Here is a 227,417-nt window from a genome sequence, read left to right as displayed (position 1 = left end):
GCAGAGCTTTCTGCCTTCCGGGGCGGTGGAGCACTCCGACTTCCCGGGCCTGATGGTCGATCGCGGCGAATTCGATCGCGCGATCATCCGTGCCGCCGAGGCCAACGGGGCGCGCATGGTGACGTCCACCCCGCTGCTGGGTGTGGACGCCGAGCGTCATATCGCCCGGATGCGGCATCAGGGACAGGAGCAGGAGGTGGCCTATCGCGTATTGATCGCCGCGGATGGACCGCACTCGCCGACTGCCGAGGCGCTGGGACTGCCGGCCCTGCCGATCGTACAGACCCGTCAGTACACGGTACCGCTGAAAAAGCCGTACACGGCTACCGATGTGTGGCTCTCGGATGATTATCCCGGTGGTTATGCCTGGTTGTTCCCCAAGGGCGACTGGGCCAACCTGGGCCTGGGCGCGGACAAGCGCCTCGCCGGCGACCTGAAGACGCCACTGGAATCTCTGCATGCCCAGCTCGTGGAGCAGGGGCTGCTTGGCGAAGAAATCCGCTACCGCACCGGGGGGGCGATACCGGTGGGGGGGCTGCGTGAATCCCTGTTCCTGGGTGATGTCCTGTTTGTCGGGGATGCGGCAGGCCTGACCCATCCGATTACCGGCGCCGGGATTGCGGCGGCGGTCGTCTCCGGCGAGGCCGCGGCCGAGGCGGCGATCGGGCACCTTGACGGCGATCCCGAGGCCCTGGACGACTACGACGAAGAGATGCATGACCAGTACGGTCCGGCACTCGATCGTGCCTGCGAGCGGCGGGCCTTCCTGAACGAACACTGGCGGACACCCCGGGCGCAGGAAGACGCCACTCAGCGCCGCGGATGGATTGCATTTTCCGAGTATTTCAACGATGGTACCCGGGTCGCGTAAGAGGGCCCCGGTCTACGGATGCTGCGCATCCCCGAGACGACGCTGGAGGAATTCATGAGTGCAAGTGCAGAGGAGATGGTCGCGCCGATCAACTTTTACCGGCCCGACTATCACATCAAGACCCCGGACATGCGTTCGCCGGAGTACGTGCAGATGTCCACGGCGGCGGCGATTACGCTGGGCCTGGTACCGGGCACCATGCATCGCACGGCCTGCACGCATTGTCTGAATCTTCTGGTGACCTATCCCGAAGGCTGCCGTGCCAACTGCTCCTACTGCGGGCTGGCGCGTCACCGCGAGGAATCGCGTGACTACGCCGACCGCAACTTCATCCGCGTCGACTGGCCGACCGCGAAGTACGACGAGGTGATCGAGCGGGTGAAGAACCACGCCGACGCCGGCCAGTTCGAGCGCATGTGCATCTCCATGATCACGCATCCGAACTCCGATGCTGACACTGTCGAGCTGCTGGAGCGCTGGGTCGCCGAGGTCAATCACATCCCGGTTTCGATCCTGTCCAACCCGACCACCATGAGCTTTGATGACCTCCAGCTTCTGCGGGACAAGGGCGCGGATATCTTCACGGTCGCGCTGGATGCGGTGACCCCGGAGATCTTCGAGCGGACCCGTGGCAAGGCGGTGGAAAGCCCGCACAGCTGGGACAAGTACTGGCAGGCCATTGAGTGGGCCGCCGAGATCTTTGGTCCGGAGAAGTTCGGGGCCCACCTGATCTGCGGCATGGGCGAGACCGAGGAAGAGATCCTCCAGGTCTGTCAGCGCATCCGTGACCTGGGCGGCCACAATCACATGTTTGCCTTCTTCCCGGAAGAGGGCTCGCTGATGGAAGACTGGAACCCGGTCCCGCGTGACCAGTGGCGTCGTGTGCAGCTGGGTCGTTTCGTCATCGACTACGCCGGTGGCCGTATTGACGACATGAAGTTCAACGCCGACGGTCAGGTCGTGGACTTCGGTCTGCCGCAGTCCGAGGTGGACGAGTTGATCGCCTCCGGCAAGCCGTTCCAGACCTCCGGTTGTCCCGGCAAGTCGGACGAGGAAGTCTCGGCCTGTAACCGCCCCTACGGCGATTCCAGCCCGACCGATATCCTGTCGTTCCCGTTTGCCCTCAACTCGACCGATGTCGGTTTCGTCAAGCGTCAGATGGCGGGCGAAGAGGTGGGTACCTTCGACTTTGACGCTGACGAGTCGGAAGACGAAAAGACCGCCTGACAACGCACGACAGACAGACCCCTGGCACCTTGAAAGCCCCGGCAACCCCGGGGCTTTCTTGCATAAGGGGGTCAATAAGATTTCCTGAATATTCAGGAGTTGGCCGGATGCATTCAGGGGCAATGCGCAGGATGCCCCTGAATGCATCCGCCGAAATGCCTGCGACACGGTTAGTAGCCGGGCCGCGGGCTGTGGGGATGCCGCCATTACCGGGGCGGCGGCAAGGCAAGAGGGCCGCCCGCAACCGGGGTGTTCCTGCAACACAACAACAAGAAGACCACCAAAGGAGATGTCAAAATGGAAGCACGCAGCATTCGCCGCAGTCTGGTGACGATCGCGGTCGGCCTGGCCATGGGCTCCGCGGGCGTCGCCCACGCCACCAATGGTTATTTCGCCCACGGCTACGGCACCAAGGCCAAGGGGATGGGGGGGGTCGGTATGGCCATCTCCCAGGATGCCTACGCCCCGGCGATCAACCCGGCCGGTATCGCCGGCATGGAAACGCGAATTGATGGCTCGCTTGCCTACTTCCGTCCCGAACGGTCGCTGACCATCGACAGCGGGAAGGGAACGATGTCGGTCGATTCCGACAGCAATAACTTTTTTATCCCCTCGTTTGGCTACGTGCAGCAGATCGACGCGACGCGTTCCTGGGGTATTGCCCTGATGGGTAACGGTGGACTCAACACCGACTATCCGGCGATTGAGAATCCCGGCTGTCCGGCTCCGCCGCAGAGTGCGGGCAACGGCGTTTTCTGTGGCGGGGCTGCGGGCGTCAATCTGGAGCAGCTGGCCATCATCCCGACCTATGCGCAGCAGTTTGCCGATGGTCAGGTGAGCGTCGGTGTGAGCCCGATCATCAGCTATCAGCGTTTCAAGGCGAAGGGTATTGGTGCCTTCGCGTTTGACGAGCAGGGTAACCCGACCAGCGTCAGTCCTCAGCACGTCAGCGATAACGGCACGGATGCGACCTGGGGCTACGGCGCCCAGATTGGTTTCAAGGCCGAGGTTGCCGATGGCGTGACCGTGGGTGGCAGCTATCGCTCCAAGATTCGGAATAGTGATTTCGACGACTATCGCGGGCTGTTTGCGGGCGGGGGCAGCTTCGACATCCCGTCGACCGTTGGCCTCGGCGTCTCCGCTGAAGTAACGCCTTCCGTGACCGTCAGCGCCGATTATTTCCGGATCAACTACTCTGACGTGGATGCGATCTCCAATCCGAGCACCAATCAGGCACCGCTGGGTTCGGACAATGGGCCTGGTTTCGGTTGGCGCGACATCAATGTCTTCAAGCTGGGTGCGCAGTTTGAGACGGATACGGACTGGACCTGGCGCGTTGGCTACAACCGCGGCCAGAACCCGATCCGTTCCCGCGATGTTGCGTTCAATGTGCTGGCACCCGGTGTGATCGAGCACCATTTCACTGCCGGTTTCACCAAAAGCTTCGGCTCGCAGCATGAGCTCAACTTCGCGGCCATGTATGCACCCTCGAACAGCGTGACGGGCCCGTTCGACGATCAGGGGACTACTGCGAAGATCGAGATGAAGCAGTACGAGCTTGAAGTCGGGTACGCGTACCGGTTCTGACCGTAGGGGCCGGGGCGGTTGTGTGATCGCACCGGCTTCCGGCGTTGCGCGCCCGGGAGTGGCGCGCCGGCCTTCGGGGGAAGGCCGGTCCGGCCAGGGATGGGCAGGGCAGATGGGCTCGGTACACGTCGGGGGACGTGTCCCGGGCCTTTTTCCTGTCGAGTGTTTCGCTCGACGATTCCAACGATATAAAAAGGAGGATGCCATGCATATTTTGCGCGGCTATATACGTGTCGCCGGCACCATGGCGGCGGTGGCCCTGTTGGCGGCCAGCCAGGTCGTGGCGGCAGATCCATACCGTCCGTTCGTGCTGGCTTACACCGAATCGGGGGTCGATGTCTCCGCTGAGGTCGCCAACGTGCGGGAACGCCTGGAGGGCGCTGATTTTCGTTTTCTGGGGGAGTACCCGGTCAGTGACGAGCAGCATGTAATCGTGGTGACTCACGACGACCTGCTGGCGGTTGCGGGTTCCGAGGACCGGGGTGGTTATATCGCGCCGGTACGGGTGGCGGTGACCGCGGTCAACGGGCAGTTGCAGGTGAGCTACAACAACCTTGAGTACTTCCGGCATGCCTATCGTCTGGATGCGCCGGTGTCCGGTATCAGCGAAAGCCTGGCCGATGCCCTGGGTGCCGAGCGTGAATTCGGCTCCGAGGACGGCAAGAGCCAGCGCGCCCTGAACCGTTATCGCTACACCTTCGGCATGGAACGCTTCGATGCGCCCTACGAACTGGCCAGTCATGGGTCGAGCAGCGCGGCGCTGGAAGAGCTGGACAGGAATCTGGGTAATCAGGTTGCGGGTGTCAGCGAGGTCTACCGTGTAGAGATCCCCGGGCAGGATGTCACCGTGATTGGCGTGGCCGTGCGCGAGGCCGATGGTGCCGAACAGGATGCAGCGGATCTGCATCAGCTTGGTGCGGTGGATGTGGGCGAGTTCCGCCATACCGCAACGGTGCCCATCGAGCTCATGGTGCGTGGAGGGGATGTCGAGGCCTTGCACATGCGGTTCCGCAAGGCGTTGCATTTCCCGGATCTGAGCATGATGGGGGATCACAGCTTCATGACGCTGCGCAGTTCGCCGGGTGAGCTGGAAACGACCCTGCGTGCCGCGGCGGGCCATCAGGAAGATCAGGCCGACGGGTTCGAGTGGTAGCGTCCGTCGCTGGATCAGGGCGCCATGGATGGCGCCACGGACACACGGAATGACCGTGTGCCCTGCTCAAGAACCCCGGTGCGCCGGGGTTTTTTTACGTTCGCTCCCGGCAGTTGTTTTATGCTCCCGCAACACACGCGGCAGGATGCACCCCCATGAAATCGATGAAGATCGCCAATATTGGCGAAATCCGCAACGAACTGAACAAGTACAAAAAGGGCAAGAAGCTCGATATCCACCAGTTCAACCAGGTGGCGCGCCTGGCCTGGCTGGGCAAGATCGTGATGCAGCCCCTGGACCTGGAAGACGCCGAGTGTCAGTCCTTTCTGGTCTATATCCAGGAGCCGGAAGAGCTCGCGGCGCATTTTCTCGATACCGACCAGGAGCTGACGGGCGGCATCCATATCATCGATGGCGAACAGGCCATGGCCATGGTCGAGATCATGCGCGGGGGGGTCGAGGAGCGCGCCAAGCTGTATGAGGATCTCTCGCGCAGCGATTTCTACTTCCGCTACTTCTACAAGCCCGGAACGGACGATGACAAGTCTGGCGATGCCGGCGGTGGACAGGGTTCCGGCGAGGGCTGACCTTTGGTTGCAGCGACGGTTGCCCCGGAGTGGATTGATGTCGGGGGCTGCTCCGCCGAGGACCTGCACGCCCTCTATGCCGGGCTGGCGAGTACAACACCACCGGATGCGCCTCCGCGCGTATTGTGGGCCCACGCCGACGAGGCTCATATCTCCGTGGGTGCCAGCCAGGACGCCGCAGCCGATCTGGACCTCGCGGCCTGTGCCCGCGCCGGCGTCCCGGTGGTGCGGCGGCCACTGGGTGGCGGCTCGGTCTGGGTGGATGCCGAGCAGGCCTGTTTCTTCCTGATCCAGCCCCGGCATGTCCTGGCACGCGGGCATCGTCACCTGTTCGCGCTGGGGCTCGGCATCGCGATGGATGTGCTGCGCGAGCTGGAGCTTGCTGGCGTCGAGGCCCGTGGGCAGGATGTCTGGGTACAGGGGCGCAAGATCATGGGCACCGGGGCGGCGACCCTCGACGAGGGGTGTGTCTTCGGCGCAAGTTTTCTGCGCCGGTTTCCGGTCGAGCGCTTCCTGGCCTGCGTGCACGCCCCCAGCGAGGGTTACCGCGAGTGGTTGTTGCCGGCCCTGGAGTCGGGCATGACGGACTGCGCTCGCCAGTGTCCCGAGACTCCGGAGCCGGCGCGGATCGGCGCGACGCTGCGTGCGGTGCTGGAACGGCGCTTCGGCGCCCCGGTACGCCGCTGGCAGCCGAATGCCGAGACGCGGGCGCGCTGGCTGGCGGCCGGGCGCGAGGAGCTGGCGGACCTGGCCGATGGTCAGGGTGCGCCGGCAGTCCGTAATGGCATCCGGGTAAACCGCGACAATCACGTCTTTGAGACCCGCGGGGCCTGCGGGCGCCTGCGTCTGCATGTGGAGGGCGCGCGTATCGCCCGGATCTGGTGTGAGGACCCCGCAGTTGCGGCTGTCCTCGAGAGTGCGCTGATCGGGGAGTCGCCGGAACGCCTGCGGGTGCGCGCGCGCCTGAATGGCCGCCTGGACGCGGCGGTAGTCGACGAGATCAGTGCCCGGGTCGACGGGCTTTATCGCGGGATTGCGACCGCCTGACCTGCGGCTCCGGTGTCCTGCGCACCGATCGAATAACAGCGGAGAACCCATGTCCGAACCGACTATCGAACGCCGTCTGGAGAAGCGCCTGATCCTGATGACACAGGATGAGGCGCTGAGCGCGCGCCTGCAGGCCCTGCTACCGCCGGACTGGCAGCTGCACCGGGTCACTGACCTGGAGACGCTGGGCCCCTGGAACGAGGTGCTGCTGTACCGTTTCCTCCTGCTGGACCTGGACGAGATCGAGGTGTTCGATCCGCTGGACGTGATCCGTATGCTGCGGATGGAATATCAGATTAACCTTCCGGTATTCTGTTTCGGCGGCGATCCGGATATCCAGGATGAGATGCGCCTGGCCCGCGCCGACCGCTTTTTCGGGCGCGACGAGATGACCACCAAGCTGCCCGAATTCATCCGCATGTACGACTGGTAACCCGACCGGCCCGCGCCGGTCCGTACACCGCTTTGTTACAGGGAGAGCCGGGAATGGAACCCATCATTCGGGTGCGCGAGTTGTACAAGGTCTTTGGCCCGAATCCGCAGGAAGGCCTGCGGATGATTGGGGACGGGCTGGACAAGGACACCATCTTCGCCCGCACCGGCAATACAGTCGGCGTGAAGGACTGCAATCTCGATATCGTCGAGGGCGAGATCTTCGTGGTGATGGGATTGTCCGGATCGGGCAAGTCCACCCTGGTGCGGCTGCTGAACCGACTGATCGAGCCCACTGCGGGCACTGTCGAGGTCCGGGGCCGCGATGTCACGCGTATGAGTCAGCGCGAGCTGATCCGGCTGCGCAGCGAAGACCTGGCGATGGTCTTCCAGTCGTTCGCGCTCATGCCGCACCGCAGCGTCCTCGATAACGCCGGCCTTGGTCTGGAGATCGCCGGAATCGGGCGTGCACGCCGTCGCGAGCGGGCACTGGAGGCGCTGGACCAGGTCGGGCTCAAGGCACATGCGCGCAGTTACCCGGATGAGCTGTCCGGGGGCATGCAGCAACGCGTGGGGCTGGCGCGGGCCCTGGCCACTGACCCCGCCATCATGTTGATGGACGAGGCCTTCTCCGCACTGGATCCGCTGATCCGCACGGAGATGCAGGACCGTCTGCTGGAGCTGCAGCGCGAGCAGCGGCGTACCGTGGTCTTCATCTCCCATGATCTGGACGAGGCGATCCGCATCGGGGACCGCATTGCGATCATGCAGGGCGGCGAGGTGGTGCAGGTCGGGACACCCAAGGAGATCATCGTCTCGCCCGCCAACGAATACGTGCGTTCGTTCTTCCACGGGGTGGACATCACCCAGGTCTTCCAGGCCTGCGACATCATGGACAGCGAGAACATCCCGCTGCTCGCGGCGGATATCACCGTTGGCGAGGCGCGCGGCCGGATCGCGCGGGGGGCGGGCAACGAGGCCGTGGTGGTCGATGCCGATGGGCACTTCCTGTCGGTCGTGCAGGCCAAGCGCCTGGGCGAGCTGACCGTGGATCGTCCGGCGAGCGAGGTGGCCGTCGAGGTGGAGCCGGTGACCGAGGATACGGCCCTGGCGGAGTTGCCGGGGCGCGCTGCACGAATGCCGGTGTCCATCCCGGTGGTGGATGCGGAGGGGCGTTTCCGCGGCCTGGTCACGCTGCCGCGACTGGTCGAGGCACTGGATCGTAGCCGGGCAGCCGCTACCGGCCAGGGAGGGCTGTAGGATGGAAGACCGTATCAATATCCCCGTGGGGGACTGGATCGAGAATGCGGTCGACTGGATTCTGGATAACCTGGAACCGGCCCTGGACGGCATTGCCTGGTTTCTGGGGCTGCTGACCCATTCGTTCGAAGGTGCGCTGTTGGCGATCCCCGCATGGCTGCTGGTGCTGGCCCTGGTTGCGCTCAGTTGGTGGCGGGTGAGCTGGCGCTTTGGCCTGTTCGCGATCGTCGCGCTGGGGCTCATCCTGGGCATGAACCTCTGGGAGCCGACGATCAAGACCCTGTCGCTGGTGCTGGCGGCAACCGCCGTTGCGCTGGCCATTGGTATCCCGCTGGGGATCGCGATGGCCCGCAGCAACTGGGTCGAGGCGGCCCTCCGCCCGGTCCTGGACCTGATGCAGACCATGCCGCCATTCGTGTATCTGATCCCGGCCGCGATCTTCTTCGGGCTGGGGACGGTGCCGGGGGCGATCGCCACGGTGGTGTTCTGCATGCCGCCGGTGGTGCGTCTGACCAACCTCGGCATCCGCCAGGTGAACCGGGAGCAGATTGAGGCCGGGCTGGCGTTCGGTTGCAATCGGCGCCAGCTTCTGACCAAGATTCAGTTGCCTCTGGCGATGCCCTCCATCATGGCAGGCATTAACCAGACCATCATGCTGGCCCTCTCCATGGTCGTGATCGCGTCGATGATCGGCGCCGGCGGCCTGGGCAACACCGTGCTCACCGGCATCCAGCGGCTGGATGTCGGACTGGGCTTCGAGGGCGGCCTGGGCGTCGTCATCCTTGCGATCCTGCTCGACCGGATCACGCAGAGCGTGGGGCAGCGGCGTCGCGCAGCCGCGTGACGCGCCCCCGGCCATTCGTTTCACCTCAAGAAGGAGTAGCACGATGAACAAGACCGTCGCCTCAACCCTGCTGAGCGGTGTGCTGGCCGCCTCCGTGGGTCTGTCCACGGCCCAGGCCGACGACATCCAGATTGGCTGGACCGCCTGGTCCGATGCCGAGTTCGTGACCAAGCTGGCCGAGCGCGTGATCGAGGATGAGCTGGGCTATTCGGTGGACCTCATCCAGACCGACATCGCCCCGCAGTATCAGGGGCTGGCCTCCGGTGACATCGACCTCATGCTGATGGCCTGGTTGCCGGGCACGCACGAGGACTACATGGAGCGGGTCGGTCAGGACGTGGTGGACCTGGGGCCGCTTTATGGCAACGCCCGCCTTGGCTGGGCGGTTCCGGACTACATCCCCGAAGACGAGCTGAGCTCGATCGCGGATCTGAACAAGGATTCGGTGCGCGACCAGCTGGACGGGCGGATTACCGGCATTGACCCGGGCGCAGGCCTGACGCGGCTCTCGGAGCAGGCCCTGGAAACCTATGACCTCGACGGCTACAACCTGCAGATTTCCTCGGGTGCAGGCATGACCTCTGCACTGGATCGTGCGATCCGCCGGGACGAGTGGATCGTGGTGACCGGCTGGAGCCCGCACTGGAAGTTTGGCGCCTACGAATTGCGCTACCTGGAAGATCCGGAAGAGGCCCTGGGTGGCTTCGAGCGCATCCATGCCCTGGCGCGCGAGGGCTTCGCCGAGGACTACCACGACGTGGCCATGATGATCTCGCGCATGCATCTCAATCTGGAGGTGCTGGAAGAGGCGATGTTCTTTGCCCAGGAGAACTCCTACGAAGAAGCGGTGGAGCGTTTCATCGAGGACCATCCGCAGCACATCGCGTACTGGGTGACCGGCGAGATCGACTGAACGACGCCGGCATTCGCACTGCCTGAAAGCCCCGCCCCGGCGGGGCTTTCTGCATCCGGGGTCGTGTCTTCGTTGCACGCTCGAAGCGTACGCAGACACGAAGCGGGGCAGGGGGGATTCCACCACGGAGGAGACGCGAGGGCGTGAATCGTCCGGAAAAGACCGGCTCCCGGGGAGCCGGGCTCTTCACTGCGCTACAGCCGGGGTGACGGGCAGCGGCGTGCGGTCGGGGTGGCCAGGGAAGCGCGGTGGGGCCTGAACGTGAGAAGGCCCCGGGCGGCTCGCCGCGGGGCCTTCTTCGAATCGTGCGCCCCGGCACCGGGCCGGGGTGAGGCAGTCCGGGATCAGCCGATCCAGGCATGCTCCAGCACATCAATGCGCACCTTCTCGTGGAAGGTTTCGCCATTGCCTTCGATCACCAGGTCACCCACACGGGTGCCGGCGGTGTCGAAGCTGAATTTGCAGTCGAAGCTGCCGGGCAGGGAGACGCTGCTCTCGCACAGGGTTTCGCCTTCCACCGAGAACGTGCAGCTGGCCGTGCCGGAGCCGTTCAGCATGGCCTGCACCCGGAATTCCTCGTTGACCGGACGGCGGTACACCTCCGGGTCGCGGTTCGGGTTGTACTGCAGGTTGTTCAGCTTGACGAGTTTGACAAGTTTCATACCGGGTCCTCTGTTGAAGCGCTGAATCCGAGTGGCGGCGCCTGCCCGCGTCCAACCCCGCGGCTGTGGGGCGTTTGGTTCATGCAGGTGCGCAGGTTCGATAGAATATAAACGACGAATGATACAACAAAGCCTGCGCGAACACGATCGGCGGCCCGCCCAGCGCGCTGGAGGGTAACGCCGCGCACGCGCGTACACCAGACCCTGCCCGGAGATCCCATGAAGAACCTGATCAACCGCATCCGCGGTGTGGAACGCGACGTCATCGAAAAGCCGGGCGACGCCGGCGATGCCCCCTTCTACAAGCCTCAGGGTGACGAGATCGAGATCTTCAAGGCGGCTTACTCCAAGCGCCTGCCGGTGATGCTCAAGGGCCCCACGGGTTGCGGCAAGACGCGCTTCCTGGAACACGTGGCGCACACCATCGGCCAGCCGCTGGTGACCGTCTCCTGCCACGAGGACCTGACCAGTTCGGATCTGGTCGGGCGTTTCCTGTTGGAAGGCGAAGAGACTGTCTGGCAGGACGGCCCGCTGACCCGTTCGGTCAAGGAGGGCGCGATCTGCTACCTCGACGAGATCGTCGAGGCGCGTACCGACACGACCGTGGTGATCCACCCGCTGACCGACCATCGCCGCCAGCTCCCGCTGGACAAGAAGTCCCAGATCATCGATGCGCACGAGGACTTCATGCTGGTGATCTCCTATAACCCCGGCTACCAGACGGTGCTGAAGGACCTGAAGCCCTCGACCAAACAGCGCTTTGTCGGTATCCACTTCGACTACCCCGCCGAGGACGTCGAACGCGAGATCGTGGCCAAGGAATCCGGCGGCCTGGATGCCGACCGGGTCGAAAAACTCGTGGCGGCCGGGCGCAAGGCGCGCGCGCTGAAGGATCACGGGCTGGAAGAGGCGACCTCGACGCGCGCGCTGGCCTATGCCGGTGAGTTAATGCAGGCAGGTCTGAACCCGCGCATCGCCTGTCGCGCGGCGATGGTCGCACCGATCACCGATGATCCCGAACTGATCCAGGCGCTGGAGGAGATCTTCGACGCCCACTTCCCCGAGTCCGAAGCCGCGTGAGCGAGATCGATACCAACGGCGGCGCGAAGCCGGAGGCGGAAGAACTCGTCGAGATCGAGGAGATCCTCCAGCACCTGGAGGACATCAGCTTCGTCGCCCACCGCGACACGAAGGAAGCCCTGCCGGCCATCCGGCCGTTTGGCGCCACCCTCGCGCGGCGCTGGATTGAGACCGCGCGCGACCTGTTCTTCCATGACCGGGAGTCGGGCAAGAGCTTCATGCGCCACTCGGCGCGGCTCGCCGAGCACATGCAGACGGTGGAACTGTGGCTGGAGCAGGCGGCCCGCTTCAAGGAGTGGGTCAACTCGAACTACGCGCTGGAAGGCTTCATGGCCCAGGCCGATCGCGTGTATGCGACCTGGGGCGAGGCCGGCGAGCGCGAGTGGGCGGAGATCGGTCTGCGCTGGTGCGCGCGCAGCTTGCCGGATGCGCGGGCCTATTTCGAGACCGACTTCGAGAAGCTCGCCGGCGGGCGTGGAATCGACGGCCTGCGGGCGCTGATCGAGCCGGCCGAGACCCTGTTCGACGAGCGCGGCCTGACCCTGGACGCCTACCTCGAGGGCGCTCCGATTGCCCGCAACCTGGTCGGCGACCAGGGCCTGCTGTCCTGGGCGCGGCGCGGCGCGGACCTGCTGAAGGCCGGGCGCTCGCGCGGCGAGGCTTATTTCCGCCTGGAGAGCGACGAGAGCCTGAAGCTGCTGCTGGAGGCGTTGCCGGGCTTTCGCCCGCGCATGCACGGGCGCTTCCTGCGTCTGGTGCTGATGGCCTGGCTGGACGCCGATATCCCGCTGGCGGATTCCAGCTGGAAGCCGGGCGAGGGCCGCCCGATGCTCGAGACCGACGGTCGGCGCCTGTTCATGCCGGCGGTGATGGACTCGCGCGAGGAGGCCATCGTCGCCACCCAGCACGCGGCCGCGCATCTCGCATTCGATACCTATGCGCACAGCGACGTGGAGCGCCTGTTCGCCCGCGCCGGCGTCGAGCATCCGCCGCTGGATGACCGCTCGCGCATCACCTGGCGTCCGCTGTTCGCGCCCTTCGAGGCGCGCATGTTCCGCTTCCAGGTGCTGTTCGATCTGGCCGAGGACCTGCGCGTGAACGCGCGCCTGGCCCCGCGCATCCCGAACTTCCTGCCGCGTCTGGTGGCGCTGGCCGAGGCCCATGGGCGCCCGGAGGGCGCGGCCGGGGTGTACTTCGACTTCGCGCTGAAGGCCCACCAGGCCCTGCTGCACGACGAGCCGCAGGACCCGCGTCTGGCGCGCGTGCTGGAGCCGGACACGGATGTGGTCATCGCCTGGGCAGTCGGCGAGGAGCTGTTCGCCGACGAGGCCTTCCCCGAGATCACCATCGAGGAGCGCGCCGAGGCCTATCTGCCCGGGCTGTCGCTGAACCAGTCGCTGCCGGTGTATCCGCAGCGTAAACGCGACGGCAGTCTGGCCGACTTCCGTGACCACGAGGCGCACGACGAGCACAAGTTCGAGCAGCAGAAGCAGGAGGAACAGCCGCAGCAGGCCCCGGAGCAGGCGCAGAAGGACCCGGACGCCGACATCCAGACCCCGCAGCAGGAGACCTCCGGCACCGGCGGGCGCATCGGCACCGGAATCCCGCAGCCGGCGCAGGTGGCCAAGCGCGCGGCCCCCTACACCCCGAAGAAGGACGGCATCCCGTATCCGGAATGGGACTACCGCGAGCAGCGCTACATCTCCGATTGGGTGAACCTCTATGAGCGGGTGCTGGACGACGAGGACCCGGAGCGGGCGGCCACCATCCTGTCCGAGAATGCCGACACCCTGAAGCGCCTGACCCGCGGCCTGGAGATGCAGCGCCCGATGCGCCTGGCGCCGCTGAGAAAACAGCTCGACGGCGACGAACTCGACACCGAGGCGGTGATCGACTACATCGCCGACAAGAAGGCGGGGCTATCGCCGAAGGCCTTCATCTACCGGCGCCGTGCGGTGCAGCACCGCGATACCGCCGTGCTGATGCTGGCGGATATGTCCACCTCGATCATGGCGCGCCACCCGGGCGGGCAGGGCAAGATCGTCGACCGCGTGCGCGAGGGGATGATGCTGTTCGCCGAGGCGATCGAGAAGGTCGGCGACCCCTACGCGATCTCCGGCTTCGCCTCCAGGCAGCGCGACCAGGTCAACTACTACTGGCTGAAGGACTTCAACGAGGACCTGAACGACACCGTCCGCGCCCGCATCGCCGGGGTCTCCGGGCGCCTGGCCTCGCGCATGGGCGCGGGCATCCGCCACTCGCTGGAGGCGTTCCGGCGCAGCTCGGCCCAGCGCCGGCTGCTGCTGATCCTGTCCGACGGCCGCCCGGCCGACTACGACGACGGCGGCGACCAGCGCTACCTGCACGAGGACACGCGCATGGCGATGAAGGAAGCGGTGGACGCCGGCGTACACCCGTTCTGCATCACCCTGGACCCGTCCGGCTCCGAGTACCTGCCGGCGATCTTCGGCCCCGGCCACTACACCATCATCGACCACGTGGACGAGCTGCCGCGCCGTCTGCCCGAGATCTACCTGAGGCTGCGCCAGTGAGTGCCACCCCCGAAACGAGCGATACGCCCGCCGAGGCCTGTGGTTCGAAACGCAGCCCGGCCCGCCGTCATGCCACGCTGCTGCATGCCCCGCGCTATCGCGGGCACAGCTATGGCGACAACCACCCGCTCGGCATCCCGCGCGTCTCGCTGACCATCGATCTGATCGAGGCCTATGACGCGATCACGCCGCAGGAGATGGCGGTCACCCGCCGTGCCCAGCCGGCCGAGCTCGAGTGGTTCCACACCCGCGAATACGTGGCCGCGATGCAGCGCGCCGAGGCGCTGGGCAAGGTCTTCCAGCGCTACCGCGACCGTCACAACATCGGCAATTTCGAGAACCCGTTCTTCGCCGGTTTCTTCGCGACCCCGGCCACCGCCACCTGGGGCTCCATCCAGGGCGCCGAGGTGGTGCTGGACGGGCGCATGGCCTTCAACCCGGCCGGCGGCATGCACCACGCCGCACCCGACCAGGCGCGCGGCTTCTGCTACTTCAATGACCCGGCACTGGCGATCCTGCGCCTGCGTCAGGCCGGGCAGCGCGTGCTGTATCTGGATATCGACGCCCACCACGGCGACGGGGTCGAGGCCGCGTTCACCGACGACCCGGACGTGCTCACCGTCTCCCTGCACATGGACACCGAATACGGCTACCCGTTCGAGGGCGGCCGCATCGAGGACACCGGACCGCTGGGCAACGCCGTGAACCTGCCGCTGCCGAAGGAGACCAACGACACGGAGTTTCGCGCCGCCTTCACGGCCGTCTGGGAGGCCGTGCGCACCCGCTGGCAGCCGGATGCGGTCGTGGTCCAGGCCGGGACCGATGCGCTGTTGCCGGACCCGCTCGGCAAGTTCGGCATCTCCACCCAGTGCTTCCTCGCCTGCATCGACGACGTGATCGAGACCAGCCCGCGCCACGCCGACGGCACGCCAAAACTCCTGGTCCTGGGGGGCGGCGGCTATCACCCGCTGGCACTGGCGCGCTGCTGGACCGGGGTCTGGGCCCTGCTGACCGATCGCGAGCTCCCCGCCGCAATCCCGGCGGCCGGCCAGGCCCTGCTGCGCGAGGTCGACTGGGACATGGACGAGGAGGAAGACTGGTACGACAACCTGTTCGTTTCCCGCCTCGACGCCGACCGCTCGGGCCCGGTCCGTTCTGAACTCAACGCCCGCCTGGAGCACCTTTTAGCCACGCATCCTTTGTTCGCGCAAGGCTGACTGCGGCGGAGTGAGGCGGGGTGGGAGTAGCCCGGCCCGCCTGCGGGTTTTCGCAAATCCCGTCGGCTGACGTAGGATTCCACAGCTTGCAGGCTGGGGGGCACCCGGTCGGTACGACGTCTGATCGAGCGAGGAGACGCATGGAGTCCGAGCAGAAACTGATACCCGGATACGCCAACGCCAAGGCAACGCGCCGCTACGCGGAGCAGTTCGTGGCCGAGGGCAAGGCCGCCGAGGGGCATTACAGCGAGTTCTCGCGCGCGAAGATGCGCCTGTCGAGCCTCGGAATCGGCACCTTTGGTGGCGCGGCCACCGCCGAGGTGGACGCGCAGATCTCCGCGATTGTCGCGCGCGGGCTGACCGAGGGCGTCAACGTGGTGGATACCGGGGCGCACTACCGGTACGGGCGCTCGCTGGCGGCCGTCGGGGCGGGCGTGCGTACCGCACTGGAGGCCGGGGTCCCGCGCGAGGCGATGTTCCTGATCTCCAAGGGCGGCTTCCTGACCCTGCGCGGCGGGCCGCCGGAGGACATGGAGGCCTGGTTCCAGCGCGAGATCGAGTCCCAGGGCATGGGGACGAAAGACGATCTGGCCAAGGGCGCGCACCTGCTGACGCCGGAATACATCCACTACCAGATGGAGCTGTCGCGCTCGCTGATGGGGGTGGAGACGCTGGATGCCTTCATCATCGACCAGCCCGAGGTGCACATCCACGAGATCGGCAAGGAAGCGACCAACCGCAAGCTGGAGCCGGTGTTCGAGGTGCTGGAGCGCGCCGCGCGCGAGAAGAAGATCCGCGCCTACGGCATCTCCACCTTCGAGGGCTTTCGCGAGGAGACCGATGCTGCGGTGTTCCAGTCGCTGACCTCGATGCAGGGGCTGGCCGAGCGCGCCGCGCAGACGGTGACCGGCGACGACCATGCCCGGCATCACTTCAAGATTGCGATGCTGCCGTTCAACCAGGTGATGCTGGAGGGCTTTACCCGCTTCAACACCGCCACCGGGCAGGGCAACGTGGCGAGTCCTCTGCAGGCGGCGCACCAGCTTGAGGTGTACATGATTGCCTCGCATTCCATGCTCAAGGGGCACCTGGCGCAGCAGTCGGTAGAGGTGGTGGAGCAGCAACTGGCCAGCCTGCCCAATCCGGCCCAGCGCGCGCTGCAGTTCAACCGCTCCACGCCGGGGCTGGGCACCTCGCTGGTCGGTATGAGTACGCCGGCACACCTGGACGACATGCTGGCGGTGATGCGCGAGCCGATGATGGACAAAAAGGCCTACCTCGGCATGTTCCAGAAGGCCGAGGAAGGCTGACACCTTTGTGGGAGCCGGCTTGCCGGCGAAGCCCCTGCCTGTATCCGACTTTGTCAGGGGCTTCGAGTGCAAGCACGTTCCTGCGCAGGCCCCGAAGCCCAATCCAGGGTAAAGATTTCGTGAACAAGGGTATGTCATGCAGGTTGATCTGAAGGCCCTCGAATTCCCCGCGATCCAGCGCCTGCTGGAGCGCCTGACCGCCACCCCCTACGGTGCCGATGCCGCGCGCGGCCTGGAGCCGGCGCCGAACCTGGATGCCGCCCGGGCCCTGCAAAAGGCGGTCACCGTCGCGCGCCAGCGCCTGGACGCCGGTACCCTGCCGCGGCTGGGGCAGCTGCCGGACGTGCGTGCGGCGCTGCGTCAGGCGGCCAATCCCGGCGCGGCCCTCCCGGTGCAGGCGTTGCACAACCTGCAGACCATCATGCGCCATGCCCGCGAGCTGGCGGACCAGCTCGCCGATACCCCGGAGATCTACCCGGCAGATCTGAACAAGCTGTACCCGCCCGAGGCGCTGGAGCAGCGCCTGTCGGCCTGTCTGAACCCCGGTGGCTCGCTGCGCGAGGATGCCAGCCCGTCGCTGGTCGAGGGCTTCGAACAGCGCAACCGCCTGCGCGACGAGGTGGAGGCGGTGGTGAAAAAGCGTCTGGCGGCCTCTGATGTCGTGCAGAAGGGTGAGGATGCACTGAAGGTGCAGTGGCATCAGGAGCGCGCCGTGATGGTGCTGCGCGGCGACGCCGCGAATGCGGTCAAGGGCGTGCGCCGCGGCACCGCGATGGGCGGGCGTGACCAGATCATCGAGCCGATCGAGGCGGTGCCGCTGAACAACCAGCTGGATACGGTGAATGGCCAGATCAACACCGAGCAGCAGCGTCTGCTGCGCGAGCTGACCGGCTACGTGCGCGAACATGGCGAGGCGCTGGAGCTGATGCTGACCGCGCTGACCTGGATTGATCTGGCCTCCGCCGCGGCGCAGCTCTCCGCGCAGATGAATGCCCATGCCCCGGCACTGGAGGATGCGGCCACAGTGGAACTGGCCGAGGCCTACCACCCGCTGCTGTTATTGCAGTTCGCCGAGGGCAATGGCCCGCAGCCGGTGCCGCTGTCGATCCGGCTGGATGGCGAGCAGCCGCTGTTGTTGATCACCGGGCCGAACACCGGTGGCAAGACGGTCGCGCTGAAGACGCTGGGGCTGCTGGTCACCATGGCCTGGTGCGGGCTGCATATCCCGGCAGAACAGGACTGCCGCATCGGGCGTTTTGATCAGGTGATGGTGGATGTCGGCGACAACCAGAGCCTGTTCCACCACCTGTCCACCTTTGCCGGGCATGTCGAGGTGCTCAAGCGCATCCTGGAACACGCCAGTGCGGACAGCCTGATCCTGCTCGACGAGCTGGGCACGGGTACGGACCCCGACGAGGGCGCGGCCCTGGCGATGGCGATGCTGGACGAGCTGCGTGACCGCGGCACCCGCGGGATCGTGAATACCCACCTCGCGCCGCTGAAGGACTATGCCGCACAGCATCAGGGCATCATCAATGCGTCCATGCAGTTCGACGCCGAGACCCTGTCGCCGACCTATCGCCTGTTGCTCGGCGAGCCGGGGGTCTCCTTCGGCCTGACGATCGCGGAAAAGAACGGCCTGCCGCCGCAGCTGGTCGCCCGCGCCCGCGAGCACTTCGCCGAACTGCCCACTGCACAGGCCGGCGCCGACGCGGTCTGAGACCCGGCATTGCCCCGGTTTTGCGCGTCATGGCGTGAAACGGGAGCGATTTCATATTACGATGGTGGGCTATTTTGATTCTAAGTGCGGGATCGGCTGACGATCGCGTGCAAGCCCCCGGTAAGGAAGTTGACCACCATGTCCGAGACCGCCAGTTCCTCCACCGCCATCACCGGCGCCGAAATCTTCTGCCGCAGCCTGCAGGCCGAGGGCGTTGAGGTTGTATTCGGGTATCCGGGGGGGGCGGTACTGCATATCTACGATGCGCTGTACAGGCAGGACCAGGTCTCGCATGTGTTGACCCGCCACGAGCAGGGCGCGGTGCACGCGGCAGAGGGCTACGCCAAGTCCTGCGACAAGCCCGGTGTCGCACTGGTGACCTCCGGCCCCGGTGCCACCAATGCGATTACCGGCATTGCCGATGCGTACATGGATTCGGTGCCGCTGGTGGTGTTTTCCGGCCAGGTCCCGACCAGCCTGATTGGCAACGATGCCTTCCAGGAGGTGGACACGGTCGGTATCACCCGTCCCTGCGTGAAGCACAACTTCCTGGTCAAGGACGTGAAAGACCTGGCCAGCACCATCAAGAAGGCCTTCTACGTGGCGACCACCGGCCGCCCGGGCCCGGTGGTAGTGGATATCCCGAAAGACGTGACCGCCGCCAGCTGCGAGTTCGAATACCCGGAGAGCATCCGCATGCGCTCCTATAACCCGACCTCCAGGGGGCACACCGGGCAGATCCGCAAGGCAGTGGACCTGATCCTGTCGGCGAAGCAGCCGATGATCTACACCGGCGGCGGCGTGATCCTGGGCAAGGGCTCCGGGGCGCTGACGGAATTCACCCGCAAGCTGGGCTATCCGATCACCAATACCCTGATGGGGCTGGGCGGCTATCCGGCGTCCGACAAGCAGTATCTGGGCATGCTCGGCATGCACGGGACGTACGAGGCCAACATGGCCATGCACCACGCGGACGTGCTGATTGCGATCGGCGCGCGCTTCGATGACCGCGTGACCGGCAACATCGAGAAGTTCTGCCCACATGCGAAGATCGTGCACGTGGACGTCGATCCGTCTTCCATCTCCAAGAATGTGAAGGTGGACGTGCCGATCGTCGGCGAAGTGGAGCCGGTGCTGCGCGAGCTGATCAAGGCGCTGGGCGAGAACGGCGGCAAGCCGGATGCCGAGGCCCTCGCCACCTGGTGGAAGCAGATCGAGGAATGGCAGGCGCAGGACTGCCTGAAGTACGACCAGAATTCCGAACTGATCAAGCCGCAGTACGTGGTGCAGAAGTTCTGGGAACTGACTCAGGGCGATGCCTTCGTGACCTCGGACGTGGGTCAGCACCAGATGTGGGCCGCGCAGTTCTATCGCTTCGACAAGCCGAATCGCTGGATCAACTCCGGTGGCCTGGGCACGATGGGCGTGGGTCTGCCATTCGCGATGGGCGTGCAGTTCGCGCACCCGGACGCGACAGTGGGCTGCATCACCGGCGAGGCCAGCATCCAGATGTGCATCCAGGAGCTGTCCACCTGCTTCCAGTACCAGCTGCCGCTGAAGATCCTCAATCTGAACAACCGCTACCTGGGCATGGTCCGGCAGTGGCAGGAATTCTTCTATCAGGGTCGCTACGCGATGTCCTACATGGATGCCCTGCCGGACTTCGTGAAGCTGGCCGAGGCCTATGGTCATGTCGGCATCCAGGTCACCCAGCCCGGGGACGTCGAGGGTGCGATCAAGGAGGCCCTGGCGCAGAAGGAGCGCCTGGTGTTCCTGGACTTCATCACCGATCAGTCCGAGAACGTCTATCCAATGATCCCGGCCGGTGCCGGCCAGAACGAAATGATCCTGGTCTGAGCCGGGTACAGGGAAGAGCCATATGCGTCATATCATCAGTGTCCTGCTGGAAAACGAAGCTGGCGCCCTCTCAAGGGTCGCCGGGCTGTTCTCCGCGCGTGGCTACAACATCGAGTCGTTGACCGTCGCGCCCACCGACGACCCGTCGTTGTCGCGCATGACCATCGTCACCAGTGGCTCCGACGAGATCGTCGAGCAGATCACCAAGCAGCTGAACAAGCTGATTGACGTGATCAAGCTGCTGGACATGACCGCGTATCCGCACATCGAGCGCGAGATGGCGCTGGTCAAGGTGCGCGTGCCGGAGGCCGCCGACCGCGAAGAGGTCAAGCGGCTGGCGGATATCTTCCGCGCCCGCATCATCGACGTGACCCACGAGACCTACGTGATCGAGATCACCGGCGAAGGTTCCAAGCTGGATGCCTTCCTCGATGCCCTGCGGTCGTTCCCGGTGCTGGAGGTGGTGCGTTCCGGCGTCATGGGCATCGCTCGGGGCGAGGTCGCCCTGCAGATCTGAATCCCCGGGGCCGGCCCCCGCTGGTGGGGCCGGGCCCGTTTGTTTGCCCGATATCAAGGAAATTGTGATGAATCTCTACTACGACAAAGACGCCGATCTCTCCATTATCCAGGGCATGAAGGTCGCCATCATTGGCTACGGTTCGCAGGGCCACGCCCACGCGAACAACCTGAAGGACTCCGGCGTGGATGTGACCGTGGGTCTGCGCGACGGATCTGCCTCGCGTGCGAAGGCCGAAGAGGCCGGCCTGAAGGTCGCCGATGTCGACGCTGCGACCGCGGGCGCCGATCTGATCATGGTGCTGGCCCCGGACGAATACCAGGCCGCCCTGTATCGCGATGTGCTGGAGCCGAACCTGAAGCAGGGCGCGACCCTGGCCTTCGCTCACGGCTTCGCGATCCACTACAACCAGATCGTGCCGCGCAAGGACCTGGATGTGATCATGATTGCACCCAAGGCCCCGGGTCACACCGTGCGCTCCGAGTTCGTGCGTGGCGGCGGTATCCCCGATCTGATCGCGATCCAGCAGGATGCCTCCGGCAAGGCTCGTGACATCGCAATGTCCTACGCCTCCGCAATCGGCGGTGGTCGCACAGGTATCATCGAGACCACCTTCAAGGACGAGACCGAGACCGACCTGTTCGGCGAGCAGGCCGTGCTGTGCGGCGGTGCGGTGGAGCTGGTCAAGGCCGGTTTCGAGACCCTGACCGAGGCCGGCTACGCCCCGGAGATGGCCTACTTCGAGTGCCTGCACGAGCTGAAGTTGATTGTCGACCTGATGTACGAGGGCGGCATCGCCAACATGAACTACTCGATCTCCAACAATGCCGAGTACGGCGAGTACGTGACCGGCCCGCAGGTGATCAACGACGAGTCGCGCAAGGCCATGCGCGAGGCGCTGAAGAACATCCAGAACGGTGAATACGCCAAGCAGTTCATCCTGGAAGGCGCGATGAACTACCCGTCGATGACCGCCAACCGCCGTCTGAACGCCGCCCACGAGATCGAGCAGGTGGGCGAGCGCCTGCGTGCGATGATGCCGTGGATCAAGGCCAATCAGCTGGTCGACAAGTCCCGTAACTGATGGCTGGGGAGCGGTCCGGGACGCAAGCCCCGGACCGCTCCCGTCTTCCTTCCGAGGTCGCCATGCTCTTCCCGCTCGCTCCCGAAGGTCGCCTGTTCGTGATTATCTCTGCCTGGATGGCGGTGATCTCGCTGCTCTTTGGCGAGGCCGAGCTGGGGCTGTTCATGGTGATCCTCACCGTATTCCTGATGGCCGTGTTCCGTGACCTGCGGCGTAATGCACCGGTCCCGGCTCCGGCGCTGGGCGTGATTGCCCCGGCTGATGCGACGGTCGAAGCGGTTACCGAGGCGCGAGACCCGTTTACCGGAAAGCCGGCGGTTTGTATCCGCCTGCGCCAGCGGCGCCTTGGCGAGTACAACGTACACGCCCCGCAAGAGGCCGAGATCCGTGAACGGGTCTGGCCGGGCAAGGAGACGGATACGCCCCCGGACGCCCAGCTCGAAGGGCGTCTCGCCTATGCCCTCGAGAACGATGAGGGCGTGCGCATGACCCTCGCGCTCAGTGTGGACCACTGGCCGCGCATGATCCGCATGCAGGACAACATCCCCGGGAATCGTCTGGGACGTGGCAAACGCATGGGTTTCGCCGGCTTCGGCGGCCGCTTCGAGATCTGGTTGCCGGAGGGCGCGCACGTGATGGTTGAACCCGGGCAGCACGTGCTGGCCGGCTCCGTCCTGCTGGGCGGGCTGCCGGGGGCAGGCTCCGACGGGGACCGCGAGGGTACCGCAGAGGTGATGCAATGAGCGCCGGGGGCTCCGACCCGTCCGGCGAGCGAGACGGCCGTATTGCGGGCGAAGGCCCGCTGCATGACGACGCGGCTGACAGCGCCCCGCTGCAGGGTCGGCGGCGGCGTGGCGTGTATCTGCTCCCCAACCTGTTCACCACAGGGGTGCTGTTTTCGGGCTTCTTCGCCATTGTCTCCGCGATTGATGGCGAGTACATCACCGCCGCCATCGCGATATTCGTGGCCATGGTGCTGGATACCCTGGACGGGCGAGTGGCCCGTATGACCGATACCCAGAGCGAATTCGGTGCCCAGTACGATTCGTTGTCGGACCTGGTTTCCTTCGGTGTCGCCCCGGCGCTGATTGTTTACCTCTGGCAACTGCATGACCTGGGCAACTTTGGCTGGGTGGCCGCGTTTTTCTTTGCCACGGCGGCGGCGCTGCGACTGGCCCGGTTCAACAGTCGTCTGGCCGTCAGCGACAAGCGTTTCTTCCAGGGGCTGCCCAGTCCGGCCAGTGCGGCCTTGCTGGTGGGGATGGTCTGGGTGCTGGAGGACTGGGGAGTCCCGGCCGAGCTGGCGGACCCCTATGTGATCGGCATCCTGATCGTGACCGTGCTGGCGGGTGCCGCGATGGTCAGCAATCTGACCTACTTCAGCTTCAAGGATATGGATTTCAAGCACCGGGTACCCTTCTTCGCGATCGTCGGTGTCGTGGTGGCCCTGATGCTGCTGGCCCTGGATCCGCCCAAGGTGCTGCTGGCCGGGTTTGTGATTTACGCCTTGTCGGGTCCGTTGCTCACACTGGAGCGCTGGCGCCGCCATCGCCGCCGCGCGCCCGCGGAGGAATAGCCAGATGTCGCTTTCGGTGCGTCAGCGCCGGATTCTGGCGGATATGGGGATCCCGGTATGGCGTGCGCGCGGCCCGCTCCCGGGTCACCCGGCCGGCGCGGATGACGCACCGGTCCCGCCCGTTTCCGGCAGCGTCGTATCCGATGCAGTCGATGAGGCCCCGCAGGTCGCCGTGGACTCGGTGCAGGTGCTGGACTGGGAGGGTCTGGAGTCCCGTGTTGGCGCCTGTACGGCCTGCAGCGAACTCGCGCGCGAGCGCACCCGCACCGTCTTTGGGGTCGGTGACCGGCGCGCGCGCTGGCTGTTGATCGGCGAGGCGCCGGGTGCAGAGGAGGATCGGCGCGGGGAGCCCTTCGTGGGCCGCGCGGGGCAACTGCTCGACAACATGTTGCAGGCGCTCGGCCTGGACCGGACGCGCGATGTCTTCATCGCCAATGTCCTCAAGTGTCGCCCCCCGGGTAACCGCGACCCGAAACCCGAGGAGGTCCGTACCTGCCGGGGGTTTCTGGACCGGCAGATCGAGCTGATCCAGCCGGAGGTGATCGTCGCTCTTGGGCGCATTGCTGCCCACGAACTGCTCGAATCGGACGTGCCGCTGGGACGCTTGCGCGGGCGCGAGCATCGCTATCGCGGGCGGCCATTGATTGCCACCTATCACCCTGCTTATCTTCTGCGCAAACCGGGGGACAAGGCGCGTGCCTGGGAAGACCTGCTGCGCGCTCGTGCCTGTCTGTCTTCTCCCTGATGCTGCCCCGCGGGCGCGGGAACTCCCGGGCACGCACGGGGCTCCGAAGGTTTACGTAAACACGGATTCATGCATTAGTTCCCCGGTGGTACCCCGAGTTTCTCCGGACCGCGGCCAGGGCCCCCGCGGACCTGTCGGACCCGGGCAGACGGGGTGCCCACGCGGGCATGTACGTTCTTCCATGTTTTCTCGAAGCCCGAAGCCCGAAGCCCGAAGCCCGAAGCCCGAAGCCCGAAGCCCGAAGCCCGAAGCCCGAAGCCCGAAGCCTGCTACCCACGCCCTGCGCCGGAGGAAGCCGTTTCATGAGTGCCGAACCTCGTGTCCAGCCCGCACTGCGGCGTATGCGAATCGATGATATCGACGCCGTCATGCGGATCGAGCGCGAGGCCTACGCCTACCCCTGGACGGCGCGTATCTTCGAAGACTGTATCCGGGTGGGCTATGACTGTCGGGTGCTGGAGGTCGACGGGCGTCAGGTCGGTCACTGCGTGCTGACTCTGGCGGCCGGTGAGGCGCATTTGTTGAATCTGACAGTGGACCCGCGCTGGCAGAGCAACGGGCTGGGGCGCTTCATGGTGCAGCGCTTGTTTGAATATGTCTGCAGCCAGCCGGTCGAGGCCCTGTTCCTCGAGGTACGACCCTCGAATGTGGCCGCCGTGCACCTCTACCTTTCCGAGGGCTTCGAGCACATCGGTACGCGCCCGCGTTACTACCCGCTGCCCAGCGGCCGTGAAGACGCCTGGGTACTGTCTCGACGCTGCATGGCAGCGGCCGGGGCTGATCATTCTGGCCTGTAGACGATCTGATGGTCTTCACAGCGGAGGCTGCCAATGCCGCAGCGCAGCCGCGTTCTGTCGCCCTGGTTCTCGTCCTGGACTCTGCGCGTTGAGGGTGCGTACCCGCAAGTACTATGGTTAACTTTAGTAATAGCCCCGAACCCGTATGAGGTGCCCCGTGTCCCGATACCTGCGTGCATTGTGTGTTTCGCTCCCGCTGACCTTGCCGCTGCTGTTCGGCGGGGCCGCCCACGCCCAGTCGTCCGTTGGGCACGACGCCGAACGTCAGCAGGAGCTCCTGGGAATCTGGTACGAAATCCGCGAAGACAACGCCAGGCGCGGCAACGTGGGTGCAAAGTTCGATGTCGGCCTGGCCCATTATTCCGGTCGTGGCACTGCGGTCGACCATGCTCGGGCGCTGCACTGGTTTGCCCGTGCCGCCAAAGCGGATCACGCCGGTGCTCACTATTACCTGGGATATCTGTTCGCGACAGGCACTGGCACCAGCGCTGATCCGGAGCGCAGCCGCGAGCACTACATCCGCGCCGCGGAGCTGGGCCATGCCGATGCTCAGTACTGGCTGGGCAGCCAGCTGGCCGGTGACGGCGGGGATCCGACCGCCGGGCTGGAGTGGCTGCTGCGGGCGGCGGAACAGGGGGTGCCGGCAGCGCAGTACTACACGGGTCTGCTGCATGAGAGGGGTGAGGGGACGTCGCGTGATGCCGCCGCGGCTGCCCGTTGGTATGCCGCCGCCGCCGAGCAGGGCTATCGTCATGCCCAGATCGGGATGGGCCGCCTGCATCAGAACGGTCGTGGAGTGAAGCGCGATCTGGTGCAGGCCCATGTGTGGTACAGCCTGGCCGAGGATGCCGAACGGCTTGCCCGTCTCGAGGCGCGGATGAACAACCGCGATCTGGTGACTGCCCGTAGTCAGTTCAAGGAACGCAATGCCGAGATTCGGGCGGCCGCCGCCAGCCGGTAAATCGCAAGCGCTGCGTCGGGGCCGGCAGGGCCCCGCGTATCTTCAGGGCGAGTTTTTGCCCGCCGGGTATTCCGGGTCGTGCCCGCGCGGTGGATTGCGGAGCGGCCCGATGATCCCGGCCGCTTTGCCCTTTGCTCCGGGGGATTCGGGGGCACCCGATCTCTTTTCAAGTTAAACTGGCGGGCTTATCCAAGCGGCCAGTATGCATGTCCTTTCTTGAGGAAACCCGTCGCCGCCGGACCTTTGCGATCATCTCGCACCCGGACGCCGGCAAGACCACGATGACCGAAAAGCTCCTGCTGTACGGCGGTGCAATCCAGCTCGCCGGTACGGTCAAGGGGCGCAAGGCCTCGCGCCATGCCACCTCCGACTGGATGGAGATGGAAAAGCAGCGCGGTATCTCGGTGACCTCCTCGGTGATGCAGTACCCCTACAAGGGCCGTATCGTGAACCTGCTGGATACGCCGGGGCATGCGGACTTCTCCGAAGACACCTACCGCACGCTGACTGCGGTGGATTCCGCGCTGATGGTGATCGATGCCGCGAAGGGGGTGGAGGAACGCACCATCAAATTGATGGAGGTCTGCCGGCTGCGCGACACGCCGATCATGACCTTCGTCAACAAGATGGACCGCGAGGGCCGCGACCCGATCGAGCTGCTGGACGAGGTTGAACAGGTGTTGAAGATCGAGTGTGCCCCGATCACCTGGCCGATCGGTTCCGGCAAGCGTTTCCGTGGGGTCTACCATATCCGCCGCGACGCCGTGCATCTGTACGCCCCGGAAGAGGGCGGGAAGAAATCCACCGGCGAGGTTATCGAGGGTCTGGACAACCCGCGCCTGGACAAGGTGCTGGGTGCCCAGGCCGCAGAACTGCGGGACGAGATGGAACTGGTGCGGGGTGCCTCCCACGAGTTCGACCCCGAGGCTTACCTGCGTGGCGAACAAACCCCGGTATTCTTCGGTTCCGCGATCAACAACTTCGGTATCGAGGAGCTGCTGGACGACTTCGTCGAATTTGCCCCGGGACCACTGCCGCGGCCGACCCATTCACGTCAGGTCGAGCCCACCGAGGGGAAGTTCACCGGATTCGTGTTCAAGATCCAGGCGAACATGGACCCGAAGCATCGCGACCGCATCGCCTTCATGCGCATCTGCTCCGGCACCTTCGACAAGGGCGCGAAGCTGCGCCATGTGCGCATCGGGCGCGACGTGAAGATCCCCGACGCGCTGACCTTCATGGCCTCTGACCGCGAGCATGTGGAGACTGCCTACCCGGGCGACATCATCGGCATCCACAATCACGGCACCATCCGCATCGGTGACACCTTCACCCAGGGCGAGGACCTGACCTTCACCGGCGTTCCCAACTTTGCCCCGGAGCTGTTCCGGCGCGCGCAGCTGAAGGACCCGCTGAAGATGAAGCAGCTGGCCAAGGGCCTGCAGGAGCTGTGCGAGGAGGGGGCGACCCAGCTCTACCGCCCGCTGACCAACAACGACTTGATCCTGGGTGCGGTCGGCGTGCTGCAGTTCGACGTGGTCGCCGAGCGCCTGCGCACCGAGTACAAGGTGGAGGCGCAGTTCGAGAACGTGAACGTCCAGACCGCGCGCTGGGTCGAATCCGATGACCCGAAGAAGTTCGAGGAGTTCAAGGCGAAGGCCGCGGCCAACCTGGCGATCGATCACGGCGGCGACCTGGTCTATATCGCGCCGACCCGGGTGAACCTGCAGATGGCGATGGAAAAGTGGCCGGAGATCCGCTTCGAGGCCACCCGCGAACACGGCCAGCCGGCGGAGTAGGCCCTCGGGCGCGGACCGGGCACCGTCATGCCGGCCTGGCGGTGGTCGCGCCGCTGTGCTCCTCGTGATGACGCTGCATACGACCGACGCCGGAGGGTGGCATGTCTCAAGTGCTTCGATGGATCGCCGGACTGGTGGTAATACTGGTGCCGGGAATCAGCGGTTGCGCGCCGGATCAGACCCAGGCGCGGAGCGACGCGCCCGAGCCGCGCCCCGGGATGGTGACGCAGATGGAGCCGTTTCGGGCCTTTCTGGAAACCCGTCCCACCCCCGAGGCCTTCAGCCGCGTCTACCCGGACGTAACACTGGTGTTGCCGGGGGATGTGGCGACCCGCGAATACCGCACGGATAACAGCCGCTTCTTCGCCGAACTGGACGAGGACGGCCACATCCATGACGGCGATTTCCGCTGATTGCCCGGTGCTGCGCATCTCCAACAGCGTGAGCGTCCCCGAGCACGAGATCGAGCTGACCGCGATCCGTGCCCAGGGGGCCGGCGGGCAGAACGTGAACAAGGTGGCCTCGGCCATTCATCTGCGCTTCGATATCCACGCCTCCAGTCTGCCCGACGTCTACAAGGAACGGCTGATGCGCCGCCATGACCAGCGCATCAGCAAGGAAGGCGTCGTCGTGATCAAGGCGCAGCAGTACCGCACCCAGGAGGCCAACCGCGAGGATGCGCTGGAACGTCTGGCGGAGCTGCTGCGCGAGGCCGGCCGCCCGATCAAGACGCGCAAGCCGACGCGCCCCACCCGGGCCTCGAAGCTGCGCCGTCTGGAGGGCAAGACCCGCCGCGGCCGCAAGAAGGCCCTGCGCGGCCGTGTCGACCCCGGCTGAGCGCGAGGGCCCCGGACTCCCCGTACACAACGCAGGAGATCAAGGGTGGTTCACAGGAAGACGGGAAGGGTTCTGATGTTGCGAACCGCGCCTGCGGGAGAGCCCGGGTCGTCTGACCGGCCGGGCCCGCCGTCCATTCCGGAGCACCCTTCCTCTCTTCCCGTCTTCCTGTAGATGGCCTTGACCCTGAAGTGCCCCACGGTGAGTGAAGGCGTCAGGCCTCGGTGTTCGGGGCCGGGGTGGCGGGGTCGTGTTCCTGCTGGTGCTGCCACAGGCGGGCGTAGGCGCCGCCCGCCGCGAGCAGTTCGCGGTGGGTGCCGCGTTCGACCACGCGGCCCTGATCGAGGACCACGATCTGCTCGGCATCCTTCACCGTGGACAGGCGATGTGCGATGACCAGTGTGGTGCGTCGGGCCGAGACCTCGTTCAGCGCCTGCAGGATCGCCTTCTCCGAGCCCGAGTCCAGGGACGAGGTGGCCTCGTCGAAGACCAGGATCGGCGGGTCCTTCAGCAGCATGCGCGCGATGGCAATGCGTTGCTTCTCGCCGCCGGAGACCTTGAGCCCGCGTTCGCCGACGATCGTGTCCAGGCCGTCGGGCAGGCGCTCGATGAAACCGTCCAGGTGCGCCAGACGCACCGCGCGCCGGATGGCCTCCTCGGAGGCCTCCGGATCACCATAGGCGATGTTGTAGCGAATGCTCGCGTTGAACAGCACCGTATCCTGCGGGACCACGCCGATCGCACGGCGCAGGCTTTGCTGTGTTACCTCGCGGATATCCTGGCCGTCGATAGTGATGCGCCCGTCCGTCACGTCAAAGAACCGGAACAGCAGGCGTGCGAGCGTGGACTTGCCGGCCCCGCTGGGCCCGACGACCGCCAGCTTGTGCCCGGCCGGGATTTCGAGCGACACGTCCTCGAGGATCGGACGTTCCGGCCGGTAATGGAACGCGACCTGCTCGAAGCGCACATGCCCGTCCGCGACGTCGAGATCCGGCGCCCCGGGCCGGTCCTCGACCTGTACCGGTTTTTCCAGCAGGCCAAACAGGCGCTCGATGTTCGCGAGCGACTGGCGGATCTCGCGATAGACGAAGCCGAGGAAGTTCAGCGGCATGAACAGCTGGATCATGTAGGCATTGACCATCACCAGGTCGCCCAGCGACATCTGCCCCGAGGCGACCCGGCTGGCGGCCAGCAGCATCATCACGGTGATCGCGGCGGCGATGATCAGGGCCTGGCCGGAGTTCAGCAGCACCAGCGACAGCACGTTCTTGGTGCGCGCCTGTTCCCAGGTCGCCAGGCCCTCGTCGTAGCGCCGGGCCTCGAAGCCTTCGTTGCCGAAGTACTTCACCGTCTCGTAGTTCAGCAGCGAGTCGATCGCGCGGGTGTTGGACTCGTTGTCGCGCTGATTGGCCTCGCGCACGAAGCGGGTACGCCATTCGGTGATCCACACCGACCAGGCAATGTAGGCGGCCACCGCGAGGATCACGGTGACGGTGAAGACCGGACCGACCGCCACCAGCAGGATCACCGCGACCAGCGCGATCTCGATGATGGTCGGCAGGATGTTGAACACCATGAAACGCAGCAGGAAGCTGATGCCGCTGGTGCCGCGTTCGATGTCGCGTGCCAGGCCGCCGGTCTCGCGTGCCAGGTGGAAGCTCAGCTCGAGCCGGTGAAGGTGTTCGAATACCCGCAGGGCCGCGCGCCGCATGGCCCGCTCGGCTACCCGTACGAAGACCGCGTCGCGCAGCTCGCCGAACAGGGTACTGCCGAAGCGCAGCAGGCCGTAGGCGATCACCAGCGCCACCGGGATCGCGACCAGCGCCTCGGTGCCGGAGTCCTCGAAGTGGTCGACGATGTACTTCAGCGTCAGCGGGACCAGCACGGTGGCCAGCTTGGCCAGGGCCATCAGGCCCAGGGCCAGGAACAGGCGGCCGCGGAACTCTGCCAGATAGGGAAACAGGGAGCGGATGATGCGCCAGTTGATGGCATCGTCGGGGGCGTCGTGCACGCTGGAATGACCGCGCATGGTCGGGTCCGAGGCTTGGGGGTGTGCCTACTGTAACCCGGACGCGTACGCCGGCCGGATGGCACGGGCGGTGATTGTATGAAACCGTGTCTCCCTTGCAGCCGTGCCGGGCATTCGGCAGTCTTCGGCGTTCGGAAATGTGGTTGGGAGTACATCCATTGGAACCCTCGGGTCTTGCAGCTGGAGAGGCGCAGGGAAGCGCTCCGGCGGCGGCGCCACTGGAGATCCTGCGCGAGACCTTCGGCTATACGGAATTCCGCGGCCAGCAGCAGGCCATCGTCGAGCATGTGACGGCAGGCGGTGACGCTGTCGTGCTGATGCCCACCGGCGGCGGGAAGTCGTTGTGCTATCAGATCCCCGCGCTGGCACGCCGTGGTTGCGGCATCGTGGTTTCGCCTCTGATCGCCCTGATGCAGGATCAGGTGGCGGCGCTGCGCCAGAACGGCGTGGCGGCCGCCAGTCTGGATTCCGGTCAGACGGCGGACGCGGCGCGTTCCGTGCTGGCGGCACTGCATGCGGGCGAACTGGATCTGCTTTACCTGTCACCGGAGCGCCTGTTCGCCCCGGGCATGCTGGAGCGGCTGGAGGGCATCGAGCTCGCGTTGTTCGCAATCGACGAGGCACACTGCGTCTCGCAGTGGGGGCATGACTTTCGCCCCGAATACGGCCAGCTCGCGGTACTCGCCGAGCGCTTTCCGCAGGTGCCGCGCCTGGCGTTGACCGCAACGGCCGACGGGCCTACGCGGCAGGAGATTCGCGAACGTCTGCGGCTGCAGCAGGCGCGGGCGTTCGTCAGCTCCTTTGACCGCCCCAACATCCGCTATCGTATCGCCCAGGCCGATGGCGGCCGCGGCGGGTCGGCCCGTGACCGGCTGCTGCGGTTCATCCGCGAAGACCACGCCGGCGATGCCGGCATCGTCTATTGCCTGTCGCGCAAGAAGGTCGAGGTCGTGGCCGAATGGCTGGCGGAGCAGGGCATTACCGCGCTGCCCTATCACGCGGGGCTGCCGGCGGCGACCCGCGCCGAAAACCAGACCCGCTTCCTGCGCGAGGAGGGGGTGGTTATGGTGGCGACCATTGCCTTTGGCATGGGCATCGACAAGCCCAACGTGCGTTTCGTGGCCCACCTGAATCTGCCCAAGAGTCTGGAGGGCTATTATCAGGAGACCGGCCGCGCCGGGCGTGACGGCCTGCCGGCGAACGCCTGGATGGTCTACGGCCTGCAGGACGTTGTGACCCTGCGCCAGATGCTGGAGGGTTCCCGGGCCGGTGCCGAGCGTCAGCGCATCGAGCAGCAAAAGCTGGAGGCGATGCTCGGGTTCTGCGAGATCACCAGCTGCCGCCGCCAGGCCCTGCTCGCCTACTTCGACGAGCACATGCCCGAGCCCTGCGGGACCTGTGACAACTGCATGGAGCCGCCGGCCACCTGGGACGCCAGCGTACCGGTACAGAAGCTGCTGTCCTGCATCTACCGTACCGGCGAGCGTTTCGGGGCGGGGCACGTGATCGACGTCCTGCATGGTTCGTCCAGCGAGCGTTTGAGCCGCCTGGGGCATGACCGGCTCAGTACCTTCGGGATCGGCAAGGAACTGGACAAGGCCCAGTGGCGGGGTGTGGCCCGGCAACTGCTCGCGCGCGGCCTCCTGCGCCTGGACGAGGAGGGTTATGGCGGCCTCAGGCTGGACCCGGCCTGCAGGCCGGTGCTGCGGGGCGAGGAGTCGATCCATCTGCGCGAGGAGGCGGTCCGCCCGCAACGCGCGGCGCGGCCGGCCCGCCGTGATACTGCGCGCAGTGTGGCGGCGATGGACAACGAGGACCGCGCGCTGTGGGAGGCGCTTCGGGCGTTGCGCACGGAACTGGCGCGGGATCAGGGGGTGCCACCCTATGTGATCTTCAGCGACGCGACCTTGCTGGAGATGGTCGCTTCCGCCCCGCGCACCCGCGACGAGATGGCCGGTATCTCGGGGGTGGGGCAGCACAAGCTGGAGCGTTACGGGGATGCCTTTGTCCGGACCATTGCCGAACATTTCGGGCTATAGTGGCCTGCAAAAACACCTATCGAACCATAACGTCGGGGAGACCGCGTGACCGAAAAACGTTTCCTTGAAGACTTCTACCGCGTGCGCGATGGCCAGTGCGTCGTGACCCCGGAGCAGGGCAGTGACTTTGCCAAGTCACTCGCCGGTGACTTCAATCCCATCCACGATGCCGACAGCCGCCGCTTCTGTGTGCCCGGCGATCTCCTGTTCGCCCTGGTGCTGGAGACCTACGGGGCCAGCGCGAACATGCATTTCCGCTTCACCGGGATGGTGGGCGGGAATGTGCCCCTGGTGTTCCCGGAGGCCCCGGGTGCGGCATTTGCGATCACCGATGACAGCGGCAAGAGTGTGATCGAGGTCGAGCGCTCCGGGCCGGTGGTCCACGATCGGGCCGTGATCGAGGCCCTGATCCGCAGCTATGTCGGGTTCTCCGGCGAGAACTTTCCGCATGTGCTGGTGCCGTTGATGAAGCAATACGGGGTGATGGTGAACCCCAAACGGCCGCTGGTGATGTACGAGCGCATGGGGTTTCGTTTGCCGGAGCCGCTGGCAGCCACGGCAGGGTTGCCGGAGGCGCGTCTGAAGGACGCCGTGATGACGGTGAATGGCAAGCGTGGCGAGATCCGCCTGGATTACGAGCTGGTGGTCGACGATGCCGTGGTCGCCGAAGGTAGCAAACACCTGGTGCTGAGTGGCCTGCGGCCGTTTGATGCGGCCGACGTCGAGCAACTCGTCGCCGACTACGAGAGCTGGAAAGAGGCCTATTTTTCCAGCCAGAAATGACGTGCAACGGGCGTGCCCGTGTTGGCGCAGGGGCGTCCGAGACCCGGCGTGGTGCGCTGCCGGTTGTGGTTCTACCGGCCCGGTTTCGATTCAATGGCCCTGGTTCGGTGTCCGGAGCGGCTTTGTGGCGACCCCGCCGCCGTCGCGGTTCCGGTGCTCGTAGGGTGAAGGTTCAGTAGAACTGCCCCAGTGTAGAGCGGACCCGGAGTTCGGTCTCTGGTGCCAGGTGTTCCGCCAGTTCCAGGGGGTGATCCGGCAGCAACAGCACCACCGAGGAGCCGAGGTTGAAACGGCCCATCTCGGCCCCGCGTTCGAGGGTGATGTCGCGGTCCGGATACTCGCGCACGCTGAGTGCGCGCCCGCGTGGCGGGGTAACCTCGCCGGCCCATACGGTCTCGATCGAGCCCACGTTCTGCGCACCGATCAGAGCCATGGCCATCGGACCCACCGGGGTGTCGAAGCAGGCCACGACCCGCTCGTTGCGTGCGTACAGTCGGGGGACGTGGCGCACGATGCGCGGGGCAACCGAAAACAGTCGCCCCGGCACGTGAATCATGTGCGTGAGTGTCCCCATCAGCGGCATGTGCAGGCGATGGTAGTGGCGCGGGGCGAGATACAGTGTCACGAAATGGCCGTGAGCAAAGGCCTGCGCCAGGTCGGTGTCTCCGCCCAGCAATTCCTGCACGGTGTACTGATGGCCCTTGGCCTGGAAGATCTGGCCCGCCTCGATGCGGCCGGCGGCACTGACCCGGGAATCGGCCGGGCTGACCAGGGTGCTGGCATCGCCCTCCAGCGGCCGTGCGTCCGCACGCAGGGCGCGCGTGAACAGGGCATTGAAGCTGCGATAGGTGGTCAGGTCCGGTTCGGCGGCCTCGCTCATGTCCAGGCCGAAGCGGCGCACGAAGGCGCGCAGCAGGGGCTGCAGGCGGGGAGACTCCAGGCGCGCCAGACGGTGTACCAGGCGCGACAGGGCGTGCTGCGGCAGCAGATGGGACAGCCGTGCCAGCCAGGGGTCGAGTGAGCTCATCAAGGGGTCTCGTTCGGGCGTACATGGGACGATCGAGGCGGTATGATGACCGCCCTTGTACGTTACGGAAAGACCGGGCATGGATTCGACCACCGGATTGCGCACCCTGCGCGACTTTATTCGCTTTGGCGCCAGTCAGTTTCGCGCCGCCGGCCTGAACTTTGGTCATGGCACCGACAACGCCTTCGACGAGGCGGCGTGGCTGGTGCTGCATACCCTGCACCTGCCGCTGGATCTGCCGGAGTCGTGGTGGGACGCGCGCCTGAGCGAGGTGGAACGCACGCGCGTGGTCGCGGTGCTGCGGGAGCGGACTGCCACCCGCAAGCCGGCGGCCTATCTCACGCGGGAGGCCTGGTTTGCCGGGCTGTCCTTTTACGTGGACGAACGCGTGCTGGTGCCGCGGTCGCCGCTGGCCGAGCTGATCGCGGCCGGCTTCGAGCCCTGGCTGGACCCGGATGCGGTGACCCGGGCCCTGGATTTGTGCGCCGGTGGTGGCTGCATCGGGATAGCGACGGCGCTGGCCCTGCCGCAGGCGCAGGTGGATCTGGCGGATGTGTCGGCGGATGCGCTGGCAGTGGCGCGGGTGAACATCGAGCGCCATCGGGTCAGTGACCGGGTGCGCGCCGTGCAGTCGGATGTGTTGGACGGGCTGGAGCCCGGCGATCGCTATGAACTGATCGTATCCAATCCGCCGTACGTCGATGCCGAGGACATGGCGGCCCTGCCGGATGAATATCGTCACGAGCCGGCCCTGGGGCTGGCGGCCGGCGATGACGGGCTGGATGTTGTGCGTCGTATCCTGGCCGGGGCTCACCGGCACCTGACGGCAGACGGTGTGCTGATCGTCGAGGTCGGCAACAGCCAGGCCGCGGTGGAGGCGGCCTTTCCGGAGCTGCCGCTGATCTGGCTGGAGTTCGAGGCCGGCGGTCACGGGGTGTTCCTGGTGCATGCGCGGGAACTGCCTGCAGCCTGAGGTAAAAACGCCAGGAGCCGGTCGAATCCGGGCGATCCTCGCAAGCGTGGGGCCGCGCGCGCAGCCGATCCGTCCCAAACCCCACCGGCTCCTGGCGCATCTGCACCATCTGTGGTTCCCCGAGGGCGAAAACCTGCGCTTGCCCTGTAAACGGGACGGGCGGCCATGCATACTGCGGGGCTATGGAATCACGCCTGGTGGATATGCAGAGTCGGTCCGAAGAGGAGCGGGCGGAGGTCAGCCTGCGTCCGAAACGCCTCGCGGACTACACCGGTCAGCCGCGGGTGGTGGAGCAACTGGGGCTGTTCATCGAGGCTGCGCGCGGGCGTGACGAGGCCCTGGATCATACGCTGGTGGCGGGTCCGCCCGGACTTGGCAAGACCACGCTGGCACACATCGTCGCCAACGAGCTGGGCGTGGGGCTGCGCCAGACCTCCGGTCCGGTGCTGGAAAGGGCCGGTGATCTGGCGGCCATCCTGACGGCGCTGGAGCCGCGTGATGTTCTGTTCGTCGACGAGATCCACCGTCTGCCGACCGTGGTGGAGGAGGTGCTGTACCCGGCCCTGGAGGACGGTCAGCTGGATATCGTCATTGGCGAGGGGCCGGCGGCGCGCTCGATCAAGGTGGACTTGCCACCGTTCACGCTGGTGGGTGCGACCACCCGCGCGGGCCTGCTTTCGGCGCCGTTGCGTGACCGGTTTGGCATCGTGCAGCGGCTCGATCATTACACGGTTGAAGATCTGGCGCATATCGTGGATCGTGCCGCAGGCTTGCTGGGGGTGGGGATTGAGCCCGAGGGCGCGGCCGAGATTGCTCGCCGCGGCCGCGGTACCCCGCGTCTGGCCAACCGCCTGCTGCGACGAGTGCGAGACTTCGCCCAGGTGCGGGCGAACGGCGTGGTGACCCTCAAGGTTGCGGCACAGGCGCTGGATCTGTTGGCGATCGACGCCTCCGGGCTGGATGCCCAGGACCGTCGCCTGCTGGAGGTGCTGGTGGAGAAGTTCGATGGTGGCCCGGTCGGGGTCGAGAGCCTGGCCACGGCGATGAACGAGGATCGTGGCACGCTGGAGGATGTGGTGGAGCCTTTCCTGATTCAGCAGGGTTACCTGCAGCGCACGCCGCGTGGCCGCCAGGCGACCCGGCGCACGCTGGCGATGTTCGGCTTGACGCGTATGGACGAGGGCGATTTGCTGATGCCCGCAGCGGAGGGCCCGCGCCCGTCATGACTGCAGCATTCGAATGGCCGGTGCGGGTGTACTACGAGGATACCGACGCCGGTGGTGTGGTCTACCACGCCAATTATCTGAAGTTCATGGAACGCGCGCGCACCGAATGGCTGCGCGCCCTCGGCTTCGAGCAGGACCGGCTGCGGTCCGAGCACGGGCTTGTGTTCGCCGTGCGGCGTCTGGCGGTGGAGATGCAGCGCCCCGCGCATTTCAACGAGGCCCTGACAGTCACCTGTCAGGTTACGCGCATGCGCCGGGCCAGCGTCGAGTTCGAGCAGGTCGTGCAGCGCGCGGCGACGGCGCTGGCAGTTGGCGAGGTGGCCATTGCCTGTGTCGATGTGGCCCGGCAGGCGCCTGTGGCGATCCCCGACGAAGTGGCGCGCGCGATGCGGGCGGCGGACGGAACAACGGCATAACCGGAGATGGAACAAGTGACAGTCGACTTTTCGATGTACCAGCTGATCATGGACGCCAGTCTGATCGTGCAGCTGGTCATGGTGATCCTGGTGATCGCCTCGGTACTCTCCTGGCTGGTGATCATCATCAAGTCGCGTTCGCTGAATGCGGCCCGGCGCGCCAGTGACGAGTTCGAGGAGCGATTCTGGTCGGGCGCGGATCTCTCGCATCTGTACGAGGGGGTGCGGCGCAAATCCGAGATGTCCAGCATGGAGCACGTGTTCTCCTCGGGCTTCAAGGAGTTTCTGCGGGCGCGCCAGCATGGCATGGCGGCAGGCGAGCCCGCTTACCGTGCGATGCGCGTGGCCATTGCACGCGAAACGGACGAGATGGAACGCTATCTGCAGTTTCTCGCGACGGTCGGCTCCACCAGCCCGTACATCGGCCTGTTCGGGACTGTGTGGGGCATCATGCATGCCTTTCTGGGGCTGTCCGGGGTGCAGCAGGCCACGCTTGCGATGGTGGCGCCGGGGATTGCCGAGGCGCTGATTGCCACCGCGCTGGGCCTGTTCGCGGCGATCCCGGCGGTGATTGCTTATAACCGTTTTGCCGGCGATGTCGACAGGAATGCGTCGCGACTGGAGAACTTCAGCGACGAGTTCGTGGCCCTGCTGAACCGCCAGGGTGCGGCCAAGGCCGCTGCGGGCGCTTCCGGGGCTACGGTCTGAACCATGGCCGAATCGCGTCGTAACAGCCGCCGTCTGCGGCGGCCCATGTCGCAGATCAACGTCGTGCCGTTCATCGACGTGATGCTGGTTCTGCTGATCATCTTCATGATTACGGCCCCGATGCTGCAGCAGGGTGTGGAGGTCGATCTGCCGGAGGCCGATGCCGAGGCCCTTGATGAGGACCCGCAGGCCGCCGAGCCGCTCGTGGTCAGCGTGGATGCGGCGGGCGCCATGAGCCTGAACCAGGGTCCACACGTGAACGAGCCGCTGGCACCGCAGGAGATGACCGAGATCGTGCGTGATTTCCTGGCACAGAACCCGGGCACCCCGACCTACGTACGCGGCGATCGCAACGTGGATTACGGTCGCGTGATTGATGCCATGGTGGCCCTGCAGCGTGCTGGCGGCGGCCGGGTGGGCCTGATCACCGAACCGCCGCGCGATGATAACTAGGGAAACACTGTTTCATGTACACACTTGCGTTGGCACCCCAGGTTATCCGAGACAAGGCGCGTCGCGCAGCGGGTAGTGGTTCTACTCGCCCGTTTCTGATGGATTCGGGACGCAACGCAGGATCGGGGAACCAGGGGTGCCAACCCCGCCAGCCATTGAGAGCAGTGGCGCGGCCGCCCGTTTTTGATAACAACGGGCGCGCGCGCCGCGTTGCAACTCCCTTGTGCAGAATGATTGCACGGCAGTCACCGCGTATTAAACGCACGCAAAAGCGACTCGCGCGCGAGCGTGTACATGAATCAGTGTTTCCCTCGGACTGAGCCACACACCGTGTTCGAGCTCCTGCGCCGCCATCCTTTCAGCCTGCTTCTGGTCCTGCTCCTGCATGGCATCCTCTTCGCTGCGTTGCTGCTGAACGTGAGCCTGGTGTCGTCGAGTGCGACCGGCGCCGCGGTGGAGATCGGCACTCAGCAGGATGTCGAGGTGATCGATGCGGTCGTAGTGGATGCAGAGACCTTCGATCGCGTTGCGCATGAACGCGAGGTGGCCGAGCAGGAGCGGGTTGCCGAGGCCCTGAGGGCCGAGGAAGAACGGCGTCGTGCCGAAGAACAGGCGCGGCGTGAGGAGGAGCGGCGCCAGGCCGAAGAGCAACGCCGCCGCGAGGCCGAAGAACGCGCCCGCCAGGAGGCCCTTGAGGCCGCCGAACAGGCCCGGCGTGAGGCCGAGGAAGAACGTCGGCGGGCGCAGGAGGAGGCTGCGGCCGAGCGCGAACGCATTCGCCAGGAACGCGAGGCGGCGGAACAGGCGCGCCGCGAGGCCGAAGAGGCGCGCGAGCGCGAGGAGGCGGAACGGCGGGAGCGCGAGGCCGCGGAGCGCCAGGCCAGGGAAGAGGCAGAGCGGCGCGAGCGCGAGGAGGCCGAACGCCGCGAGCGGGAGGAGGCGGAGCGCCGGGCCCAGCAGGCGCGGGAGCTGGAAGAACAGCGTCGCCGCGAACAGATGGAGGCGGAACGTCAGCGCATGGCCGAGGCCGCGGAGCGGCGCGCGGCGGCTGCACGCCAGGCCCAGCAGGCGCAAGAACTTGACGAATGGCGCGCGCAGGTGCAGGCGGTGGTGCAGCGACGCTGGCGGCAACCATCGGGTCTGGATGCATCGGATCGTGCCATTGTTCTCGTGCGTGTGAACGAGACGGGGCGTATCATCGACTTCAACATTGAGAGCTGCTCCGGCGGAACTGCCTTCTGCGAGTCGGTGCGGCAGACCATGGATCGCCTGACCTCGCTGCCGCGTCCATCGGATGCAGAGGCCGTGCGGGACGGGGTGCGGATCCGTTTTGAACCGGATTGACCGGCCCGTTGAGTCGGGCGCGCAGGGAGTACCATGCAACGAATGATTCGCGCAATGCTGCTGGGGTTGATGCTGTTGGGCTCCACCCAGGCCCACGCAGTGCTGGAAGTGACGGTGACCGAAGGGGTTACCGGCGCCATTCCGGTGGCCGTGGCCCCGTTCGCCTGGGAGGGTGAAGGTCGCCCGGATGAGGATGTCGGTCGAATCCTGGCGGCGAATCTGACCCGCAGCGGGCTGTTCGAGGTCGAACGTGAAGGCCTGCCTCCCGTGCCTTCCGGTCCGGTCGATTTTCTGGCTCAGCCGTGGGCCGATGCCGGTATGGAGTACCTCGTAACCGGATCCAAGCGTCCGGACGGTGACGACGTGATCGTCGAGTTCCACGTATACGATATCCTCGCGGAGGAACGCCTGGGAGGCTGGCGTATTCCGGTGCCGGCCGATCTGCTCCGGCGTGGTGCCCACCGCGTGTCGGATATCGTCTATGAGCAGATCACCGGGGATCCGGGGGCCTTCAGTGCGCGCATCGCGTTTGTCAGCGTGGACCGCCAGGACGATGCGCGCACCTTCAGCCTGGAAGTGGCCGACTCCGACGGCGCCAACCCGCGCACCCTGTTCCGTTCGCGGAAGCCGATCATGTCCCCGGACTGGTCGCCGGACGGGCGTGAGCTGATGTACGTGTCCTTCGAGAACCGTCGCTCCGAGGTGTTTCGACAGAATGTGGAAACCGGCGAGCGCTCCCGAATCGCAAGCTTCTCCGGGATCAACAGTGCCCCGGCCTGGTCGCCGGACGGTCGCCAGCTGGCGCTGAGTCTGTCGCGCGATGGTTCGCCGAACATCTATGTGATGGACCTGGCCTCCGGCGATCTGCGCCAGCTGACCCGTTCCAGGGCCATCGAGACCGAGCCGGTCTGGTCGCCCGATGGCGAGACCATCTATTTCACCTCCGACCGCGCGGGTGGTCCGCAAATCTATGCCCAGCCGGTCAGTGGTGGCAGTGCCCGTCGCCTCACCTTCGAAAGCGGCTATGCGGCGGCGGCGACCGTGTCCCCGGATGGCCGCTCGTTGGTTTACGTCGAGGGCGGCGGGGGTGGATTTCGGCTGGCGCGGCTGGATCTGGATGACCGGCGTGTGACGCAGCTCACGGATGGGCGCGATGCGGAGTCGCCAAGCTTTGCCCCCAATGGCAGCATGATTCTGTATGCCATGACCGACGCGGGACGGGGTTTGCTCGGCTCGGTAAGCCGCGATGGTCAGGTGCACCAGCGCATCGCCGCTCGCGAGGGCGAGGTCCGCGAGCCTGCCTGGTCGCCCCCGAACTGATGGCCATGAATGGTGATGGCCGTCTATGGATTGTCTCCCGGGGAAACACATGCGCCCGTGTTTCCCCGACGCATCTGGTTCAGCTGATCTTCCAAACCTGCCTGCTCCCGAGGAAACCAAAGCCATGAATACCGTGTTCCGTCTGACCCTGGCCGCCATCGTGATGGCGGCACTGTCGGCTTGTGCGACCCCGACCCGAGATGCCGACGAGGCCGAGCGTGCGGCCGAACGCGAGGCGGCAGCCGAGCAGGAACGTGCCGAGCGCGAGGCTGCCGAGGCCGAGGCACGTGCACTGGGTCGCGATCGTCAGTTCGATGCTGCGGCCCTGGATGATCCCGACAGCCCGCTCGCCGAGCGTCTGGTGTATTTCGACTTTGACCGCGACGAGGTGAAGTCCGAGTTCATGCCGATGCTGGAGGCCCATGCGGCGTACCTGTCGGAGAACCCGGGCGCGCGCATGCGTCTGGAAGGTCATACCGACGAGCGCGGCACGCGCGAATACAATCTCGCACTGGGCGAACGCCGGGCGCAGTCGGTCCGGCGCGTATTGAACCTGAACGGGGTTTCGGATGACCAACTCGAGGTCATCAGTTATGGTGAAGAAATGCCGGTCGCCTTCCAGCAAAACGAGGAGGCCTGGTCCAAGAATCGCCGGGTCGAGCTGGTCTACGAGTCGCGGCGGTAAGCAACGGGAAACGCCATGTCCTTGATGTACAAGACGTCTTGTGGAGATGCCCCCTCGGGGGCATTTCTGTTTCGGTTCTCCGGGTATTCGCTGGCTCTGACCGCCGGTCTGCTCGGGGCGCTTGTCGCACTCCCCCTGCTGTCGGGTTCGGCCGGGGCTCAGGACAGTTCTGTCTTTGCGACCCAGGCGCAGATCCGCCAGGTCGAGCAGCGTCTGGACCGGATCGAGCGCGTGCTGGATTCCAGCGCGATGAACGAGTTGCTGCAGACCTCGGAGACGCTTGGCCGTGACCTGCGCGAGCTACGTGGCGAGGTGGATACGCTGCGTCACGAGGTGGACCGGCTCTCGACCCGGCAGCGGGATCAGTTCCGTCACCTCGATGAACGCGTGGCCGCGGTCGAGGGGGGCGCGCTGGCGCCGGAGGTGGGCACAGGCCAGGAGGTGGTCCAGCTGGATCTGCCGGAGGCCGATGAGCACGAAGCCTACCAGGACGCCTTCGATGACCTGATGTCCGGGGACTATGCAAGCGCCATGGGCAAACTGGAGCGCTTTATCGAGACCTTCCCGGACGGGCTGTTCGCGGCCAATGCCTGGTACTGGCTGGCCGAGGCGAAGTACGCCAGCGGCGACTTCGAGGCCGCACTGGAGGATTTTCAGCGCCTGCGCGAGGAGTTCCCGGACAGCGACAAGAGCGGCGATGCGCTGTTGAAGATCGGTTATTCGTATTACGAGCTGGAGGACTTCGACGCCGCGCGCGCGGCGCTGGAAGCCGTGCGCGCCGACTACGGTGGCACTACCCTGGATCGTCTGGCCCGCGAGCGCCTGCGGCGTATCGACGCGTCCCAATGACCCGCACCCTGCTGCGCGATGCCCGCAGCACCGAATCGGCCGACCCGGGCCGGCGCGGCCTGCGCATTAGCGAGATGTTCGTATCGCTGCAGGGCGAGGCGGCCCAGGTGGGCTGGCCCACCGCCTTTGTGCGCCTGACCGGCTGTCCGCTGCGCTGTCGCTGGTGCGACAGCGCGTACGCCTTCGAAGGAGGCACTGTGTACCGCCCGGACTCCATCCTGGACTGGGTCGCGCGCAGCGGGGTGCGCCATGTCTGCGTGACGGGGGGCGAGCCGCTGGCGCAGCCGGGTTGCCGGCCTCTGCTGGAGGCCCTGTGCGACGCGGACTACCACGTCTCGCTGGAGACCAGCGGGGCGCTCGATGTGGCCGGCGTGGACCCCCGCGTCGTGATCGTGATGGACTGGAAGGCCCCCGCCTCGGGCGAGCTCCAGCGCAACCGTCCCGGAAACATCGCGTGCCTCAAGGCGGGGGATCAGCTCAAGTTCGTGCTCGCCGACCGCGCTGACTTTGACTGGGCGCGGGACGAGTGCGCCCGACTGGACCTGGCACCGGAGGTGGAGGTGCTGTTCTCCCCGGTGTTCGGCGAACTCGAGCCACGCATGCTGGCCGACTGGATTGTTGCCGAACGTCTGCCCGTGCGCTTCCAGGTGCAGCTGCACAAGCTGCTCTGGGGCGACCAGCCGGGGCGCTGAGATGCATCGCGACACGGAGAGAGCAGTGGTGCTGCTGTCGGGCGGGCTCGACTCCGCAACCTGCCTGGCGATGGCCCGTGCCGAGGGGCTGGACTGCCATGCCCTGTCCATCGATTACGGGCAGCGCCACCGGACCGAGCTGGCGGCGGCCCGCCGTGTTGCGGCGGCGCAGCGCGTGACCGATCATCGCGTGGTCACTGTGGATCTCACCGCGATCGGTGGTTCCGCGCTGACCGATCCCGGGATCGCGGTGCCAACCGCCCCGACCGAGGGTATTCCGGTCACCTACGTGCCGGCCCGCAATACGGTGTTCCTTGCCCTCGCGCTCGGGCTTGCCGAGACCCTGGATGCGCGCCTGCTGTACGTGGGAGCCAACGCCGTGGACTATTCCGGATACCCGGATTGCCGTCCGGCCTTCGTTGAGGCCTTTCGTGACCTGGCGCAGGTCGCTACTCGCAGTGGCGTGGAAGGCGTGGCCTGGGAAGTGCGGGCCCCGCTGATGCATCGGTCCAAGGCGGAGATTATCCGCGCGGGGGTCGACCTCGGGGTCGATTACAGTCAGACCGTCAGTTGTTATCAGGCGGATCACGATGGCCGCGCCTGCGGCCAGTGCGACAGTTGCCGTATCCGGCGCGAGGGCTTCGCGGCCGCTGGCGTGCCCGATCCCACCCGCTATATCACCGCCTGAGCGGCCGCCGGCGGCCACTGCGCGACCCCGGAATGAAAAGCAGGTCGAACTCGTCTAGCGTCCGATGTATGCTGCGCACCCTTTGGGTGCAGGCGTGTCCTGAAACCTTTCATCGAGAGGAAACGCAATGGAATTCTCCAGTTTCTCAACCGCTGCGATGGCGTTCCTGGGAGGTACGTTCATCCTTGCCTTCATCATGGGGGCCGTGGCGAACAAGACCAATTTCTGCACCATGGGCGCCGTTTCCGACTGGGTGAACATGGGGGATACCGGGCGCATGCGCTCCTGGTTGCTGGCGATCGCGGTGGCTATGCTGGGGGTCAGTACCCTCGAATTCTTCGGCGTCCTGAGCGCCGAGGGTTCCTTCCCTCCCTATCGGATGGAAAACCTGAACTGGCTCGGTCACGTGCTGGGTGGCTTCCTGTTCGGTATCGGCATGACGTACGGCTCGGGCTGCGGTAACAAGACCCTGGTGCGTGTCGGTGGCGGTAACATCAAGTCGGTGATGGTGATGATCCTGATCGGCGTGGTGGCTTACCTCCTGCTCAGCACCCAGCCGGTGTTCGGTACCGGGCAGACCCTGAACCAGTTGCTATTCGGCTGGATGGGTAACACCTCCATCACCCTCTCCGGTGGCCAGGATCTCGGCTCCATTGTCGCCGGCGACAACGCCACTGGCGCCCGTCTGGTGCTGGGGCTGCTGATTGGTGTGCTGCTGCTGGCCCTGATCTTCAAGGCTGCAGACTTTCGCAAGAGCTTCGACAATATCCTGGGTGGTCTGGTCATCGGCCTCGTGGTGGTGGGTGCCTGGTGGCTGACCAGCAACGTGCAGATCGCGGACGACATGGGTGATACCTATACCCCGACCGCCTATCTGAGCGATTGGGAATTCCTCGGCGAGCCGGGAGAAGACCGTCCGGCCGACCAGGTGCGGTTCTGGGAAAACCAGTCGTTTACGTTCATCGCGCCGATGGGCCAGAGCGTGGGCTATGTGAAGGAAGGCTTTGATAGCCGCTTCCTGTACTTCGGTGTGGTCGCGCTGGCGGGGGTGATCCTGGGGTCGTTCTTCTGGGCCCTGATCTCGCGCAGCTTCCGCATCGAATGGTTCTCGTCCTTCCGTGACTTCGGGAACCACTTCGTTGGCGGCATCCTGATGGGGGTGGGCGGCATCCTCGCGATGGGCTGTACCGTGGGGCAGGCAATCACCGGGGTTTCGACGCTTGCGCTTGGTGGTTTCCTGACCTTCGCCTTCATCGTGTTCGGCTCTGCGCTGACAATGAAGATCCAGTACTACAAGATGGTCTACGAAGACGAGGCCACCTTCGGCAAGGCCCTGGTCACCTCGCTGGTGGACATGAAGCTGCTGCCGGGGGGTATGCGTAAGCTGGAAGCCATCTGACGGGGTCGCGGCGGGGGAAATGCCTTGCGTTTTCCCCGCCGGGCCGTAAACTACGCGACGCAGGTGGTTCGGCAATCCGGCCCCTGCCAGGCAGGATGGTCGGGCGGTGCCCCCGGGGCGGCGTCGGACCAGGACGAGACGGGTCGTTAGCTCAGTTGGTAGAGCAGTTGGCTTTTAACCAATTGGTCGTAGGTTCGAATCCTACACGACCCACCATCTTTCCGGTCCCCGGACCGGCACAAGGGCCCGTTCATACGGGCCTTTTGTGTTTGTGGGCGGGGAACACGCTAGAATGGACGGTTGTTGCGCGGTAATCGCGCGCGAGACGAGCGTTTTCTGCAAGATCGCGAAAGTGGCGGAACTGGTAGACGCGCTGGGTTTAGGTCCCAGTGGGGTAAAACCCGTGAGAGTTCGAGTCTCTCCTTTCGCACCACCGTTCGCATTCCTACAAGCCATGAAGGTTACCACTGCGATCGGCAGGGATGACCGATATTCGAACTATGACGAGGCCCTCCATGCAAGTTTCTGTTGAAGCCACCGGCAACCTGGAACGCAAGATGACCATCCAGGTCCCCTCCGAGCGGGTCGACACCGAGGTCGACAATCGCCTGAAGTCCCTCGCCAAGCGGGTCAAGCTGGACGGTTTCCGCCCGGGCAAGGTCCCGCTGAAGGTGGTGCGTCAGCGCTACGGTTCCGGGGTCTATCAGGAAGTCCTGAGCGAGGTCCTGCAGGAGAGCTATCGCGAGGCGGTGCAGCAGGAAGGGCTGGAGCCGGCGGGGAATCCGAGCATCGAGCCGACCTCTCTCGAGGGCGGTGATGCGATCGAGTTCACCGCCAGTTTCCAGGTGTTCCCGGAAGTGGAAGTCGCCGACTTGTCGGGCGCCGAGATCGAACGTCTGGACGCGGAGGTCGCGGAGGAGGACATCGAGCGCGTAATCGATTCCCTGCGCGAACAGCACAAGGACTGGGCCGAAGTCACGCGTGAGGCGCAGGAAGGCGATCGCATCACGCTGGACTTTGCCGGCAGCGTCGATGGCGAGGCGTTCGAGGGTGGCAAGGCCGAGGACTTCCAGATCGAGGTGGGTTCCGGTCGCCTGCTCGAAGACTTCGAAAAGCAGCTCAAGGGCGTGAAGGCCGGCGAAGAGCCGACCATTGATGTCACCTTCCCGGAGGACTACCCGGCCGAACACCTGAAGGGCAAGACCGCGCAGTTCGCCCTTGCCATCAAGAAGGTCGAAGAACCGAAGCTGCCGGAGGTCGACGCGGCGTTTGCGCAGAAATTTGGCATCGAGGATGGCTCGGTGGAGCAACTTCGCGCCGATGTGCGGTCGAATATGGAACGCGAGTTGAACCAGGCGCTGAAGGGCAAGGTCAAGAACCAGGTAATGGAAGTGATTGTTGAACGCCACGGTTTTGATCTGCCGGATGCACTGGTGAAGTCCGAGATCAACCGCCTGCGCGAGGAGGCGGAGAAGCGTTTCGGCGGTGCCCAGCAAAGCCAGCCGCTTCCCGACAGCCTGTTCGAAGACGAGGCCAAACGTCGCGTGCGCCTGGGCCTTGCCCTGCGCGCGATTATTGAGCAGAAGGGCTTCGAGGTGGACGCCGACCGCGTGGAGCGCGACCTTGAAGAGATGGCGGCCACCTACGAGGATCCGGAAGAGGTGAAGAACTATTACCGTTCCAACCCGCAGGCGAAGAGCAACCTGGAGTCGCTGGTGCTGGAAGATCAGGTGGTCGACTGGGTGGTCGAGCAGGCTGCGGTTACCGCGAAGAAGTCCAGCTTCCAGGACGTCATGAACCCGAACAAGGAGTCGACTGAATGAGCCAAGACATGGCCGATCAGGGTGCGCTGCACACCCAGGGGCTGAACCTGGTGCCGATGGTGGTCGAACAGACCGCCCGCGGTGAACGCGCCTACGACATCTATTCCCGCCTGCTGAAGGACCGGGTGATCTTCTGTGTGGGTCCGGTCGAGGACTACATGGCCAATGTGATCGTGGCCCAGATGCTGTTTCTCGAGTCGGAAAACCCGGACAAGGAGATCAGCCTGTACATCAACTCCCCGGGCGGCGCGGTGACGGCCGGCATGGCGATCTACGACACCATGCAGTTCATCAAGCCGGAGGTGAACACCCTGTGCGTAGGCCAGGCGGCCAGCATGGGGGCAGTGCTGCTGGCGGGCGGGGCCCCCGGCAAGCGCCACGCGCTGCCGCATTCGCGGGTGATGATCCACCAGCCGCTGGGTGGTTTCCAGGGCCAGGCATCCGATATCGATATCCATGCCCGCGAGATCCTGAAGATCCGTGCAGAGCTGAACCGCGTGCTCGCCCACCACACCGGCCAGCCGGTGGAGAAGATCGAACAGGATACCGATCGTGACCGTTTCCTGACCGCAGACGATGCGAAGGAATATGGCCTGATCGACCATGTGCTGACCCACCGCAGCTCCGCGGACGCCTGATCCCGGTCGTCCGCGCCCGCGCCCCGGTACCCGGGGCGAGGCCTCAATACCGGACTCCAGTTCGGCCCGTTTGCAACCGCCTGCCAAACGGGGCATGTTCTGAAGAACACTGAAATCGCAACCGAGGCAAACGGATGAGCGACGAAACAACCCCCTCCGCTGACGGCAAGCTCCTGTACTGTTCTTTCTGCGGAAAGAGCCAGCACGAGGTGCGCAAGCTGATTGCCGGGCCATCCGTATTCATCTGCGACGAGTGCGTTGAGCTGTGCAACGACATCATCCGCGAGGAGATGCAGGAGGCCGGCCACGCCGAGCGGGATTCCCTGCCTACGCCGCACGAGATCCGCGCCATTCTCGATGACTACGTGATTGGCCAGAACTCGGCCAAGAAGATCCTGTCCGTCGCCGTCTACAACCACTACAAGCGGTTGCAGGCCAAGGCCGGCAAGGACGACGTCGAGCTGTCCAAGTCGAACATCATGCTGATCGGCCCGACCGGCTCCGGCAAGACTCTGCTGGCGGAGACCCTGGCGCGGGTGCTGAATGTTCCGTTCACCATCGCCGATGCGACCACGCTGACCGAGGCCGGTTACGTGGGCGAAGATGTCGAGAACATCATCCAGAAGCTGCTGCAGAAGTGCGACTACGACGTGGAAAAGGCCGAGAACGGCATTGTCTACATCGACGAGATCGACAAGGTCTCGCGCAAGTCGGACAACCCCTCGATTACCCGTGACGTGTCGGGCGAGGGTGTGCAGCAGGCCCTGCTGAAACTGATCGAGGGCACCACGGCCTCGGTGCCGCCGCAGGGCGGGCGTAAACATCCGCAACAGGAATTCCTGCAGGTGGATACCAGCAATATCCTGTTCATCTGTGGCGGGGCCTTCTCGGGACTTGAGAAGGTCATCCAGCAGCGCGCGGAGAAGGGCGGCATTGGTTTTGGCGCCGAGCTGCGCACCACCGAGGCAGCCAAGTCGGGCGGCCAGTGGTTGAAGCAGCTGGAGGCCGACGACCTGGTGCGCTACGGCCTGATCCCCGAGTTCGTGGGCCGTCTGCCGGTACAGGCGACGCTGGAAGAGCTGGATGAAGACGCCCTGATCACCATTCTGACGCAGCCGAAGAATGCCCTGGTCAAGCAGTATGCCCGCCTGTCCGAGATGGAGGGCGTGGAACTCGAATTCCGCGACGATGCCCTGTCCGCAATCGCGCACAAGGCGATGGAGCGCAAGACCGGGGCCCGTGGTCTGCGTACCATCATGGAGAACATCCTGCTCGACACCATGTACGAGCTGCCTTCAATGGAAGGCGTCAGCAAGGTGGTGATCGACGAGGCGGTGATCCGCGGCGATGCCGAACCCTATCTGGTCTACGAGAACGACTCGTTTGCCCAGAAGAAGGCGTCCGCGGATTCCTGACGGGAAGTGTCGCAGCATCCTTGAAAAAGGGTGCTGCTGCCCCCACTTCCTTCCGTACATTCGTCCAGCCCTGAGGGGGCAACATGACCGATACCCATACCTCCCAGAACGAGGTGGACTCCCCCGTCAAGCGCGTCGCGGTGCTGCCGTTGCGCGATGTCGTGGTCTATCCCCACATGGTCATCCCGCTGTTCGTCGGTCGCGAGAAGTCGATCCGGGCACTGGATTCGGCCATGGCCGAGAACAAGCAGGTAATGCTCGTGGCGCAGAAAAGCGCCGAGGTCGACGAGCCCGAGGTGGCTGATCTGCACGAGATCGGCACGCTGGGCAACATCCTGCAGTTACTGCGTCTCCCCGACGGCACCATCAAGGTGCTGGTGGAGGGGGCCCAGCGTGCCCGCGTGATGGATGTGTCCACCACCGGGGATGCGGAGAAGGAGGAGGACTACTTTGTCTCCGATATCCGGCTGATCGACGAGGAGTATGACAGCGAGGACAAGGAACTCGAGGTCCTCGGTCGCTCTGCGCTGAACCAGTTCGAGCAGTACATCAAGCTGAACAAGAAGGTCCCGCCGGAGATCCTGACCTCGCTGGCCGGGATCGACGACACCTCGCGTCTGGCCGACACCATTGCCGCGCACATGTCCCTGAAGCTCGAGGAGAAGCAGCAGGTCCTCGAGATTGCCAACGTGCGCGAACGCCTGGAACACCTGGTTGCCAAGATCGAGGGTGAGATGGACGTGCTGCAGATCGAGAAGAAGATCCGCGGCCGCGTGAAGCAGCAGATGGAGAAGTCCCAGCGCGAGTACTACCTGAATGAGCAGATGAAGGCCATTCAGAAGGAGCTGGGCGATCTTGAGGACGCACCGAACGAACAGGAAGACCTGGCCGAGAAGATCGAGAAGGCCGGGATGCCGGAGGAGGCCAGGAAGAAGGCCACCGCCGAGCTGAACAAGCTGAAGATGATGTCGCCGATGTCGGCCGAGGCCACTGTCGTGCGCAGCTACATCGACTGGCTGGTCAATGTCCCGTGGAAGAAGAAGACCCGGGTCAGCAAGGATCTGGCGCGCGCGGAAAAGATCCTCAACGAGGATCACTATGGCCTGGAAGAGGTCAAGGAACGCATCCTCGAGTACCTTGCCGTGCAGTCGCGGGTACGCAAGCTGAAGGGGCCGATCCTGTGTCTGGTGGGTCCGCCGGGTGTCGGCAAGACCTCGCTGGGGCAGTCCATCGCCCGTGCGACCAACCGCAAGTTCATGCGCATGGCGCTGGGCGGGGTGCGCGACGAGGCCGAGATCCGCGGCCACCGCCGCACCTACATCGGCTCGCTGCCGGGCAAGATCATCCAGAACCTGTCCAAGGTCGGGGTGCGCAACCCGCTGTTCCTGCTCGACGAGATCGACAAGATGGCGATGGATTTCCGCGGAGACCCCGCCTCGGCCATGCTCGAGGTACTGGATCCGGAGCAGAACCACACCTTCAGCGACCACTATCTGGAGGTCGATTTCGACCTGTCCGACGTGATGTTCGTGGCCACGGCCAACAGCATGCACATCCCCGGCCCGCTGCTGGATCGCATGGAGGTCATCCGCCTGTCGGGCTACACCGAGGACGAGAAGGTCAACATCGCCCACAACTATCTGCTGAACAAGCAGATCAAGGCCAACGGACTCAAGCCCGACGAGATTCATATCTCGGATGCCGCCGTGCGTGACATGGTGCGCTATTACACCCGCGAGGCGGGTGTGCGTTCGCTGGAACGCGAAATCGCGAAGGTCTGCCGCAAGGTGGCCAAGCAGCGCTTGCTGGCCAGCGAAAAGGAACGCTCCCGGACCACCTCGGTGACCCCGAAGGCCCTGGAGAAATATCTCGGTGTGCGTCGCTTCCGCTTTGGCCTGGCCGAGGAGAACGACCAGATCGGTCAGGTGACGGGGCTGGCCTGGACCGAGGTTGGGGGCGAGCTGCTGACCATCGAAGCCAGCGTCGTGCCGGGCAAGGGCAAGACGCAGCAGACCGGGAAACTGGGCGATGTGATGCAGGAATCCATCCACGCGGCCCTCACCGTCGTGCGTTCGCGGGCCGAGGCGCTGGGCCTGGACGAAGGCTTTCACGAGAAGAAGGACCTGCATATCCATGTTCCCGAGGGCGCGACGCCGAAGGATGGCCCCTCGGCAGGTATCGGGATGTGTACGGCCATCGTCTCGGCATTGACCGGAATCCCGGTACGCGCCGACGTCGCGATGACCGGCGAGATTACCCTTCGGGGGCAGGTCTTGCCCATCGGTGGTCTCAAGGAAAAGCTGCTGGCTGCGCATCGGGGCGGCATCCGCACGGTCCTGATCCCAGAAGAAAACGAAAAGGACCTGGTGGATATCCCGAAAAACATCAAGCAGAAGCTCGATATTCGGCCGGTCCGCTGGATCGACGAGGTGCTGGAAGTGGCCCTTGTTCACATGCCGGAGGGAAAACCGAGCGGCCACCCGGAAAAGGTCGAGGAAGTGGTGAAGCCAGCCAAGGAATCCGGGCGTCGACGGGTGCGTCATCACTAAGCGTCTGTAATGGTGCAGGAACCGCGAGGCCGGTTTTTCTCTGGTGTCACGGTTCCTGCGCGCATTCGTTTGTACGGGTTCAGTGATGGCATCCGTTCCCCGTTTGACTCACTTTCGGGGGGCTTGCTATAACCCCATCCGAACCATCTGATTTCATGACGCAGGGCAGGGGCGGGGCCATGGAGCCAAGCGCCCTGGTTGTTGTAAGCTATTGCTCGTCCCGCAGACAGCCTGAGTCACCACTGAGATAAGGAAGTACTTCATGAATAAATCCGAACTGATCGACGCCATCGCGGCGGAAGCCGATGTACCCAAGGCCCAGGCCGGCCGGGTCGTGGATGCCATGGTGAGCGTCGTGGGTGATACCCTCGCCAAGGGTGACCAGGTGTCCCTGGTTGGTTTTGGGACCTTCCTGGTGCGCGAGCGTGAAGCGCGCACGGGCCGCAATCCGCGCACGGGTCAGACGATTCAGATCGCCGCTTCGAAAACTCCTTCGTTCAAGGCTGGTAAAGCGCTCAAGGATCGAGTAAACTGATACGCTTTATCGGGTGCTTAGCTCAGTTGGTAGAGCGTCGCCCTTACAAGGCGAATGTCGGCGGTTCGAACCCGTCAGCACCCACCAAGTGCAACTCCGCTTACGGTTGCACTGCAGGAAGAATTCGGAGCGGTAGTTCAGTTGGTTAGAATACCGGCCTGTCACGCCGGGGGTCGCGGGTTCGAGTCCCGTCCGCTCCGCCAACACCGAAAAAGGCGCCCATGTGGCGCCTTTTTCTTTTTCAGCGACCACGAGCCACACGCCGCCGCGACGAAGGTTGAGGACGAAAACCTTCTCAGGGAGGCAGGAAGGGGTTTGACGGGGGCGTTTGACTGCGGGCGGCGGGTCGGCAGGCGCTCTCCGCGCAATCCGTCCATAACGAAAGGACCTCCCTGCCTTCCTGTGAATGGCCCTTGCGCTTCATCGCGGCGGCGTGTGCTGTGTGGTAGACAACTGACCTCTGGTGCAAGCGAAGACGCGCGCGGGCGCGCCTGCTACCATCGGCGGCTGATTCCCGATTGCCTTCCCACGGCGGAGTGAGCAGAGACCATCATGTTGCAAGCGATTCGTGACCGCGCCAGCGGCTGGCTGGCCTATGTAATCATCGGCCTGATCACCATTCCCTTTGCCCTCTGGGGCCTGGGCGAGTATTTCGGGGGTGCCGGCCCGCTGGTGGCGGCCGAGGTGAACGGCACGGATATCGCGGTGCGGGATGTCCACCAGGAGGCTCGGGCGCAGCGCGACGAGATGGCGCGGATGTTCGGGGGCGAGATCCCCGACGACGTACTCGATGAAGATGGCATCCGGATGCAGGCTCTGGAAACCCTGATTCGCCGGGAGTTGCTGCGTCAGGCCGCGGATTCGGCTGGCTTCAAGGCGGCCGGGGACAGCGTGCTGCGCGAGATTCGTGGGATGCAGGTCTTCCAGGAAGACGGGCGCTTCAGTCGCGAGCGTTACGGGCAGCTGTTGAGTGCCCAGCGCATTAGCCCGGCGGACTTCGAGCGGGATATTGCCCACAGCATCGTGATGTCGCAGATTCAGCGCGGCATTCAGGCCACCGGGGTGGTGGACACGGCGGTGGTGGATGATTACAGCCGGCTGCGTAATCAGACCCGGGTGGCGAGCTGGCGTCTCTTCCGTGCTGCAGATTTCGATCGCCCGGATGTGGTCGATGAAGATGCAATTCGGGACTTTTACGAGCGCAACCCCGATGAGTTTTCGACCACGGAGCGGGTGCGGGTGCAATACCTGCGTCTGGACCCGGAAGGCCTGGAGGCCGCGGTCGAACTGAGCGAGGACGATATCCGAGAACACTATCAGTTGAACCGGAGTCGCTACGAGGAGCCGGAACTGCGGGATGTGCGTCAGATTCGCATTCAGGATACCGATGCCGACGGCGAGGCCCGTATCCGCGAGCTGCGCGAGCGCCTGGATGCGGGCGAGGACTTTGCCGAACTGGCCGAGGCGTACTCCGAGGACAGTCTGACCGCCGATCGTGGTGGGCGCATGGGCGAGGTCGCGCGTGGCGATCTCGACTCCACCCTTGAGACTATTATTTTTACCCTGCCCGAGGGTCTGATAAGCCAGCCGGTCCGTACGGATCGTGGCTGGTTCATCCTCGAGGTCACGGGGATCGAGGCGGCCCGCCCGCAGCCGTTCGAGGAAGTACGGGATGATGTGGAGCGGGACCTGCGCGACCGCACGGCCGAACAGATGCAGATCGACGCGCTGGATGACCTGATGGCGCTGACCGTGGAATATGCGGACAGCCTCGAGCCGGCAGCTGATGCCACCGGGCTCCGGATTCAGACCAGTGAATGGTTCACGCGGGCCTCCGGCGACGGTATTGCCGCGCACCGCTCGATTCGCAATGCCGCGTTTGCGCCGCGGGTGCTGGAGGATGGCGGCAACAGTGAGGTGGTCGATCTGCAGGATGGCTCGACGGTGGTCCTGCGTGTCGACGCTCACGAGCCGTCAGAGGTGCGTCCGCTGGAGGCGGTGGCGGATACGATCCGCGAGCGCCTGCAAAGCCAGGCGGCGGCCGAGGCCGCACAGGCCGAGGGCGAGGCGCTGATCGAGCGCCTGCGTGACGCTGAGGACTGGAGTGCGGTGGCCGAGGGCGCTGACTGGCAGCGGTCGGTCGAGGTCACACGTGCACAGGCCGCCGATCTGCCGCGAGGGCTGCAGGAACACTTGTTCCGCATGCCGGCACCGGCCGAGGGCGACGTCGAGATTGCCGGCAGCCGGGTGGGGGATGGCCACTTCGCGGTGACCGTGCTGGAGTCGGTGCGTATGGGGGATGATCAAGTGACGCCCGCCGCCCGGCAGCAAGCCCGGGATCAGCTCGAGAATGCCTATGCCAGTGCCGAATTCCGGGCCTATCTCGCCTGGCTGGAAGACCAGGCGGATATCGAGCGCTTCCCGCGCGCGCTGGAATAGATCGGGGCGTGCAGCGAGGAGCCGGATAGGGCGGCCGCACGGCACGCTCCGGTAGTTGTCCCGCGCTGATCCGGCTGCCTGTCCGGAATAAAAAAAGCCCGGCCCGCTTATGCGGTGCCGGGCTTTTTTGTGCCTGCGGCAGGTGTTGCGTGCGGCCTATTTGTCGAGACCGATCTCGGCCGCGCCCAGACCCACGGTGCTGTAGCCGGAGTCGACGTGCATGACCTCGCCGGTGATGCCGGACGCCAGATCGGAGCAGAGAAAGGCCCCGGCATTGCCGACCTGGTCGATCGTGACGTTGCGGCGCAGCGGGGCGTTGGCCTCGACATGGTCGAGGATGCGGCGGAATTCGCCGATGCCGGCGGCTGCCAGGGTCCGGATGGGGCCGGCGGAGATGGCGTTTACGCGGGTGCTTTCCGGCCCCAGGGTATAGGAGAGGTAACGCACATTGGCTTCAAGGCTGGCCTTGGCCAGGCCCATTACATTGTAGTTGGGCATCGCCTTTTCGGCACCGAGATAGCTCAGCGTCAGGATGGAGGCATCGCGATCTTTCATCATCCCGCGCCCGGCCTTGGCCAGCGCAGCGAGGCTGTAGGAGCTGACATCATGCGCGATGCGGAAGCCGTCGCGGGTCATGTTGTCGAGGAAATCCCCTTCCAGTTGTTCCTTCGGTGCGAAGGCCACCGAATGCACCAGGATGTCGAGCCCGTCCCAGTAATCGTCCAGGTGTTCGAACACCTGTTCGATCTCGCGATCGTCCTCCACGTTGCAGGGCACGAGGATGTCGGAGTCGAAGTCCGCAACGATCTTCTCGACGCGGTCGCGCAGGCGCTCGTTCTGGTAGGTGAACGCGAGTTCCGCACCCTCGCGGTGCATCGCCGCGGCAATGCCGTAAGCGATGGAACGGTTGCTGGCCACGCCGACGATCAGGGCGCGCTTGCCTTTCAGAAACCCCATTTGCAACTCCTTGTGTTGAGCATTCGGTGTCGATGCACCCGGGAGCCTGCCGGATTCGGGCCTGGTGTGCTACGCGTAAGCAGGGAGGGCTTTTGCGTGCTTTCGATCGTTACATAGTCTTCACTATGCGCCTTGAGAGACCGAAAAAGGGTCTTGCTCTCCTGTCCCGCGCTCGCGACGATCGCCCAGACCCGGCAGGCTCCTGAACGGGCGGTCTCGACAGCGCCCGATGGCGGGGGAACCGCCTTCGAACGCGACTGTCTCGGGATCATACCGATGTGCCCGGGGTCCGGCCAGCACCCGTCGAGGGCGGCGCCGTGGACTGCTATAGTGCCGAACAGCGTGTCGCCGCCGGGTATGTGCCGCCGTGAAACTGGAGGTCCTGTGAGTCGTCATTTTGGTTGGATCATCACCCTGATCGTCCTCGGCATCCTGCTGCTGCTGGTGATGGTGCAGGTGGATCGCCAGTGGCAGCGCATGGCGGCGATGCAGAGCACCATGACGGAACAGGCGCGGGACCTGCGCGCCCTGCGTCGCAGCCTGCAGAGCCTGGAGGGGGATCTGGCCTCCGGCCGCTTCGCCGGGGCCGAAGCCGGACAGGCGCCGCAGGACGATGCGGTACCCTCGGCCTTCCGGCGCGCAGCCGAGGCTGCGACCGCGGAGGACTACGCCGAGGGCGACTGGCTGGTGCGGGCCTTTGGAACCGGCCTGGCCACCATTACGCCGTATGTATCCTCCGACGCTTATGCCTCCGAGGTGCAGGGCTATGTGATGGAATCGCTGGTGCAGCGTGATCCCGAGTCGCTGGAATGGCAGGGCCTGCTGGCCGAATCCTGGGAATTCGACGACAGCGGTACCGAGCTGACTTTCCGCCTGCGTCCGGGGCTGCAGTTTTCCGACGGCGAGCCGCTGACCGCTGCGGACGTGGAGTTTACCTTCGACTTCGTGATGACCGATGCCATCGCGGTACCGCGGGCGCGGGCCTCCCTGGAGAAGGTCGAGTCGGTGGAGGCGCTGGACGAGCGCCGCGTGCGCTTCGTGTTTGAGGAGCCCTTCTTCGACGCGGTGCGGGTAGCCGGTGGCCTGGACGTGCTGCCAAAGCATTTCTACGAGCGCTACCTGAATGAGCCCGAGACCTTCAACGAATCGCGCGGCATCCTGCTCGGGTCCGGCCCCTACCGGATGGAAGACCCCAAAGGCTGGACGCCGGATGCCGGGCGGGTCGAGCTGGAACGCAATCCGCGCTACTGGGGGCCGGTGGAGCCGCCCTTCGATCGCCTGGTGTGGCGGGTGATCCAGAATGACTCGGCGCGGCTGACCACCTTCCGCAACCGCGATATCGATGTCTATGGCGCGCGCCCGCGCGAGTATGCGCGGCTGCGCGATGACGAGGCCCTGCGCGAACGCGCCGACGCCTTCGAGTACATGAGCCCGACCGCCGGCTATTCCTATATCGCCTGGAACCAGAAGCGCGATGGCGAGCCGACCCGCTTCGCGGATCCCCGGGTGCGCCGCGCGATGAGCTACCTGACGGACGTCGACCGGCTGATCGAGGAGGTGATGCTGGGATATGCGGAACGTGCGATCAGTCCGTTCAGCCCGCGCAGTGACCAGCACAACCCCGAGCTGGACCCGATTCCCTACAATGTCGAGCGCGCGCTGGAACTGCTGGCCGAGGCCGGCTACCGCGAGAAGAACCGGGACGGGGTGCTGGTCAACGCGGATGGCGAGTCGTTCTCCTTTGACCTGGTGTACTTCCAGGATAACGAGGACACCCGGCGCATCGCCCTGTTCCTGCGCGATCTCTATGCCCGCGCCGGGGTCGAGATGCGCCCGCAGCCGACCGAGTGGTCCGTGATGCTGGAGCGGCTCAGCCGCCAGGACTTCGATGCCATCACCCTGGGCTGGACCAGCGGGGTGGAGGTGGACATCTACCAGATGTTCCACTCCAGTCAGACCGTCTCCGGCGGGGACAACTTCATCCATTACCAGAACCCCGAGCTGGACGCGGTGATCGAGGCGGCCCGCGGCGAGGTGGACGAGGCCGCGCGCATGGGGCACTGGCGCGAGGCTGAACGCATCCTGGTCGAAGATCAGCCCTACACCTTCCTGATGCGGCGCCAGACCCTGGCCTTCATCGACCGGCGTATCCGCAACCTCGAGCAGACCGCACTGGGTCTGAACCTCGGGTTCGTTCCGGTGGAGATCTATGTCCCCTTCGACCAGCAGCGTTACGGGCAGTAGGGCGGTGTACCCCGGGCGCCTGTCGGGCCGGCACGCCGCGCGATGCTGACCTATATCCTGCGGCGGCTGTTGCTGATGGTGCCGACCCTGTTCGGCATCACCGTGGTGGTGTTCACGGTTATGGCGGCCGCGCCCGGCGGGATCAGCGCGCTGACCCTGGTCGAGGGCCAGGGCCTGGAGCCGCAGGCGCAGAAGGCGATGGAGGAGTACTACAACCGCCTCTACGGTCTGGATCAGCCGCCACCGGTGCAGTTCGGACGCTGGCTGAACAACATCTCCCCGATCGGCTTTGCGCAGGACGAGGACGGCTCGCTCACCGGCTGGCCGCACCTGAAGGCCCCGAACCTGGGTACCAGTTTCCGCTACGGTCGGCCGGTGGCCGACCTGATCGCGGAGCGATTGCCGATCACTTTGCTGCTGAACGTGCTGTCGATCCCGCTGATCTACCTGATCGCGGTCGCGGTCGGGGTGCGCGCGGCCACGCGCCATGGCGAGGCCTTCGATTCGCAGTCCGGGGTGGTGCTGCTGGCGTTGTGGTCGGTACCGACCATGCTGGCCGGGGTGCTGTTGATCGGCTTCTTCGCATCGGACCAGTTCTGGCAGTGGTTCCCCACCGGCGGGCTCAGTCAGCGCGCGGCCCTGGACATGACCTTCCTGCCCACGGTGGAGGTGGTCTGGGCGCTGCCGCTGCTGCTGGTGCTGCCGTTTCTGGGGGCGGCGCTTGGCCTCTATCTGGCGCGCCATCTGCCCGCCCTGATTCGGGGTGGGCTGGGCGCAGCAATCGGGGCGGTCTGCGGCTGGTTGATGTTCCGCGATCTGGCCGTGGCCGGGGCCATCAGTACCACGGTCGCGGTCGGGATCGGGCTCGTGGTGGGCGGGCTGATGGCGCACAGCGACTGGGGCGTGCTACGCGGCTTCTATCTGGCGACCGCCGGCCTCGGGGCCGGACTGGCACTCGCGCTTGGCCTCGCGCCCGGCGAGATGGTGCCGGGCTTCCTGCTGGATCGGGCCTGGCACCTGGTGCTGCCGGTGCTGTGCCTGTCCTACGGCGGGCTCGCCTTTCTCGCCAAGCTGTCGCGTTCGGCGGTGCTGGAGAACTTGACCTCGGACTACGCGCGCACCGCCCGGGCCAAGGGCGTGTCCGAGCACGACGTGCTGTGGCGTCATGTGTTTCGCAATTCGCTGCTGCCGCTGATTACCGTGTCCGCAACCCTGTTGCCGTCACTGCTGGCCGGCTCGGTGATCGTGGAGGCGATCTTCTCCATCGACGGCATGGGCAAGCTCGCGGTGGAGGCGGTGCAGACCCGGGACCGCGAACTGGTGCTGTCGATTACCCTGATCTCCGGCGTGCTGACCCTGGTGGGCTATCTGCTGGCGGATCTGGCCTACGCCATCGTCGACCCGCGGGTGAACTATGACTGAGGCCGTGCGCGACCCGGATGCCGACCGCCGCAGCCGATCCTGGGCCCGGCGCGTCGTGGGCGAGGTCCTGCTGCGCTGGGGCGCGCGCCTGGGCATCGCCTGGATCGCGCTGCTGACCCTGATCGCGGTGCTGGCCCCGCTGCTGGCCAATTCGCACCCGCTGCTGCTGCAGACCGCCGATGGCGACTGGGCCGCGCCGTTTCTGCGCTATCTGAGCGCCGCCGACGTGACCCTGTTCGGCATGCTGCTGCTGGCGGCTCTGTTCTGGGCCGTGCCCGGCCGACCCTGGCGGCGCCTGCTGCTGTGGGGCCTGCTCAGTGCGATCCTGGGCGCGGTGGCCTGGCAGACGGTATCGCCACCGTCGCTGGTGGTCTACGAGCAGTATCGCGAGGCCGAGGCAGCCGGCGCCTACCAGGCGGTGATCCGGGCACCGATCCCGTATTCCGCGCGCGACTACCTGCGCGACTACGCCGATACCGGCCTGGAGGCCCCGCGCGAGGTCCCCGATCGGGTGCACTGGTTCGGCACCGACGACAACGGCGCCGACGTGCTCTCGCGCATGATCCATGCCTCGCGTATCGCGCTGTCCATCGGCTTCATCGCCACCGGTATCGCGCTCGGGATCGGCGTGATCCTGGGCGGGCTGATGGGCTACTTCTCCGGCATCGTGGACATCATCGGCATGCGCCTGGTGGAAATCTTCGAGGCGATCCCGACCCTGTTCCTGCTGCTGACCTTCGTCGCCTTCTTCGGGCGCTCGCTGTACCTGATGATGCTGATCATCGGGCTGACCTCGTGGTCCGGCTATGCGCGCTACGTGCGTGCCGAGTTCCTGCGCCTGCGCCAGCAGGACTTTGTGCAGGGAGCGATCGCCTCCGGGCTGTCGCTGCCGTCGATCCTGTTCCGGCATATGCTGCCCAATGGCATCGCCCCGATCCTGGTGGCGGCGAGCTTTGGCGTGGCCTCCGCGATCCTGGCCGAGGCCACGCTCTCGTTCCTCGGTCTGGGCCTGGTGGACGAGCCCTCCTGGGGGCAGATGCTGAACCAGGCGGTGCAGAGCTCCACCTTCAACTGGTGGATGGCCGCGTTCCCCGGCGGGGCCATCTTCCTGACCGTGTTCGCCTATAACCTGATCGGCGAGGCCTTGCGGGATGCGGTGGACCCGCATGCCCGCTCCGCGGCGCGCAGCCGCAACCGCGCCACCCCGGCGGCCGGCGCCGGGGGCGCGACTCGCGGCGGGGTGCGCTGATCATGCTGGAGGTGAAGAACCTGCAGATCCGCCACCGCGACAGCGAGGCGCCCCTGGTGGAGGCCGCCAGCTTCTCCATCCGCGGGGGCGAGCTGTTCGCGCTGGTCGGCGAGTCCGGTTCCGGCAAGTCGATCACCGCGCTGGCGATCATGCGCCTGCTGGATGGCGGCTTCCAGCGGCCGTCGGGCGAGGTCTGGCTGGCCGGACGCGAGGGGCGCCAGGAGCTGCTGGGTCTGCCGGATGCGGTAATGCAGTCGGTGCGCGGCGACCGCATCGGCATGATCTTTCAGGAACCGATGACCTCGCTGAACCCGGTGTTGACCATCGGCGATCAGATCGAGGAGGTGCTGCGCCTGCACCGCCCGCAGATGGATGCTGCCGCGCGCGCGGCGCGCACCCTGGAGGTGCTGCGCGAGGTGCAGCTGCCGAACCCCGAGCAGCGTCGCGAGGAGTACCCGCACAAGCTCTCCGGCGGCCAGCGCCAGCGGGTGATGATCGCGATGGCGCTGGTGGCCGAGCCGGACCTCTTGATCGCGGACGAACCGACCACCGCACTGGATGTGACCATTCAGGCGGAGATCCTGAAGCTGATCGACCGTCTGCGCGAGCGTAACGGCATGGCGGTGCTGCTGATCACCCACGATTTCGGCGTGGTCGCCTCGGTGGCCGACCGCGTGGCGGTGATGCGCCAGGGCCGCATCGTGGAGCAGGGCGCCTGCCACCCGCTGCTGCGCGACCCGCAGGACGCCTACACCCGCAGGCTGATCGAGGCCCTGCCGGAGAACCTGCCGCCGCTGCCGCCGGTGCCCGGGGCCGGGCGCGAGGCGCTGCTGGAGGTCGCCGGGCTGCAGGTGCACTTCCCGGTGCTCAAGGGCCTGCTGCGGCGCCAGGTGGACGTGGTACGCGCGGTGGATGACGTCTCGTTCGCGCTGGACAACGGCGAGGTGCTGGCGGTGGTCGGCGAGTCCGGCTGCGGCAAGACCACGCTGGGCCGGGCGATCCTGCGCCTGGTCGAGCCGACCGGCGGCGAGATCCGCTACCGTGGCGAGTCGCTGAGCGCGATGCCGCGCAAGGCGCTGCGTCGGCTACGGCGCCACCTGCAGGTGGTGTTCCAGGATCCGGCCTCATCCTTGAACCCGCGCCTGAACGTGATGACCCTGCTGACCGAACCCATGGGCGTGCACGGGATCGGGGCGGATCAGGAAGAGCGCATCGCGATCGCCGGGCAGGTTCTGGAGCAGGTCGCGCTGCCGGAAGATACCCTGTGGCGATACCCGCACGAGTTCTCCGGCGGCCAGCGCCAGCGCATCGCGATTGCCCGTGCCCTGGTGCTGGACCCGGACGTGATCATCTGCGACGAGGTGACCAGTGCGCTGGATGTGTCGGTGCAGGCCGAGGTGTTGCAGATCCTCGGCCGGCTGCGGGTGGACCGGCAGCTGGCGATGATCTTCATCACCCACGACATGGGCGTGGTGGAATACTTCTCCGACCGCATGCTGGTGATGCACGACGGGCGGATGGAGGAGATCGGCGCGACCGCGGAGGTACTGGCCAGTCCAAAGGCCGAATACACGCGCCACTTGTTGAACGCCGTGCCCCGCGTGTCGCGCTACCTCTGATGCCGGGGGGGCGGCGTCCCTTGATGTCGCCACATGAGAACACGGAGACATTCACGATCGTGGTGCCGGGGCAGGGCCGGGCGCAAGGCATAGAAGGTCGCTTGCACTGATCGGGCCGGAGGGCGCTGCCGGGCCATGCACAAATATGGAAAGGGGGCGGTCTCCGTCTGTCCTGTTTACTCCCGTAATCGCGGCCGCCGCCTCCCAGTGTCAGCCCGACCGGAGCGTGGCGGTTATCCGGGAATTTTGTGGTGAAGGGGCCTTGCGACGCGGCCGTGCCGCAGAAGCGATGCTATTTCTGACAGTTGGGGCAGTAGCTGCTGGCGCGCTGTCCGATACGGCGGGTCTGCAGGGTGGTGCCGCAGGTCAGGCAGGGCTCGCCGGCGCGGCCATAGACATGCAGGGACTGGCGGAAATACCCATGCGTGCCGTCTTCGCGCAGGAAGTCCCGCAGGGTGGTGCCGCCCTGTTCAATTGCCTCCGTCAGCACGGCGCGGATATGGAGCACCAGGCGTTCGTATTCGGCCCGGGTCACCCGCCCGGCCGCGCGCCCCGGCCGGATGCCGGCGAGAAACAGTGCCTCGGTCGCGTAGATGTTGCCCACGCCAACCACGATGGCCTGATCCATGATGAAGACCTTCACCGGGCTGCGCCGGGAGCGGCTGCGGCGGAACAGGTAGTCGCCGTCAAATGCCGCATCCAGTGGCTCGGGACCGAGGTCGGCGAGGAGCGGGTGGTGTGTGGGGTCTGCGGGCAGGGGCAGGCAGCAGCCGAAACGGCGTGGGTCATGCAGTCGGACCTGACGGTTGTTGTCCAGGTGCCAGATCAGGTGGTCGTGGCGGCGCAACGGGGTATCAGGTGTGCAGTGACGCAGGCTGCCGGACATGCCCAGGTGTAGCAGCAGGCCGCCCCGGTCGGTATCCAGGAGCAGGTACTTGGCGCGTCGGGTCAGGCTCTGCACGCGAGCACCCGCCAGGTGCTCGGGCAGCGCCTCCGGTACCGGCCAGCGCAGGCGCGCCTCGCGTACCTCCAGGGCACGGATGCTGCGTCCATTCAGCAGCGGTGCAAGGCCGCGTCGGGTGGTTTCGACCTCGGGCAGTTCAGGCATGTACGCCTTCGATCTCCAGCAGCAGTTCGCGCCTGCAGATATCGCCGCGCGCCCATTGCACCACGGGGGGCGGCCACGCATTGCTGAAATGTTCGGCCAGGACCGCAGCGACACAGGCGCGGTCCCCGGGACGGCGCAGGTAGACTCGCAGCCAGCGCGGAGGTGGCAGGTGGCGCCCGGCGGTCTCGTGCAGGGCCCGCAGGTTGGCCAGCGTCTCGCGGGTCTGGGCGGCGACATCGTCGGGATGCCGGCTTTCGTGACCGACGATGCTGGCGGTGCCTGACAGCAGGATCAGTGGGCCACCCGTGGTGTCCAGCCGCGTGGCGCGTGCAAAGGTCGGGCTCTTCGGACTGTAGCGCTCCGGGTAGCGGTAGGCGCTGACCTGGCGCGGGTTTTCCAGTGCCGTAGCCGGGGTGCGGGTCGCGATCAGGTAGATCACCAGCCGCGGCTGGGTGCCGCCAATGGCCGTGGCAGCGGGCATGCCGGTCTGCGGGATTGCAAGGGCCTCCAGGGCGGCGGCGCGCCCGATGCAGAAGGCCTGGTAGCGTTCGAGGCCATCTTCTTCGCCATGGATGTCGCCAAAGAAGTTCCAGATACGCGCCAGGTGTTCGAAACCGCGCGCATGGCAGGCGCTCAGCAGGTCACGGTAGGCCTGTTCGGTCTGGTCGCGCAGGCCATGATCCGGCCCTTCCCAGCTTGCGAACAGGATCTCCGGATATTCGAGCAGCCGCAGAGGGCCCCGACGTTCGGGGCGGGGACTGCCGCGGGTAGTCCAGGACTCGACATAGGCGTCCGGTGCCACCGCCTCCAGGCCGGGATGGATCTCGAGAAGGCCGTCGCGGGTATTGTCGGCACTGGCGGGCGCGCCCAGGTGCACGTGCATGCCGGTATCGGGGTCGCTCGCGGCCTCCGGTAGCAGCCGGCTGCGCAGGTTCAGGGTCATGGCCGGCTATCCTTCCGGGTCCCGGGTCAGTGAGGCCAGCAGGTCTTCGGTCCAGCGCACGGATTCCAGGTACAGATGGCTGGATACTGTGACCGGGACCAGAGCATCTTCGGCCTCCGGCGCGGATGTCGGGTCTTCGAAGGCGGCGATGGTCGACAGCAACGGGGCCAGTGGCCCGCTGCTTTCCAGCAAGGCCTGTTCCATCTCGCTAGACAGCTGCAGTTCGCCGAGGATGCGCCGCAGGGGGACGCCCAGCACCCGGTCGAGTCCGGAGAGCATGCCGAGGGTGAAATAGCGCTCGCACTCCGCGTTCGGGAGATCGAGGGCGCGCCCCATCAGCATCCCCATGCGGGCACGGATCATCACCTGTTCGAGGCCGTGGGTCTGACCTGCGGAACCCCGCAGCACCATCAACATTGCCAGGCGCTTGATACGCCCCTGGCCGAGGCGCAGGATCGCGTCGTGCAGGGATTCGGTCGCGCGCGCGCCGCGATAGGCAGGGCTGTTGGCGATGCGCAGCAGCTCGATGGCCAGACCGGGTTCGGTGGCGATCAGGTCTTCCAGCTCGCTCGGCTCCGGGTCCGGCGCCTGCAGTGCGCGCAGCAGCCGCAGCAGTGCCAGTTCCAGGCTTTCCAGGCGTTGCCCTTCGATGACATGCGGATGGGACAGATGAAAGCCCTGGAACAGGTCGAAGCCGAGCCGACGGCAAAGGGCATAGTCCTCGGGGGTCTCGACCTTCTCGGCCAGCAGTTGCACGCCGAACTGGCGCAGGTTGGTGAACTCCTGTTCGATGCGTTCGTGCCCCAGATTCAGCACGTCCAGCTTGACCAGATCCGCCAGTTCGACCAGCTCGGTATGGTGTTCCTGGAACTGGTAGTCGTCCAGCGCGATGCGAAACCCCTGGTCTTTCAGGCGTCGGACCGCGGCTACGACCTCGGCGTTGATCTCGATGTCCTCGAGGATCTCCAGCACCACCTGGTGGGGCGGCAGGCTGGTGATGACGTCGTGCTCCAGGAAGCCGCGGGTAAGATTGACGAAGGCCAGGTGCTCGCCGACCAGGTGCTGGAGTCCGATATCGACGAAGGCGCTGCGCAGCAGATCCGAGGTGGCCAGGTCGCCGTCGGTCACCGAGGCGGTGTCGAGGTGCCCCGTGCGAAAGAGCAATTCGAAGCCAATCAGCTTCTCCTGATCATCGAAGATGGGTTGCCGGCCGACAAAAATTGGTTGCATGCTTGCGCTTGGTCAAAAGACAGATGGGCGGCCTTGACGGTTCGTAGCTGGCCGGCTCAGGAGGAACACACACCATGGATTCGATTGATGCGCCATTTGGCGAGGTCGTGGAACTGCGGCAGATCCTGCACGACTCGGGAGTCCCTTTGCTGCGCGTTATTATCCGCGATGGCGAGCGCTATACCAAGATCGAACTGGACCCGGCCACGGCTCATCGCTGGGGCCGGCAGATGACGCGCTGGGCGGAAACGGCCGCAAAGGGCGGTGTTGCGCCGGCAGAGGGCGGGCAGGCTGACCCCGTCTGAACGCACGTCGCACTCACGCACACGCAAAAAAGCCCGGCACCGCGCTTGCGGGCTGGGCCTTTTTTGAGCCAGGGAGTCAAACAGGTGGACCGACAGGCCCGATTATTTGATTTTGGCTTCCTTGTACATCACGTGCTTGCGGATGACGGGATCAAACTTCTTGATCTCCATCTTCTCGGGCATGTTCCGCTTGTTCTTGGACGTGGTGTAGAAGTGTCCGGTGCCGGCGGAGGACACCAGGCGGATCTTGTCGCGTGCGGTCTTGGCAGCCATTGTGAATCTTCCTTAAATCTTTTCGCCGCGGGCACGGCAGTCCGCCAGGACCGCATCGATGCCGCGCTTGTCGATGATGCGCATACCCTTGCTGCTCACGCGCAGGCGCACGAAGCGATTTTCGCTCTCCACCCAGAAGCGGTGGGAGTGCAGATTGGGCAGGAAGCGCCGCCGCGTCTTGCGGTGGGCGTGCGAAACGTTGTTACCGGTCGCCGGGCGCTTGCCGGTCACCTGACATACTCGGGACATCGGGGGGACTCCGGAATTTGGGTCTACCAGAAAGACGGCGGACTATAGCGCAGCCCCGGGGGCGGTGCAAGTGAGACGCACAGGTTCATTCGGGGTGGGGACTGCAGCGCGCCTGCACGCCAGCTTCGATGCCGCAGGCCTCGGCCCAGGCGATGGCAGCATCCAGCGGCATCGGCCGCGCAACCCCGTAGCCCTGAGCCGCGTTGCAGCCCAGGGCGCGCAGGGCATCCAGTGTGGCCTGGTCCTCCGCGCCCTCAGCCACGACTTTCAGACCGAGATCGTGCGCGAGGCTGATGCTGGCGCGCGTGATCTGCGCATCGACCGGCTGCTCCCGCATATGGCGCACAAAGGTCTGGTCGATCTTGAGGGTCGAGACCGGCATGCGTTTGAGGTAAGCAAGAGACGAGTAGCCGGTGCCAAAGTCGTCGATCGCCAGTCTCAGGCCGGCGGTGGTCAGGCGGTGCAGGGCGGCGATAACCGCGTCGGGCTCGGACATGACGGCGCTTTCGGTGAATTCCAGCTCCAGGGCGCAGGGTGGCAGTCCCGAGTGTCGGACCATGGCCAGCACGTCCTCGGCGAAATCGGGGTCGAGGAAATTGCGCGCGGAGATGTTCACGCTGACAGGCATGGCGAGTCCGTGTCTGCGGAAGATTGTCAGGTCGTTAATCGCTTGTTCCAGAAGCTTGCGGGTCAGGGGGTGGATCAATCCGGTGCGTTCGGTCTGGGGGATGAACGTGTCCGGACGGATGTGCCCCCGGACCGGGTGCTCCCAGCGCAGCAGCGCCTCCATGCCGCTCAGGTGACCCGTTTTCAGGTCCAGTTTGGGCTGGTAGTACAGTCGTAACTGGTCCTGGTTCAGGGCCCCCTGAAGTTCGCCCAGCAGTTCCACTGTTTGCAGGCTGTGGTCATCGCTGCGGCGGTCGTAGCTGCGGTAGTAGCGTCCGGCCTGGCTCGCCTGGTGCATGGCCAGCCAGGCCTTGGTCAGTAGTCGGGTGGGTTCGTCCTGTTCATGAAACGGGAAGGACGAAAGGCCGGCATGAGCCCCGAGATAGATCGGAATGTCGTGGACCTGAAACGGGGCCTGCAGGCGGTCGATAACGGCCTGCGTGAGTTGCAGGGCCTCGCGCCGGCTGCGATGCGGAAGGATCAGGACGAAATGGTCGTCGTGGACATGAAAGACCGTGGAGCCGCTGGCGGTGGCGGTGTCGCACAGGCGTTTCGAGATGGCCAGTAGCAGGGGGCGTTCCGCGGTCAAGCCCAGGGCGCTGATGGTGTCCTGATAGTTGTCCATCTGCAGACTGATGATGAAGACGCGGGTGGCGGGCGGGGTGGGGGCCTCGGCCTGTTTCATCAGGTGGCGGGTGTACCTCTCCAGGGCCTCGCGGTTGGGCAGGTCGGTCACCGGGTTGTGGTAGGCCTGGTCCAGCAGTCGTCGGGAGTGCCGGTTCAGGGTGTCGAAGAGCCAGCCGGCGAAGCCGCCGAGGACGACGTAGATCGTGGCGCGTGTGGCCCAGTTGAGGGTGGGCTGCGGGATCCCGGCAGCGCTGTCCAGAGGCATGAAGGGTCCCAGGATCAGTCCGGCCAGGAGACCGCAGGCAAGACCGCCCCAAAGGCCGAACAGTGCGGCACCCAGCAGCACCGGAATCAGGATGAAATTGAGGTAAGCGGTCGAGGTGCCGCCGGTCTTGTATACCAGCAGGGCCACCAGGGCCATGAGTGCGACGGTGGCGGCGGCGCCGGCGATGCGCCAGGGCTTGCGAATACGCTGCGGGTGTTCCGGCTGCCACGTGGCAGCCGGAGGTTGCGTCATTCCAGCTCCTTCGGGGTGCCGCTGATTCATGAACACGCTCGCGTTGCATCCGGGATTTTGCGGTTCTGTGTTGCAGCCTGCAGTTACCAGCACCGGGGCCACAACAGCGGGGCCATCAAGGGGAATACGAAATGAATATACACACTCGCGCTGGCATCCCGGGTTTTCCGGGGCCGGATGTGTCGTGCGGGGGCATGGTGTTGCCTGCCCGTTCCTGACGGGTTCGTTTGCAGGGTTCGGGGCGCTGCGCAGGATCGGGAAGGCCGGGGTGTCCACGCGAGCGTGTGCATGACGCGGCGGTTCCGTGGGGTCTGCCGTCGTGCATGGGGTTGCAGACGCGTGCTCAGGGGTCTTGTGGGCGCTTTAGACGGGTGCTGCGGTTTCCGGGCCGCGTAGGCGTCGGGGTTGCTGTTGCCGCCGATGGTGGATTGGTAGCATGCGCGCGTTTGGACGGAACGGATATTCAGGCGGGGCGGCATGGCCGATCGGCGTTTGCAGGTCTTTCTGACGGTGGCGCGGTTGCTGTCGTTCACGCGCGCGGCCGAGGTGCTGCACATGACGCAACCGGCCGTTACCTTTCAGGTGCGCCAGCTCGAGGAACAGCTCGACACGCGGTTGTTTGATCGCAATCACAATCGCGTCACTCTGACCGACGCCGGGCGCCTGGTCCAGCGCTATGCCGAGCGCATCTTCGATACCTACAGCGAACTCGAGGCCGCGCTGCGTGAATTGAAGGGCGCGGATGGCGGGGCGCTGGTGATCGGTGCCAGTACCACGGTGGCGGAATACATGCTGCCGGCCCTGCTGGGGACCTTCCGCCGCGCCCACCCCGATATTGGTATCCGCCTGCGTGTTGGCAACACCGAGAATGTGGTGGTGATGGTCGAGGAGGGCAGCGTGGACCTGGGTATTGTCGAGGCCCCTGTCAGCCATCGCAGTCTGCAGGTGCAGCCTTGCCTGGTGGACCAGTTGCGGCTCATTGTGCCGCCGGAACACGAACTCGCAGGGCGCGAGACCGTGCACGTGGCCGACTTTATCGAGCGCCCATTCATATGCCGGGAGGAGGGTTCCGGGACCCGCGAGGTAATCATGGAGTACCTTGGGCGTGCCGGGTACGACCGCAACAGCCTGCGTGGCTGCATGGAACTGGGCAGCCCGGAGGCGATCAAGGGGGCGGTGGTGGCCGGTATGGGGGTCTCGGTGTTGTCCGAGGCGGTGGTAGCCAAGGAACTGGCCCTGGGCGAACTGGTGGCGCTGCCGCTGTCGCCGCCGCTGGAACGGCCGATCTCTCTGGTGCACGCGCGTCAGAAGTTTCGTGTGCCCACGCTGGAGGTGCTGATGCAGTTCCTCAGCGGCTACTGCACCGGTCAGCGCGCACCGGCCCCGGCTCAAGAAACCAGACAGGATTGATGCGACATGAAGAACTACTGCGTGGTGCAGCATACGTATTCGGAATTCCTCGGGCTGATCGAATCGCAGCTGGAAAAGCGCGATATCGGTTTCTCCTACTACCGTCCGTTCGTGGGTCAGGACCTGCCGGGCTCTGCGGCCCAGTTTGACGGTCTGTGGCTGCTCGGCGGGGCGTGGCCGACTGCGGATCGCGAGGAAAACCCGCAGGTCCCGGATGAACTGTCCCTGATCGATATCTTCCGGCGCTCGAAGCGCCCGGTGGTGGGGCTGGGCATGGGGGGGCTGCTGGTCGCCGAGCAGGCCGGCGGTACGGCCCACGAAGAACCGATGTATCGGGCCCGCTTCGTGACGGCGCACAAGACCGCGGCTGGTGCTGGTGATGCTCTGGCCGAGACCCTGGACGGTCGGCGCGTGCTGCAGCTGGTCAATGGCAGCGTGTCTCTGCCGGAAGGGCTGGAGCCAATCCTGGTCGACGACGAGGGCGACTGGCTGGCCGTGCGCCCGGATGCCCTGACCTATGGCATGCTTTTCCGGCCGGAGATGAAGCCGGGCATGCTCGAAGACATCATCATGGAGGCCCGCCACAATCCACCGCCGAACATGGGCGAGCTCCTGGGCGAGGCGCGTATGGAGTGGGGCGAGATGCAGAAGGTGACCTCGGACGTAATCGTGGCTGTGGTCAAGGAACTGGAGCTGATGCAGGAGCGGCGCAAGATGCCGGTGTTCAGTCTGAAGATCGAGGACGACGGATGATCCCGCCACTGGGCCCCGATGGGGCAGGTAGTCTGCCCGGAGGGGGCTTCGGGTCGGTGCTCGGGGGTGCCCGCAAGAAGGGCGGGGACGATCCGGCCAGTGCGATCGCCGAGATCGCCGCGCGGCTGTCGGCCGAGGATCAGGCCAGCCTGCTGAAGTTTGCCCGCTTCCTGGAGCAGGAGTCGCCGCCACCGGCGCCGGAGCCACTGCCGGAACCGGAGCCCATCCCGCGTCCGGAGAGCGAGTCCGTGATCAAGGCGATGCGGCGGCTGTCCGCCACCTATCACATGCTGGACCGCTCCAGGCTGCTGAACGAGACCTCCGCCCTGATGGCCCAGCACGTGATGCAGGGGCGCGAGGCGGTCGAGGTGATCGACGAGCTCGAGGTGGTGTTCCGCAGTCACTACGAGAAGGCGGTCGCTGAGGATCCGGCGCGCACGGATCAACAGGATGCCCCGGACGAATCGGGGGCGGGAGGACCGACTCCATGATCGAAGTCCTGCGTCAGTGGTATCTGCGGCATTTCACCGACCCGCAGGTGGTGATTCTCGCGTTCCTGCTGTTGCTGGGTTTTCTTGTTGTCGTCTTTGCTGGCCGCATCCTTGCGCCGCTGCTGGCCTCGCTGATCATCGCCTACCTGCTGGAGGGTGGAGTCAAGAAGCTGACCCGGGTGCATGTGCCGCGCCTGTTGGCAGTCACCATCGTGTTGCTCGCGTTTCTCGCCCTGACTGTGGCGGCGCTGTTCAGCGTGGTGCCGCTGTTGTCGGCCCAGGTGACGCAGTTGGTGCGCGAGCTGCCCGGCATGATCCGCGAGGGGCAGTCCTTGCTGCTGCAGCTCCCCGAGCACTACCCGCAACTGATCACGGACGATCAGGTACGGGATCTGATGGGGGCGATCCAGGCCGAGGCGACCTTGCTGGGTCAGCGGGTGGTCTCGTTCTCGCTGGCCTCCGCGCGGCATTTGGTGGATGTCGTGATCTATCTGATCGTGGTGCCGCTGATGGTGTTCTTCATGCTGAAGGACCGTGATCTGATCCTGAGCTGGGTGCGCGGCTTTATGCCGCGTGATTCCCACCTGGCCGGTGAGGTGTGGCGCGAGGTCAATGTGAAGATTGCCAGCTACGTGCGTGGCAAGTTCATCGAGATCATGATCGTCTGGGTGGTGACCTTCCTGACCTTCAACTGGTTCGGGCTGGAATTCGCGGTCCTGCTGTCGTTCATGGTCGGTATTTCGGTGATTATCCCGTACATCGGGGCGGCGGTGGTGACCATCCCGGTGGCGGCGGTGGCCTATTTCCAGTTCGGCATCGGACCCGAGTTCGCATGGATCCTGATCGCCTATGGCGTGATCCAGTTTCTGGATGGCAATGTGCTGGTACCGCTGCTGTTCTCCGAGGTGGTCAACCTGCATCCGGTGGCGATTATTGCCGCGGTGTTCCTGTTCGGGGGCATTTGGGGGCTCTGGGGGGTGTTCTTCGCCATCCCGCTGGCGACCCTGGTGCATGCCGTGATCAAGTCCTGGCCACGGCTCGAACCGGCCAGCCCCGAGCCGATCGAAGCGGCGGACGCGACTGCGGCGGACATGGCCCCTCCCGAGGGCAAGACTTGATTCATGCACACACTGCGCTCGCCCCTCAGGGTTTCCGCGGCAAGGTGTGTCGCGCAGCGGGTAGTGGTCCTGCCCGCCCGATTCACTCATAACAAGAAGAACGCATGACCGGTACCGAAATCCTGATGAACGTGACGCCCCAGGAAAGCCGTGCGGCCCTGGTGGAAAACGGTGTGCTGACCGAACTCCATCTGGAACGGACCCGGCGCCGCGGGATTGTGGGCAATATCTACAAGGGTCGGGTCGTGCGGGTGCTCCCGGGCATGGACGCCGCGTTTGTGGATATCGGTCTGGAGCGCACGGCCTTTCTGCACGCCTCCGATGTAGCCCCGGTGGAACGTGAGGAGCTCAGCGGGAACGCCCTGGTGGGCGTGGAAGGGGCCGCCACGGTGAACGGCAATGGCAGTACCGTCGCCGCCCCGGCCGCGCGCGAGGGGATCCGCGAGCTGCTGCGTGAGGGCCAGGAGATCCTGGTGCAGGCGGTCAAGGACCCGCTGGGATCCAAGGGCGCGCGGCTGACGACCTATATCACGCTGCCCTCGCGGAATCTGGTGCTGATGCCCAAACAGGCGAACGTGGGCGTGAGCACGCGGATCGAGGACGAAGGGGTGCGGGCGCGCCTGCGCGAGGCCATGGAATCCCTGCGCGACGAGCTGGCCCCGGAGCACGGTTTCATTGTGCGTACGGCTGCCGAACTGGCGGACTACGAGGCCTTGTATAACGATACGGCCTTTCTGAAGAAGGTCTGGGATGGCCTGCAGGAACAGGTGGCCAGTGCCCCGGCGGGGACGGAGGTGTACACCGATCTGCCGCTGGTGGAGCGTATCCTGCGCGATATGGTGGGGGTGGATATCGAGCGCATCCGCATCGACTCGCGCGAGACCTATCAGAAAGTGTGCGGTTTTGTGGAGCGTTACCTGCCGGAACTGATCGGGCGCATCGAACACTACCCCGGTGAGCGCCCGATCTTCGATCTGTTCAATGTGGAAGAGGAGATCCAGCGCGCACTGGAACGCAAGGTGGGACTGAAGTCGGGTGGTTACCTGATCTTCGATCAGACCGAGGCGATGACGACCGTTGACATCAATACCGGGGGATTCGTCGGGCATCGCAAGCTCGAAGAGACCATCTTCAAGACCAATCTGGAGGCGGCCCAGGCCATCGGACGGCAACTGCGTCTGCGCAATCTCGGTGGGATTATCATCATTGATTTCATCGACATGCAGGACGACGAGCACAAGCGCCAGGTGATCCGTGCACTGGAGAAGGCCCTGGAGCGCGATCACGTGAAGACGCAGATCTGTGACGTCTCGCCGCTGGGTCTGGTCGAGATGACGCGCAAGCGTACCCGCGAGAGCCTCGAGCATCAGATGTGCGAGCCGTGCCCGGTCTGCGGTGGCCGCGGCTATCTGAAATCTGCCGAGACCGTCTGTTACGAGCTGTTCCGCGAGATCCTGCGCGAGGCGCGTCAGTATGACGCGCGCGAACTGCGTGTGCTGGCCTCGCAGAACGTGATTGATCTGCTGCTGGATGAGGAGTCCGCCGCCCTGGCGGAACTGCAGAGCTTTGTCGGCGTTCCGATTCGATTCCAGGTCGAGACGCTGTATACCCAGGAGCAGTTCGACGTGGTGTTCGTCTGACGCGGTTTCCGTCCGAGGTTCCACGGGCCCCGGGGTCCGTTCTTCGGGGGGAGAGGAGGCGCCAAGTGATTTGCACAGGTGGGCCCGGCGGATATGGGGCCCGCGGCCGGCCGGAATGGCCGGACAATGCCCCGTGGTCAAGCAAATGAGTAGGTCTTCACCGATCCTGCGTGGCCTGGCGTGGATCGGGCTGGGCCTGGTTCTGCTGCTGGTGATCCTGCTGCTGGCGCTGCGGCTTGCCCTGCCGCACTGGGACGGTATCCAGGCGTGGGTGGAAGACAGCGCCAGCGAACAGCTCGGTCACGTGGTCACGACTGCGCGCGTCGAGCTCGGGTGGAGCGGTTGGTCCCCCGCACTGGTGGCGCGCGATGTCGTCATGGACATGGATCCCGGAGAGGCGGTGGTGACGGACTCCCTGGGGGTCTCGCTGAACGTGGGCGCCAGTCTGCGCAGTCTCCACCCGGTGCTGGATGTGCGAGTGCGGGGTCTGGAGCTGCGCCTGGTGCGCGCTGCTGACGATCGGTTTTTCCTCAACGGCCGGGAGCTCGGGACGGACGAGGGGCGCTGGTTGAGCCGGGCGCACTGGCTGGATGTGCAGGCCGAGCACCTGCAGCTCTCCTGGGAGGACCGGGTCGCAGAGCGGGAGTCCGCCCTGCGCCTCGACCGTGCTGCGCTGCGCACCGCTCGTGACGGTTCCCTGCGTCTGCACCTGAGCGGGGTCCCGGATGGCGCGGGCCCCGGGGCGGCGGTTGCACTGGGGGTGGAAGCGCCGGCGGCGGATCTGCGTGCTGCGCGCTTCTTTCTTCAGGCGGCGGAGATCGATCTGGAGGCGGTCCAGCCCTGGCTGGCCTACCTGGGCTGGACTGCACCGGCCGGATCGACCTCGCTGCGGTTGTGGGGGGGGCTTGCTGACGGGCGAGTGGGCTGGCTGCGCGGGGAGCACGACACGACCCTGCGCCTGGATGGTGAACCGGTGGCAACCGCGATCGGTCATCGTTTTGCCTGGCAGGTCACCGATGCTCGCCACCGCTCGTCCTGGAGCGGGACCCACCCGGGCTCGGGCGATCTGCGCCTGGCCTATCGTCTGGAGGGGGACGCGGGGGCGCTCGTCGTGGATGCGGTGGAACTGGCTGCCCGCGATCTGGAGGTCGAGCCCTACGCGCCGCTTTTGACCCTGCTTGAACAGGCGGCCCCGGAGCTTGCCGGGAAGGTAGCCGCACTGCGCCCGCGCGGCCACCTGGAACAGGCCCGCCTGCACGCTCAGCGTGAGGACGCGCGCCTGCTGCCGGTATGGGCCGAGGCCGATGTGCGCGATCTGGAGTGGCAGGCGGTGGGCGCGGCTCCGGGTGTGCGCGGCGCGACGGGATACATGCAATGGCGGCGCGGGGGCGTGGAGCTGTTACTGGATGGTCGCGAGATGCGGCTGGACCTCCCGCAGGTGCTCGCGGGGCCGGTTGACCTGGATCGGGCGCGTGGGCGCCTGCGCGCGGAGCGCGATCCGCAGGGGCACTGGTATCTGGCCGGAGAAGGACTGTACGCGGCCAACGCGCATGCGGCTGCGCGCGGGCGCATGCGGATGTTGCTGGACGAGCATGCCGCGGGTCCCCGGGTCGATCTCGCGCTCGACATCCTGCGGGCAGATGCTGCGTATACGGCCCGTTACCTGCCGGCCTCTCATCTCCCTGAAGCCACTGACACCTGGCTGCGCAACAGCATTCAAAGTGGTCGCGTGACCGGGGGTGGGATGGTCTATCGCGGGCGCGGTCGGGACTTTCCGTTCGCGCAGGACGAAGGCGTGTTCGATCTGTGGGCCGAGGTCGAAGATGGCGTCCTGGATTACCAGGCTGACTGGCCGCGCGTGGAGGATCTGAGTGGCCGTTTGCAATTCCGCAATGCAGGCTTCCGGGCGCTGGGCGCGCGCGGGCGCATTCTGGATACAGAGGTCCGGGATGCCGACATCCGGATTGCCGACATGGAGCAGGCGGTGCTGGAGCTGACCGGGAGGTCCGAGGGGGATACGGCGGATTTGCTGACCTATCTGCAACGCGCGGAACTGCTGGAGGAGGCCGCCGAGATCCGCGATCGGGCGCAGGTGGCAGGCCCGGCACGGCTGGACCTTGCCCTGAAACTGCCGTTGCAGGCGGGGCGTATGGATGCGACTCGGGTGAGCGGCGAACTCGACCTGGACGGGGTGCGTTTCCAGGTACCGGGCTGGCCCGCCGAGCTGGAGGCGGTCACCGGCGTGGTCGCGTTCGATACCGCCGAGCGGATCCGGGCGGAGGCAGTCGCGGCCCGGGTGCATGATGAAGCTGTGACTCTGGATGCGGACTGGCCGCTGGACGGCGAGGAGGTACGCCTGCGTGCCCGTGGCGCGCAACCCCTGGAGCCCTGGCTGGAGGTCTTCCCCGAGGTTGCACCCTACCTGAGCGGACGTGCGCACTGGGATGCGCGGTTGCGCCTGGGGCCAAGGGTGGACGGGGTGCGCCTGGACCTGGCATCGGATCTGGAGGGCGTCGCGATCGACGGGCCGGAACCGCTTGGCAAGTCTGCGGACGCTGCCCGTGATCTTGAGCTGACCCTGCCGCTGGGACACTCCGGCCCCGGGGTCGGTCGTTTGCGGCTGGGTGAGGTGTTGCGTGCGCATATGCGCCTGTCGCCGGCTCAGGCCCCGGAGGATCCGGCCGTGCGCGGGGCCGAGCCCCGTGTCGCGGCGCGGGGCCTGGGGTTGCAAGCGCTGGCGCTGGAGATCGGGGCGCCGAAGGCTACGCCGCTGTCGCTGCCGGGTTCCGGAGTGTCGGTGCGTGTACGTCTGCCGCGGGTGGACGTGGAGCCCTGGCGGACGGTACTGGGCGAGCTACCCTGGGACGGCGCGGTGGCCCAGGGCGCGCCCGGTGAAGCGTCTGCATCGGCCACGCACGCGGTGCTGCTGGAACGTGTGGATCTGCACGTGAGCGAACAGATTCGCTGGGGCGGGCGCACCCTGCCGGGGCTGCGCGTTCTCGCTCGCCGCGGCGACCTCGGGTGGGACCTGGAGGTGGTATCCGACTGGCTCGCGGGCGAGGGCCGCTGGCGCCCGGCGGACGGCGACGGCCGCGGGCATCTGGAAGCGGATCTGCGTCACCTGACCCTGGAGGATATCGGCCGGGATAACACCATGGCGGTGGATACAGTGGCCGTGGAGCCAGTCGCAACCGGGACGCTGGAGGACCCGCGTGCCTGGCCGGCGATTGATCTGACCCTCGACAGTCTGGCGCTGGACGATTACCGTTTCGGTGATGTCGTGCTGGGATTGGCGCCACGGGCGAACGGGCTGGTGGTGAGGGACTTCGCGCTGCGGGCGCCGGAAGGCGATCTGCGGGCGGATGCGGTCGGGGCCTGGCAGGTGGACGCCGACGGGCGGCCCGAGGCGCGCCTGGACGTGGAGCTGGCGGGTACCGACTGGGGTTCCGGCATGCGTTCCTCCCGGCTGTCGCGGGCCCTGCTGGGCAGCTCCGGCGAGGGCATGCTGTCCCTGGCCTGGGAGGGGCCACTGTATGGCCCGCGCCTCGCACAGCTGACCGGTTCCATGGAGGTGGTGCTGTCCGACGGACGCCTGGCCGATGTGGAACCGGGAGCCGGGCGCGTGCTGGGCCTGGTCAGTCTGGATGTGTTGCCGCGGCGTCTGCGGCTGGACTTTCGTGATGTGTTCACCGAGGGTCTCAGCTTCAGTGAGCTCACCGCGGATGCGGCGCTGCGAGACGGGAATCTGTACGTGCCCGCGCTGCGCATGGACGGGCCTTCCGCGCGGGTACGTCTGAGCGGACGTACGGGGCTGGTGGTGCGAGATTACGATCACGAGTTCGTTGTGGTGCCCAGTATCCGGACGGCGTTGCCCCTCGTCGGGGCTCTGGTGGGTGGCCCGGTTACCGGTGTTGTAGTCCTGCTCGCGGAACGCATGCTGGGCATTGGAGATCAGATGGAGGAGGCGGCCCGTGTGGAGTATTCGGTGACCGGCTCATGGGATGACCCGCAGGTGCGCATGCTGGTGGAGCCGGCTGCCGAAACCGGGGGAAACGACAACGATTGACGTCGGCATGGGCTGACGTCTCCGGGCCCGGAGCGGGTCGCGAGCAAACCATGATCGGAGCAACATGAACCAGGTAGCCGCCATACAGATGGCATCCGGACCCCAGCCCCAGGCCAACCTGCTGGAGGCCAAGCGTTTGCTGCAGGAAGCGGCCGACAAGGGCGCATGCCTGGCAGTGTTACCGGAAAACTTCGCCTTTATGGGCATGCAGGAGACCGATGTGCTCGGGATTGCGGAGAAGCCCGATGGTGCCGGTCCGCTGCAGGCCTTCCTTGCCGAACAGGCTCGCCGTCTGGGTTTGTGGATCGTGGGCGGGACCGTCCCGTTGCAGACCGCAGACGGCCAGCGCGCGCGTTCGGCCTGTCTGGTGTTCGATGATCACGGCCAGCAGGTGGCGCGCTACGACAAGATCCACCTGTTTGATGTGCGCCTGCCGGACAGCACCGAGGCCTATACCGAGTCGAGGGTCTTCGAACGCGGCGACGCGGTCGTGGTTGTGGACACCCCGGTGGGGCGCATGGGGCTGGCGATCTGCTACGACCTCCGTTTCCCCGAGCTGTTCCGGGCCCTGCTTGACCGGGGCGCGGAGTGGATGGTCCTGCCCGCGGCCTTTACTGCCCAGACCGGACAGGCACACTGGGACGTGCTGCTGCGGGCGCGCGCGATCGAGAATCAGTGCTACATCCTCGCGGCGGCTCAGGGCGGATTCCATGTCAATGGCCGCGAGACCTATGGCCACAGTTCCCTGGTCGACCCCTGGGGCCGGGTGGTGAGTCAGCTCCAGCGCAACCCCGGGGTGCTGCTGGCGACACTGGACCATGCCCAGGTGGCGCGCATCCGCAGCAGTTTCCCGGCGGTGGATCACCGCCGTCTGCCCTGCCCCGGTACCGTTTGAGCGAGGCATGGGGGTAATCCCGCAACACCCGCACGCTTGAAAGCGGAACGGGTGCCCCAAGCTCCATACTGAAAGTCAATATCGTCGAGTGCCACAGGTGTTCTGTGGTGGCCGGCGATTCCGCGGAACCCGAGAGGACTTCATGATCGACAGCCTTGCACAACAGACCCTGCTGGATCCCGCCGGCCTGGGCGACAGCGAACTCAGCACGCTGATGGGTGCCACGTTCGGGCACGGGATCGACGGCGGCGACTGCTATTTTCAGTTCGCCAGTCAGGAAGGCTGGTCGCTGGAGGACGGCATCGTGAAGTCCGCCAGCTTCAATATCGAGCGTGGGGTCGGAATTCGTGTGGTTCGTGGCGAGCAGACCGGGTTTGCCTATTCCGATGACATTGCGATGCCGGCGATGCTCGAGGCCGCTCGCACTGCGCGCAGTATCGCCGCTGCCGGTCAGAGTGGCCGCATCGCAGTCGCTGCGCGGTCACCCTCGCGTCCGGCGTTGTACGCCCCGGACAACCCGCTGGATTCGCTGGATGAGCAGGCCAAGATCGATCTCCTGAAAGAGGTGGACGCCGTGGCCCGCGCGGCGGACACGCGCGTGACCCAGGTGATGTGTTCGCTGGCCGGGGTGCACGAGGTGGTTCTGGTGCTGAACGCCCGCGGCGAGCTGACGACCGATGTGCGACCTCTGGTGCGTCTGAATGTGCAGGTGATCGTCGAGCAGGGTGGCCGCCGGGAATCCGGCACCTCCGGTGGGGGTGGCCGCTTCGGGTACCGCTACTTCCTGGAGGATGAGCGTGCCGCCGGTTATGCCCGTGAGGCCGTGCGTCAGGCCCTGGTCAACCTGGAGGCGCGCGAGGCCCCGGCGGGCAGCATGAAGGTGGTGCTGGGTCCCGGCTGGCCTGGCGTGCTGCTGCACGAGGCGATCGGTCACGGGCTGGAGGGCGACTTCAACCGCAAGGGCACCTCCGCATTCTCCGGCCGTGTTGGCGAACAGGTAGCGGCGAAGGGCATCACCATCGTCGACGATGGCACCCTGGAGGGACGGCGTGGTTCGCTGAACGTGGATGACGAGGGCAACCCGACCCGGCAGACCGTGCTGATCGAGGACGGCGTCCTGCGCGGCTACATGCAGGACGAGATGAACGCGCGCCTGATGGGCACGCACTCGACCGGTAACGGCCGTCGTGAATCCTATGCCCGGTTGCCGATGCCGCGCATGACCAATACCTACATGCTGGCCGGCGAGGCCGATCCGGAAGAGATCCTGGCCTCGGTGGATGATGGCCTTTATGCGGTCAATTTCGGCGGCGGGCAGGTGGACATCACCTCCGGCAAGTTCGTGTTTTCCGCCTCCGAGGCCTATCGTGTAGAGAAGGGCAGGGTGACGTATCCGGTCAAGGGTGCGACCCTGATCGGCAATGGCCCGGATGTGCTGACCCGGGTTTCGATGATCGGAAACGACATGCGGCTTGATTCCGGGATCGGGACCTGTGGCAAGGAGGGCCAGGGCGTTCCGGTCGGTGTGGGCCAGCCTACGCTGCGGATCGACGGCATGACCGTGGGCGGCACCCAGGCGGCCTGAGGCTTACTGGGCCGGCGAACGGCGTCGACACGACGACAAGGAGGCACAGCAGATGAATCTCGATTTTCTCGAACAGGAACGTTCCCTGCCGGAAGGGCATGGCCACGACCAGATCGTGCAGTGGCATGTTTTCCGGGCGCGCGAAAAGGCCGAGCAGTTTGCCCATCACGTCGAGTTGGGCGCGGGCCAGGATCTGGTCGGTGGCTGGACGCGTGACAGCGTCGGCATGCTTTACTGGGTCGGGGTCCATGTCGATGACCTGGAGCGCTGGGGCAACGTTGGCGCGGTTCACAAGCACGGCGCCCGGGTCGACTAGGGGGCCATGAGGGAAGTTCGGTGACGATGGATCACAGCCAGAAGTGCCGGAGCAAGGCGGGCAAGTGCCGGAATAGCGACCCTGTTTCAAACGGGCCCAACGCAGCGCCGGCGCTTCTGGCCAAGCGATCGGTTACCGAACTTTCCGCGTGGCCCGCCAGGGGCCTGTCGGGTCCGGCTTCGTTCTGCGGCGCGTGTGCGGGAGCGGTCCTGCACCTGCTACGGGTTCCCCGACCGTTTGCCATCAAAATGCCGCCCCGGGTCGGACCGTCCGGGGCCTGGCCGTTTTTTGTTGTCCGAACCCATTTCTGACCCGATAGCGAGTAGTGAAACCTGCATGAGTACATCTCCCGAACGCGTGATTCCGCAAGACCCTTCCCGTGATGGCGAGGCCCGGGCCCTGTCGCATTCGCCGGAGTCGCTGCAGGCGCGGGTACAGCGCGCCCTGGAGGCCGCACAGTCCCGCGGTGCCTCGGACGTGCAGGCGGTGGTCAGCCACAGCGTCGGGCTGGAGCTTGGGGTGCGCAAGGGCGAGATCGAGACCCTGGAACACGAACGGGACCAGAGCCTGTCGCTGATCGTCTACTTCGGTCAGTCCAAGGGCGCGGCCTCGACTACGGATTTCAGCGACCAGGCCCTGATCGATACTGTCGAGGCGGCCTGCCGCATTGCCCGCTACACCGAGCCGGACCCCTACGCCGGCATGCCCGACCCGGCCTTCAAGGCGGAGACCTGGGAGGATCTCGATCTCGATCACCCCTGGGCCTGTGATGTTGCCGAGGCGACCGAGCTGGCCTGTGCCATCGAGGCCGCCGGGTTTGCCACGGACGCGCGCATCGAGAATTCCGAAGGGGCCAGTGTCAGCACCCGGCGGGCGATCGCCTTCCTGGGCGACAGTCAGGGGTTCATGGGCGGCTACCGCAGCACCCGGCATTCGCTGTCCTGTGCCCTGGTGGCGCGGGATGAGGCCGGCATGCAGCGTGATTATGCTTACTCCGTCGCGCGTCATGCCGATGACCTGGAGGCCGCCTCCAGTATCGGCCGCGAGGCCGCCGAGCGCACGGTGCGCCGCCTCGGTGGACGCAAGCTGTCCACCCGCAGCTGTCCGGTGCTGTTCGCCCCGGAGATGGCGCGTACTCTGATCGGCAGCTTTACCCGCGCGATCTCGGGACCGGCCCAGTATCGCGAGAGTTCGTTCTTGCTGAATGCTGTCGGCGAGTCGGTGTTCCCCGGCTGGATGCAGATCGAGGAACGCCCGCGGACCCCGCGTGCGCTGGGCAGCGCGCCCTTCGACGGCGAGGGGGTGCGCACGCGCAACCGCGCGCTGATCGCCGATGGTGTGCTGCAGAGTTACACCCTGGACAGCTACGCCGCGCGGCGGCTCGGGCTTAAGACCACGGGCAATGCCGGTGGTGCGCGCAACGTGACCGTGACACCGGGGGACAAGGATTTCGCCGCTCTGCTGGCCGAGATGGGCACCGGCTTCCTGGTGACCGAGCTGATCGGGCAGGGCGTCAATATGGTCACGGGCGATTACTCGCGTGGTGCGGCCGGGTTCTGGGTCGAGCACGGCGAGCTGCAGTATCCGGTGGAGGAAGTCACCATCGCCGGCAATTTGAAGGACATGTTCCAGCGCATGGCGGCGGTGGGTACCGATGTCGATTGCCGCGGCAACATCCACACGGGTTCGATTCTGATCGAGGCGATGACCGTCGCCGGTGACTGATCTGTGCGTGGCGTCGGGCATGAACCGGTTTGCCCGGCACTTCTTTCATGCTTAACTTGGGCTTTGAAACTGCCCGGGGAAACACCGACCCATGGAGACACTCGCATTGGCAGCCCGGCTTTTCCGAGGTAAGGCGTGTCGTATAGCGAGTCGTAGTGCGACCTGCCCCCGTCTCTTGCGAAGCCGTTTGCTTGAGTCGGGGCACGGCATGCAACGCACGCAAAGGCAACGCAGCCGTAAAGGGGTACATTAACCCCGTGTTTCTCTGGGGTCCCAAGTGAAGTTCATCCCGTCCCTCCATTGGCGCGGTCATGCCCGCGGCCGCTACGGCTTTGCGCTGCTGGTGCTGTGTTCTGGCGTCCTGCTCTCGTTGCTGGCGGCGCAGCATGTCAAGCAGGTGCTGGACTCCGAAGTCGCGGATCGCTTTGTCTTCGCGGCCGATCAGGTGACGATCCGGATCGAGGAACGTCTGGATGCCTACGCACTGATGCTGCGTGGGGCCGCCGGTCTGTTCGACGCATCCGAAGAGGTTACGCGTGCGGAGTGGCGAGACTATGTGAGCATGCTGCGAGTGGCCGATGCCCTTGAACGGGTGCAGGGGGTCGGTTTTGCTCCCCTGCTGAGATCCGATGAGCTGGAGACACATATCGCGACGGTTCGGGCCGAGGGCTTTCCGGACTATAACGTTTCTCCGTCGGGGTCACGTGAGGTCCATGCGCCGATCCTCTATATCGAGCCGTTTGATGCTCGCAATCGACGCGCTTTCGGCTACGACATGTTCTCGGACCCGGTACGCCGGGCGGCGATGATTCAGGCCCGGGACACCGGACGGGCAGCGCTCAGTGGGCGCGTCCAGCTGGTGCAGGAGACCGCAGTGGACGTGCAGGCCGGCACGCTGATGTATGTACCCGTTTATCAGGTGGGCCTGCCGACGGATACGCCGGAGCAGCGTGCGCAAGCCCTCAAGGGCTGGACCTACTCGCCCTACCGCATGACCGACCTGATGACCGGCATCCTGGGCGACCGGGATCTGCTGGAGGGCGGGACCCTTGGGCTGCAGATCTATGACGGCCCCGAGGTGGATGCGGACCGGTTGCTGTACGGCAACCGCGAGATCGATCCGGAGGCCCCCAGCCGCTTCGCTCAGGCGCGCGAGATCGACTTCAATGGCCGTGTCTGGTTACTGCATTTCGACCACCGGGACCCAAACGCGGCGGTGGCCTACGCCAGTGCCTGGGGTACGCTGGGGGCCGGGCTGGCGCTGAGCGTACTGCTGTTCGGGCTGATCCTGACGCTCTCCGGCACGCGGGCGCGGGCCGAGGCGATCGCCGAGAGCCTGACGGAAGAACTGCGCTGGCGGGAAGAACAATTGCGCGAGAGCGAGTTCCGCTGGCGCTTTGCGCTGGAGGGCTCCCGCAGCGGACTGTATGACTGGTTCATCCCGCGCGACGAGCTCTATTTCTCCCCTCGCTGTCGCGAGATCATGGGCGGAGAAACGGCCGAACTCGGCCTTTCCATGGGGGCATGGGAGCAGTTTATCCACCCGGATGACCGTGTCGCCGTGCAGGAGGCCCTGCGAGCTTATCTCGACGGCCAGCGCGGCTACTACGCTCGGGAATATCGGGTGCGGCATGCGGACGGTCACTGGATCTGGATCGAGGATCGTGGCCTGATCGTCAGCCGGGGCGCCGACGGGCGCCCGTTGCGCATGATCGGCACCGCCACGGATATTACCGACCGCAAGAATGACGAGCTGGCGTTGCGCGAGGCCCATGCCGAGTCGCAGCGCTTCCGTGACGCGCTGGATTATGTCTCGTCCTTTATCTACATGAAGGACCGGGAGGGGCGCTACACGTTTGCCAACAGCGCTTGCCTGGGGCTTTTTGGCGTGACGGCCGAGGACCTGCCCGGAAGCACGGATAGCCGCTTTTTCCCGACCGAGACGGTGCGGCGCTTGCAGAAGATTGACCAGCGCGTGCTGGCCGGCGAGCAGACCACCGAAGAGATCGAGGTGGTCGAACCGGGTGGCCGCCGCCGGGTCTACCTAGAGAACAAGACGCCGATTCGGGATGACCACGATCGCGAACGCATCATTGGCCTGCTGGGTATCTCGACCGACATTACGATGTTGAAGGAGCACGAGCGGCAGCTGGAGCGGATTGCGCACTATGATGCCTTGACCGGCCTCCCCAATCGCTCCTTGCTGGCGGACCGTCTGCAGCAGGCCATGGCGCGCGCGCGGCGCCATGACGCGCGCCTGGCGGTGGTTTACCTGGATCTGGACGGATTCAAGCAGATCAACGACCGCTACGGGCATGCGGCAGGGGACCGGATGCTGGTGGAGGTTGCGGCCCGTATGAAGGCGGTCATGCGCTCGGAAGACACCCTGTCGCGCATGGGTGGGGACGAATTCGTCGCCGTGCTGGTCGATGTCGACAATCTGTACGGTTGCGAGGCCATTTTGAAACGGATGCTGAAGGCCGCCGCCGAACCTGTATTCCAGGAGGGTGCGCGGCTCCAGGTGTCCGCCAGCCTGGGGGTGACCTTTTATCCCGAGGACAATGCCGACATGGACGCGGACCAGCTGCTGCGCCACGCCGACCAGGCGATGTACCAGGCCAAGCTGTCGGGCAAGGGGCGTTTCCATGTGTTTGATGCCGAGCATGACCGCACAGCGCGCACGCACCACGAGACGCTGGCCGATATTCGCCGTGCGTTGGCGGAGGAAGAATTCGTCCTGTTCTACCAGCCCAAGGTGAACATGCGCAGCGGGGAGGTGATCGGGGTCGAGGCCCTGATCCGCTGGCAGCATCCGGAGCACGGATTGCTGCCACCCAGCCGCTTCCTGCCTGCGATCGAAGATCACCTGCTTGCGGTCGAGCTGGGCGAATGGGTGATCGACCGGGCCTTGCAGCAGGTGCGTGCCTGGGCGGCATCGGGCCTGGATCTGGCTGTCAGTGTCAATGTCGCCGCGTTCCAGCTGCGTCAGGCGGACTTCGTCGATCGTCTGCGGTTGCTGCTGGGGCGGTACCCCGATATCGCCCCGGCCTCTCTGGAGCTGGAGGTCCTGGAGACCAGTGCCCTGGGTGACATGCTGGAGGTGACGCGGCATCTCGAGGGTTGTCGGGCGCTCGGCGTGCAGGTCTCGCTGGACGATTTCGGCACGGGCTATGCGTCGCTGACCTATCTCAAGCAGTTGCCGGCCGATACGGTGAAGGTCGATCAGACCTTTGTGCGCGATATTCTGGAAGACCCCGAGGACCTGGCGATCCTGGACGGGATCCTGAGCCTGGCCGAGGCGTTCGGGCGCCGCCTGATTGCCGAGGGCGTGGAAACAATCGAACTCGGTGACATGTTGTTGCTGATTGGCTGCGAGCTGGCTCAAGGCTACGGTATTGCGCGCCCAATGCCGGCGGAACAGGTGCCCGAATGGATCGCGACCTGGCGCCCGCCCCGGCACTGGGCAAGGATGTCGCGTATCGGGCGCGAGACGATACCGTTGATGCGCGCCGGGGTATCCCACCGAGCCTGGGTGGGATTGCTGGAGGATTATCTTCGCGGACAGGCCCGGAGGGTGCCATCGATTGAGGCGGACCGCCAAGGGTTCGAACGGGGGTTGGAGCGTGCCGGAGAGACGTTGCAGGGTGCGGGGTCCGCCCTGCTGCGGCGCCAGCGCGAGGTGCATGAGCTGGCCGAGGAGTTGCTCGAGCTGCATGCACAGGGGTGCCGCGAGCAGGCGCTGGCCCGAGTGTCAGAATTGCATGCGCTACGCGACCGCCTGCTGGCGGCTCTCTCGCGGAACCTGCACCGGGCGGGCGGTGGGTCGGAAGAGGCCTCCGCCAGTGCTGACGGATCCTGAGGGCAACGGCGCACGAGTTCATTGCCGGTGCTGGCCGTGCTGTGGATGCCTGGACGTGGCGATGCGGCGGTCGACGTCAAGGCTCCAATGGGGCTGTCGGGTCGCTTGCAGCCGGGCAGGCGGGTGCTCACTCGCGCCTCGCGTCAATTATATGCGTACGCAAGTGACGGATAAAAAAGCCATTGTTCCGGTACAGTGCGGAAAAAACGAAAAAACACTATCAATGCACAGCGGTTTGGGAGGACAATGACCGCGAGGTAACGGTAACAGGCTCCATGTTGCACCAGGCGACACCCCGGAAGGGGCGTTCAGATTCGCAGTTCCGGTCCCGTTTACGGGCCCGCAGGAATCACGATCAAGTTTCATCGTCGTTCGGTTGCCCTCCAGTCTCTCCCCCCTCGAAATCCCAATCCAAGTACGTACAAAACAGAGGTAACCGAAATGGCTACAGGTACAGTGAAGTGGTTCTCCGACGAAAAAGGCTTTGGTTTCATTACCCCGACCGATGGCTCCAAGGACGTGTTTGTCCATCACAGCGCCATCCAGGGTAGCGGCTTCAAGTCGCTGGCCGAAGGCCAGAGCGTCTCGTTCGACGTCGAGCAGGGCCAGAAGGGTCCGGCTGCCGCGAACGTCGAAGCGCAGTAAGCAAGACAACCTCGGCGCGCAAGCGCCGGGTTGTTGGAGAGCCCCGCCCTGTGCGGGGCTTTTTTGTGAGGGGTCCGGGCGGGGGCACGCTGCGAACCTGCCCCCGCGCAGCAGATCCGTCCCAAATCCGGCAGGTCCCTGGCCTGTGGTCTCGCGCTTCAGAAGATCATTTCGAGCCCGATGCCCAGGGCCCATGACTCACGCCGGTCGGGGTCGCGGTCGTCGCGGGGCCAGAAATGTCCGATGATGATCTCGCCGATCAGCCAGTCGCGGTAGATGGGCTGGCGATAGATCCCGCGCAGGCCGTATTCGCGTACCTTCACCGGTCGCGCGGTCTCGCCATTGGCCAGGGCCTCCAGCGAGATCTCCCGCTCCGGCCCGAAGCGGTGGAACACCCCCAGCGAGGTGGACCAGGCCGCTCCGCGTGTCCGGGTGCTGACGGTGGCGGAATTGCGCCAGCGCAGCATGCGCTGCGTGCTGAGGGCATGGGTCAGGTCGAGCGCGGTGGTCGCGCCAAGGCCGTCGCCGGAGGCCACGAACAGGGTTTCGCGAAACTCGAGTGCAGTCGTGTCGCCTGGCCAGAAGACCCGACGATAGCGCGCCTGAGCATAGGGCTTGTACCCGCCGCGGATGCCCAGGCGAAAGTCGATGTGTTCGCGCAGGTGGTAGCCAAGCCCGCCGAAGTAGGCCTGATCCTCGGCACGATCCTGCGGCAGCAGGAGCTGCGCCCGCGAAAAGGCCTCTGGCTGGTCCTGTACCAGCTCGTCTTCAGTGCCACGGCCAACGAACAGATAGGCCTGTTCGTTGACGTTGGGCATGGTCACGTCCAGGCGGAACCGTGTGGAGGCCTGGAACCCGGAGTCCTCGCGATGGAGCCCGCCGATCTGGATACGACCACCGGCCTGGCCGCCGCTGTCGTCAAATGGCTTGTCGCCAAACCAGCCATCCACGTTGCGAACCAGCCAGTAGGTCAGGCTGCGGGCGCCTTCGCGCGGCTGCTGCAGCCATTGCGCATCGGCTTCGGCTTCGGCGGTATCGCTCTGCTCGCTGGCGTTTGCCGCTGTCGCGGCCAGGACCAGCAGCCCGGCGAGGATGGGCCCACGACGCACCCGGCTAAGGCAAAACATGGTTCATGTCTACACTCGCGTTGGCAGCTCGGGAGGCGAGTCTGCGTTGCACCCCGAAGCAATCGGACCCATCCAGCGACCGCGGACGGTGATTACGCCCGACGGCGTAGCGCGTCCTGTCCCGGGAAGCCCGAGCTCGGCCCTGCAGCGATAAAAAATGCGTCGCCCCGCGATCGGCAGCATGCCACAGGATCACACGCGCCGGGTGGCCGAAGGTCTGCAATCGCGGGATCGGGGCCGTGCGTGGGCGCGCCCGCGCGGGGCACCGGGCGCCGCGATCAGGCAGGCGCCAGGGGCTATAACGGGGCAGGTCAGAGGCCGAAGATCTCCGATTTGAGGTTCCATTTGGAGGCGAGTGTCTCGGTGGCGTTGAGGAATTCCTCGGCACGGGCCGGATGGTTCCATTGGCCCCTGGCGATCCAGGCCAGCGCAGTCTCGCGATCGGGCGCGAGCGACAGCAAATGGATCAGCTCGCCGGCATCGCTGCCGATGACCTCGCCGCCCAGCAGGGCGCCGGTGTCCATGTCGCCAATCAGGCGCACGAAGCCCTCCGGCTCGTCCTGACCCAGGGCGCGCGGGGAGGTCTCGAAGGCGGCGAAGCCGACCGCCGGTTCCAGTTCCTCATCTTCGGCGTCGTCCTCGTCCATGCCGAGGCGGGCCATCTCGACGGCGGAGTAGATCGCGATCGGCACGAAGCGCTCGTCCTGCTCGCGGGTGTTGTCGTTCTGGATGTTCTCCACCGCGATGGTGGCGTCCGCCAGGGCGTGGTTGGCGGTCTGCCATTCGCTCGCGACATCGCCGATGGCGTAGATGTTGTCGACATCGGTCTGCAGCGTGGCCCGGCGTTTCACGAAGCCGCGGGCATCGGTTTTGACCCCGATGGCGTCGAGGTTCAGGTCCTCGGTATGCGGGGTGCGCCCGGTGCCGAGCAGGACCCAGTCGACCTCGAAGGTGTTGCCGTCGCTGTCGGTGATGGTGACGCCGTCGTCCGAGGTTTCGACGCTTTCGTAGCCCTTGACCCGCACCGGCTCGATGCCGTCTGCGGTCAGCTGTTCCTTCAGCGTGCCCAGCGCCTGCGGGCTGAATTTCTGGGTGGAAAGCGGCTTCGACCGCGACAGCCAGGTTACCTTCTTCCCGAGGTGGTGGAAGATCCAGGCGAACTCGGTGGCGACCACGCCGGAGCCGATGATCGCGACGCGAGCGCCCGCGGGGGGGCGTTCGTCGAACAGCATATCGGTGGTCAGTACGCGTCCGGGCGCGGCCGCGAACGGGGCCGGTACGGTGGCGGTGGCCCCGGTGGCGATGATGGTGTGGCGGGCCCGGACGGTCTCGTTGCCGTCCGCCGTCGCGATCTCCAGGGTCTCGGCGTCGACGAAACGGGCAGCGCCATGACGGTACTGGATCTTCAGGTGCTTCATGTAACCCAGGTAGGAGTCGCGTACCGTGGTTACAACCTCCTTCTGGTGGTCCCAGGCGCGGTCCATGTCGGCCGTGAGGCGGCCGCTAATGCCGCGGCCTTCGAAATGGCGCTGGGCGGCGACCGTGCGTGCCGTGTGGTACCAGTCCTTTTTCGGCACGCAGCCACGGTTGAGGCAGCAGCCACCCCAGTCGCCTTTTTCGATGATGACAACGTTGAGTCCGCGCAGGGCGCCCAGAACGGCGGCACGATAGCCCCCGGGGCCACTGCCGATGATGGCCAGGTCAAAGGTTTCGTTCATGGATGGTTACTCGTCGGTCAGATCAATGATCGGGTCGTGCCACTCCAGCTGCGTGAGATTCAGCTCGAACACTCGGCCGTCGGCCTCGTAGTCAAAGCGCACCGGGACATGGTGCAGCTCGGGTGCGAACCAGGCGGACAGGGCGACATCGCTGTCGTCGGTACGGCGGTCGATGCGAACGGTTTCCAGGCGTCCGATCGGGGAGTCCATGGTCTCGCGCTCGCCATATTCGAAGCGATATTCGCGCAGGCGGTCGCGCTCCAGGACCTGGACGGTCGAGCGATTGTCTGCGCGGGTCAGCTCGCTGCGCTCCAGCCGTTGCATGATCAGGTACAGCGAGCCGAGAAAGTCCAGGGTCTGGTCCGGCACTTCGAGCTGGAAGTGTTCGTTGTCGATGGTGCCGATGGCCAGGCCGCGGTCCCGGTCGAGGCGCGTCTCGACCTTGCGTTCGCGGCGTGGCGTGATCTGCTGGCTGCGCGAGCGTGCCAGCTGCAGCTCGCCGTTCTGGCGGTTCATCAACGCTTCGCGGCTCAGCTCGAACCGGCCCAGCAGGCGCAGGAAGCCGGACACGTGGGCATCCATGGCCATGCGGGTCTGTACGTCCTCGTGGTTCAGTGTAATGCGCGCCTTGAGCGTGTTGCCCAGGGCCGTGGCCTCGTAGCTGGCGGTATAGGGCGGGATAGAGTGCGTGTTGTTCTCCGCAGCGCTGGCCGGCAGGGCGACCAGCGCCAGCAGGAACCCGAGTACGGTGCCAAACCGCAGCAGGGGCATTGCCCTGGAAAGCGGAACCTCAGGAAGCTGGAAGATCATCAAAGTCCTCGTCGAGTTGCAGTGGCGCCGGCAGTGGCGTGCCGTCGGCCTGCAGGATTCGCCCGGCCCACTGAATTTCCCCTGAACACAGTCGGCGCACGACCTCCGGATACAGATGGTGCTCGGCGCGCTGGACGCGAGCGGCGAGGGTATCCGGCGTGTCATCCGGTGCGACTGGCACACGGGCCTGCATGATCACCGGGCCGCCGTCGAGTTCCGGGGTTACGAAATGCACGCTGGCCCCGTGCACGCGCTCGCCATTGGCCAGGGCGCGGGCGTGGGTGTGCAGGCCTCGATACTTCGGCAACAGGGAGGGGTGAATGTTCAACAGCCGCCCCGTAAAGCGGTCCACAAACGCAGGCGTCAGGATGCGCATGAACCCGGCCAGGATGACCAGATCGGGGGCGTAGTCTTCGATGACGCGAGCGAGATCGGTGTCGAAGGCCTCGCGAGAAGGGTATGTGCGGTGATCGAGTACCTGGCTGGGGATGCCGTGGCGTGTGGCGAATTCCAGTCCGCCGGCATCCGGCCGGTTGCTGATGACGCCGACGATCGTGGCCGGTAGCCGGCCCTGCTCGCAGGCCTCGATCAGCGCGCCCAGGTTGCTGCCGCGCCCGGAGATCAGGACCACCAGGCGCTGCGGAATGGCCGCAGCGGGTTGCCTGGCAGTTTCCGTCATGCCGCGCGGTAGGTGACGCCAGGCTGGTACGCGTCGCGTTCCTGGATCATGCCGATGGGCCAGCTGCGGATGCCGGCACGGGCCAGCTCCGTACGGGCGGCCTCGACCCGGTCCTCTGGGAGGATCACGGTCATGCCGATGCCACAGTTGAAGGTGCGCAGCATCTCGTCGTCGGCGATGTCACCGGTTTGCTGCAGCCAGTCGAATACGGGCGGCCTGGACCAGCTGTCCGGGTCGATGCGTGCGCCCAGGTGTTCGGGCAGCACGCGCGGAAGGTTCTCGGTCAGGCCGCCGCCGGTGATATGGGCCATTGCATGCACCGGGAAGTGCTGCAGCAGCTCCAGCAGCGGACGCACGTAGATGCGCGTGGGGGCCATCAGGGCATCCCCGAGGCTCATGCCATCGCCGCCGGGCAGGGGGCTGGCCAGGGAGGCGCCGGAGTGCTCCAGTACCCGCCGGATCAGGGAATAGCCGTTGGAGTGCGGGCCCGAAGCCTCCAGACCCAGCACCACGTCACCTGCGGCGACCAGGCGGCCGTCGATCAGGGCCTCCTTCTCGGCGATGCCGACCGCGAAACCGGCGACATCGTAGTCCTCGCCGTGGTACATGCCGGGCATCTCTGCGGTCTCGCCGCCGATCAGGGCGCAGCCGGCCTGCTCGCATCCTTCCGCGATGCCAGTGACCACATCCGCGGCGATGTCCACGTCCAGATGGCCGGTGGCGTAGTAGTCGAGAAAAAACAGCGGCTCGGCGCCCTGGACGACGATGTCGTTGACGCACATCGCGACCAGGTCGATGCCGATGCTGTCATGGCGATCGGTCTGCTGCGCCAGCCGCAGTTTGGTACCGACCCCGTCCGTGCCGGAAACCAGCACCGGCTGCTGGTAACGGTCCATTGGTAGCTCGAACAGGGCGCCGAAACCGCCCAGGCCGGCCATCACGCCGGGGCGTCGGGTGCGCGCCGCCTGCGGCCTGATGCGTTCAACCAGCTCGGCGCCGGCCTCGATGTCGACACCGGCCTCGCGGTAGGTCAGGCCTGAACGGGATTCGGACATGGGTTCCCCGGGATTCAACCAGCACGGGAGTGCCGCCACGGTGGCGGCCTCGAAGAACCCGGCATGGTAGCGAGCCGGCTGCGGGCGTGCAAAGAAAGGTGCGTTGTGTACGGCCAGCCTCTGCCATGGCTGTGGTATTTTGGGACGCTTGTCGAACAACCGATCATGACCATGTCCCTGCACCTGCGCACCCGTTATCCCGTGGCCGTCCTGCTCGGTCTTGCCCTTCTGCTGCTGGCGCCGCAGGCGGTGGCCCAGGATACGCTGGTGACGAAAGTCGCGGCCGAGGATGAGGCGGCGGCGCTCGAACAGGGCCTGGAACAGGCACTGGTGCGCCTTGCCGGGCTGCGCTCGGAGCCCGTTCTGGATCGTGTCGATGCGCTTATGGCCGAGCGTGACGATGACGGCTGGATTGCGGCGCTGCAGCGGCTGCGCGAGGTCGAGGAGGGCGTCTACCGCCTTGAGTTCGACTCCTTCCGTCTGCGTACGGTACTGCGTGACGCCGGCGTACCGGCCGTGCTGGGGGAACGCCCCGGACTCCTGGTCTGGGCGGTGCTCGACCGTGATGGTCAGCGCGAGCTGCTGGGTGATGCGGTGGAGGGGCGCGGTGTGCTGTCCGCGCTGGAGGCGCTGGCCGCGGAGCGCGACACGCCGCTGCTGTTTCCGCTGGGGGATCTCCAGGACCGCCGTGCGGTTCAGCCCTCGGATATCGTCGGCGGGGTCACCGAGCCGTTGCTGGAAGCGGCACGCCGGTATCAGGCCGATGGCGTGATCCTGCTGCATGTGCGCGAGACCGTGAGCGGGGCCGAGGCGCGGTCCGTCGCCGTGCACGATGGCCGCGATTTTCGGAGTTCGGCCTCGGCGGCCGATGCCGGCGCGGCCGCGCGCGCGGCAGTGGCACAGGGGCTGGACCAGGTGGCCGGGCGCCTGGCGCGAGTGGCGGCCGAGCCGGAGTGGGTACGCCTGGGTTTCGTCGGCGTGCCGGATTACGCCGCGTTCCAGCGTCTGCGGACGGAGCTGGTGCGCCTGCAGGCGGTAGAGGCGGCGCGCCTGGATTCGCTGATGGCCGATCGTGTGATACTGCAGGTGCGCACGGGGCTGGAGACCGATGACCTGGCGGACCTGTTGCGCGGGTCCGGTTTCGGCCGGACCGACCCCCCGGATGACCTTGACGCGGCCGCTGTCTGGCTGGGTCGCAGCTGACGCCCCCTGTGTCCGGATGATCCCGCGCCACCAGATCCCCAATGCCGTCACCATCGCGCGGATCGTGCTGATCCTGCCGATCGTATGGCTTCTGGTGCTGGAGCACTACCTGCTGGCGGTCGTGCTGCTGGCGCTGGCCGGATTGAGTGATGCCCTGGATGGCTGGCTGGTCCGCCGCTATGGCTGGCATACCCGGCTTGGGGCCTGGCTGGACCCGGCTGCGGACAAGCTGCTGATGCTGGGTATCTACGTGGCAGTGACGTGGTCGGGGCTGCTCCCGCTCTGGTTGTTGCTCCTGGTGGTAGGGCGCGATCTGTGGCTGACCGCGGGGTCGGCCCTGTACCGGGTGTTCGTTGGGCCGCTGGTGATCCGTCCGCTGTTCATCAGCAAGGTGAATACCTTCTTGCAGATCACATTGGTACTGGTGGTCATCGTGAAGGTCGGCCTGCTGGATCTGGACCCGATCTGGGTGCAGTTGATGGTGGTCGTGGTGGCATTCACGACCCTGGCGAGCGGGCTGGCGTATACCGTGCAGTGGGGTGTGTACGCCCGGCGTCAATTGCGGCATGGCACCACCGCCGCGGAACGGGAGACGCCGTGACAGCGGAAGCTCAGGGGCGGGCAGGGCCCTGGTCGACGGTTACGCTGGCGGCACTGGTCGGGCTCCTCGTCGTGGGCGGTGTGCTGTATCTGCTGGCCCCCATCCTGACGCCGTTCGTGGTCGCCGTCCTGATCGGCTATCTGTTCAACCCGCTGGTCTCGCGCCTCGCCCCGCGTATCCGCGGCTCGCGTACGCTGGCGACCGTGCTGGTCTTCCTGCTGGTGATGCTGGCGCTTGCCGCCGTTGTGCTGCTCCTGATCCCGCTGGCCATTGCCCAGTTCGAGCGTCTTGCGCTGGCGCTGCCGGAGTTGCTGGCATGGTTCGATCAGCAGGTGCGGCCGTTGCTGGAGGATCGGGCCGGGGAGCACCTCCCGGCACTGGATGCGGCCGCGTTGCAGGCCCTGGTGACGGAGCACTGGCGCGAGGCCGGAGGACTGGCAGGGGGGACACTGCAATGGATTGGCAGCTCCACCGGGGCCCTGCTGCTGGGGGTGTTGAACCTGGTGCTGGTCCCGGTGGTGAGCTTTTATCTGCTGCGTGACTGGCCGCGATTCCAGCAGGGGTTGCGGGACCTTCTGCCTCAGGCCTGGCGTCCCGCTGTGCTGGGTCTTGCACAGGAATCGGACGCAACCCTGGCCGCGTTTCTCCGCGGTCAGCTCCTGGTCATGCTGGCGCTGGGTTTCTTTTATGCGGTGGCTCTGACTCTGGTCGGGGTCGAGATGGGGCTGGCAATCGGCCTGATTGCAGGGGTGGTCAGTTTCATTCCCTATGTTGGTGTCATCGTGGGCGTGCTACTGGCCGGGGCGATGGCGTTGTTCCAGGGCGATGGCTGGAGCCTGCTGCTGGTGGTGCTGGCCGTTTTCGCCGTGGCCCAGGTGCTGGAGTCGATGGTGCTGACGCCGTGGCTGGTAGGCGACCGTACCGGTCTGCATCCGGTTGCGGTGATCTTTGCCGTGCTGGCCGGTGGGCAGCTCTTCGGGTTCTTCGGGGTTCTGCTCGCGTTGCCGGTGGCGGCCGTGCTGGCCGTGGGTGTGCGTCATGCACTGGAGCATTACCGGCGTCTGAATGCCGCTGAAACGCCGCTCGCCAGCGGCGGAGGCGAGCGACCATGAGTACCGAACAGCAGCGCCAGCTGCCGCTGGATCTGCGTCTGCGCGATACCTCGCGCTTCGCGGGCTTCTATCCGGGTGGTAACCGTCTGGCTCGGGATGCGGTCGAGGCGCTGGCCGTCGGCAGCGCGATGACTGCGCCACAGATCCTGCTGCATGGTCCGGCGGGCGTGGGGAAGACCCACCTGTTGCAGGCAGCCTGCCACCAGACGTACGAGCGTGGTGAGCCAGTGGCCTACCTGCCGCTGGCCGAGCTGGCCACGGCGCCGCCGCTGGCGGTGCTGGACGGGCTGGAACGCGCGCGCCTGCTGGCGCTGGATGATCTGGATGCCGTGATCGGGAGAGCCGGCTGGGATGAAGCCCTGTTCGGGCTTTTGAACCGGCTGCGCGACAGTGGTTGTCGCGTCCTTCTGGCGGCCCTTGCCGCGCCTGACGGCCTTGCCAGCCCGTTGCCCGACCTGACCTCGCGGCTTGCATGGGGTCCGGTGTTCCGCATGCAGGCACCGGAGGAAGATGATCTCAAGCGCATCCTTGCGCAGCGCGCGGCACTGCGCGGTCTGGAACTGCCGGAGACGGTGGCGGACTATCTGGTGCGCCACTACCGCCGTGACCTGGTCGCTTTGCTGCAGCTGCTGGATCGCCTCGACCTGGCTGCTCTGGCTGAACAGCGACGCCTGACCATCCCCTTTATTCGTGATCAGCTCGCGCGTTTCTGAATTGCACCACGGAGGCGCACGAAGAAGGTCAAAAGCCGTTCACGGGAAGCCTGGAAGGGTGGGCTTGTCGGGAGTTACGGGAGACCCCTCGCGTTTCGGAATGCGCCGCCGTTTCGGGCGCTCCGACCGGGCTGACAGGATGGGGCAAGGGCCCCGGGGTGGCGACATTCCCGGGAAGGTCTGGTCAACCCAATCCGGGGTGGGCCATGCACGTCCCCGAACGGGCCTCGCTCTCCTGCCCCGCGCTCGCGACGATCACCCGAACCCGACAGGTTCCCATGCCTTCAGGGTGAATATCAGGGCGTCGTCTGGCGGGCGCGGCGGGCGTCCAGTTTGACGTAGAGCAGGCAGCCCCCGAACCAGGCGAGGCTGGCGGCGGTCATCAGCAGCCCGTACAGGCGCGCATCGGCCGCCGCGGCCAGGGTGATCCCCAGGGTCACGTAGGCGAGTGCCAGCAGGCTGGACCAGGCGTGGGTATAGCGGCGCCCGTGCAGCATCCCGCGCAGTGGGAACAGCAGCGGCAGGACCAGGATCACCAGGGCTACGGAGACCGGTACGATCTCCGGCCGGTCGATCCAGGTGGTCCAGACCAGGATCAGCCCCAGTAATCCCAGATATCCGGCCAGGGCCAGGACTCGCGCCGCGAGGATCATGCCGGGTCCTCGCGGCGCAGGCGCAGCGCGAGACGCCCGACGCGTTCACCCAGGGCATCTGCGATGCGCTGCTCTGCGCGGGTCACTGCTTGTTCCCCCTGCGCCCCGGCAACATGGCTGGCGCCGTAGGGCGAGCCCCCGGAGGTCGTGGTGCTCAGTTCCGGCACGGTGTAGGGCACGCCGACCCAGAGCATCCCCTGGTGGATCAGGGGCAGGGCCATGGTCAGCAGGGTGGTTTCCTGCCCGCCGTGCTGGGTGGCGGTGCTGGTGAACAGCCCGAACGGGCGATCGACCAGGCCGCCGCTGGCCCAAAGGCCACTGGTGCCATCGAGAAAGTATTTCAGCGGGGCGGCCATATTGCCGAAGCGGGTGGGCGAGCCCATGACCAGCCCGGCACACTCCTCCAGGTCGCGGGTCTCCGCGTAGGGCGGGCCATCGGCGGGAACCGCCGGGGCGTCGCCAGAGATGCCGGTGCTCACCGGCGGCACGGTGCGCACGCGGGCGATCGCGCCGGCCCGCTCCACGCCGCTGGCGACGTGGCGGGCCAGCTCGGCGGTCGCGCCATAGCGGCTGTAGTACAGCACCAGGACCTCGGGCGCCGCGCTCACGCCAGGATCTCCAGCACCTGTTCCGGCGGACGCCCGATGCGGGCGCGGTCGCCGTGCACGAGGATTGGCCGCTCGATCAGTCTCGGGTGCTGCACCATGGTCTGGATCAGTGCCTCGTCGTCCAGCTCGGCGTCCTTCAGGCCCAGTTCGCGGTACTCCGCCTCGCCGGTGCGCAGCAGCTCGCGCGGAGCGATGCCCAGTCGGTCGACGATGGCGCGCAGGGTGGCGGCATCCGGCGGCGTCTTCAGATATTCGACAATCTGCGGTTCCACGCCCTGCTCGCGCAGCAGTGCCAGGGTCGCGCGCGACTTGCTGCAGCGCGGGTTGTGGTACAGCGTAGGGGCATCGGACATGAATCCACTCCGGAGGATGAAAAATGACGGAGGCCAATGATAACCATGCCCGCCGCTGGCGTGTCAGCGGTCAGGTGCAGGGGGTGTTCTTCCGCGCCTCTACCCGCGACGAGGCCCGGCGGCTCGGGTTGACCGGTTATGCCCGTAATGAGCCGGACGGCAGCGTCGAGGTGCTGGCCGTGGGCCCGCGCAGGGCGCTGGACACGCTGGAGGAGTGGCTGGCCGACGGGCCGCGCATGGCGCGGGTGGATGCGGTGGAGGCCGAGGAGCTGGAACCCCCGGAGCCGGCGCCGCGCGAGTTCTCCACGGGCTGACTCGGCGGTGCCTCAGTAGCGCCGCAGCGGGCGACCCGGTGGCGGAATGACCTGGACGAAGGCACGCACGTCGCGCAGCCGGTGCGGACCTTCCGACCGGATGCGGGTCTCGGCCCCCTGCATCCAGGCGCCGTCCCAGGCGAGGCGGGCCGCCCCGGTGCGCGAATGGCGCGGCAGGTCGATCAGCAAGAGGCCGTCTTCATAGGCGACCTCGAGCTCACTGCGGTAGCGCTCGGCGTGTACCTCGATGCTGCGGCTCTCGCCACTGGCGAGGGTAAAGGCCGTTGGCTCCAGCGCGCGTTCGCGACCGCCGATCTGCAGCGTGCCGCCGCTGAGACGGACGCGGATCAGGTCTCCGGGCAGGCCGGCCTGGCCACTGCGGATGGCCGCGACCCGCTCGGCGCGTTCGGCTGCCAGTGCCGCCTCCTGCTCGGCCTCGGCCTGCAGCCGGGCCTCGCGGGCCTTCTGCACCGATTCCCAGGCGCGGATGGCCTCGACCCGTTCTGCCTCGCCCATGGCGTCCCATTGTTCTTCGCTTACCCCGTAGATCCGCGGGCTGCAGGCGGCCAGCAGCAGTGCCAGGGCTGCCAGGACCGGGTACAGACGAAGCGTTGCGGGCATGCGCGATTTCCGTGTGGGTTTGTAGCCGAGTCTGTGCGAGTAGCCTGTACCGGCCCTGAACCGGGCTGAGGGAAACACTGTTTCCCTCAGAACAGCAGGTTGATGACGAGCAGCGAGACGACCATGAACAGCAGGGTCACACCGGCGCCGGCGCGCAGGTAGTCGGCCACGCGGTAGCCACCGGGGTCCATGATCAGTGCATTGACCTGGTGGGTGGGGAGGATGAAGGAATTGGAGGCCGCGATCGCGACGATCAGCGCGAACACGCGCGGGTCGGCGTCGATGCCCATGCCCTGGGCGACGCTCGCGAAGCTGACCGCCAGCGGGACCAGCAGAACCGTCGCCCCGACGTTGGACATTACCAGCGTGAAGAAGGTGGTCAGCAGGAACACTGCGACCTGCAGCACCCAGACCGGCATCCCTTCCAGTTGCTGCATGCCATTGGTCGCGATCCACTCGCCGGCACCGGAGTTCTCCACCGCGAGCCCCAGAGGGATCAACGAGGCCAGCAGAAACACCGTCTTCCAGCTGATGCCGCGATAGGCCTCGTCCATCGTGATCACGCCGGTGAAGATCATCCCCAGGGCCCCGCCCAGCAGGGCCAGTGCCAGCGGAAGGTCAGTGAACAGCACCAGCCCCAGCCCCAGCGTCAGGGAGCCGAGCGCGGCCAGCGGCCGGTGGGTCTTTGAGGCCTCCTGCTTGCGTCGTGGATAGCGGCTGGTGACCACGACGAAGTCGCGGTCGTCCTCCAGCGCCTGCAGGTTCTCCCACGGGGTATGCACGACCAGGGTGTCGCCGGCCTTCAGCGGGGTATCCGGGACCTCGTCGACGATCAGGTCATCACCGCGCTGGATGCGCAGCACCGAGATGCCGTAGCTGCGGCGCATGCCCTTGTCGCGCACGGTCTGGCCGATCAGGTCGGAGCCGGGCGGGATGATCACCTCCGCGATGCCGCCGTGGCGGGCGGACAGGGCGCGGGCGAACACGTCCAGTTCGTCCTTCAGCACGGTGCCGGTGTGGTCGCAGGTCGTCTCGATGGTGGTGACCGGGCCGAGGATGGCGAGGTGTGCCCCGCGCTCCAGCTCCACGTCCCGGTTGGGTTCGATGCGGGTCTCGTCGCCCGTGGTGACGCCCACGACGTGCACCCCGAAGGCCGCCTCGAAGTCGCCTACACTGAACCCGGCCACAGAACTGTCGTCGCCCAGGCGCGCCTCGCGCACGCCGAAATCCATGCCGTAGACATCACGGAACCAGGCCGAGGTCGTCTGCACCCGGCTCTCGTCCGGGTCCTCAGTCCGGGGGTCGCGGGCCGGCAGGACCCAGCGTCCGAACAGCGCGAAGTACAGGATGAGCATGCCCAGCAGGGCGAGTCCGATCGGGGTGACGTCGAATAGCCCGAAGCCCTCGACATCACCGGGCAACAGGTCGTTGAGCAGGATCAGCGGGCTGGAGGCCACCAGCGTCAGGGTGCCGCCGACGATCGCGGCAAAGCCCATCGGCATCAGCAGGCGCGAGCGCGGGATGCGCGCGGCCGCGCCGATGCGGTTGATCACCGGCATGAACAATGCGGCGGCCCCGATGTTCTGCATGAAGCTGGTGATGATGCCCACGGCCCCCGAGGTGGTGGCCATCACGCGGCGCTCGGTCTGCCCGCCGAAGCGCAGGATCAGGTCCGCCAGGCGGTTCATCACCCCGGAACGGTCCAGCCCCTTGCCGATGATCATCACCGCGATGATCGCGATCACTGCGTTCGAGGCAAAGCCGGAAAACAGCGCCTCGCCCTCGACGATCGGCGCCACCCCCGGCACCAGCGCGACCATGCCGAGCAGGAACAGCACGCTCAGCGCCGCCAGGTCGATCCGGATCACCTCCGTCACGAACAGCAGGATCGTTAGCCCCAGCAGGCCGAATACGATCCCCATCTCCAGGGTGAAGGCGACCTCTTCCATCGTGGTCGCCCCGGGTTCAGCCGTTCAGGCGTTGGCGCAGGGCGTCGAGCAGGCCGTCTATCGGGAGGTGTTCGGCCTCGCTGGAGGTGCGTGCCTGGTATTCGAGTTCGCCGGCGTCGAGGCCGCGCTCGCCGATGACCAGGCGGTGCGGGATGCCGATCAGCTCCATGTCGGCGAACATCACGCCGGGGCGCTGTTCGCGGTCGTCCAGCAGGACCTGGAAGCCGGCGGCCTCCAGCTCGTCGTGCAGCTGCTCTGCGGCCTCGCGCACGCGCTGGGACTTTTTGGCGCCGATCGGGCACAGGGCGATGTCGAAGGGGGCGATGGCGGTGGGCCAGCAGATGCCGCGCTCGTCGGAGTTCTGCTCGATCGCGGCGGCGACCACGCGCGAGACGCCGATGCCGTAGCAGCCCATGGTCACCACCTGTTCGCGACCGTCCTCGTCCAGTACGCGGGCACCCAGTGCCTGGCTGTACTTGTCGCCAAGCTGGAAGATGTGGCCGACCTCGATGCCGCGGCGGATCTCGATTGCCCCGGAGCCGTCCGGGGCCGGCTCGCCCTCGGTGATGTTGCGCAGGTCGGCGGTCTCCGGTTGTGGCAGGTCGCGGCCCCAGTTCACGCCGGTCAGGTGGTGGCCGTCCTCGTTGGCGCCGACCACGAAGTCCGCCATGCCGAGCACGGCGTGGTCGGCCAGCACCGGGATCGGGCAGCCCACCGGGCCCAGCGAGCCGGGATCGGCACCGAAGGCGGTACGGATCTCGGCCGCCTCGGCCATGCGCAGCGGCTCGGCGACCCAGGGATGCTTCTCGGCCTTCACCGCGTTCAGCTCGTGGTCGCCGCGCAGCACGATGGCGACCAGATCGGCGTCAATCGCGTCGGAGGCGGCAACCACCAGGGTCTTCACCGTGCGCTGCGTCGGGATTGCCAGGAATTTCGCGAGATCGTCGATGGTATGCACGTCGGGCGTGGCGATCTTCTCCAGCGCCGCGCCGGGGGCCGGGGCCGGCTCGGGCGCCGGGCAGGGGGCCAGTTCGACGTTGGCGGCGAACCCGGCCGGGGAGAACGCGATGGCGTCCTCACCGGAGCTGGCCAGCACGTGGAACTCGTGCGAGGCATTGCCGCCGATCGCGCCGGTGTCGGCCTCCACCGCGCGGAAGTCCAGACCGCAGCGCTCGAAGATGCGGGTGTAGGCTGCGTGCATCTGCTGGTAGGTCTCGCCCAGCGAGTCGGCGTCGATATGGAAGGAGTAGGCGTCTTTCATCAGGAATTCGCGGGCGCGCATCACGCCGAAACGCGGGCGGCGCTCGTCGCGGAACTTGGTCTGGATCTGGTAGTAGTTGACCGGCAGCTGGCGGTAGCTGCGGACCTCGCGGCGCACCAGGTCGGTGATGACCTCCTCGTGCGTCGGGCCGAAGCAGAAGTCACGCTCGTGGCGGTCCTTCAGGCGCAGCAGCTCGGCGCCGTAGAAGTCCCAGCGCCCGGATTCCTGCCACAGCTCGGCCGGTTGCACCGCCGGCATCAGCACCTCCAGGGCGCCGGCGCGGTTCATCTCCTCGCGCACGATGTTTTCCACCCGGCGCAGCACGCGCAGGCCCAGCGGCAGCCAGGTGTACAGCCCGGAGGCCAGCCGGCGGATGTAGCCGGCCCGCAGCATCAGCTGGTGGGAGACGATCTCGGCGTCGGCCGGGGTTTCCTTCAGGGTGTTCAGCGGGAATTGCGAGACGCGCATCGGGGCAGTGCCTTGTCGGGTTGAGTGGGTGGAACGGGCCCGGCGGTGCCGGCCAGGATCAGAACGTGGTGCCGTTAGTACCCCAGAAATGGCGCGGGGCGTCGGCGAATTCGATGTAGACGCGGGCCGGGTCCAGGCCCAGCTCGGCCTGGAGGGTATCGCACAGCCTGCGCGACAGTTCGCGGGTCAGGCCTTCGGGCAGGCCGATGCTCTTCAGCTCGCAGTAGGCGAGCGGGTCGTTACTGCCGGCAAAGCACATCGCAGGGTTGTGCGTGCAGGCGACCATCACGTAGGACTCGGGCTTGCCCAGCCAGTCGGCGACCTGTGCGGACAGGCGCTGGCACAGGCCGTCGGCGTCCTCGGGCAGGCGGGTGTTGGTCTCGACGCGCAGCAGTGGCATGGTTCTCTCCGGTTCGGCGGATCGGTGAAACGGCGAATTGGCGACTATGATACGGGGAGCGCCGAGCCGGTGCAGCGATGATCGCGTCAATACGGCGGGCTGCCCGCGGCCGCGTGAAAGATCGGAGAGCTTGACTATACTCCGCGCAGGGAAGATGGATGGATGCGATCCGAGGGGGGGCGCTGGCCTGCGGGCATTGCGCCAGATATCATCAAGCAGTATATTACCATTTACTAATATTAAGTTCGCGGAAGGGCCGGGCCAGTGTCAACGGCGGTCCGGGTCGCGACACCAGCGCAAGGAAATAACGCCACCATGTTAAAAAACCGGATGCGTCCGGCCCTCTGGGCCATGCTGCTGCTGCCGTTGTCGGCGCAGGCAGAACTCCCGTTCGAGACGGCCACCGCCGAACGTCATTCGATCATCCAGGAACGTATCCTGGATGGTCGGGTAGAGGCCGTGCAGCGTTCCACGATCTCCGCTCAGACTTCCGGTCGTATTCGCGAGATCTACGTGGATGTCGACGACTTTGTCGAGGCCGACGAACTGCTGGTCCGGCTCAGTGACACCGAGCAGCAGGCGCGTTTGAGCCAGGCGGAAGGTGACGTGGCCGATGCCCGGGCCCGCCTCAACGAGGCGCGCTCGGAATTCGAACGCATCGAGGATGTGTTCGAACGCGGGGCGGTGTCGCGCTCGGAGTTCGATCGTGCCGAAGCCGGTCTGGCGTCGGCCCGGGCGCGTCTGCGTTCCGCTGAGGGCCGGGTTGAAGAGGCCCGCGAGCAGCTGGGCTATACCGAGGTGTATGCACCGTACTCGGGCATCGTGACGGAACGCCATGTCGAGGTCGGCGAATCGGTTAGCCCCGGTTCACCGCTGGTGTCGGGTATCAGCCTCGATCAACTGCGGGTGACGGTGGACGTGCCGCAACGGCTGATCCATCGGGTGCGCGAGCAGCGTACGGCCGAGGTGTTGCTGAACGGTGATCGTGTGATGGCCGAGAGTCTGACCATCTTCCCCTATGCCGATCCGGCCAGCTCCACTTTTCGTGTCCGTGTGAATCTGCAGGAGCAGCAGGATCTGGGGCTGTTCCCCGGCATGTTCGCCAAGACCGCTTTTGTGGTCGACGACGTCGAGCGGTTGCTGGTGCCCACGGAGGCCGTGGTGTACCGCAGCGAGGTGGTGGCCGTGTATGTGGTGGATGACGACGATCGTGTGAGCTTTCGCCAGGTACGTGTGGGGCGTCAGCACGACGGGATGATCGAGATCCATGGCGGTCTGATGGAAGGCGAGCGTGTGGCACTGGACCCGATTCATGCCCAGATCTGGCTGAAGGAACACCAGCAGGTGAGCGCCGATGAGTGATGCCAGCACCGACGCGGCAGAGGGCCGCATGGGTATTTCCGGCCGTATTGCCAAGGCCTTCCTGACCACCCAGATCACGCCGCTGTTGGCCTTGATCGGCCTGCTTCTGGGCCTGTTCGCGATCATGGTGACCCCGCGCGAGGAAGAGCCGCAGATCAACGTGACCATGGCCGACGTGTTTATCCCGTTCCCCGGGGCGAGCGCAGAGGAGGTCTCGGAACTGGTCTCGACGCCGGCCGAACAGGTGCTCTCGGAAATCGAGGGGATCGACGACATCTACTCGGTTTCGCGCCCGAACATGGCGCAGGTCACCATCCAGTTCAAGGTGGGCGAAGATCGCACCGCAGCGCTGGTGCGTCTGTACACGCAGGTGTTCTCCAACCAGGACTGGCTGCCCGATGGGCTGGGTGTCGGTGAGCCGATCATCAAGCCCATGGGCATCGATGACGTGCCGATCGTCAACGTGACGCTGTGGACCGAAGACCCGGAGCGGGGCGGGCATGACCTGCAGCGCGTGGCACACGCGCTGGAATCCGAGCTCAAGCGCGTACCGGGCACCCGAGACATCTACACCGTGGGCGGGCCGGAGCACGTGGTTCACGTGCGCTTTAATCCGGAGACACTGTCGGCCTACGGCTTGTCGGTCGATGACCTCCGCGACAGCCTGCAGGTCTCCAATTTCTCGCGAGATGCCGGGCAGATTTACCAGGACGATCAGGAGATCCTGATCCAGGCCGGCGACTTCATTACCGAGCCGTCGGCCTTCGGTGGACTGGTCGTCGGCATCCAGGACGAGCGTCCGATTTATCTGGATGACGTGGCCGAGGTGGTGCAGGGACCGGCCTACCCGACCGAGCAGGTGCGCTTTGCCTATGGTGCCGCCGCCGACCGCGCCATCCATGGCGAAACCCACCCGGCGGTGACCGTCGCGATTGCCAAGCAGCCGGGCACGAATGCCCCGGATATCGCCGATGCCCTGATCGATCGACTGGACCAGCTGCGGGGCACCTACATCCCGGATGGTATCGAGACCACGATTACCCGCAACTACGGTGCGACCGCGGATGACAAGGCGAACACCCTGATCCAGAAGTTGATCCTGGCGACCGCTTCGGTGGTGATCCTGGTCTGGATCGCGCTGGGCTGGCGCGAGGCCTTCATTGTCGGTGTGGCAGTGGTGATCACACTGGCGATCACACTGTTCGCCTCCTGGGCCTACGGATTCACTCTCAACCGTGTGTCGCTGTTCGCCCTGATCTTCTCCATCGGGATACTGGTGGACGATGCGATCGTGGTGGTGGAGAACATCCACCGGCATATGGTTCAGGGCGGCAAGAAGTTCCTCGAGGCCATCCCGCTGGCGGTGGATGAGGTCGGTGGTCCGACAATCCTCGCGACCTTTGCGGTGATCGCGGCGCTGCTGCCGATGGCCTTCGTGACCGGCCTGATGGGCCCGTACATGAGCCCGATCCCGATCAACGCCTCGATGGGGATGATCATCTCGCTGGCGGTGGCGTACGTGGTTACCCCCTGGCTGACCTACAAGGTCCTGCGCCGTCAGGCCGAGCAGCATGAGCATGCCGCCCCGGCGACCGGCGGTCATGCTCCGGAAAGCGAGAGTGCCTCCGCCGGCTTGATGAAGATCTTCAACACCCTGCTGCTGCCGTTTCTCGGGACCGGCGGTCGCAAGACGGTCAACCGTCTGGCGCTGTGGGTGGGGACCCTGTTGCTGATCCTCGGTTCCGTCTCGCTGGCGTATTTCCAGCTGGTGGTCATGAAGATGCTGCCCTTCGATGACAAGTCGGAGTTCCAGGTTGTGCTGGACATGCCCGAGGGCACCAGTCTGGAGCGCACCTCCATGGTGCTGGCGGAGATGGGCGATTACCTGAAGAGCGTCCCCGAGGTGCACAACGTGCAGACCTACGCGGGCACCGCGGCGCCGATCAATTTCAATGGTCTGGTGCGGCAGTACTACCTGCGCGAGGGTTCGCATGTGGGCGACATCCAGGTGAATCTGGTAGATGCCTCCGAACGCAGCCGCAAGAGCCATGATGTGGCGCTGGGCGTGCGCGAGGCGATCAACGCGATTGCCGATCGTCACGATGCGGCGGTCAAGGTCGTCGAGGTCCCGCCGGGGCCGCCGGTGATGTCGCCGATCGTGGCGGAGATCTACGGTCCGGATTACGACGGCCAGATCGAGATCGCGCAGCGGGTGCGGGAGGTGTTCGAGAACACCGACGACATCACCGACATCGACGACTCGGTGGAATATCCGGGGCCGAAGAAGATCCTGCAGGTGGACCGCGAGCGGGCCGCACGACTGGGCGTGTCCCAGCAGGCGGTGGTGCAGGCGATCGAGACCTCGCTGTCCGGGGAAGACGTGACCTATCTCTACGGTTCCAACGTGAAGTACGCGGTGCCCGTACGGCTCGAATTCGATCAGACCGAGAAGGGCAGTCTGGCTCCGGTGCTGGGGCTCAAGGTGCGTTCGCGTGATGGCACCCTGGTCCCGCTGTCCGAGGTCGTCAATGTGGTGGACTCCACCCTCGAGCACTCGATCCATCACAAGAACCTGCTGCCCGTGGTGTACGTGATGGGCGACCTGGCGGGCGGGCTGGACAGCCCGCTGTACGGGATGTTCGAGATGTTCTTCGGCATGCGTGACAAGCCGATGGTCTATGGCGAGCCGCTGGAGCAGTTGTTCATCAGCCAGCCGGACAACCCGTACAACTTCTCGTTGAAGTGGGATGGCGAATGGCAGGTGACCTACGAGACCTTCCGTGACATGGGTATTGCCTACTCGGTGGGTCTGCTCCTGATCTACCTGCTGGTGGTCGCGCAGTTCCGCTCGTACATGGTGCCGCTGATCATCATGGCGCCGATCCCGCTGACGGTGATCGGGGTGCTGCCGGGACATGCGTTCATGGATGCCTTCATCATGGATGCCAAGTTCACTGCGACCTCCATGATCGGGATGATCGCGCTGGCCGGGATTATCGTGCGCAACTCGATCCTGCTGGTGGACTTCATCAACGACGAGATCCGCCGTGGTGTGGACGTGATCGAGGCAGTGATCCATGCGGGTGCGGTACGTGCCAAGCCCATCGTCCTGACCGGGCTGGCGGCAATGGTCGGCGCCGGGTTCATCCTCGATGACCCGATCTTCTCCGGCCTGGCGATCTCGCTGATCTTCGGCGTGTTCGTCTCCACGCTGCTGACGCTGGTGATCATCCCGGTGCTGTACTACCTGTACGTGCGTAACCGGGTTGATCTGATCCGGGCCCAGGCGGCGTAGGGGTAGCCGGCATTGCGCCTGCGGGCGCAATGCCGTTGTCAGTGGTCCGTGTCTTCGCGGCTGCTGCGCGAGCCGTTACAATGCGGCTGCCTTCAAACGAACGAACCGGAGATGCTCGATGGATGTCGAGATGGGAGAAGAGGGCCTGAATGTCCTCGGTATCAGCCGTGAACAGTGTGCAACGCTGGTGGAGACACTGAAGGCCAGCGAGGATCAGCGTTTCATGGATGACCCGGAATTGCGCAAGCTGTTCAAGCTGCTGGCTGTGCTGCAGAGCGATCTCTGGGATGACATGACGGCCGGACAGTTCGACTTCGCCCCTTACAAGAAACAGTAGCGGCCCACGCGCTGCTTGCTCAGGAGCCAGGAATGTCCGACAACGGATCCCGCCGTCCCTCGAATTTCGTGATCGGCAATATCTTTCTCGGCGCTGCCGCGTTGATGCTTTTTTTCTTCGTTGCCCTGTGGGAATACCTGGGGGTTGTTGCGCTGTTGCTGTGGATGGCGCTGGCCGCGATCGGTGTTTACTTCATCGTCAAGGACAAGGACATCAATCCCGGCGGACCGCCCAACTGAGGTTCCGAGCGCCTTGAGCAGGGACAAGCCGTGCTGCATGTACATGCAGCACGGCTTTTTTGCGTGTGCGTGATGCGAGGGGGCTGCCGCGTAGTCATCCTGATACTGACGCGCTGCGACGCGGTTCCTGCCCACGTATTGATATCCCGTGTGCGGCCAGGGCCTCTGGCCAGGCCCCTTCGCACACGCCCTCGATCAGCGCGCAGCCCGGGTGTTCTGATCCAGCGTCCCTCAACCGCACCCTGGCCTCGGCGGTGGAAGGGTACCGGTCCGGGAGCAAACCATCCCCGAGATCGGCTGAACGTCGTTTCGAAGCAAGAAGGCATTTTTTCTTTAAAGGAAAAGGAATCCCACGATTGCCACGGCTGCAATCACGGCGACTGCATCGGCGCTCAGTGCGGCGGCGAGGGTGTGGCGGACGCGTTTGACGCCGATCGCGCCGAAGTACACCGCGAGTACGTAAAAGGTGGTCTCGGTTGAACCCTGCAGGGTGGACACCAGGATGCCGACATGGGTGTCCGGACCGGTGGCCGGGTCCTGCATGATGCCGGCCATGATGCCGTAGGCGCCGGAGCCGGACAGGGGCCGCAGCAGTGCCATCGGCAGGGCCTCGGCCGGCAGGCCGAACGGCGTGGTCACCGGCCCGATCAGGCCGACGAACATCCCCAGCGCGCCGCTCTCGCGCAGCATCCCCACCGCGACCAGGATCGCGACCAGGTAGGGGATGATGCGCAGGGCGACGTTGAAGCCCTCTTTGGCCCCTTCCACGAATACCTCGTATACCGGAACCCCGCGGATCACCCCGTAGGACAGGAAGCCGACCACCAGTCCCGGAATGATCCAGGGTGCGATCGCCTGGCCGTACAGGATGGTCAGCGGGATGATCGCCAGCACCCCCAGCAGGACCAGGATCGAGACCCAGGCGGGGTACCCCTCGGCGGGCACCTCGATGTTCATGGGCTGCTGGTCGGTTGGCTGGTCATCCGGTTCGCGATGCGCGTGGGCGGCCGTCCCGGTTCCGGTCTTTTCGTCCTGCAGGGCTGTGTCTTCCGGCGCCCCCGAGTCCGTGGTGGCGGCGCCCGTGTCCGGGCTGCGTGTAGGGGGCGGGCTGCGGAAGTAGCGTTGCAGGATCAGGGCGCTGGTGATGCCGGCGATGGTCGCGAACAGGGTGGCGAACAGGGTGGTCGGCAGGATCGCGGCAGGCGCTTCGGAACCCAGCGAGGCGCGCAGCGCGATGACGCCGGTGGGCAGCAAGGTGATGCTGGAGGTGTTGATCGCCAGGAACAGGGCCATGGCGTTGGTCGCCGTGCCGGGGTGCGGGTTCAGTTTCTCCAGTTCCTGCATCGCGCGAATGCCGAAGGGTGTCGCGGCGTTGCCCAGGCCCAGGATGTTGGCAGAGAAGTTCAGGATCATCGCGCCCATGGCCGGGTGCTCGGGTGGCACTGAGGGGAACAGGCGGATCATCAATGGGCGCAGCAAGCGTGCCAGCACGGTCAGCAAGCCGCCGGCCTCGGCGATCTTCATCAGACCGAGAAACAGCGCCATTACCCCGACCAGCCCCAGTGCCAGTTCTACCGCCGAGCCGGCGGCATCGATCGCACCCTCTGACAGGGCCTGCATCGGGCGTTCATCGGGATCGGTCGAGCGGATCTCGCGGATCGCGGCCGTGGCCACGGCGATCACGATCAGGGCGAGAAAGATCAGGTTCATGCGAGGCCCGCCCCCGGACGTGCGCGCATCAGCGGTTCTCCCCGCGTGATACGCCGCGCAGTACGGCGTCCATTGCCCGTGCCGGCAGCAGCCACCTGAGGAAGGCGAACAGACGGGTCGGGAAGGTCACGTGGTAGCGCACGCGTGGGCGCCGGGCCTCCAGCGCATGGACCACACAGCGCGCGACCGCCTCGGGCCCCAGCGTGAAGGGGGCGTCGGCCTCCGCGTTCGCCATGCGAGCCTCCGCGGCGCGGTAGGTCTCGTGCCACGGGCTGTGGTCGCGCTGGATGTGGTAGCGAAAGGCCTTCAGTGCGTTGGCACGGAATTCGCTGCGGATCGGCCCGGGTTCGATCAGTGCAACGTGAATCCCGGTGCCGTGCAGTTCCTGGCGCAGGGTGTCGCTCATGCCCTCGATCGCGAACTTGGAGGTCACGTAGGCCCCGCGCAGGCGCAGCGCGACAAGGCCGAGCACCGAGGAATTCTGGATGATGCGGCCCTCGCCGGCGCGGCGCATCGCGGGCAGCACGGCGTTGGTCAGTTCCAGCCAGCCGAGCACGTTGGTCTCCAGTTGCGCGCGCAGGGTGGCGCGGTTCAGGTCCTCCACTGCGCCGGGCTGGCCATAGGCGCCGTTGTTGAACAGGGCGTAGAGGTGCCCATCGGTACGGTGGAGGACTTCGGCCACCGCGCCGTGGATGCTGGCGGAGTCGAGGAGGTCCAGTTGCAATGCCTCGAAGCCTTCCTGTTTCAGCCGTGCGACATCCTCGCTGCGGCGTGCAGTCGCGAAGACCCGGTAGCCGCGCTCCCGGAGTATGCGGGCGGTGCAGGCCCCGATGCCCGTGGAACAGCCGGTGATCAGGACTGCGCGTGAGGTGGACGGGCTCATCGTGGCGGCGTCAGTAGGTCAGCGTCGCAACGTCGTCCTCGACGACTTCGCCAATGAAGGCGCCGCCGCCGCGCATTCCGTCCAGTTCGGGTACCGCGTTCTCCAGGGTCAGGCCGTTCTCGTCCATCGCACCTGCACAGGCGTAGAAGCGGCAGCCGGCCTCGTGGGCATCCTGCATGAAGCTGTAGACCGACTTTTCCTGCGCCTCGCCGGGGTAGATCTTGTCGGCCACGCCCTGGCGCAGCAGGCGGGTGGTGCCGGCGGCGAAGTAGATCTCGACCTCGAGATCCATCGCGGAGGCGACGGTGGCCTGGAAAAACGGGGCGCCCAGGGTGCCGGGGCGGTCGAGGTCCAGGTTCAGCAGCATGATCACGATCTTTTCGGCCATGTCGGGTCCTTGTGCGGTCGTTGCGGTGCCCCGGAAAATCCGGGGTGCCCGTGCGGGTGTGTACGCGAATCGATGTGCTGCTCGTGCAGTGCCGTTGCGCGGCAATCCGCCGCGCACCAGCCGTACGCAAAGGCGACGCTGCAGTAAGCGTGGGCACACGGTCCGTGTTTCCCCTCGTTGTCGGGGGAATGATCCGCGCTGAGGCTTTGCGGCGCAAACACGGACGGCCAATAAGGAAGGCCTTTTATTCCCGAAAAACGGCCGCATAATACGCGTCAACCCGTGTTGTCGTGGATGTATTTCGAGGATTCCAGCCATGCCCATTTACGAATATCAGTGCAAGGAATGCGGTCAGATCTCCGAGATCCTGCAGAAGATTTCCGATCCGCCGGCCAGCGTTTGTCCCGCGTGCGGTGCCGAGTCCCTGACCAAGCAGGTGTCGGCGGCCGGTTTCCGCCTGGCGGGCGGTGGCTGGTACGAGACCGACTTCAAGAAGGATGGCAAGCGCAATCTGAAGGAGGGTGGCAGTACCAGTGGCAGCAGTGCGAAGAAGTCGGAATCGGCATCCTCCGGCAGTGCCAAGACCGGTAGCTGATCCGTGCTGGTTTCCCTGCGCCGCTACCTGATTGCAGGGCTACTGGTCTGGCTGCCGCTGATCGTCACCGGCTTCATAATCAAGCTGCTGGTCGACCTGCTGGACTTCACCATTCTTCTCCTGCCGCCGGGCTGGCGGCCGGAGGCGATCCTGGGCTTTTCTATTCCGGGGGCCGGCATCGTACTGGCCGTAGCGGTCGTGTTCGTGACCGGCGTGGTAGTGGCCAATATCGTCGGGCGCAAGCTGGTCGCGCTGGGCGAGGCCATCGTGCATCGCATCCCGCTGGTCAGCTCGATCTATGGTGCGGTCAAGCAGGTCACCGAGACGGTGTTTTCCGACGGAGGCCAGGCCTTTCGCAAGGTCGTGCTGATCGAATACCCGCGCCGCGGCCTGTGGTCGGTGGGTTTCATGACCGGCGTTGGAACCGGCGAGGTGCAGGAACGCACCGAACACAAGGTGATCACCGTGTTCGTCCCGACCACCCCCAACCCGACCTCCGGTTTCGTGCTGATGGTGCCGCACGAGGAGGCCGTCGAACTCGACATGACGGTGGAAGACGGCCTCAAGTTCGTGATGTCCATGGGGGTTGTGACCCCGCTCAGAAGCATGGACGATGCCCCGGCTCCGGTTGCGCAAGGGCAGGGCAAATCGTAAGATTTCCGGCCTTTTCGCGGGCGCGAACGCCATGTTCGCCCCGCCTTCCCGACTAACCGTGCAGCCCCGGACGGGGCGCCCTTCGGCTGGAACAGCGCAATGCGAACTCATCTGTGTGGACGTGTCACCGAGAACGAACTCGACTCGGAGGTGACCCTTTGCGGCTGGGTCAACCGCCGGCGTGACCACGGCGGCGTGATCTTCGTCGACCTGCGTGATCACACCGGTCGGGTGCAGGTGGTATTCGATCCCGACCGCGAGGAGGTCTTCGCCCGTGCCGAGCAGTTGCGCAGCGAGTTCGTGATCCGCATGACCGGCCGTGTACGGCGGCGCCCCGAGGGCACCGAGAACTACGACCTGTCCACCGGCGCGGTGGAGATCCTGGGGCTGGAGCTGGAGGTCCTGAACGCCGCGAAGACCCCGCCGTTCCCGCTGGACGACGAGGACGTCGGCGAGGATACCCGCCTGCGCTATCGCTACGTGGACCTGCGCCGCCCGGTGATGCAGGAGCGCCTGCGCCTGCGCGCAAAGGTCTCCGCGGCCATGCGCCGCTTCCTCGAGGAACGCGATTTCCTCGACCTCGAGACCCCGATGCTGACCAGGGCCACGCCGGAGGGCGCGCGCGACTACCTGGTGCCCAGCCGCACGCATCCGGGCAGCTTCTTTGCCCTGCCGCAGTCGCCGCAGCTGTTCAAGCAGCTGCTGATGATGTCCGGCATGGACCGCTACTACCAGATCACCCGCTGCTTCCGCGACGAGGACCTGCGCGCCGATCGCCAGCCGGAGTTCACCCAGCTGGATATGGAGATGGCCTTTGTCGACGAGGCCGACGTGATGGACGTGACCGAGGGCCTGATCCGGCACCTGTTCCGAGAGGTGCAGGGCGTGGAGCTGCCCGATCCGTTCCCGCGCATGGCCTACGCCGAGGCGATGGCCCGTTTCGGATCGGACAAGCCCGATCTGCGCATCCCGCTGGAGTTCACCGAGCTGACCGAGGTGATGCAGGCGGTGGAGTTCAAGGTCTTCAACGGCCCCGCGAACGACCCCGAGGGCCGCGTGGCCGCGCTGCGCGTGCCGGGCGGGGCGAAGCTCACGCGCAAGGAGATCGACGTCTACACCGAGTACGTTGGCCGCTACGGCGCGAAGGGCCTGGCTTACATCAAGGTCAACGACCCGACGGATCTCGCGGGCGGTCTGCAGTCGCCGATCCTGAAATTCCTCCCGGAGGACGTGACCCGGCAGATCCTCGAGAAGACCGCGGTCGCCGCCGGCGACCTGATCTTCTTCGGTGCGGACAAGGCCTCGGTGGTCAACGAGGCGATCGGTGCGCTGCGCGTGAAGCTCGGCCACGACCTGGACATGGTCGAGGCGGGCTGGAAGCCGCTATGGGTCGTCGACTTCCCGATGTTCGAGTACGACGACGAGGACAAGCGCCTGTACGCCCTGCATCACCCGTTCACCGCCCCGGCGGTGGACCGCCCGGACGATCTGCGCAACAACCCGCGCGAGGCCCTGTCCCGCGCCTACGACATGGTGCTCAACGGCACCGAGGTGGGCGGCGGCTCGATCCGTATCCACAGCCCCGAGATGCAGTGGGCCGCGTTCGAGGCCCTGGGCATCGGCGAGGATGAGGCGCGCGAGAAGTTCGGCTTCCTGCTGGATGCGCTGGAGTTCGGTGCCCCGCCGCACGGCGGCTTGGCCTTCGGCCTGGACCGCCTGGTGATGCTGATGAGCGGCGCCCACTCCATTCGCGACGTAATGGCCTTCCCCAAGACCCAGACCGCCGCCTGCCTGCTGACCGACGCCCCGGCGCCGGTGGGCGAGAAGCAGTTGCGCGAGCTGGGCATCCGCCTGCGCGCCAGTGCCACCCAGCAGGCCGGATAGGCGCCTCCCCCTGTGACCGGCATGCGCGCCAGCGTGGTCACGGTCCATGGCTGGCACATGCCGGGCATGGAACTGGCCTGGCTGGAACGCCGCCTGCGCGCAGGCGGGCTGGAGGTTCATCGCTTCCACTACGCCTCGCGTCGCCAGACGCCGGAACAGGCGGCGCGCGCCCTGGCTGCGTTCCTTGAGGATGTCCCCGGCGACCTGGTGCATTTGGTTGCCCACAGCCTCGGCGGCATTATCGTGCGACACCTGTTCACGGTGGCCCCGGTCCAGCGCCCGGGCCGCATCGTGATGCTGGGATCGCCGCTGGCGGGCAGCCGGGTGGCCGCGCGGCTGGCGCGCAACCGGCTCGGCTGCTGGTGGCTGGGTGCGGCGCTGGATCGAGGTCTGCTGGGCGGCAGCCCGATCCTGCGCGGGCGCGAGATCGGGATGCTCGCTGGCAGTCGGCCGTTCGGCCCGGGCCCGCTGTTCGCGCGTCTGCCGCACCCGCATGATGGCATCGTGGCCGTGGACGAGACGCGCAGCCCGGATGTCTCGCGGCATCTGACGCTGCCGGTCTCGCACATGGGCATGCTGTTCGACACCACCGTGGCGCGCGAGACCCTGCACTTCCTGGACGTCGGCGAATTCCTGCCCTGACGTCCGTGGGTGCCCCGGCTTTGCCGCGGCCCGGCGCGGTGCGCACGGACGGGTTGCACGGCAGGGTGCTGCGTGTGGTGGCCTCGTGATTACGGCGGCCCCAGCGATTAGACTGTGCACACTCTGCGGTTCGGCGTTGTGTCGGCACCGCTGCCACCGAACCCAACTCAAGGAGTCGTGACCCAATGGCAGGCCACAGCAAATGGGCAAACATCCAGCACCGCAAGAATGCCCAGGACGCCAAGCGCGGCAAACTCTTTACCAAGCTGATTCGCGAGATCACCGTGGCCGCGCGCCAGGGCGGCTCGGACCCGGAGACCAACCCGCGTCTGCGCCTGGCGGTCGACAAGGCGCTGGGTGCAAACATGACCCGAGATACCATCGAACGCGCGGCCAAACGTGGCGCGGGCGAGAGCGGTGGTGACGACGTCGAGGAGATCCGCTACGAGGGCTACGGACCCGGTGGCGCGGCCATCCTGGTCGACTGCATGACCGATAACCGCAATCGCACCGTGGCCGAGGTGCGCCACGCCTTCTCCAAGATGGGCGGCAACCTCGGCACCGATGGCTCGGTCGCCTACCTGTTCCAGAACAAGGGTGTGATCCGCTTTGGCCCGGGGCTGGATGACGAGGTGGTGATGGAGGCCGCACTGGAAGGCGGTGCCGAGGATGTGCAGGTGGAGGAAGATGGCGCCATCGAGGTCATCACCGAACCCGACACCTATCAGGACGTGCGCCAGGCGCTGCTCGATCGCGGGCTGGAGCCGGAGCAGTCGGAGGTGACCTGGCGTCCGGATACCCTGGCGCCGCTGGATGCGGATACCGCCGAATCCATCCTCAAGCTGCTGGACATGCTGGACGACCTCGACGACGTGCAGAACGTCTACACCAATGCCGACTTCCCCGCGGAAACCGGTGCCGGTTGATCCGGCGGCGATGTGAGCAGCATTCGTATCCTCGGGATCGACCCCGGCTCCCGGGTCACCGGCTTCGGGGTGGTCGAATACAGCCGCAGTCAGGGCCGCTCCTGTGGACACGGCGTGATCCGACCCAGGGCCAGCGCCTTCCCCGAGCGCTTGGGCGAGATCTTTGCCGGTGTGGCCGAGGTGATCGCGGAGCTGAAGCCCGACGTGCTGGCGATCGAAACGGTCTTCGTGGCCCGCAATGCCCAGTCCGCGATCAAGCTTGGACACGCCCGTGGGGCCGCGATCTGCGCCGCTACCCAGGCCGGGCTGGCGGTCCACGAATACGCCCCGCGCGCGATCAAGCTGGCCGTGGTCGGTGTTGGCGGGGCCGACAAGGAACAGGTCCAGCACATGATGCAGCAACTGTTACGTCTGTCCGAACCGGCCACCAGTGATGCCGCCGACGCCCTGGCCGTTGCACTTTGCCATGCCCACACCCGGCAGCACGCGGCGCGCCTGCTGGATTCCACCGCCGCCACGATCGGGGGGGCTTCATGATTGCCCGTCTGGAAGGGGCCCTGATCAGTCGTGAGGTTCACGGCGTGGTCATCGATGCCGGCGGCGTCGGCTACGAGGTCGATGTCCCGCTGTCCACGCTGGCGGCGCTGCCGGAGCCGGGCGCGACGGTCGTGCTGGCGACGCATCTTGTGGTGCGCGAGGACGCCCATCAACTGTTCGGTTTTCTGAACAAGCGCGACCGGGACCTGTTCCGGCGCCTAATCCGGGTCAATGGCATCGGTGCCAAGCTCGCGCTGGCCATGCTCTCCACCTACGCCGGCGACGAGCTGGCCGGTCTGATCAGCAGTGGCGACGTCAAGGGACTGACTCGGGTACCGGGCATCGGCAAGCGTACGGCCGAGCGCGTGGTCCTGGAACTGGGCGAGCGCCTCGCCGAGATGGGGTTTGCCGCCGCGCCTGCCGGGGCTGCGGCGGGCAGTGAGCCCACGCCGGCCGCGGCGATGGAGGGCGAGGCCCTGGCGGCACTGGAATCCCTTGGCTACCCGCGGGCCAGTGCCGAGAAGATGGTCGCGGCGGTCCGCGACCAGGCCGACTCGGTGGAGACGCTGGTGCGTCTCGCGCTGCGCTCCACCGTCAAGCGCTAGCGCGCACCCGCTCTGCTCTGTAATGCGGACGGCTGCGGCGCCCCTGGCTTGGCCAGCGTTGCCGCTAAAGTTTGTTTGCCCTCGGTCTGCCGCCTGCCTTGTTGAGGCGAGGCCCGGTTCGTCGTCGGTGTTTACGGTGCCTTCCACTTCAAGGCAGGCGGCCAAGCGAAGCCAACGCGTAGGCCGGATGGTGGAGGTCGTGCTGAGGTGGGTAGCGGGACGTAACCGGGCTCGCTGGTGGAAGGGACGGCGCGGGGCGTGGTCGCAGGCGCGCTAGCGCGAGGAGTCCAGGCTCTTTTCGATGCGGTCGGCCAGATCGATCAGCCGCGCCGACTGCGCGCCGGAATCCGCATCCGCACTGTTTGCCCGCTGCTGACATTCCAGCAGCTCATGCGCCAGATTCAGCGCGACCATCACCGCGACCCGCTCGGCGCCCACCACTCGCCCACTGTCGCGCAGCTCCCGCATGCGTTCGTCAATCACGCTGGCGGAGGCAAACAGATCGGCGCGTTCTTCGGGCGGGCAGGCAATCTGGTATTCCTTGCCCAGGATGGAGATGCGGACGGGTTCGGACTGGCTCATTCGCTGTGCTCCATCGAACGCAGGCGCGCGATCATGTTCTCGACCCGGTGGCGGGCCTGTTCGTTGCGCTCCTTGAAGGCGGCGCGCTCGCTCTTGAGCTGGCGCACCTGCTCCTGCAGGAGGTGATTCTCCTTGCGCAGGGCCGCGTGTTCTTCCAGCAGGCGTGTGATGACGGCCTCCAGGCGCTCGGTTGGGTCGATCGCGGCGTCGTCGGTCGGCTGCATGGCCTTGGTCCCGGTTGGCTGGCGGCCTTCGCCGCAGGTCATACGAGCCATGGAGTCTAGGAGGGGTTCGCGCGAGGCGTCAACTTGGGCCGCATGCTGGCAGCCGGTCGGATTTGGGCCGGATCGGCTGCGCGAATGGGAAAGCGGCCCCGTTTTTCGCTCTCTCTCGTTACACAGTCCCACTATGGCGCCCCGAAAGACCGACAAAAGGGCCCTGGTCTCCCAACAGGCTCGCGACGATCGCCCAGGCCCGGCAGGTTCCTGGCGGGAACGCATGCACTTTTTCGTGATCGCACACCGGCAATGCCGGGGTTTGTTGCGGGCCGGTGCTCGCGCTGGCCACAATACACACGACTGTGTACCCGACGAGTGTTCTTGCCCATGACCCAGCCCCCCGAACCCGGCCCCGAGGCCACTGTCATCGAGGGCACGGCCCACAACGGAAAGCCGTGCCGGATTGTCGACAATACCGGCACCGTGCCGCGCGCGGAGCTGGAACAGTTGCTGAATGACCTGATCGCGGAGAAGCGCTTCGGCCTCAACATGCTGTCCTCCACCGGTTCCAGTGCCATCAAGCTGGGGGAGCCGCAGTTCACCCATTTGCAGGTGGGGGAGGAGCTCTACCGCTTCCTGCTGTTTCCCTACGAAGCCCGTCTGGAGGGCTTTTGATGACCAGCGATGCGGGTGGCAACGCGAAAGCGCAGGATGGCCTGGAGCGAGACCCTGTCGCTTTGCGCGAGCAACTGGCGCACGGCCTGCGCAGCATGGGGTTTGCCCAGACACCGGCCTCGGCCCATGGGCTGTTCACTGGCTGCCTGGTGGCGGACCCGGGTGCCGATGTCGGGGCGCTGGAGCGGAGTCTGGGCGAGGCCCTGCCGCTGACCGAAGGTGCGGGAGAGCAGTTCCGCAAAACGGTGGAGGCCATCCGCCGTGCGTTGCTGGCGCAGTTGTACGACGTCGAACTGGGTTTTGGTCCGCTACTGCCCGAAGACGACGCCATCGAGGCGCAGGCGCAGGCACTGTCGGAATGGGTGGATGGCTTCATCGGCGGGTTGGGGCAGATGCCACGCCTGAGTCGGCTCAAGCCCTCGGCCGAGGCCAGCGAGATCCTGCGGGATTTCGCCGAGATCGCACGCATCGAGCTGGAGCCCGAGGACGACGAGGAAAACGCCGCCGCCTTCGAGGAGCTGAATGAATACGTACGTGTAGGGGTTCTGCTCATCGCCGACGAACTGGCCCCCGATGACCCGAAACGGATCCCGATGCAATGACTGGAGCGCGACGCAGCCCCCGGCCAGGACGGATGCCGGAGATTCCTCCGGGCGAATTTGCCCGTCGCCGTCAGCGCCTGATGCGGGCGCTGGGTCCGGATTCGATCATCATCGTTCCCGCAGCCCACGAGCGGACCCGCAATCGGGATGTCGAATACCCCTTTCGCCAGGATAGCGACTTCCTCTATCTGACCGGTTTCCCGGAACCGGATGCCGTCGCGGTGCTGGCCCCCGGGCGCCCGGCCGGCGAGTACATCCTGTTCTGTCGAGACCGCGACCCGACCCAGGAGACCTGGCAGGGGCGTCGCGCCGGACCGGAGGGCGCCATCGCGGCCTTCGGCGCCGAATGCGCCTTTCCGATCGAGGATATCGACGAGATCCTGCCGGGGATGCTGGAGAACCGCGCCGTAATGGCCGCCCCTTTCGGGCGTGACGAGGCGCTGGATCAGCGCCTGTTCGGCTGGGTGAACCGGGTACGCGCGAAGGCGCGCAACGGGGTCCGCGCCCCGCATGAGTTCGTCGCCGTGGAGCACCACCTGCATGAGCAGCGGCTGTTCAAGAAGGCGCCGGAACTGAAACTGATGCGCCACGCGGCCGCCATCTCCTCGCAGGCGCATGTGCGCGCGATGCAGGCCTGTCGGCCGGGTCTTACCGAATTTGCGGTGGAGGCCGAACTGCTGCACGAGTTCCACCGTTACGGCACCGAGACGGCCTATCCCTCCATCGTTGGTGGTGGCGAGAACGGCTGCATCCTGCACTACATCGAGAACCGTGCCGAGCTGAACGCCGGTGATCTGCTGCTGATCGATGCCGGTTGCGAGGTGCAGGGCTACGCCTCGGACATCACCCGGACCTTTCCGGTTTCCGGTCGTTTCGACGCCCGCCAGCGCGAGGTCTACGAGTGCGTGCTCGCCGCCCAGCTTGCTGCCATCGAACAGGTGCGCCCGGGCAACGACTGGGACACCCCGCACGCCACCGCCGTGCGCGAACTGACCCGCGGGCTCAAGGAGCTGGGCGTGCTCAAGGGCCGCCTGGACAAGCTGATCCGCGACCAGGCCTACCGCCCGTTCTACATGCACCGCACCGGCCACTGGCTGGGGCTGGACGTGCACGACGTCGGCGACTACCGCGTCGGCGATGCCTGGCGCGAGCTGGAACCGGGCATGGTGATGACCGTGGAGCCCGGGCTGTATTTCGGGCCCTACAGCGACGCGCCGAAAGAGTTGCGCGGCATCGGCGTGCGCATCGAAGACGACGTCGCCGTCACCCGCGACGGCTGCGAGGTCCTCACCGCCGACTGCCCCAAGACCGTCGCCGACATCGAGGCCTGCATGGCCGGCGACCTTCCGGGGTGGGACTGACCATGCCCGGCCATCGTCTCTTCCGCTTCAGTAAGCGACCGGGAGTCCGGGCCGGTTCGATTCGCCTGCAAGCAGGCGCCTACAGAGATACCCAACCCCCCGTAGGAGCCTGCTTGCAGGCGAATGGAGCGTCGGACCCACCCTTGCGGGGTGAGTCTTGACAACCAACACCTGCGACATCGCCATCGTCGGGGGCGGGCCGGTGGGCGGCCTCGCCGCCTGCACCCTGGCGCGTGCGGGCTATGCGGTCACGCTGTTCGAGCGCGGGGCGCCGCCCGCACCGGATGCACACGCCAACGACACTCGCGGCTACGCCCTGGCGGCCGGCTCCGTGCAGTTCCTGGACGATCTCGGATACTGGGCGCCACTGGCGCAGCGGGCCACCGCGATCCGTTCCATCATTGTCAGCCGCCGCGGCGGGCTGGGGCGGGTGCATCTGAATGCCGCCGACCATGGCCGCCAGGCCCTCGGGCAGGTAGTGCCGGCTGTCGCGCTGGAGCCGATGCTGGACGCGGCCTGCCGCGATGCCGGCGTGGACGTGCGCTACCAGTCGACGCTGGCGGACGTGGGAGACGTGGACAATGGCCGCCGGCCGCTGCGCATCCGGGGCCCCGAGGGCGAGGGTACCTGGGCGGCCCGGCTGATCCTGGCCGCCGATGGCATCCAGTCCCCCACGCGCAAGGCCCTGGGCCTTCCGGTCAACCGCCTGCGTTACGCGGCGGACGCCCTGGTATTCGACGTGCAGCCGGCGCGGCCGCACAACGGCCAGGCCTTCGAGCGCTTTACCGACGAGGGGCCGCTGGCCCTGCTGCCGCAGGCGGACGGGCGTATGAATGTGGTGTGGGTGGCCCCGCCAGAGGCCTGCGAGCAGCGGCTGGAGCGGGATGAGGCCGAGCGCCTGCGCGAGCTGCAGGCCCGCTTCGGCTGGAGCCTGGGCCGCCTGCGCCCGGCCGGCCGCGTGGTCCGTTTTCCGCTGGAGCGGGTGCATGCCCCCGAGCCGGCCGCGGAACGCGCGCTGTTGCTGGGCAATGCCGCGCACGCGGTGCACCCGGTGGCGGGACAGGGGCTGAACCTGTCCCTGCGCGATGTCGCCACCTTGCTGGATGCGCTGCGCGCCGATCGCGCACCGGACGGGCGCCCCCGATTTACGTCGGACCCCGGTGTGGCGACGACCCTGGCCGCTTATGCCCGCGCGCGCCAGCGCGACGTGACCGGCGTGGTCGCCACGACCGATTTCCTGGCCCGCGGCATGCTGCACGCGGCCGGCCTGCGCGGCCATGCGCTGGGCGGTGGCATGATGGCCCTGGATCGCCTGCGCCCGGCGCGGGATCACATTGCACGGGCCGCCATGGGGCTGGGCCCGTTGCCGCGTCACACCGCCCGGCATCTCGCGCGGCCGGATACGGAGGGCGCAGCATGAACACACGCCGTTCCGGCGCAGTACTCGATCTGCTCGTCGTGGGGGCGGGCGCCGTGGGCGGCGCCATCGCACTGGGGGCGGCGCGCCAGGGCCTGCGCGTGGGGCTGCTGGAACGCAACGCCGCGCCCACCTTTACTGACGCCACGCCCGTCACGCGGGTGGCGACCTTGAACATCGCCTCGATGGACTTCCTCGCCACACTGGGCGTGCAGGACGCGCTGGAGGCGCGCCGTGCCCACGCCTTCTCTGGCATGACAGTGTGGGACGCGCAGGGCCCGGGGCATATCTGCTTCGATGCCGACGAGCTGGGCGTGCCGGCGCTGGGCTGGACCGTGGAACACGCCGCGCTGGAGGCGGCGCTGTGGGCCGAGCTGGAGGCTGCCGGCGTCGCCCTGTGGTCGGAGACGGAGTGGAAAAGCGTGGATGCGCGCCCGGACCGGGTGGACCTCTACGGACCCCATCACGCGCTGCTTGCCTCCGCCAGGCTGGTGGTCGCGGCCGACGGTGCGCTGTCCCCGTTGCGCCACCGCATGGGCATCCCGGTGCGCGAGCAGGATTACCACGCCCGGGGCGTGGTCGCGACCGTGACCACCGAGCGCTCGCACGAGGACACCGCCTGGCAGCGCTTCGTCGACGACCAGATCATCGCGTTCCTGCCGCTGGCGGATGGGCGCAGCTCCATCGTCTGGTCCCAGCCCGAGCATCAGGCGGATGCGACGCTGGCGCTGGACGATGTCGGTTTCTGTGAGGCGTTGGAGGAGGCGATCGACCACCGTCTGGGCGCGATCACCGCCACCTCCCGGCGCGCCAGCTTCCCGCTGGTGGCGCGCCATGCCCGTGACTATTACGCCGGCCGCGTGGTGCTGGCGGGGGATGCCGCCCACACCATCCACCCACTGGCCGGGCAGGGCCTGAACCTCGGCCTGGCCGACGCCCGCGCCCTGGTCGAGCGCCTGCATGGCCCCGCCCGCCGCGACCCCGGTGCCGAGACCGTCCTGCGTGCCTACACCCGCGACCGGCGTACCGAGAACGCCTTCATGCAGCGCGCCATGGACGGCTTCCGCCTGATCTTCGCCACCCACGCCGCCGGCCTCCCCGAGCTACGCGGCCTCGGCATTCGCCTGGTCGACCAAGCCGCTCCCCTCAAACGCCGCCTCGCCCTACGCGCCTTCGGCCTCGACTAACCCCCCCCACCGAAACCCCCTGTAGGAGGCCAGCCCTCTGGCCGATCGGGCACTTGGATGACCCCATCGGCCAGAGGGCTGGCCTCCTACGGCTACAGCCGCTGCCCCGCCCCTAACTTCGCCCGAACCAGACCTTGCCAGGGGCTTCGCCGCCATGTCGGCTCCCGCGGGTGCCGCTGGCTGAAGCCCCGTAGGAGCGGGCTTGCCCGCGAAGCCCCCGCCAAAGCCCAAAAGCCCCCGAGTCGTGACAACCCACGCTCGTGCCGCCGCACCCGGTGTCTGCTTTCCGCCACACTCGGCGCGTGACCCTGCCCGAATCTCTGATTGTTGCAAAAACGCAACGTCTCTGCGCGGCGGACACCGCCGCGTCACGAACACGAAAAACGAACATTTCCCACAACACCGAAAAAATAAGTGAAACCTGACGAGTTTCGCAGTTTCGACGGCCGCTGGTGGATCCGGGAAATCTTGTTGATCTGCATATTCAGTGGGTTGCGTTCATGTTCTGACGTTTTTCGAGCGTCTGTACGCAAGTGCTTGATCCTTCGAACGGGGGTATTGGGGCCAGAACCGGGGCGACTGTGGCCAATTTTTCGCCCTTAGGGGTTGAAATGCGACACCGTGGTGTATATAAAACACCTGTCATTCGCGGCATCGACCGTGGATGCTGGGATAAAACACGAAACACAACACCTCTCCTGGGAGATACGCAACATGAAAAAGCAGATCCTCGCAGTCGCCGTTGCCGGCGCCTTCGCCGCCCCGGCCTTCGCCGCCGCCGACACCAACGTCACCCTGTTCGGCCAGCTGCAGACGCAGGTCGTCCACCATAGCGCCTCCGGCGACGGTGGTGCTTTTGACAGTGGCTTCCGTCAGCACGACGCCGGCTCCGTGGGAGGCCCGACCGACGGCGCTGGCCCCAATGCGTTCGGCGTGATGGTCGCTCACGACCTTGGTAACGGCCTGACCGCCCTGGCCAAGCTCGAGAGCGACTTCCACACGGGTTCTGGTGGTGACGGGACCGGTGGTTTCAACACGGGCTCCCGCGACATCTACGTTGGCCTGGACGGCAACTTCGGTCGTGTCATCGCCGGTCGCATGACATCCTCCTACAACACCGCCGGCAAGGACCCGCTGAACGCGACCTTCATGCAGGGCCGTACCAACGGCGCGCGCCTGGGTGGTGACGGCGGCTTTGGTAACGGTGCTTATGTGGATCGCGGTATCCGTTACAGCAACAGCTTTGGCATGGTGAGCGTCGATGTGGGCGCGTTCATCGACAACATGGATGACAGCGATACCGCGTTCTCCGGTCGCGTGAACGTCGATCTGGGTGACGTCGACCTGTATGTGGCGCACGTGGACGCTGGCGATTTCGAGGCTCGCGATTCCCGCTCCCGCAATACCAAGCTTGGTGCTGATTGGTCCGCCGGAGCCTTCCGCGTGGTGGGTGAAGTCGAAGACATCTCCCGCGACAGCGTTGGCGGTATGAGCCAGGATTTCAATACGTACTTCCTGTCGGGTACCTACACCATGGGTCGTAACGACTTTGTCCTGAACCTGGGCCACAGCCGTATCGATAACGCCAACAACACCGACTATGCCGCGATTGCCGTGAAGCACAACTTCAGCAACCGCGTGATGGCGTTCGCCGGTGTGGGTTACAACAGCACCGATAACGCTGGGGTCAACAACAGTGACCTGTCCTTCACCGGTGTTGGTGGCGGCATGCGGGTGTCCTTCTAAGCCCGAATCGCTTCGAGCGGTATAACAATACAGTTGTGTGTGTATTGGCGGGGCCCTCCGGGGCCCCGTTTTTTTGTGCGCACCTTCTGGCCCCGTTCGTGCGTGGGGCCACCTCAGGCCACCTCAGCCTCAGGGGTCAAACCTTGCCTTTTGCCCGGCTGCGCACCTCAGGGGTCAAACCTTGCCTTTCAGAGCACCTCAGGGGTCTACCTTTGGATTTCGCGCGCACCTCAGGGGTCAAACCTTGCCTTTTGCCCGGCTGCGCACCTCAGGGGTCAAACCTTGCCTTTCAGAGCACCTCAGGGGTCTACCTTTGGATTTCGCGTAGACCCCAGGCCTCCACGATTGTTGTCGTGCCGGCCGAACGGGTATACTCGAAAAGCCCAAGCTTCCCGGCTGTCTCGCTCGGGATGGATCGTCCATACCATATCTTGGAGAAATGCCATGGCCTCATTTACTCTCAAAGCTTTCAACGGTGGTCTCGAGATCCTCAACCCTCTTTTCAGTACGCTGGAGAGCGTTATTGAGCCGGTCGTGATCGCGCTCGATACCTTGCTGTTTCCGCTGGCCAGCGCCCTGGTGTTCTGACCGGTCGCCGCATCCTGTCAGCGCAAACCGCTCGAGGGCCCCGGAATTCCGGGGCCCTCGTCGTTTCCGGCCCCGGCTGTCCGGAGCCAGCTGGACGCGGCCAAACCTCGCCTGCGGAGCCTCAGGGGTCAAACCTTGCCTTTTGCCCGACTGGTTGGTGGGCGGTGCTCGGCTTGTCGGATCGGTCTGCTTTAGGGTGTACTAGCGGGGGGCAGGGACAAGACGGAGAGAGCAGGGATGGCTCGATCGGTGCGGTTGGAGTATCCGTGGGCGCTGTATCACGTGACGGCGCGCGGCAATCGGCGGGACTGGATCTATCTGGATGACGTTGACCATCGGCGCTTCGAAGAAACGCTGGCGCAGGCGGTCGAGCGATTTAACTGGGTGGTCTTCGCGTACTGCCTGATGGGCAACCACTATCACCTTTTGCTAGAGACGCCGGATGCGAACCTGAGCCGGGGGATGCAGTGGCTGAACGGCGTTTACACGCAGCGGTTCAACCGCCGTCACCGGCGTGTCGGTCATGTGCTTCAAGGCCGGTACAAGGCGATACTCGTTGAGCGCGAGTCGTATCTTCTGGAATTGGCGCGCTACATCGTCCTCAATCCGGTGCGCGCGCATCTGATCGACGATCCTGCGGACTGGGAGTGGAGCAGCTACCGGGCCACCGCGGGCCTTTCGGATGCCGCCTCGTGGCTATCGACGGATCGCGTGCTGGACGAATTCGGCCCGGCCGCCTCCCGGCAGCAGGCCTATCGGCGGTTTGTCCAGGAGGGAATCGGACGCACATCTCCCTGGAATGATCTGCATGCGCAGCTATTTCTTGGCTCCGACGCCTTTGTCGAGGCGCGGCTGGCAGGTAAGTCCGGCAGGCTGGACTTGGACCCGGAATACCCCAAGGCCCAGCAGCGGCCTGTGCCGCCGACGCTCGAATCCCTGGAGGCAAGCTTCCCGAGGAATGAAGCCATTCGGCGCGCGTATGCGTCCGGTGGCTACACGCTGAAAGCTATCGGTGACCATTTTGGCCTGCATTTTTCGCGAGTGAGTCGGATTGTGTCCCCGAGGGCAAAAGGCAAGGTTTGACCCCGTCGATTCGTCATTTTTCGCGAGTGAGTCGGATTGTGTCCCCGAGGGCAAAAGGCAAGGTTTGACCCCGTCGATTCGTCAGGTTTGACCCCGTCGATTCGTTCGAGGGCAAAAGGCAAGGTTTGACCCCGTCGATTCGTTGACCCCGTCGATTCCGTCGATTCGGTGCGATCCGATTCCCGTGGTTCTGATGGTGACGTGGACGCGGCCGGCCTACGTGAGTCCCGCCCGTACGACAAACGTCCGCTAGGCGGGATCGGGGCAGAGTTCGAGGATCTGGTTGAGGACCGCGCAGGCTTCCCGGTAGGTCCCCTGCGGCACTTGTCCGGCTGGATGGGGTGTCGCGTTGCGTTGGCGCCAGTCGAAGGACTTTACCTGGTGGCAGAGGATGTAGCTGGTTCTTGCATCCGGCGTCGTGCCCGCGACCACGGCGAAGGGGTTGGTCGCATTGTAATCGGCAGTGGTCATGGGGAGCCCCAGAACCAGCGAGGTGTGGGCGTTGAATTGGGTCGGCGACAGGACCAGGAAGGGGTGAATATCTCGCATTTCCCGCCCGGCCTGAGGGTTGCAGTCTATCCAGATGACGTCACGGCGCCGGGGTACCCAGTCCTTGGGTGCTGCACCCTTTACCATCGTTCATTTCCAATCACGTCCGTGCACATGGCCTCGCCGCCATGCTTGTCCGGGTCGAATCCTTTCAGGCGTTCCTCCAGGCTCATGGATGGAGTGGTTTCCGGACGGATTACGATCTGGTTGCCTTCGACGGAGACGATCACGGATTGGTCCGCCTCCAGGTGCGCTGCGCGCGCGATGGCCGCAGGAAGCCGGACGCCCAGATTGTTGCCCCAGCGCTTGATGTTCAGTCGTGTCTCGGCCATTGCTCCACCCGCAAGATGTATAGACATTGTTTAAACGACTGTATCACCACGGTGTGGGGGCGTGCCAGAGGGGTATGTTCGGGCGGGCGGGGGATATCCCGGATAACCGCGTTGCGGTTTCCGGGACGATGATCGGGTGTGTCGGCGTGCCATTTGTCGGGTTTGGTCGAAGGGGTGACTCCCGCCGTTGTGGGTGCGTTTCGCGGGGCTCAACGCACCCTACGGGCAGTGCTATTCCGCAGGATGCTGATGAGCGAAGCGAATCATGGGAGTTGGCCAGGGAAACACAGTCAATGTACACACTTGCGCCCGAGCCCCTGCTTTCAATGATTTGTGGGGTTGGCACCCCAGGTTCCCCGATCCTGCGTTGCGCCCCGAATCCATCGAAAACGGGCGGGTAGAACCACTACCTGTTGCACGACGCGCCTTGTCTCGGAAAACCTGGGGTACCAACGCGAGTGTGTACATTGATCAGTGTTTCCCTAGCGGGCGGGATCGACGCGGATTTCGAGGGTGAGGGTGTCGCGGTCGCGGGTGGTGCGGCGGGAGGCGAGGCCGCGTTCAGTCGCGTCGGTTTCGGTGTGAACACCGCCGAGGGTGTGCCAGGTGCCCGGCTCCAGGGTGAGCTGCGTGTCGATGGCGTCGCGGTCCACGGCGCCGCGCGGGAACGGGCGTTCGTGGAGCTGGGAGATGGCGACGCGGATGCGGCCGTCGGGCTGGACCTGGGGGCGCACGCGGAAGCCGCGGCTGGTTTCCTGCAGCAGGGGCTCGATGCCGACGCCGGCACGACTGTGGAGGATGCGGAAGCCGGCGGCACGGGTCTCGCCGACCAGGATGATGGCCTCGTGGCCTTCGCGCAGGCGCAGGTGCCGGGTCTGGTCATCGCGGCGGGTGGTGCGCCGCCGCTGGGTGGTGATGCGGCCCTCGGCGCCTTCCGGGGTGCTCTCGAACTCGAGGCCGGTGCCGCGTTCGAGGCGCGGGGCGTCGTGGTGGCGGCGCACGGAGAGGACGAGGTCCTGGACCGGTGTGTCGAGTTCGGTGACGATCTCGCGGATTTGTTGCAGGGTGCGGGTATCGGCGCGCACCAGCAGGCGGAAGCCGTCGCCGCGCAGTGTGGCGGTGTCGCCAAACAGGGCCTGGAGTTCGGGTAGCAGGCGGTTCGCCGGACGATGCTGCAATGGCAGAACGGCGACCTCGCCGTCTTCGTTGCGTGCGCCGGCGATCCCGGGAATCAGGCTGCCGGCCGTCAGGGCGAGGAGGCCCCGCAGCAGGTGACGACGCGCGGTCATTGTGCGTGGCTCAGACGAGCAGGCGGCGGAGTTCGATGGCTTCATCGCTCAGGATCCAGTTGGCCTCGAAGTCCTGTACGGCACGTTGGGTTCCGGGGCGGTCGTCAATATCTCCGCGCAGGATGCGCCGCCCGCGAGCCTGGGTCAGCTCCATCCAGCCGTTGTGGTCGGCGATGGCAGTCAGCGTCTGCGGGCCTTCCTCGCTGGCGTCCAGTCGTCGTACCGAGATGGCGCTGGGCAGGCGTTTGATGCTTTCGACCAGGCTTGGCAGCTGTTCCTTGAGCGCGAGGTCGTCGTCGACCAGCAGGCGGATATCGGTATGGCGGTGGCGGCGGGCGATACCGGCCAGTGCGGTACCCAGGTCGGCCCCTGCGATCTCGGCGAGCAGGCCCACTCGTGCGTGCAGCCAGAAGCGGCGGTGGGCAGCGGAAAGGAGCGCACCCAGTCGGGCCTCGGCATCGCTCAGGGTGGGGTCGCGTTCGGGGGCGGTCATGGGCGGCTCGGTGCGGTTGATGGTTCTTCTTTCAGCATAGGGGAGTGGATGTGGCTTCGCATCATTGCGACCGCTGCAGTCCCGCCCCGACGGCGTGAGCGGAGCGTTTGGGCCGTTCGACGGAGTTGAAGGTGCGGCGGCAAAGGCGGATCGGCAGGGCCTCGGCACCCGGCGTGACGAGCAACCCGGAACACCGCAAGCCTGCTGCAGGAGCCGGCTCGCCGGCGAAGGCCCTGCCTGGGTCAGATGCGGGCAGGGGCTCCGCCTGCAAGCAGGCTCCTACGGGGTGTGGGGGTGTGGGCAGGCGTGGGGGGTGGTCGGGCGCGGGATGCGGTGGAGCATGCGGCGATGGGGGATGCCGGCGTCCTCGAAGGGGTCGCTGATGACGAAAAAGTCGTGGCGGGCGTAGAATCCGATGCGCGTGTTCTGCGCATTCAGCCAGACTTCCTGCCAGCCGTGGCGGGCGGCAGCCGCGAGGGCGTGTTCCAGCAGTCGGGAGCCGATGCCGTGGCCGCGCCAGGCGGCGCGTACCGCCATGCGTCCGATTTGCCCGGACGGCAGCATGCGCAGGGTTCCGATGGGTTCCTGGTCCGGCCCGCTGGCCAGCCAGTGCAAGGCGGCGGCGTCGAGGCCATCGAACTCCAGGGCCTCGGGTACGTGTTGTTCCTCGATAAAGACCTCGCGGCGGATGCGGGACAGGGGGGCAGCGTCGGCAGGCCAGCTGGCTTCCCGGAAGGTGATGTGTTGCTGCATGGGGTTCTCCTCCGGAGTGCCTTGGTCGGGTGTCGCTGGATGGCGCCCTGGAGCTGCGTGGTCTCGACCCCGGACAGAAGAGTTTAGTTCATCGCCAGGAACCTGTCGGGTCGGGTCGATCGGCGTGATCGTGTGGGGACGTGACGCCTCTTTGCGGTCTCTCGAGGCGCAGCGTTGGGGCCATGGAACGAGAGCGCGCGAAGAGAAGGCCGCTCGCCTGCCCATGCGCAGCCGATCAGCCCCCAACCCGCCGGGCTCCTGTGGATGGTTCCCTAATCCGAATCGTTCATGGTTGACGTCCGCCCTTGCCTGTCTCCTGTCCGCGCAGGGGGGGTCGATCGGGCGTATGCCCCGATACGGGACCTCCACGGAAAGCTCCCCTTTAAGCGGCTAACTTGCGCGATCATGGTCCAAATTCAGGAAATGTGCGGGCCGGGGCTGCAGGAGTTGGCGGCCGCCGGCCCGGGCGCGCAGGGCGCCGGGCCCGAAGGCTGTGCCTTCCTGTGCGTCAGGCGGTCGGGTGCTGCCCGGATGCCGGCAGGCGCTCAGCTTTCCCCGATCAGGGTGTCGCGGAAGCGGCGGGACAGCGGGTTTTCCGGGTGCAGCCAGATGCCGAAGTAGATCTCGGCGAAATCGGCGCCGGGAACCTCGACCAGCTGCGTGCCGTTTTGCAGCAGACGGGTCCCGTGTCCGGGGCGGTATTCCAGCGCGTAGCGGTCGCCCGCCTCCATGTCGCGGTAGGCAGCATTGAAGGTTTCCAGACGGTCGGCCATGGCGTCCAGGGTCTCCTCGTCCTGCTGGTCTTCGAGCAGGCGGTTGCCGCTGCGGCGGAAGTCGTCGGCGCTGATCGCACGCAGGTATTCCAGCTCCAGGCGTTTGGGGACGTCCGCGGTCAGGACTGCATCCGGTTTAACGTCCTCGGGGATGTACAGCGCGCCCACGTAAACGCGAAACACGGTGTAGCGGTACAGGCGTCCGGCGCGCAGGGGAATTTCGGTGTCGTCGATGGTGATGGTGTCGGCAAATGTTACGCCGCTGATCTCGGTTTCCGCCTGGGTCGGCAGGGCGAGGAACAGTGCCAGCACCAGGGTAAGGGCAGCGGGAATGATGCGATGGCGTGGTCTCATGGGGTGGGTCCTCCGGATGGGGCGGGTGAAGAGGCCTGTTCGCGCGCGTGGATGCGCTCGCGCAGGGCATGCTGGGTGTCGGCGTCGATCGGGAAATGCCAGATCAGGATCATTGCTGCGAGTTTGAACAGGACCGGCAGCCCGGCATAGGCCAGCGCCAGAACCAGCAGTGCGGTGGGGCCATTGTCGCCTTCGGCCGAGAAGCCGGCCAGTCCCAGTAGCGGGAAGCTGAGGCCGACGGCGAGGGCGAGGGCCAGTTTGGTGGCCATGCCCCAGAGTCCGAAGAACAGGCCGGCACGCTCGCCGCCGCCATCGGCGGTGTCCTGGTCGATCACGTCCGCCTGCATCGCCGCCGGCAGTGCGAGATCGACGCCCAGGCTGAGGCCGGTGAGCACGGTGATTATGTAGAACGCCAGCACATCGCCGGAGCCGAGGAACGGGACCCAGATAAAGAAACTGGATGCCAGCAGCATGGAAAGCGTCCAGACCCGATGCTTGGGCAGGCGGCGCGCCAGCCGCAACCACACGGGCAGGGCGAGGATACCGGTGGCGAAATAGACCAGCAGTAGCGGTCCGGCATGCTCCGGTGCCTCGAGCACATGGGTAATGAACAACAGGAACAGCGTGGCCGGGATCGCGTTGGCCGTGCCATTGAGAATCCAGGCGAGGATCAGACGCCGGAACGGCCGATTGCCGAGCAACAGCCCCCAACCGGCGCGCCAGGGTACGGGTTTCAGGCGCCCCGGCCGTTCCGGTACTCGCCAGAGCAGGACCACAAAGGCCAGTGGCAGCAGGACCCAGAGCAGTACGGCCAATGCGGCCAGTGCGGCGCCGGCGTCGTCCTGCAGCCCGAGAACGGCGGGCAGGGCGGCCGCCGTGACCGTGCCCAGCACGACAAAGCCCTCGCGCGCGGCGGTGATGCGCGAGCGCTCGTGGTAATCGCCGGACAGCTCGGCGCCCCATGCCGCATAGGGCAGGGCGACCAGGGTCCAGCCGAGGTAGACCAGGGTGCTGAACAGTAGCAGATAGCCGGCACCGGCTTCGGGTGGTGGAAGGAACAGGAAGGGTGCAGCGATCAGCAGCAGGGGTACGCCGGCCAGCATGACCACGCGGCGGCGCCAGGCGCCGGGAATGCGGTCGGACAGGTGGCCGACCAGCGGGTCGGTGACGACATCCAGTAGTCGCGCCAGGAGCAGGAACAGGCCGACCAGGGTGACTCCCAGTCCGGTGTGCTCGGCGTAGTGCGCCGGCAGGAATACGTACAGCGGCAACCCGAGTACCGCCAGCGGCATGCCCAGGCCGCCGTAGGCGAACAGTTGCGGCCAGCGCAAGGTGTTCACCTCAACCGGTCGCGCCGGGCGGGTCCTGCTTCCCGGGAGGGGCCGGGTTTTGCAGGACCGCTTGCATCAGATCGACCCGGGCGGTGTCGAACCCCACCTCGCAGTAGGCCAGGTAGTAGCGCCACATGCGCAGGAAGGAGGGGGAGTAGCCCAGTGCCTCGATGACCGGTTCGGCCTGGCGGACCGCCTGGTGCCAGTGGCGCAGCGTGTACGCATAGTCCGGCCCGAAGAAGGCCTGGTCCGCCACGCTCAGGCCGGCCTGTTCGGCTTCTGCGTTGAAGCGCGGGACCGACGGCAGCATGCCGCCGGGGAAGATGTAGAGCTGGATGAAGTCGGCATTGCGGCGGTAATGCTCGAACGCGTGTTCGGCGATGGTGATGACCTGCAGTGCCGCGCGTCCACCCGGACGCAGGCACTCGCGCACCTTGGCGAAGAAGGTCGGCCACCATTGTTCGCCCACGGCCTCGAACATCTCGATGGACACCACGTGGTCGAAGCGGCCTTCCAGGTCGCGGTAGTCCTGCAGGCGCAGTTCCACGCGATCGCCAAGGCCGGCGCGTTCGATGCGGGCACGGGCATAGTCCAGTTGTTCCCGTGACAGGGTGACACCGGTGACGCGGTAGCCGCGGCTTGCGGCCATCTCGGCAAAGCCACCCCAGCCGCAACCGATCTCCAGGATATGCGCGCCGGGGGCGGCATCGAGCTGATCCAGCAGGCGCGCGTATTTCCGTTCCTGCGCCTGTTCCAGGGCCTCGTCGCCGCGGGTGAACAGCGCCGCCGAGTAGCTCATGCTGCGGTCCAGCCAAAGGTTGTAGAAGTCATTCCCGAGGTCATAGTGGAAGCGGATATTGGCGCGGCTCCCGCGCCGGCTGTTGCGGTGCATCCAGTGCCGCAGACGGTCGATCCCGCGCTGCCAGGCGGGGCGATCTGCCAGGGCGGCCAGCGTGCCCCGGTTGTCGGCTGCGAAACGCAGCAGGGCCTGCAGATCGGGGGTGATCCAGTCGCCGCCGATGAAGCCCTCGGCAAAGCCGATGTCGCCGTGGCGCAGCAGACGCAGGATCGCACGCCAGGGGCGCCGGAAATGCCAGATCGCCTCCGTGCCGGCGCGACGTCCGCGTACGGTGATGCGGTCACCGCCAGGCCCGATCAGGGTGATCTGCCCGCGTTCGATGTCTTTCAGTGCCCGGGCCATCAGGCGCAGGGCCCAGTCGCGTCGGGCCGTCGCGACGTGCGGGGTGTCGAGCTGGTCTGAGGACATTAGTCGATCTCCTGTGCCGGACGTGGCGGGCGCGGGTGATAACGGCCCCCGCGCCACCAGATCTTGAGGGCCTGCCAGTGGATCAGAGGCAGGACCCTGAGAGTCATCCAGGGCTTGCGCAGGAATGCGCCCAGCAATGCGCGGTCATTGAAAGGCTGCAGTCGGCCATGCTGGGTCGCTGTCAGCATCAGGTCCCGGTCCTGGTATTCATTGATGGCGATGCGCAGGGCGGCGCCGGGCTCTGCGCGCGGGGGTGTCAGGGTGAAGGCGTAGCGCGCCTGCATGTCGATGAACGGCGATACGTGAAAGGTCTTGGCCTTGTCCTGACGCACCGGGAGGGCCATGGGGGCGCCGTTTTCGTGCAGCAGATAGTGGTGGTGTTCGCCAAAGGTGTTGCGCACCTCCAGCAGGATCGCCCGCAGCCCGCCGTCGGCATGCCAGGCGTACCAGATGCTGAGCGGGTTGAAGGCGTGCCCGAGGACTCGCGGCATGGTCAGCAGGCGGATCCGTCCGCCGGCGAGGTCAATGCCGTGTTCGGCCAGCCGGGCCTCGATCCAGGGTCGCCAGGGGCGCCCGTCGCGGGGACCGTGATCACGCGTACGCAGGCTGAACAGGTTGCGGCGGTCCAGCGAAAACAGCCGGCAGTGGCGGGCCGTCTCTGCCAGGCGATCGATATCGAACAGCGCGCTGGTGACCGGGTAGCGAAACCGGTACTGCTGCGGGACAAAACGCTGGTGCATGACCCAGCCGGGTACCAGGGCCGCGTTCATTCAGGTACCCCTGGAATGGGAGGCCGGCGCGCTGGCGGGGGCAGGGCCGCCGCCGAGCGTAACCGTCCGGGTGTCGCCCGGCTCCTGCGCCGGCGTGCCGGCCGATTGCGACCACGGTGGCTCGATGTCCATGGCCTGGCCGACCCGCACTGCGGAGCGCAGGCCGTCCTCGTGGAACCCGTAGCCCATCCAGGCACCGGCGAAGTACAGGCCGTTTTCGCCCTGAGTCGCAGCCAGCCGTGTGCGGGCGGCTTCGGCCGCGGTATCCATCACCGGGTGCTCCCAGGTCTGCTCGCGCAGTACCGTGGTCGGGTGGGGGTCGCGCAGCGGGTTCAGGCTGATGATGTAGTCCCGGCGCCGGTCCAGGCGGTGCAGGCGATTCATCCAGTAGGACACGGAGACCTGATTGCGAGCATGGCCGTGGTGACTGCTCAGGTAGTTCCAGGAGGACCAGACCCGCCGCGTGCGGGGCATCAGCTCCGGGTCGGTGTGCAGCACCGCGTGGTTGGACTGGAACCGGCAAGCTGCCAGAAGGCGGTCGCGTGCACGGTCCGCGCCGTTCAGCAGGTTGCGGGCAGTATCTGCGTGGCAGGCGAAGACGACACGGTCGAACGCGGCGGTCGGGCCATCTGTCACCACCTGCCACTGGTCGCCCGCGGGCTGTACCGCCCGAACGGAACGGTGGACGGTGGTGTCCGGTTCCAGCCGGGCGGCCAGGCGCTGCACGTATTCGCGGCTGCCTCCGGTGACGGTGCGCCACTGCGGCCGGTCGCGCAGGTTCAGCAGACCGTGGTTATAGAAGAACTGAAGGAAGCTGGCGGCCGGAAAATCGCGGATCTCCTCGGGCGGGCAGGACCAGATTGCTGCGGCCATGGGCAGCAGGTAGTCCTCGGCGAAGCCACGGCCGAGACGGTGGCGGGTGAGAAACGCACCCAGCGTCCCCTCCGCGCGCTCGCCACGCTCGAACAGGTCCCGGCCCAGACGGTTGAATCGAAGGATGTCCCCGGCCATGCGCAGGAATCGCGGGCGCAGCAGGTTAAGGCGCTGGGCAAACAGGGTATTGAGGTTCGACCCGGCGTATTCCACCCCCTGAGGCTGACGTGAGTAGGCGAAGGACATGTCGGTGTCCTGGGTGGCCACGCCCAGATCCGCGAACAGTTGTGTCAGCAGTGGGTAATTGCGCTCGTTGTAAACGACGAACCCGGTGTCGATGGCCGTGGCGCCCTGCGAATCGGCAATCTCTACGGTGTGGGCATGCCCCCCCAGCATGGGCTCTGCCTCGAACAACTGAACCTGATGCCGAGTCTGGAGGATCCAGGCAGCCGACAGGCCGGCGATGCCGCCACCGATGACAGCGATGCGCGAGCGTTTCATGGGAGTGAATCTCCAGATCAACCGAATTTGGTCACTGTTATACAGGACCTGTACAATACCTGTAAACCTTCGGAAAGCAGGGGTACATGTGGCAAACGAACAGGCGGACAAGTACGGCGGGGTACACGGGCGATCCGGCATCGCGGGCGCAGAGGCCTGGCCGGCGGCCATCCGCGAGGCGCTGGCAAACCACGAGATCGTGGCCATCACCTCGGGCTTGTCGGACCTGCGCGAAGCAGAGGCCCTGCTGCAGGCCGAACGGCCGGAACGCTGGGTGCGTCTGGAGTGGGGCATGGGTTCCGCGTACAACCGTGAGCAGTTCCATGCCCTGCAACAGGCAACGGGTGCCGCGGTGTTACCCTTTTTTATCTCCCGCGAGGGCGTAATCGGCGGCCTGCCGGAGCTGCGGGAGTACCTGGGGCATGGCGGCAGCCATGCCGCTGCGCCCGCTGCCCGGTCGGATGCGTCGGCGCCGGCCGTGACAGTGCTGGGCTACGGCGGGTTGATACCCTTTGCCTTCTTCGGGGTCGCAGCCTGGATGGCCCGGCCGGAATGGCAGGCTTTCGCCCTGGAGGCCCTGGCACTCTATGGTGCCGTGATCCTGTCGTTTCTGGGCGCGATCCACTGGGGTATCTACCTGGTAGACCGGCAGCACCGTGTGGGACCGTTGCAGGCGCCGGTATGGGCGGTGGTGCCGTCCATCCTGGCCTGGCTCGCCCTGCTGCAGCCGCTGCAGGAATCTTTGATGACGCTGGCGGTGCTGTTTCTCGGGGTGCTCTGGGTAGACCGAGCAAGCCTGCGCCAGCGGGCCCTGCCCCCGGGCTATCTGGGCCTGCGCCTGGTGTTGACGGCGGGAGCAATGCTGGCGCTGGCCTCCGGTTTGGCGGTCACGCTGCTGGCCTGAACCGGGCTGGTAACAGGAACAAGCAAGCATGAGTGAAGACAAGGATTCGACCATGGAAGCACAAGCTGGCACGAAGTCCGGGTCCGTGGCGGCCGCAGGTGCGCCACTGGCCGCCCCCGAGGCCCTGGCCGAGCACTACCGCGAGATCCTCGCCGGGCTGGGCGAGAACCCGCAGCGCGAGGGTCTGCTGGATACGCCGATGCGTGCCGCCAGGGCGATGCAGTACCTGACGCGTGGCTACCATCAGGACCTGGATACCATCGTCAACGGGGCGTTGTTCACCTCGGACAACGACGAGATGGTGGTGCTGCGCGATATCGAGCTGTACTCCATGTGCGAGCACCATCTGCTGCCGATCATCGGCAAGGTGCATGTGGCCTATCTGCCCGATGGCAAGGTGATCGGGCTGTCGAAGATCGCGCGCATCGTGGACATGTTCGCCGCCCGCCTGCAGATCCAGGAGAGCCTGACCCGCGAGATCGCCGAGGCGCTGATGCAGGTCACGGGGGCCAAGGGGGTCGGTGTGGTGGTGGATGCCCGGCACATGTGCATGACCATGCGCGGTGTCGAAAAACAGCACTCTTCCATGGCGACCTCGGTGATGCTGGGTGCCTTCCGCGAGGATGGCCGCACCCGGCGTGAATTCCTGAACCTGATTGGCCGGACGGGTGGCTGACCGGCCTTCCTTCAGGTGCCGCGTGGTCATCCCGGCCGGAGCGAAGCGCACAGCCGGGACCTCCCGCTTCAGGTTTGCCGCGATGACAAAGACTCGGAACAGCGCAGGCGCCGGCTGCAGCGGCGAACCCGAGTCGGAGTCATGTCCACCGCGGGCAGGGGCTTCGCGCGAGACGTGCTCCTGCGGGACGTCGTGGCATTCCGGCCTGGGCGGCAGACAAAAAAATGGCCCGGCGCGAAGGCCGGGCCAATAAAACGTTCGGACACCCGTGTGATGGAGGGTTCTGGCCCGAACGGCGAATGACCGCCCGCCGTTGCCACGACACGGTCATCCACGCCACCTGTACGGGTGGACAGGGACAGTGGAAACAGGTTCGGTGCATTCGCCGAAAGAATGGGGTGGCTCACACTTTAGTTTCCCGGGAGTCTCGATGCGTGGTCTGGAACAGATCCCCTGGCTGTACGATGGTTTGATGGCCGCGGCCGACCGTCTGGGCCTGCGACGCTGGCGCCGGCGCCTGGTTGCGGGTGTGAGCGGGCGGGTGCTGGAGGTTGGTTGTGGGACCGGCCGCAACTTGCCGCTGTATGCGGTCCCGGAAAGGGTGATCGGGATGGACCCGGATCTGGCCGCCCTGCGTCGGGCCCGCCGGCGGGCACCTTCCGTGCCGCTGGTGGTGGCGCGCGCCGAGGCTCTGCCGTTCGCCGACGGCGTTTTCGATACCGTGGTCTCCGGCCTGGTGTTCTGCAGCGTGCAGGACCCGCCGCGTGCGCTGACGGAGGTGCGCCGTGTGCTCGGCGCCGAGGGCGAACTGCGCATGCTGGAGCACGTGCGTCACGCGCGGCCCGGGGTGGCTCGCTGGCAGGACCGGGTGCAGCCGGCCTGGACCTGTGTCTCCGGGGGCTGTCACCCGAATCGGGATACCGAGGCCGCGGTGGAGCGTGCCGGTTTCTGCATCGACCCGGATGAGCGGGTGGCGCGTGGCGTGATGCGGCGCTTTGCCGCTCGGGTCTGCGCTGCGCAGGCGGATGCGTCTGACCGTAACGACGGGGATTCGGGCTGAAGGGCAGGGGCGCTTTTTTACCGCAAAGGGCACGCAGAGACGCAGGAAGGGCAGGGGCGTGTAACCGGACCCGGACCAGCCGGATTGTTGCTGGAACCGGACCAGTGATGGCCCAGTAATGAGGAGGCCCCGGGCATGGATGCGTCAGGGCCGTTCGGGACGGACGGTAAAGGGTCAGGCGGTCGTGTTGATGTGGGTGCCGATGTTGTCCGGCAGGCCCTGCGTGGAGGCCTGCATCTCGCCGATGTCCGGCATGGTCTGCAGCAAGGCCTGAGCGGCGACCTCCTGAGATTCCATCGCCTTCTTCTGTACGGCCACGTCTTTTTGCAGGGCCAGCTGTTGCTGGCTGTTCTGCGTGGCCATCGCGGCAATCGCGCTTGCGTCCATCATGGTACTCCGGGTTCTGAATGTGCAGGCCCGTGGTGCTCAACAGCGGGACGGGTCTCCCCGGGGTGACGGCGGCTTGCCCGCAGACTTGAGCCCTCGAACCGGATTTTTTCGAGAAGAGCCCTGTCCCGGCATCATCGTCGCGCAGCCGGCTGCACTTGCGATCCGCGTTTTGGGGGCACTGTCAGGCGCCCGGGTTGGTCCGGGGTCGGCGTCGGGGCATGGGCCGTAGATCCCGGCTGTGCGCAGCGCTGCGGCCGGAATGACGGGGCATACCCGCGATCATCCGTGACCCTCGGCCGGTCCAGCGCATTGTCCTGGAGTCCGTCCCGTGGCGCCTGAGGCCCGTTCTTCTCCGCGTTTTCCGTGCCCCCCGTGGTGAGTCCATTGCGGCACCGGGGCCTTACTGGCGCTGGGCCTCGAATTCAATGATCAGCTCGACCTTGTCCCCGACGATGTCGCGCGTCAGGCCGTAGGTCATGCCGAAGTCCGAGCGGTTGAAGCTCCCGCGCATCGACGCCCCGAGCACGTAGGGCCGGCCGAACAGCCCACCAAGCGGAAACGGATAGCGCGCGACCTTGTTGATGGTCACGTCCAGCTCAATGATGCGCGTCTCGCCGAGCAGTTCCAGCCCGCCGCTCAGGCGCCCGCTGTTGTCGCCGGTGGGCTGGTAGCCCGTGGCAGTGAAGCGCATCTCGGGGTATTCCTCGACGTTCAGGAAGTCTTCGTTGCGCAGGTGGTCGTCGCGCTCGTCATGGTTGGTAAAGACGCTGTCGGTCTGGATGACGAAGTGGCCGCCTTCCAGCTCGCCGGATTCGGGATTGAAGCTGAACTCGCCCTCGGCCTCCAGGAACATCCCCATGACCCGGGCGAAACCGGCATGGTCTACCAGGAACCCGACCGCGAAGTGGTCGGGGTCGATGACCCAGCGGTCGGTCCCGGCCAGCGCGCTTCCGGGCAGGGCGAGGGCGAGTGCCAGCAGCAAGGAGGGCATCCACCCGAGCCGGCGTTGGGGGGATGGGTTGTTGCGGGTAGCGGTCATTGCGCACCTCCGTCAGCGGGCGTCGAGTGGCGGTACAGCCAGTGGATATCCACGGCAAAGGACAGGGTCAGGGCGAACAGGCCGCCCAGGGCGATGGTGATGGCTACGGCGGCGGGCAAAGCGGGGGTCAGCGCCAGCAGCAGGATGACGGTCTGCAGCACACAGATCGCCTGGCGCCGGCGGCTGGGTGGCAGTTCTGCGGCCAGCCATGGCCATGGCCGGGCGGCCAGCACGAAGATATAGCGCATCAGTCCGATCAGGACGACCCACGGGCCGACCGGGGTGAGCTGCCAGGCCAGCAGCGCCAGCGCCAGGATCATCGCGGCGTCCAGTTCCATGTCGAAGCGGGCGCCATAGGCCGTGCTGCTGCCGCTGCGGCGGGCCACGGCCCCGTCGACCCCATCGAGCAGCAGGGCCAGGGCTGCCAGGGCGATGACCCAGAGTGCCAGCAGGGTGTCTGCTGCAGGGGCCATGAACACCAGTGCGGCCAGCGGGGCGGTCAGGGCCGCGCGCACCAGTGTGACCCGGTTGGCCGGCCCGGGTCCCCGGCGACCGGGTACCAGGTCGGCTGTCGGTGTGGTGCCCGCAAGCAGTCCGCCAAGGCCCAGCCACAGCAGGCTGTAGGTGACGGGCAATGCAGGGCCGGAGAGGCCGGTATGGGCCTGCAGGGTCAGCGTGACGCCGAGCCCCAACAGGCCGGTCAGTACCCAGTCCGCCGCCCAGGTGCGTGCGCCGTTGCGCAGGCGTGCACCGGGACCGGGTTGGAGGTTGGATGAGATCATGTCGGGATTGTAGTCCTCCAGGAGCCTGTGTCGGGTCTGGGCGGGCGTTGCGCGCGTGGGGCAGGAGAGCGAGGCCCTGTTTTCGGTCTCTCGGGGCGCGTGTTGGGGCCATGTAACGTAGAGAGAGCGGAACAGAGGCTGCTCTCTCACGCGCGCAGCCGATCGGTCCCGAATCCGGCCGGCTGCTGGCCCGTACGTCCGTGTCTGCTGGATGGACCACGGGCCGCGGCGGGAGTTGCCGCTGATCCGGCGCTTCGCCCACACTGCGCGGATGATGATGCCCTGTCGCAAGCCCGTCGTGCCGGGTTCCGGAGTCCGCCCATGACGCCGGAGCAGGCCTTCTGGGTCATGGCGCCGGGCGTCGGCGAGCTGCGCCCGCACCCGTTGCCGGAGCCCGGCGCCGGCGAGGTGCGCGTGCGTACCCGGTTCTCGGCCATCAGCCGGGGCACCGAATCCCTGGTATTCCATGGCCGGGTGCCGGCGAGCCAGTACCAGGCCATGCGTGCGCCGTTTCAGGAGGGGGTGTTTCCGGGGCCGGTGAAGTACGGCTATATCAGTGTCGGCGTGATCGAGGCCGGCGCGACGGCGATGGCCGGGTCCGAACTCGAACGGGGCCAGCGGGTCTTCTGCCTGTATCCGCACCAAAGCGCGTATGTGGTGCCGGCCAACGCGGTGGTGCCGATCCCGGACGCGGTACCCTCCGGACGTGCGGTGCTGGCCGCCAACCTGGAGACCGCGATCAATGCCGTCTGGGATGCGCGGGTCGGTCCCGGCGACCGCGTTGCGGTGATCGGGGCGGGGGTGGTCGGTCTGCTGGCGGCGTGGCTGCTGCGGCCCATCCCGGGTGTCGAAGTGACCGTTGTCGACCCCAATCCCGCGCGCGCGACGGTGGCGCAACGGTTGGGGTTGCGCTTGCTTCCGCCGGCGGCTGCCGCCACGGACACCAATCTGCAGGGGCTTGACCGGGTGCTGCACGCCAGTGGCAATCCGGAGGGACTGACACAGGCGCTGGCGCTGGCGGGGGTGGAGGCGCGCGTGGTGGAGATGAGCTGGTACGGCGATCAGTCGGTGCCGGTGCCGTTGGGCGAGGCCTTCCACTCGCGGCGGCTGACCCTGCGCAGTTCCCAGGTCGGGCGTCTGCCGCCCGAGCGCGCCGCACGCTGGGACTACCGGCGGCGCCTGGCGCTGGCCCTGTCGCTGCTCGCCGAGCCGGCCCTGGATGCCCTGATGACCGGGGAGGATGCGTTTGCCGATCTGCCCGCGGTGATGGCGCGCGTCACCGGCCCGGAGGCGGCACAGACACTCTGCCATCGCATCCGTTACTGACCCGAATGCCTGCGAATCCACGCGAACTACGGGGAAATGCCCGATGTACAGCCTGAATGTCCGCGATCACTTCATGATCGCCCACAGTTTTGCCGGTGAGATCTTTGGCCCCGCACAAAAGCTGCATGGGGCGACCTATGTGGTCGATGTCACCTTTCGCCGCAAGGCGCTGGATGCCGACGGCCTGGTGGTCGATATCGGTCGCGCCTCCGAGGTGCTGAAGGCCCTGCTGGCCGATCTGAACTACCAGAACCTGGACGAGCGCGAGGAGTTCCGTGGCAGTAACACGACCACCGAATTTCTGGCCCACGCGCTGCATCAACGCTTCGCCCGGGCCATCCAGGCCGGCGAGCTGGGCGAGTCGGCCCGTGACCTCGATGCGGTCTGCGTGACCCTGAACGAATCCCATGTGGCCTGGGCGAGCTACGAGGCGGCGCCATAGCGGGCCCCGTCGACCGCGAGATGCACCGCCTGGCCGTGCTGGTGCCCGGGGCGCTGGCTCAGCGTACCGGGGGCTACCGCTATGATGCACAGCTGGTGTCGGGGCTGCGCGCGCGTGGCTGGCAACTGGAGGTGCATGAGCTGGCGGGTGCGTTTCCCGGCCCGGAGCCTGCCGCCGAGGCGGCCCTGGCTGCTGCACTGGCGGGCCTTTCCGATGGCTCGGGGGTGGTCGTGGATGGCCTGGCCGCGGGGGCCTTCCCGCATGTTCTGGCCCACCATGCCGAACGCCTGCGTCTGATCTACCTGCTGCATCATCCGCTGGGGCTGGAGACCGGCCTCGACGCGGCGCGCGCGCGGGCACTGCTGGAATCCGAGCGGGCCGCGCTGGGGCTGGCGTACGGGGTGCTGGCGACCAGCGACCATACCGCCCGCGAGGTGGCCGCCTGGGGTGTGGCCCCGGCGCGGCTGCGCGCGGTCCCGCCGGGTGTGGAGCGGCGCCCGCAGGCGATCGGGCCGGCACCGGGGGAGCCGCCGCTGTTGCTGGCGGTGGGGTCCGTCGTACCCCGCAAGGGCCAGCTGGAACTGGTGCAGGCGCTGGGGCGGCTGCAGGCGACGCACTGGCGCGTGGCGCTGGTGGGTTCCCGCTCCCGTGATCCGGCATATTGTCGGCAGGTCGAGGCGGCCATTGCGGCGGCCGGCATCGATGACCGGCTTGAATGGGCGGGAGAGTGCGACGAGACGGCGCTGGAGGCCTGGTATACGCGGGCCTCGCTGTTCGTGTTACCCAGTGCCTACGAGGGTTATGGCATGGCCTTCACGGAGGCCATGGCCCGCGGGCTCCCCGTAGTCGCCACGACCGGCGGTGCCATACCCGATACCGTGCCCGCAGAGGCCGGCTGTCTGCTGCCCCCGGGCGATGTGCCCGCGCTGGCGTCGACGCTGGATGCGCTGTTGCCGGATGCTGCCACCCGCGAGCGTATGGGCCGGGCCGGGCGTGCCGCAATGGGCATGCGTCCCGACTGGACGGGTACCGTGAATGCGCTGGAGCGAACCCTGACGGAATGGCTGGGATGATCGAAACCTTTGCTTTGGACTGGCTTCAGCAGCGGGAGCCGGCGGACCATGCAGCGCGCCCGGAGGGCCTGGTGCCCGTGTTGCGAGATGCGCTGCCGGAGCCGGGATCGACTGCGATCCGGGTGACCGATCTGGGCAGTGGCAGCGGTTCCAACCTGCGCTATCTGGCGCCGCGCCTGCCGCGGCCGCAGCACTGGCGGCTTGTGGATCATGATCGCGGTTTGCTGGCGCAGACGCGGGCGCCCTGTGGTGGCGTCGAGATTGAGCGCAAGCGCTGCGATCTGGCAGCGGAGCCGGCCAGGGCGCTGACCGGGGACGAGGCCCTGGTGACCGGCGCGGCCTTGCTCGACCTGGTCTCGCGGGACTGGCTGCAGCGCCTGCTATCGGTCTGTTTCACACAGGGTGCCGCCGTACTGTTCGCCCTGAGCTATGACGGCCGCATCCGCTGGTCGCGGCCGCACCCCCTGGACGCGGACGTGGAGGCCTGGGTCAATCGGCATCAGCGTTCGGACAAGGGATTCGGGCCGGCGCTGGGGCCGATTGCGGCCGCGACCTGCGCGGAACAGCTGGAGGCGCTGGGCTATCAGGTGCAGATCCGTCCCAGTGACTGGTGGATCGGCGCAGAGCAGGCGGTTCTGGGGGCGGCCCTCATCGAGGGCTGGGTAGGGGCCGCGTCCGAGGTTTGCCCACAGCGGGCCGGGGATCTGCGAGCCTGGGGTGACGCGCGTGCGCGGGCGCTGGCCAGCGGTACCGTCGAACTGACCGTGGGACACCAGGATGTGCTGGGCTGGCGCTGACCGGTGTACATCGCTGGCGGCGACACGGCGTCGAGTATGTACATCCATCCATGTTTCCCTAAGATGCCGTCTTGTTGCCACTGCCCGGGAGCCTGTCGAGTTTGGGTGATTGTCGCGAGCGCAGTTCAGGAGAGTGAGGCCCTGTTTTCGGTCTCTCGAGGCGCATGGTGGGGACTATGTAACGAGAGGAAGCGGAAAAAGGGGCGGCTGTCCCGCACGCGCAGCCGATCCGTCGCAAATCCGACAGGCTCTCGCGGTCGGTTTGTGCTGGAAGCAGAGGCCCGATCGGTGCAGGATAAGGCACAGGATTGTGCGAAGGGGGGACTCTTCGCCATGGATCAATCGGCAAAGGTGAAGCATGGAACAAGCAGATAAAAAGCAGAGAAGTTTCGTTAATCGCTACTGGGTCCTGATCGTGATCGTGCTGTGGCTGATCGCTTGGTCGGCCCGTGACGTGCTGTCTCCCGGCGTGGAGACCGTACAGGACGATGCGGAAACCGAGACCGTTGCGGAGGCAGAGCCCAAGCGCGAAGACGTGGAAGCTGAAGCGGCCGCTGAGGCGGATGCCGTGCGGGAGGCCGCAGAGGCCGAGGCCGCGGCAGAGGCTGCGCGCGAGGCCGCGGAAGCCGAGGCTGCCGCCAAGGCGGAGGCCGCACGCGAGGATGAAGAGGCTGAGGCGGCAGCCGAGGCAGAAGCCGTGCGGGAAGACGCGGACACTGAAGCGGTCGCAATGACAGAAGAGGCGGCTCCGGAGAGCGCACCGGCCGAGGGTCGGCCCACGGAGGATGATGCTGACGCGACGGCTATTGAGGATGACGAACGCGAAGAGGCCGTCGAGGCGCAGGAGCGCACCCCGGACCGGGCAGCTGCCGAGTCGGCGAGCGAGGAGCAGATTGCGCGCCAGGTCCAGGAAGCGCTGGAGGCAGGACGTGCGGCGTACTGGAACGCAGGCCCCGGGGCCGCGGCGGTTGTGCTGCGTGATGCCCTGACGGACATCCCGGAGACCTCGCAGCAGCGCGCGGCCCTTTACGGCGAGCTGGGGAATGCCCTGTATGCCAGCGGGGATGCGCATGGCGCGATGCGGGCATGGGACCGTGCGCTGGGAATGCTGCCAGCGAACGAACGGCGGATGTTGATGCAGCGCCTGGCGCCGTTGTACGACCGTCACCATCGCGATGGTGTCCGGCATCTGCGGCAGTACCGCTAGGAAACGGTCGGGTTTGGGCGATCGTTGCGGGCGTTGGGCAGGGGAGCGAGGCTCGTTTCGGTCTCCCGAGGCGCATAGTGGGGTGATGTAACGAGAGAGAGCGGAAAAAGGGTCTGCTGTCCCGCACGCGCAGCGGATCTGTCCCAGCCCCCACAGGCCCCCGGGCCCCGCAGGTGGATCACCCGCGGGGCCTCTTTCTTGGCTGGTGCGTCAGACCAGCTGATAGCGATGCATCTTGCGCCAGAGCGTGCTGCGATCCATGCCCAGAGCGCGCGCTGTCTGCGAACGGTTCCCGGCATGGGCCACCAGCGCCTCGCGCAGGCGTCGAGCCTCCGGGTGTTCGTTTGCCGGGGCCGGCTGGTTCCGGGATTCTCCGGCCCCGCTTGCCTCGTTTGCAGCGGCGCTGGTCGGATGATGGTCGTCGCAAGGGACGGCACCGATGGCCCCGGAGTCGACACGGACTGGCTCGGGCAGGGGGAAATCATCCACGTGGCCGTCACGGGCGTGCAGTGTAAGGCACTCGAAGATGTTCTCCATCTCGCGGAAGTTGCCCGGCCAGGAGTATGCCTGCAGCCGCTTTTTCAGGCGTTGCGAGATGCGGATGCCGGTGCGTACCTGGAACGTCTCGAGGGCTGCCGCGAGATCCTTCGGACGGTCGCGCAGAGGCGGCATTTCAACCGTGGCGACCGCGAGTCGATAGAACAGGTCAGTGCGAAATTCGCCGGCTTCTACGCGGGCGCGCAAGTCCTGGTTGGAGGCGGAGAGAATTCGCACGTCCACCTGACGGGTCTGGTTCTCGCCGACGCGTTCGAATGCCCCGTCCTGAACCGCCCGCAGCAGTTTGGCCTGCAGGCGCGGGCTCATTTCGCCGATTTCGTCCAGAAACAGAGTGCCACCGTCGGCTGCCTCGAAGCGCCCAATGCGGTCGTTGACGGCACCGGAGAAGGCCCCGCGGGCATGGCCGAAGAGTTCGGATTCCAGGAGTTCTTCGGGGATCGCCGCACAGTTAATCTCAACGAACGGCGCACTGGCACGGCTGCTCGAACGGTGGATCGCGCGCGCCAGGCGGGTTTTGCCGGTCCCGGATTCGCCCAGCAGCATTACGCGCACATCGCTGGCCGCGATGCGACGGGCGAATTGCAATGCGCTGCGGCATGCCTCGTCGTGGGAGTGGAAATGGCCGCCATCATGTCCCTCGTGGCCATCCTCGCGAAGGGCCTCGACCGCGATGGTGCGACGGCGCTGGGGTTGCAGAGTAATCAAGCGCAGTACACGCGCGTCGTCATTCAAGTGCAGCGGCTGGCTGATGACCTCCAGCGGCAGGGTGTCGTTTGCCAGTTTGGCCATCAGCGAAAACTGCAGTGGGCTTGTTGCCTGGCTCGCGTCGGACGGTTCGCCTGCAGCCATGGCAGCCTCTTTCAGGTGCGTCTCAAGATTAAGTGGCCCCAGTTGGTCCAGGGTTAACGGGGCCTTCTCCGGGATCTGCAGGGTTTGCCGCAAGGCCGGATTGGTGAAGAGCACGCGGCCCTGGGCATCGCTGACGAGGTGCGGGTCGCGACTGTGCCGGATACAGATCTCGGCTAGCTCGGTTGTGGTCATCCCCTCTCCTTTCGTTTTTTTTTGTTGGACGGGGTGGCGGAAGCGGGCGAGTGTTGCAACACGGGGTTCTTGTTGCAACACTCCCCAGATGCCCGATTTGCCAGTCCCTAACCCGGTTATAGCGCGAAACCGGGGTGTTGCAACACTGGCTTGCCGAAGATTAGAGAATCCTGATTAACTGATTGTTTAATAAGAACACCGTAATGTTGGCATATGCGTTGCTTGTGACTGGCCATGAGTTCTTATACATTCACGTCGATGGCCACACTTACTGATCGCGACGCTGCCACTTCTGCAGGGCCGACATTTGTCGGCTCCCCTGCAGGCGTATGCCATTTTGTGGCAGTGTCTCTGCTCGGTGCCCGGTTCGTTGCGACAACCCCCGGCCCGATTTTTTCTACCATTGCGGTCATCGGCGCGAGGTGAAGACGAAACATGCCTGCTCGAATATTCCGGATCTTTCTGCGTGGGGCGGTAGCCCTGATACTGGCCGGCCCGCTGGGCGCCCAGGCTTCCAGTCAGGTGGTGACTGTCGAATCGGATCGCGCTGCGACTCAGGTCGTAAGCGGTACGGTAATCCCGTTTCGCGAGGTGACCCTGACCGCGCAATCCGCCGGGCGGGTGACCGAGGTGGCCGGCGCCGAGGGTGACCGTTTCGAGCAGGATGCGCTGCTGGTCTCCATCAGTGACGATCGCCTGCGCGCCCAGCGCCTGGCCGCGCAGGCGGAAATGCGCACCGCCGAGGCGGCCATTCGTGAAGCCCAGATGCAGTATGGCCGCGAGATGGCAGCGCCCCGATCGGAGAGTTTGAGTCAGATGCCCGGTATGGGTATCCCTTCGATGTTCGATCAGCTGATCACCCAGCCAATGGGCGATACGATGGGAATCGGTGATACTGATCTGGAGCGCCGTACCGATCTCTTCTCCCGTTATATTGGGGTGGATCAGGCGCAGGCGCGCTGGGAACAGGCACGTGCTCGCGTCAGCGAACTGGATGCGGCGATCCGTGACACCCGGTCCGAGGCGCCTTTCGACGGCCTGGTGATGCACAAACATGTGGAAGTGGGTGACACGGTCCAGCCGGGACAGCCGCTGGTGCGCTTCGGGCACGTCGAGTTTCTGCGTGTGGAGGCCCAGGTGCCCGTTCGGCTGGTTGCAGGCCTGCAGGAGGGCAACTACGTACGGGTGCGTCTGGATACCGGAGACGAGGTCGAAGCTCGGGTTGCGCGCATATTCCCGTTGGCAGATCCCCAGCGCCACACCGTAACGGTCAAGTTTGATCTGCCTCAGGGTGTGCGCGGCGGCCCGGGCATGCACGCCGCCGTGCATTTGCCTCAGAATGCCGTCCGTAGTGGCCGGGTCGTGATACCGCGTTCCGCCCTGATTCCTGGTGGTGCACTGCCGCGCGTGGCAGTACTCGATCGCGACGGCCATGTCCGTGTGCGCATGGTACGTCTGGGTGGCGCCCGGGGTGACCAGGTGGTGGTGACTTCGGGCCTGGAAGAGGGTATGCAGATCCTGGCACGGCCGGATGCGAGTATCCGTTCCGGCCAGTCCCTGGGGCGCGGCACCTCCGGTCAGGGCTCGCGGGAATCTGACCCCTGGCATCGGATGTAAGCGGATGCGCCAGGTGATGCGAACACGGGATCGACAAGGGATGTTTCAGGCCTGATGTCAGAAAATCAACAACAATCCGATCGTGATCTCCAGGACAAGCACGGAGATCTGGGCATCGCCGGGCGTATGGCGGCGGCGTTCATTCATTCGCCGCTGTCGCCGCTGTTGCTGCTCGCGAGTATTGCGATCGGCATCCTCGGTCTGATGGTCACGCCGCGCCAGGAGGATCCGCAGATCTCCGTCCCCATGGTGGACATCATGGTGGCGTATCCGGGGGTGCCGTCAGAGCAGGTTGCCAGCCTCGCCGCCCGGCCGCTGGAGCGGCTGATGAGCGAACTCTCGGGGGTCGATAACGTCTACTCCGTCTCGCATCGCGGTGAGGCAATGGTCACGGTGCAATTTGATGTTGGCGAGGACATGGAGTCCTCCATCGTCAAGGTGCACGACAAACTGCTCGCGAATCGAGACCTGATGCCGCCGGGCGTCAGTGAGCCGATGGTCAAGGCCAAGGGCGCGGATGACGTGCCGGTGGTCAACCTGACCTTGTGGTCCCACGAGGTGGATGATGCCCTGCTGCGCCAGATCGCACTGGACGCCCAACAGCAGCTCAACGAGGTTCCCGATACCAGTCAGAGCTTCGTGGTCAGCGGGCGTGCCGAACGCCTGCGTATCGACTTGCTGCCGGAACGCCTGACCAGCTTCGGTGTCAGCCAGGAGCAGATTGCCGGTGCGGTTCAGGCCGCGAACGTGGAGGGGACCGCAGGCCATATCGAAAGTGGTGGTTCGAGCACCGCCGTGTATACCGGGAATTTCTTTACCGGAGCCTCGGATCTGGAACAGCTCCTGGTTGCGGTCAGCGACGGCCAGCCGGTCTACCTGAGCGATGTCGCCAATGTGAGCTACGGTCCGGGCGAACTCGAACGGTTCGTACGGCACTACTCCGGTCCGGCGGCGCTCGATCCCGATGCCGCGCCGGAGGGGGCTGCCGCGGTGACTCTGGCCATCGCCAAGAAGCCCGGCAGCAACGGCGTTACGGTCGCCAATGGCGTGCTTGACCGGCTGGAGGACCTCAAGGGCACGGTGATTCCGGATGATGTCGAGGTCGTCGTATCGCGCGACTACGGCAAGACCGCCAACGAGAAGGTCAACGAACTGATCTTCAAGCTTTTCATCGCCACCTTCGCGGTGACTATCCTGGTCGGGTTGTTCCTTGGTCTCCGTGCTGCACTGGTAGTGCTGATTGTCATCCCCGTGGTGATCCTTTTTACCGTATTCAGCGCGTGGGTGCTGGGCTACACCATCGACCGTGTCAGCCTGTTTGCGCTGATCTTCTCCATTGGCATCCTCGTCGATGATGCGATCGTCGTCGTAGAGAATATCTACCGGCGCTGGCTGATGAAGCGCGGTATCGACACCGAGACCTCCGTGGATGCGGTGCGCGAGGTCGGCAATCCGACCATCCTGGCGACTTTTACCGTCATCGCGGCGTTGCTGCCGATGGGTTTCGTCTCCGGCATGATGGGGCCGTACATGCAGCCGATCCCGGTTTTGGGGTCGGTCGCGATGTTGTTCTCGCTGGTGGCGGCCTTCGTGTTTACCCCATGGCTCACCCAGCGCCTGCGTCCCAGCATGGCGTACCTGGAAAAGGCAACGGACAAGGAACACCGTCAGGCGGAGGCGCTGGGCAAGTTCTACCGCACGGCGATTCCGGGCCTGGCCGACAACCCCGTGCGCGGTTACGGTTTCCTGATCGGCGTGATCGTGATGTTCTTCCTGATGGTCAGCCTGTTCATGACCACCGACGTGCGCGTGAAGATGCTGCCACTGGACAACAAACCCGAGTTCCAGGTGATGGTGAACTTCCCCGAAGGCACGGCCCTGACCGAGACCGCGACCCTGAGCCATGACATGGCGCGGGTGTTGCGGGACATGGACGAAGTCGTCGGTTTGCAGTCCTATGTAGGTACCGCGTCGCCATTCAACTTCAATGGCTTGGTCCGTCACTACTATCTGCGTGACAAACCCTGGCAGGGCGATATCCAGGTCCAGTTGGTGGACAAGGGGGATCGCAGCCGCACCTCCCATGAGATTGCCACTGAAGCGCGCGCCCGCCTGACCCCGCTGGCGGATGCCGCCGGCGCACGTATTCAGGTCGTCGAAATGCCGCCGGGACCGCCGGTGCTACAGTCGATCGTGGCCGAGGTGTACGGGCCTGACGCGGCTACCCGGCGGGCGGTCGCCCGGGATCTCGAAGGCATGTTCGCGCAGGCCGAACATGTGGATGATGTGGACAGCTTCCTGCAGGCACCGCACCGCGTCTGGCACTTCGAGGTGGACCGTGACAAGGCCTTGCGCCGCGGCGTCACGGTGGCGGCCGTCAACCAGACACTGGAAGCCGCCATTGGGGGCCAGATCCTCGGGGACATCAAGGCACAATCCCTGGTGGAGCCACACCTGATCGAGATGCGCCTCCCGAAGGAGATACGTAACGACATTCGGCAGCTGGAGATGATTCCGGTTGCAACCGCGCAGGGTGGATCCATCCCGCTGGGTGAGCTGGGCGAATTCGTCCAGCGCCCGCAGGATGAGCCGATCTACCACAAGAACCTGCGGCCCGTGGAATACGTCACCGGTGAAGTGGTTGGACGCCTGGCTGCACCCGTATACGGCATGCTGGAAGTCCAGGAACAACTGGAGGACTACCGCCTGCCTGATGGCAGCAAGGTACAGCCGCACTGGTTGGGTCCGCCGCCCAATGATGGCGCGACCGCCTTCGAGTGGGCCGGTGAATGGACGGTGACCTATGAGACCTTCCGCGACATGGGCATCGCGTTTGCCATTGCGCTGATTCTGATCTACATGCTCGTGGTCTGGGAGTTCGGTAACTTCGTGCTGCCCGGCATCATCATGGCCCCGATCCCGTTGACGCTGATCGGCATCATTCCCGGCCATTGGCTGATGAACGCGGAATTTACCGCAACCTCAATGATCGGGTTTATCGCTCTGGCAGGGATTATCGTGCGCAACTCGATACTGCTGGTGGATTTCGGCCGCCAGGCGGTGAACGAGGGCTATGATGTGCGTGACGCGATGATCATGGCATGCCAGGCGCGCACCCGCCCGATCATCATCACCGCGCTGGCGCTGCTGGCCGGTTCCAGTGTCATCCTGTTTGACCCGATCTTCCAGGGTATGGCGATCTCGCTGATGTTTGGTACGGTAGTCGCCACTTTGTTGACCCTGGTGGTGATCCCGCTGGGCTGTATTTCTGGCCAACGCGCGTTTGTCCCGGCGACCGTGGACGCGAATGGTGAGACGGTGGCGGTCTCTGCCACCGATGGTGACAATGGCACTGGTGGAGGTCCGGGCGCAGGAGCCGGCGAGCGCGATTTCTTTGGCCCCGCCGACGGTGGTCCGGTGACCAAGGCTGTTCAGTTCGCGGGGGCTTCCATGAAGTCGCTGGGTCTGGCAATCCTGGCCGGCTTGCGTGATCTGATGCTGGCACTGTGGCGCCTCGTCCGTGCCTTCGTGAATCAGCGCCGTGGCGGTGGTGACGATGACGACACCCCGCCCCCGGCAGGCGGAGGTGCAGGTGGACCGTCCGGGTCAGGTCCGTCTGGTCGCGGAGGGCCGCAGGGCGGGTCCGGCGGGTCAGGTGCGACCGCCACGGATGCTGGACCCGGTGATGTCTCGACGCGTGCCGACTCCCCCGAGCGCCCGCAGTCGCCGGACGGTTCCGACACGGCACCACGGGCGTCGGAGTCCGCCGCGCACGACGCTCCGCAGTCGACCGCGGAGGCAATCCCGCCGGCAGCCGGCGATAACGCGGGCCGGTCGTCTGAAGTCGGCAGCACCGGTAGCCCTTCTGGTACGGTCGGGGAGCCGCAGTCCCGTATGGCTGAAGGTGACCGTGGAGCGCGACCTGTCCCCGACGCGGCTCCCGCGTCTGATACGACCGCCGGGGAAACCGGACAGGCCCCTGCAGGCAACGCCGAAGCCGGCGGCGCTGACGAAGGTGCGGGAGATGGTAGCGATGCTAAAAGAGAATCGATGCCAGAGACAGAGAACGATCAAAAAATGACCGGTGGGGTTAAAAAAGCAGCCCCAGCTGCGAGCAGCAATAGCGGCCGCAAGGAGAGCGGCGGTACCGCGAAGACGGGTGGCAAGTCGGCAACAACCGCCAAGGGCCGCTCGCGGCGCGGAATTCGACTGAAATGAACATGCAACCAAGACCTCAAGGAGGTTTCCGATGAAGAAGCGATTCAACATTCGAATGATCACCACTACGCTGGCCGGCGCCGCAGTAGCGTCCGTTCTGGCTCTGGGCGTGGCCCAGGCCGAGGAACAGGAACAGGGTTATGGCCAGGGCCCCGCAGCGGGCCAGCAGGGTCCGGTCCCGGGTCCTTACGGTTATGCCCCGTACCAGCGTCACGGTATGGGCATGCATCCCGGTGCGGGCATGGTGCAGGAACGTGATGCGTCAGGTGACTTCAGCTTCGGCATGTCCGGGCGCGGCCATGGCCGGGGTTATGGGCGTGGTTACGGCGATGGTTACGGGCAGGGTTACGGGCACGGCTACCCGGGTTACGGTTACGGTCGTGGTTACGCCCCCGAGTGGCAGCGTGAAGGCTATGCCGCCCCGGAGATGATGCAGCCGCGCTACGGCCAGATGCCGGAGTTCGATCCGGAAAACCTGCCGGAAGACATGCCGGAAGAGATGCGTGATCGTATCAAGGCCCAGCACGCTGAGCGCCAGGAACGCATGGAAGAGATGCAGGCGATGCGCGAGGCGCGTCAGAAGGCCATGGAAGCGGGCCGTGAGGCGTTCAAGGAAGAGATGGAGCGTCAGCGCGAGCGGCGCATGGAAATGATGCGCGAACGTCGCGAGTCCATGGAAGAAGGCGGTGACTACTGATCCAGGGATCAGTGGTCACGAAGGGACGGACGCCGCGGCGTCCGTCGCAGTGGACGCGAGACGGAGGCAGTTCGCCATGCTAGGCAGACAGTCCGGGCAAATGAAGCCCCTTTGGGGGCGACAGCTCCTGGTATTCGGGGTCGTGGCGACCGCCGGATTCCTGGGGACCGGCGCTGAGCTGGTTGCAAGCGAACGTCAAAACCCGTGGGCCTCCGGTGTGCAGGATATGCAACGTGCGGCGCCGGAGCAGCTGCGTGGGCGGTTTCCGGATCGAGATTACGACCCGTCGCGACGGGTTGAGTCCGAAGACGTGTCCTCTCCTGCGCAACTGGTTCCGGGCCAGTTGACGGGTGTTCCATGGGGTTACCAATGGGGTGCGCCGTCGACGGGCTACCCGTTGGGTTCTTCACTGAGCTTCCCTTCGGGCGCTCCATCGAGCCACCCTTCGGGTTCTCAGCTGAGCCACCCTTCGGGTTCTCCGTTGAGTTATCCATACAACGTGCCCGGTGTGCCTTTGTTCCAACCCCCCGGCGGGATGCCGTGGGGGAATCCATACGGGACTCCGGGAATGCCCGGCGTCCCGGGACTGGGCGGATCGTTCCCGGTCCTCCCCTGGGGAATGGGCGGATTCCCGTTCCTCTGACAAGTAAGGCGCGCGTTCGAGAAGCCCTCGTCGTCTGCGCGTAATTCGATTTCGAGGGCATGACTCCTTCAGGAGGTAGTACCATGAATAAGTTTGTGAAAGCAGCCGTTCTCGCCGTTTCCCTGGGTGGCCTGGCCGCCCCGATGATGGCCTCCGCCCAGTGGGGCGGCCCGGGTTATGGCTACGGCCCCGGTCACTACGGCCCGGGTTATGGTTATGGCATGCCGTTCTTCGGTGGCCCGGGTTACGGTTCCGGTCGTAACTACGGCATGGGCGACATGTTCAGCGACATGATGGGCGACGGTGCCTTTGACTTCTCCGCCAGCGGTCGCGGTCGTGGTCATGGCTATGGTCACGGTCATGGTTATGGCGACGGCTACGGCCGTGGTTATGGCTATCCGCGTCACGGCTACGGCTACGGCCCGGGTTACTACGGCTATGGCCCGCAGGGTCCGATGCCGCAGCAGCCGCAGGGTGAGGGCAACTAAGTCCATCCCTCGATTGGGCCTGCCCGTTTCGGGCAGGCCCCGTTTTTGAGCGTTCCGGACTGCCTGCTGCCGCGTAGTCGGCAGTCCGCAGCGTTCCAAGGAGATGCAGCATGCGAACGGTCGTTGCCAATCTGAAGGGGGGGACCGGCAAGAGTACCGTAGCCTTCAATCTCGGCCTCTGGTTGCTGGAAGGCCGTCGGCGGGTCCTGGCGGTGGACCTGGACCCCCAGTGCACGCTCAGTGATGCGCTGGAAGTGCGCCAGGAGGAGGGCTTCGAACCCGCTCTCGATGTGACGTCCGACCTCGAGTCCGCACAGGCTCACGAAGGTGACTACGACGAGATCCTCATCGATGTCGGCGCGTCGGACATGGCTGCGTTGATGGCCGCGGTGGAGGGTGCCGACCGGGTGCTGATCCCGGTGCCGCCCAGTCAGGCGGATGTATGGGCGACCTACCGTTTCGTGACGCGCATTCTGGAGCAACGCGGGAACCGCAACAGACCGGAAATTCTCGCATTCATCAACCGAGCGGATACTCACACGGCGGTCCGGGAAAGCGACGAGACCTGTTCGGCCCTCGAGCAGATCGAGGGCGTTCGGTTGTTGCAGCCGCGTCTGAAACAACGCATGGCATTTCGACGTTCGTTCAGTGAAGGACTGTCCGTTCACGAGCTGGAGCCGCGCGGCAAGGCCGCGGCCGAGCTCGATGCGCTCGCCGTGGCCGTGTTCGGTGGCCGGCGTCAATAGCCAAGACCTCATGCATCCGGGGTTGTCAGGATGCTGTAAGGCAAGAAGGAGAGTCCCATGCGAGTGATCCGCAATGTCCTGGCCTTGTTCGGTTTCCTGGCGCTGGCCGGGGTGGCCTATGCCATATTTGTCTTTGAACCCTACGTTGGGCAGGCGCGTTCGCTGGATTCCCAGGCACCGACCGTCTATGCGCAGATGGCACGGACGGTGCTGGAGACTGGAGATGCCGCGGAAGCCATGGTGTACAAGCGGCGGGTGGAGGCAGGCCTGAGCATTGAAGAGGTGGAAGATGTTCTGCGCCTGGTGGCGAACGAGCTGAATGTTCGCAATGTCGGTGAGCTGCCGATGGGCGAGGAAGTGCGTAGCGTCACCGGAGAGGATTTCCCGTTCCTGAAGATTTACATGTTCTGCGATGTCGCCATCGCGGCGCAGATGGTGAGCTACAGCCCGGCCATGGCGGCCTATATGCCCTGCAGGATCGTGCTGCAGGAAGATGCCGAGGGCAATCTGTGGCTGATGACCCTGGATCTGGAGCCGATGATCCACGGCGGCCGCCCGTTGCCCGACGAACTGCATGAGCAGGCGGTGTTCGTAAAGGAAGCGCTGGAGGAAATCATCGATCGTGCCGCCGAGGGTGCGTTCTAGCGGGGGAGACCTCATTATCACTAGTTTCAGGGGCGTTTGATGAGTAACCCGAATCTCGATGAGTTCAGCGCCGTACGCGAGGAGGCCGATGAGGCGGACGCCCGCTCGCGACGCGTGGAATTGATTGTCTACGCCGCGCTGGTGGCTTTCGTGGTCCTGGCGATCTACGGTTTCTGGCTGATCACCAGCCTGACTCGGGATGTCAGCCAGTTGACCGAGGAGATCTCTCTGATGACGCGTGTCGTGGATCGTGACATGTCCTCCATCGCGGCTGATATGAACTCCATGGATCACCAGATGACGGAGATCAGCGGCACGATGCGCAACATGACCGATGAAATCGTCGGCATTGCGTCGAATACCGACTCGATGGACGCCAACATCGGTTCGATGACGCGCGATACCAGTGTGATGGCGGGGTCGATCACGGGCATGCAGCATGATATGTGGAGCCTGAATCGCAATGTGGGTGCCCCAATGGGTATGATGAACATGTTCAACCCATTCAGTGATCAGGGCGGGCCCGCGCGCGGTTCACCCGGACCCTACCACCCGCGTTGATCACGACTAGACTGACGGAGTCTGCATGTTCAATCGACCTGGCCCTCGGGTACGTAAACAGCTCAAGCTTTTGAGCGATCGGCTGGCGGAAGAGAATCCAGTCCTCACGGGTGTCGTGGAGCCTTTCCGTAACCTGGATCGGATCGGGTATGCCACGGGGTTGCTGGACCCTGTAGAGGAATCTTACGCCTTCACCATCTCGTGGTGGCCGATGATCGCTACGCTGGGTACGTTCTCGGCCGGCAAGTCGACCTTCATCAACGAATATGTCGGCATGCCCGTGCAACGCAGTGGTTCGCAGGCCGTAGATGACAAATTCACCGTCATCAGCTACGGGGGCAGCGGGCGCGTTCAGGAGCTACCGGGGCTTGCGCTGGACGGCGATCCGCGGTTTCCGTTCTATCGCTTTTCCGACGAGATCGAACGCCTGACTGACGGTGGCGGGCGTACGGTGGACCACTTCCTGGCGATGAAGACCGCGCCGTCCGAACGCCTGCGTGGTCGGATCATCATCGATTCGCCCGGATTCGATGCCGATGAGCAGCGCACTGCCATTCTGCAGTTGACCGATCACATCATTGACCTGTCGGATCTGGTGCTGGTGTTTTTCGACGCCCGCCATCCCGAACCAGGGGCCATGCGGGATACGCTCGAGTATCTGGTCAATCGCGTTGCCGAGCGCAACGACTTCACCAAGCTGGTCTTTGTGCTTAACCAGATTGACACCACCTGGCGCGAGGACAACCTCGAAGAAGTCGTGTCCGCATGGCAGCGTGCGGTAGTGCGCCAGGGCAATGCGACGGGCCGGTTCTACTGCCTCTATAACGAGAGTGCAGCGGTGGAGATCGAGGATCCGCAGGTACGGCAACGTTTTGAGGGGAAATCCCGCCGCGATCGCGAAGAGATTCACGCCAAGATCCAGGAAATCAGCTCGTCGCGTTCCTATCGTATCCTCGGCTCGCTGCAGGCGATCGCCGAGTCGATCGAGAAGGATGCCTTGCCGGCGTTGCAGAAGGCGCTTGGTGACTGGCGCCGGCGCGTGCTGCAGTTTGATGCCGGGATGTTTGCGCTGGTCGCAGTGATCGCGGTGGTGGTCGGGTCCCAGACTGCAGGCGGCGTTACGCCGTTAGTGGATGGTTCAGCCTGGCAGGCCATGGGTGAGCGACCCATGTTGACCGGGTTTGGAGTGGCCGTGCTGGCGATCGTGCTGGCGGGTATTCACTTCTTCAACCGGGGCTGGATCGCGCGGCGCATTGCCCGCTCCCTGCCTGTCGAGACTGCGGCCGGAAACTGGCGTGCGGCCTTCGAGAAGAATACCCGTCCGTGGCGGCCGATGATGCGGCGCACGCCGCTGGGTATGGGCCGCAGGGTGATCGGGCGCTTGCACCAGCTGCGTGACCGTGCCGAGGCTTACATTCAGCGCTTGAACAACCAGTTCGTGGATGCAAGCCCGGTTTCGCGTGAGGGCGGCCGGGCCTCCGCCACGGATGCCTACGATCCGCCCCAGCAGGAGACTGCGGCTGCGGAACCGACACCGGGCATGGATCCGCCCCGTGACCACGTCGAGCCGGAGGCGTCGGAGAAGCGCCAGGGGTAGGTCGCAGACCTCCTCCAACAGCGGCTCGCAGCTACCACGAAGGCTACAACGGGGCGCGGTTTCCGGCCGCAAGCGTTGTGCAGGAGGAGAACGATGACCATACTGGCGTGGATTATGTTTGTACTGGCCATGATCCTGGTCCCGATTTCGGTTTGGGCCAGCATGGCGGCACTCGGGGTCTGTGCCGGATGTGCGTTGATTCGTGACTGGCGCAAGGGGCGTCAGACATCGAGTTAGATGCACGCACCGGCCGGCCGGTTTCAATGAACTGAGGATTGCCCGGACAGATGGGGGGTCTGGCGGGCGCAACCCCTTTAACCATTTGGAGGAAAAGTAATCATGAGTGATCAAAAGAAGATGGCCATCATTGCCACGAAGGGCAGCCTGGACTGGGGCTATCCTCCGTTCATCCTGGCCTCCACGGCGGCCGCGCTGGGCTATGACTGCGAAGTATTCTTCACGTTCTACGGCCTGCAGTTGCTGCGCAAGAAGCTGGACCTGCAGGTGACCTCGCTGGGTAACCCGGGGATGCCGATGCCCATGCCCATGCCGGTCCTGCTGCAGGCGCTGCCGGGCATGCAGAAGATGATGACCGTGATGATGAAAAAGAAAATGGCGGCCAAGGGCGTCTCGGATCTGGGCGACCTGCGCGAACTGTGTCAGGAGGCCGAGGTACGCATGATTGCCTGCCAGATGACGGTGGACCTTTTCGACATGGACACCAGCGAGTTCATCGACGGCGTGGAGTACGCCGGGGCGGCGGCGTTCTTCGAGTTCGCGGGCGAGGCGGATATCTGCCTGTTCATCTGAACCGGCCGCGCGTGTGATGCGCCTTCAGGGCCCCGCGGCATCGCGCCGCGGGGCCTTTTTCGTTGGTGGTGGGTCCCGTCCGCTGCTCTGCAGCATGTTTTTACCGCGGAGCGCGCGAAGCGGCGAAGGCATTCAAAGTCGTTTAACAGGAAGATTGGCAGCAGGGGAGCTGAACCGGGGGAGGGCGTCCGAGACGCGTTTGCGTCCGGGTTTTGCGGGGGAGGTTGCTGGTTGCTCGGCGCCGCTTGTAAATCCCCCGACTTTCCCGTTTTTCTGCTCAGGCTTTACGTCGCGCTTCTGAGCGGGCTTTGTCGTGAATCGAGATGGCCCGCTAGCCCGCTAGTCGTGGCCGGCGTACATGGCCTCAATCGCGTCGGCATAGTGCTGGCTGATGACCAGTCGTTTGAGTTTCATGGTCGGGGTCAGCATGCCGTTATCCACCGACCATGGTTCGTGCACGACGTAGACGTGACGAATCTTGGCGTAGCCGGGAAAGTCTCGCAGCTGGTACTGCATGCGTTGGAGCAGCGCGCGCTCGGCCGCACGCGGCGGGCGGCCACTGCTGTCGGGGGGCAGGCCGTGATCCTCCGCGAAGGTCGCCCAGGCCTCGGCTTCCGGCACGACCAGGGCGCTCAGGAAGGCGTGGCCATCACCGACGACCATCACCTGGTCGAACAGTGCATCCAGTGCGATGGCCATTTCCATATCCGCGGGCGGTACCTTCTCCCCGTTGGTGAGCACGAGGATGTCCTTCAGGCGCCCGGTGATAAAGATGTGCCCGTTTTCGTCGATCCGTGCCTGATCCCCGCTGTGCAGCCATTGGTCGGCGTCGATCGTATTGTCGGTGGCCTCTGCGTTCTTCCAGTAGCCGAGCATCACGCAACTCGACCGCGTGAGCAGTTCATCCGCCTCGCCGATCCTGACCTCGATCCCGGGTAGTGGTTTGCCGATGGATGCAGGCAGGTTGTCGTCCGGGGTGTTCACGCTGACCACCGGGCTGGATTCGGTCATGCCATAGCCGTGCAGCACGGGCAGGCCCAGGCCGATAAAGAAACGGGCGATCGGGGGTGGCAGCGGGGCGCCGCCACACACGGCGAAGCGCAGCTTGCCTCCGAGACGATCCAGCACCTTGTGCGCGACGATTCGTTCCAGCAGTGGCCAGAGGATGAAGCCGGGCGACCAGGATGCACGACCCTGTTGATGCTCGAAGCGGCGCCAGCCGATCGCGACGGTGGCCTTGAACAGACTGCGGCCGAGTGCCGACTTCTTTTTGAGACCGGCCTGGATGCGGCCATGCACGCGCTCGTAGATGCGCGGGACCGAGATCAGCACAGTGGGCTGGACGGACATCAGGTCCTCGCCCAGTCCCTGGATGGAGCGGGCAAAGGCCACCTCGGCACCGATCAGCATGGGCATGTAATAGCCGCCGGTACGTTCCAGCATGTGCGACAGCGGCAGGAACGACAGGAAGCGGTCTGCCTGCGAGAGCGGGCCTGCGGTGGAGCAGGCCCGGGCATTGTCGAGGATGTTGCGGTGCGACAGCATCACGCCCTTGGGACGCCCTGTGGTCCCGGAGGTGAACACGATGGTCGCGAGACCCTGCGGGTCCAGGTCCGGCCGCTGTACACGTTCGGGGTCGCCGCGCTCGAGCCAGGCATCGAGGTTCAGTACTCGGTCGTCTCTGGGTTGGCCCTCGGTGCCTCCGAGGCAGACGATGCGCTTGAGCGAGGGCATGTTCTCGACGTGATCGGACAGGCGCCGGTTGTGGGCGTTTTCCCCCAGTAACAGCAGGCGCGCCTGGGTCTGGCCGACGATATAGGCAATGTTGTCGGGACGGTCATCGGTGTAGAGCGGGACGGTGATCAGGCCGAGCTCGGTGGCCGCCTGGTCGAAGGCGACCCATTCGCGCGAGTTGCCGAGCATCAGTGCGACCCGTTCGCCGGGCTTGAAGCCCTCGCGGGCCAGTGCGGCCTGCCAGCGATCCACCATGGTGGCCATCTCGCCCCAGGTCGTTTGTTGCCATATTTGTTCGCGGCTGTTGAATTGACGGTAGGCCGGGGTGTCCGGCGTCAGTGACACGCGGGCGCGGAACAGGGCCGGCAGGGTTGGCGCCTGGTTGGGTGCAATGGCCGTCGATGACATGGAAACCTCGCGTGCAAAGTGAAGACCCTCTGGAAGTTAGAGGACGTCCATGTCGGGGGCAAGCCCCGATGCGTCCATACGCTCGCGTTGGCAACCGGGCTTGCCGGGACCAGGCGTGGTGTGCAGCCGGTGGTGGTTCTGCGGCGATGGTGCTGCCGGCCTGATCTTGATGCACTCGTGTCACGTATTCGGGCCACAAGGCGGGAGCTGATGAGCAAGAGGGGGCGGCTGGAGACCCGGGCCTGCACGGCCTTGAGACTGGCTGACGCCCGTTTTTCGAATCAGGAGGCGGGGTCGGGCAACCCCCGGGGGTTGCCGCGAGCATTCACGTTGTTGTCCGGGGACTCTGGCGGATTCGGGGCTGCTCTCCCGCTCACGCGTGTGACGGTTGTCCAAACCCGACAGGTTCTTAGCGGACGCCCAGGGGATGGGCTGTGGGCTGGTAGGCGAGTGCGCCGAATACCAGGGTGAAGCCGATCAGGGCGATGATGCTGCCACCGGTCAGCCCCAGGGCGGGGCCAATGTAGGTCAGGCGGCCCATCCGCGTGGGGCCGAGCCAGTGTCGGGTCCAGTCGCGGGCGGAGACGGCCAGAGTTGCGAGCACCGAGACGGTCGCCGCGGTTCCCAGGGACATGGCCAGCACCGCGGCGACGCCGGCCCAGGCCAGGCCCAGGGCGGTGGAGACGGCCATGATGAGCACGGCTCCGGAACAGGGGCGGATGCCCACGGCCAGTACGGTGGCCCACCAGGTGCCAGTGTGGTTGGGATCGACGTGGTGCGGCGTGCCGCACCCGCAGTTCACCTGGTGCGAGTGCTGGTGACCGTGGTCATGGTCCCCATGCTCATGGTGGTGCCCGTGCCCGTGCTCGTGCTCGTGCCCGTGCTCGTGCCCATGGTCGTGCCCATGGTCGTGCCCATGGTCGTGCCCATGGTCGTGCCCATCGTCGTGGTCGGGGTGGGTTGCAGGTGTGGCGGTGTGTCGAGCGCGGGACAGGCGCCAGGTGTGGCGCAGGGCGCGCAGCATCAACCACAGGCCGAGCACGGCCACCAGGGCGAAGCTGGCGATTTCCAGGGTGCGTACCTGGTCCAGGGTGTCTCGCGCCAGCCAGCCGAACAGGCCGATCAATACGCCGACGAGGACGATGGCGGTGACCCCTTGCGCCAGCGCGGACACCGTAGACAGGAGGATGCCGCGGCGCAGGTTCTGCGGCTGGGTCAGCAGGTAGGCACTGATCACGGCCTTGCCGTGGCCGGGGCCGGCGGCATGGAAGATGCCGTAAAGAAGACTGACCAGGATCAGGGCGCCGGCGGTCTGTGCGGTCGGGCCGTCACGCAGCGCGTGCAGGCCCTCGGTCAGGTCGCGGTGCAGCTGGCGCTGGGTTTGCAGTACCCACGTGGTCAGGCGTTCCAGCGTGCCGGGAGGCTCGGCCAGCGGGGTGGTGATCCCGAGGGTATCGGGGGGCGGTGCGGATTCGCTCTCCGCGGGGGCGGCGGTGGGTGCGCCCAGCGGATGCGCGTTCTCGGCCTTTGTCGGGCCGAACGCGGTCAGCAAAAGCACCAGCAACAGGCCTGGAAGGGCGTAGCGACGCAGGCGGGCAGTGAGGGGGGGCTTGTTCGTCATGATGAAACAATATAACACTTGGCTGCCGCCTGTTGTGCGTTCGGCGGCCGTCCGTCTGGTATGCCCCGTGGCACAGGGATGTACCGCCGGAACCGACCATGGCCAGTGCTGGATTCCGAGCCTGGCGGCCAACCTCCTGGCCCATGCAAAGCAAAACCGGCCGATGCCGCGCCGCGTGCGCTGAAAAGGTCAGGATGGCCCTGTTCAGCGGTTCATCAGGGGGGGCTCAGTCGCATTCCAGTGTGGCCGTTTCTGCGAAGTGGCGTCCCAGGTTGGCAATCGGGCTGCGGTCCTGACGGTCCAGCGTCGCGGCGTAGCGGATTAGCTGCGGATCCGGGCTGGGCGGGGTGATTTCGACCATGCAACCGGGTGCATTCTCCACGAACACGATGTCGTCCGGGTCGTGCAGGATCTCGATCCAGTATTCCGGATCGAATACCCGGTAGGTGAGCGGGTCCCCGGCGCGGATGTCGAGCCCCTCCAGGGGAAGTTCGAAGCGCAGGTGCAGGCGCCGGTCTTCCAGCGTCAGACGGGCATTGCGTGCATGCGGGACATCCAGGTCGTCGGCGTCCAGGCCGATCTCGGTGAAATAGTCATGGGCTGCCAGATTGTCGAGCATGCGTTCGGCGGCATGTTCCAGAGCGGTCTCGATACTGATTGTGTGGTCCAGCTCGTGGGTCAGGTCCTCCAGCAGCATGTGGCTGTACGTCGGGTCGATCCGCCAGGACTGGTCCATGTGCAGCAACTGCCCCTGGCCGTCGAACACCAGCCCCACGCGCAGGTCGATCCAGGCATGCGGATGGGCGATCAGGGTGGCGGGCAGCAACAGGCCCGCCAGCAGGGCCAGGCGGGCGCTTCGACGGTGGAGGTGCATCGGGTCAGGGTGCTCGTTGCCAGCGCGTGCCGTCCGGGGTGTCCTCGAGTTCGATCCCGCGGGCGGTGACTTCGTCGCGGATCGCATCGGCTGTGGCGAAATCGCGCGCCTTGCGTGCGGCCTGGCGCGCCGCGATGCGCTCCTCTACCCAGGTGGCGAGGTCGGCATCATCGCTGCTGCCCTGAAACCAGGTCGCGGGCGCTTGTTGCAGCAGGCCCAGCAGGGCCGCGCCGGCCAGCAATTCGCCCTTGCAACGGGCACGGCGATCGGCGGAGGCGGTCGCCAGTGCATCCCCCAGGCGGTGCAGCGCGGTGATCGCGGCCGGGGTGTTGAGGTCATCGAGCAGGGCTTCGAACACCGGGGTCTCCGCTGCCGCGACCGTCTCGGGGGTGATGTCGCTGGCATCGCGCAGTACGCGATAAAGGCTGTTCAGGCTGTTGCGCGACTGGTTCAGCGTCTCTTCCGAGAAATTGAGCGGCGCACGGTAGTGACGCGACAACAGGGCCAGGCGCAGGGCCTCGCCCGGATAGTGCTGTAACAGGTCGTGCAGCAGCCGGAAGTTGCCCAGCGATTTGGACATCTTCTCGCCGTCGATGGTCAGGTGCCCGTTGTGCACCCAGTACCGGGCGTAATGTGTCCCGTGCTCGGCGCAGCCTTCAGCCGCACAGCCCTGCGCGATCTCGTTCTCATGGTGCGGGAACACCAGATCGTGCCCGCCGCCGTGGATGTCGATCATCGGCCCCAGGTGGGTGCGGATCATTGCCGTGCATTCCAGATGCCAGCCCGGACGCCCGAAGCCCCAGGGGCTGTCCCAGCCGGGTTCGTCGGCGGCGGCCGGTTTCCACAGGACGAAATCGCCGGGGTGGCGCTTGTAGCTGGCAACCTCCACGCGGGCACCCGCCTGCATGTCTGCAAGGGTGCGCCCCGACAGTGCGCCGTATTCGGGGTAGGAGGTCACGTCGAACAGCACGTGGTCCTCGGCGGTGTAAGCGTGGCCGCGTGCGAGCAGGCGTTCGATCAGCTCGATCATGGGCCGGATGTGATCCGTGGCGCGCGGCTCCAGTGTGGGTTCCAGCGTGCCCAGGGCGGCGACGTCCTCGTGGAAGGCGCGGGTGTAGCGATCGGTCAGGGCCGCGATTGGCTCCTGGTTCTCCGCCGCGGCCTTGTTGATCTTGTCGTCGACGTCGGTGATGTTGCGGGCGTAGACCACGTGATCCGGGCCGTAGAGCTCGCGCAATACCCGGAACAGCACGTCGAACACCACCACCGGCCGGCCGTTACCGATGTGCACACGGTTGTACACCGTGGGCCCGCACACGTAGAGCGTGACCCGCGACGGGTCCTGCGGGACGAAGGGCTCGTCGCGCCCGCCCAGGGTGTTGTGCAGGCGCAGGGTGCGTCCCTTGTTCATGTGCCGCTCCCCTTGCCGTACAGGGTTTCCGGGGCGATCTCCGGAGCGCTGGTAATCGTGACCGTGGGGCCCTCCACTTGCAGGTAGAAGCAGCTGCGGCGCCCGGTGTGGCAGGCGGGGCCGGTCTGGTCGACCTTCAGCAGCAGGGTGTCGCCGTCGCAGTCGATATGCAGCGTGTGCAGATGCTGCACCTGACCCGATTTTTCGCCCTTGCGCCACAGCGCCTGGCGCGAGCGCGAGTAGTAGCATACGCGGCCGGTGGCCAGGGTCTCGTCCAGGGCCTCGCGGTTCATCCACGCGAGCATCAGGACCTCGCCGGTGTCGTGCTGCTGCGCAATGGCCGGGACCAGGCCATCGGCATTGAGCTTCAGTCGGGCCAGGACTTCATGAGTCGGGTGACGGGTGCCCGGGGCATCGCTTTCGAGTTGCTTGAACATGGCCTGGTCCGGTTGTGATAGGCGCAAACCATAGCATTTTCACCCGGGCGCTCGAAGTCTGCACCCGTGTGGATCATCGTGCCGCGCCCGTGGCATTGCCCCCGGGCCTCGGGTAGCCTTTGTGCAGCCATTCACCACCTGGAGTTGCCCGATGTCCGAGCCGGTTCATCCCACCGCGCTGCGTTCCGTCACCTTTCATGGTCTGGAGCCGGGGCCGCGCCTGATTGTGCTGGGGGCGGTGCACGGGAACGAGACCTGTGGCACCCGGGCCGCCGAGCGCCTGCAGGACGAGCTGGAAAGCGGTGCGAGGTGTTTGCTGCGCGGGACGTTGACCCTGGTGCCGCGTACCAATCCGCTGGCCTACGAACTCGGGCAGCGCATGGGCGAGCGCAATCTGAACCGCAATCTGCGCGTGACCTCGGCCCCGCAGGATTTCGAGGACCGCATCGCCAACGTGCTGTGCCCGCTGTTGGCGGCACACGACGTGCTGCTGGATCTGCATTCGTTCCATACCGGCGGGCAGCCGTTCATCATGCTGGGTCCGCGCAACAATGATGGCGAGCTGGAGGACTTTGGGCAGGCCCGGGAGGAGGAGGCGCTGGCCGCCTGTCTGGGGCCGCAGCGGATGGTCGAGGGCTGGCTGGATACTTACGCACGCGGCGTGGCCCGGCGGATGCGCAATCCGAACGCCAGCCAGCGTGCACAGATGCTCAGCACGGACCCGAGCTACGGGATTGGCACCACCGAATACATGCGCAGTCAGGGCGGCTACGGTGTGACGCTGGAGTGCGGTCAGCATGATGATCCGCAGGCCCCGGTGGTGGCATACAACGCGATCATTAACACCCTGGCGCATCTGGATATGCTGCCGGCGCCGGCGCCGGCGACGCCGGGGCAGGATGCCCCGGAGGTGCTGCGTCTGGTCGAGGTGATCGACCGGGATCACCCGGACGACCGTTTCGCGCGCGAGTGGAAGAGCTTCGACCGGCTGGAGGCGGGCGACCTGATTGGGGTGCGGGCCGACGGGACCGAGGTGCGCGCGCCGGAGCCCGGATTTATCGTATTCCCCAACCCGAACGCGCTGCCGGGCAACGAGTGGTTCTACCGCGCGGCGTTCAGTGACCGCGCAGTCGTCTGACCGGCGTGCGCCAGGTGTGACCTCTCAACCGGTCGCGGGTGAGGTGGCCCGGGCGTGCGAGGCCTCCAGGGCCCGAGCGAGTGCATCCAGGGTGTGGGTAGCGGCCTCGGACTCCGGCAGTATGGCTTCGATGCGCGGGCGCAGTGGGGGGGCGGGGGCATCCATGGGTTCCAGCTCGCCGCAGCCGTCCACCCGGTTGAGCCGGTGCCAGCCATGGTCGGTCTCGATGAGCCCTTTCAGGCGGTCGGCGGTGAAGTCCGCAACCAGGCGGGACAAGCTTGAGTGGTCGATGACCGCGCCGGCGGGCAGCAGCCAGCTGCGGCCGATGTAGCCGTCGCCACGGGTGTCGATGCTGACCCACGGGGCCGACGAGTGCGCCGCAGCATGATCGTGCTCGTGCTCGTGCTCGTGCTCGTGCTCGTGGTCGTGGTCGTGGTCGTGCTCGTGCTCGTGCTCGTGCTCGTGGTCGTGGTCGTGGTCGTGGCTGGACTCCACCTGCGTGCTCGCGAGGAACTCGCGGGCCTCGGGGAACAGGGTGCCCCCGCGGTCGAGTCGGGGATGGTCCAGCCAGTCGCGTTCGATACGGCCCTGGGTGGTCTCCACGACGTGGGGCCGGGGCGCGGGCATCGCGGCGACAAAGTTACGCAGGGCCTCGCGATCGTCTTCTGCGTAGAGGTCGGCCTTGTTTGCCAGCAGCACGTCGGCCAGGGCGACCTGGTCTCGCCAGGTGGGGTGTTCGCGATGCCGGGGCGATGCCAGGTGGCGGGCGTCCATCAGGGTGACCGTGGCGCGCAGGTCCAGCACGCCGGCGTAGGGGGGCTCGGTCAGGGTGCGAATAATCTGTGCCGGATGCCCGAGTCCGGTGGGTTCGATCAGGATGCGATCCGGTTGCTGGCTTCGGATCAGCCGATTCAGGCCGACGGTGAACATCTGTGCGGAGACGCAGCACAGGCAGCCACCGGGGACTTCCTCCAGCGCGATGCCGGTATCCGCCAGCAGGCTGCCATCCACCCCGATCTCGCCGAATTCGTTGACCAGAACCGCCCAGTGTTCGCCCGCGGGGCGCTGCGCCAGCAGCTGGCGGATGGCGGTGGTCTTGCCGACTCCAAGAAAGCCGGTGATCAGATTGAGCGGGATGTTCTGGTGTTGCTGCATGTTATTCGGTTCCTTCGCTGGCGGCGTCGGGGCTGGCACGTAGCGTTTCCGGTGCACGCGCTTCACTCTCCAGGCTGCGGTACATGGCCTCTTCCGCTTCCTGGCTCAGCACGATGAGGGTGATGCGTCGGTTGATGGCGGCCTCCGGGTTTTCGCGGTCAAACGGTACGCTGGCGGCCAGGCCCACGACGCGCGCGATCTGGTCGGATTCGGTCCCGCCCTGGACCAGCGCGCGGCGCGCCGCATTGGCGCGGTCGGTGGAGAGTTCCCAGTTGGTGTAGTCCGGCCGCAGTAGCGGGCGCGCATCGGTGTGTCCGGTGATCGATACCCGATTGGGGACCTGGTTGATCAGGCCGGCCAGCTCGCGCAGGATCGCGTCCGCGTGGTCCAGCGGACGCGCACTGGCGCTGGCAAACATCGGGCGGTTCTCGCGATCGATGATCTGGATGCGCAGGCCCTCGGGGGTGAGATCCAGCAGGAGCTGGTCCTTGAAGGGCTCCAGCGCCTGACTCCGGTCCAGGGCTTCCTCCAGGGCCTCCTGCAGCACTTCGAGTGCCTCGCGATCACGGGCTTCGGCGAGCTCCTCGAGGGTTTCGGCGTCCAGCCCCATGATCGCTTCCGGATCCATCAGGATCTCGGGCATGCCCTCGAAATCGAGGATGGAGGGATCGACACCGGTGCCGTCGCCCGGGGCCGGTCCGGGGGCTGCGGCCTCGCCCACAAACGCGGACGGATTCTGAAAGTATTCGGAGATCCCTGCAAGATCGTCGTCGTCCAGGGCGAGGATCAGCCACATCACCAGGAAGAAACCCATCATCGCGAGGGTGAAGTCGGCGAACGCGATCTTCCACGCGCCGCCGTGGTGGCCTGCCTGGACCACCTTCTTCTTGACGATGATCGGTTGGGTCTTGTCCTCGACGCCCATGGGTGTGATCCGGGTGCCGTCAGGCCCCCTTCACGTGCTCCTCAAGTTCTGCGAAGGTCGGGCGCATTGCGCCTTCCATGGTCTTGCGGCCGAACTCGATCGCGACCTGAGGGCTGTAGCCCTGTACGTTGGCCAGGATGCAGGCCTTGATGCACTGTGCAGGAACTTGGCTTCTTCCTGTGCGCGGGATTCGAGGGCGGTCGAGGTCGGTCCGGCGAAGCCGTAGGCCATCAAAATCCCGAGCAGTGAGCCAACCAGGGCGGCCGCGACGCTGGAACCGATCTCCGCGACCGATCCGTCGAGCCTGCCCATGGTCATCACGATCCCCAGTACTGCGGCGATGATCCCGAAGCCAGGCAGGGCCTCGGCGACGCGGTGCACGGCATGGGCAGGCTGGTGCGACTCTTCGTGGTGGGTCTCGAGGTCCAGGTCCATCAGGGCATCGAGTTCATGCGGGTTCATGCTGCCGGAGATGATCAGGCGCATGTAGTCGGTGATGAACTCCATTGCGTGATGATCCTTGAGGATACGCGGATGCGCCTGAAAGACCTCGCTGCTCTCGGGTTCCTCGATGTCGCTTTCCACCGCCATCAGGCCTTCCTTGCGGGCCTTGGTGAAAAGCTTGTACATCAGCGCCAGCAGGTCGAGGTAGTCTTCCGATTTGTACTTGCTGCCCTTGAGCAGGCTGGGAATGGACTTGAAGACGCGCATGACCACGCCGATCGGGTTGGCGATCAGAAACGCCCCGATTGCCGCGCCTCCAATGATCCAGTATTCGTATGGCTGCCACATGACAGCGAGGTCGCCGCCATGAAAGTGATATCCGCCAAAAACCGACGAAAAAACCACGACGATTCCAAGAACGTACTTCACGGCTCGCGACCCCACGTTGCTGCAGCGTGTCCACCGGACAGACCACCCGTCCGTACGCATTGCTATAGTTGGTTAGCTTTACGATAACGGCTCCCCCGTACGAGGTACAGCATGTCCCGGGACGAGGACGCACCCTACAGCGCGCAGGCGCGAACCCTGAGTCGGCTGGACTGGCCGGTTCTCGAGGCCAGCGCCTCCACCTTTGATGACCCCGATGCCCTGGCGACGCGTCCTTTGCGCGAACTTGCACAGTACGCCGAACGCGACCCCGGACTGGCCCTGCGTCTGATTCAGCAGGCCAACGGCTCGCGCCGCGGGCTGCGTCACGAGGTGCACGCGCTCGCCGATGCCATCGGTATGCTCGGTCTGCAGGGCGTTCACCGCATTGTGCGGGAGGCGCCGCGGGTTGCCGATGCGGTCCGCAGGGCCCAGGCGTATCGCGACCTGGCAGCCCAGTCGCGCCTGGCGGCCCTGATCGCGGTCGAGGTTGCAGGTCTGCGCCATGACAGCGAGCCGGGCGAGGTCGCGCTGGCGGCACTCCTGAATCAGCTTGGATTCCTGGCGTTGCTGATCGCGGACGAGCCGCGGCTTGACCGTCTGCTGGTCATGCTGGAGCTGAATGCCTTGCCTGACGAAGCCAGTTACGTGGCGCTGGGCTATGCGACGGACGACCTGTCCCGGGCCATGACCGAACAGATGGCGCTCCCGGAGCTATTGACCGGCACCCAGCGGGCGGTCAATGCGATGCATCCTCGGGCCCTGGAAGTGATGGCCTCCAGTGCGCTGGCCTGGCAGATCCTGCGGGGCATGGATACGGCGCGGGGCGATCGCGACCTGCAGCTGCTGGCGCGCCTGGCGGGGCAGAATGAGAAGGTGCTGGTGGACCGACTGGATGGGGTGATCGAACGCTTCAACCAGGACGCGGCGGTGTACCGGCGCTCGCCGCTGGAGCGGGGGATCCCGGGGCGGGTCTGGATCGGGGCGCCGCGGCATCAGACGCCTCTGGGCTTGTTGCCACGGCAGGATATCCTGGATGAAGGACTGGCCGCATTGCGTGCCGAGGTCGACCCGGTGCGGCGGATTCGGCGCATGCTGCGGGTGATGCAGTTCGGGCTCGGGCTCAATCGGGTGGTGTTTGCGCGGCTGGCACGCGATGGCGAGTCGCTGCGGGCGGAATATCTGGTCGGCACGTTGCACGAGCCCGAATTCAGCCACTTCACGATCCCGGTGGCGGCCCTGGGTCCGCTGGCGGGCACGCTGCAGAGCGGCCAGCCGCAGTGGTGGGGCCGGGACGTTCCGCTCGCGGACCTGCCTGCCGAGGTGCGCCAGCTCACCGGTGGCGTGGCCGGCTTTGTGGGTCGGGTGGCCGACGGAGAACAGGTTCTGGGCATGGTCTATGCGGACCGCCGTACGCCTGACCTCGAGTTGACCCCGGTCGCGTTCGCGGGTTTCGCTCAGGTGCTGGAGGCGGCCTCACGACCGAGTGGTGGCTGAGTCCTGTGGAGTTCCGCCCGGGGCCGACAAGGGGCTCAAGTCCATGGCGCGGTGTCCGATACAGGTACAGAGTCGGATACAAGGCATGGGGACCTGCCCGGGCGCATAAAGATGCGACGCTCCGGTGGAGCAGGCGCCCTCGATACTGGAAAAAGGACATCACGCAATGCGCAAGAACCTTCCTGTGACGCAGACGGAGTATCCGATTGATCGGTTCGGCGACCTGATTTCGTCCACCGATCAAAAGGGTCGTATTCAGCATGCGAACGCGGATTTCGTGGAAGTCAGCGGTTTCGATTGGTCCGAACTCGAAGGCTCTGCCCACAATATCGTGCGCCACCCGGACATGCCGGAGGCCGCCTACGCGAACATGTGGGAAACCCTGAAGTCGGACCAGCCGTGGATCGGGATCGTCAAGAACCGCCGCAAGGATGGCGACCACTACTGGGTGGATGCCTTTGTTACCCCGTCGTACGAGGATGGGCGCAAGGTCGGTTACGAGTCGGTGCGTGCTATCCCGAAGCGTGATCACGTGGCGCGCGCGGAGAAGGTCTATGCCGCGCTCAACAAGGGCCGGAGTTTTCATCGGCGCTGGTATCACAATCTGACGGGGCGCTTTGCGGGCACCTGGGCGGTGAGTCTGCTGCTGGCGCTTGCGGCGGTCAGTCTTGTGTCTTCGCCGCTGATTCTGGCAGGGCTCATGGTGGTGATCTTTGTCGTTGGCGGCGCTGTCACGCTGGCCTTCGCATCCGGGATCCGGCAGGCCATCAAGCGGGCCCGGGCCGTGTTCGACAACCCGGTGATGGAAGCGATTTACACCGGCCGTCGCGATGACAGTGCCTCGCTGGAGATGATCCAGCACTTCAATCAGGCGACCCTGCGCACCGTGCTCGGACGTATCCAGGACAAGGCCGCGGTGGTCAGTACCGACGCCCAGGCGATGGCCAGCAACGTCGAGCAGACCGCTGCCGGTGTCGAGCGCCAGCAAAACGAACTGGATCAGGTGGCTACGGCCATGAACGAAATGACCTCGACCATCCATGAGATGGCGAGCAACTCGGCGCGTGCGGCCGAAGCCGCCAATCATGCCGAGAAGGAAACGGACGCCGGTCAGGAAGTGGTCAATGGCACGGTGTCCGTGATTAACCGGATGGCGGCCGAGGTGGAGGCCACCGCGGAGAAGCTGGGCAAGCTCGAGGCCAGCACGGCCGAGATCGACAAGATCCTGAGCGTGATCCGCGAGATTGCCGAGCAGACCAACCTGCTGGCGCTGAACGCCGCAATCGAGGCGGCGCGTGCCGGTGAGCACGGCCGCGGATTCGCCGTGGTCGCCGACGAGGTGCGTTCGCTGTCGCAGCGCACCGACGAATCGACCGTGACCATCCGCAACATGATCGAGACCCTGCAAAGTGGAGCACGGGAAGCGATGTCCGCGATGCGGGGCAGTCAGGAACAGGCCGCCGACGGCGTAGAGAAGGCCAGGGCGGCGGGCGATTCGCTGGTGACGATCCGGGAGGCCGTGGCGCAGATCACCGAGATGAACACGCAGATTGCCACAGCGGTTGAGGAGCAAAGCGCCGTGTCCGAGGAAATCAACCGCAACGTGACCTCCATCCGCGATGTGGCGAGCGAAACCGGCTCGGTATCCGGACAAGCACGAGATGCCAGTGAACGCATGCAGGCCGAGGCTGTCGAGTTGAAAGCCCTGATCCAGCGTTTTGAACAAAAGAATTGATGAATTTTCTGTTATGGGGTTGCACAAAACTTACATGGTGCTAAACTAATGAACATCTTGAGTAGCAGAGGTATGTCAATGGACTGTTGTCGATGTATGCATGAGCGTAGGGCTGGTGGCCGGTACGAGCGTGCATATCGTTGCCAGCGGGGTCCCGCCATCCGGTAATTCGGTGGTGTCTCCCCGGTGTCAGCGATATGCGTGATTCCGGGGGGGATGACAAGCCCTTCCTTCCCCTTCCTGCCCGTTACGACGGGCGCCTCCCCAGCCCCACCCCGTGCTGCGCCAGCCTTGTGCGCGGCGCGCGGCTCCATGCCGTTCGATAATATTCCGCCTCTGCCCGTATCGGGGAACGCTCTGCGTGTCCCCGGTGGAGCGGGGTGCGTATTGCTGTGCGCGTGTCCGTTTTCTCTTAACCAGCCAACGAACAGGAGGCTGCCATGCCAGCACCTGAAGACGACGACCCCGGGTCTAGGCCCGAAGTAACACTGCAGGGCAGTGGAAAAAGTAAAAGTGTGTTCGTCTCGCTGATGGGGGTTTTGTAAAAGACCGCCGCCAGCGGTCACGGGATTCTTTTGTCTTTTTGTAATGCCCTGCGTGCTTTGTATGACTCTTACACGTACGAGGAGCATTACTGATGAACGACATCATCCAGAAAATGATTGACGCGGGTGAGCTGGAACGCGCCCGTTCCGAACTGATACACCCAGTCCCGGCCATCACGGCCGAACGTCTCGCTGAACTGGAACCGGCTGCGCGCTGGACCGTGCTGGAAGGCGTGGACTTCAATGAGCGTCGTGCCATCTTCCTGGCCATGGACGACGAAGAGCAGGCCATCCTGCTCGAGCGGATGCCGGCCCCCGCAGCGCGTGAGCTGGTCCAGCGTCTGCCGGCCTACACCCTGGCGCGTTCCCTGAATCTCGTTGGCAAGGGGCGTTCCGAGGATTTCCTGAACGCCCTCCCGGGCGCCAAGCGTGACCAGGTCCGCGCCCTGTGGCGTCAGGACGAGGACACCGTGGCCCGTTTCATGCGCCGCCCGGTCTTCTGGGTTACGCCGGAGGAGACGGTTGGTGAGGTCACTGCACGGCTGCGCGACAACTCCAAGATGCCCGAAGATGTCGGGGCGGCGCTGCTGATCACCGATCGCGACCAGCACTACCGCGGGCTTGTGCGCCTGGGCCGGCTGTTCCGTGCCGAGCCGGAACAGCCGGTGGGTGAACTCCTCGAGATGGGGGACTTCTACACCACGCCGACCGGTGACAAGGTGGAGGCCGCCCGGCTGCTGCAGCGCACAGACCTGCCCTGGCTGCCTGTGGTGGATGCGGACGGCCTGCTGGTGGGCGTGTTGCGCATCGATGATGCGATGGACGTGCTTGAGGAAGACACCTCGGAAGACTTCTACAAGAAGGCGGGTATTGGGGATCTGCTGCATCACAAGGATGTCGTTCGCTCCGAAAAGCTGACCTCCGGGGGGATTGGCTATCCGGTCAAGGTGCGCCTGGCCTTCCTGATGGTGACCCTGGCTGGTGGCCTGGCCGTGGGTGGCGTGATCGACTTCTTTGAAGACACCCTGGCCGCGGTCGTGGCGCTGGCCATCTTTATCCCGCTGGTGATGGATATGGGCGGTAACGTCGGCACGCAGTCGACCACGATCTTCGCCCGCGGGCTCGCACTGGGACATATCAACCTGAATCGCTTCTTCCGCGGCCACATGGTGCGCGAGGCGGCTGTGGGTCTGGCCATGGGGGTCACCATTGCCGTGCTTGCCGGGACGATTGCCTACTTCTGGCAGGGTGCGCCGAACGACATCCCGCAGCTGGGCATCGTGGTCGGTGTTGCGCTGTTCTTCTCCGTCTTCTCGGCCTCCCTCCTTGGTTTCCTGCTGCCGTGGTTGTTGCTGAAGATCGGCGTGGATCACGCGCCCGGTGCCGACCCCTTCATCACCACCATCAAGGATTTCACCGGCCTGGCCGTGTACTTCGGGATGGCTGCCTGGCTGCTGAGCGCGCACATGCCGACGGCGGGTTGAACGGAAAATCTTGATCGTGTTGTCGGGGGCGGCCCCGGCAACACGGCTGTAAACCAATCTTGATAGAAAAGGAACTGACATGACTGATCGAAAATTACCGCGCAGCCTCCTGACCACCGCCGTGGCGGGTGTGTTCGCCCTTGGCTTCCCGGCGGCTCAGGCGGCCGAGGCCGATTTCCACATCGGCTTGTTCACCGATTACATCGACAATGGGGAATCCAAGTCCGACAACGACCCGGTGTTGCAGGGCGGCTTCGAGTTCGACCTTGAGAGTGGCGTGTTTACCGGTGTCGAGGCCTCCACGCTGGGGAGCGGAAACGGCATCGAGGTGGTCCCGTTCATCGGCTATGCCTTCGACGCCGGGCCGGTCGGGATGGAATTCGGGTACGAGTACTTCCACTTCTCCCGCCTGGATGATGCAGACGAGGGCGAGATTTTCATCGGGGCCGAGTGGGGTCCGGTCTTCGCCGAAGTCAGCTATGTGCTCCATGCCGACGATCGCGATGCCGAAGGCAGCCGCGTGTGGTTCCTGGGCGCCGAGTATGAAGTTGCCCCGCGTACCGAGCTCTTTGGCGGAGTGGGCTATGACGATCCGGCCGACGACGACAGCGCGACCTTCTGGGAACTGGGTGCGGCGTATACGTTTGATTTCGGTACGCTCTCCCTGACCTACGCATCCCGCGATGAGAGTGATGCGCAGGACCTCCTGGTTGCCGGATATACGCTGAACTTCTGAGACGTCGTCCAACCGGACGGCAAGGAAACCGGGTTTCCTTGCCCTGCGGGCCGTCTCCCGGAACTCAGCGCCGGGGCACGGCCCGTTTCTTTTTCCGGGCCTGAATCTGAACAGGCCCTGTGCTCGCCAACGCCGATTCCATAACCTGCAGTCAGGTCGCGTCAGGTTTCCGGCTGCCCGATCATGGGCCGGTCGGCCGCCAGCCGTTTGCGTGGGTGATCGGCCTGTTGTCGGGTGCGCCGAGCAACCACTTTCGATGCTTGAAAGGGCACGAACCGAGTCTGAACCGTTGAGCAGGTGCCGTGATGGAAATGATCAATCTGGTGGCAGGCGTCCTGCTGATCCTGTTTGGCCTGCGCTTTCTGCGAAAAGGCTTTGCAAGGGTGATGGGGGGCGACCTGATCGACTGGCTGCAGGGTTTTACCCGTACCCGTCCCCGCGCATGGGTCGGTGGTGTCGCTGGTGGGGTGGTGATGCCGTCGTCCACGGCTGCGGCACTCCTCTCGGTGCAGATGACCCGCCGCGGAAATGTCGCCTGGGAGAATGTCCTGGCGGTCCTGCTGGGGGCGCAACTGGGCACGACGGCCCTGATTCAGGTGCTGTCCTTCGATCTGCAGGCGTTTGCCGGCCTGTTCATTGCTCTGGGTGCGGTCCTGTTCCTGTATGTCGAGGCGCCGCGGCCGCGAGGTGTCGGGCAGGCGCTGCTGGCCTTCGGTTTCATGCTGCTGGGGATGGGGCTGCTGGGGGATGCCGCGCGCGTGCTCGGCAGTGATCCTGCCGTTGTGAATCTGTTTGCTGCGCTGGGGCAGCTGCCGCTGCTGTTTCTGATTGGCGCCGCGCTGCTGACACTGATGATGCAGAGTGCCACGGCGTCGATCGCGCTCGCGCTCGCCCTGGTTGCCAGCGGCCAGGTGGATCTGACCATGCTGTTGTTGTGGGTCCTGGGCGCGAATATCGGCCTGGTGCTGACGGTACTGGTCGCCGGCTGGAACGATCGTCAGGGACGCAGGCTCGGTCTGGCGGGTTTGCTGGTGAAGGGCCCGCTGGTGGTGGTCCTGACCGCCGTGTTGCTGCATGTGCCACTGACATCGCTGGAAATGCTGCCCGGTACACTGCCGCAGCAGGCGGCCTGGGGGCATACGCTGTTCAACCTGGCCGCCTGCGCGGCGATCTTGTTCGCAGCCGTTCTGGGGCGCTGGGTTCGTATCCTGGTCCCCGAGCCGGCGATGACCGAGCCTTCCGGACCCACAAGCCTCGATCCGCTGCTCCTGCAGAATCCGGTGCTGGCGCTCAACGCCGTGCTGCGGGAGACATTGAAGATGTTCGACCAACTGCACCTGATTCGCGAACGGGCCATGCTCGCCCTTGCCGAGGGGCAGCTCCCTGCCGGGCTGAAGACGGAAATGGATCACCGGCGCTGGCAGATCCTGGAGGTTCGTGACGAACTGGTGGAGTTTCTGGACGGGATTCCGGACGACGCGCTGGATACAAACGATCAGATCCTGAAGGAGACCCTGGACGACTTCATGCGCGAACTGCCGGTCATCGTGCGCACGCTGGGAACGAACCTGCACGAGGATGTCGAGCGGCTGTTGCAGGCGCATCCCGATGCGCTGGCGGCCGCACGCCCGGTGTTGTCCGAGGCCGCGACGCGACTCTCGCAGCAGATGAATACAGTCGCCCGGATGCTGATGCGCGAACGCCCCGAGTTGGGGCGAAAGATCCTGGAACGCAAGCAGGAGAACAGTAGCTGGCTGATCCAGGCGAAGCGCACGCAGATCGGTCTGCCGTATCCGGTCTGGGAGATCCTCGACGATTTCCAGCAACTCAATCGCCGTCTGAGCGGCGTGGCATATGTCTACTGCCGTAACGAACCTGAGGTCGAGGCGCTGGACACGTAAGCATGCTTGTTACCGAGCCGATGCGATTCAGGCACCGAGGCACTGGCCAAACAGAAAGGAGAATCCGGATGACGCCGAACAGCTTGCCTCCAATTCATACCCCTGCGGTGCCCGAGTTTCGCTCTTTTACGGATGCCGACCAGGCGGTCGCCTGTCTCGAAGAGCTCTACACGGACGCAACACAATTTCTTGTCGAAGCATTTCAAGGTGTTTCCAGAGGTGAGCCGCCGGCTGCCCGTTTCAGGGCTTGCTATCCGGAAATCCGTTTTTCCACCGCGCGCTTTGATCCAATCGATGCGCGCCTGAGCTTCGGTCACGTGACGGAACCGGGTACCTACACAACCACGGTGACCCGCCCGGATCTTTTCAGAGATTACCTGTATCAGCAGATCACGTTGCTGATGCAGAACCATGGTGTCCCGGTCAGCGTGGGTCCCTCCACCACGCCGATACCCCTGCAATTTGCCATGGCCGGGAGGGGTGAGGTGAAGCCGCCGGAGCATGACGGGCAGGAGCGCTCGCCGCGCGACAATTTCGATGTGCCGGATCTGACTACCATGAATGACGAAGCGGCCAACGGCGATGCCGTGGCGCGCGAGGATGGCTCCCTGCCGCTGGCCCTGTTCAGCGCGCAGCGGGTGGATTACTCGCTGGCGCGGATTGCGCATTACACGGGCACTGCGCCCGAACATTTCCAGAACCACGTCCTGTTCACCAATTACCAGTTCTACATGGACGAGTTCGAGGCCTTCGCCCGCGCACAGCTGCGCGATCCCGACAGCGGCTACAGTGCGCTGGTGGCGCCGGGGGACGTCGTAATCACCGACCCCGACGCGCCGATCCCCGCTCGGACCCGTTCGCCGCAGATGCCGGCCTTCCATCTGCAGCGACCGGGTTGCGCGGGAGTCACGCTGGTCAATATCGGCGTGGGGCCATCGAATGCGAAGACCGCCACCGACCACATCGCCGTCCTGCGTCCGCGTGCCTGGCTGATGGTCGGCCATTGCGCCGGGCTGCGCAGCTCCCAGGCGCTGGGGGATTTCGTACTCGCCCATGCCTATGTGCGCGAGGACCACGTGCTGGATGCTGATCTGCCCGTATGGGTCCCGATCCCGGCTTTGGCCGAGATTCAGATTGCGCTGCAGGATGCCGTGGCGGAGATCACGCAACTCGAAGGCTATGACCTCAAGCGGATCATGCGCACCGGCACGGTCGCCAGCATCGACAACCGGAACTGGGAGTTGCGGGAGCAGTCCGGCCCGGTGCGGCGACTCAGCCAGTCCCGAGCCATCGCTCTGGATATGGAAAGCGCCACCATCGCGGCCAACGGCTTTAGGTTTCGTGTGCCCTACGGAACGCTGCTGTGCGTCTCCGACAAGCCGCTCCACGGTGAACTGAAACTGCCGGGCATGGCGTCGAGCTTTTACCGAACACAGGTGTCCCGCCACCTGGAGATCGGGATTCGCGCGATGGAGTTGCTGCGCGAGATGCCCATCGAGGAGATCCACAGCCGCAAGCTGCGTTCCTTCAACGAAACGGCTTTTCTGTAGCACCAGGAAGAGGCGTAAAGCCGTCTGGTCGGGCCATCGTTCGGTATAGCCGACGCATGGCTGCCAGGCAAATGTTGGTCCGTGTTTTCCCGTGGCACGCCGGGCATGTGTGGTTTTTCTGAAATTCCGACGCAGGAGGGGTTTCAGGTAAAGGCAGCCGCAGATATAATTTTGCGTGTTCTCGGTTTGCGCCGGGGGCACTTCCGAAGCATCAGAGGCCATTGCATTAATGGAAAGTGACAGTAGTCGATCTAAACACGTGAAGGCCGGTGATGGCCTGAAGCGGTTTTGTCGCCTGTCGCGTCAGGAAGCACCAGGGACTCGGGTCATCTAGCTGCCCGCCCTTCACTGCCTCTTGCGCGCCGCGACATCCCCGATGGCACGCAAGTGGGTACGTACCTTTATCCCCCGCCACCGTTCAACCGTTTCATTCCCGCCACCGTCCTTCACGTTTCTGTTCCGCATGTTGAGTGCGGCCGTGTTGTTGCTGCGCGTCATGTTTGACGCCAGCTCATTGGCGAGGAGAAACGCGATGAACCCGATCTACGCAGAACACCTGAACAACAACCATTTTCCCGGGATGGATGCGGGCGCGGTGGCCCCCATCCTCTGGCGTGATGAGCGTCCGGATGCGGCGCTGGAGCTCGTAAGCCGTGCGCTGCAGGGGGGCGAGCCCGGCACTGCGCGGCTGCGCCTGATGCGGCTCACGGAGGATGCCCAGGCCCATGTGGTGCGGCAGCTGCCGGCAGAGGACGTCGGCCGCCTGGCGCGGGGGCTGAGTAACTACGCGCTGGCGCGGATCTGCGAACGCCTGCCGCAGTCGGGTGTGCGGGAGATCCTAGAGGCCATCCCGCCGTTCAAGCGGCAGGGCGTGGAAATGATCCTCGCGCATCGATGCAATCGCTGAGGGGCAATTGCCCCCGGGGCCATGCGGTCACGAGATACGGCTGTGTTGGTACCCCAGATGTTCCGAGACCAGACGGGTGGTACAGCCCGTTGGGGCGGGTCAACCCGTTTGACTGACGCGCGCCGCAATGCGGATGCGGGACACCTGGGGTGCCAACCCCACAAGCGATTGAAAGACGGGGCTCGGCCGCCCGTTGTTGATCAAAAACGGGCGCGCGCACGGCGTTGCGGCGCCCTTGTGCGGAATGACTGCACGGCAGTCGCCGCGCCTTGTTCGCACGCAAAAGCGACTCGAGCGCGAGCGTGTACATTAATCAGTGTTTCCTTAAAGTGACGAAGGCGTGGAGCAGGCGTCAGGCGGTCTGGCCGTAGCGGCGTTCGATGTAGGCCTCGACGCGGGCCTGGAATTCCTCGGCGATGTGTTCGCCCTTGAGCGTCACGGTCTTCTCGCCGTCCTCGTAGACCGGGGCCACCGGCTGCTCGCCGGTGCCGGGCAGGGAGATGCCGATGTTGGCGTGCTTGCTCTCGCCGGGACCGTTGACCACGCAGCCCATTACCGCGACGGTCATCTCCTCCACCCCGGGGTACTGCTGCTTCCAGCTGGGCATCTGCTGGCGGATGTAGGACTGGATGTCCTGTGCCAGGTGCTGGAAGTATTCGCTGGAGGTGCGGCCGCAGCCGGGGCAGGCGACCACCGACGGCAGGAAGCTGCGCAGCCCCATGCTCTGCAGGATCTCCTGGGCGACCAGCACCTCCTGGGTGCGGTCGCCGCCGGGTTCCGGGGTCAGTGAGATGCGGATGGTGTCGCCGATACCCTGCTGCAGCAGCACGGCCAGCGCGGCGGTAGAGGCGACGATGCCCTTCGCGCCCATGCCGGCCTCGGTCAGCCCGAGGTGCAGCGGGTAGTCGCAGCGTGCGGCCAGGTCCTGATAGACGCTGATGAGTGGTTGCACGCCGCTGACCTTGGCCGAGAGGATGATGCGGTCATGCGGCAGGCCGATGCGTTCGGCCTCGGCCGCGCTCTCCAGTGCCGAGGCGATCAGCGCCTCCTGCATCACCACCTCGGGAGCGGCCGGCTCGGTGCGCTGGCTGTTCTCGTCCATCATGCGCGCGAGCAGGGCCTGGTCCAGGCTGCCCCAGTTCACGCCGATGCGCACCGGCTTCTCAAAGCGGATCGCGGTCTCGATCATCGCGGCGTACTGGGCGTCGCGCTTCGATCCGCGGCCGACATTGCCGGGATTGATGCGCAGCTTGGCCAGCGCCTCGGCGCACTCCGGGTATTTCGTCAGCAGCTTGTGGCCGTTGAAGTGGAAGTCCCCGACCAGCGGCACGTCCAGGCCCATGGTCGCCAGCCGCTCGCGGATCTCCGGCACGGCCTTTGCCGCATCCTCGGAGTTCACCGTTATGCGCACGACCTCGGAGCCGGCACGCGCCAGTTCCGCTACCTGCACGGCGGTACGCAGGGCATCGGCGGTGTCGGTGTTGGTCATCGACTGCACCATCACCGGGGCATCGCCACCGACGGTGACATGGCCGATGCGGACGGGGACGGTCTTGCGGCGGGTGGGGGTCGTATTCATGTTGAGCTACGCAGGGCGGGAAGATGTTGCGCGGAGTGTAACGCAGCCCGGCGCGACTGCCGAGACGCCGCTCTGGTGCCGGGGTTGGTTCGCTGCATGGTGAGCCGGGGTTCCGCGCTTCGGCCGGTGTCGAAGCGGAGCGGGCGGCGGAGATCCCGGCTGTGCGCTGCGCTCCGGCCGGGAGGGCCGGAGGGGGCTGCGCCCCGGCGACCCTGTGGTGGATGTGCCGCGAATGGTGTCGATGCGGGGCGTTCCGCTCAGGGTTCCGGGTTTGCGGTCCAGGGCTGAAAGCTGCGTTCCAGGCTGGCGCGGCTGGCGGCATGCCGGGCCTCTGCGCGCGCGGCAATGGCCTGGCGCAGTGCCGCCCGGGTCTCGGTCTCCAGGGCGTCCAGGGCCTCGTGCAGGGCCTGTTCGAGGTCGTCGCGGTGGCGGGCGGCGTCGAGGCGCAGGAGCAGCCAGTCGGTTCCCACGATGGTAGCGCCGGCAGCAGCGAGGCCGCAGCCCAGCGCGAAGGGCCCGCTCCAGGTGCACAGCCCGGCGCCCAGGGCGCCGGCCTGTCCGGCACGGCCGAGACTGTGGGCGACGCCCGCCTGCGTGGCGCGCGCCGCCAGTCGGGCCTGTAGCGCGCGGGCGATCAGCGGGGTTGCGAGTCCGGTGCCAGCGGCGGCGGTCGCGGCAAGCCCGGTGCGCTGGTCGAAGCGTTCCATATCCACGTCCAGCGCCGCATGCAGGCGGTGGCCGTGGTCGATCTCCATGGCCGTGGCCGCAGCCGCCGCGGGTGGCGGGTTCGGGATGCGGGCGTCCTCCAGATGGGCGGCCAGATCGAGCTGCCACTGATCACGGACCTGCCGCTGATGTTCATCCAGCCCCCATTCCACACGGGTAGCGAGCTCCTGTATAGGGGCGTCCCATAGCGCCTCGGGCAGCAGACGTTCGCGCAGCATGCGGACCTCGGCATCCGGGTCGGGGTCGCTCAGCCACTGGGTACCGCGTAGCCAAAGGCGGGCATATTCCGCGGCCAGCGAGAAGTGGGCCTCCGCCACCTCGGGGACCCGCTCGTGCAGGGCCGCAAAGCGGGCCTCCAGCTTTGCGTCCAGCTGCGCCTTCCAGTGTTCTCGCGCCGCGCGGTCGCCAGCCTCCAGCCACTCCAGCGTGTAGCGTTCAAGGGTGCTGAGGCGTTCGTGGTCCAGCTGATAACGCTGGTCGCCCAGTTGCAGGGTCAATGGCGGATCGGGTTGCCAGCCGTGCGGCGTGTGCTGGCTGGCGAGCCCCAGCAGCGTCAGGCTGCCCAGCAGGGTCAGCAGCAGCCAGAGGCCGGCGCGGACGATACCGGCGTCGGGGGCTGCAGGGGCTGCGGGTGTTGCCATGGTTACGGGTCTCCGCGGCCGGGTCTATTCGACGACCGGCGCATTGCGCGGGTCATCCAGGGATCGGTCGACCGCGCGCAGCGGCAGCAGGCCGTTGGCGAGCAACAGGAAGCCCACGGCCAGGAATGCCTGTTCGACCAGTACCAGCAGCCAGCCGAGCAGGGCCGGCAGTGACTGCACGCCCTGCGGGAACCATTGCTGGCCCAGCCACAGGCGCAGGGCATCCTGGGCGGCGACGATTTGCAGCCCGGTCTCCAGCAGGAGACTGCGCGCACCCTCGTGCTGGACCAGGAACCAGACCGCCTGTTCCAGACTGGCACCCGTCAGGTCGGGATAGCGCGCTTGCAGGGCCAGTACCATCAGGGCAGCGATCAGCAGGGTCCCGGCTACCCTCAGGGCGGCGCGGCGGGCCAGCTCGGGCGCGAAGTCGGGATGGGCGTGTCCGCGCAGCCATCGCGTGAACAGGGCATCGCCAGCCACCAGTACGAAGCCGGCGACCAGCAGGGCAGCCCAGGCCTCCGGGCTCGAGATCCGCGCCAGGGCGATCAGCAGCAGCCCCCCCAGGACCATGCCGGCGAGCAGGTGGCGCAGTGCCATTAGTGGCCCGCCGCGCAGGCGCCGGGGCCAGACGCTGGTGGGTTCCAGATAGCCGCGCAGGAAGGCGGCACGCCGGACCCGATGGCGCCGGAAGGCCCCGAGCGCGATGATCAAGGTCACGCCAATCCACAGCAGGGTGATTGCGGCCTCCGGCAGGACGCGCAGGTACATGTGCAGCAGCCACAGCCCGATTACCAGCACGGTCATGGTGAAGGCATGGCGCAGCGCGACATGGCGAGCGGGGGGCGCCCCGGGCGGATGGACAGTGGGCGTGGACACGGTAGCTCCGGCAACCTGGATACGTGCCGATGGTAGCAGGTGGTGGGCCGCGCAGCCGGTGGTTCTGAGGAGACGCTGATTGGATCTCGCGTCTCCCTGAGGGCATTCCGGTTCTGTTCAGCCGGATTCGCTATAAGGGAGGTATGACCGCTGCATCGCATCCACCGGGGAGCCTGTCGAGTCTGGACGATCGTCGCGAGAGCGGCGGGAGCGTGAGGTCCCTGTTCCGGTCTCTCGCGTCGGATCGTGGGGATCGCGCAGCAGGTCCGTCCCAAACCCGACAGGCTCCTGGTGCGGCTTGTTGGCCGCGCCGGTTCGGGCTCGTGCTGCTGCCGGTCCTGCTGGCGTTGCCGCCGGCGGTTCTGGCAGAGCCGGGCCTGCGTCTGCACGCGGTTTTTGGCGAACGCGCGGTCCTGTCGGTCGACGGTGAACGCGCTGTGATCGCTCCCGGCGAGACGGGGCCGGGTGGTCTGCAGGTGCTGCGGACCCGGCCGGGCGCGGCTCTGGTGCAATACCGTGGCGAACGCCACGAGCTGCGGGTGCGCCCGGCGGCAACCGGGCTGGCCGCATCGTCGGCGGGCGGGGTCGAGCTGCGCGTGCACCGGGATTCGCGCGGCGACCATGCCGTGACCGCAGGGGTTAACGGTATCGCCATCACCCTGGTGGTGGACCGGGGCGTCGATTCGGTATTGCTGCGCGCCGCCGATGCCGAGCGCGCCGGGATTGACCCGGACACGGGGCGGTCGGTGCGCATCCAGCGTGAGCACGGCTATGTGCATGGCCAGCGCGTGCGCATTGAACGCCTGCAGGTCGGCGCGCTGCGCCAGGCGGGCGTCACCGCGATCGTGCTGCCCGACGCGGTGTTGCCGCGCTCGCGCCTGGGCCGCAGCTTCCTGGAACATTTCGAAGTCACGGCGGCTGGTGATGCACTCGTGATCCGCGAGCGGTAGCGGCCTGCCAGCCCGGCGCGCTGCCGGGGCCGGTCGCTGGCCGCGGGGGCGTACTCGAAGGCGCTGCATTCCCTTTGCGCGCAGCCGGTTCGACCCAAACCCGACAGGCTTCCATTGCGTTAGCATGTGGTCCGTCATGAATCCGGGAATCCCCGCATGCCGCTGATTCGGCGTCACCCCGAGAATGCCCCCGCCCCGCGCCGCGAGATCTTCGGCTGGGCGATGTTCGACTTCGCCAACCAGGCCTACACGCTGCTGATCATTACGGTGATCTTCGGCGACCTGTTCACCCGCATCATCGTCGGGGATGGTCCGGACTATCGGCTGGGCAACCTGCTGTGGAGTCTGGCGCTGGCGATCAGCTACGCCATGGTGGTGGTCGCGGCCCCGTTCGCCGGCGCGGTGATGGATGCAACGGCGTCGCGCAAGCGTTTCCTGATGGCCTCGTGGATCCTGACGGTAGTGACGACGGGGCTTTTGTATTTCGTCGAGCCGGGGCTGGTGCTGTTCGGCATGGCGCTGATCATCGCCTCCAACTTCGGCTACGCGATCGGCGAATCCTTCATTGCCAGCTTCCTGCCCAGCCTCGGCCCGCCGGAGAAGCTCGGCTGGATCTCGGGGCTGGGCTGGGGTCTGGGCTATATCGGCGGGCTGGTCGCCACCGCCTTTGCCCTGGGCCTGCTGGGCGAGGTCAGCGCCGAGAACTTCGAGCGTATCCGCTGGGTGGGGCCGTTCGCCGCGGTGTTCTTCCTGATCTCGGCGATCCCGACCTTCCTGTTCCTGAAGGAGCGCGGTACGCGCCGGAGGATGCGCCGGCGGATGCAGCTGGGGCTCGGCTGGCGGCGGGTGCGCGAGGCGCTGGTGACCCTCGGCCAGCGCCGCGAGCTGCGCGCGTTGTATGTGTCCATCTTCTTCATGATGGCCGGGATCTACATCATCATCTCCTTCACCTTCATCTACGGCTCGCAGGTGATCCAGTGGGACGAGCCGGTGCGCATCGCGATGTTCGTGATTACCCAGGTCACCGCGATCATCGGGGCCATCGGTTTCGGCTTCCTGCAGGACCGTGTCGGGCCGGTGCGGATCTACCGGCTGACCCTGGCGCTTTGGGCGCTGGCGGTTCTGGCGATTTTCGGCACCACCACTATCGCGCAGTGGCTAAGCGTGATGCTGGGCCGGCCGGTGGAGGCGCAGATGGTGTTCCTCGGTGTGGGGATTGTCGCCGGTTTGTGTCTGGGTTCGGCGCAGTCGGCCGGGCGCGCCCTGGTCGGGATGATGGTGCCGGTGCGCGAGGCCGGGCGCTGGTTCGGGTTCTGGGCCCTGTCGGCACGGGCGGCCGCGATCTTCGGGCTGGCCGGGATCGGGCTGCTGCAGGTCTGGCTGGGGCTGGCCAACGCCATCCTGTTCTGCCTGTTCCTGTTCCTGGCCGCGCTGTTTGCTGCCATCCCCGTCCGCCTCGCCGACCGCCGCCGCGCCGCGTCTGCTTGATTCCCCATGAAGAAGGTCAATGACGGTCTACAGGAAGGCCAGAAGGTGGGAAGACGGATTGGGTTGATGCGTCGAGGGAGTGCGCGCAGCGGGGTGTGCCGAGCGGCCCCCCAGGGCGCACATCCCATTCCTCCATTCTTCCTGTTAATCGCCCTTGATGGCCCTTCTGCGTGCGCTTGGTGGTGAAATTGCGGGTTACTCGTCAGGGGCGTTCAGGCGGGAGGCGAGAGGGCCGGGGGCCTGGCGGCAATCGAGGACGGCATAGACGCGGATGATCTCGCCATCGACCCGATAGTAGATTGCGAAGGGGAAACGGCGGGACAGCAAACGATGGAAACCATGATGTTGCTCGTGCACGCCGGCGTACAGGAGCAACGAGTCGATATCGGAAAAGAGGGTATCGAGGAAATACGCGCCGAGTCCTGGTGCCCTGGAGGCATAGAACGCGGCTCCCCTTGCCAGATCCTCTTCCGCTGCCTCGATCAGTTCGATGGAGCGCAAGGCAGTGCCGTTTTACCGGTTGCGCAGGCGCCGTTTTGCGTCGTCCCAGGGGTGGAATCGGGCCGCGCCGCGGGCCACGGTCGCCTGGCGCTGTTCCAGCACCTCGCGGTGCCAGTCCGGGACCGGGACATCCGCAGGATTGCGGGCCAGATCCTGCCACAGATCCTCCATGGCTCGGAGCTTTTCGGCTGTCGTCATCTGATCGAGCGCGAGGGCTGCAGTCACGGGTTACTCCCTTCGAACATTCAGTCCCAGTATAGCCCGACAGACCATCGCATGCGGCCCGCGAAGGACTGTTGATTCACCACGAAGCACACGCAGGCATGAAGGAGGTCAAGGGCCTCGACAGGAAGTCTGGAAGATTGGAAGAGGGGCTGGGTTGATGCGTCGAGGGTAGTGCGGGCAGCGGGGTGTGCCGAGCGGCCCGCCAGGGATCGCATCCCGATCATCCTTCCTGGCTTCCATTCTTCCTGTTAATCGCCCTTGACCTTCTGCGTGCGCCTGGTGGCGAGCATCAGGGGCCGGAGGCTCGCTATTCGGTGGCGTGGTGGGTAAGGGTGGCGCCACGGTCGAAGCGGCCTTCGTACAGGCGCAGCAGGGCCGGGATCACGAACAGCACCAGCACGGTGGCGATGGCCAGGCCGAACACGATGGAGATCGCCATCGGGATCAGGAACTGGGCCTGGACCGAGCGCTCGAACAGCAGCGGGGTCAGGCCGGCGATGGTGGTCACCGAGGTCAGGATCACCGCACGCAGGCGCTGGCAGGCGGCCTCGACGATCGCGTCCTGCAGGGCCAGCCCGGCCTCGCGCAGGCCCTGGTAGAAGCTGACCAGGATGATGGAGTTGTTGACCACGATACCGGTCAGGCCAAACAGCCCGAACAGCGACAGGATGGTCAGTTCCACGTTCAGCAGCCAGTGCCCGAGCAGAGCGCCGAGGATGCCGAACGGGATGATGGCCATCACGATCAGCGGCCAGCCCCAGGAACCGAATACCCAGGCCAGGGTGAGATACATCAGCCCCAGCGCCAGGATCAGGCCGGTGCGCATGTCGGCGAAGGTCTCGGCCTGGTCGGCCGCGCGTCCTTCGAACGAGTACTCGATGCCGTGGCGTGCCGCGAGGTCGTCCAGCGGGCCGTCTTCCAGTGCCGCACGGATGCGCGCGGCGTTGTTCACGCTGCGGTCGACCTCGGTGGAGACCTGGATAGCCAGCCGGGTGTCGGCATGGCGCAGGGTCTCGAAGCCCTGGCGCGAGCGCAGGTCGACCACGCTGCCCAGCGGCACGAACTCGCCGCTGGGCAGGCGCAGGTTCAGACGCTCTAGGCTCTCGCTGGAATGGCGCTCGGCATCCGGCAGGCGCACGCGGACCTCGACCTCCTCGAGGCCGTCCTGGTAGAGCTGGGCGAGGTAGCCGTCATAGGCGTCGCGCAGCTGGGCGCCGACCGATTCGGTGGTCAGGCCCAGGGCGCGGCCCTCTGGCTTGACCTGGAACACCAGTTGCTCGCGACCGAACGGCGTGTCGTCATTGGTGGCGAAGGTGCCCGCAAAATCATCGAAAAGCTCCGCCAGGTCGAGGGCGGCGTTCTTCAGGACGTGCGGGTCATCGCCGGTCAGGCGCACCTCCAGGTCGCGCCCGGGTGGCCCGGTCTGGCGTTCGTCGATGCTGAAGTTCTCGATGCCGGGTGCCTGGCGCACACGCGTCTCCCAGGCCTGGATGAACTCGCGGTTACGCACTTCGCGCTGCTCCGGGGAGATCAGCTCGACCTGGATGTTGCCGAACTGGTCGCCGCGCGGGGCGTTGCCGTCGCCGGGGTCGATGCCACGGCCGAGCCGGGTCACGGAGGCGCGGATCAGGTCGCCGCCCAGGTCCGCCTCGGTCTCGGCCAGGGCCTCCTCGACGTGGACCAGGAAGGCCTCCACCCGCTCCGGCGGTGTGCCCGCCACGAAGTTGACCCCGGCATTGACGATCGTCCCCTCGGGTGAGGGGAAGAAGGTGAAGCCGATGCGGCCGCTGGCGGCCAGGCCGATGGCCAGGATCAGCGCGCCCACGGCCAGGGCCAGGGTGGTTCCCGAATGGTTGACCGAGGTGGAGACCGCGCGCCGGAAGGGGCCATTGCGGAAGGTCTCGAAGCCGTGATCGAAGCGGGCCCGCAGGCTGCCGGGGCGCGGCGGTTCCAGCCGGTGCATCACGCCCTTCAGGTGTGCGGGCAGGATCAGGAAGGCGATCAGCAGCGTGGCGATGATCACGCAGATCACCACCAGCGGGATGTCGAACAGGATGTTGCCGATGATGCCGCCGATCAGCATCAGCGGCAGGAAGGCGGCCACCGTGGTCAGCGAGGCGGCGATCACCGGCCCTACCATGCGGCGCGCGCCGTCGCGGGCGGCGCGGCCCGCCGAGAGCCCGCGCTGATGCAGGCTGTAGGCGTGTTCGGAGACCACGATCGCGTTGTCCACGATGATCCCCAGCGACATGATAAAACCGAACAGCGAGATCATGTTGATCGAGCCGCCGATGATCCACAGCACCACGAAGGCGGCCGTGAAGGCGATCGGGATGCCGAGCGCAACCCGCAGGGCGATGTGCCGGTTCAGGAACAGGAACAGGATGCCAAGCACCAGTATCAGGCCGCCCAGGCCGTTTTTCAGCAGCAGGGTGATGCGCTCCGACAGCAGCTCCCAGAAGGCGTCGGTGACCTGCAGCTCGATCCCGGGCGGGAGGGCGGGGCGGGTCTGCGCCAGCCAGTCCTCCAGCACCTGGGCGGCCTCCAGCGAGTCTCCGGTCTCCGAGCGCAGCAGCTGCATCTCGATGGCGCGCTGGCCGTTGGCGCGGGCGCGTACCGCGCCGTCACGGTGGCGCAGGTCGAGGCTGGCGATATCGCCCAGGGTCAGGCGTCCCGGTTCCGGGTCCCCGCGCAGGACCAGCCGCTCAAAGCTGACGACGTCGCGGGCCTGTTCCAGGCTGCGGATCTGGCGCGCGGTGTCGTCGCGCCCGACCGAGCCGGCCGGCAGGTCCCGGGCCATGGCCCGGATCTGCTCGCCGATGTCGGCCAGGGTCATGTCCAGCTGGTAGAGCGTCGCCGCGGGGACCTGGATGGCCATTTCGTCTTCGGTCAGGCCGGTGAACTCGATGCGGGCGATCCCGGCGTCCAGCAGCTCGCGTTCGAACTGGCGGGCGAGGATGCGCAGCTGCTGCGGGTCGTCGGGCCCGGTCAGCAGCAGGCGTGCCACGGGTTCGTAGCGGATCACGCGGGTGACCACCGGGGTCTCGGCCGCCTCCGGCAGATTGCGCTGCTGGTTGACACGGTCGTTGACCTGCTCCAGCGCCAGGGTCATGTCGGTCCCGGCCTCGAACTCGAGGGTCACCACGCCAATCCCCAGGGCCGAGGTGGAGGTCATGTTGCGCAGGCCATCCACCGTGCGCAGGTCCTGCTCCAGCGGGTCGACCACAGCGCGCTCGACATCCTCGGCGCTGGCGCCGCTCCAGGGCACCTCGACGGTAACGAAATCAAGCTCGAAGCTGGGAAAGAACTGGGTGTTCAGCTTGGTCAGGGCAAAGGCCCCGGCCAGCAGCATCAATGCGATCAGCAGGTTGGCCGCCAGCCGGTGCTCCAGGAACAACTGGATCGGGCCGCGGGGTGGCCGCTCGTGGTCCTGCGTGCCGCCGCCGGGCAGCGGGCGCTGGGGGGCGTTGGCCGGTTCGGTTTCGCTCATTCGCCGGAATCCCGATCTTCGACCTCGACGCGCAGGCCGTCGACGGCGTTCGGCAGGCGGGTCGCGAGCAGGGTGTCACCGGCAGCAATGTCACGGCTGCGGATCAGCGCGCGGGTGTTGCCGTCTGCATCGACGACCTCGCCCAGACGCTCGACCGGCAGGGTTTCCAGGCGACCGTCGACGACGCGGAATACCTGATCGCGGCCGAACAGCGATTCAAATGGCACGGCCAGGCTGTCCGGTTCTTCCGGCAGCAGCAGGCGCAGTTCGACAAATCGGTTCAGAGACAGGGCCTCGCCCCCTGCGCGTACCTCGAACACCCCGCGCACTCCGGCCTCACCGGTGCGGGTCTCGCCCTCCAGTCGGGCCAGTTCGGTCTCGATGCGTTGCCCCCCGACCATGGCCGTGGCCGGCAGCCGGACCTCGTCGCGCAGCAGGTCTGCGACCTGCGCGAGGCGTGGCTCCGGAAGGCTGGCACGGATCTCCAGGTCGTCGATCGCGAACAGTTGCAGCAGGAGATCGCCGGGGCGCGCGCGCTCGCCATTGGCCACCTCCACCGTGACGATGCGGGCATCGAAGGGTGCCCGGATCGTGGTGCGCTCGAGATCAATGCGTGCCTGCTCCTCGGCGGCGCGGGCGCGTGCCAGTCGTGCGTCGGCCTGGGCCCGCCGCATCGGGGCGTCGGCCACGGCTTGCGCGCGGTTGTCCACGGTGATGTTGGCCTGTTGCAGGCGTTCGCGAGCGGCGTCCACGTCCGATTCGGAACCCAGGTTGCGTTCACGCAGGTCCCGGGCGCGCTCCAGAGCGCGCTCGGCGATGGCCAGGAGGTCACGCTCGCGCTGCAGGGCCTCGCGGTCGAAGCGGGCGCGCAGGTCCTCGCTCTGGACCGCCCCCTCGAGTTCACGGCGTTCGGCTTCGCGCTGGTCGAGTTGCAGCCGGGCCTCGCGGGGATCAATCCGGACCAGGGCATCCCCCTGAGCCACCATCTGACCGGCCCGGGCCGGCACGGCCTCGATCTCGCCCTCGACTGCGGCGCGCAGGCGCGCGTTGCGGGCCGACTGCACACGGCCGTTGATGATTACGGCCGGGCGGTGAGTGCCGGGCTCGGCGGTCAGGCCCTGCACCGGCCAGGTGCGTTCGGCAGCGGCGGGCGGCGGCGCCTCGGGGCCGGTCGCACGCAGCAGCACGAACCCCGCGACCGCCACGGCGAGGACGAGGACAGGGACCAGGGTTCGACGAAGGGCGCTCGGCATGGATGTCTCGATTGTGGTTCATACGGCCCGGACGCGGCAGCATCTGCCGGATGGCTGGACCGGGGATTGGAGCGAGGTCGTGGCAGGAGGTTCCACGGCGCGCCCATGGTATCACCGGCCGTTTTCGGTGCGGCACCGGTTGCGGCCGGTCGATCGGGGGCCGCGGTCTTGGGGTTGGACGAAGCGGAGGGCCCGCGGGTTCGCGCGCGCATCCGGCGCAGTGCGCGGTCGCAGACGCCGATCGTGGCGTGATGGCCAAAACCGGTGTCCCGTATGGAGTGGTGCCGGCGGGCGGCGCGGGCGGACAGGCCCGCAGTGCCCATGCGCAGCTGATCCGTCTGAATCTTCAGGCGCCTAGTTGGCCGGCCGCGTCGGGATCTCGATGTCGGCATCCGCGCGCAGGGCCTCCAGAAATTCCTGGATGCTGCGGCTTTCGAGGATTTCGATCAGTTCGACACGCACGTCGTCCAGCTCGGGCATTTCGATCTCGCGGGTCTCTTCCAGGCGGATGAGGTGCCAGCCAAACGGACTTTCCACCGGCTCGCGGGTGGTCTCGCCGGCCTCCAGATCGGTAGTGGCCTCACTGAATGCCGGGACCATCTGCTCCGGGTTGAACCATCCGAGGTCGCCGCCGCGGGCGGCGGACCCGGGGTCGGTGGAATGCGCCGCGGCCAGCTCCGCGAAGTCCGCGCCGGCCTCCAGTTCGGCGAGCAGCTCCCGAGCCTGTTCGGCATCGTCGACGAGGATATGGCGGGCGCGGTATTCGGTGCCGCGCATGGCCTCGATCTGGCGTCCGTATTCCGCCTCGAGGTCGGCCTCGGTGATCTCCAGCTCGGCGGTGATGTCCTCCATCAGCCGCGAGGCCAGCAGGTTGGTCTCCACCATGCGCAGGATACGCCGGGTCTCGGCGTCGCGATCCAGCCCGCGGGCCACGGCCTCCTGGCGTAGCAGCTCGAGGCTGATGAGTTCCTCCAGCGTGCCGTCTCCGGAGACCGCGCCGGCGTCTTCGTCCAGGCCGGAGTAGGTGAACAGGTCGGCGCGGGTGATCGGCTCGTCGTTGACCGTGGCGACGGTATCCACGTCGCGGGTATCGGCGCTGATGGTGTTGGCTGTGTCCGGGGCATCAGGCCCGTTGTTACAGCCACTCACGAGGGCGACCGCAGCGACGGCGGCCAGCGCCCATTGGAAGCCAGTAGCGGATCGCATCAGAACACCTGCTTGAAGGGTTGTACATCCACGCGGGCGTAGACCCCGGCGGCGACATAGGGGTCGGCATCCGCCCATGCACGCGCCGCCTCCAGCGAGGGGAATTCGGCGACGATCAGGCTGCCGGTGAATCCGGCCGGTCCGGGGTCGTCGCTGTCGATGGCGGGGCACGGGCCGGCCAGGACCAGGCGGCCGTCGTCGCGCAGGGTTTGCAGGCGGGCGAGGTGTTCCGGGCGCGCGGCCAGGCGCGCGTCCAGCGAGTCCGGCACATCCTGGCCCTGGATCATGTAGAGCATCGGCGTTCTCCTCGAGTTTGGCGCAGTTTAAGGAAACGCCGAACAATGTACACGCGCGCCGCAGCCCGGTGGGCGGGTCCGACGCGGTGCAGCGAGACACGGATGCATGTACCGGCCCGTGCTGGCACCTCCGGTCCTCCCGAAGGGCGCTGTCACTGTGTGATCTTATGGGCTGGCAGGTGGATGCGCTACACTGCGTGGCCTGATTCCCTTTCTGCCGTGACCATGCTTTCGATCCACCCCGAGAACCCCCAGCCCAGGCTGATCCGTCAGGTCATGGACCGACTCCAGGAAGGGGCGGTGATCGCGCTGCCGACGGATGCCTGCTATGCGCTGGCCTGTCTGCCGGGAGACAGGACCGGGGCGGACCGTATCCGGCGCATCCGCCAGGTGGACGCTACCCACCACCTGACCTTGTTGTGCCGCGACCTCTCCGAACTGGGGGTCTACGCCAAGGTGGACAACACTGCGTTTCGTCTTATGAAGACCCTGACGCCGGGGGCCTACACCTTCATCCTGCCGGCCACGCGCGAGGTGCCGCGGCGTCTGCAGCATCCGAAGCGGCGGACGATCGGCCTGCGCGTGCCGGCGAGCCCGATCGTCGCGGCGCTGCTGCAGGAGCTGGGTTCGCCGTTGATGTCTGCGACCCTGCAGCTGCCGGAGGACGCGCACCCATTGACCGAGTCCTGGGAGATCGACGAGCGTCTGGGCCATGCCGTGGACCTGGTAGTCGATGGCGGGGCGGGGACGCTGGAGGCGACCAGCGTGCTGGATTTGACCGGCGCGGCGCCGGAGGTGATCCGTCACGGCCGGGGCGACGTGGGATTTCTGGATGACTAGGAGCCTGTCGGGTGCAGGCTATGTAACGAGTGAGAGCGGAGAAGGGCCCGCTGTCCCGCACGTGCTGCAGATTCGTTCCGAATCCGACAGGCTCCCGGGGCGGCGAGTACGGGAACGCGGCGCAGCCGCAGGGAGACACAGTGCGTAAATGGATCGCTCTTGCGGTGGTGCTGCTGGCGCTGGCCGCCGTCTGGCCGCTGGTGGTCGGAACCCAGGTGCAGGGGGCTCTGGCCGAGACCCACGAGGCACAACTGGGCGAGATGCGCCTGCGCCACGAGATGCTCGAGTACAAACGTGGCTATCTGGGCGCCAGCGGGCGCAGCCGCCTGGTCGTGGAGGAGGGTGGCGAGCGGATCGAGATCCCGCTGTTACACGAACTGCGCCACGGTGTGCTCGGGGCGCGCGCTGATTCGGAGGTGGACCTGAATGCGCTGGCCGCGCCTGGTGACGCGCTGCTGGATCAACTGCTGCGCGCCCTGGATCTGCGTGTGCATTCGCGCTCCGGGTTCGGGGGGGGCGTGACCACGCGCGTTGCATTTGACGACCTGCACATGGATCTGATGACCATACCCGAGGTGGCCGGTCATCTGGCCATGGCTGGCAGAAAGCTGTGGCTTGAGCTCGCGGCCGGTAAGGGACGTTTCGCCTGGTCGTCCGAGCAGATCCTGCTCAGTGCCGACCTGCCGGAGCTGCGGATCTCGGACGGCCGCTTCGCCTGGGAGGCCCGTGATATCCGCTACGCCACGGTTTTCGAGTCCGATGCCGATGGCGTCTTCGGTCGTCTGCCGGACTACGAGGCGGGGTTTGCCGCCTCTGCGATCGAATTGCGGGAAGAGGCCGCCAGTCGCCTGCATATCGAGCGCCCGCGGGTGGATGCCTTCCAGCAAACGAACAATGATCGTCTGGATTCGCGTCTGCGCCTGCAGGTGGATCGGGCGCGCCTGGATGACGCCGCGGGCGAGGCCCTGACTCTGGAGATGCTGGACCTGCAGCTGGGTGTTCTGCGCTGGGACCGTCCCAGCCTGCTGGCATTGCTGGCCGAGCTGGAGTTGATCGAGGCGCGCGGCGTCGCGGGCAGCCAGCGTAATGCCCTGATCGGAGCGGCGCTGATCGATGCGCTGGGCGGCATGATTGAACACCGGCCGGCGATCGAGCTGAAGGCCTCGCTGAATGAAATGCCGCAGCGCCAGCTGGCACTGGAAGCGGAGCTGGGCCTGCGCGGTACGAAACAGGCGCTGGCGACGCGCCCGCTGGAGGCACTGCTGCTGGACAGCGAAATGCGGCTCGGGCTGGAATGGGTGGAAGAAATCGATGCCGCTTATCCGGATCTCGATCTCGCTGACCATTTGCATGCGCTGGCCGAGGATGGCTGGGTCCGACGCGATGGCGAGGCCGGTTTCTGGCACGCTGCCGTGGAGATGAAGGATGGCCGCGTGAACATCAACGGCGTGGATCGCACGGCCGCGCTACTGGTGATGCTGTTCGCATTTTCCGGCGGTATGTTCTGAGACCACTGAGCGGGTGCCTCTGCGCCCGTTTCCTGACAGGAAGGGATTGATTTCGTGAGCAGTAACCAGGGTACCAACCAGCGCGTGATTTCCGGCATGCGTCCCACCGGGCGCCTGCATCTGGGGCATTACCACGGTGTGTTGAAGAACTGGATCGAGTTGCAGCACAACTACGAGTGTTTCTTCTTCGTGGCCGACTGGCATGCGCTGACCACTCATTACGAAAATCCGGGTGATCTGCAGCGGCATGTGACCGAGATGGTGATCGACTGGCTGGCGGCTGGCGTGAGCCCGGGTTCGGCGACGCTGTTCGTGCAGTCGCGCGTGCCGGAGCATGCCGAGCTGCATCTGCTGCTGTCGATGATTACGCCACTGGGCTGGCTGGAGCGCGTGCCGACCTACAAGGACCAGCAGGAGCAGCTGCGCGAGAAGGACCTGGCGACCTACGGTTTTCTGGGATACCCCGTGCTGCAAAGCGCCGATGTGCTTGCCTACCGCGCCGGCATGGTCCCGGTGGGCGAGGATCAGGTCTCGCATCTCGAGGTCACGCGCGAGATCGCGCGGCGCTTCAACCACCTCTACGGCCGCGAGGCAGGCTTCGCCGAAAAGGCCGAGGCCGCGGCCGACAAGATGGGCAAGAAGGCCGCCAGGCGCTACCGCGACCTGCGCAAGCGCTACCAGGAGCAGGGAGAGGACGAGGCCCTGGAGGTCGCGCGCGCCATGCTCGAGTCCCAGCAGAATCTTTCGCTGGGCGATCGGGAGCGCCTGTTCGGCTACCTGGAGGGTGGCGGCAAGATCATTCTGCCGGAACCGCAGGCGCGTCTGACCCCGGCGGCCAGGATGCCCGGTCTGGACGGGCGCAAGATGTCCAAGAGCTATGGCAACACCATCAGCCTGCGCACCGAGCCGGCCGAGGTGGAACAGTTGATCCGCACCATGCCCACCGATCCGGCCCGGGTGCGGCGCACCGACCCCGGTGATCCGGCCAAGTGCCCGGTGTGGGACCTGCACGAGATCTACACGGACACCGACCAGCGCGCAGAGCTGCATGCCGGCTGTACCTCGGCCGGGATCGGGTGTGTCGACTGCAAACGCCCGTTGATCGAGGCGGTACAGGCAGAACTGGAGCCGATCCAGCAGCGGGCGAAGGAATATGCCGAGGACCCGAATCTGGTGCGCTCCATCATCGTCGAGGGATCGGAGGCCGCCCGCGAGGAGGCGCGCGAGACGCTCGAGGAAGTACGCCGGGCGATGGGGCTGGACTACCTGCGATGAGCGCGTTGCATGAGTTCCAGCGCTGAGACCGAGGGGGATCTGGCGCCGCCGGAAGCCGCGGAACCCGGTGCGGACGGGGAGATGCTGTACCGCGTGCACGGTGAGCCGGTCGCGGAACTCCCGGCCGATCTCTATATCCCCCCGGATGCCCTGGAGGTCTTTCTGGACTCCTTTGAGGGTCCGCTGGACCTGCTGCTCTACCTGATCCGGCGCCAGAATCTGGATATCCTGGCGATCCCCATCGCCGAGATCACCCGTCAGTACATGGCCTACATCGAGGTCATGCGTGCCCTGCGCCTCGAGCTTGCGGGCGAGTATCTGGTGATGGCCGCGCTGCTGGCGGAGATCAAGTCCCGCATGCTGCTGCCGCGCCCGAGCGAGGCACAGTCGGACGACGACACCGACCCGCGCATGGCATTGATCCGCCAGTTGCAGGAATACGAGCAGTTCAAGACTGCCGCCGAGCGCCTGGATGAGCTGCCACGCATGGACCGCGACGTGTATGCCGCCGGCGCCAGTGTCGAGGCCCTGGAAGGCCCGCCGCCGCCTGCCCCGACACTGGATGAGCTGATGGAGGCACTGGCGGCCGTCATGCACCGGCTCAGTCTGACCGCGCATCATCATGTCTCCACCGAGCAACTGTCGGTGCGCAGCCGCATGTCGGATATCCTCGAGCGCCTGCACCCGGAACGGTTCGTCGATTTCGTGACCCTGCTGATGAGTGCGGAAGGGCGCCAGGGCGTCGTGGTCTCGTTCCTCGCCATCCTGGAGCTGACCAAGGCCGGACTGATCGAGTGGGGGCAGAGCGAACCGTACAGCCCCATCCGGCTGCGCCGGCGCGGGGCGGATATCCACAGCGCGGAGGTGTCGGCGTGAGCGAGGGCAGTACGGCGGACGTGGAGGCCGAGCAACTGGCGGCGATCGAACTCGCGCTGGAGGCCGTGCTGTTTGCGGCCGCCGAGCCGGTTGCCGCGCGCGACCTGAAGGCGGCCTGTGCCGATCTGGGCGAGGTCGATCAGCCCCTGCTGGAACAGGCGCTGGAACGGCTGGAAGCGCACTACCATGACCGCGCCATCGAACTGGTGCGGTCCGCGAGTGGCTACCGTTTCCGCGTGCGTGCGCGTTTCTCGGCGAGCGTGCAGGCAGCGCAACCGGAACGTCCGGCGCGATTATCGCGAGCCCTGCTGGAGACGCTGGCCATCATCGCCTATCGCCAGCCGGTCACCCGTGCCGAGATCGAGGCGGTGCGCGGGGTGGCGGTGAGTTCAGGAATCATGCGCAACCTGCAGGAGCGCGAGTGGGTGCGGGTGGTGGGACACAAGGAGGTCCCGGGGCGGCCGGCCCTGTACGCGACGACCCGTCTCTTTCTCGACGATCTCGGTCTGACGCGGCTGGAGGAGTTGCCGCCGCTGGAGCAGATCCGCGATCTCGCCGACGTGGCCTCCGATGCCGGGATCAGTCTGGCACCGCCTGAGGTGGAAGAGGAAGCGCCCGCACCGGGAGGCAGTACCGGCCCCGACCCGGGTGGCGAAGCGGAGGCGCGGGACTGAACCGGCCACCCCGGATACGGGGCGGCCGGTATCAACGGGAGCGGTCGGGGCGCCGCCGGCCCGTCCTCAATCCCGCAGCGGGTCAGCCAGGCGCTGAGTGAAGAACCCGTCGAGTTCGGGCGATCGGCGTGAGCGTGGGGCAGCAGATCCGTCCCGAATACGACAGGCGCCCGGCTTCACTGTGCCGCGGGAGGCGCCGCTCTGCCGCCTGTGCAGCAGATCCGGCCTGAAATCTAGCACTGTGCGGTTTCGGCCGCCTCCGGACAGTCGTGCTGCACCACGCGTTCGTCGTCCAGCCACGCCATGATCCCGTCCGTGACGTTGTAGACTTCGTCGTATCCCAGTCCATCGGCCAGCGCGCGGGCGAGGGCCGCAGTGCGGTTGCCGACGCGGCAGATCAGGATGACCTCGTCACCCGGCTGGACCAGTTCGGTGAATTGCGGGCCGAACTCCGGGTGCAGCTCGCCGCTCTCGTCGAAGGCGGTGATGCGATGGCTGCCCTCGATCACGCCGGTCTCGGCCCACTCGTCCGGACGCCGGATGTCGACGATGGTGGCCCCTTCCCGAACCTTTTCGGCCAGACCCTCGTTGTCGAGGGCGCTGAAGGGCGCACGCTCCACCTCCAGGATCTCGACCTCGAACTGCAGGGTGGCGTTGGCAGGGATGATGTTGCCGGCGCCGCGCTCGCCGTAGGCCAGTTCCGGAGGAATGGTGATCTCGCGAATACCGCCCTCGCGCATGCCCTTCACCCCCTGTTCAAAGCCCGGGATGACCTGTCCGCTGCCAATGGTCAGCGCGAACGGGGCCCCGGCGTCGCGGCTGGAATCGAATACCGTGCCGTCCGCCTCCAGGGAGCCGGTGTAATGCAGGATCGCCGTGTCGTGGCGAACGATCTCGGGACCCTGCCCGCGTTCCACCTCGTGGATATCGATGGAGGGCGCGGATTCCGCACTGGCGGTTCCTGTGACCATCAGGGTCGCAACCAGTGCAGCCGAAAATATGACCATGGGGGGGTGTGCGAACTGACGGACTGTATTGTGCATCATGCAGATCCAGTTAATATTTAGAATTATTGATATTGCTTTATTGTCAGTGGTTTGCGGTGTCGTTGTGAGCAGTATTCTACACCGTATCCCCGGCCCCGAATAGCGGCCCGGATACCGGTGTTCGAGGCAGGATTCTGGAATCGGTAAAAAATCCCGAACTTTTATTGCAGGTTTTTAGGGGGTGTACTAAAAACCAGGTGGCTGTCCCGGGGAGAGAGGGACAGCGCATGCGATTTTGTTCCAAGAACAAGCCGGAGGATGACAGATGAGTGAAGACAAGAACGATCGTTCCGAGCTGGATCACGCGTCCGAAGAAGAGGTCAGGGAAACCGTGGGGCTCACCGAGAAGGGCGCCGCCCGCAGGCGTTTCCTGGGCAATCTGGGCAAGGGCGGTGCGGCCCTGGCCGTGTTCGGCATGGGCACGGAGACGGCCATGCAGACCCTGTTCAACCGTAGCACCCTGTCCAGTGCCGTGGCCGCCGGCATCGAGGGCTTCCATGTGGAGGGCAAGGTCGACGGGATCATCTGGTTGAACGACCGTCCGATCAACGGTGAACTGCCGCCCCATCTGCTGCACGACGAGGTGACTCCGTTCTCGAACATGTTCATTCGGAACAACGGTGTGCCGCCGGAGAAGGCCGGTATCGATGCCGCGGCCTGGACCGTGACCGTCCGCGGTGAAGCCGCGAACCAGGAGAAGTCCTACACGATCGCGGAGCTCAAGGAGAAGTTCGAGCATCATACCCTGCAGCTCTGGATCGAGTGCGGCGGCAACGGGCGTGCGGCGTTCTCGCCGTCCCCGCGGGGTAACCAGTGGGATCTGGGTGCCATCGGTTGCCCGACCTGGACCGGCGTGCGCCTGCGCGATGTGCTGGAGGATGTCGGCTATGACGCGGACAAGGCCGTGTACATCGGCTACAAGGCGGGCGATGCCCATTTGAGCGGTCGGGACGATCTCGACGCCCTGTCCCGGGGCTGCCCGATGCGCAAGGCGCTGGAGGACGAGACCATCATTGCTTGGGCGATGAATGGCGAGGATATTCCGGAGCAGCACGGTTATCCGTTGCGCCTGGTCGCGCCCGGTTTCCCGGGATCTGCCAGTGGCAAATGGCTGACCGAGATCCTGGTGCGCGACCGCGAGCATGATGGTCAGGGCATGACCGGCCACAGCTATCGCATGCCACGGCATCCGGTGGAGCCGGGCGCCGACGTGCCGAACGAGGATATGGTCGTCCTCGAGGAAATGCCGGTGAAGTCGCTGATCACGTATCCGAAGACCGGTGTCGAGATCGCCGCAGGCAGCACGCTGAAGGTTGCAGGCAAGGCATGGGACGGCTACGGCGACGTGGAGGAACTCCACGTGTCGACGGACTACGGGGTGACCTGGCAGAAGGCCGATCTGAAACGCCCGGTCAACAAGTTTGCCTGGCAACTCTGGGAGGCGGATCTCGAGTTCCCCGAGCAGGGTTTCTACCAGGTCTGGGCGGTGGCCACCAACAGCAAGGGCGACCGTCAGCCCATGGTGCTGCCGGGCTGGAACCCGCGCGGTTACGGTAATAACAAGGCCCACCACATCGATGTCCGCGTCAAGGCGTAAGGAGCAGCAATGAAGTCGAAGAGGGTCCTGTTGTGGGCGCTTGCCCTCGGCCTCATCTGGGTGGCGCCCGTGACAGCGGGCGAGAACGTCGAGGCCGCCGAGGAATACGAGACCGACTCGGAAACCGGGCTGATCAAGGCGCCGGGGTTCGATACCGTCAAGAATAATTGCACGGTTTGTCACTCGGCCCGGTTGGTTACCAACCGCGGGTACACCCGCGCGGTCTGGCTGGAGCAGATCCGCTGGATGCAGGATACCCAGGGGCTCTGGGAGTTCGCGCCGGAGGTGGAGGAAGAGATCCTGGACTATCTGGAGACCTATTACCCACCGCGTTGAGCGTGACCCGCTGATGACAAAACGCCCCGGCCAGTCCGGGACGTTTTTTTGTCCGGGCCCTGAATCGTTTCCGGATTCGTGGGTTATGCAGCGTTCCGGGGCGTGATCGCCCAGCATCGATGGGGGGCGGGCGGGCGGCGGAAATCCTCGTCCAGGGTCTCGCGGGTGATGTCGCGGGCCTCCAGTCCGGTCAGGGCCTCGTGTTCCAGTTCGAAGCGTCGCCGATTGGTGGAAAAGTAGAGTACGCCATCAGGCGTCAGCAGGCGCGCGGCGTCCAGTATCAGTGCGGCATGGTCACGTTGCACGTCGAACTCGGCATCGGTGCGCCTGGAGTTGGAGAAGGTCGGTGGATCGAGGAAGATGCGCTCGAAGCGCAGCTCGGGGTCCTCGGCCGCCGCGCGCAGCCAGGCCACGCAATCGGCGCGCAGCAGGGCATGGGTGTCCGGCCGGCGCCGACTGCGCCCGTCGCGCACGCTGGTCGCGAAGCCATTGGCCGCGAGGTTGGCGGCGGCCCAGTCCAGATAGGTGTTGGACAGGTCCACCGAGACTGTCTGGCGGGCACCTCCCACTGCGGCATGTACGCTGACCGCCGCGGTGTAGCAGAACAGGTTCAGAAACCGCAGCCCGCCGCATTCTTCCTGCAGGCGCCGCCGCATCGGGCGGTGGTCCAGGAACAGGCCACTGTCGAGGTAGCGGTCCAGTTCGACCTTCAGTCGGCAGCCGTGTTCCTCCACCCAGAAAGGGGCCGCTTGCGCGGTCTCGGCAGGACGATACTGGGAACGCCCCTTCTGCGATCGGCGCTGCTTGTAGTGCAGGTGGGCGGGGGCCACGCCGGTGACCTCCAGGGTCGCGGCCAGTGCCCCGCGCAGGCGCGCCTCGGCGCGCGCGGGCTCGACCGAGGCGGGCGCGGCGAACTCCTGCAGGTGCAGGTGCACGGTGCCGTCGGTGGACTGGTAACGGTCGATCAGCAGCGGGTATTCGTCCAGGTCCGCGCTGTAGATGCGGTAGCAGGTCACATCCTGACGCCGCGCCCAGCGATCCAGGTGCTTCAGGTTTTTGCGCAGGCGGTTGGCGAACTCCGGCGCCGGGGGTGCCGCCTCGGCCTGTCCGTCGCGGGCATGGATGTCGAACTCCAGCAGCTGGCAGTCGATCGGGCCATTGTGGACGCGGTACTTGCGCGTGGCCCGCAGCCCGAGGCGGCGGGAGTCGGTTGTGTCCGCGACCAGAAGCGCGATCTGCCAGCCGCCAAAGGCCTTTTTCAGATGCTCGCCCAGCAGGCTGTAGAGCTTGACCAGCTCGGGCTGGTCGCCGATGCGCTCGCCATAGGGCGGGTTGCTGATCAGCAGCCCGTTCGGTGCGGGGGGTGTCAGGGTCAGCGCGTCGGCCACCTCGAACCGGGTGCAGGCGGCGACCCCGGCCGTCCGGGCCGCCTGGCGAGCGGCCTGCACGGCATGCGGGTCGCGATCCGACCCTAGCAGCGTCGGGCCCGGCCAGGGACGAACCGCCGCCTGTGCCGTATCCACACAGCGCTGCCACAGGGCGGTGTCGTGCCCGGACCAGCCCTGCGGGCGGAAGTCATGGCGCAGCAGGCCGGGAGCGGTGTGTGTGGCGATCAGAGCGGCCTCGATCACCAGGGTGCCGCTGCCGCAGAAGGGGTCGAGCAGCTGCGCCGGTTCCGGGGCGTCCTCGACGCGCGCGGGCCAGCCGGCGCGGGCGAGCAGGGCCGCGGCGAGGTTCTCGCGCAGCGGGGCGGCCCCGCCGGCACCGCGATAGCCACGTCGGTGCAGGCCGCCGTTCCCGATATCCACGGACAGCCGGGCATGATCGCCCTGCAGTTGCAGCAGGATGCGCACGTCCGGGTGTTTCGGGTCCACGTCCGGGCGGGCGCCGGTCGCCGCGCGGAAGGCGTCGGCCACCGCGTCCTTGGTGCGTACCCCGGCGAAGTGGGTGTGGCGGATGTGGCGGCTCTTGCCGCCGACCTCGATCGCGAAGGTGGCACCGGGGTCCATCAGCGCGGGCCAGTCGATCGCGCGGGCGGTGCTGTAGCAGCCGTCCCCGTCCGGCTGCTCGAAACGCGCCAGGGGCAGCAGGATGCGGCTGGCGATGCGGCTGCCCAGCAGTACGCGGTAAAGCGTCTCAAGATCGGCCGAGAAGTGCACCGCGCCGCCTTCCTCGCGCACGTCGGTGGCGCCGAGGGTGCCCAGTTCCGCGGCCAGCAGGGGGCCGAGCCCGCGGGCGACAGTGGCGCGGTATTCCTGCGGGTTTTCGGGATCGGTGTCGGGGGTGGCCATGTGGCGGCTCGTATCGGTGTTTTCGGGCCGCTATCTTGCCACAGCCGGCGTGATGGTCAGCGCAGCAGGCGGCGCCGGATCAGCGCGGTCGCCAGGATGAGGCCGGCCAGGCCGTAGCCGGTGATCACCGCCAGGTGCGGCCAGAAGCTGGCCGGCCAGCTGCCGGTCATCAGCGGGCGTACGATCTCGACGACGTGGGCCAGCGGCAGGGCCAGCGCCAGGGTCTGCACCCAGTCGGGCAGCTCCTGCAGCGGGAAGAACACCCCGGAGAGCAGGAGCATCGGCGTGACCGCCAGGGTGAAGTAATACAGGAAGAAGTCGTAGCTGCGCGCCAGGGCGGTGATCACCAGCGCCAGCGCGCCAAAGGTGAACGCGGCGAGGAAGATCACCGGCAGGGCGAGCAGGGCACGCGCATCGCTGACCAGCCCCAGGACGGCGGCGACGAGCAGGATGGTGGTGGCGCTGATCAGGCCCTTGCTGGCGGCCCAGGTGGCCTCGGCGAACACGATGTCGTCCAGGGTCAGTGGTGTCGCCAGCATCCCCAGCCAGGTGTTCTGCTCCGCCATGCGCGTGTAGGCGGAATACATGCCCTCGAAGCTGGCGGTGAACATGGCCGAGGAGCAGATGATCCCGGAGGCGATGAACACCATGTAGCTCATGCCGTCGAGATCGCCCACCAGACGTCCGAAGCCATAGCCGAAGGCAAGCAGGTAGAGGATGGGCTCGCCGAAGTTGCCGAGCATGGACGGCACCAGCAGCTTGCGCCAGACCCTCAGGTTGCGGCGCCAGACCGCGACAAAGCGCAGGCTGGGGCGGGGGAGCCAGGTGGAGGTCGGGTCGGGCATCAGTCACGCAACTCGTGGCCGGTGAGTTTCAGGAACACGTCTTCCAGGTCCGCCCCGCGCAGCGTGGGTTCCAGCCCGCGGGCGCGCAGGCGTTCGCGCAGCCGGTCCGGTTCGGCCGTGTACACCAGCCAGGTATCCGCCACCTGGTGGGCACGATCCCGGGGGCCGATCTCCTGCTCGATCGCGGTGCCGGCATCGGGCCCGCCGACTGTGACCACCCAGGGTTCGATGTGCTCGGCGATCAGGCGGCTGGGTCGGTCACAGGCGATGATGCGGCCGTGGTCGATGATCGCGATGCGATCGCACAGCTCCTGGGCCTCTTCCATGTAGTGCGTGGTCAGCACCAGGGTGACCCCGGAGGCGCGCAGCTGGCGGAGCTGGCGCCAGAGGTGGTGGCGCGCCTGCGGGTCCAGCCCGGTGGTGGGTTCGTCCAGCACCACGACCTCGGGCGCGTTGATCAGGGCGCGCGCGAGGGTCAGCCGGCGCTTCATGCCGCCGGACAGGGCATTGATGCGCGCGTCGCGCTTGTCGTTCAGATTGACCTGCTCCAGCAGGTGATCGATGCGCGCCTGGACCGTTGCGCCGGAGAGACCGAAATAGGCGGCATAGGTCCGCATGTTCTCGATCACGGTGAAGTCCGGGTCCAGGGTGTCGAACTGCGGCACGATGCCCAGGCGCTTGCGCACCTCGCGCTCGCCCTCCGGCATCGGCAGGCCCAGTACCTTGACCTGCCCCCCGTCGATCGGGGTCATCCCCAGCAGCATGCGCAGGGTGGTTGTCTTGCCCGCACCGTTCGGGCCCAGCAGCCCGAAGAACTCGCCGGGGGCAATCTCGAGATCCACGCCATCGACAACGTGGACGCCGTCGTAGGTCTTGCGCAGTTGCTGGATGCGGATCGCGGACACAGTAGCGCTCGGTTCGGGAAGGCTGCGCCTACCATACCGGTTCGCTCCCGCGGTCCCAATGGTGTGGCATTGTTTGCCGCCGCTGCGCCGAGGACGCGACCGTGTACATTGAGACGTGTTTTCCCGGACCATGTGCCGTGCAGCCGGGGATGGTCAGGAGGGACCTGGCGACCCGCCCGGCGAACCACTCGCGCTACAGGAGTACCCGATGTCCACAGCGATGATTCCCCCCGAACTGCAGCCGATCGGCGCCATCGGCCTCGGCATCATGGGGGCGCCGATGAACCGCAATCTCCTCGCGGCCGGGGCCGACTTGCGGGTCTGGGCCCGCAACCCGGACGTGGCCCGTGCCCTTGCGGCGGACGGCGCCGGGGTTTGCGCGAGCGTGGCGGAGCTGGTGCGTCAAGTACGCGTGCTGGTGCTGAATGTCTCCGATACCCCGGACGTGGAAGCGCTGATGCTGGGCGACGACGGCATTCTTGCCCATGCGCCGTCCGGCTTGATGGTCGTGGATCACAGCACCATCGACCCGATGCGGACCCGTGCGCTTGCGCAGGCCGCGGCCAGGCATGATGTGACCTTCGTGGATGCGCCGGTTTCCGGTGGTGAGCCGGGTGCCCGCAGCGGCACGCTCAGCCTGATGGTCGGTGGCCCGGAGGAGGTCGTGAACCGTTTGCGGCCGATCTTCGATGTCGTCGGTTCGACGCTGACGCATGTCGGGGCCAGCGGGGCCGGACAGATTGCCAAGGCCTGCAACCAGCTGGTGGTCGGCGAGACCCTGGTGGCGGTAGGCGAGGCCTTTGCCCTGGCCGAGCAGTCGGGTGTGGACCCGGCGCGGGTGCGCGCGGCCCTGCTGGGTGGCTTTGCCGGTTCCCGCATCCTGGAGGTTCACGGGCAGCGCCTGCTGGACGGCGACTTCGAACCCGGCTTTCAGGTCGAGCTCTATCGCAAGGATCTCGGCATCGTCGCGGGGCTCGGGCGTGACCTGGGACTGGTGACGGAGGGAATCGAACCGGTTCGTGCGGCGGTGGATGCCGCCCTGGAGGCGGGGCAGGCGCGGCACGATGTGTCCATCCTTGCCCGTTTTTGTGTGCGGGCGCGTGATCGCGGCGACGAGCCGTGACCCCTCAGAGGACGAAGCGCCAGACCAGCCAGATCAGGGAGAAACTCGACAGGAACACCACCCCCGCCCAGGCCAGCCCTCGCAGGGCACGACCGGGGCGGGCGGCGACCGGCATCTGCGAGCTGGTCACCACGCGGAAGGTGATCCAGGCAAGGATCGGGGCCGAGAGGAAGGAAAGGGTGGTGGCGATGTCGACGAAACGGGTGAAGTTCTCCCCGGCCAGCCAGATCAGCAGCAGCGCGCCCAGCGTGACCACGACCAGGGCGATCCGGTAGCCCCACCATTCCAGACCGCGTTCGCTTTCCGGGTCGGGTTCCATATCGCGGGCGCGGTGGTGGTTTTCGCGCAGGGTACGGATGGTCGCAACGATGACGCGCGGGTAGGCGTCGGTGACGGCCAGGGTGGTCGAGAACATGGCCGTGAGCGCGGCAATGGCAATCAGCGAACGGCTCCACTCGCCCAGGCTCTGGGCATAGAGATCCACCAGTTGTGCGGAAAAAGCGGCGGCGCCCGGGGCAAAACCCACTCCGCTCCCGTACATCAGCAGTGCGCCCAGCAGCAGGAAGAACAGCGCCAGGATGGTGGCCCCCAGATAGCCCAGCCGGAAGTCGAACACGGCCTCACGCACACTGGGATGGTGCCCGGTCAGGCGTGCGCGTTCCTGGGTCCAGATGGAATGCCACGCGGCGACGTCCAGCGGGATGGGCATCCAGCCGAGGAGGGCCAGGACGAAGGCGAGTCCGGCGAGGGTCCAGAGGTTCGACCATTCCGCAGCACCCGAGAGCGAGTGCCAGTCCGGTGCCTCCTGGAAGGCGAGGGCAACCGCCAGCACGGTGGAGACACTGAGGGCGACCATGATGATCTTCATTCCCAGATCGAGGCCCCGGTAGGCCTCGATCATCAGGAATGCGATACAGACTGCGAGAATGGCGGCCGAGAGCACGACCATGGACAGGTCGAGTCCGAACACCAGCCCCAGCAGCCCTGCCGTGGTCAGGGTGACCACGGCCTGAATGATAAACAGGGTGCCCAGGGTCACTGCGATGTAAAGGCCCAGGGCCCAGTTGCCCAGGCGGTGATAGCCGGTGAGCAGGTTGTGCCCGGTGGCCGCGGCATAGCGCGGCCCGAACTCCAGGAACGGGTACTTGAACAGACAGGCCAGCAGCACGATCGGGATCAGCAGCAGGCCATATTCGGCCCCTCCGCGCGTGGCCTGCACCAGGTGGGAGACCCCCACTGCGGCCCCTGCCATCAGGAGTCCGGGACCGATAGCGGCGCGCAGGGAGGCTCGGGAGGCGGCGGTCATGGGCGTTTTCCGGGGGTTGCAATTCGGTCGCGATTATAGGGGATTCGCCAGTGGTCGCGAGCCCGCATCCCTCCGCGTCACAGCGCCAGGGGGACGCGGTGATAGGTATGGATGGGCGTTGGCGGATGGTCGTGGCTGGGGGGGAAGCGCTGGATCAGCTTGTCGTAATAGCTGCGAATGTTGCGGACGTAGATCACCGGCTCCCAGCCGCGGGCATAGCCAAAGCGGGTCTGCTCGTGCCACTCCGGTTCGGCCAGACGCGGGAGCCACTGCATCATGTCGAGCCAGCGGTCGGGGTCGTCGCCGTTGGCCGCGGCCAGCCGTCTGGCATCGTACAGGTGGCCCAGGCCGACGTTGTAGGCGGCAAGGGTCATCCAGGTGCGATCCGGTTCCGGGATGCGTTCGGGCAGGCGTTCGTGCAGTTCCAGCAGATAACGCGTGCCACCGTCCACACTGGCCTCGGGATCGGTGCGGTCCTCGACGCCGAGACCGGCCGCCGTGTTCCGGGTCAGCATCATCAAGCCGCGTACCCCGGTCGGCGAGACGGCGTCCGGGTCCCAGTGTGATTCCTGATAGGCCACCGCAGCGATGAACCGCCAGTCCAGACCGTACTGCGCGCCGATGCGTTCGAACAGGGCGCGGAAACGGTCCAGACGCTCTTCCACGCGGGCGTTAAAGGTCAGGGTGTCCACCAGGTTGTGGGTTTCCAGGTGCCCCAGGTAACGGTCGATCTTCAGTTCCAGATCACGGTTGGCGCGCAGGCGCTCGAGATAGTCGCTCGCGGCATCGATCAGGCTGTGGTCGAAGCCGGCGGGGAACAACCATGACACAGTGGCCTTGTGTTCGAACTCGTGGGCGGTGCGCAACTCCGGGTGCAGGCGGCGCAGACGCCCGAACTCCAGCGAATTCATCAGGGCGTAGTCGATCGCGCCGGAGGCCAGTGCCTGGCGCAGCGACTCGGTGGTTCCGAGAGGGACCAGTTCCACTCGGGGCGGCGTGTCCGGGGCTGCTGATGGTTCGGTGGTGTCCGGCGCGGCCGCCAGTGCCTGACGCAGGGGGTCGGGCAGGGGTGCCTGGGCGGTCAGGCCGAGCCGGGTACCCATGGGCAGGTCGTGAAGGCTTTGCAGCGTGGTGCTGGTTTCGTTGTCGCGCGAGAAAACAAGCACCTGCTGGATGGTCAGGATCTCCGGCCCCCGTTCGATCGCGGGATCGCCCGGATCCACCAGCAGGCCAGCGGCGAGATCCACGCGTTGTTTGCGCAGACGTCGGAGGGCCTCGGCGGCAGTCTCCACGCGCTTGACCCGGATGCGTGTACCCAGTTCCCGGGCAAAGCCGTGCAGCAGGTCCTGCTCCAGCTGGTGGTAGTCGTTGGTCGTGGTCATCTCGGAACGTCCCAGCGGGGTCTCGACCAGCACCACTCGCAGTTCCTCGCGGAAGTCGAGTTGCTGCAGAGCGGAGGGGGGCTGGAACCAGACCCGTAGTCCGATCATCACCAGCAGGACGATGAACACGCCCAGTTCGATCTGGCGCCAGGTGGAACTGGGGGGGCGAAGGCGGGGCGACGGGGTCATGGCCCGATCATACTCAAAAGGCCGGCCCGACCGCCCTGCGCATCAGCGCCAGTTCAGCACCAGACCCTGGTCGCGGAGGATCTTCAGCGCAGGGTCGACGCAGGTGTCCACGAATGCCGCACGGCGCGGATTGTTCCGTGCCAGGCGCTGGTAGTCCGGACCCACCGGCAGCCCGGCAAGCTGATAGATATCCGCGGTCGGATAGTAGAAGGCGCGTACGAACTGCCGGAACACGCGCCGCATCAGGGGGCGATAGGTCAGTTTTTGCCAGGTCGGCAGGTTGTCCAGGCAGCCTTCCAGCGTGTCGCGGGCATGTGCCATGTGACGCGCCTCGTCGATCATGTGCGTGGTGACGATGTCGTGCACGGTCGGGCTGATTTCGGCGCGGCGTTGATGGATCAGGCGGTTCATTCGATCCGGGACCTCCTCGCCGATCATGACGGCAATCCAGAAGATCGAGGATTCGAAGGGCGAGAAGCGCCCCACCAGCGTGGCCATTTTCGGTTTGGGGAACCGCTGTTCCGGCAGCGGCAGCCCGCTGCGGCGCATGAACTCGATGAACATGAGGCTGTGGCCGGCTTCTTCGCGCAGCTCGTGCAGGCGGTAGTTCAGGCGGTCCAGCCGGCCCGTCGAATGCATGGAAATCCGCGCGATGCGCTCCATGAACAGGCCTTCCAGCCACAGTGCGCCACTGATGAAATACAGGAATTCGTACTGTGAGAGGCGACGTTTCTGCTCGGGGCTCAGCGCCGTGTACTCCGGGGTGCCGAACAGCGAGATCGCTTCTTCCGGAATCCAGAAGTCTTCCCACGACAGCGCGTCCCAGCGAATCCGCGTCAGCGGATCCTGGTACGGCGAGCTGTTGCGGCTCAGATGATCGAGCAGCTCCTGGGAAGCATTCATCGTTGGCGTGCCGGACCGATGGCGGATAACGGCCGGAATCATACCGACTCTGGCGCCCGGGACCAACGCCAACCCGTTGCAATCTGCGGTTGCTGCCCCATGATGGAGGGCATGAACACGTCCCATACCCGTTATCGCATCCATTTTCTCAATCACGGGAAGGTCTACGAGATCTACGCCCGCGAGGTCTACCAGGACGACCTGTATGGTTTTGTGACGGTCGAAGGGCTGTTGTTTGGCGAGCGCTCACAGGTGGTGGTGGACCCGTCCGAAGAACGTCTGCGTAATGAATTCGAAGGGGTGGCGCGGTTCCACGTGCCGATGCATGCACTGATCCGCATCGACGAGGTGGCCGCCGTGGGAACCCCGCGCATCCATGATGGTGGCGGGGACTCCGGTAACGTGCACACCTTTCCCGGGTTGCCCGGGCGCGGTCCGACCCGGCCATCCGGCGATTGATCCGGTCCGCGGGTATCCGGTGACGCCGGAACGGCCGCGGCGGCCGTGGTGTGTGTTCAGAACAGGCCGCAGGCGGGTCCGGTGCGCGCCGGGCGTACGTTGCGGATGTCCGGGTGGGCGCGCAGTTCATCCACCATTTCGCTGTACAGGCCGTCGGGGACGTCGCGTGCAAAGGTGATCTCAACGGTGCCGTTGCGGCGCATGTTGTAGGCCGTGAAGGCGTCGGCTTCGTAGTCGAACAGGATCTGGGAGAGCGCATCCTCGGAAGCCAGCGCTGCGGGCGTGTTCGCCTGGGAGGTGGTCGCACAGCCGCTGCTGGCGAACGGCAGCACGGTCAGAATCAGCACGGCAATATACAAGCGATGGTTCATGGCAGGGCCTCCCGGCCGGGTGGGATATCAATGTGATTCAGGGGCCTGGCTTGCCGTGGCACTTGGCGTGCAGCGGTAGGCACAGATATTTGCCTCCAGTTTAGACCAGGGCTTGCAAGGTTGTGTGAGACCGGGGTTTCAGAGACTGGATGTTTCGGGATCAGTGCAGGGGGGGCACGTGATCAAGCGACAAGCGTGGGCGGACGCAATGCATGGAACGTCCGGGCTACCCGGGGCTCTCCGGTAAGGTGTCGTTCGCCAGTGGTGGCGGCCGCTCCGCGTAGTCGGTGCCGGGTCTTTTCCCGCCAGTTTTCGGCCAGGGCCGTGCAGTCGGCCAGCCGCTGCAGATGGCGACGGTGGGGGTGGCGATCGACGGCCGCCATTGCATCCGCGATGCTGAGACGGTCGGGCTGGCGTTCCTGGGGCTCGATAGTGTCGCCTGCGGTCAGGTGGCCGGGCCCCGGTACGCGATAGCACCAGCCGCAGCAGCCAGGTCTCCTGGACTTCCTGCGCCAGACCGTGGAGGTCGAAGCGGGCATCGAGCTTCCAGCAAGGGGTGCGGGGCTGGCTGACCTGCACTCGGGCGGTACCGATGTGGTCGATGTCCCCGATGTCGCCGATGTGGACGTTGTGCTCGTCCATGCCGTGGCAGGTCAGGTTCTCGCCGAAGCCGGCCGGCGCGAAGCGGGCGGCACGCTCGGGGTATTGTCTGCGCCAGCCCGGGTAGTGGTCCACGCTGTAGTGGAGCAATGCGCGTTCCGGGCCCCGTGGTTTTTCGGGTCCGCCTGTTCGTCACCGGCCAGGCCGAGCGGGCCCAGAGCCACCGCAGCGTGCAGCGGGGATTTGTGAATGACGCTGGCGAGCCCCTTTGCGAAGGCTGCAGTCACGCGGCCGGCGTAGACGCCGGGCAGGCGGGGGTGGCTCATGCCGTTGGGTCCTGGACTGATCAGGTTCGACCCTATAACAGCCCGCTTGCGCGCGCATTGCATCAGCGCCCGGCCAGATAGAGCAGACGGGCGACGAAGGCGACACCGAGGATGATCCAGCCGATGGGGTAGGGCAGTACGCCGGAGAAGAAAGCGGTCAGGCTGGCGACGAGCAGGGCGCCAATGACAAGCAGGGGGATGTCCATGCCTTTGAGAGCGTGCCCGGCGGTGGATGTTCCGCAAACCTCGTGCAGCCCAACAGCCCCGGATGCAGCGCCATAATGTGGAACACGCCTATGCTGTTCATGGCATCCGGGAGCGTGGGCCCGCAAGGAGTGACTGCATGTTCAAGACTGTCCTGATCCTTGGCCATATTCGCGGGATTCGTATCCAGCTCCACATTAGCTGGGTATTCATCCTGATCCTGCTGGTGGCCAGTATGAGCACGGGCCTTCATCACCAGTATCCGGATTGGAGCCTGGCCGTGGCGGGCGTCACCGCGGTGGTGACGGCCCTGCTGTTCTTTGCGTCCATTCTGGCCCATGAACTGGGACACAGCCTTGTGGCGCTGCGGCGCGGGGTGCCGGTGGAGTCCATTACGCTGTTCATCTTTGGCGGTGTGGCGCAGATGGAACGGGACCCGGAGCGGGCCGAGGACGAGTTCTGGATCGCCATTGCCGGGCCGGCGGTGAGCGTGGTACTGGCGCTGGGTTTCGCCGCGCTGGCGCAGGCTACTGCGGGCTGGTTCGAGCCGATCCCGGTGGCCCTGGGCTGGCTTGCGCTGATCAACCTGATCGTGGCGATATTCAATCTGATCCCCGGGTTCCCGCTGGATGGGGGGCGGGTGTTCCGGGCGGTGGTCTGGAAGCTCACGGGCAACCCGCGTCGGGCGATCGAGGCAGCCGTGTGGGGTGGGCGTATTGTGGCGTTCCTGCTGTTCGGCGTCGCCTTCTGGAATCTGGTGGTGATCGGGAATCTGGTCGGCGGGCTGTGGATCATGCTGATTGCGTGGTTCCTGCTGACCATGGCCGAGGGCCAGGGCCGGATGTTCGATATGCGGGAACGTCTGGCGGATGTGCGTGCACGGGACCTGGCCAGCCCGGACCCGCCCTGCGTGCGCCCGGAGACCTCCATCGACGCCTGGATCCAGCGCGATGTGCTGCCGGGCGGGCGGCGTGCCTTTCTGGTAGGCACGCCGGAACGGGTGCGGGGCCTGGTGAGCCTCAGTGACAGTGGCAAGCTGCCGCGCGAGCAGTGGGCCACGCGTCGGGTCGACGAGATCATGACCCCGGCGGAGTCGCTGAGCTGGGTGGCGCCGGATACCAGGGCGGAGGAGGTCCTGCGCGTGATGGGTGAGCGCAACCTCAATCAGATCCCGGTGATGGAGGCCTCCGGGCGGGCGATTGGCTGGATCGACCGTCAGCAATTGCTGCGGACCATCGAGATGCACATGGAGCTGCAGCGGCAGTAGCCGGGCCGTTCGGCTGTGCAGCGATGCGGTCATGGACGCACGGAAACCGTTCCGGTTTGCGTGGACGGGGTCAGTCGGTGGCGGGGCGGTTGCGCCACTGGTCGAGGATGTCGAGGATGGGGGCGATGGCCGGGGGCTCGTCCGTCAGCGGGCCGGGCACCAGCAGGCCGCGGTGCGAGCCCTCCACGAGCAGCGGTTCCGGGTGATCGTCCAGGGTCAGCGAGTCCACGGGGACCACGCCATCGCCCAGCACCTCATCGGTTTGTTCCCACCATTCGTGGATACGCCCGGCGACGGCTTCAATGTCGACCTGTTCGTCCAGGAAGGCAAGGCTGTCGCGCATTGCCGGGGTCGGTTCCGGCAGCCGGCCACCGATGATGCGGACCGGGATGGTCTCCGGCCAGGGGCGGGCATTGAGATCGGCGAGGAAGGCGCTGTCCGGGCGCAAGTCGATCTTGGCGGCGCCGGTGCCGTCGCGCAGGCCGGCGAACAGCGAAAAGCGCTGCTCCTGAATGTCGGCCAGCCATTCGCGCACCTCCAGCCATACCCGCAGGCGGGCCCACTCGGAGCCCTGGTTGGGCGTGGCGACCAGGATGACGCCTTCCACCGCCGGCTGGGGCGCCCTGGCCTCGGCGTCCACCGGCTGGTGGTGGCGGGTCACGAAATCGCGGATCACCAGCCCGCCCATGCTGTGCCCGATCAGGATGACGGGGTGGTCCTCCGGAAGTTGTCCCCAGTATTCCGCGAGCAGGTCCGCGCTGCGGTCGATGGCCTGGTCGTTGGGATAGCGAAACTCCCAGGCATTGATTCCGGCATCATCCAGTGCAGGTGCCAGGGCGTCCCATATGTTGCCCGGTTCGTCCAGGCCGTGCAGCAGCAGGACCGCTGGTGGGGCGTCTTCGGCAAGGACCTCCGACCGTGGCACGAAGCCCTCCAGTTCGTCCGGGAGCTGCATGTGTTCCGGGAACCACTCCTGCAGTCGGTCCTGCACCTCGAGGCGCAGTTCGCGCTCCTGCTCGGGACTTTTTTCCGTCCAGCTCACCCAGGCGACCAGGGCCACTAGCGGCAGACCCAGGAGCAGGCCCGCGCGGATCCAGCGCCGGCGGCGGGAGGCGGATGATCGGCTGTCGGTCATAGCATTACCATCGGCGATGTGACCGCCGCCGACAAGGGGGCGCGTGGCTTGCGATGAACCCCCATGCGACATGAATATCGGACGACATGAATCATGAGTTTCCAAGGAGCATGGCGATGCGTCATCTGGTGGTAGTCCCCTGGTTGCTGATGCTTGCCCTGTTGAGTGGCTGTGCCGGGCTGGACGTGCGTGACCTGGGGCTGGGCGGCAGCGGTGAGGAGGCCCGAGCCGAGCAGGCTATCCGCGAGGCCCTGAGGATCGGGGCCGAGCGCACGGTGGAGCGAACCGGGCGCGAGGATGGCTACCGGGGCAATGACCTTATTCGCATCGGTCTGCCGCAGGAACTGGAATCGGTCGGGGACACCTTGCGGCGTGTGGGTCTCGCGCGCCAGGTGGATGACCTCGAGCGGCGGATGAACCGGGCCGCCGAAGAGGCCGCACGCGAGGCCGTGCCGGTCTTTGTCAGCGCGATCCGCGACATGCGGCCGGATGATGTATACGGCGTGTTGCGGGGCCCGGATGACGCCGCCACGCAGTACCTGCGCGGGGCCTCGGAGGCGACTTTGCGCGAACGCTATGCGCCGATCGTGCGCGAACAGATGCAGCGCGCCGAGATCGAGCGTGTGTACCAGCCACTGCGTGAGGCGGCGGGGCGTATCCCGGGCCTGTCCGCGCTGGATGTGGACCTGGATCGCTATGTCACCGATCGCGCCCTGGACGGGCTGTTCACGATTCTTGCGGAGGAGGAGCAGCGCATCCGTGAGGACCCGGCGGCGCGCACGACCCGCCTCCTGCGCGAGCACTTCGGCCGTCAGGGCAATTCGGAGTCAGTGGCATGGCCCGGGCTACTCGTCACAGACGCGCGATGATCACCCGGTCCCGACGGGATCCTGAGCCTTGACGGGTCGCCGTCCGCCGCGCCCCGGGTTTGCGTTTGTCATAATGGCTCGGTCATGAGTGAACCCGAGTCCAATCCGACTGATCCTGCCGATACCCAGCGGGCGTCGAACGGCCCGCCTGCTGCCGAGTCGGAGGCATGCGAGTGGGGCACCTGCTCGGCGGAACCCTACTGGCTGGAGGTGGCCGAGTCCGTGCGCTCGGGGCCGGATGCGGCCACGGACGAAGCGGCTGACTGAATCTCCCGCACCACCGCCAGTGCCCGGCGCCGGCTGAAGTCGTGAATCTTCCAGTGTTCGGGGCTCCAGCCGACCAGGAAGCGGTAGAAGTCGGCCTGCGCCACGGGGAACAGCGTGCGCCATTCGTGTTCCACGGGCGTGGCCTCGGCGCCCCGTCCGGCCTGTTGCAGTGCCGTGCGCAGGGCGTCGAAATAGGCATCCAGCAGCTCGTCCTCCCAGTCCTCCTGTTCCCGTTCGCTCAGCGCGCTGCCGAGGAAGTAGGCCACGTCGCGCATCCCGCAGCCGCCCCCGGCATACTGGAAGTCGAGTGCGGCGACAGCGCGCCCGTCCGCAGCGAAACAGAAATTGGCGACCTTGGCATCCCCGTGGACGATGCTGCGATAGCGAGCACCTCGCAGGGCCGCGTCCAGGGCGCTGGCGCTGGCGCGAATGGCCGGGTCCGCGATCGCGGCCCACTCGTCCGGGCGGGTGGCCAGATGCCAGTAGCTGCCTTCGGGCCACAGCCCCTCTGGCACCACGCCAAGAAAGCGGGCATGGAAGCGGGCCAGCCAGACCAGGCACAGCCGTGCCTGGTCACGGTCCAGGCGCGTCTTGCGCAGGGGATAACCGGCCGCATCCAGATCCTCCAGCACGATGCGGTGCTGTGTCCCCTCGGTGTCGATGGCGAGACAGCGTGGCATCCGGCAGTGCGGATCGTCAGGCGCGGCCCATACGCGGTACCAGGTCATCTCGACCGCGTAGGAGCTCACCTTGCGCTGGTGCGAGCGGTCGTTGTTCCAGCCGCGCGGGTGGTCCTGCCGCGTCGGGAACACCACGTGCTTGAGGATGGCGCTGGCAGCGCGAGCGCCTTCGAGGCGGTAGCGCACGATCTCGCCGTAGCCGCTCCACAACGTCTGCAGGACCGTCTCTCGGCGGGCTGCACGGGCCCCGGTGGCCTGGCGCACAAGTTCACTTGCATCCATGGTCTGATCGTTTCCCGGGAGCCTGTCGGATTTGGGGTGGATTGGCTGTGTGCGCAGGAGCGTGGCCCCCTGTTCCGCTCTCTCGCACTCGGGCCCTGCGCTCGCGACGACCGCCAAAGCCCGACAGGCTACTGGCGTTGGTCCACGGCGCGGCAGCTCCAGAATACGCCAGCCATCTCGAGCATCGCGGCATCATCTCGGGTCCAGAACGCGATCTCGCCGCCGGGACTGGCGTAGCGCGCGCCGTAGGCCACGTCGGTGGCCTGTAGCCGCGCCCGCGCCCCGTTGAGGGTGAGCTCCAGGTGCTCGCCCTCAATGCTCGCCGCCAGTTCGTGGCCATGGGCGCAGGTGTACGTGATCTCGTGTGGTGCTTCACCCGAGTGAGGGAATGCACTGCAGCCCGCCGCCAACAGGGCGCCGGTCAGAAAGAGGATGCCTGTTCGCACATGGGTTCTCCAGGGAGGGCGGGTCGACTTGCACGCACGCAAAAGCGAATCTTGATCAGAAGCGACGTTCCGCCCGTCTCGGGGGTTGCGCCCGGGCCGGCACCTGTCCACCACCATGGCCCATTGGGACAGCCCCCTTGAGGGGATTCGCGGAGCCCATCCCGTGCTGCACCCCGGAGAGTGGCGGGCTCTCGTGGCGAATCAATCATCAAGAAGCGAATCAAGCGCGAGTGTTGCCGTAATTCCGATTGGTGTAGTGCATTCATGCGCGCGTGTACATGAATCCGTGTCGCCCGAGGGGCCTTGCGGCGATCGCGGGTGGACCTGCGGCCTCCGGCGACTGACGGCTGCCATCGGGACTCGCCGGGGCGGTCTATCCTTGAAAATGGGCACCATCAGGGCCCTGCAGGCAGGGCCGGTGGCCCGGGAGGACGGGTGATGCATCAACAATCCAACAGGCCGAACGCGCCGGCCCGGGAACGTCCCGCACCGGCTGGAGAGGCGGACCAGGGGGTGGCACCGGCAAGCCGCCTCAGCATGCACGCGAACGTGACGGTCTGGTGTGACTGTTGTTCCTGCGAGGCGGAACCGTACTGGGCCGAGCAGGCCGCCGCGCTGGGCATCGAACTGGACCCGGGCGATCACGGCGAACCCTGACGCAGCCGGGCGTTCTGGCTCAGTCGCAGCGTCCCACCGAATCGTGTGCACAGCGGCGGCCATCGACCCAAATGCTGTGGCGCAGCCGTGCGCCATCCAGGCGGGCATTGTTCAGATTGGCGCCGCTCAGGTTGGCATGGGACAGATCGGCGCCATCCAGGCGGGCTCCGGCCAGGTCGGCCCGGGTCAGATCGGCGCCGGTCAGGTTGGTGGCGTCGAGGGCGGCCTGTTGCAGTCCCGCCAGGGAGAGGTCGACAAAGCGCAGATCGGCGGTAGACAGGCGTGCGCCCCGAAGCCGGGCCCTGGTCAGCCGGGCACTGTGGAGCGAGGCCCCGCTGAGATCGACCCCCCGAAGATCGGCACCGCTTTGATCGCAGTAGTTCCAGTTGACCCCCGGGCTTGCGGGCTGGGTGCAGTCGGGTACCGCGCCAGGTTCGAACTGCAGGGCAGAGCTGATCAGAAGAAGGGCCGCCAGGCTCACGACCACGCCGCTGGCCAGCCACGGCTGCGGGCCACGCAGCCAGCGGTTTCCACTGGTGGCGGGACGATCCAGTATATTGCGCCACTGCTGGCGGTGACTCAGGGTTCTGGCGGCTTCGGGACAGCGGCGGTCGCCCTTGCGGCGCTCCAGGATCTCCGCCGGTGGCTCGCCATGGCGACGTTCGCGCAGGCGCTCGTCTTCGCGCAGGCGTGCCTGTTCCAGACGCTTGCGGCCCTCCGAGGTATGCGCGTGCCGCAGTTCCTCCGGGATCAGATGAGGACACTGATTGAGACGCCACCAGGTCTCCCGGTCGTGGCTGACGTGGTCATCCGGGTGCAGTCGGCCGAGGATCAGGAACCGGCCGATCGTGGCCTCGGGGAAGGGGCCGCAGACCCGACCGTCCCGCTGGGTGAACCACAGCGTGGGGCGCATGCCGGGGTCATCCGGGGGGCGCTGCTCGGAGGTGGCTGGGGGCTGGACGGCGTCGCGGTTCACGGCTCTCGCATCTGGTGTACTGGCTTCGTGTCCTTGCGGCGGATGCCCGGAGTATAGGCCAGGTCCACGTCGTCCCATCACCCCGTTTGCGGGCATCCTCCGCGGCTGGCCGCATCGGGCCACGGGATTTTATGGATCGTCGACTCCCCACGTGGCGAGTTGCTCGCGCAGCTCGTTGGCGACCGGTTGCGCCTGGTCCATGATTTCTTCGATGCGGTTGAAATGCAGCAGGCGAACCCCTTCGGTAGCGGGCACCAGGTACAAATCGGGCGGGTCGTGTCGCTTCATCTGGCGAATGATGGACCCCTGCATGATGCTGAAGCTCTCGAACAGAAGGTCGGTGATGCCGAGATCGTCGGTATCGTTGGGTTCCCCCTGGCCGGATACATCAACGGCGATTACGTAGTCGTAGTGGCCCTGCAACAAGTCGTAGGGCAGCGGGTTCGAAGCGCCACCGTCGATCAGGTACCGATCGTCGCGTTGCACGGGCGCAAACAGCCCGGGGACCGCCATGCTGGCCTCGATGGCTTCGAATAAATCGCCTTCGTCCATGACCACACTCTCGCCGGTGCGGAAGTCGGTGGCGACTACGGCAAGGGGGATACGCAGGTCGTCGAAGTCGCGGGCCTCGGTGTGTTCGCTCAGAAAGCGCAGAAATTCGCTGGAGTCCAGCAGGGCGTCGTGTCCCAAACGCAGCGGGATCAGGTCGCGCAGTCGCAGGCTGGAACGTGCCAGCCCGGTCAGCGCGTCCAGTTCCGAACCGGCGAAGTCGTCGAACAGGTCAAGGATCGCGTCGGCATCGAGACCGGCGGCGTAAAGGGCGCCGATGACCGCACCGATGCTGGTGCCGGTAATACGGTCCGGCGTTGTCCCCAGCTCGTCGAAGATCTCCAGGATGGCGATATGCGCCAGGCCGCTCGCCCCGCCGGAACCCAGCGCCAGGCCGAGGGTCGGCGCATCGCGGTCGCTTGTCTCCGCCGCCAGTGAGGCCGGTGTGGCACCGAGGATGAGCAGCAGGGCTGGAACGGACAGAACTTTCATCGACTCGCCGATTACGGGGGAATATGGGCTAATGTACACGCTCGCGCGCACGGCGTTGCGGCTCGCCTGTAGCAGAGTCACCGCGCGGCGGTTACCGCGCATGAAACGCGCGCAAAACGACTCGAGCGCGAGCATGTATCTGGATCCGCGATTGGGGGCATGCTGCTACCCTGCTACGGGGTACAGCCGGGAGCAAGCACGTTGAGACAACAGGGTACGACGCTGGGCGCGGGCAGGCTCCCGCAGGGTTTCAAGTGGGGGTATCTGGTCTTCGTACTGGTCCTGGTGCCGGTGTATGCGGCGGTGCACGGCTGGTTCAACTTTCTGTGGTTTTCCAACGTGGCGCTGCTGGGCGGGCTGCTTGCAAGCTGGCTGGAGAGCCGCCGTATCGCCAGCATGATGCTGGTGGCGGTGGTGCTGCTGGAACTGGGCTGGGTGCTGGACTTCCTGCTGAGCATGGTGGTGTGGGGCTGGGCACCGCTGGGGATTGTGCATTACATGTTCAACCCTGATATCCCGCTGTTCGTGCGGCTGTTGTCGCTTTACCACCTGCCGCTTCCGTTTGTGCTGATCTGGCTGGTCTGGCGCCTTGGGTATGATCCGAGTGCCTGGCGCTACATGCTGTTGCTGGGTTGGGGCATCCTGCTGCTGACCTACTGGCTTGCGGATGCCGATAACAATGTGAACTGGGTGCTGGGGCCCGGCGGGCAGGTGCAGGAATGGATGCACCCGCTGGCGTGGCTGGCCGTGGTGATGGCCGTGTGCATGGCGGTTTGGTGGCTGACGCACCGGCTGGTGGGCGGGCTCCTGTTACGTCTCCGCCGGCCCTGATGTGCCAGGCCTGTGCCGCTCTCACGGTAGACTCCGGGTAATGGCGGTACCCATCGGGCTGCGACAAGGAGTCCGGATTGAGTTGCAGCCTTCTTTGTCCGTACAAAGGTGTACCAGAAGCGGCTGTGCAGCGTGGGGTCCCGAAAGCCAGCGTGGCTTTATTCGGCTTCTTGCGAGGTTGTTATGAGTGAAGTTCTGCATGTTGTCTGTCCGCATTGTGATGCGGTGAACCGGATTCCCGCCGCGCGTATGGAAGGCGGGCCGCGGTGTGGCCAGTGCCACCAGCCGCTGTTTGCGGCTGCGCCGGTGGTCCTGACCGCGGCCAATTTCCGTCGCCATCTGGAGCGCAGCGATATCCCTTTGCTGGTGGATTTCTGGGCGCCGTGGTGTGGCCCCTGCAAGATGATGGCCCCCCAGTTCCAGCAGGCGGCCGCCGAACTGGAGCCGGCACTGCGCCTGGCCAAGGTGGACACCGAGGCGGAACCGGTCCTGGGGCAGCAGTTCGCGGTTCGCAGCATTCCGACCCTGGTGCTGTTTCGCGGCGGGCGTGAGGTGGCGCGCCAGGCCGGTGCGATGGGTGCGGCCGACATCGTGCGCTGGGTGCGGGCGCACGGCTAGGAGCCTGTCGGATTCGGGACGGATCTCCTGCCTTGCGCTCGCGACGAGCGCCCACATCCGACCGACTCCCGGGCGGCCCGCGTCTGCCGGTCGCGATGGGGTGAAGGGGCCCGGTGTTCGCCCCGGACTACAGGCGGCGCCAGGCCTCGTGACCGCAGCTCATGCAGAGGTACTGGGCCTCATAGCGCCCCGGTTCAGCGGCACGCTCGCGGATCGTGCCGTCCTGGAAGGTGAAGCTGCGCAGGGTGCAGCGTGGGCACTTCTCGATCGGGTCGCGCGGGGCTTGTGGCTCCCCGGCGCCGCGCGCGTCTGCGTGCCCCTCGGGGCCGGCGGCGGCCTCCAGCGCCTGATTCAGTTCGCGCGTCAGTTCGGCCGCGAGCCGATGCGCCGCAGCGGCCTGGTCGTCTCTGGCCAGCGCCTCCAGGCTGGCCAGGCGGTTGCGGATGCTCCGCAGTCGGGCTGCGAGTTCGCTCATGCGTTTCTCCTGAATCGCTGTCCTGCCAGCATAGCCCGTTCCTGTGCGTTGCGGCATGGGGGCCGGTGCACACTACTGAATCGATCCCCGGCAGCTGGATGTCGCGCGGGGCGGCCCAGCGTTCACCCAGCAGCCGGGTGGGCGGCATTGGTCGGGCCAATGTGGTGACGCCCGGCATGGGGCGCCGGGCGCTCGCGAAGGCGTGCTGGCCCGGTGTTTAAGAGCGGGGCATGGTCGGTATCGGTACGCTGCACGGGACGACGGGCGTTCCGTGGTGCGCTTCGGATCTACGAAAGGGAAGCCGCTGCAGCCGGTCCGGACAAGCGGGGCACGTGCCGCTGGGGCGCGGCCGTTGTCCCGGCTGGCTTGAACCCGCTCCCTGAGGGATTTTGGGGCGGGCCTACTCGGCCGCCGCTTCGCGGGTCGGGCGTTCGCGCAGATCGGCGCTGCGGATGCCTTCGCGCTCCAGTACGGTGACTACCGGGCTGGAGTCGGTGTCCTCGCTGGCGAGCTGGTCGCCTTCCATCCAGGGCGGTGGCAGCTGCGGTCGCATGTCCTGTACCTGGGCGAAATTCGGCACTTCAACCTTGGAAAAAAGTTCCATGGCGGACTCCTGCGCTACAGGGTTCTGCAGGGTCAGCACGATGCCTGTGGCGAGCATCAGCAGGGAGAACTGAAAACGCTGGTCACTGTAGGTGGAACGGGCACGCAGCAGGTTGAACATCGGGATTCTCACGAGAGTCTGTTCTGAGAAGGACCTTACGCCGGAGCAGGGGTTCCATCAAGCGGGCCTGCGGGATGTCGGGCCTTTGGCCATGTGCTACCGATTTCCATGGTGGCAGGTCGGGATGACCGTATCCATGTGGTGACCGCGGGCCCGTGTCGGGGCTCCGCGACCGGATGCGGGTTACCCCGGCTTGATACGGTGATGTAACGGTCACGCGCGGGTGGCGGCGGACTTCCGGCGCGCGTGCTGGCGCGGATCGGTACACTCGATACAGGTGTCGATGGAGGAGACGGATATTGGCCGGCAGGCTCGAGAACCAGACAGCCCGCAAGATTCTGCGCGGCCTGCAGTCGCACTATCCGGTGTTCTACCTGCTTGGTTGGGACGAGGACCGGATGGAACGTTTGCTGCGGTCCGTGGCGCGCTCGTACTACGGTGAGGACGGGCACTTGCGGGTCTGGTCGGCCAGCCACGGGTTTGGCGCCGACGATGACCCGGCAGCGCCGACCGCCGACCCGTTGGCGGCGGTGGCCCGGGTATCAGCAGGTCCGGACGCGGAGCCGCGCATGGTGTTGCTCAAGGATCTGCCCACCTGGTTCGATGCAAACCCTGCGCTGGTACGCGGGGTCCGCGACCTCTACTACCGGTTGAAGGGCGGCCGCACGGTGGTGTTTCTCAGTTGCCCGCTGTTGAAACTGCCGGAGATCCTGAAGAAAGAGGTCTTTCTGGTCGAGATGGATCTGCCCACCGAAAGCGAGGTGCTGGAACAGCTTGCGGTCACCCGGGGTGCGCAGGAGATCCCGCGTGACCAGTTATTCCGCGTGGCTGCGGGGATGCGCGGGCTGTCGCTGAACGAGGTCGGGCATCTGAGTGCCCGTCTGTTCCGGGGCAAGCCAATGCCCGAGGCCGAGATGCTGGCCGCGGTTCAGGAGGAGAAGGGGCAGATTCTGCGCAAGGAGAGCTGCCTGGAGCTCTATCCGCCGCAGCCGTCGCTGGATCAGATCGGGGGGCTGGAAAACCTGAAGGAGTGGGTGCGCACCCGGGCCGACCTGTTCAGCGAGAAGGCCTGGCGTGACAAGGTGCCACTCCCCGCTGGCGTGCTGTTCATGGGCGTGAGCGGCTGTGGCAAGAGTATGGCGGCCAAGGCCATCGCCACCGCCTGGAACCTGCCGCTGGTGCGGCTGGATATGAGTCTGGTGCTGTCCGGCAGCTTCGGTACGCCGGAATACGCCTTCGCACGGGCCACTCGGATCGCGGAAGAGATCGCACCGATGGTGCTGTGGGTGGACGAGCTGGAAAATGCATTCGGCTTTGACAGTCATGCTGCAGGCAGCGCGGGCAATGTGAATATCTTTTCCAGCTTTCTGACCTGGCTGCAGGAGAAATCGCCACGGGTGTTCGTGGCGGCGACGGCGAACCGTATCCAGCAGCTCCCGGCCGAGTTGATGCGCAAGGGCCGGTTTGACCAGCTGTTCTTCCTCGATCTGCCCAATGTGGACGAGCGCAAGGAGATCCTGCGCATTCATGTGCTGCGCCACGGAGGCCACCTCGAGGATTTCAACCTGAACTACATGGCGGCGAGCACGGAGGGCTGGAGCGGAGCGGAGATCGAGCAGGCCGTGAAATCGGCGCGTATCGACGCCTATCGCGAGGATCGGACCTTCAATCAGCGCGACGTGATCCGCAATGTGATCGATACCGTACCGCTGTCGCGGACCATGATGGAGCAGATCCGGGAGATCAAGAGCTGGGTGTTCCAGCGCGCCATCAATGCCTCGCGCCCGGAGTCCTCCGGGAAGGGGGATGCGGGGCCGCCGAAGGCGGCGGAGTGAGGCCCTGGCGCCGTTGCATCGGTTGCGGCGGCACACCTCCACCGGGTGCGTGGGTGTTACCGGCGTGCCTGCACCAGGCGGGGGCGACTGAATTCCCGCGGCCCGAGTGACCGCTCGCCGCATCCGTGCGTGGCTCCGTTATCCTGTAGATCACGTAAAGCGGGAGAGACCCATGCAGCCATTTCGATCGGTGAACGTACTGGGCGGACCACTGGAGGCCTGTGGACAGGACCCGGTGACCGGGTTCTACCGGGATGGCCACTGTGCCACCGGCTACGACGACCAGGGCATGCATACCGTCTGCGCGGAGCTCACGCGCGAGTTCCTGGACTTCTCCCTGGCGCGAGGGAACGACCTGATGACGCCGGTGCCGGCGTTCGGTTTCCCCGGGCTGGCGGCCGGGGACCGCTGGTGCCTGTGTGCGGCGCGCTGGCTGGAGGCCTACAAGGCCGGGGTGGCGCCGGGCGTCTTTCTGCGTGCCACCCACGAGGAGACCCTGGCGGTGATCCCGCTGGATATCCTGAAGGAACATGCCTGCGACCCCACGGATTAACAGGCGCCGGTGGGATAGCGGATGAACTTGCCCGTGCGCGGTATGCGCTGCATCGGGGTCTCAGCTGCCGGGGGCCTCGATGATGGCGTCCAAAGGGTTGTCTTGCGGTAACGCGCGCATACGGCCCTGGCGCAATTCCTGAGCCACGCCCTGCAGGCTGTAGCGGCGGGCATGGACGCCATCCAGCGACAGGAAGAAGAAGCGCCGGGTGGTCTCTCCGCGCCAGAGCAGTGCCAGACGCAACGGGTTCTCGCCGTCGTCGTCCGTGAATTCGAACCAGTCACCGATAGCCAGACTGATGGCCGCGAATACGTGATCATCGTCCCGGTCCTGGTGCAGGGTCGGGTCGTCGTCTTCGTAGCGGACCGATTCCCGCGTCTGCAGACGGGCGCGCGGGTCGAAACGCGGGGTGTCGTCCCCCGCACGCAGGCGGAACAGGTGGGCCTTGCCGAGATGTTGCACCAGATCGCGGATGCGGTCCTTGGGCAGTCCTGCGGCATGCGCATTTTCCCGGGTCTCGGCGACCAGCGGGTTGACCTCGGCGGCACTGGCCATGTTGCAGATATGGCGCACGACCTGGCGCAGCGATCGGTGCAGGGCTTCACCGACCTCGCCGGTGTTATGTTCCACTGCCAGTACGGTCTCCCAGGACTGGAAGATCTCCGTTGCCGCGGATTCCGGCAAGTCTGCACCGGTCTCCAGTGCTGCCAGTGCGAGGTTGCGTCGAGCCTGTTCGGCCCATTCCTCCGTATGCGGGAGGTCGATCTGGGTGATCTGGCGTTCGTGCCAGAGTGCATCCTCGGCCTCGACGCTTTCGAGAAACTCTTGCATCAGGGTGCTGGCGGCATCGCGGTCGATCTGGTCTGCCTGGTTGCGCAGCTGTTCGATCGACTGCCGGATGCGGTCCAGATAGCGTTCCACTGCCTCGTCGTCGGCACCGGTCTCCGGGTTAATACGGATGGCGACGTTGATCAGGCTGCCGATCCACAGGCGCAGGGGGTGCGAGCGGTCGCGAAAGAACCCGAGGTCGCGGATCACGGCAGTGGCCAGTGGGTACTGCATTTCGCTGATCAGCGCGCGTACGGCCGGATTGAAGCCGACCTCGCGGAAGATGTGATCGAACAGGCCCTGGAGCAGGTCGTGGATGAAGGGCGCCAATGCGGCACGTGGATCCGACTGGTCATCCGCTACCACGTAGGCGGTCATGGGGGTGGTGGTTTCTGTGGTGTCCGACCCGGTGGCGCGGAACAGGGGCGACTGCCGCATGTTCGAGGCCCATGCGGCCCACTGGGCCGGATCCGCTCCGGTATCCGGCATGTTCGCGGGTTCCTGCACCGAGACCGCGCGGGTGGCGGGTTGCCATGTCGCTGCGGCCGCGTCTTCGGGCGCATTGCCGGCGTTGTCCTGCTCCGTCGTCTGTGCGTGGGTGCCGGCCAGGTGTTTCCAGGAGGCATTCTGGCGCAGCGTCGCGACGGACTCCGGATCGGCCCGCGGCGTACTGACCAGTCCGCAGTGTTCGATGGCCTCGACGACGAGCGCCAGGGTAGGGGAGGCGGTCTTCTGCATGCAGTCCAGGTAGGCGCGCATCAGGTCCAGCGTCATCTCGCTCTTGCCGAAGTAGAGTTCGCCGATCTCGATCAGCCGTTCGTACCAGTGCAGAGGTGACCAGGGCGCCCAGTTTGCATGCTCGAAACGGTTTCTTTCCTGTGCGGCCCGGGTGAACACGAAATGCGAATAGCGATTGTTTTCGCGTATCGCGCCTTCCAGCTTGTGGCGCAGCGACCGCCGGGTGGACTGGTAGTCATCCAGGATTGCGAGCCCGTCATCCTGGTCGGCGAAGGCGATGCCGGAGAACTCGTATTGCGGGGGGTAGTCGTTGCTGCGGAAGTCCTCGGTCAGGTTGTCCCGGAAATCCCGCAGTGCACGCTTTTCGAACATGCCGAAGTCGGTTGCCCAAAGCATGGTGTTCTGGTTGGAAGTTCCCCAGGAACGACCGGCTTCCCATTCCGTACGCGTGGTCGTCAGGCAGCGTTCGAGGTGCGCCAGCACGCGAGGTACGATCATCTCCACTAATTGCTCGCGCTGCACGATCGACAACCCGGCCATGCCGGCCCATTGGCTCGAGGCCGCGAGGCCAGGAGTCGGACAACCGAGGGATGCGGCCCTGTCGCGTGACATACATGGCCTCCGGGGCTGGGTTGGGAGGTTTCGCTCTGGACTGCCCATGTTCCCCTACTACGCCGGGTTTTGCACGTGGGGTGGGGGCGGGCGTGTTAAGAAAAGACTAAGGAGACGCTGATTTAATCGCACGTCCGCGTTGGTGCCCCCTGTTTTCCGAGGCAAGGCGCGTCGTGCAGCGGGTAGTGGTTCTACCCGCAAGCGGCGCAACGCAGGCTCGGGGAACAGGGGCCACCAACCCCACAAGCTATTGAAAGCGGGGGCTCGGCCGCTTTTGCGCGGGAACGGTGTTGCGGTTCCCTTGTGCAGAATGACTGCACGGCAGTCACCGCGCCTTGTTCGCACGCAAAAGCGACTCGAGCGCGGACGTGCGATTAAATCAGCGTCTCCCTAATGCCCCTTAACAATAGTTCGCAGTATTATTGAGGCGCTCGCTTACACGGGCGATGGAGGCGATGATCTGGTCGGCGGTTTTGCGCCAGATGAACGGTCGGGGTTCATCGTTGTATGTCTCCAGGTATTCGCGGATGGAATCCTCGAGTTCCCGAGTGCTGCGATGCGAACCGCGTTTGATCCAGCGTTCCGAGATGAGCGCGAAGAAGCGTTCAACCAAGTTGATCCATGACGCCGAGGTGGGCGTGAAGTGCACATGGTAACGCGGCCGCGCAGCGAACCACGCACGCACTTTTTCGGTTTTGTGGGTGCCGTAGTTGTCCATGATGAGATGGACGTCGAGGTCGGCCGGAATTTGACGGTCGATCTCGTTGAGAAACGCCAGGAATTCCTTTGCGCGATGTCTTCTCTGGAGTTTGCCGATCACTTCGCCGGTGGCCACATCCAGTGCCGCGAACAAGGTCGTCGTGCCATGGCGCAGGTAGTCATGCGTGCGGGTCTCGGGATGGCCAAACGTTAACGGCAAGGCCGGTTGAGACCGGTTCAGGGCCTGAATCTGGCTCTTTTCATCGACGCACAGCACCAGTGCGCGATCCGGCGGCTGCATGTACAGCCCCACGATGTCGTGGACCTTG

The 227,417-nt window shown here is 66.0% G+C and carries 206 protein-coding genes, 4 tRNA genes and 2 pseudogenes (1 of these 212 running past the window's edge); 135 read left to right on the top strand and 77 right to left on the bottom strand.

What is annotated here, in order from left to right:
• From G332_RS0103330 to G332_RS0103285, 10 genes are all read left to right on the top strand, one after another.
• Positions 1–871, top strand: the 3' portion of a protein-coding gene (locus G332_RS0103330) for an NAD(P)/FAD-dependent oxidoreductase (RefSeq protein ID WP_019625580.1). 212 nt of this gene lie to the left of the window's left edge; 871 of the gene's 1,083 nt are visible here — the last part of the coding sequence; its start codon lies beyond the left edge, outside the window; its stop codon occupies positions 869–871.
• A gap of 54 nt (positions 872–925) precedes the next feature.
• Positions 926–2,098 (top strand): radical SAM protein, encoded by a 1,173-nt coding sequence (locus G332_RS0103325; protein ID WP_026340557.1) that lies wholly within the window; start codon positions 926–928, stop codon positions 2,096–2,098.
• Positions 2,099–2,395: 297 nt separating this feature from the next.
• Complete coding sequence (locus tag G332_RS0103320; RefSeq protein ID WP_019625578.1) at positions 2,396–3,685, top strand: OmpP1/FadL family transporter; 1,290 nt, start codon at positions 2,396–2,398, stop codon at positions 3,683–3,685.
• A 205-nt stretch (positions 3,686–3,890) separates the two neighbouring features.
• Entirely contained in the window at positions 3,891–4,838 is a 948-nt protein-coding gene (locus tag G332_RS0103315; RefSeq protein WP_019625577.1) for a hypothetical protein, read from the top strand.
• A gap of 155 nt (positions 4,839–4,993) precedes the next feature.
• Positions 4,994–5,425, top strand: a complete 432-nt coding sequence (locus tag G332_RS0103310) for a hypothetical protein (protein ID WP_019625576.1) — start codon at positions 4,994–4,996, stop codon at positions 5,423–5,425.
• Between the two features lie 3 nt (positions 5,426–5,428).
• A complete protein-coding gene (locus tag G332_RS0103305; RefSeq protein WP_026340555.1) occupies positions 5,429–6,472 on the top strand; it encodes a lipoate--protein ligase family protein in 1,044 nt (347 codons plus the stop codon).
• A gap of 49 nt (positions 6,473–6,521) precedes the next feature.
• Complete coding sequence (locus G332_RS0103300; RefSeq protein WP_019625574.1) at positions 6,522–6,905, top strand: hypothetical protein; 384 nt, start codon at positions 6,522–6,524, stop codon at positions 6,903–6,905.
• A gap of 53 nt (positions 6,906–6,958) precedes the next feature.
• Complete coding sequence (locus tag G332_RS0103295) at positions 6,959–8,164, top strand: glycine betaine/L-proline ABC transporter ATP-binding protein (RefSeq protein ID WP_019625573.1); 1,206 nt, start codon at positions 6,959–6,961, stop codon at positions 8,162–8,164.
• Position 8,165: 1 nt separating this feature from the next.
• Complete coding sequence (locus tag G332_RS0103290) at positions 8,166–9,008, top strand: proline/glycine betaine ABC transporter permease (protein WP_019625572.1); 843 nt, start codon at positions 8,166–8,168, stop codon at positions 9,006–9,008.
• A gap of 43 nt (positions 9,009–9,051) precedes the next feature.
• Positions 9,052–9,921, top strand: coding sequence for a glycine betaine ABC transporter substrate-binding protein (locus G332_RS0103285; RefSeq protein ID WP_019625571.1), 870 nt, complete (start codon positions 9,052–9,054; stop codon positions 9,919–9,921).
• A 344-nt stretch (positions 9,922–10,265) separates the two neighbouring features.
• Here the strand turns inward: G332_RS0103285 and G332_RS0103280 are convergent, their stop codons facing one another.
• Positions 10,266–10,583: a hypothetical protein gene (locus G332_RS0103280; protein ID WP_019625570.1), complete on the bottom strand. Its 318-nt coding sequence runs from the start codon at positions 10,581–10,583 to the stop codon at positions 10,266–10,268.
• A 219-nt stretch (positions 10,584–10,802) separates the two neighbouring features.
• Here G332_RS0103280 and G332_RS0103275 point away from each other — a divergent pair, with 219 nt between their 5' ends.
• The 16 genes from G332_RS0103275 (at position 10,803) to arfB (ending at position 28,635) form a co-directional block, all read left to right on the top strand.
• A complete protein-coding gene (locus tag G332_RS0103275) occupies positions 10,803–11,663 on the top strand; it encodes a CbbQ/NirQ/NorQ/GpvN family protein (RefSeq protein ID WP_019625569.1) in 861 nt (286 codons plus the stop codon).
• A complete protein-coding gene (locus G332_RS0103270; RefSeq protein WP_019625568.1) occupies positions 11,660–14,215 on the top strand; it encodes a nitric oxide reductase activation protein NorD in 2,556 nt (851 codons plus the stop codon). The genes G332_RS0103275 and G332_RS0103270 overlap by 4 nt, the downstream gene beginning before the upstream one ends.
• Positions 14,212–15,432, top strand: a complete 1,221-nt coding sequence (locus tag G332_RS0103265; RefSeq protein WP_019625567.1) for an acetoin utilization protein AcuC — start codon at positions 14,212–14,214, stop codon at positions 15,430–15,432. Before G332_RS0103270 ends, G332_RS0103265 begins: the two co-directional genes overlap by 4 nt.
• Positions 15,433–15,572: 140 nt before the next feature.
• Positions 15,573–16,742: an aldo/keto reductase gene (locus G332_RS0103260; protein WP_019625566.1), complete on the top strand. Its 1,170-nt coding sequence runs from the start codon at positions 15,573–15,575 to the stop codon at positions 16,740–16,742.
• A 136-nt stretch (positions 16,743–16,878) separates the two neighbouring features.
• Positions 16,879–18,462 carry a DNA mismatch repair protein MutS gene (locus tag G332_RS0103255; protein ID WP_019625565.1) on the top strand — a complete coding sequence of 528 codons (1,584 nt, stop codon included), beginning with the start codon at positions 16,879–16,881 and terminating at the stop codon, positions 18,460–18,462.
• Between the two features lie 138 nt (positions 18,463–18,600).
• Entirely contained in the window at positions 18,601–20,319 is a 1,719-nt protein-coding gene (gene ilvB / locus G332_RS0103250; RefSeq protein ID WP_019625564.1) for a biosynthetic-type acetolactate synthase large subunit, read from the top strand.
• Positions 20,320–20,341: 22 nt separating this feature from the next.
• On the top strand, positions 20,342–20,836 hold the full coding sequence (gene ilvN, locus G332_RS0103245; RefSeq protein WP_019625563.1) for an acetolactate synthase small subunit: 495 nt from the start codon (positions 20,342–20,344) through the stop codon (positions 20,834–20,836).
• Positions 20,837–20,903: 67 nt separating this feature from the next.
• Positions 20,904–21,920 (top strand): ketol-acid reductoisomerase, encoded by a 1,017-nt coding sequence (gene ilvC / locus G332_RS0103240; RefSeq protein ID WP_019625562.1) that lies wholly within the window; start codon positions 20,904–20,906, stop codon positions 21,918–21,920.
• Positions 21,921–21,982: 62 nt separating this feature from the next.
• The gene (locus G332_RS0103235) at positions 21,983–22,663 is read left to right on the top strand and encodes a phosphatidylserine decarboxylase (protein WP_019625561.1); all 681 of its coding nucleotides are present in this window, start codon (positions 21,983–21,985) and stop codon (positions 22,661–22,663) included.
• A complete protein-coding gene (pssA, locus tag G332_RS0103230; RefSeq protein WP_019625560.1) occupies positions 22,660–23,496 on the top strand; it encodes a CDP-diacylglycerol--serine O-phosphatidyltransferase in 837 nt (278 codons plus the stop codon). The genes G332_RS0103235 and pssA overlap by 4 nt, the downstream gene beginning before the upstream one ends.
• A 4-nt stretch (positions 23,497–23,500) precedes the next feature.
• The gene (locus G332_RS0103225) at positions 23,501–24,241 is read left to right on the top strand and encodes a uracil-DNA glycosylase family protein (RefSeq protein ID WP_019625559.1); all 741 of its coding nucleotides are present in this window, start codon (positions 23,501–23,503) and stop codon (positions 24,239–24,241) included.
• A 302-nt stretch (positions 24,242–24,543) separates the two neighbouring features.
• Positions 24,544–25,038, top strand: a complete 495-nt coding sequence (rimI, locus tag G332_RS0103220; RefSeq protein ID WP_019625558.1) for a ribosomal protein S18-alanine N-acetyltransferase — start codon at positions 24,544–24,546, stop codon at positions 25,036–25,038.
• A gap of 157 nt (positions 25,039–25,195) precedes the next feature.
• Positions 25,196–25,999, top strand: coding sequence for a tetratricopeptide repeat protein (locus G332_RS0103215; RefSeq protein ID WP_026340554.1), 804 nt, complete (start codon positions 25,196–25,198; stop codon positions 25,997–25,999).
• A gap of 206 nt (positions 26,000–26,205) precedes the next feature.
• A complete protein-coding gene (locus tag G332_RS0103210; protein ID WP_019625556.1) occupies positions 26,206–27,798 on the top strand; it encodes a peptide chain release factor 3 in 1,593 nt (530 codons plus the stop codon).
• Positions 27,799–27,899: 101 nt separating this feature from the next.
• Positions 27,900–28,211, top strand: a complete 312-nt coding sequence (locus G332_RS0103205) for a hypothetical protein (RefSeq protein WP_019625555.1) — start codon at positions 27,900–27,902, stop codon at positions 28,209–28,211.
• Between the two features lie 7 nt (positions 28,212–28,218).
• A complete protein-coding gene (gene arfB / locus G332_RS0103200; RefSeq protein ID WP_019625554.1) occupies positions 28,219–28,635 on the top strand; it encodes an alternative ribosome rescue aminoacyl-tRNA hydrolase ArfB in 417 nt (138 codons plus the stop codon).
• Positions 28,636–28,849: 214 nt separating this feature from the next.
• Here arfB and G332_RS0103195 read toward each other — a convergent pair whose 3' ends face one another.
• The gene (locus tag G332_RS0103195; protein ID WP_019625553.1) at positions 28,850–30,664 is read right to left on the bottom strand and encodes an ABC transporter ATP-binding protein/permease; all 1,815 of its coding nucleotides are present in this window, start codon (positions 30,662–30,664) and stop codon (positions 28,850–28,852) included.
• Between the two features lie 158 nt (positions 30,665–30,822).
• Between G332_RS0103195 and recQ the strand changes: the two genes are divergently transcribed.
• The gene (recQ, locus tag G332_RS0103190; protein ID WP_019625552.1) at positions 30,823–32,703 is read left to right on the top strand and encodes a DNA helicase RecQ; all 1,881 of its coding nucleotides are present in this window, start codon (positions 30,823–30,825) and stop codon (positions 32,701–32,703) included.
• A gap of 45 nt (positions 32,704–32,748) precedes the next feature.
• Entirely contained in the window at positions 32,749–33,486 is a 738-nt protein-coding gene (locus tag G332_RS0103185; RefSeq protein WP_019625551.1) for a DUF3581 family protein, read from the top strand.
• A 172-nt stretch (positions 33,487–33,658) separates the two neighbouring features.
• Here G332_RS0103185 and asd read toward each other — a convergent pair whose 3' ends face one another.
• On the bottom strand, positions 33,659–34,513 hold the full coding sequence (gene asd, locus G332_RS0103180; protein WP_019625550.1) for an archaetidylserine decarboxylase: 855 nt from the start codon (positions 34,511–34,513) through the stop codon (positions 33,659–33,661).
• A gap of 79 nt (positions 34,514–34,592) precedes the next feature.
• On the opposite strand from asd, the gene prmB reads away from it, so the two are divergent.
• The 22 genes from prmB (at position 34,593) to G332_RS0103070 (ending at position 54,665) form a co-directional block, all read left to right on the top strand.
• Positions 34,593–35,486: a 50S ribosomal protein L3 N(5)-glutamine methyltransferase gene (prmB, locus tag G332_RS0103175; protein ID WP_019625549.1), complete on the top strand. Its 894-nt coding sequence runs from the start codon at positions 34,593–34,595 to the stop codon at positions 35,484–35,486.
• A 182-nt stretch (positions 35,487–35,668) separates the two neighbouring features.
• Complete coding sequence (ruvB, locus tag G332_RS0103170; protein ID WP_019625548.1) at positions 35,669–36,712, top strand: Holliday junction branch migration DNA helicase RuvB; 1,044 nt, start codon at positions 35,669–35,671, stop codon at positions 36,710–36,712.
• Positions 36,709–37,128, top strand: coding sequence for a tol-pal system-associated acyl-CoA thioesterase (gene ybgC / locus G332_RS0103165; protein ID WP_019625547.1), 420 nt, complete (start codon positions 36,709–36,711; stop codon positions 37,126–37,128). Before ruvB ends, ybgC begins: the two co-directional genes overlap by 4 nt.
• A gap of 33 nt (positions 37,129–37,161) precedes the next feature.
• Positions 37,162–37,836, top strand: a complete 675-nt coding sequence (gene tolQ, locus G332_RS0103160) for a protein TolQ (RefSeq protein WP_026340552.1) — start codon at positions 37,162–37,164, stop codon at positions 37,834–37,836.
• Positions 37,837–37,839: 3 nt separating this feature from the next.
• Complete coding sequence (gene tolR / locus G332_RS0103155; protein WP_019625545.1) at positions 37,840–38,289, top strand: protein TolR; 450 nt, start codon at positions 37,840–37,842, stop codon at positions 38,287–38,289.
• Between the two features lie 330 nt (positions 38,290–38,619).
• Complete coding sequence (tolA, locus tag G332_RS0103150; RefSeq protein WP_019625544.1) at positions 38,620–39,633, top strand: cell envelope integrity protein TolA; 1,014 nt, start codon at positions 38,620–38,622, stop codon at positions 39,631–39,633.
• Between the two features lie 33 nt (positions 39,634–39,666).
• The gene (tolB, locus tag G332_RS0103145) at positions 39,667–40,953 is read left to right on the top strand and encodes a Tol-Pal system beta propeller repeat protein TolB (RefSeq protein ID WP_026340551.1); all 1,287 of its coding nucleotides are present in this window, start codon (positions 39,667–39,669) and stop codon (positions 40,951–40,953) included.
• Positions 40,954–41,077: 124 nt separating this feature from the next.
• Positions 41,078–41,638 carry a peptidoglycan-associated lipoprotein Pal gene (pal, locus tag G332_RS0103140; protein WP_019625542.1) on the top strand — a complete coding sequence of 187 codons (561 nt, stop codon included), beginning with the start codon at positions 41,078–41,080 and terminating at the stop codon, positions 41,636–41,638.
• 15 nt (positions 41,639–41,653) lie between these two features.
• Positions 41,654–42,487: a tol-pal system protein YbgF gene (gene ybgF, locus G332_RS0103135; RefSeq protein WP_019625541.1), complete on the top strand. Its 834-nt coding sequence runs from the start codon at positions 41,654–41,656 to the stop codon at positions 42,485–42,487.
• Complete coding sequence (gene queE, locus G332_RS0103130) at positions 42,484–43,179, top strand: 7-carboxy-7-deazaguanine synthase QueE (protein WP_019625540.1); 696 nt, start codon at positions 42,484–42,486, stop codon at positions 43,177–43,179. Before ybgF ends, queE begins: the two co-directional genes overlap by 4 nt.
• 1 nt (position 43,180) lies before the next feature.
• Positions 43,181–43,867 (top strand): 7-cyano-7-deazaguanine synthase QueC, encoded by a 687-nt coding sequence (gene queC, locus G332_RS0103125; RefSeq protein ID WP_026340549.1) that lies wholly within the window; start codon positions 43,181–43,183, stop codon positions 43,865–43,867.
• A 127-nt stretch (positions 43,868–43,994) separates the two neighbouring features.
• Positions 43,995–45,266, top strand: coding sequence for a YeeE/YedE family protein (locus tag G332_RS0103120; protein ID WP_019625538.1), 1,272 nt, complete (start codon positions 43,995–43,997; stop codon positions 45,264–45,266).
• 140 nt (positions 45,267–45,406) lie between these two features.
• A tRNA-Lys gene (locus tag G332_RS0103115) sits at positions 45,407–45,482 on the top strand.
• A 130-nt stretch (positions 45,483–45,612) separates the two neighbouring features.
• Positions 45,613–45,699: transfer RNA gene (locus tag G332_RS0103110), tRNA-Leu, on the top strand.
• An 82-nt stretch (positions 45,700–45,781) separates the two neighbouring features.
• Positions 45,782–47,089: a trigger factor gene (gene tig, locus G332_RS0103105; RefSeq protein ID WP_019625537.1), complete on the top strand. Its 1,308-nt coding sequence runs from the start codon at positions 45,782–45,784 to the stop codon at positions 47,087–47,089.
• Positions 47,086–47,727: an ATP-dependent Clp endopeptidase proteolytic subunit ClpP gene (clpP, locus tag G332_RS0103100; protein ID WP_019625536.1), complete on the top strand. Its 642-nt coding sequence runs from the start codon at positions 47,086–47,088 to the stop codon at positions 47,725–47,727. The genes tig and clpP overlap by 4 nt, the downstream gene beginning before the upstream one ends.
• Positions 47,728–47,861: 134 nt before the next feature.
• Positions 47,862–49,142 (top strand): ATP-dependent Clp protease ATP-binding subunit ClpX, encoded by a 1,281-nt coding sequence (gene clpX, locus G332_RS0103095; protein ID WP_019625535.1) that lies wholly within the window; start codon positions 47,862–47,864, stop codon positions 49,140–49,142.
• 83 nt (positions 49,143–49,225) lie between these two features.
• Positions 49,226–51,691 (top strand): endopeptidase La, encoded by a 2,466-nt coding sequence (gene lon / locus G332_RS0103090; protein WP_019625534.1) that lies wholly within the window; start codon positions 49,226–49,228, stop codon positions 51,689–51,691.
• 262 nt (positions 51,692–51,953) lie between these two features.
• Positions 51,954–52,226, top strand: a complete 273-nt coding sequence (locus tag G332_RS0103085) for an HU family DNA-binding protein (RefSeq protein ID WP_019625533.1) — start codon at positions 51,954–51,956, stop codon at positions 52,224–52,226.
• Between the two features lie 11 nt (positions 52,227–52,237).
• A tRNA-Val gene (locus G332_RS0103080) sits at positions 52,238–52,313 on the top strand.
• A gap of 39 nt (positions 52,314–52,352) precedes the next feature.
• A tRNA-Asp gene (locus G332_RS0103075) sits at positions 52,353–52,429 on the top strand.
• A 349-nt stretch (positions 52,430–52,778) separates the two neighbouring features.
• Entirely contained in the window at positions 52,779–54,665 is a 1,887-nt protein-coding gene (locus G332_RS0103070; RefSeq protein WP_019625532.1) for a SurA N-terminal domain-containing protein, read from the top strand.
• Positions 54,666–54,821: 156 nt separating this feature from the next.
• Here the strand turns inward: G332_RS0103070 and G332_RS0103065 are convergent, their stop codons facing one another.
• On the bottom strand, positions 54,822–55,622 hold the full coding sequence (locus tag G332_RS0103065; protein ID WP_019625531.1) for an enoyl-ACP reductase: 801 nt from the start codon (positions 55,620–55,622) through the stop codon (positions 54,822–54,824).
• Between the two features lie 384 nt (positions 55,623–56,006).
• Between G332_RS0103065 and G332_RS0103060 the strand changes: the two genes are divergently transcribed.
• The 4 genes from G332_RS0103060 to G332_RS0103045 are packed head-to-tail and all read left to right on the top strand — an operon-like array spanning position 56,007 to position 62,156.
• A complete protein-coding gene (locus tag G332_RS0103060) occupies positions 56,007–57,866 on the top strand; it encodes a peptide-binding protein (protein WP_019625530.1) in 1,860 nt (619 codons plus the stop codon).
• Positions 57,867–57,908: 42 nt separating this feature from the next.
• Complete coding sequence (locus G332_RS0103055) at positions 57,909–59,288, top strand: ABC transporter permease (protein ID WP_019625529.1); 1,380 nt, start codon at positions 57,909–57,911, stop codon at positions 59,286–59,288.
• Positions 59,281–60,537, top strand: coding sequence for an ABC transporter permease (locus G332_RS0103050; protein WP_019625528.1), 1,257 nt, complete (start codon positions 59,281–59,283; stop codon positions 60,535–60,537). The genes G332_RS0103055 and G332_RS0103050 overlap by 8 nt, the downstream gene beginning before the upstream one ends.
• Positions 60,538–60,539: 2 nt before the next feature.
• Complete coding sequence (locus G332_RS0103045) at positions 60,540–62,156, top strand: ABC transporter ATP-binding protein (RefSeq protein WP_019625527.1); 1,617 nt, start codon at positions 60,540–60,542, stop codon at positions 62,154–62,156.
• A 292-nt stretch (positions 62,157–62,448) separates the two neighbouring features.
• On the opposite strand, the gene mutM is transcribed toward G332_RS0103045, so the two are convergent.
• The 3 genes from mutM to G332_RS0103030 are packed head-to-tail and all read right to left on the bottom strand — an operon-like array spanning position 62,449 to position 65,437.
• Positions 62,449–63,264 carry a bifunctional DNA-formamidopyrimidine glycosylase/DNA-(apurinic or apyrimidinic site) lyase gene (gene mutM / locus G332_RS0103040; RefSeq protein WP_019625526.1) on the bottom strand — a complete coding sequence of 272 codons (816 nt, stop codon included), beginning with the start codon at positions 63,262–63,264 and terminating at the stop codon, positions 62,449–62,451.
• Positions 63,257–64,207 (bottom strand): hypothetical protein, encoded by a 951-nt coding sequence (locus G332_RS0103035; protein WP_019625525.1) that lies wholly within the window; start codon positions 64,205–64,207, stop codon positions 63,257–63,259. Before G332_RS0103035 ends, mutM begins: the two co-directional genes overlap by 8 nt.
• A 6-nt stretch (positions 64,208–64,213) precedes the next feature.
• A complete protein-coding gene (locus G332_RS0103030; protein ID WP_019625524.1) occupies positions 64,214–65,437 on the bottom strand; it encodes an EAL and HDOD domain-containing protein in 1,224 nt (407 codons plus the stop codon).
• Positions 65,438–65,511: 74 nt separating this feature from the next.
• On the opposite strand from G332_RS0103030, the gene G332_RS0103025 reads away from it, so the two are divergent.
• Positions 65,512–65,742: a hypothetical protein gene (locus G332_RS0103025; RefSeq protein ID WP_019625523.1), complete on the top strand. Its 231-nt coding sequence runs from the start codon at positions 65,512–65,514 to the stop codon at positions 65,740–65,742.
• 102 nt (positions 65,743–65,844) lie between these two features.
• On the opposite strand, the gene rpmG is transcribed toward G332_RS0103025, so the two are convergent.
• The 3 genes from rpmG to G332_RS0103010 form a co-directional block, all read right to left on the bottom strand.
• The gene (gene rpmG, locus G332_RS0103020; RefSeq protein ID WP_019625522.1) at positions 65,845–66,015 is read right to left on the bottom strand and encodes a 50S ribosomal protein L33; all 171 of its coding nucleotides are present in this window, start codon (positions 66,013–66,015) and stop codon (positions 65,845–65,847) included.
• 12 nt (positions 66,016–66,027) lie between these two features.
• Positions 66,028–66,264, bottom strand: coding sequence for a 50S ribosomal protein L28 (gene rpmB / locus G332_RS0103015; protein ID WP_019625521.1), 237 nt, complete (start codon positions 66,262–66,264; stop codon positions 66,028–66,030).
• A gap of 85 nt (positions 66,265–66,349) precedes the next feature.
• A complete protein-coding gene (locus G332_RS0103010; protein WP_019625520.1) occupies positions 66,350–68,074 on the bottom strand; it encodes an EAL domain-containing protein in 1,725 nt (574 codons plus the stop codon).
• Between the two features lie 477 nt (positions 68,075–68,551).
• On the opposite strand from G332_RS0103010, the gene G332_RS0103005 reads away from it, so the two are divergent.
• The 12 genes from G332_RS0103005 (at position 68,552) to G332_RS0102950 (ending at position 86,577) form a co-directional block, all read left to right on the top strand.
• Positions 68,552–69,484, top strand: a complete 933-nt coding sequence (locus tag G332_RS0103005; protein ID WP_019625519.1) for a LysR family transcriptional regulator — start codon at positions 68,552–68,554, stop codon at positions 69,482–69,484.
• Between the two features lie 6 nt (positions 69,485–69,490).
• On the top strand, positions 69,491–70,237 hold the full coding sequence (locus tag G332_RS0103000; RefSeq protein ID WP_019625518.1) for a GMP synthase: 747 nt from the start codon (positions 69,491–69,493) through the stop codon (positions 70,235–70,237).
• Entirely contained in the window at positions 70,234–70,728 is a 495-nt protein-coding gene (locus tag G332_RS0102995; protein ID WP_026340548.1) for a hypothetical protein, read from the top strand. The genes G332_RS0103000 and G332_RS0102995 overlap by 4 nt, the downstream gene beginning before the upstream one ends.
• The gene (locus tag G332_RS0102990) at positions 70,725–71,846 is read left to right on the top strand and encodes an AI-2E family transporter (RefSeq protein ID WP_019625516.1); all 1,122 of its coding nucleotides are present in this window, start codon (positions 70,725–70,727) and stop codon (positions 71,844–71,846) included. Before G332_RS0102995 ends, G332_RS0102990 begins: the two co-directional genes overlap by 4 nt.
• A 104-nt stretch (positions 71,847–71,950) precedes the next feature.
• Positions 71,951–73,486 (top strand): ribonuclease G, encoded by a 1,536-nt coding sequence (rng, locus tag G332_RS0102985; protein ID WP_019625515.1) that lies wholly within the window; start codon positions 71,951–71,953, stop codon positions 73,484–73,486.
• Positions 73,487–73,631: 145 nt separating this feature from the next.
• Complete coding sequence (locus tag G332_RS0102980; protein ID WP_019625514.1) at positions 73,632–77,552, top strand: YhdP family protein; 3,921 nt, start codon at positions 73,632–73,634, stop codon at positions 77,550–77,552.
• Between the two features lie 64 nt (positions 77,553–77,616).
• Entirely contained in the window at positions 77,617–78,447 is an 831-nt protein-coding gene (locus G332_RS0102975; RefSeq protein WP_019625513.1) for a carbon-nitrogen hydrolase family protein, read from the top strand.
• A 142-nt stretch (positions 78,448–78,589) separates the two neighbouring features.
• On the top strand, positions 78,590–80,032 hold the full coding sequence (tldD, locus tag G332_RS0102970; RefSeq protein ID WP_019625512.1) for a metalloprotease TldD: 1,443 nt from the start codon (positions 78,590–78,592) through the stop codon (positions 80,030–80,032).
• A 52-nt stretch (positions 80,033–80,084) separates the two neighbouring features.
• Positions 80,085–80,348: a hypothetical protein gene (locus G332_RS0102965; RefSeq protein WP_019625511.1), complete on the top strand. Its 264-nt coding sequence runs from the start codon at positions 80,085–80,087 to the stop codon at positions 80,346–80,348.
• Between the two features lie 336 nt (positions 80,349–80,684).
• A complete protein-coding gene (pmbA, locus tag G332_RS0102960) occupies positions 80,685–82,073 on the top strand; it encodes a metalloprotease PmbA (RefSeq protein ID WP_026340546.1) in 1,389 nt (462 codons plus the stop codon).
• Positions 82,074–82,410: 337 nt separating this feature from the next.
• Entirely contained in the window at positions 82,411–85,932 is a 3,522-nt protein-coding gene (locus G332_RS12625; RefSeq protein ID WP_196800041.1) for an EAL domain-containing protein, read from the top strand.
• Between the two features lie 441 nt (positions 85,933–86,373).
• The gene (locus tag G332_RS0102950; RefSeq protein WP_018140642.1) at positions 86,374–86,577 is read left to right on the top strand and encodes a cold-shock protein; all 204 of its coding nucleotides are present in this window, start codon (positions 86,374–86,376) and stop codon (positions 86,575–86,577) included.
• A 158-nt stretch (positions 86,578–86,735) separates the two neighbouring features.
• Here G332_RS0102950 and G332_RS0102945 read toward each other — a convergent pair whose 3' ends face one another.
• The 5 genes from G332_RS0102945 to purM all read right to left on the bottom strand — a co-directional run bounded on the left by G332_RS0102945 (position 86,736) and on the right by purM (position 91,966).
• Entirely contained in the window at positions 86,736–87,704 is a 969-nt protein-coding gene (locus G332_RS0102945; protein ID WP_038059493.1) for a hypothetical protein, read from the bottom strand.
• A gap of 311 nt (positions 87,705–88,015) precedes the next feature.
• The gene (locus tag G332_RS0102940; RefSeq protein WP_019625507.1) at positions 88,016–89,422 is read right to left on the bottom strand and encodes an NAD(P)/FAD-dependent oxidoreductase; all 1,407 of its coding nucleotides are present in this window, start codon (positions 89,420–89,422) and stop codon (positions 88,016–88,018) included.
• Positions 89,423–89,428: 6 nt separating this feature from the next.
• On the bottom strand, positions 89,429–90,193 hold the full coding sequence (locus tag G332_RS0102935) for a DUF3108 domain-containing protein (protein ID WP_019625506.1): 765 nt from the start codon (positions 90,191–90,193) through the stop codon (positions 89,429–89,431).
• 19 nt (positions 90,194–90,212) lie between these two features.
• Complete coding sequence (purN, locus tag G332_RS0102930) at positions 90,213–90,911, bottom strand: phosphoribosylglycinamide formyltransferase (protein ID WP_019625505.1); 699 nt, start codon at positions 90,909–90,911, stop codon at positions 90,213–90,215.
• Positions 90,908–91,966, bottom strand: a complete 1,059-nt coding sequence (gene purM / locus G332_RS0102925) for a phosphoribosylformylglycinamidine cyclo-ligase (protein ID WP_019625504.1) — start codon at positions 91,964–91,966, stop codon at positions 90,908–90,910. Before purM ends, purN begins: the two co-directional genes overlap by 4 nt.
• A gap of 171 nt (positions 91,967–92,137) precedes the next feature.
• On the opposite strand from purM, the gene G332_RS0102920 reads away from it, so the two are divergent.
• From G332_RS0102920 to hda, 4 genes are read left to right on the top strand one after another with little or no spacing between them, the layout of a single operon-like run.
• On the top strand, positions 92,138–93,169 hold the full coding sequence (locus G332_RS0102920) for a DUF2066 domain-containing protein (RefSeq protein ID WP_026340544.1): 1,032 nt from the start codon (positions 92,138–92,140) through the stop codon (positions 93,167–93,169).
• A gap of 16 nt (positions 93,170–93,185) precedes the next feature.
• Positions 93,186–93,770, top strand: a complete 585-nt coding sequence (locus G332_RS0102915; RefSeq protein ID WP_019625502.1) for a CDP-alcohol phosphatidyltransferase family protein — start codon at positions 93,186–93,188, stop codon at positions 93,768–93,770.
• Positions 93,767–94,882 carry an AI-2E family transporter gene (locus G332_RS0102910; RefSeq protein WP_019625501.1) on the top strand — a complete coding sequence of 372 codons (1,116 nt, stop codon included), beginning with the start codon at positions 93,767–93,769 and terminating at the stop codon, positions 94,880–94,882. Before G332_RS0102915 ends, G332_RS0102910 begins: the two co-directional genes overlap by 4 nt.
• Positions 94,879–95,595, top strand: coding sequence for a DnaA regulatory inactivator Hda (gene hda / locus G332_RS0102905; RefSeq protein ID WP_019625500.1), 717 nt, complete (start codon positions 94,879–94,881; stop codon positions 95,593–95,595). Before G332_RS0102910 ends, hda begins: the two co-directional genes overlap by 4 nt.
• 296 nt (positions 95,596–95,891) lie before the next feature.
• Here hda and G332_RS0102900 read toward each other — a convergent pair whose 3' ends face one another.
• Genes G332_RS0102900 through arsC form a run of 3 tightly spaced genes read right to left on the bottom strand, consistent with a single transcriptional unit; the run spans position 95,892 to position 97,209 of the window.
• Positions 95,892–96,248 carry a DUF2069 domain-containing protein gene (locus G332_RS0102900; protein ID WP_019625499.1) on the bottom strand — a complete coding sequence of 119 codons (357 nt, stop codon included), beginning with the start codon at positions 96,246–96,248 and terminating at the stop codon, positions 95,892–95,894.
• Positions 96,245–96,856 (bottom strand): NAD(P)H:quinone oxidoreductase, encoded by a 612-nt coding sequence (gene wrbA, locus G332_RS0102895; protein WP_019625498.1) that lies wholly within the window; start codon positions 96,854–96,856, stop codon positions 96,245–96,247. Before wrbA ends, G332_RS0102900 begins: the two co-directional genes overlap by 4 nt.
• Complete coding sequence (arsC, locus tag G332_RS0102890) at positions 96,853–97,209, bottom strand: arsenate reductase (glutaredoxin) (RefSeq protein WP_019625497.1); 357 nt, start codon at positions 97,207–97,209, stop codon at positions 96,853–96,855. Before arsC ends, wrbA begins: the two co-directional genes overlap by 4 nt.
• A 23-nt stretch (positions 97,210–97,232) precedes the next feature.
• On the opposite strand from arsC, the gene yccX reads away from it, so the two are divergent.
• Entirely contained in the window at positions 97,233–97,523 is a 291-nt protein-coding gene (gene yccX / locus G332_RS0102885; protein ID WP_018867456.1) for an acylphosphatase, read from the top strand.
• 12 nt (positions 97,524–97,535) lie between these two features.
• On the opposite strand, the gene G332_RS0102880 is transcribed toward yccX, so the two are convergent.
• The 4 genes from G332_RS0102880 to G332_RS0102865 all read right to left on the bottom strand — a co-directional run bounded on the left by G332_RS0102880 (position 97,536) and on the right by G332_RS0102865 (position 102,222).
• Positions 97,536–98,144 carry an Hsp20/alpha crystallin family protein gene (locus G332_RS0102880; protein WP_019625496.1) on the bottom strand — a complete coding sequence of 203 codons (609 nt, stop codon included), beginning with the start codon at positions 98,142–98,144 and terminating at the stop codon, positions 97,536–97,538.
• A gap of 86 nt (positions 98,145–98,230) precedes the next feature.
• Entirely contained in the window at positions 98,231–100,093 is a 1,863-nt protein-coding gene (locus G332_RS0102875) for an SLC13 family permease (protein ID WP_019625495.1), read from the bottom strand.
• A gap of 16 nt (positions 100,094–100,109) precedes the next feature.
• Complete coding sequence (locus G332_RS0102870) at positions 100,110–101,822, bottom strand: proline--tRNA ligase (RefSeq protein ID WP_019625494.1); 1,713 nt, start codon at positions 101,820–101,822, stop codon at positions 100,110–100,112.
• Between the two features lie 58 nt (positions 101,823–101,880).
• A complete protein-coding gene (locus G332_RS0102865) occupies positions 101,881–102,222 on the bottom strand; it encodes a phenylpyruvate tautomerase MIF-related protein (RefSeq protein WP_019625493.1) in 342 nt (113 codons plus the stop codon).
• A 330-nt stretch (positions 102,223–102,552) separates the two neighbouring features.
• On the opposite strand from G332_RS0102865, the gene G332_RS0102860 reads away from it, so the two are divergent.
• The 4 genes from G332_RS0102860 (at position 102,553) to G332_RS0102845 (ending at position 107,455) form a co-directional block, all read left to right on the top strand.
• Positions 102,553–103,584, top strand: coding sequence for an efflux RND transporter periplasmic adaptor subunit (locus G332_RS0102860; RefSeq protein ID WP_019625492.1), 1,032 nt, complete (start codon positions 102,553–102,555; stop codon positions 103,582–103,584).
• The gene (locus tag G332_RS0102855; RefSeq protein ID WP_019625491.1) at positions 103,577–106,879 is read left to right on the top strand and encodes an efflux RND transporter permease subunit; all 3,303 of its coding nucleotides are present in this window, start codon (positions 103,577–103,579) and stop codon (positions 106,877–106,879) included. Before G332_RS0102860 ends, G332_RS0102855 begins: the two co-directional genes overlap by 8 nt.
• A gap of 118 nt (positions 106,880–106,997) precedes the next feature.
• Positions 106,998–107,216, top strand: a complete 219-nt coding sequence (locus G332_RS0102850) for a hypothetical protein (RefSeq protein ID WP_018867447.1) — start codon at positions 106,998–107,000, stop codon at positions 107,214–107,216.
• 32 nt (positions 107,217–107,248) lie between these two features.
• Entirely contained in the window at positions 107,249–107,455 is a 207-nt protein-coding gene (locus G332_RS0102845; RefSeq protein WP_019625490.1) for a hypothetical protein, read from the top strand.
• A 333-nt stretch (positions 107,456–107,788) separates the two neighbouring features.
• On the opposite strand, the gene G332_RS0102840 is transcribed toward G332_RS0102845, so the two are convergent.
• The 3 genes from G332_RS0102840 to G332_RS0102830 are packed head-to-tail and all read right to left on the bottom strand — an operon-like array spanning position 107,789 to position 110,436.
• Positions 107,789–109,165 (bottom strand): nucleoside recognition domain-containing protein, encoded by a 1,377-nt coding sequence (locus G332_RS0102840; protein ID WP_019625489.1) that lies wholly within the window; start codon positions 109,163–109,165, stop codon positions 107,789–107,791.
• Positions 109,166–109,193: 28 nt separating this feature from the next.
• Positions 109,194–110,048 carry an SDR family oxidoreductase gene (locus G332_RS0102835; protein ID WP_019625488.1) on the bottom strand — a complete coding sequence of 285 codons (855 nt, stop codon included), beginning with the start codon at positions 110,046–110,048 and terminating at the stop codon, positions 109,194–109,196.
• Positions 110,049–110,058: 10 nt separating this feature from the next.
• A complete protein-coding gene (locus G332_RS0102830) occupies positions 110,059–110,436 on the bottom strand; it encodes a DsrE family protein (RefSeq protein WP_019625487.1) in 378 nt (125 codons plus the stop codon).
• Between the two features lie 316 nt (positions 110,437–110,752).
• Here G332_RS0102830 and G332_RS0102825 point away from each other — a divergent pair, with 316 nt between their 5' ends.
• The 7 genes from G332_RS0102825 to ruvA all read left to right on the top strand — a co-directional run bounded on the left by G332_RS0102825 (position 110,753) and on the right by ruvA (position 116,279).
• Entirely contained in the window at positions 110,753–111,031 is a 279-nt protein-coding gene (locus tag G332_RS0102825) for an FmdB family zinc ribbon protein (protein WP_019625486.1), read from the top strand.
• A 3-nt stretch (positions 111,032–111,034) separates the two neighbouring features.
• Positions 111,035–111,685, top strand: coding sequence for a DUF502 domain-containing protein (locus G332_RS0102820; protein WP_019625485.1), 651 nt, complete (start codon positions 111,035–111,037; stop codon positions 111,683–111,685).
• Between the two features lie 99 nt (positions 111,686–111,784).
• Complete coding sequence (aspS, locus tag G332_RS0102815; RefSeq protein ID WP_019625484.1) at positions 111,785–113,569, top strand: aspartate--tRNA ligase; 1,785 nt, start codon at positions 111,785–111,787, stop codon at positions 113,567–113,569.
• A gap of 12 nt (positions 113,570–113,581) precedes the next feature.
• Positions 113,582–114,211: a triacylglycerol lipase gene (locus tag G332_RS0102810; RefSeq protein ID WP_026340542.1), complete on the top strand. Its 630-nt coding sequence runs from the start codon at positions 113,582–113,584 to the stop codon at positions 114,209–114,211.
• A gap of 185 nt (positions 114,212–114,396) precedes the next feature.
• Positions 114,397–115,137 (top strand): YebC/PmpR family DNA-binding transcriptional regulator, encoded by a 741-nt coding sequence (locus tag G332_RS0102805; protein ID WP_019625482.1) that lies wholly within the window; start codon positions 114,397–114,399, stop codon positions 115,135–115,137.
• Between the two features lie 21 nt (positions 115,138–115,158).
• Positions 115,159–115,674: a crossover junction endodeoxyribonuclease RuvC gene (gene ruvC / locus G332_RS0102800; RefSeq protein ID WP_026340541.1), complete on the top strand. Its 516-nt coding sequence runs from the start codon at positions 115,159–115,161 to the stop codon at positions 115,672–115,674.
• Positions 115,671–116,279 carry a Holliday junction branch migration protein RuvA gene (gene ruvA, locus G332_RS0102795; RefSeq protein ID WP_019625480.1) on the top strand — a complete coding sequence of 203 codons (609 nt, stop codon included), beginning with the start codon at positions 115,671–115,673 and terminating at the stop codon, positions 116,277–116,279. Before ruvC ends, ruvA begins: the two co-directional genes overlap by 4 nt.
• A gap of 273 nt (positions 116,280–116,552) precedes the next feature.
• Here the strand turns inward: ruvA and G332_RS0102790 are convergent, their stop codons facing one another.
• Together G332_RS0102790 and G332_RS0102785 are read right to left on the bottom strand one after the other, a co-directional pair.
• The gene (locus G332_RS0102790) at positions 116,553–116,861 is read right to left on the bottom strand and encodes a cell division protein ZapA (RefSeq protein ID WP_019625479.1); all 309 of its coding nucleotides are present in this window, start codon (positions 116,859–116,861) and stop codon (positions 116,553–116,555) included.
• On the bottom strand, positions 116,858–117,085 hold the full coding sequence (locus G332_RS0102785; protein WP_026340540.1) for a cell division protein ZapB: 228 nt from the start codon (positions 117,083–117,085) through the stop codon (positions 116,858–116,860). Before G332_RS0102785 ends, G332_RS0102790 begins: the two co-directional genes overlap by 4 nt.
• A gap of 381 nt (positions 117,086–117,466) precedes the next feature.
• Between G332_RS0102785 and G332_RS0102780 the strand changes: the two genes are divergently transcribed.
• The 8 genes from G332_RS0102780 to G332_RS0102745 all read left to right on the top strand — a co-directional run bounded on the left by G332_RS0102780 (position 117,467) and on the right by G332_RS0102745 (position 125,738).
• Positions 117,467–117,754: a hypothetical protein gene (locus G332_RS0102780; protein ID WP_019625477.1), complete on the top strand. Its 288-nt coding sequence runs from the start codon at positions 117,467–117,469 to the stop codon at positions 117,752–117,754.
• Complete coding sequence (locus G332_RS0102775; RefSeq protein ID WP_019625476.1) at positions 117,754–118,356, top strand: UPF0149 family protein; 603 nt, start codon at positions 117,754–117,756, stop codon at positions 118,354–118,356. The genes G332_RS0102780 and G332_RS0102775 overlap by 1 nt, the downstream gene beginning before the upstream one ends.
• 32 nt (positions 118,357–118,388) lie before the next feature.
• Positions 118,389–119,717, top strand: a complete 1,329-nt coding sequence (gene pepP, locus G332_RS0102770; RefSeq protein WP_019625475.1) for a Xaa-Pro aminopeptidase — start codon at positions 118,389–118,391, stop codon at positions 119,715–119,717.
• A 157-nt stretch (positions 119,718–119,874) separates the two neighbouring features.
• Positions 119,875–121,137, top strand: coding sequence for an FAD-dependent monooxygenase (locus G332_RS0102765; protein WP_019625474.1), 1,263 nt, complete (start codon positions 119,875–119,877; stop codon positions 121,135–121,137).
• A complete protein-coding gene (locus G332_RS0102760) occupies positions 121,134–122,321 on the top strand; it encodes an FAD-dependent monooxygenase (RefSeq protein WP_019625473.1) in 1,188 nt (395 codons plus the stop codon). The genes G332_RS0102765 and G332_RS0102760 overlap by 4 nt, the downstream gene beginning before the upstream one ends.
• A gap of 714 nt (positions 122,322–123,035) precedes the next feature.
• Positions 123,036–124,067 carry a porin gene (locus G332_RS0102755; protein ID WP_019625472.1) on the top strand — a complete coding sequence of 344 codons (1,032 nt, stop codon included), beginning with the start codon at positions 123,036–123,038 and terminating at the stop codon, positions 124,065–124,067.
• A 444-nt stretch (positions 124,068–124,511) separates the two neighbouring features.
• A complete protein-coding gene (locus tag G332_RS13655; RefSeq protein WP_019625471.1) occupies positions 124,512–124,655 on the top strand; it encodes a hypothetical protein in 144 nt (47 codons plus the stop codon).
• A 237-nt stretch (positions 124,656–124,892) separates the two neighbouring features.
• Positions 124,893–125,738: a transposase gene (locus G332_RS0102745; protein WP_019625470.1), complete on the top strand. Its 846-nt coding sequence runs from the start codon at positions 124,893–124,895 to the stop codon at positions 125,736–125,738.
• A gap of 249 nt (positions 125,739–125,987) precedes the next feature.
• Here G332_RS0102745 and G332_RS0102740 read toward each other — a convergent pair whose 3' ends face one another.
• From G332_RS0102740 to G332_RS0102695, 10 genes are all read right to left on the bottom strand, one after another.
• The gene (locus G332_RS0102740) at positions 125,988–126,374 is read right to left on the bottom strand and encodes a type II toxin-antitoxin system PemK/MazF family toxin (protein ID WP_255414579.1); all 387 of its coding nucleotides are present in this window, start codon (positions 126,372–126,374) and stop codon (positions 125,988–125,990) included.
• Positions 126,368–126,619, bottom strand: a complete 252-nt coding sequence (locus tag G332_RS0102735; RefSeq protein ID WP_019625468.1) for an AbrB/MazE/SpoVT family DNA-binding domain-containing protein — start codon at positions 126,617–126,619, stop codon at positions 126,368–126,370. The genes G332_RS0102740 and G332_RS0102735 overlap by 7 nt, the downstream gene beginning before the upstream one ends.
• Before the next feature lie 482 nt (positions 126,620–127,101).
• The gene (locus tag G332_RS0102730; RefSeq protein WP_026340539.1) at positions 127,102–127,953 is read right to left on the bottom strand and encodes a hypothetical protein; all 852 of its coding nucleotides are present in this window, start codon (positions 127,951–127,953) and stop codon (positions 127,102–127,104) included.
• Positions 127,919–128,401 carry a hypothetical protein gene (locus tag G332_RS0102725; protein WP_019625466.1) on the bottom strand — a complete coding sequence of 161 codons (483 nt, stop codon included), beginning with the start codon at positions 128,399–128,401 and terminating at the stop codon, positions 127,919–127,921. Before G332_RS0102725 ends, G332_RS0102730 begins: the two co-directional genes overlap by 35 nt.
• Positions 128,402–128,680: 279 nt before the next feature.
• Positions 128,681–129,154 carry a GNAT family N-acetyltransferase gene (locus G332_RS0102720; RefSeq protein WP_019625465.1) on the bottom strand — a complete coding sequence of 158 codons (474 nt, stop codon included), beginning with the start codon at positions 129,152–129,154 and terminating at the stop codon, positions 128,681–128,683.
• Between the two features lie 545 nt (positions 129,155–129,699).
• Complete coding sequence (locus tag G332_RS0102715) at positions 129,700–130,281, bottom strand: chalcone isomerase family protein (RefSeq protein WP_019625464.1); 582 nt, start codon at positions 130,279–130,281, stop codon at positions 129,700–129,702.
• Complete coding sequence (locus tag G332_RS0102710; protein ID WP_019625463.1) at positions 130,278–131,621, bottom strand: MFS transporter; 1,344 nt, start codon at positions 131,619–131,621, stop codon at positions 130,278–130,280. The genes G332_RS0102715 and G332_RS0102710 overlap by 4 nt, the downstream gene beginning before the upstream one ends.
• Position 131,622: 1 nt before the next feature.
• Positions 131,623–132,879 (bottom strand): cyclopropane-fatty-acyl-phospholipid synthase family protein, encoded by a 1,257-nt coding sequence (locus tag G332_RS0102705; RefSeq protein ID WP_019625462.1) that lies wholly within the window; start codon positions 132,877–132,879, stop codon positions 131,623–131,625.
• The gene (locus G332_RS0102700) at positions 132,879–133,649 is read right to left on the bottom strand and encodes a DUF1365 domain-containing protein (protein WP_019625461.1); all 771 of its coding nucleotides are present in this window, start codon (positions 133,647–133,649) and stop codon (positions 132,879–132,881) included. The genes G332_RS0102705 and G332_RS0102700 overlap by 1 nt, the downstream gene beginning before the upstream one ends.
• Positions 133,650–135,023 (bottom strand): NAD(P)/FAD-dependent oxidoreductase, encoded by a 1,374-nt coding sequence (locus tag G332_RS0102695; protein ID WP_019625460.1) that lies wholly within the window; start codon positions 135,021–135,023, stop codon positions 133,650–133,652.
• 88 nt (positions 135,024–135,111) lie between these two features.
• Here G332_RS0102695 and G332_RS0102690 point away from each other — a divergent pair, with 88 nt between their 5' ends.
• From G332_RS0102690 to G332_RS0102680, 3 genes are all read left to right on the top strand, one after another.
• The gene (locus tag G332_RS0102690) at positions 135,112–135,927 is read left to right on the top strand and encodes a DUF3429 family protein (protein WP_019625459.1); all 816 of its coding nucleotides are present in this window, start codon (positions 135,112–135,114) and stop codon (positions 135,925–135,927) included.
• Between the two features lie 28 nt (positions 135,928–135,955).
• Entirely contained in the window at positions 135,956–136,603 is a 648-nt protein-coding gene (gene folE, locus G332_RS0102685) for a GTP cyclohydrolase I FolE (protein WP_019625458.1), read from the top strand.
• Between the two features lie 430 nt (positions 136,604–137,033).
• Positions 137,034–137,663 (top strand): class I SAM-dependent methyltransferase, encoded by a 630-nt coding sequence (locus tag G332_RS0102680; protein WP_019625457.1) that lies wholly within the window; start codon positions 137,034–137,036, stop codon positions 137,661–137,663.
• A 174-nt stretch (positions 137,664–137,837) separates the two neighbouring features.
• Here the strand turns inward: G332_RS0102680 and G332_RS0102675 are convergent, their stop codons facing one another.
• The 3 genes from G332_RS0102675 to G332_RS0102665 all read right to left on the bottom strand — a co-directional run bounded on the left by G332_RS0102675 (position 137,838) and on the right by G332_RS0102665 (position 139,874).
• Positions 137,838–138,050, bottom strand: a complete 213-nt coding sequence (locus G332_RS0102675; protein ID WP_019625456.1) for a YjfB family protein — start codon at positions 138,048–138,050, stop codon at positions 137,838–137,840.
• 403 nt (positions 138,051–138,453) lie between these two features.
• Positions 138,454–139,092 (bottom strand): YceI family protein, encoded by a 639-nt coding sequence (locus G332_RS0102670; RefSeq protein ID WP_019625455.1) that lies wholly within the window; start codon positions 139,090–139,092, stop codon positions 138,454–138,456.
• Positions 139,089–139,874: a CDP-alcohol phosphatidyltransferase family protein gene (locus G332_RS0102665; RefSeq protein WP_019625454.1), complete on the bottom strand. Its 786-nt coding sequence runs from the start codon at positions 139,872–139,874 to the stop codon at positions 139,089–139,091. Before G332_RS0102665 ends, G332_RS0102670 begins: the two co-directional genes overlap by 4 nt.
• Positions 139,875–140,195: 321 nt before the next feature.
• On the opposite strand from G332_RS0102665, the gene G332_RS0102660 reads away from it, so the two are divergent.
• From G332_RS0102660 to G332_RS13160, 5 genes are all read left to right on the top strand, one after another.
• Positions 140,196–141,200 (top strand): zinc-binding alcohol dehydrogenase, encoded by a 1,005-nt coding sequence (locus G332_RS0102660; protein ID WP_019625453.1) that lies wholly within the window; start codon positions 140,196–140,198, stop codon positions 141,198–141,200.
• 43 nt (positions 141,201–141,243) lie between these two features.
• Positions 141,244–141,642: a 6-carboxytetrahydropterin synthase gene (locus G332_RS0102655; RefSeq protein WP_019625452.1), complete on the top strand. Its 399-nt coding sequence runs from the start codon at positions 141,244–141,246 to the stop codon at positions 141,640–141,642.
• 20 nt (positions 141,643–141,662) lie between these two features.
• Positions 141,663–142,715: a glycosyltransferase family 4 protein gene (locus G332_RS0102650; protein ID WP_019625451.1), complete on the top strand. Its 1,053-nt coding sequence runs from the start codon at positions 141,663–141,665 to the stop codon at positions 142,713–142,715.
• Complete coding sequence (locus G332_RS0102645; protein WP_019625450.1) at positions 142,712–143,512, top strand: hypothetical protein; 801 nt, start codon at positions 142,712–142,714, stop codon at positions 143,510–143,512. Before G332_RS0102650 ends, G332_RS0102645 begins: the two co-directional genes overlap by 4 nt.
• Before the next feature lie 358 nt (positions 143,513–143,870).
• On the top strand, positions 143,871–144,719 hold the full coding sequence (locus tag G332_RS13160; protein WP_019625449.1) for a hypothetical protein: 849 nt from the start codon (positions 143,871–143,873) through the stop codon (positions 144,717–144,719).
• A gap of 210 nt (positions 144,720–144,929) precedes the next feature.
• Here the strand turns inward: G332_RS13160 and G332_RS0102635 are convergent, their stop codons facing one another.
• On the bottom strand, positions 144,930–146,318 hold the full coding sequence (locus G332_RS0102635) for a sigma-54-dependent Fis family transcriptional regulator (protein ID WP_019625448.1): 1,389 nt from the start codon (positions 146,316–146,318) through the stop codon (positions 144,930–144,932).
• 435 nt (positions 146,319–146,753) lie between these two features.
• Between G332_RS0102635 and G332_RS0102630 the strand changes: the two genes are divergently transcribed.
• The 10 genes from G332_RS0102630 (at position 146,754) to G332_RS0102585 (ending at position 158,340) form a co-directional block, all read left to right on the top strand.
• Entirely contained in the window at positions 146,754–147,935 is a 1,182-nt protein-coding gene (locus G332_RS0102630; protein ID WP_019625447.1) for an efflux RND transporter periplasmic adaptor subunit, read from the top strand.
• A gap of 54 nt (positions 147,936–147,989) precedes the next feature.
• Positions 147,990–152,153 (top strand): efflux RND transporter permease subunit, encoded by a 4,164-nt coding sequence (locus G332_RS0102625; RefSeq protein ID WP_019625446.1) that lies wholly within the window; start codon positions 147,990–147,992, stop codon positions 152,151–152,153.
• Positions 152,154–152,184: 31 nt separating this feature from the next.
• Entirely contained in the window at positions 152,185–152,850 is a 666-nt protein-coding gene (locus tag G332_RS0102620; RefSeq protein WP_019625445.1) for a sulfur globule family protein, read from the top strand.
• A 726-nt stretch (positions 152,851–153,576) separates the two neighbouring features.
• Positions 153,577–153,981, top strand: a complete 405-nt coding sequence (locus G332_RS0102615; RefSeq protein WP_019625444.1) for a sulfur globule family protein — start codon at positions 153,577–153,579, stop codon at positions 153,979–153,981.
• Positions 153,982–154,091: 110 nt separating this feature from the next.
• The gene (locus tag G332_RS0102610) at positions 154,092–154,727 is read left to right on the top strand and encodes an AAA family ATPase (protein WP_019625443.1); all 636 of its coding nucleotides are present in this window, start codon (positions 154,092–154,094) and stop codon (positions 154,725–154,727) included.
• A gap of 57 nt (positions 154,728–154,784) precedes the next feature.
• Positions 154,785–155,372, top strand: coding sequence for a DUF302 domain-containing protein (locus tag G332_RS0102605; protein WP_019625442.1), 588 nt, complete (start codon positions 154,785–154,787; stop codon positions 155,370–155,372).
• Between the two features lie 39 nt (positions 155,373–155,411).
• Positions 155,412–155,933, top strand: coding sequence for a hypothetical protein (locus tag G332_RS0102600; RefSeq protein ID WP_019625441.1), 522 nt, complete (start codon positions 155,412–155,414; stop codon positions 155,931–155,933).
• A gap of 25 nt (positions 155,934–155,958) precedes the next feature.
• Entirely contained in the window at positions 155,959–157,530 is a 1,572-nt protein-coding gene (locus G332_RS0102595) for a dynamin family protein (protein ID WP_026340536.1), read from the top strand.
• A 93-nt stretch (positions 157,531–157,623) separates the two neighbouring features.
• Positions 157,624–157,767 carry a hypothetical protein gene (locus tag G332_RS13650; RefSeq protein WP_019625439.1) on the top strand — a complete coding sequence of 48 codons (144 nt, stop codon included), beginning with the start codon at positions 157,624–157,626 and terminating at the stop codon, positions 157,765–157,767.
• Between the two features lie 102 nt (positions 157,768–157,869).
• Positions 157,870–158,340, top strand: coding sequence for a DsrE/DsrF/DrsH-like family protein (locus tag G332_RS0102585; protein WP_019625438.1), 471 nt, complete (start codon positions 157,870–157,872; stop codon positions 158,338–158,340).
• Positions 158,341–158,679: 339 nt separating this feature from the next.
• Here G332_RS0102585 and G332_RS0102580 read toward each other — a convergent pair whose 3' ends face one another.
• From G332_RS0102580 to hisI, 5 genes are all read right to left on the bottom strand, one after another.
• Positions 158,680–160,482: a long-chain fatty acid--CoA ligase gene (locus G332_RS0102580; RefSeq protein ID WP_019625437.1), complete on the bottom strand. Its 1,803-nt coding sequence runs from the start codon at positions 160,480–160,482 to the stop codon at positions 158,680–158,682.
• 409 nt (positions 160,483–160,891) lie between these two features.
• Positions 160,892–162,103, bottom strand: coding sequence for a nickel/cobalt transporter (locus G332_RS0102575; RefSeq protein ID WP_019625436.1), 1,212 nt, complete (start codon positions 162,101–162,103; stop codon positions 160,892–160,894).
• Positions 162,104–162,329: 226 nt separating this feature from the next.
• Positions 162,330–162,977, bottom strand: coding sequence for a DUF1007 family protein (locus G332_RS0102570; RefSeq protein ID WP_019625435.1), 648 nt, complete (start codon positions 162,975–162,977; stop codon positions 162,330–162,332).
• 4 nt (positions 162,978–162,981) lie between these two features.
• Positions 162,982–164,388 (bottom strand): cysteine--tRNA ligase, encoded by a 1,407-nt coding sequence (cysS, locus tag G332_RS0102565; protein ID WP_019625434.1) that lies wholly within the window; start codon positions 164,386–164,388, stop codon positions 162,982–162,984.
• Positions 164,385–164,825 carry a phosphoribosyl-AMP cyclohydrolase gene (gene hisI / locus G332_RS0102560; RefSeq protein ID WP_019625433.1) on the bottom strand — a complete coding sequence of 147 codons (441 nt, stop codon included), beginning with the start codon at positions 164,823–164,825 and terminating at the stop codon, positions 164,385–164,387. Before hisI ends, cysS begins: the two co-directional genes overlap by 4 nt.
• Positions 164,826–164,976: 151 nt before the next feature.
• Between hisI and G332_RS0102555 the strand changes: the two genes are divergently transcribed.
• The gene (locus G332_RS0102555) at positions 164,977–165,963 is read left to right on the top strand and encodes a M14 family metallopeptidase (RefSeq protein WP_019625432.1); all 987 of its coding nucleotides are present in this window, start codon (positions 164,977–164,979) and stop codon (positions 165,961–165,963) included.
• Between the two features lie 24 nt (positions 165,964–165,987).
• On the opposite strand, the gene G332_RS0102550 is transcribed toward G332_RS0102555, so the two are convergent.
• From G332_RS0102550 to motA, 3 genes and pseudogenes are all read right to left on the bottom strand, one after another.
• Complete coding sequence (locus G332_RS0102550; protein ID WP_019625431.1) at positions 165,988–167,118, bottom strand: GTP-binding protein; 1,131 nt, start codon at positions 167,116–167,118, stop codon at positions 165,988–165,990.
• Position 167,119: 1 nt separating this feature from the next.
• The gene (gene motB / locus G332_RS0102545; RefSeq protein ID WP_019625430.1) at positions 167,120–168,043 is read right to left on the bottom strand and encodes a flagellar motor protein MotB; all 924 of its coding nucleotides are present in this window, start codon (positions 168,041–168,043) and stop codon (positions 167,120–167,122) included.
• Between the two features lie 19 nt (positions 168,044–168,062).
• A pseudogene (gene motA, locus G332_RS12620) lies at positions 168,063–168,916 on the bottom strand (flagellar motor stator protein MotA).
• Positions 168,917–169,027: 111 nt separating this feature from the next.
• On the opposite strand from motA, the gene G332_RS0102535 reads away from it, so the two are divergent.
• The 7 genes from G332_RS0102535 (at position 169,028) to G332_RS0102505 (ending at position 179,268) form a co-directional block, all read left to right on the top strand.
• Positions 169,028–170,410 (top strand): HDOD domain-containing protein, encoded by a 1,383-nt coding sequence (locus G332_RS0102535; RefSeq protein WP_019625429.1) that lies wholly within the window; start codon positions 169,028–169,030, stop codon positions 170,408–170,410.
• Positions 170,411–170,576: 166 nt separating this feature from the next.
• Positions 170,577–172,145: a PAS domain-containing methyl-accepting chemotaxis protein gene (locus tag G332_RS0102530; RefSeq protein ID WP_019625428.1), complete on the top strand. Its 1,569-nt coding sequence runs from the start codon at positions 170,577–170,579 to the stop codon at positions 172,143–172,145.
• Between the two features lie 637 nt (positions 172,146–172,782).
• Positions 172,783–174,174 carry a magnesium transporter gene (gene mgtE, locus G332_RS0102525; RefSeq protein WP_019625427.1) on the top strand — a complete coding sequence of 464 codons (1,392 nt, stop codon included), beginning with the start codon at positions 172,783–172,785 and terminating at the stop codon, positions 174,172–174,174.
• Positions 174,175–174,253: 79 nt separating this feature from the next.
• The gene (locus G332_RS0102520) at positions 174,254–174,910 is read left to right on the top strand and encodes a TorF family putative porin (RefSeq protein WP_019625426.1); all 657 of its coding nucleotides are present in this window, start codon (positions 174,254–174,256) and stop codon (positions 174,908–174,910) included.
• A gap of 305 nt (positions 174,911–175,215) precedes the next feature.
• Positions 175,216–176,811, top strand: coding sequence for a Na/Pi cotransporter family protein (locus tag G332_RS0102515; protein WP_019625425.1), 1,596 nt, complete (start codon positions 175,216–175,218; stop codon positions 176,809–176,811).
• 68 nt (positions 176,812–176,879) lie between these two features.
• The gene (locus tag G332_RS0102510) at positions 176,880–178,361 is read left to right on the top strand and encodes an AMP nucleosidase (protein WP_019625424.1); all 1,482 of its coding nucleotides are present in this window, start codon (positions 176,880–176,882) and stop codon (positions 178,359–178,361) included.
• Positions 178,362–178,893: 532 nt separating this feature from the next.
• The gene (locus G332_RS0102505) at positions 178,894–179,268 is read left to right on the top strand and encodes a hypothetical protein (RefSeq protein ID WP_019625423.1); all 375 of its coding nucleotides are present in this window, start codon (positions 178,894–178,896) and stop codon (positions 179,266–179,268) included.
• 352 nt (positions 179,269–179,620) lie between these two features.
• On the opposite strand, the gene ispG is transcribed toward G332_RS0102505, so the two are convergent.
• The 3 genes from ispG to G332_RS0102490 all read right to left on the bottom strand — a co-directional run bounded on the left by ispG (position 179,621) and on the right by G332_RS0102490 (position 183,018).
• Positions 179,621–180,847: a flavodoxin-dependent (E)-4-hydroxy-3-methylbut-2-enyl-diphosphate synthase gene (ispG, locus tag G332_RS0102500; RefSeq protein WP_019625422.1), complete on the bottom strand. Its 1,227-nt coding sequence runs from the start codon at positions 180,845–180,847 to the stop codon at positions 179,621–179,623.
• Between the two features lie 257 nt (positions 180,848–181,104).
• Complete coding sequence (locus G332_RS0102495; protein WP_019625421.1) at positions 181,105–182,214, bottom strand: hypothetical protein; 1,110 nt, start codon at positions 182,212–182,214, stop codon at positions 181,105–181,107.
• Positions 182,215–182,238: 24 nt separating this feature from the next.
• Positions 182,239–183,018 carry a hypothetical protein gene (locus G332_RS0102490; RefSeq protein ID WP_019625420.1) on the bottom strand — a complete coding sequence of 260 codons (780 nt, stop codon included), beginning with the start codon at positions 183,016–183,018 and terminating at the stop codon, positions 182,239–182,241.
• A gap of 395 nt (positions 183,019–183,413) precedes the next feature.
• On the opposite strand from G332_RS0102490, the gene G332_RS0102485 reads away from it, so the two are divergent.
• Together G332_RS0102485 and G332_RS0102480 are read left to right on the top strand one after the other, a co-directional pair.
• Positions 183,414–184,040: a TIGR02281 family clan AA aspartic protease gene (locus G332_RS0102485; protein WP_019625419.1), complete on the top strand. Its 627-nt coding sequence runs from the start codon at positions 183,414–183,416 to the stop codon at positions 184,038–184,040.
• Between the two features lie 156 nt (positions 184,041–184,196).
• Entirely contained in the window at positions 184,197–185,528 is a 1,332-nt protein-coding gene (locus tag G332_RS0102480) for an MFS transporter (RefSeq protein ID WP_019625418.1), read from the top strand.
• 195 nt (positions 185,529–185,723) lie between these two features.
• Here G332_RS0102480 and G332_RS0102475 read toward each other — a convergent pair whose 3' ends face one another.
• The 6 genes from G332_RS0102475 to G332_RS0102445 all read right to left on the bottom strand — a co-directional run bounded on the left by G332_RS0102475 (position 185,724) and on the right by G332_RS0102445 (position 192,499).
• Positions 185,724–186,029 (bottom strand): type II toxin-antitoxin system RelE/ParE family toxin, encoded by a 306-nt coding sequence (locus G332_RS0102475; RefSeq protein ID WP_019625417.1) that lies wholly within the window; start codon positions 186,027–186,029, stop codon positions 185,724–185,726.
• 12 nt (positions 186,030–186,041) lie between these two features.
• The gene (locus G332_RS0102470) at positions 186,042–186,227 is read right to left on the bottom strand and encodes an addiction module protein (RefSeq protein ID WP_026340532.1); all 186 of its coding nucleotides are present in this window, start codon (positions 186,225–186,227) and stop codon (positions 186,042–186,044) included.
• Between the two features lie 334 nt (positions 186,228–186,561).
• The gene (locus tag G332_RS0102460; protein ID WP_019625414.1) at positions 186,562–189,744 is read right to left on the bottom strand and encodes an efflux RND transporter permease subunit; all 3,183 of its coding nucleotides are present in this window, start codon (positions 189,742–189,744) and stop codon (positions 186,562–186,564) included.
• Positions 189,741–190,997: an efflux RND transporter periplasmic adaptor subunit gene (locus G332_RS0102455; RefSeq protein ID WP_019625413.1), complete on the bottom strand. Its 1,257-nt coding sequence runs from the start codon at positions 190,995–190,997 to the stop codon at positions 189,741–189,743. Before G332_RS0102455 ends, G332_RS0102460 begins: the two co-directional genes overlap by 4 nt.
• Before the next feature lie 354 nt (positions 190,998–191,351).
• Complete coding sequence (locus tag G332_RS0102450; protein WP_019625412.1) at positions 191,352–192,203, bottom strand: peptidylprolyl isomerase; 852 nt, start codon at positions 192,201–192,203, stop codon at positions 191,352–191,354.
• The gene (locus tag G332_RS0102445; RefSeq protein ID WP_019625411.1) at positions 192,203–192,499 is read right to left on the bottom strand and encodes a YciI family protein; all 297 of its coding nucleotides are present in this window, start codon (positions 192,497–192,499) and stop codon (positions 192,203–192,205) included. Before G332_RS0102445 ends, G332_RS0102450 begins: the two co-directional genes overlap by 1 nt.
• Before the next feature lie 225 nt (positions 192,500–192,724).
• Here G332_RS0102445 and G332_RS0102440 point away from each other — a divergent pair, with 225 nt between their 5' ends.
• From G332_RS0102440 to scpB, 5 genes are all read left to right on the top strand, one after another.
• On the top strand, positions 192,725–193,339 hold the full coding sequence (locus G332_RS0102440; protein ID WP_019625410.1) for an L-threonylcarbamoyladenylate synthase: 615 nt from the start codon (positions 192,725–192,727) through the stop codon (positions 193,337–193,339).
• Between the two features lie 140 nt (positions 193,340–193,479).
• Positions 193,480–194,847 (top strand): DUF945 family protein, encoded by a 1,368-nt coding sequence (locus G332_RS0102435; RefSeq protein WP_026340531.1) that lies wholly within the window; start codon positions 193,480–193,482, stop codon positions 194,845–194,847.
• Positions 194,848–194,901: 54 nt separating this feature from the next.
• Complete coding sequence (locus tag G332_RS0102430; RefSeq protein WP_019625408.1) at positions 194,902–196,122, top strand: tryptophan--tRNA ligase; 1,221 nt, start codon at positions 194,902–194,904, stop codon at positions 196,120–196,122.
• A 9-nt stretch (positions 196,123–196,131) separates the two neighbouring features.
• Positions 196,132–196,998 (top strand): ScpA family protein, encoded by an 867-nt coding sequence (locus G332_RS0102425; RefSeq protein ID WP_019625407.1) that lies wholly within the window; start codon positions 196,132–196,134, stop codon positions 196,996–196,998.
• Positions 196,995–197,672: an SMC-Scp complex subunit ScpB gene (scpB, locus tag G332_RS0102420; protein WP_019625406.1), complete on the top strand. Its 678-nt coding sequence runs from the start codon at positions 196,995–196,997 to the stop codon at positions 197,670–197,672. Before G332_RS0102425 ends, scpB begins: the two co-directional genes overlap by 4 nt.
• A gap of 233 nt (positions 197,673–197,905) precedes the next feature.
• Here the strand turns inward: scpB and G332_RS0102415 are convergent, their stop codons facing one another.
• Entirely contained in the window at positions 197,906–198,643 is a 738-nt protein-coding gene (locus tag G332_RS0102415) for an FKBP-type peptidyl-prolyl cis-trans isomerase (RefSeq protein ID WP_038059499.1), read from the bottom strand.
• A gap of 340 nt (positions 198,644–198,983) precedes the next feature.
• Between G332_RS0102415 and G332_RS0102410 the strand changes: the two genes are divergently transcribed.
• Positions 198,984–200,315, top strand: coding sequence for a sulfite oxidase (locus G332_RS0102410; RefSeq protein WP_019625404.1), 1,332 nt, complete (start codon positions 198,984–198,986; stop codon positions 200,313–200,315).
• Between the two features lie 9 nt (positions 200,316–200,324).
• Positions 200,325–200,651: a hypothetical protein gene (locus G332_RS0102405; protein WP_019625403.1), complete on the top strand. Its 327-nt coding sequence runs from the start codon at positions 200,325–200,327 to the stop codon at positions 200,649–200,651.
• 83 nt (positions 200,652–200,734) lie between these two features.
• Here G332_RS0102405 and rlmKL read toward each other — a convergent pair whose 3' ends face one another.
• The 3 genes from rlmKL to G332_RS0102390 are packed head-to-tail and all read right to left on the bottom strand — an operon-like array spanning position 200,735 to position 204,692.
• Positions 200,735–202,942: a bifunctional 23S rRNA (guanine(2069)-N(7))-methyltransferase RlmK/23S rRNA (guanine(2445)-N(2))-methyltransferase RlmL gene (gene rlmKL / locus G332_RS0102400; protein ID WP_019625402.1), complete on the bottom strand. Its 2,208-nt coding sequence runs from the start codon at positions 202,940–202,942 to the stop codon at positions 200,735–200,737.
• A gap of 56 nt (positions 202,943–202,998) precedes the next feature.
• Positions 202,999–203,787, bottom strand: coding sequence for an ABC transporter permease (locus tag G332_RS0102395; RefSeq protein WP_019625401.1), 789 nt, complete (start codon positions 203,785–203,787; stop codon positions 202,999–203,001).
• Positions 203,787–204,692, bottom strand: a complete 906-nt coding sequence (locus tag G332_RS0102390) for an ABC transporter ATP-binding protein (RefSeq protein ID WP_019625400.1) — start codon at positions 204,690–204,692, stop codon at positions 203,787–203,789. The genes G332_RS0102395 and G332_RS0102390 overlap by 1 nt, the downstream gene beginning before the upstream one ends.
• A gap of 208 nt (positions 204,693–204,900) precedes the next feature.
• Here G332_RS0102390 and G332_RS0102385 point away from each other — a divergent pair, with 208 nt between their 5' ends.
• Complete coding sequence (locus G332_RS0102385) at positions 204,901–205,815, top strand: NAD(P)-dependent oxidoreductase (protein ID WP_019625399.1); 915 nt, start codon at positions 204,901–204,903, stop codon at positions 205,813–205,815.
• Positions 205,816–205,819: 4 nt separating this feature from the next.
• On the opposite strand, the gene G332_RS0102380 is transcribed toward G332_RS0102385, so the two are convergent.
• The 3 genes from G332_RS0102380 to G332_RS0102370 form a co-directional block, all read right to left on the bottom strand.
• Positions 205,820–207,121, bottom strand: coding sequence for an NRAMP family divalent metal transporter (locus G332_RS0102380; protein WP_019625398.1), 1,302 nt, complete (start codon positions 207,119–207,121; stop codon positions 205,820–205,822).
• A gap of 77 nt (positions 207,122–207,198) precedes the next feature.
• Positions 207,199–208,692, bottom strand: a complete 1,494-nt coding sequence (mltF, locus tag G332_RS0102375; protein ID WP_019625397.1) for a membrane-bound lytic murein transglycosylase MltF — start codon at positions 208,690–208,692, stop codon at positions 207,199–207,201.
• A gap of 42 nt (positions 208,693–208,734) precedes the next feature.
• Complete coding sequence (locus G332_RS0102370; RefSeq protein ID WP_019625396.1) at positions 208,735–209,595, bottom strand: diiron oxygenase; 861 nt, start codon at positions 209,593–209,595, stop codon at positions 208,735–208,737.
• A 111-nt stretch (positions 209,596–209,706) separates the two neighbouring features.
• Between G332_RS0102370 and G332_RS0102365 the strand changes: the two genes are divergently transcribed.
• Positions 209,707–210,054, top strand: a complete 348-nt coding sequence (locus G332_RS0102365; protein WP_019625395.1) for a DUF1820 family protein — start codon at positions 209,707–209,709, stop codon at positions 210,052–210,054.
• A 56-nt stretch (positions 210,055–210,110) separates the two neighbouring features.
• Here the strand turns inward: G332_RS0102365 and G332_RS0102360 are convergent, their stop codons facing one another.
• The 3 genes and pseudogenes from G332_RS0102360 to G332_RS13645 all read right to left on the bottom strand — a co-directional run bounded on the left by G332_RS0102360 (position 210,111) and on the right by G332_RS13645 (position 211,557).
• The gene (locus G332_RS0102360; protein WP_019625394.1) at positions 210,111–210,425 is read right to left on the bottom strand and encodes a hypothetical protein; all 315 of its coding nucleotides are present in this window, start codon (positions 210,423–210,425) and stop codon (positions 210,111–210,113) included.
• 182 nt (positions 210,426–210,607) lie between these two features.
• Positions 210,608–211,351, bottom strand: a pseudogene (locus G332_RS13150) (MOSC domain-containing protein).
• A gap of 62 nt (positions 211,352–211,413) precedes the next feature.
• Complete coding sequence (locus G332_RS13645) at positions 211,414–211,557, bottom strand: hypothetical protein (protein ID WP_019625393.1); 144 nt, start codon at positions 211,555–211,557, stop codon at positions 211,414–211,416.
• Between the two features lie 137 nt (positions 211,558–211,694).
• Here G332_RS13645 and G332_RS0102350 point away from each other — a divergent pair, with 137 nt between their 5' ends.
• Entirely contained in the window at positions 211,695–212,822 is a 1,128-nt protein-coding gene (locus tag G332_RS0102350) for a site-2 protease family protein (protein ID WP_019625392.1), read from the top strand.
• Positions 212,823–212,892: 70 nt separating this feature from the next.
• Here G332_RS0102350 and G332_RS0102345 read toward each other — a convergent pair whose 3' ends face one another.
• Entirely contained in the window at positions 212,893–213,957 is a 1,065-nt protein-coding gene (locus G332_RS0102345; protein WP_019625391.1) for an alpha/beta fold hydrolase, read from the bottom strand.
• A 116-nt stretch (positions 213,958–214,073) separates the two neighbouring features.
• Here G332_RS0102345 and G332_RS0102340 point away from each other — a divergent pair, with 116 nt between their 5' ends.
• Positions 214,074–214,826 (top strand): DUF4197 domain-containing protein, encoded by a 753-nt coding sequence (locus G332_RS0102340; protein WP_019625390.1) that lies wholly within the window; start codon positions 214,074–214,076, stop codon positions 214,824–214,826.
• 197 nt (positions 214,827–215,023) lie between these two features.
• On the opposite strand, the gene G332_RS0102335 is transcribed toward G332_RS0102340, so the two are convergent.
• Positions 215,024–216,055: a phosphotransferase gene (locus G332_RS0102335; protein ID WP_019625389.1), complete on the bottom strand. Its 1,032-nt coding sequence runs from the start codon at positions 216,053–216,055 to the stop codon at positions 215,024–215,026.
• A gap of 128 nt (positions 216,056–216,183) precedes the next feature.
• Complete coding sequence (locus G332_RS0102330) at positions 216,184–216,468, bottom strand: MliC family protein (protein ID WP_026340529.1); 285 nt, start codon at positions 216,466–216,468, stop codon at positions 216,184–216,186.
• 471 nt (positions 216,469–216,939) lie between these two features.
• Here G332_RS0102330 and G332_RS12615 point away from each other — a divergent pair, with 471 nt between their 5' ends.
• The gene (locus G332_RS12615) at positions 216,940–217,158 is read left to right on the top strand and encodes a hypothetical protein (RefSeq protein WP_019625387.1); all 219 of its coding nucleotides are present in this window, start codon (positions 216,940–216,942) and stop codon (positions 217,156–217,158) included.
• 19 nt (positions 217,159–217,177) lie between these two features.
• On the opposite strand, the gene G332_RS0102320 is transcribed toward G332_RS12615, so the two are convergent.
• Both G332_RS0102320 and G332_RS0102315 read right to left on the bottom strand, forming a co-directional pair.
• Positions 217,178–218,134: a pentapeptide repeat-containing protein gene (locus tag G332_RS0102320; protein ID WP_026340528.1), complete on the bottom strand. Its 957-nt coding sequence runs from the start codon at positions 218,132–218,134 to the stop codon at positions 217,178–217,180.
• A gap of 129 nt (positions 218,135–218,263) precedes the next feature.
• The gene (locus G332_RS0102315; RefSeq protein WP_026340527.1) at positions 218,264–219,175 is read right to left on the bottom strand and encodes a patatin-like phospholipase family protein; all 912 of its coding nucleotides are present in this window, start codon (positions 219,173–219,175) and stop codon (positions 218,264–218,266) included.
• 222 nt (positions 219,176–219,397) lie between these two features.
• Between G332_RS0102315 and G332_RS0102310 the strand changes: the two genes are divergently transcribed.
• Both G332_RS0102310 and trxC read left to right on the top strand, forming a co-directional pair.
• Complete coding sequence (locus G332_RS0102310) at positions 219,398–220,006, top strand: hypothetical protein (protein ID WP_156000739.1); 609 nt, start codon at positions 219,398–219,400, stop codon at positions 220,004–220,006.
• A 183-nt stretch (positions 220,007–220,189) separates the two neighbouring features.
• Positions 220,190–220,624: a thioredoxin TrxC gene (gene trxC, locus G332_RS0102305; RefSeq protein ID WP_026340525.1), complete on the top strand. Its 435-nt coding sequence runs from the start codon at positions 220,190–220,192 to the stop codon at positions 220,622–220,624.
• 127 nt (positions 220,625–220,751) lie between these two features.
• On the opposite strand, the gene G332_RS0102300 is transcribed toward trxC, so the two are convergent.
• On the bottom strand, positions 220,752–221,099 hold the full coding sequence (locus G332_RS0102300) for a hypothetical protein (RefSeq protein WP_019625382.1): 348 nt from the start codon (positions 221,097–221,099) through the stop codon (positions 220,752–220,754).
• 400 nt (positions 221,100–221,499) lie between these two features.
• The gene (locus G332_RS0102295) at positions 221,500–221,823 is read right to left on the bottom strand and encodes a hypothetical protein (protein WP_019625381.1); all 324 of its coding nucleotides are present in this window, start codon (positions 221,821–221,823) and stop codon (positions 221,500–221,502) included.
• A gap of 299 nt (positions 221,824–222,122) precedes the next feature.
• Here G332_RS0102295 and G332_RS0102290 point away from each other — a divergent pair, with 299 nt between their 5' ends.
• A complete protein-coding gene (locus G332_RS0102290; RefSeq protein ID WP_019625380.1) occupies positions 222,123–223,658 on the top strand; it encodes an AAA family ATPase in 1,536 nt (511 codons plus the stop codon).
• A 172-nt stretch (positions 223,659–223,830) separates the two neighbouring features.
• On the top strand, positions 223,831–224,211 hold the full coding sequence (locus tag G332_RS0102285) for a DUF2237 family protein (protein WP_019625379.1): 381 nt from the start codon (positions 223,831–223,833) through the stop codon (positions 224,209–224,211).
• A gap of 60 nt (positions 224,212–224,271) precedes the next feature.
• Here G332_RS0102285 and G332_RS0102280 read toward each other — a convergent pair whose 3' ends face one another.
• Both G332_RS0102280 and G332_RS0102275 read right to left on the bottom strand, forming a co-directional pair.
• A complete protein-coding gene (locus tag G332_RS0102280) occupies positions 224,272–226,389 on the bottom strand; it encodes a DUF1631 family protein (RefSeq protein WP_026340524.1) in 2,118 nt (705 codons plus the stop codon).
• A gap of 400 nt (positions 226,390–226,789) precedes the next feature.
• Positions 226,790–227,417, bottom strand: a 628-nt coding sequence (locus tag G332_RS0102275; RefSeq protein WP_019625377.1) for an IS630 family transposase, incomplete at its 5' end; no start/stop codon positions are given.

Origin of the sequence: Thioalkalivibrio sp. ALJT (genome assembly GCF_000381825.1) — a bacterium.
In the GTDB taxonomy this organism is placed as follows: domain Bacteria; phylum Pseudomonadota; class Gammaproteobacteria; order Ectothiorhodospirales; family Ectothiorhodospiraceae; genus Thioalkalivibrio.
This window is presented reverse-complemented; position numbering and strand designations above follow the sequence as displayed.

Coding starts and splice junctions, on each gene's coding strand:
- G332_RS0103325 (WP_026340557.1), top strand. CDS start 926: ATGAGTGCAAGTGCAGAGGAGATGGTCGCGCCGATCAACTTTTACCGG.
- G332_RS0103320 (WP_019625578.1), top strand. CDS start 2,396: ATGGAAGCACGCAGCATTCGCCGCAGTCTGGTGACGATCGCGGTCGGC.
- G332_RS0103315 (WP_019625577.1), top strand. CDS start 3,891: ATGCATATTTTGCGCGGCTATATACGTGTCGCCGGCACCATGGCGGCG.
- G332_RS0103310 (WP_019625576.1), top strand. CDS start 4,994: ATGAAATCGATGAAGATCGCCAATATTGGCGAAATCCGCAACGAACTG.
- G332_RS0103300 (WP_019625574.1), top strand. CDS start 6,522: ATGTCCGAACCGACTATCGAACGCCGTCTGGAGAAGCGCCTGATCCTG.
- G332_RS0103295 (WP_019625573.1), top strand. CDS start 6,959: ATGGAACCCATCATTCGGGTGCGCGAGTTGTACAAGGTCTTTGGCCCG.
- G332_RS0103290 (WP_019625572.1), top strand. CDS start 8,166: ATGGAAGACCGTATCAATATCCCCGTGGGGGACTGGATCGAGAATGCG.
- G332_RS0103285 (WP_019625571.1), top strand. CDS start 9,052: ATGAACAAGACCGTCGCCTCAACCCTGCTGAGCGGTGTGCTGGCCGCC.
- G332_RS0103280 (WP_019625570.1), bottom strand. CDS start 10,583: ATGAAACTTGTCAAACTCGTCAAGCTGAACAACCTGCAGTACAACCCG.
- G332_RS0103275 (WP_019625569.1), top strand. CDS start 10,803: ATGAAGAACCTGATCAACCGCATCCGCGGTGTGGAACGCGACGTCATC.
- G332_RS0103260 (WP_019625566.1), top strand. CDS start 15,573: ATGGAGTCCGAGCAGAAACTGATACCCGGATACGCCAACGCCAAGGCA.
- G332_RS0103255 (WP_019625565.1), top strand. CDS start 16,879: ATGCAGGTTGATCTGAAGGCCCTCGAATTCCCCGCGATCCAGCGCCTG.
- ilvB (WP_019625564.1), top strand. CDS start 18,601: ATGTCCGAGACCGCCAGTTCCTCCACCGCCATCACCGGCGCCGAAATC.
- ilvN (WP_019625563.1), top strand. CDS start 20,342: ATGCGTCATATCATCAGTGTCCTGCTGGAAAACGAAGCTGGCGCCCTC.
- ilvC (WP_019625562.1), top strand. CDS start 20,904: ATGAATCTCTACTACGACAAAGACGCCGATCTCTCCATTATCCAGGGC.
- G332_RS0103235 (WP_019625561.1), top strand. CDS start 21,983: ATGCTCTTCCCGCTCGCTCCCGAAGGTCGCCTGTTCGTGATTATCTCT.
- pssA (WP_019625560.1), top strand. CDS start 22,660: ATGAGCGCCGGGGGCTCCGACCCGTCCGGCGAGCGAGACGGCCGTATT.
- G332_RS0103225 (WP_019625559.1), top strand. CDS start 23,501: ATGTCGCTTTCGGTGCGTCAGCGCCGGATTCTGGCGGATATGGGGATC.
- rimI (WP_019625558.1), top strand. CDS start 24,544: ATGAGTGCCGAACCTCGTGTCCAGCCCGCACTGCGGCGTATGCGAATC.
- G332_RS0103210 (WP_019625556.1), top strand. CDS start 26,206: ATGTCCTTTCTTGAGGAAACCCGTCGCCGCCGGACCTTTGCGATCATC.
- G332_RS0103205 (WP_019625555.1), top strand. CDS start 27,900: ATGTCTCAAGTGCTTCGATGGATCGCCGGACTGGTGGTAATACTGGTG.
- G332_RS0103195 (WP_019625553.1), bottom strand. CDS start 30,664: ATGCGCGGTCATTCCAGCGTGCACGACGCCCCCGACGATGCCATCAAC.
- asd (WP_019625550.1), bottom strand. CDS start 34,513: ATGAGCTCACTCGACCCCTGGCTGGCACGGCTGTCCCATCTGCTGCCG.
- prmB (WP_019625549.1), top strand. CDS start 34,593: ATGGATTCGACCACCGGATTGCGCACCCTGCGCGACTTTATTCGCTTT.
- ruvB (WP_019625548.1), top strand. CDS start 35,669: ATGGAATCACGCCTGGTGGATATGCAGAGTCGGTCCGAAGAGGAGCGG.
- ybgC (WP_019625547.1), top strand. CDS start 36,709: ATGACTGCAGCATTCGAATGGCCGGTGCGGGTGTACTACGAGGATACC.
- tolQ (WP_026340552.1), top strand. CDS start 37,162: ATGTACCAGCTGATCATGGACGCCAGTCTGATCGTGCAGCTGGTCATG.
- tolR (WP_019625545.1), top strand. CDS start 37,840: ATGGCCGAATCGCGTCGTAACAGCCGCCGTCTGCGGCGGCCCATGTCG.
- tolB (WP_026340551.1), top strand. CDS start 39,667: ATGCAACGAATGATTCGCGCAATGCTGCTGGGGTTGATGCTGTTGGGC.
- pal (WP_019625542.1), top strand. CDS start 41,078: ATGAATACCGTGTTCCGTCTGACCCTGGCCGCCATCGTGATGGCGGCA.
- ybgF (WP_019625541.1), top strand. CDS start 41,654: ATGTCCTTGATGTACAAGACGTCTTGTGGAGATGCCCCCTCGGGGGCA.
- queE (WP_019625540.1), top strand. CDS start 42,484: ATGACCCGCACCCTGCTGCGCGATGCCCGCAGCACCGAATCGGCCGAC.
- queC (WP_026340549.1), top strand. CDS start 43,181: ATGCATCGCGACACGGAGAGAGCAGTGGTGCTGCTGTCGGGCGGGCTC.
- G332_RS0103120 (WP_019625538.1), top strand. CDS start 43,995: ATGGAATTCTCCAGTTTCTCAACCGCTGCGATGGCGTTCCTGGGAGGT.
- tig (WP_019625537.1), top strand. CDS start 45,782: ATGCAAGTTTCTGTTGAAGCCACCGGCAACCTGGAACGCAAGATGACC.
- clpP (WP_019625536.1), top strand. CDS start 47,086: ATGAGCCAAGACATGGCCGATCAGGGTGCGCTGCACACCCAGGGGCTG.
- clpX (WP_019625535.1), top strand. CDS start 47,862: ATGAGCGACGAAACAACCCCCTCCGCTGACGGCAAGCTCCTGTACTGT.
- lon (WP_019625534.1), top strand. CDS start 49,226: ATGACCGATACCCATACCTCCCAGAACGAGGTGGACTCCCCCGTCAAG.
- G332_RS0103085 (WP_019625533.1), top strand. CDS start 51,954: ATGAATAAATCCGAACTGATCGACGCCATCGCGGCGGAAGCCGATGTA.
- G332_RS0103070 (WP_019625532.1), top strand. CDS start 52,779: ATGTTGCAAGCGATTCGTGACCGCGCCAGCGGCTGGCTGGCCTATGTA.
- G332_RS0103065 (WP_019625531.1), bottom strand. CDS start 55,622: ATGGGGTTTCTGAAAGGCAAGCGCGCCCTGATCGTCGGCGTGGCCAGC.
- G332_RS0103055 (WP_019625529.1), top strand. CDS start 57,909: ATGCTGACCTATATCCTGCGGCGGCTGTTGCTGATGGTGCCGACCCTG.
- G332_RS0103050 (WP_019625528.1), top strand. CDS start 59,281: ATGACTGAGGCCGTGCGCGACCCGGATGCCGACCGCCGCAGCCGATCC.
- G332_RS0103045 (WP_019625527.1), top strand. CDS start 60,540: ATGCTGGAGGTGAAGAACCTGCAGATCCGCCACCGCGACAGCGAGGCG.
- mutM (WP_019625526.1), bottom strand. CDS start 63,264: ATGCCTGAACTGCCCGAGGTCGAAACCACCCGACGCGGCCTTGCACCG.
- G332_RS0103035 (WP_019625525.1), bottom strand. CDS start 64,207: ATGACCCTGAACCTGCGCAGCCGGCTGCTACCGGAGGCCGCGAGCGAC.
- G332_RS0103030 (WP_019625524.1), bottom strand. CDS start 65,437: ATGCAACCAATTTTTGTCGGCCGGCAACCCATCTTCGATGATCAGGAG.
- G332_RS0103025 (WP_019625523.1), top strand. CDS start 65,512: ATGGATTCGATTGATGCGCCATTTGGCGAGGTCGTGGAACTGCGGCAG.
- rpmG (WP_019625522.1), bottom strand. CDS start 66,015: ATGGCTGCCAAGACCGCACGCGACAAGATCCGCCTGGTGTCCTCCGCC.
- rpmB (WP_019625521.1), bottom strand. CDS start 66,264: ATGTCCCGAGTATGTCAGGTGACCGGCAAGCGCCCGGCGACCGGTAAC.
- G332_RS0103010 (WP_019625520.1), bottom strand. CDS start 68,074: ATGACGCAACCTCCGGCTGCCACGTGGCAGCCGGAACACCCGCAGCGT.
- G332_RS0103005 (WP_019625519.1), top strand. CDS start 68,552: ATGGCCGATCGGCGTTTGCAGGTCTTTCTGACGGTGGCGCGGTTGCTG.
- G332_RS0103000 (WP_019625518.1), top strand. CDS start 69,491: ATGAAGAACTACTGCGTGGTGCAGCATACGTATTCGGAATTCCTCGGG.
- G332_RS0102995 (WP_026340548.1), top strand. CDS start 70,234: ATGATCCCGCCACTGGGCCCCGATGGGGCAGGTAGTCTGCCCGGAGGG.
- G332_RS0102990 (WP_019625516.1), top strand. CDS start 70,725: ATGATCGAAGTCCTGCGTCAGTGGTATCTGCGGCATTTCACCGACCCG.
- rng (WP_019625515.1), top strand. CDS start 71,951: ATGACCGGTACCGAAATCCTGATGAACGTGACGCCCCAGGAAAGCCGT.
- G332_RS0102980 (WP_019625514.1), top strand. CDS start 73,632: ATGAGTAGGTCTTCACCGATCCTGCGTGGCCTGGCGTGGATCGGGCTG.
- G332_RS0102975 (WP_019625513.1), top strand. CDS start 77,617: ATGAACCAGGTAGCCGCCATACAGATGGCATCCGGACCCCAGCCCCAG.
- tldD (WP_019625512.1), top strand. CDS start 78,590: ATGATCGACAGCCTTGCACAACAGACCCTGCTGGATCCCGCCGGCCTG.
- G332_RS0102965 (WP_019625511.1), top strand. CDS start 80,085: ATGAATCTCGATTTTCTCGAACAGGAACGTTCCCTGCCGGAAGGGCAT.
- pmbA (WP_026340546.1), top strand. CDS start 80,685: ATGAGTACATCTCCCGAACGCGTGATTCCGCAAGACCCTTCCCGTGAT.
- G332_RS0102950 (WP_018140642.1), top strand. CDS start 86,374: ATGGCTACAGGTACAGTGAAGTGGTTCTCCGACGAAAAAGGCTTTGGT.
- G332_RS0102945 (WP_038059493.1), bottom strand. CDS start 87,704: ATGTTTTGCCTTAGCCGGGTGCGTCGTGGGCCCATCCTCGCCGGGCTG.
- G332_RS0102940 (WP_019625507.1), bottom strand. CDS start 89,422: ATGAACGAAACCTTTGACCTGGCCATCATCGGCAGTGGCCCCGGGGGC.
- G332_RS0102935 (WP_019625506.1), bottom strand. CDS start 90,193: ATGCCCCTGCTGCGGTTTGGCACCGTACTCGGGTTCCTGCTGGCGCTG.
- purN (WP_019625505.1), bottom strand. CDS start 90,911: ATGACGGAAACTGCCAGGCAACCCGCTGCGGCCATTCCGCAGCGCCTG.
- purM (WP_019625504.1), bottom strand. CDS start 91,966: ATGTCCGAATCCCGTTCAGGCCTGACCTACCGCGAGGCCGGTGTCGAC.
- G332_RS0102920 (WP_026340544.1), top strand. CDS start 92,138: ATGTCCCTGCACCTGCGCACCCGTTATCCCGTGGCCGTCCTGCTCGGT.
- G332_RS0102915 (WP_019625502.1), top strand. CDS start 93,186: ATGATCCCGCGCCACCAGATCCCCAATGCCGTCACCATCGCGCGGATC.
- hda (WP_019625500.1), top strand. CDS start 94,879: ATGAGTACCGAACAGCAGCGCCAGCTGCCGCTGGATCTGCGTCTGCGC.
- G332_RS0102900 (WP_019625499.1), bottom strand. CDS start 96,248: ATGATCCTCGCGGCGCGAGTCCTGGCCCTGGCCGGATATCTGGGATTA.
- arsC (WP_019625497.1), bottom strand. CDS start 97,209: ATGTCCGATGCCCCTACGCTGTACCACAACCCGCGCTGCAGCAAGTCG.
- yccX (WP_018867456.1), top strand. CDS start 97,233: ATGACGGAGGCCAATGATAACCATGCCCGCCGCTGGCGTGTCAGCGGT.
- G332_RS0102880 (WP_019625496.1), bottom strand. CDS start 98,144: ATGCCCGCAACGCTTCGTCTGTACCCGGTCCTGGCAGCCCTGGCACTG.
- G332_RS0102875 (WP_019625495.1), bottom strand. CDS start 100,093: ATGGAAGAGGTCGCCTTCACCCTGGAGATGGGGATCGTATTCGGCCTG.
- G332_RS0102870 (WP_019625494.1), bottom strand. CDS start 101,822: ATGCGCGTCTCGCAATTCCCGCTGAACACCCTGAAGGAAACCCCGGCC.
- G332_RS0102865 (WP_019625493.1), bottom strand. CDS start 102,222: ATGCCACTGCTGCGCGTCGAGACCAACACCCGCCTGCCCGAGGACGCC.
- G332_RS0102860 (WP_019625492.1), top strand. CDS start 102,553: ATGCGTCCGGCCCTCTGGGCCATGCTGCTGCTGCCGTTGTCGGCGCAG.
- G332_RS0102855 (WP_019625491.1), top strand. CDS start 103,577: ATGAGTGATGCCAGCACCGACGCGGCAGAGGGCCGCATGGGTATTTCC.
- G332_RS0102850 (WP_018867447.1), top strand. CDS start 106,998: ATGGATGTCGAGATGGGAGAAGAGGGCCTGAATGTCCTCGGTATCAGC.
- G332_RS0102845 (WP_019625490.1), top strand. CDS start 107,249: ATGTCCGACAACGGATCCCGCCGTCCCTCGAATTTCGTGATCGGCAAT.
- G332_RS0102840 (WP_019625489.1), bottom strand. CDS start 109,165: ATGAACCTGATCTTTCTCGCCCTGATCGTGATCGCCGTGGCCACGGCC.
- G332_RS0102835 (WP_019625488.1), bottom strand. CDS start 110,048: ATGAGCCCGTCCACCTCACGCGCAGTCCTGATCACCGGCTGTTCCACG.
- G332_RS0102830 (WP_019625487.1), bottom strand. CDS start 110,436: ATGGCCGAAAAGATCGTGATCATGCTGCTGAACCTGGACCTCGACCGC.
- G332_RS0102825 (WP_019625486.1), top strand. CDS start 110,753: ATGCCCATTTACGAATATCAGTGCAAGGAATGCGGTCAGATCTCCGAG.
- aspS (WP_019625484.1), top strand. CDS start 111,785: ATGCGAACTCATCTGTGTGGACGTGTCACCGAGAACGAACTCGACTCG.
- G332_RS0102805 (WP_019625482.1), top strand. CDS start 114,397: ATGGCAGGCCACAGCAAATGGGCAAACATCCAGCACCGCAAGAATGCC.
- ruvA (WP_019625480.1), top strand. CDS start 115,671: ATGATTGCCCGTCTGGAAGGGGCCCTGATCAGTCGTGAGGTTCACGGC.
- G332_RS0102790 (WP_019625479.1), bottom strand. CDS start 116,861: ATGAGCCAGTCCGAACCCGTCCGCATCTCCATCCTGGGCAAGGAATAC.
- G332_RS0102785 (WP_026340540.1), bottom strand. CDS start 117,085: ATGCAGCCGACCGACGACGCCGCGATCGACCCAACCGAGCGCCTGGAG.
- G332_RS0102780 (WP_019625477.1), top strand. CDS start 117,467: ATGACCCAGCCCCCCGAACCCGGCCCCGAGGCCACTGTCATCGAGGGC.
- G332_RS0102775 (WP_019625476.1), top strand. CDS start 117,754: ATGACCAGCGATGCGGGTGGCAACGCGAAAGCGCAGGATGGCCTGGAG.
- pepP (WP_019625475.1), top strand. CDS start 118,389: ATGCCGGAGATTCCTCCGGGCGAATTTGCCCGTCGCCGTCAGCGCCTG.
- G332_RS0102760 (WP_019625473.1), top strand. CDS start 121,134: ATGAACACACGCCGTTCCGGCGCAGTACTCGATCTGCTCGTCGTGGGG.
- G332_RS0102755 (WP_019625472.1), top strand. CDS start 123,036: ATGAAAAAGCAGATCCTCGCAGTCGCCGTTGCCGGCGCCTTCGCCGCC.
- G332_RS13655 (WP_019625471.1), top strand. CDS start 124,512: ATGGCCTCATTTACTCTCAAAGCTTTCAACGGTGGTCTCGAGATCCTC.
- G332_RS0102745 (WP_019625470.1), top strand. CDS start 124,893: ATGGCTCGATCGGTGCGGTTGGAGTATCCGTGGGCGCTGTATCACGTG.
- G332_RS0102740 (WP_255414579.1), bottom strand. CDS start 126,374: ATGGTAAAGGGTGCAGCACCCAAGGACTGGGTACCCCGGCGCCGTGAC.
- G332_RS0102735 (WP_019625468.1), bottom strand. CDS start 126,619: ATGGCCGAGACACGACTGAACATCAAGCGCTGGGGCAACAATCTGGGC.
- G332_RS0102730 (WP_026340539.1), bottom strand. CDS start 127,953: ATGAAGCCATCGAACTCCGCCGCCTGCTCGTCTGAGCCACGCACAATG.
- G332_RS0102725 (WP_019625466.1), bottom strand. CDS start 128,401: ATGACCGCCCCCGAACGCGACCCCACCCTGAGCGATGCCGAGGCCCGA.
- G332_RS0102720 (WP_019625465.1), bottom strand. CDS start 129,154: ATGCAGCAACACATCACCTTCCGGGAAGCCAGCTGGCCTGCCGACGCT.
- G332_RS0102715 (WP_019625464.1), bottom strand. CDS start 130,281: ATGAGACCACGCCATCGCATCATTCCCGCTGCCCTTACCCTGGTGCTG.
- G332_RS0102705 (WP_019625462.1), bottom strand. CDS start 132,879: ATGTCCTCAGACCAGCTCGACACCCCGCACGTCGCGACGGCCCGACGC.
- G332_RS0102700 (WP_019625461.1), bottom strand. CDS start 133,649: ATGAACGCGGCCCTGGTACCCGGCTGGGTCATGCACCAGCGTTTTGTC.
- G332_RS0102695 (WP_019625460.1), bottom strand. CDS start 135,023: ATGAAACGCTCGCGCATCGCTGTCATCGGTGGCGGCATCGCCGGCCTG.
- folE (WP_019625458.1), top strand. CDS start 135,956: ATGAGTGAAGACAAGGATTCGACCATGGAAGCACAAGCTGGCACGAAG.
- G332_RS0102680 (WP_019625457.1), top strand. CDS start 137,034: ATGCGTGGTCTGGAACAGATCCCCTGGCTGTACGATGGTTTGATGGCC.
- G332_RS0102675 (WP_019625456.1), bottom strand. CDS start 138,050: ATGGACGCAAGCGCGATTGCCGCGATGGCCACGCAGAACAGCCAGCAA.
- G332_RS0102670 (WP_019625455.1), bottom strand. CDS start 139,092: ATGACCGCTACCCGCAACAACCCATCCCCCCAACGCCGGCTCGGGTGG.
- G332_RS0102665 (WP_019625454.1), bottom strand. CDS start 139,874: ATGATCTCATCCAACCTCCAACCCGGTCCCGGTGCACGCCTGCGCAAC.
- G332_RS0102660 (WP_019625453.1), top strand. CDS start 140,196: ATGACGCCGGAGCAGGCCTTCTGGGTCATGGCGCCGGGCGTCGGCGAG.
- G332_RS0102655 (WP_019625452.1), top strand. CDS start 141,244: ATGTACAGCCTGAATGTCCGCGATCACTTCATGATCGCCCACAGTTTT.
- G332_RS0102650 (WP_019625451.1), top strand. CDS start 141,663: ATGCACCGCCTGGCCGTGCTGGTGCCCGGGGCGCTGGCTCAGCGTACC.
- G332_RS0102645 (WP_019625450.1), top strand. CDS start 142,712: ATGATCGAAACCTTTGCTTTGGACTGGCTTCAGCAGCGGGAGCCGGCG.
- G332_RS13160 (WP_019625449.1), top strand. CDS start 143,871: ATGGAACAAGCAGATAAAAAGCAGAGAAGTTTCGTTAATCGCTACTGG.
- G332_RS0102635 (WP_019625448.1), bottom strand. CDS start 146,318: ATGACCACAACCGAGCTAGCCGAGATCTGTATCCGGCACAGTCGCGAC.
- G332_RS0102630 (WP_019625447.1), top strand. CDS start 146,754: ATGCCTGCTCGAATATTCCGGATCTTTCTGCGTGGGGCGGTAGCCCTG.
- G332_RS0102625 (WP_019625446.1), top strand. CDS start 147,990: ATGTCAGAAAATCAACAACAATCCGATCGTGATCTCCAGGACAAGCAC.
- G332_RS0102620 (WP_019625445.1), top strand. CDS start 152,185: ATGAAGAAGCGATTCAACATTCGAATGATCACCACTACGCTGGCCGGC.
- G332_RS0102615 (WP_019625444.1), top strand. CDS start 153,577: ATGAATAAGTTTGTGAAAGCAGCCGTTCTCGCCGTTTCCCTGGGTGGC.
- G332_RS0102610 (WP_019625443.1), top strand. CDS start 154,092: ATGCGAACGGTCGTTGCCAATCTGAAGGGGGGGACCGGCAAGAGTACC.
- G332_RS0102605 (WP_019625442.1), top strand. CDS start 154,785: ATGCGAGTGATCCGCAATGTCCTGGCCTTGTTCGGTTTCCTGGCGCTG.
- G332_RS0102600 (WP_019625441.1), top strand. CDS start 155,412: ATGAGTAACCCGAATCTCGATGAGTTCAGCGCCGTACGCGAGGAGGCC.
- G332_RS0102595 (WP_026340536.1), top strand. CDS start 155,959: ATGTTCAATCGACCTGGCCCTCGGGTACGTAAACAGCTCAAGCTTTTG.
- G332_RS13650 (WP_019625439.1), top strand. CDS start 157,624: ATGACCATACTGGCGTGGATTATGTTTGTACTGGCCATGATCCTGGTC.
- G332_RS0102585 (WP_019625438.1), top strand. CDS start 157,870: ATGAGTGATCAAAAGAAGATGGCCATCATTGCCACGAAGGGCAGCCTG.
- G332_RS0102580 (WP_019625437.1), bottom strand. CDS start 160,482: ATGTCATCGACGGCCATTGCACCCAACCAGGCGCCAACCCTGCCGGCC.
- G332_RS0102575 (WP_019625436.1), bottom strand. CDS start 162,103: ATGACGAACAAGCCCCCCCTCACTGCCCGCCTGCGTCGCTACGCCCTT.
- G332_RS0102570 (WP_019625435.1), bottom strand. CDS start 162,977: ATGCACCTCCACCGTCGAAGCGCCCGCCTGGCCCTGCTGGCGGGCCTG.
- cysS (WP_019625434.1), bottom strand. CDS start 164,388: ATGAACAAGGGACGCACCCTGCGCCTGCACAACACCCTGGGCGGGCGC.
- hisI (WP_019625433.1), bottom strand. CDS start 164,825: ATGTTCAAGCAACTCGAAAGCGATGCCCCGGGCACCCGTCACCCGACT.
- G332_RS0102555 (WP_019625432.1), top strand. CDS start 164,977: ATGTCCGAGCCGGTTCATCCCACCGCGCTGCGTTCCGTCACCTTTCAT.
- G332_RS0102550 (WP_019625431.1), bottom strand. CDS start 167,118: ATGCAGCAACACCAGAACATCCCGCTCAATCTGATCACCGGCTTTCTT.
- motB (WP_019625430.1), bottom strand. CDS start 168,043: ATGGGCGTCGAGGACAAGACCCAACCGATCATCGTCAAGAAGAAGGTG.
- G332_RS0102535 (WP_019625429.1), top strand. CDS start 169,028: ATGTCCCGGGACGAGGACGCACCCTACAGCGCGCAGGCGCGAACCCTG.
- G332_RS0102530 (WP_019625428.1), top strand. CDS start 170,577: ATGCGCAAGAACCTTCCTGTGACGCAGACGGAGTATCCGATTGATCGG.
- mgtE (WP_019625427.1), top strand. CDS start 172,783: ATGAACGACATCATCCAGAAAATGATTGACGCGGGTGAGCTGGAACGC.
- G332_RS0102520 (WP_019625426.1), top strand. CDS start 174,254: ATGACTGATCGAAAATTACCGCGCAGCCTCCTGACCACCGCCGTGGCG.
- G332_RS0102515 (WP_019625425.1), top strand. CDS start 175,216: ATGGAAATGATCAATCTGGTGGCAGGCGTCCTGCTGATCCTGTTTGGC.
- G332_RS0102510 (WP_019625424.1), top strand. CDS start 176,880: ATGACGCCGAACAGCTTGCCTCCAATTCATACCCCTGCGGTGCCCGAG.
- G332_RS0102505 (WP_019625423.1), top strand. CDS start 178,894: ATGAACCCGATCTACGCAGAACACCTGAACAACAACCATTTTCCCGGG.
- ispG (WP_019625422.1), bottom strand. CDS start 180,847: ATGAATACGACCCCCACCCGCCGCAAGACCGTCCCCGTCCGCATCGGC.
- G332_RS0102495 (WP_019625421.1), bottom strand. CDS start 182,214: ATGGCAACACCCGCAGCCCCTGCAGCCCCCGACGCCGGTATCGTCCGC.
- G332_RS0102490 (WP_019625420.1), bottom strand. CDS start 183,018: ATGACCGTGCTGGTAATCGGGCTGTGGCTGCTGCACATGTACCTGCGC.
- G332_RS0102480 (WP_019625418.1), top strand. CDS start 184,197: ATGCCGCTGATTCGGCGTCACCCCGAGAATGCCCCCGCCCCGCGCCGC.
- G332_RS0102470 (WP_026340532.1), bottom strand. CDS start 186,227: ATGACGACAGCCGAAAAGCTCCGAGCCATGGAGGATCTGTGGCAGGAT.
- G332_RS0102460 (WP_019625414.1), bottom strand. CDS start 189,744: ATGAGCGAAACCGAACCGGCCAACGCCCCCCAGCGCCCGCTGCCCGGC.
- G332_RS0102455 (WP_019625413.1), bottom strand. CDS start 190,997: ATGCCGAGCGCCCTTCGTCGAACCCTGGTCCCTGTCCTCGTCCTCGCC.
- G332_RS0102450 (WP_019625412.1), bottom strand. CDS start 192,203: ATGCGATCCGCTACTGGCTTCCAATGGGCGCTGGCCGCCGTCGCTGCG.
- G332_RS0102445 (WP_019625411.1), bottom strand. CDS start 192,499: ATGCTCTACATGATCCAGGGCCAGGATGTGCCGGACTCGCTGGACGCG.
- G332_RS0102440 (WP_019625410.1), top strand. CDS start 192,725: ATGCTTTCGATCCACCCCGAGAACCCCCAGCCCAGGCTGATCCGTCAG.
- G332_RS0102425 (WP_019625407.1), top strand. CDS start 196,132: ATGAGTTCCAGCGCTGAGACCGAGGGGGATCTGGCGCCGCCGGAAGCC.
- G332_RS0102415 (WP_038059499.1), bottom strand. CDS start 198,643: ATGGTCACAGGAACCGCCAGTGCGGAATCCGCGCCCTCCATCGATATC.
- G332_RS0102410 (WP_019625404.1), top strand. CDS start 198,984: ATGAGTGAAGACAAGAACGATCGTTCCGAGCTGGATCACGCGTCCGAA.
- G332_RS0102405 (WP_019625403.1), top strand. CDS start 200,325: ATGAAGTCGAAGAGGGTCCTGTTGTGGGCGCTTGCCCTCGGCCTCATC.
- rlmKL (WP_019625402.1), bottom strand. CDS start 202,942: ATGGCCACCCCCGACACCGATCCCGAAAACCCGCAGGAATACCGCGCC.
- G332_RS0102395 (WP_019625401.1), bottom strand. CDS start 203,787: ATGCCCGACCCGACCTCCACCTGGCTCCCCCGCCCCAGCCTGCGCTTT.
- G332_RS0102385 (WP_019625399.1), top strand. CDS start 204,901: ATGTCCACAGCGATGATTCCCCCCGAACTGCAGCCGATCGGCGCCATC.
- G332_RS0102380 (WP_019625398.1), bottom strand. CDS start 207,121: ATGACCGCCGCCTCCCGAGCCTCCCTGCGCGCCGCTATCGGTCCCGGA.
- mltF (WP_019625397.1), bottom strand. CDS start 208,692: ATGACCCCGTCGCCCCGCCTTCGCCCCCCCAGTTCCACCTGGCGCCAG.
- G332_RS0102370 (WP_019625396.1), bottom strand. CDS start 209,595: ATGAATGCTTCCCAGGAGCTGCTCGATCATCTGAGCCGCAACAGCTCG.
- G332_RS0102365 (WP_019625395.1), top strand. CDS start 209,707: ATGAACACGTCCCATACCCGTTATCGCATCCATTTTCTCAATCACGGG.
- G332_RS0102360 (WP_019625394.1), bottom strand. CDS start 210,425: ATGAACCATCGCTTGTATATTGCCGTGCTGATTCTGACCGTGCTGCCG.
- G332_RS13645 (WP_019625393.1), bottom strand. CDS start 211,557: ATGGACATCCCCCTGCTTGTCATTGGCGCCCTGCTCGTCGCCAGCCTG.
- G332_RS0102350 (WP_019625392.1), top strand. CDS start 211,695: ATGTTCAAGACTGTCCTGATCCTTGGCCATATTCGCGGGATTCGTATC.
- G332_RS0102345 (WP_019625391.1), bottom strand. CDS start 213,957: ATGACCGACAGCCGATCATCCGCCTCCCGCCGCCGGCGCTGGATCCGC.
- G332_RS0102340 (WP_019625390.1), top strand. CDS start 214,074: ATGCGTCATCTGGTGGTAGTCCCCTGGTTGCTGATGCTTGCCCTGTTG.
- G332_RS0102335 (WP_019625389.1), bottom strand. CDS start 216,055: ATGGATGCAAGTGAACTTGTGCGCCAGGCCACCGGGGCCCGTGCAGCC.
- G332_RS12615 (WP_019625387.1), top strand. CDS start 216,940: ATGCATCAACAATCCAACAGGCCGAACGCGCCGGCCCGGGAACGTCCC.
- G332_RS0102315 (WP_026340527.1), bottom strand. CDS start 219,175: ATGAAAGTTCTGTCCGTTCCAGCCCTGCTGCTCATCCTCGGTGCCACA.
- trxC (WP_026340525.1), top strand. CDS start 220,190: ATGAGTGAAGTTCTGCATGTTGTCTGTCCGCATTGTGATGCGGTGAAC.
- G332_RS0102300 (WP_019625382.1), bottom strand. CDS start 221,099: ATGAGCGAACTCGCAGCCCGACTGCGGAGCATCCGCAACCGCCTGGCC.
- G332_RS0102295 (WP_019625381.1), bottom strand. CDS start 221,823: ATGTTCAACCTGCTGCGTGCCCGTTCCACCTACAGTGACCAGCGTTTT.
- G332_RS0102285 (WP_019625379.1), top strand. CDS start 223,831: ATGCAGCCATTTCGATCGGTGAACGTACTGGGCGGACCACTGGAGGCC.
- G332_RS0102280 (WP_026340524.1), bottom strand. CDS start 226,389: ATGTCACGCGACAGGGCCGCATCCCTCGGTTGTCCGACTCCTGGCCTC.